General features: G+C 65.1%; 201 protein-coding genes, 6 tRNA genes, 1 other RNA gene and 1 pseudogene (1 of these 209 cut by a window edge). 77 read left to right on the forward strand and 132 right to left on the reverse strand.

Annotation, left to right across the window (positions count from 1 at the left end; translation table 11 throughout):
* The 4 genes from DQ229_RS17020 to DQ229_RS09580 form a co-directional block, all read left to right on the forward strand.
* The coding region (locus tag DQ229_RS17020) for a 2-oxo acid dehydrogenase subunit E2 (RefSeq protein WP_155326537.1) at positions 1-94 on the forward strand (94 nt) is incomplete at its 5' end.
* Positions 95-420: 326 nt separating this feature from the next.
* Entirely contained in the window at positions 421-1455 is a 1035-nt protein-coding gene (locus DQ229_RS09570) for a TAXI family TRAP transporter solute-binding subunit (protein WP_114966060.1), read from the forward strand.
* Between the two features lie 135 nt (positions 1456-1590).
* The gene (locus DQ229_RS09575) at positions 1591-3555 is read left to right on the forward strand and encodes a TRAP transporter permease (RefSeq protein WP_202909548.1); all 1965 of its coding nucleotides are present in this window, start codon (positions 1591-1593) and stop codon (positions 3553-3555) included.
* Positions 3556-3690: 135 nt separating this feature from the next.
* Complete coding sequence (locus DQ229_RS09580; RefSeq protein WP_114966062.1) at positions 3691-5898, forward strand: methyl-accepting chemotaxis protein; 2208 nt, start codon at positions 3691-3693, stop codon at positions 5896-5898.
* Positions 5899-6083: 185 nt separating this feature from the next.
* Here DQ229_RS09580 and DQ229_RS09585 read toward each other — a convergent pair whose 3' ends face one another.
* Positions 6084-7139: a 4-oxalomesaconate tautomerase gene (locus DQ229_RS09585; RefSeq protein ID WP_114966063.1), complete on the reverse strand. Its 1056-nt coding sequence runs from the start codon at positions 7137-7139 to the stop codon at positions 6084-6086.
* Positions 7140-7316: 177 nt separating this feature from the next.
* Between DQ229_RS09585 and DQ229_RS09590 the strand changes: the two genes are divergently transcribed.
* The 3 genes from DQ229_RS09590 to tcuB are packed head-to-tail and all read left to right on the forward strand — an operon-like array spanning position 7317 to position 10479.
* Positions 7317-7997 carry a GntR family transcriptional regulator gene (locus DQ229_RS09590; protein WP_114966064.1) on the forward strand — a complete coding sequence of 227 codons (681 nt, stop codon included), beginning with the start codon at positions 7317-7319 and terminating at the stop codon, positions 7995-7997.
* A 24-nt stretch (positions 7998-8021) separates the two neighbouring features.
* Entirely contained in the window at positions 8022-9428 is a 1407-nt protein-coding gene (tcuA, locus tag DQ229_RS09595; RefSeq protein ID WP_114966065.1) for an FAD-dependent tricarballylate dehydrogenase TcuA, read from the forward strand.
* Complete coding sequence (gene tcuB / locus DQ229_RS09600) at positions 9418-10479, forward strand: tricarballylate utilization 4Fe-4S protein TcuB (protein ID WP_114966066.1); 1062 nt, start codon at positions 9418-9420, stop codon at positions 10477-10479. Before tcuA ends, tcuB begins: the two co-directional genes overlap by 11 nt.
* Positions 10480-10610: 131 nt before the next feature.
* Here tcuB and DQ229_RS09605 read toward each other — a convergent pair whose 3' ends face one another.
* The 5 genes from DQ229_RS09605 to DQ229_RS09625 form a co-directional block, all read right to left on the reverse strand.
* Positions 10611-11330 (reverse strand): SDR family NAD(P)-dependent oxidoreductase, encoded by a 720-nt coding sequence (locus DQ229_RS09605; RefSeq protein WP_114966304.1) that lies wholly within the window; start codon positions 11328-11330, stop codon positions 10611-10613.
* A 41-nt stretch (positions 11331-11371) separates the two neighbouring features.
* Positions 11372-12832: an aldehyde dehydrogenase family protein gene (locus tag DQ229_RS09610; RefSeq protein WP_114966067.1), complete on the reverse strand. Its 1461-nt coding sequence runs from the start codon at positions 12830-12832 to the stop codon at positions 11372-11374.
* Positions 12833-12856: 24 nt separating this feature from the next.
* Positions 12857-15391 (reverse strand): branched-chain amino acid ABC transporter ATP-binding protein/permease, encoded by a 2535-nt coding sequence (locus tag DQ229_RS09615; protein ID WP_114966068.1) that lies wholly within the window; start codon positions 15389-15391, stop codon positions 12857-12859.
* The gene (locus tag DQ229_RS09620; RefSeq protein ID WP_114966069.1) at positions 15388-16266 is read right to left on the reverse strand and encodes a branched-chain amino acid ABC transporter permease; all 879 of its coding nucleotides are present in this window, start codon (positions 16264-16266) and stop codon (positions 15388-15390) included. Before DQ229_RS09620 ends, DQ229_RS09615 begins: the two co-directional genes overlap by 4 nt.
* Positions 16267-16387: 121 nt before the next feature.
* Positions 16388-17665 (reverse strand): ABC transporter substrate-binding protein, encoded by a 1278-nt coding sequence (locus DQ229_RS09625; RefSeq protein ID WP_114966070.1) that lies wholly within the window; start codon positions 17663-17665, stop codon positions 16388-16390.
* A 213-nt stretch (positions 17666-17878) separates the two neighbouring features.
* Between DQ229_RS09625 and DQ229_RS09630 the strand changes: the two genes are divergently transcribed.
* The 3 genes from DQ229_RS09630 (at position 17879) to DQ229_RS09640 (ending at position 20686) form a co-directional block, all read left to right on the forward strand.
* Positions 17879-18886 carry a LysR substrate-binding domain-containing protein gene (locus tag DQ229_RS09630; RefSeq protein ID WP_114966305.1) on the forward strand — a complete coding sequence of 336 codons (1008 nt, stop codon included), beginning with the start codon at positions 17879-17881 and terminating at the stop codon, positions 18884-18886.
* A gap of 87 nt (positions 18887-18973) precedes the next feature.
* Positions 18974-19047: transfer RNA gene (locus tag DQ229_RS09635), tRNA-Cys, on the forward strand.
* Between the two features lie 256 nt (positions 19048-19303).
* Positions 19304-20686 (forward strand): site-specific integrase, encoded by a 1383-nt coding sequence (locus DQ229_RS09640; RefSeq protein WP_238381021.1) that lies wholly within the window; start codon positions 19304-19306, stop codon positions 20684-20686.
* A gap of 717 nt (positions 20687-21403) precedes the next feature.
* Here DQ229_RS09640 and DQ229_RS09645 read toward each other — a convergent pair.
* Positions 21404-22081 (reverse strand): recombinase family protein, encoded by a 678-nt coding sequence (locus DQ229_RS09645; RefSeq protein ID WP_338014165.1) that lies wholly within the window; start codon positions 22079-22081, stop codon positions 21404-21406.
* Between the two features lie 528 nt (positions 22082-22609).
* Here DQ229_RS09645 and DQ229_RS17025 point away from each other — a divergent pair.
* The 3 genes and pseudogenes from DQ229_RS17025 to DQ229_RS09665 all read left to right on the forward strand — a co-directional run.
* Positions 22610-22687, forward strand: a pseudogene (locus DQ229_RS17025) (hypothetical protein); the annotation flags it as partial.
* Positions 22688-23405: 718 nt separating this feature from the next.
* Entirely contained in the window at positions 23406-24605 is a 1200-nt protein-coding gene (locus tag DQ229_RS09660; protein WP_162300816.1) for a Shedu anti-phage system protein SduA domain-containing protein, read from the forward strand.
* A gap of 659 nt (positions 24606-25264) precedes the next feature.
* A complete protein-coding gene (locus DQ229_RS09665; protein ID WP_114966074.1) occupies positions 25265-26557 on the forward strand; it encodes an O-acetylhomoserine aminocarboxypropyltransferase/cysteine synthase family protein in 1293 nt (430 codons plus the stop codon).
* 197 nt (positions 26558-26754) lie between these two features.
* Here DQ229_RS09665 and DQ229_RS09670 read toward each other — a convergent pair whose 3' ends face one another.
* A complete protein-coding gene (locus DQ229_RS09670; RefSeq protein WP_114966307.1) occupies positions 26755-27459 on the reverse strand; it encodes an SIMPL domain-containing protein in 705 nt (234 codons plus the stop codon).
* Between the two features lie 163 nt (positions 27460-27622).
* Here DQ229_RS09670 and DQ229_RS09675 point away from each other — a divergent pair, with 163 nt between their 5' ends.
* Positions 27623-31207 carry a hypothetical protein gene (locus DQ229_RS09675; protein ID WP_114966075.1) on the forward strand — a complete coding sequence of 1195 codons (3585 nt, stop codon included), beginning with the start codon at positions 27623-27625 and terminating at the stop codon, positions 31205-31207.
* 81 nt (positions 31208-31288) lie between these two features.
* Here the strand turns inward: DQ229_RS09675 and DQ229_RS09680 are convergent, their stop codons facing one another.
* The 5 genes from DQ229_RS09680 to DQ229_RS09700 form a co-directional block, all read right to left on the reverse strand.
* Positions 31289-31798: a CarD family transcriptional regulator gene (locus tag DQ229_RS09680; RefSeq protein WP_114966076.1), complete on the reverse strand. Its 510-nt coding sequence runs from the start codon at positions 31796-31798 to the stop codon at positions 31289-31291.
* 257 nt (positions 31799-32055) lie between these two features.
* Positions 32056-32304 (reverse strand): DUF2484 family protein, encoded by a 249-nt coding sequence (locus DQ229_RS09685; RefSeq protein ID WP_114966077.1) that lies wholly within the window; start codon positions 32302-32304, stop codon positions 32056-32058.
* Positions 32301-33770: a UDP-N-acetylmuramate--L-alanine ligase gene (gene murC, locus DQ229_RS09690; RefSeq protein WP_114966078.1), complete on the reverse strand. Its 1470-nt coding sequence runs from the start codon at positions 33768-33770 to the stop codon at positions 32301-32303. Before murC ends, DQ229_RS09685 begins: the two co-directional genes overlap by 4 nt.
* Positions 33767-34870, reverse strand: a complete 1104-nt coding sequence (locus DQ229_RS09695; protein WP_114966079.1) for a UDP-N-acetylglucosamine--N-acetylmuramyl-(pentapeptide) pyrophosphoryl-undecaprenol N-acetylglucosamine transferase — start codon at positions 34868-34870, stop codon at positions 33767-33769. Before DQ229_RS09695 ends, murC begins: the two co-directional genes overlap by 4 nt.
* Positions 34870-36036: a peptidoglycan glycosyltransferase FtsW gene (locus DQ229_RS09700; RefSeq protein ID WP_114966080.1), complete on the reverse strand. Its 1167-nt coding sequence runs from the start codon at positions 36034-36036 to the stop codon at positions 34870-34872. Before DQ229_RS09700 ends, DQ229_RS09695 begins: the two co-directional genes overlap by 1 nt.
* A gap of 162 nt (positions 36037-36198) precedes the next feature.
* Between DQ229_RS09700 and DQ229_RS09705 the strand changes: the two genes are divergently transcribed.
* Together DQ229_RS09705 and DQ229_RS09710 are read left to right on the forward strand one after the other, a co-directional pair.
* Positions 36199-37023: an endonuclease/exonuclease/phosphatase family protein gene (locus tag DQ229_RS09705; RefSeq protein ID WP_238381022.1), complete on the forward strand. Its 825-nt coding sequence runs from the start codon at positions 36199-36201 to the stop codon at positions 37021-37023.
* 39 nt (positions 37024-37062) lie between these two features.
* A complete protein-coding gene (locus tag DQ229_RS09710) occupies positions 37063-38607 on the forward strand; it encodes a phospholipase D-like domain-containing protein (protein ID WP_114966081.1) in 1545 nt (514 codons plus the stop codon).
* A 63-nt stretch (positions 38608-38670) separates the two neighbouring features.
* Here DQ229_RS09710 and DQ229_RS09715 read toward each other — a convergent pair whose 3' ends face one another.
* Complete coding sequence (locus tag DQ229_RS09715) at positions 38671-38877, reverse strand: cold-shock protein (protein ID WP_114966309.1); 207 nt, start codon at positions 38875-38877, stop codon at positions 38671-38673.
* A gap of 416 nt (positions 38878-39293) precedes the next feature.
* Between DQ229_RS09715 and DQ229_RS09720 the strand changes: the two genes are divergently transcribed.
* Positions 39294-39692: a DUF4168 domain-containing protein gene (locus DQ229_RS09720; protein WP_162300817.1), complete on the forward strand. Its 399-nt coding sequence runs from the start codon at positions 39294-39296 to the stop codon at positions 39690-39692.
* Positions 39693-39723: 31 nt separating this feature from the next.
* Here DQ229_RS09720 and DQ229_RS09725 read toward each other — a convergent pair whose 3' ends face one another.
* Positions 39724-40650 carry a class I SAM-dependent methyltransferase gene (locus DQ229_RS09725; protein ID WP_162300818.1) on the reverse strand — a complete coding sequence of 309 codons (927 nt, stop codon included), beginning with the start codon at positions 40648-40650 and terminating at the stop codon, positions 39724-39726.
* 295 nt (positions 40651-40945) lie between these two features.
* Between DQ229_RS09725 and DQ229_RS09730 the strand changes: the two genes are divergently transcribed.
* Entirely contained in the window at positions 40946-42427 is a 1482-nt protein-coding gene (locus tag DQ229_RS09730; RefSeq protein ID WP_114966084.1) for an NAD-dependent succinate-semialdehyde dehydrogenase, read from the forward strand.
* 283 nt (positions 42428-42710) lie between these two features.
* Here the strand turns inward: DQ229_RS09730 and DQ229_RS09735 are convergent, their stop codons facing one another.
* Both DQ229_RS09735 and DQ229_RS09740 read right to left on the reverse strand, forming a co-directional pair.
* The gene (locus tag DQ229_RS09735; RefSeq protein ID WP_114966085.1) at positions 42711-43070 is read right to left on the reverse strand and encodes a hypothetical protein; all 360 of its coding nucleotides are present in this window, start codon (positions 43068-43070) and stop codon (positions 42711-42713) included.
* 154 nt (positions 43071-43224) lie between these two features.
* Positions 43225-43431, reverse strand: a complete 207-nt coding sequence (locus DQ229_RS09740) for a cold-shock protein (RefSeq protein ID WP_114966086.1) — start codon at positions 43429-43431, stop codon at positions 43225-43227.
* A 273-nt stretch (positions 43432-43704) separates the two neighbouring features.
* On the opposite strand from DQ229_RS09740, the gene ribB reads away from it, so the two are divergent.
* From ribB to DQ229_RS09760, 4 genes are all read left to right on the forward strand, one after another.
* Positions 43705-44823: a 3,4-dihydroxy-2-butanone-4-phosphate synthase gene (gene ribB, locus DQ229_RS09745; RefSeq protein WP_114966087.1), complete on the forward strand. Its 1119-nt coding sequence runs from the start codon at positions 43705-43707 to the stop codon at positions 44821-44823.
* A gap of 7 nt (positions 44824-44830) precedes the next feature.
* On the forward strand, positions 44831-45379 hold the full coding sequence (locus DQ229_RS09750; protein WP_114966088.1) for a 6,7-dimethyl-8-ribityllumazine synthase: 549 nt from the start codon (positions 44831-44833) through the stop codon (positions 45377-45379).
* Entirely contained in the window at positions 45376-45843 is a 468-nt protein-coding gene (gene nusB, locus DQ229_RS09755) for a transcription antitermination factor NusB (protein ID WP_114966089.1), read from the forward strand. The genes DQ229_RS09750 and nusB overlap by 4 nt, the downstream gene beginning before the upstream one ends.
* Positions 45844-45989: 146 nt before the next feature.
* Entirely contained in the window at positions 45990-46337 is a 348-nt protein-coding gene (locus DQ229_RS09760; protein WP_338014166.1) for a hypothetical protein, read from the forward strand.
* 24 nt (positions 46338-46361) lie between these two features.
* Here DQ229_RS09760 and ssrS read toward each other — a convergent pair.
* Positions 46362-46518: non-coding RNA, 6S RNA (gene ssrS / locus DQ229_RS09765), on the reverse strand.
* 76 nt (positions 46519-46594) lie between these two features.
* Between ssrS and DQ229_RS09770 the strand changes: the two genes are divergently transcribed.
* Positions 46595-47050: an MmcB family DNA repair protein gene (locus tag DQ229_RS09770; RefSeq protein ID WP_114966090.1), complete on the forward strand. Its 456-nt coding sequence runs from the start codon at positions 46595-46597 to the stop codon at positions 47048-47050.
* Here DQ229_RS09770 and DQ229_RS09775 read toward each other — a convergent pair.
* A complete protein-coding gene (locus DQ229_RS09775; protein ID WP_114966091.1) occupies positions 47031-47267 on the reverse strand; it encodes a DUF6324 family protein in 237 nt (78 codons plus the stop codon). The genes DQ229_RS09770 and DQ229_RS09775 overlap by 20 nt on opposite strands.
* Positions 47268-47385: 118 nt before the next feature.
* Here DQ229_RS09775 and DQ229_RS09780 point away from each other — a divergent pair.
* Both DQ229_RS09780 and DQ229_RS16495 read left to right on the forward strand, forming a co-directional pair.
* Positions 47386-47462, forward strand: a tRNA-His gene (locus DQ229_RS09780).
* A gap of 201 nt (positions 47463-47663) precedes the next feature.
* Positions 47664-48197 carry a hypothetical protein gene (locus DQ229_RS16495; RefSeq protein ID WP_238381023.1) on the forward strand — a complete coding sequence of 178 codons (534 nt, stop codon included), beginning with the start codon at positions 47664-47666 and terminating at the stop codon, positions 48195-48197.
* 388 nt (positions 48198-48585) lie between these two features.
* On the opposite strand, the gene DQ229_RS16500 is transcribed toward DQ229_RS16495, so the two are convergent.
* The 4 genes from DQ229_RS16500 to DQ229_RS09800 all read right to left on the reverse strand — a co-directional run bounded on the left by DQ229_RS16500 (position 48586) and on the right by DQ229_RS09800 (position 51708).
* The gene (locus DQ229_RS16500; protein WP_162300820.1) at positions 48586-48807 is read right to left on the reverse strand and encodes a hypothetical protein; all 222 of its coding nucleotides are present in this window, start codon (positions 48805-48807) and stop codon (positions 48586-48588) included.
* A 10-nt stretch (positions 48808-48817) separates the two neighbouring features.
* Positions 48818-49081 (reverse strand): hypothetical protein, encoded by a 264-nt coding sequence (locus DQ229_RS09790; protein WP_114966092.1) that lies wholly within the window; start codon positions 49079-49081, stop codon positions 48818-48820.
* 150 nt (positions 49082-49231) lie between these two features.
* Complete coding sequence (locus DQ229_RS09795) at positions 49232-51139, reverse strand: prohead protease/major capsid protein fusion protein (protein WP_162300821.1); 1908 nt, start codon at positions 51137-51139, stop codon at positions 49232-49234.
* 38 nt (positions 51140-51177) lie between these two features.
* Positions 51178-51708 (reverse strand): hypothetical protein, encoded by a 531-nt coding sequence (locus DQ229_RS09800; RefSeq protein ID WP_155326489.1) that lies wholly within the window; start codon positions 51706-51708, stop codon positions 51178-51180.
* Positions 51709-52422: 714 nt separating this feature from the next.
* Here DQ229_RS09800 and DQ229_RS09805 point away from each other — a divergent pair.
* Positions 52423-53346, forward strand: a complete 924-nt coding sequence (locus DQ229_RS09805; RefSeq protein WP_155326490.1) for a hypothetical protein — start codon at positions 52423-52425, stop codon at positions 53344-53346.
* 610 nt (positions 53347-53956) lie between these two features.
* On the opposite strand, the gene DQ229_RS09815 is transcribed toward DQ229_RS09805, so the two are convergent.
* The 3 genes from DQ229_RS09815 to DQ229_RS09830 all read right to left on the reverse strand — a co-directional run bounded on the left by DQ229_RS09815 (position 53957) and on the right by DQ229_RS09830 (position 57287).
* Positions 53957-55309, reverse strand: coding sequence for a PIN-like domain-containing protein (locus DQ229_RS09815; RefSeq protein ID WP_114966097.1), 1353 nt, complete (start codon positions 55307-55309; stop codon positions 53957-53959).
* A 537-nt stretch (positions 55310-55846) separates the two neighbouring features.
* Positions 55847-56326, reverse strand: a complete 480-nt coding sequence (locus DQ229_RS16505) for a hypothetical protein (RefSeq protein ID WP_114966098.1) — start codon at positions 56324-56326, stop codon at positions 55847-55849.
* Positions 56316-57287: a helix-turn-helix domain-containing protein gene (locus DQ229_RS09830; RefSeq protein WP_114966099.1), complete on the reverse strand. Its 972-nt coding sequence runs from the start codon at positions 57285-57287 to the stop codon at positions 56316-56318. Before DQ229_RS09830 ends, DQ229_RS16505 begins: the two co-directional genes overlap by 11 nt.
* Before the next feature lie 544 nt (positions 57288-57831).
* On the opposite strand from DQ229_RS09830, the gene DQ229_RS09835 reads away from it, so the two are divergent.
* A complete protein-coding gene (locus DQ229_RS09835) occupies positions 57832-58812 on the forward strand; it encodes an amidohydrolase family protein (RefSeq protein WP_162300822.1) in 981 nt (326 codons plus the stop codon).
* Between the two features lie 267 nt (positions 58813-59079).
* Here DQ229_RS09835 and DQ229_RS09840 read toward each other — a convergent pair whose 3' ends face one another.
* The 5 genes from DQ229_RS09840 to DQ229_RS09860 all read right to left on the reverse strand — a co-directional run bounded on the left by DQ229_RS09840 (position 59080) and on the right by DQ229_RS09860 (position 64954).
* Positions 59080-60972, reverse strand: coding sequence for a bifunctional sugar phosphate isomerase/epimerase/4-hydroxyphenylpyruvate dioxygenase family protein (locus tag DQ229_RS09840; protein ID WP_114966101.1), 1893 nt, complete (start codon positions 60970-60972; stop codon positions 59080-59082).
* A 1-nt stretch (position 60973) separates the two neighbouring features.
* Positions 60974-62260, reverse strand: a complete 1287-nt coding sequence (locus DQ229_RS09845) for a TRAP transporter large permease (protein WP_114966102.1) — start codon at positions 62258-62260, stop codon at positions 60974-60976.
* A 3-nt stretch (positions 62261-62263) separates the two neighbouring features.
* Positions 62264-62800 carry a TRAP transporter small permease gene (locus tag DQ229_RS09850; RefSeq protein ID WP_114966103.1) on the reverse strand — a complete coding sequence of 179 codons (537 nt, stop codon included), beginning with the start codon at positions 62798-62800 and terminating at the stop codon, positions 62264-62266.
* A 169-nt stretch (positions 62801-62969) separates the two neighbouring features.
* Positions 62970-63986, reverse strand: coding sequence for a DctP family TRAP transporter solute-binding subunit (locus tag DQ229_RS09855; RefSeq protein ID WP_114966104.1), 1017 nt, complete (start codon positions 63984-63986; stop codon positions 62970-62972).
* Positions 63987-64060: 74 nt separating this feature from the next.
* Positions 64061-64954 (reverse strand): shikimate dehydrogenase, encoded by an 894-nt coding sequence (locus DQ229_RS09860; protein WP_238381024.1) that lies wholly within the window; start codon positions 64952-64954, stop codon positions 64061-64063.
* Positions 64955-65086: 132 nt separating this feature from the next.
* Between DQ229_RS09860 and DQ229_RS09865 the strand changes: the two genes are divergently transcribed.
* A complete protein-coding gene (locus DQ229_RS09865) occupies positions 65087-65773 on the forward strand; it encodes a TetR/AcrR family transcriptional regulator (protein WP_202909549.1) in 687 nt (228 codons plus the stop codon).
* 336 nt (positions 65774-66109) lie between these two features.
* Here DQ229_RS09865 and DQ229_RS09870 read toward each other — a convergent pair whose 3' ends face one another.
* The 4 genes from DQ229_RS09870 to DQ229_RS09885 form a co-directional block, all read right to left on the reverse strand.
* On the reverse strand, positions 66110-66928 hold the full coding sequence (locus DQ229_RS09870; RefSeq protein WP_114966106.1) for an enoyl-CoA hydratase/isomerase family protein: 819 nt from the start codon (positions 66926-66928) through the stop codon (positions 66110-66112).
* A gap of 28 nt (positions 66929-66956) precedes the next feature.
* Complete coding sequence (locus tag DQ229_RS09875) at positions 66957-68324, reverse strand: MmgE/PrpD family protein (protein WP_114966107.1); 1368 nt, start codon at positions 68322-68324, stop codon at positions 66957-66959.
* 4 nt (positions 68325-68328) lie between these two features.
* Positions 68329-69120 (reverse strand): SDR family NAD(P)-dependent oxidoreductase, encoded by a 792-nt coding sequence (locus DQ229_RS09880; protein ID WP_114966108.1) that lies wholly within the window; start codon positions 69118-69120, stop codon positions 68329-68331.
* Positions 69121-69222: 102 nt separating this feature from the next.
* On the reverse strand, positions 69223-70152 hold the full coding sequence (locus DQ229_RS09885) for a LysR substrate-binding domain-containing protein (RefSeq protein ID WP_202909550.1): 930 nt from the start codon (positions 70150-70152) through the stop codon (positions 69223-69225).
* 265 nt (positions 70153-70417) lie between these two features.
* On the opposite strand from DQ229_RS09885, the gene DQ229_RS09890 reads away from it, so the two are divergent.
* Complete coding sequence (locus tag DQ229_RS09890; RefSeq protein WP_114966109.1) at positions 70418-71413, forward strand: D-2-hydroxyacid dehydrogenase family protein; 996 nt, start codon at positions 70418-70420, stop codon at positions 71411-71413.
* Positions 71414-71465: 52 nt separating this feature from the next.
* Here DQ229_RS09890 and DQ229_RS09895 read toward each other — a convergent pair whose 3' ends face one another.
* From DQ229_RS09895 to DQ229_RS09905, 3 genes are all read right to left on the reverse strand, one after another.
* The gene (locus DQ229_RS09895; protein ID WP_162300823.1) at positions 71466-72419 is read right to left on the reverse strand and encodes a Bug family tripartite tricarboxylate transporter substrate binding protein; all 954 of its coding nucleotides are present in this window, start codon (positions 72417-72419) and stop codon (positions 71466-71468) included.
* Between the two features lie 107 nt (positions 72420-72526).
* The gene (locus DQ229_RS09900) at positions 72527-74047 is read right to left on the reverse strand and encodes a tripartite tricarboxylate transporter permease (RefSeq protein WP_114966313.1); all 1521 of its coding nucleotides are present in this window, start codon (positions 74045-74047) and stop codon (positions 72527-72529) included.
* On the reverse strand, positions 74047-74493 hold the full coding sequence (locus DQ229_RS09905; protein ID WP_162300824.1) for a tripartite tricarboxylate transporter TctB family protein: 447 nt from the start codon (positions 74491-74493) through the stop codon (positions 74047-74049). The genes DQ229_RS09900 and DQ229_RS09905 overlap by 1 nt, the downstream gene beginning before the upstream one ends.
* 192 nt (positions 74494-74685) lie before the next feature.
* On the opposite strand from DQ229_RS09905, the gene DQ229_RS09910 reads away from it, so the two are divergent.
* Complete coding sequence (locus tag DQ229_RS09910; RefSeq protein ID WP_114966112.1) at positions 74686-75099, forward strand: PaaI family thioesterase; 414 nt, start codon at positions 74686-74688, stop codon at positions 75097-75099.
* Between the two features lie 8 nt (positions 75100-75107).
* Here DQ229_RS09910 and DQ229_RS09915 read toward each other — a convergent pair whose 3' ends face one another.
* From DQ229_RS09915 to acsA, 5 genes are all read right to left on the reverse strand, one after another.
* Positions 75108-77189, reverse strand: coding sequence for an acetate--CoA ligase family protein (locus tag DQ229_RS09915; protein ID WP_114966113.1), 2082 nt, complete (start codon positions 77187-77189; stop codon positions 75108-75110).
* Positions 77186-79234 (reverse strand): 3-hydroxyacyl-CoA dehydrogenase NAD-binding domain-containing protein, encoded by a 2049-nt coding sequence (locus DQ229_RS09920; RefSeq protein ID WP_114966114.1) that lies wholly within the window; start codon positions 79232-79234, stop codon positions 77186-77188. The genes DQ229_RS09915 and DQ229_RS09920 overlap by 4 nt, the downstream gene beginning before the upstream one ends.
* A complete protein-coding gene (locus DQ229_RS09925) occupies positions 79234-81297 on the reverse strand; it encodes an acetate--CoA ligase family protein (RefSeq protein WP_114966115.1) in 2064 nt (687 codons plus the stop codon). Before DQ229_RS09925 ends, DQ229_RS09920 begins: the two co-directional genes overlap by 1 nt.
* Positions 81297-82448 carry an acyl-CoA dehydrogenase family protein gene (locus DQ229_RS09930; protein WP_114966116.1) on the reverse strand — a complete coding sequence of 384 codons (1152 nt, stop codon included), beginning with the start codon at positions 82446-82448 and terminating at the stop codon, positions 81297-81299. Before DQ229_RS09930 ends, DQ229_RS09925 begins: the two co-directional genes overlap by 1 nt.
* Before the next feature lie 309 nt (positions 82449-82757).
* On the reverse strand, positions 82758-84497 hold the full coding sequence (acsA, locus tag DQ229_RS09935) for an acetate--CoA ligase (RefSeq protein WP_114966117.1): 1740 nt from the start codon (positions 84495-84497) through the stop codon (positions 82758-82760).
* A gap of 401 nt (positions 84498-84898) precedes the next feature.
* Between acsA and DQ229_RS09945 the strand changes: the two genes are divergently transcribed.
* Positions 84899-85171 carry a type II toxin-antitoxin system MqsA family antitoxin gene (locus tag DQ229_RS09945; RefSeq protein ID WP_114966118.1) on the forward strand — a complete coding sequence of 91 codons (273 nt, stop codon included), beginning with the start codon at positions 84899-84901 and terminating at the stop codon, positions 85169-85171.
* Between the two features lie 106 nt (positions 85172-85277).
* On the opposite strand, the gene DQ229_RS09950 is transcribed toward DQ229_RS09945, so the two are convergent.
* The 4 genes from DQ229_RS09950 to DQ229_RS09965 form a co-directional block, all read right to left on the reverse strand.
* Positions 85278-86057: an ADP-ribosylglycohydrolase family protein gene (locus DQ229_RS09950; protein WP_202909551.1), complete on the reverse strand. Its 780-nt coding sequence runs from the start codon at positions 86055-86057 to the stop codon at positions 85278-85280.
* Between the two features lie 191 nt (positions 86058-86248).
* Positions 86249-87658: a UDP-N-acetylmuramoyl-L-alanine--D-glutamate ligase gene (gene murD, locus DQ229_RS09955; RefSeq protein ID WP_114966119.1), complete on the reverse strand. Its 1410-nt coding sequence runs from the start codon at positions 87656-87658 to the stop codon at positions 86249-86251.
* An 80-nt stretch (positions 87659-87738) separates the two neighbouring features.
* Entirely contained in the window at positions 87739-88341 is a 603-nt protein-coding gene (locus tag DQ229_RS09960; RefSeq protein WP_114966120.1) for a YfbR-like 5'-deoxynucleotidase, read from the reverse strand.
* Entirely contained in the window at positions 88338-89297 is a 960-nt protein-coding gene (locus DQ229_RS09965; RefSeq protein ID WP_162300825.1) for a glycosyltransferase family 8 protein, read from the reverse strand. The genes DQ229_RS09960 and DQ229_RS09965 overlap by 4 nt, the downstream gene beginning before the upstream one ends.
* A 106-nt stretch (positions 89298-89403) precedes the next feature.
* Here DQ229_RS09965 and ahcY point away from each other — a divergent pair, with 106 nt between their 5' ends.
* Together ahcY and DQ229_RS09975 are read left to right on the forward strand one after the other, a co-directional pair.
* Complete coding sequence (gene ahcY / locus DQ229_RS09970) at positions 89404-90798, forward strand: adenosylhomocysteinase (RefSeq protein ID WP_114966122.1); 1395 nt, start codon at positions 89404-89406, stop codon at positions 90796-90798.
* 82 nt (positions 90799-90880) lie between these two features.
* Positions 90881-91567, forward strand: coding sequence for a hypothetical protein (locus DQ229_RS09975; protein ID WP_114966123.1), 687 nt, complete (start codon positions 90881-90883; stop codon positions 91565-91567).
* A gap of 95 nt (positions 91568-91662) precedes the next feature.
* On the opposite strand, the gene DQ229_RS09980 is transcribed toward DQ229_RS09975, so the two are convergent.
* The 10 genes from DQ229_RS09980 to DQ229_RS10020 form a co-directional block, all read right to left on the reverse strand.
* Positions 91663-93420 carry a SulP family inorganic anion transporter gene (locus DQ229_RS09980; protein ID WP_114966124.1) on the reverse strand — a complete coding sequence of 586 codons (1758 nt, stop codon included), beginning with the start codon at positions 93418-93420 and terminating at the stop codon, positions 91663-91665.
* A gap of 75 nt (positions 93421-93495) precedes the next feature.
* The gene (locus DQ229_RS09985) at positions 93496-93756 is read right to left on the reverse strand and encodes a helix-turn-helix domain-containing protein (RefSeq protein WP_114966315.1); all 261 of its coding nucleotides are present in this window, start codon (positions 93754-93756) and stop codon (positions 93496-93498) included.
* Positions 93757-93990: 234 nt separating this feature from the next.
* Positions 93991-94527, reverse strand: a complete 537-nt coding sequence (locus tag DQ229_RS09990) for a tripartite tricarboxylate transporter TctB family protein (RefSeq protein WP_114966125.1) — start codon at positions 94525-94527, stop codon at positions 93991-93993.
* Complete coding sequence (locus DQ229_RS09995) at positions 94524-96011, reverse strand: tripartite tricarboxylate transporter permease (RefSeq protein WP_114966126.1); 1488 nt, start codon at positions 96009-96011, stop codon at positions 94524-94526. The genes DQ229_RS09990 and DQ229_RS09995 overlap by 4 nt, the downstream gene beginning before the upstream one ends.
* 143 nt (positions 96012-96154) lie before the next feature.
* Entirely contained in the window at positions 96155-96412 is a 258-nt protein-coding gene (locus tag DQ229_RS10000) for a type 2 periplasmic-binding domain-containing protein (RefSeq protein WP_155326491.1), read from the reverse strand.
* Between the two features lie 434 nt (positions 96413-96846).
* Positions 96847-97722 carry a dimethyl sulfoxide reductase anchor subunit family protein gene (locus tag DQ229_RS10005; protein ID WP_114966128.1) on the reverse strand — a complete coding sequence of 292 codons (876 nt, stop codon included), beginning with the start codon at positions 97720-97722 and terminating at the stop codon, positions 96847-96849.
* Positions 97722-98501 (reverse strand): 4Fe-4S dicluster domain-containing protein, encoded by a 780-nt coding sequence (locus DQ229_RS10010; protein ID WP_114966129.1) that lies wholly within the window; start codon positions 98499-98501, stop codon positions 97722-97724. Before DQ229_RS10010 ends, DQ229_RS10005 begins: the two co-directional genes overlap by 1 nt.
* Positions 98498-101302, reverse strand: a complete 2805-nt coding sequence (locus tag DQ229_RS10015; RefSeq protein WP_114966130.1) for a molybdopterin oxidoreductase family protein — start codon at positions 101300-101302, stop codon at positions 98498-98500. The genes DQ229_RS10010 and DQ229_RS10015 overlap by 4 nt, the downstream gene beginning before the upstream one ends.
* A 127-nt stretch (positions 101303-101429) precedes the next feature.
* Positions 101430-101567 carry a hypothetical protein gene (locus tag DQ229_RS16805; RefSeq protein ID WP_238381025.1) on the reverse strand — a complete coding sequence of 46 codons (138 nt, stop codon included), beginning with the start codon at positions 101565-101567 and terminating at the stop codon, positions 101430-101432.
* Between the two features lie 269 nt (positions 101568-101836).
* Positions 101837-101913, reverse strand: a tRNA-Pro gene (locus DQ229_RS10020).
* Positions 101914-102057: 144 nt separating this feature from the next.
* Here DQ229_RS10020 and DQ229_RS10025 point away from each other — a divergent pair.
* Complete coding sequence (locus DQ229_RS10025; RefSeq protein WP_155326492.1) at positions 102058-103785, forward strand: Na/Pi cotransporter family protein; 1728 nt, start codon at positions 102058-102060, stop codon at positions 103783-103785.
* A 107-nt stretch (positions 103786-103892) separates the two neighbouring features.
* Here DQ229_RS10025 and leuB read toward each other — a convergent pair whose 3' ends face one another.
* Both leuB and DQ229_RS10035 read right to left on the reverse strand, forming a co-directional pair.
* A complete protein-coding gene (gene leuB, locus DQ229_RS10030) occupies positions 103893-104999 on the reverse strand; it encodes a 3-isopropylmalate dehydrogenase (RefSeq protein ID WP_114966132.1) in 1107 nt (368 codons plus the stop codon).
* 137 nt (positions 105000-105136) lie between these two features.
* A tRNA-Lys gene (locus DQ229_RS10035) sits at positions 105137-105211 on the reverse strand.
* 95 nt (positions 105212-105306) lie between these two features.
* On the opposite strand from DQ229_RS10035, the gene dapF reads away from it, so the two are divergent.
* From dapF to DQ229_RS10065, 6 genes are all read left to right on the forward strand, one after another.
* Positions 105307-106179: a diaminopimelate epimerase gene (gene dapF, locus DQ229_RS10040; RefSeq protein ID WP_114966133.1), complete on the forward strand. Its 873-nt coding sequence runs from the start codon at positions 105307-105309 to the stop codon at positions 106177-106179.
* Positions 106176-107438 carry a tRNA (N(6)-L-threonylcarbamoyladenosine(37)-C(2))-methylthiotransferase MtaB gene (mtaB, locus tag DQ229_RS10045; protein WP_114966134.1) on the forward strand — a complete coding sequence of 421 codons (1263 nt, stop codon included), beginning with the start codon at positions 106176-106178 and terminating at the stop codon, positions 107436-107438. Before dapF ends, mtaB begins: the two co-directional genes overlap by 4 nt.
* A 49-nt stretch (positions 107439-107487) precedes the next feature.
* Positions 107488-109314, forward strand: a complete 1827-nt coding sequence (locus DQ229_RS10050) for an adenine deaminase (protein ID WP_114966135.1) — start codon at positions 107488-107490, stop codon at positions 109312-109314.
* Positions 109311-110795 (forward strand): AMP nucleosidase, encoded by a 1485-nt coding sequence (locus tag DQ229_RS10055; RefSeq protein WP_114966136.1) that lies wholly within the window; start codon positions 109311-109313, stop codon positions 110793-110795. The genes DQ229_RS10050 and DQ229_RS10055 overlap by 4 nt, the downstream gene beginning before the upstream one ends.
* 135 nt (positions 110796-110930) lie before the next feature.
* Entirely contained in the window at positions 110931-111221 is a 291-nt protein-coding gene (locus DQ229_RS10060) for an HU family DNA-binding protein (protein ID WP_114966137.1), read from the forward strand.
* 133 nt (positions 111222-111354) lie between these two features.
* Positions 111355-112269 carry a DMT family transporter gene (locus DQ229_RS10065; RefSeq protein WP_114966138.1) on the forward strand — a complete coding sequence of 305 codons (915 nt, stop codon included), beginning with the start codon at positions 111355-111357 and terminating at the stop codon, positions 112267-112269.
* Here DQ229_RS10065 and DQ229_RS10070 read toward each other — a convergent pair.
* The gene (locus DQ229_RS10070; protein ID WP_114966139.1) at positions 112258-113523 is read right to left on the reverse strand and encodes an FAD-dependent monooxygenase; all 1266 of its coding nucleotides are present in this window, start codon (positions 113521-113523) and stop codon (positions 112258-112260) included. The two genes, DQ229_RS10065 and DQ229_RS10070, sit on opposite strands and share 12 nt — an antisense overlap.
* Before the next feature lie 219 nt (positions 113524-113742).
* Here DQ229_RS10070 and DQ229_RS10075 point away from each other — a divergent pair, with 219 nt between their 5' ends.
* Positions 113743-114927 (forward strand): aminotransferase class I/II-fold pyridoxal phosphate-dependent enzyme, encoded by a 1185-nt coding sequence (locus DQ229_RS10075; RefSeq protein ID WP_114966316.1) that lies wholly within the window; start codon positions 113743-113745, stop codon positions 114925-114927.
* A gap of 13 nt (positions 114928-114940) precedes the next feature.
* On the forward strand, positions 114941-117865 hold the full coding sequence (locus DQ229_RS10080) for a DNA translocase FtsK (protein ID WP_114966140.1): 2925 nt from the start codon (positions 114941-114943) through the stop codon (positions 117863-117865).
* Between the two features lie 56 nt (positions 117866-117921).
* Here DQ229_RS10080 and DQ229_RS10085 read toward each other — a convergent pair whose 3' ends face one another.
* The gene (locus DQ229_RS10085) at positions 117922-118884 is read right to left on the reverse strand and encodes a sodium-dependent bicarbonate transport family permease (protein WP_114966317.1); all 963 of its coding nucleotides are present in this window, start codon (positions 118882-118884) and stop codon (positions 117922-117924) included.
* 97 nt (positions 118885-118981) lie between these two features.
* On the opposite strand from DQ229_RS10085, the gene DQ229_RS10090 reads away from it, so the two are divergent.
* Both DQ229_RS10090 and galU read left to right on the forward strand, forming a co-directional pair.
* Positions 118982-119902, forward strand: coding sequence for a hydrogen peroxide-inducible genes activator (locus DQ229_RS10090; RefSeq protein WP_114966318.1), 921 nt, complete (start codon positions 118982-118984; stop codon positions 119900-119902).
* Positions 119903-120312: 410 nt separating this feature from the next.
* Positions 120313-121188, forward strand: a complete 876-nt coding sequence (gene galU, locus DQ229_RS10095; RefSeq protein WP_202909552.1) for a UTP--glucose-1-phosphate uridylyltransferase GalU — start codon at positions 120313-120315, stop codon at positions 121186-121188.
* A 36-nt stretch (positions 121189-121224) separates the two neighbouring features.
* Here the strand turns inward: galU and DQ229_RS10100 are convergent, their stop codons facing one another.
* Genes DQ229_RS10100 through DQ229_RS10110 form a run of 3 tightly spaced genes read right to left on the reverse strand, consistent with a single transcriptional unit; the run spans position 121225 to position 124051 of the window.
* Positions 121225-122193, reverse strand: a complete 969-nt coding sequence (locus tag DQ229_RS10100) for a response regulator (protein WP_114966141.1) — start codon at positions 122191-122193, stop codon at positions 121225-121227.
* Complete coding sequence (locus DQ229_RS10105) at positions 122190-123569, reverse strand: sensor histidine kinase (protein ID WP_114966142.1); 1380 nt, start codon at positions 123567-123569, stop codon at positions 122190-122192. Before DQ229_RS10105 ends, DQ229_RS10100 begins: the two co-directional genes overlap by 4 nt.
* Positions 123566-124051, reverse strand: a complete 486-nt coding sequence (locus DQ229_RS10110) for a putative pterin-binding protein (protein ID WP_114966143.1) — start codon at positions 124049-124051, stop codon at positions 123566-123568. Before DQ229_RS10110 ends, DQ229_RS10105 begins: the two co-directional genes overlap by 4 nt.
* A gap of 20 nt (positions 124052-124071) precedes the next feature.
* On the opposite strand from DQ229_RS10110, the gene DQ229_RS16510 reads away from it, so the two are divergent.
* Positions 124072-124344, forward strand: coding sequence for a hypothetical protein (locus DQ229_RS16510; RefSeq protein ID WP_162300826.1), 273 nt, complete (start codon positions 124072-124074; stop codon positions 124342-124344).
* 34 nt (positions 124345-124378) lie between these two features.
* On the opposite strand, the gene DQ229_RS10115 is transcribed toward DQ229_RS16510, so the two are convergent.
* On the reverse strand, positions 124379-124732 hold the full coding sequence (locus DQ229_RS10115) for a hypothetical protein (RefSeq protein WP_114966144.1): 354 nt from the start codon (positions 124730-124732) through the stop codon (positions 124379-124381).
* Entirely contained in the window at positions 124719-125051 is a 333-nt protein-coding gene (locus tag DQ229_RS10120) for a rod-binding protein (RefSeq protein WP_238381026.1), read from the reverse strand. The genes DQ229_RS10115 and DQ229_RS10120 overlap by 14 nt, the downstream gene beginning before the upstream one ends.
* Before the next feature lie 1322 nt (positions 125052-126373).
* On the opposite strand from DQ229_RS10120, the gene fliK reads away from it, so the two are divergent.
* Together fliK and DQ229_RS10130 are read left to right on the forward strand one after the other, a co-directional pair.
* Positions 126374-126778, forward strand: coding sequence for a flagellar hook-length control protein FliK (gene fliK / locus DQ229_RS16515; RefSeq protein WP_162300827.1), 405 nt, complete (start codon positions 126374-126376; stop codon positions 126776-126778).
* 13 nt (positions 126779-126791) lie between these two features.
* Positions 126792-127439 carry a flagellar hook capping FlgD N-terminal domain-containing protein gene (locus DQ229_RS10130; RefSeq protein WP_162300828.1) on the forward strand — a complete coding sequence of 216 codons (648 nt, stop codon included), beginning with the start codon at positions 126792-126794 and terminating at the stop codon, positions 127437-127439.
* Between the two features lie 24 nt (positions 127440-127463).
* On the opposite strand, the gene aspS is transcribed toward DQ229_RS10130, so the two are convergent.
* Complete coding sequence (gene aspS, locus DQ229_RS10135; RefSeq protein ID WP_114966147.1) at positions 127464-129242, reverse strand: aspartate--tRNA ligase; 1779 nt, start codon at positions 129240-129242, stop codon at positions 127464-127466.
* A gap of 199 nt (positions 129243-129441) precedes the next feature.
* Between aspS and DQ229_RS10140 the strand changes: the two genes are divergently transcribed.
* The 3 genes from DQ229_RS10140 (at position 129442) to DQ229_RS10150 (ending at position 135368) form a co-directional block, all read left to right on the forward strand.
* A complete protein-coding gene (locus tag DQ229_RS10140; RefSeq protein ID WP_114966148.1) occupies positions 129442-130674 on the forward strand; it encodes an SAM-dependent methyltransferase in 1233 nt (410 codons plus the stop codon).
* 116 nt (positions 130675-130790) lie between these two features.
* Positions 130791-134060, forward strand: coding sequence for a carbamoyl-phosphate synthase large subunit (gene carB / locus DQ229_RS10145; protein WP_114966149.1), 3270 nt, complete (start codon positions 130791-130793; stop codon positions 134058-134060).
* A gap of 42 nt (positions 134061-134102) precedes the next feature.
* On the forward strand, positions 134103-135368 hold the full coding sequence (locus tag DQ229_RS10150) for a DNA polymerase IV (RefSeq protein ID WP_114966150.1): 1266 nt from the start codon (positions 134103-134105) through the stop codon (positions 135366-135368).
* A gap of 7 nt (positions 135369-135375) precedes the next feature.
* On the opposite strand, the gene DQ229_RS10155 is transcribed toward DQ229_RS10150, so the two are convergent.
* On the reverse strand, positions 135376-136239 hold the full coding sequence (locus DQ229_RS10155) for an N-formylglutamate amidohydrolase (protein WP_114966151.1): 864 nt from the start codon (positions 136237-136239) through the stop codon (positions 135376-135378).
* A 151-nt stretch (positions 136240-136390) separates the two neighbouring features.
* On the opposite strand from DQ229_RS10155, the gene DQ229_RS10160 reads away from it, so the two are divergent.
* Both DQ229_RS10160 and ykgO read left to right on the forward strand, forming a co-directional pair.
* A tRNA-Val gene (locus tag DQ229_RS10160) sits at positions 136391-136465 on the forward strand.
* A gap of 72 nt (positions 136466-136537) precedes the next feature.
* On the forward strand, positions 136538-136663 hold the full coding sequence (ykgO, locus tag DQ229_RS10165) for a type B 50S ribosomal protein L36 (RefSeq protein WP_114966321.1): 126 nt from the start codon (positions 136538-136540) through the stop codon (positions 136661-136663).
* A 104-nt stretch (positions 136664-136767) separates the two neighbouring features.
* Here ykgO and DQ229_RS10170 read toward each other — a convergent pair whose 3' ends face one another.
* The 6 genes from DQ229_RS10170 to DQ229_RS10195 all read right to left on the reverse strand — a co-directional run bounded on the left by DQ229_RS10170 (position 136768) and on the right by DQ229_RS10195 (position 141843).
* A complete protein-coding gene (locus tag DQ229_RS10170) occupies positions 136768-137085 on the reverse strand; it encodes a DUF3775 domain-containing protein (RefSeq protein ID WP_114966152.1) in 318 nt (105 codons plus the stop codon).
* A 99-nt stretch (positions 137086-137184) separates the two neighbouring features.
* On the reverse strand, positions 137185-137925 hold the full coding sequence (locus DQ229_RS10175; protein WP_114966153.1) for an SDR family NAD(P)-dependent oxidoreductase: 741 nt from the start codon (positions 137923-137925) through the stop codon (positions 137185-137187).
* Positions 137922-138431, reverse strand: a complete 510-nt coding sequence (locus DQ229_RS10180) for a DUF3833 domain-containing protein (RefSeq protein ID WP_114966322.1) — start codon at positions 138429-138431, stop codon at positions 137922-137924. The genes DQ229_RS10175 and DQ229_RS10180 overlap by 4 nt, the downstream gene beginning before the upstream one ends.
* Positions 138432-138485: 54 nt before the next feature.
* A complete protein-coding gene (locus DQ229_RS10185) occupies positions 138486-139772 on the reverse strand; it encodes an MFS transporter (RefSeq protein WP_114966323.1) in 1287 nt (428 codons plus the stop codon).
* Positions 139772-140536, reverse strand: coding sequence for a DUF1365 domain-containing protein (locus tag DQ229_RS10190; protein ID WP_114966154.1), 765 nt, complete (start codon positions 140534-140536; stop codon positions 139772-139774). The genes DQ229_RS10185 and DQ229_RS10190 overlap by 1 nt, the downstream gene beginning before the upstream one ends.
* A complete protein-coding gene (locus tag DQ229_RS10195; RefSeq protein WP_114966155.1) occupies positions 140533-141843 on the reverse strand; it encodes an NAD(P)/FAD-dependent oxidoreductase in 1311 nt (436 codons plus the stop codon). The genes DQ229_RS10190 and DQ229_RS10195 overlap by 4 nt, the downstream gene beginning before the upstream one ends.
* A 209-nt stretch (positions 141844-142052) precedes the next feature.
* Here DQ229_RS10195 and DQ229_RS10200 point away from each other — a divergent pair, with 209 nt between their 5' ends.
* Together DQ229_RS10200 and DQ229_RS10205 are read left to right on the forward strand one after the other, a co-directional pair.
* Positions 142053-142610 carry a sigma-70 family RNA polymerase sigma factor gene (locus tag DQ229_RS10200; RefSeq protein ID WP_202909553.1) on the forward strand — a complete coding sequence of 186 codons (558 nt, stop codon included), beginning with the start codon at positions 142053-142055 and terminating at the stop codon, positions 142608-142610.
* Positions 142611-142612: 2 nt separating this feature from the next.
* Positions 142613-143278, forward strand: a complete 666-nt coding sequence (locus DQ229_RS10205; protein WP_114966157.1) for a ChrR family anti-sigma-E factor — start codon at positions 142613-142615, stop codon at positions 143276-143278.
* A 13-nt stretch (positions 143279-143291) separates the two neighbouring features.
* Here DQ229_RS10205 and DQ229_RS10210 read toward each other — a convergent pair whose 3' ends face one another.
* The 9 genes from DQ229_RS10210 to DQ229_RS10250 all read right to left on the reverse strand — a co-directional run bounded on the left by DQ229_RS10210 (position 143292) and on the right by DQ229_RS10250 (position 155427).
* The gene (locus tag DQ229_RS10210; RefSeq protein WP_238381028.1) at positions 143292-144665 is read right to left on the reverse strand and encodes a DNA recombination protein RmuC; all 1374 of its coding nucleotides are present in this window, start codon (positions 144663-144665) and stop codon (positions 143292-143294) included.
* Between the two features lie 34 nt (positions 144666-144699).
* The gene (gene mutL, locus DQ229_RS10215) at positions 144700-146592 is read right to left on the reverse strand and encodes a DNA mismatch repair endonuclease MutL (protein ID WP_114966159.1); all 1893 of its coding nucleotides are present in this window, start codon (positions 146590-146592) and stop codon (positions 144700-144702) included.
* A 52-nt stretch (positions 146593-146644) separates the two neighbouring features.
* The gene (locus DQ229_RS10220; RefSeq protein ID WP_238381029.1) at positions 146645-147979 is read right to left on the reverse strand and encodes a M16 family metallopeptidase; all 1335 of its coding nucleotides are present in this window, start codon (positions 147977-147979) and stop codon (positions 146645-146647) included.
* Positions 147976-149397 carry a M16 family metallopeptidase gene (locus DQ229_RS10225; protein ID WP_114966324.1) on the reverse strand — a complete coding sequence of 474 codons (1422 nt, stop codon included), beginning with the start codon at positions 149395-149397 and terminating at the stop codon, positions 147976-147978. Before DQ229_RS10225 ends, DQ229_RS10220 begins: the two co-directional genes overlap by 4 nt.
* 104 nt (positions 149398-149501) lie before the next feature.
* Positions 149502-150044: a DUF3035 domain-containing protein gene (locus DQ229_RS10230; RefSeq protein WP_114966161.1), complete on the reverse strand. Its 543-nt coding sequence runs from the start codon at positions 150042-150044 to the stop codon at positions 149502-149504.
* 53 nt (positions 150045-150097) lie between these two features.
* Positions 150098-150568, reverse strand: coding sequence for a signal peptidase II (gene lspA, locus DQ229_RS10235; RefSeq protein ID WP_114966162.1), 471 nt, complete (start codon positions 150566-150568; stop codon positions 150098-150100).
* Positions 150569-150576: 8 nt separating this feature from the next.
* Entirely contained in the window at positions 150577-152166 is a 1590-nt protein-coding gene (gene purH, locus DQ229_RS10240) for a bifunctional phosphoribosylaminoimidazolecarboxamide formyltransferase/IMP cyclohydrolase (RefSeq protein WP_114966163.1), read from the reverse strand.
* Positions 152166-153854, reverse strand: coding sequence for a heparinase II/III family protein (locus DQ229_RS10245; RefSeq protein ID WP_238381030.1), 1689 nt, complete (start codon positions 153852-153854; stop codon positions 152166-152168). Before DQ229_RS10245 ends, purH begins: the two co-directional genes overlap by 1 nt.
* Positions 153855-154041: 187 nt before the next feature.
* The gene (locus tag DQ229_RS10250) at positions 154042-155427 is read right to left on the reverse strand and encodes an RsmB/NOP family class I SAM-dependent RNA methyltransferase (protein ID WP_238381031.1); all 1386 of its coding nucleotides are present in this window, start codon (positions 155425-155427) and stop codon (positions 154042-154044) included.
* 70 nt (positions 155428-155497) lie between these two features.
* Between DQ229_RS10250 and DQ229_RS10255 the strand changes: the two genes are divergently transcribed.
* Positions 155498-155719, forward strand: a complete 222-nt coding sequence (locus DQ229_RS10255) for a DUF1674 domain-containing protein (RefSeq protein ID WP_202909554.1) — start codon at positions 155498-155500, stop codon at positions 155717-155719.
* 14 nt (positions 155720-155733) lie between these two features.
* Here the strand turns inward: DQ229_RS10255 and DQ229_RS10260 are convergent, their stop codons facing one another.
* The gene (locus DQ229_RS10260; protein ID WP_238381032.1) at positions 155734-156108 is read right to left on the reverse strand and encodes a dihydrodipicolinate reductase; all 375 of its coding nucleotides are present in this window, start codon (positions 156106-156108) and stop codon (positions 155734-155736) included.
* Positions 156109-156302: 194 nt separating this feature from the next.
* Positions 156303-157112 carry a 4-hydroxy-tetrahydrodipicolinate reductase gene (gene dapB / locus DQ229_RS10265; protein ID WP_114966327.1) on the reverse strand — a complete coding sequence of 270 codons (810 nt, stop codon included), beginning with the start codon at positions 157110-157112 and terminating at the stop codon, positions 156303-156305.
* Between the two features lie 101 nt (positions 157113-157213).
* Between dapB and rbfA the strand changes: the two genes are divergently transcribed.
* The 4 genes from rbfA (at position 157214) to DQ229_RS10285 (ending at position 160010) form a co-directional block, all read left to right on the forward strand.
* The gene (gene rbfA, locus DQ229_RS10270; RefSeq protein ID WP_114966166.1) at positions 157214-157633 is read left to right on the forward strand and encodes a 30S ribosome-binding factor RbfA; all 420 of its coding nucleotides are present in this window, start codon (positions 157214-157216) and stop codon (positions 157631-157633) included.
* Between the two features lie 5 nt (positions 157634-157638).
* On the forward strand, positions 157639-158409 hold the full coding sequence (locus tag DQ229_RS10275) for a phosphodiester glycosidase family protein (protein WP_114966167.1): 771 nt from the start codon (positions 157639-157641) through the stop codon (positions 158407-158409).
* A gap of 63 nt (positions 158410-158472) precedes the next feature.
* Positions 158473-159378 carry a tRNA pseudouridine(55) synthase TruB gene (gene truB, locus DQ229_RS10280; protein ID WP_114966168.1) on the forward strand — a complete coding sequence of 302 codons (906 nt, stop codon included), beginning with the start codon at positions 158473-158475 and terminating at the stop codon, positions 159376-159378.
* Between the two features lie 47 nt (positions 159379-159425).
* Complete coding sequence (locus DQ229_RS10285; protein ID WP_114966169.1) at positions 159426-160010, forward strand: DUF1643 domain-containing protein; 585 nt, start codon at positions 159426-159428, stop codon at positions 160008-160010.
* Positions 160011-160119: 109 nt separating this feature from the next.
* Here DQ229_RS10285 and DQ229_RS10290 read toward each other — a convergent pair whose 3' ends face one another.
* Positions 160120-161208: a calcium-binding protein gene (locus tag DQ229_RS10290; RefSeq protein ID WP_114966170.1), complete on the reverse strand. Its 1089-nt coding sequence runs from the start codon at positions 161206-161208 to the stop codon at positions 160120-160122.
* Between the two features lie 289 nt (positions 161209-161497).
* On the opposite strand from DQ229_RS10290, the gene rpsO reads away from it, so the two are divergent.
* The 3 genes from rpsO (at position 161498) to pnp (ending at position 165555) form a co-directional block, all read left to right on the forward strand.
* The gene (rpsO, locus tag DQ229_RS10295) at positions 161498-161767 is read left to right on the forward strand and encodes a 30S ribosomal protein S15 (RefSeq protein WP_114966171.1); all 270 of its coding nucleotides are present in this window, start codon (positions 161498-161500) and stop codon (positions 161765-161767) included.
* A 387-nt stretch (positions 161768-162154) separates the two neighbouring features.
* Complete coding sequence (locus DQ229_RS10300) at positions 162155-163030, forward strand: lysophospholipid acyltransferase family protein (protein WP_114966172.1); 876 nt, start codon at positions 162155-162157, stop codon at positions 163028-163030.
* 404 nt (positions 163031-163434) lie between these two features.
* A complete protein-coding gene (gene pnp, locus DQ229_RS10305; RefSeq protein ID WP_114966173.1) occupies positions 163435-165555 on the forward strand; it encodes a polyribonucleotide nucleotidyltransferase in 2121 nt (706 codons plus the stop codon).
* A gap of 122 nt (positions 165556-165677) precedes the next feature.
* On the opposite strand, the gene DQ229_RS10310 is transcribed toward pnp, so the two are convergent.
* On the reverse strand, positions 165678-172382 hold the full coding sequence (locus tag DQ229_RS10310) for a CHAT domain-containing protein (protein WP_162300829.1): 6705 nt from the start codon (positions 172380-172382) through the stop codon (positions 165678-165680).
* A gap of 375 nt (positions 172383-172757) precedes the next feature.
* Between DQ229_RS10310 and DQ229_RS10315 the strand changes: the two genes are divergently transcribed.
* A complete protein-coding gene (locus tag DQ229_RS10315; protein ID WP_114966175.1) occupies positions 172758-174200 on the forward strand; it encodes an aldehyde dehydrogenase family protein in 1443 nt (480 codons plus the stop codon).
* A gap of 40 nt (positions 174201-174240) precedes the next feature.
* Here the strand turns inward: DQ229_RS10315 and rsmD are convergent, their stop codons facing one another.
* The 5 genes from rsmD to dapD all read right to left on the reverse strand — a co-directional run bounded on the left by rsmD (position 174241) and on the right by dapD (position 177841).
* Complete coding sequence (gene rsmD, locus DQ229_RS10320) at positions 174241-174807, reverse strand: 16S rRNA (guanine(966)-N(2))-methyltransferase RsmD (RefSeq protein WP_114966176.1); 567 nt, start codon at positions 174805-174807, stop codon at positions 174241-174243.
* Positions 174808-174810: 3 nt separating this feature from the next.
* On the reverse strand, positions 174811-175986 hold the full coding sequence (gene dapE / locus DQ229_RS10325) for a succinyl-diaminopimelate desuccinylase (protein WP_114966328.1): 1176 nt from the start codon (positions 175984-175986) through the stop codon (positions 174811-174813).
* A gap of 201 nt (positions 175987-176187) precedes the next feature.
* Positions 176188-176523 (reverse strand): hypothetical protein, encoded by a 336-nt coding sequence (locus tag DQ229_RS10330; RefSeq protein WP_114966177.1) that lies wholly within the window; start codon positions 176521-176523, stop codon positions 176188-176190.
* 30 nt (positions 176524-176553) lie between these two features.
* A complete protein-coding gene (locus DQ229_RS10335; protein ID WP_114966178.1) occupies positions 176554-176961 on the reverse strand; it encodes a GNAT family N-acetyltransferase in 408 nt (135 codons plus the stop codon).
* Positions 176962-177001: 40 nt separating this feature from the next.
* Positions 177002-177841, reverse strand: coding sequence for a 2,3,4,5-tetrahydropyridine-2,6-dicarboxylate N-succinyltransferase (dapD, locus tag DQ229_RS10340; RefSeq protein ID WP_114966179.1), 840 nt, complete (start codon positions 177839-177841; stop codon positions 177002-177004).
* 91 nt (positions 177842-177932) lie between these two features.
* Here dapD and DQ229_RS10345 point away from each other — a divergent pair, with 91 nt between their 5' ends.
* From DQ229_RS10345 to DQ229_RS10365, 5 genes are all read left to right on the forward strand, one after another.
* A complete protein-coding gene (locus tag DQ229_RS10345; RefSeq protein ID WP_114966180.1) occupies positions 177933-178769 on the forward strand; it encodes an LOG family protein in 837 nt (278 codons plus the stop codon).
* A 110-nt stretch (positions 178770-178879) separates the two neighbouring features.
* Complete coding sequence (locus tag DQ229_RS10350; protein WP_114966181.1) at positions 178880-179083, forward strand: twin transmembrane helix small protein; 204 nt, start codon at positions 178880-178882, stop codon at positions 179081-179083.
* A 1-nt stretch (position 179084) separates the two neighbouring features.
* Positions 179085-179657 carry a cob(I)yrinic acid a,c-diamide adenosyltransferase gene (locus tag DQ229_RS10355; RefSeq protein ID WP_114966182.1) on the forward strand — a complete coding sequence of 191 codons (573 nt, stop codon included), beginning with the start codon at positions 179085-179087 and terminating at the stop codon, positions 179655-179657.
* Between the two features lie 191 nt (positions 179658-179848).
* Positions 179849-180610, forward strand: a complete 762-nt coding sequence (locus tag DQ229_RS10360) for an electron transfer flavoprotein subunit beta/FixA family protein (protein WP_114966183.1) — start codon at positions 179849-179851, stop codon at positions 180608-180610.
* Positions 180610-181539 (forward strand): electron transfer flavoprotein subunit alpha/FixB family protein, encoded by a 930-nt coding sequence (locus DQ229_RS10365; protein ID WP_114966184.1) that lies wholly within the window; start codon positions 180610-180612, stop codon positions 181537-181539. The genes DQ229_RS10360 and DQ229_RS10365 overlap by 1 nt, the downstream gene beginning before the upstream one ends.
* A gap of 183 nt (positions 181540-181722) precedes the next feature.
* On the opposite strand, the gene galE is transcribed toward DQ229_RS10365, so the two are convergent.
* Together galE and DQ229_RS10375 are read right to left on the reverse strand one after the other, a co-directional pair.
* Positions 181723-182730 carry a UDP-glucose 4-epimerase GalE gene (galE, locus tag DQ229_RS10370; RefSeq protein ID WP_114966185.1) on the reverse strand — a complete coding sequence of 336 codons (1008 nt, stop codon included), beginning with the start codon at positions 182728-182730 and terminating at the stop codon, positions 181723-181725.
* Between the two features lie 70 nt (positions 182731-182800).
* On the reverse strand, positions 182801-183610 hold the full coding sequence (locus DQ229_RS10375) for a division plane positioning ATPase MipZ (RefSeq protein WP_114966186.1): 810 nt from the start codon (positions 183608-183610) through the stop codon (positions 182801-182803).
* Positions 183611-183896: 286 nt separating this feature from the next.
* Here DQ229_RS10375 and DQ229_RS10380 point away from each other — a divergent pair, with 286 nt between their 5' ends.
* Entirely contained in the window at positions 183897-185498 is a 1602-nt protein-coding gene (locus tag DQ229_RS10380) for a hypothetical protein (protein WP_162300830.1), read from the forward strand.
* An 85-nt stretch (positions 185499-185583) separates the two neighbouring features.
* Here the strand turns inward: DQ229_RS10380 and rpmE are convergent, their stop codons facing one another.
* The 15 genes from rpmE to DQ229_RS10455 form a co-directional block, all read right to left on the reverse strand.
* Complete coding sequence (gene rpmE, locus DQ229_RS10385; RefSeq protein ID WP_114966188.1) at positions 185584-185805, reverse strand: 50S ribosomal protein L31; 222 nt, start codon at positions 185803-185805, stop codon at positions 185584-185586.
* A 12-nt stretch (positions 185806-185817) separates the two neighbouring features.
* Complete coding sequence (gene rplS / locus DQ229_RS10390) at positions 185818-186201, reverse strand: 50S ribosomal protein L19 (RefSeq protein WP_114966189.1); 384 nt, start codon at positions 186199-186201, stop codon at positions 185818-185820.
* A 50-nt stretch (positions 186202-186251) separates the two neighbouring features.
* Positions 186252-187082 (reverse strand): tRNA (guanosine(37)-N1)-methyltransferase TrmD, encoded by an 831-nt coding sequence (gene trmD / locus DQ229_RS10395; protein ID WP_114966190.1) that lies wholly within the window; start codon positions 187080-187082, stop codon positions 186252-186254.
* Positions 187075-187974 carry a hypothetical protein gene (locus tag DQ229_RS10400; RefSeq protein ID WP_155326493.1) on the reverse strand — a complete coding sequence of 300 codons (900 nt, stop codon included), beginning with the start codon at positions 187972-187974 and terminating at the stop codon, positions 187075-187077. Before DQ229_RS10400 ends, trmD begins: the two co-directional genes overlap by 8 nt.
* A complete protein-coding gene (gene rimM / locus DQ229_RS10405; RefSeq protein WP_114966329.1) occupies positions 187971-188483 on the reverse strand; it encodes a ribosome maturation factor RimM in 513 nt (170 codons plus the stop codon). The genes DQ229_RS10400 and rimM overlap by 4 nt, the downstream gene beginning before the upstream one ends.
* 92 nt (positions 188484-188575) lie before the next feature.
* A complete protein-coding gene (rpsP, locus tag DQ229_RS10410; protein WP_114966192.1) occupies positions 188576-188977 on the reverse strand; it encodes a 30S ribosomal protein S16 in 402 nt (133 codons plus the stop codon).
* A 49-nt stretch (positions 188978-189026) separates the two neighbouring features.
* Positions 189027-189323, reverse strand: coding sequence for a chorismate mutase (locus tag DQ229_RS10415; protein ID WP_114966193.1), 297 nt, complete (start codon positions 189321-189323; stop codon positions 189027-189029).
* A gap of 58 nt (positions 189324-189381) precedes the next feature.
* Positions 189382-190881 (reverse strand): signal recognition particle protein, encoded by a 1500-nt coding sequence (gene ffh, locus DQ229_RS10420; protein WP_114966330.1) that lies wholly within the window; start codon positions 190879-190881, stop codon positions 189382-189384.
* Positions 190882-191131: 250 nt separating this feature from the next.
* Positions 191132-191479: an H-type lectin domain-containing protein gene (locus DQ229_RS10425; RefSeq protein WP_114966331.1), complete on the reverse strand. Its 348-nt coding sequence runs from the start codon at positions 191477-191479 to the stop codon at positions 191132-191134.
* Positions 191480-191634: 155 nt separating this feature from the next.
* Entirely contained in the window at positions 191635-192033 is a 399-nt protein-coding gene (locus tag DQ229_RS10430) for a F0F1 ATP synthase subunit epsilon (RefSeq protein ID WP_114966194.1), read from the reverse strand.
* Between the two features lie 9 nt (positions 192034-192042).
* Complete coding sequence (gene atpD / locus DQ229_RS10435; RefSeq protein ID WP_114966195.1) at positions 192043-193473, reverse strand: F0F1 ATP synthase subunit beta; 1431 nt, start codon at positions 193471-193473, stop codon at positions 192043-192045.
* 18 nt (positions 193474-193491) lie between these two features.
* Positions 193492-194361 (reverse strand): F0F1 ATP synthase subunit gamma, encoded by an 870-nt coding sequence (locus DQ229_RS10440; RefSeq protein WP_114966196.1) that lies wholly within the window; start codon positions 194359-194361, stop codon positions 193492-193494.
* Positions 194362-194384: 23 nt separating this feature from the next.
* Positions 194385-195923: a F0F1 ATP synthase subunit alpha gene (atpA, locus tag DQ229_RS10445; protein ID WP_114966197.1), complete on the reverse strand. Its 1539-nt coding sequence runs from the start codon at positions 195921-195923 to the stop codon at positions 194385-194387.
* Positions 195923-196483, reverse strand: a complete 561-nt coding sequence (locus DQ229_RS10450) for a F0F1 ATP synthase subunit delta (RefSeq protein WP_114966332.1) — start codon at positions 196481-196483, stop codon at positions 195923-195925. The genes atpA and DQ229_RS10450 overlap by 1 nt, the downstream gene beginning before the upstream one ends.
* A 284-nt stretch (positions 196484-196767) precedes the next feature.
* The gene (locus tag DQ229_RS10455) at positions 196768-197514 is read right to left on the reverse strand and encodes a class I SAM-dependent methyltransferase (RefSeq protein WP_114966198.1); all 747 of its coding nucleotides are present in this window, start codon (positions 197512-197514) and stop codon (positions 196768-196770) included.
* Positions 197515-197575: 61 nt separating this feature from the next.
* On the opposite strand from DQ229_RS10455, the gene gloB reads away from it, so the two are divergent.
* The gene (gloB, locus tag DQ229_RS10460; protein ID WP_114966199.1) at positions 197576-198346 is read left to right on the forward strand and encodes a hydroxyacylglutathione hydrolase; all 771 of its coding nucleotides are present in this window, start codon (positions 197576-197578) and stop codon (positions 198344-198346) included.
* A gap of 163 nt (positions 198347-198509) precedes the next feature.
* Positions 198510-200834 (forward strand): ATP-dependent Clp protease ATP-binding subunit ClpA, encoded by a 2325-nt coding sequence (clpA, locus tag DQ229_RS10465; protein ID WP_114966200.1) that lies wholly within the window; start codon positions 198510-198512, stop codon positions 200832-200834.
* Positions 200835-201024: 190 nt separating this feature from the next.
* Here the strand turns inward: clpA and DQ229_RS10470 are convergent, their stop codons facing one another.
* The 3 genes from DQ229_RS10470 to DQ229_RS10480 all read right to left on the reverse strand — a co-directional run bounded on the left by DQ229_RS10470 (position 201025) and on the right by DQ229_RS10480 (position 204908).
* Complete coding sequence (locus DQ229_RS10470) at positions 201025-203067, reverse strand: peptidoglycan -binding protein (protein ID WP_114966201.1); 2043 nt, start codon at positions 203065-203067, stop codon at positions 201025-201027.
* Positions 203068-203070: 3 nt separating this feature from the next.
* Positions 203071-204273 (reverse strand): biopolymer transporter ExbB, encoded by a 1203-nt coding sequence (locus DQ229_RS10475; protein WP_114966202.1) that lies wholly within the window; start codon positions 204271-204273, stop codon positions 203071-203073.
* A 95-nt stretch (positions 204274-204368) separates the two neighbouring features.
* On the reverse strand, positions 204369-204908 hold the full coding sequence (locus tag DQ229_RS10480; protein WP_114966203.1) for a gamma-glutamylcyclotransferase: 540 nt from the start codon (positions 204906-204908) through the stop codon (positions 204369-204371).
* 63 nt (positions 204909-204971) lie between these two features.
* Here DQ229_RS10480 and DQ229_RS10485 point away from each other — a divergent pair, with 63 nt between their 5' ends.
* Positions 204972-205970 (forward strand): DUF2125 domain-containing protein, encoded by a 999-nt coding sequence (locus DQ229_RS10485; RefSeq protein WP_114966204.1) that lies wholly within the window; start codon positions 204972-204974, stop codon positions 205968-205970.
* Between the two features lie 148 nt (positions 205971-206118).
* Here DQ229_RS10485 and DQ229_RS10490 read toward each other — a convergent pair whose 3' ends face one another.
* From DQ229_RS10490 to rpsD, 3 genes are all read right to left on the reverse strand, one after another.
* A complete protein-coding gene (locus DQ229_RS10490; protein ID WP_114966205.1) occupies positions 206119-207051 on the reverse strand; it encodes a prephenate/arogenate dehydrogenase family protein in 933 nt (310 codons plus the stop codon).
* Complete coding sequence (gene hisC / locus DQ229_RS10495; RefSeq protein ID WP_114966206.1) at positions 207051-208136, reverse strand: histidinol-phosphate transaminase; 1086 nt, start codon at positions 208134-208136, stop codon at positions 207051-207053. The genes DQ229_RS10490 and hisC overlap by 1 nt, the downstream gene beginning before the upstream one ends.
* A 216-nt stretch (positions 208137-208352) precedes the next feature.
* Positions 208353-208973: a 30S ribosomal protein S4 gene (gene rpsD / locus DQ229_RS10500; RefSeq protein ID WP_114966207.1), complete on the reverse strand. Its 621-nt coding sequence runs from the start codon at positions 208971-208973 to the stop codon at positions 208353-208355.
* Between the two features lie 411 nt (positions 208974-209384).
* Here rpsD and DQ229_RS10505 point away from each other — a divergent pair, with 411 nt between their 5' ends.
* Both DQ229_RS10505 and DQ229_RS10510 read left to right on the forward strand, forming a co-directional pair.
* On the forward strand, positions 209385-210092 hold the full coding sequence (locus DQ229_RS10505) for a fumarylacetoacetate hydrolase family protein (RefSeq protein ID WP_114966208.1): 708 nt from the start codon (positions 209385-209387) through the stop codon (positions 210090-210092).
* 130 nt (positions 210093-210222) lie between these two features.
* Complete coding sequence (locus DQ229_RS10510) at positions 210223-210498, forward strand: tripartite tricarboxylate transporter substrate-binding protein (RefSeq protein ID WP_114966209.1); 276 nt, start codon at positions 210223-210225, stop codon at positions 210496-210498.
* 148 nt (positions 210499-210646) lie between these two features.
* Here the strand turns inward: DQ229_RS10510 and DQ229_RS10515 are convergent, their stop codons facing one another.
* Positions 210647-211444 (reverse strand): alpha/beta fold hydrolase, encoded by a 798-nt coding sequence (locus DQ229_RS10515; protein ID WP_114966210.1) that lies wholly within the window; start codon positions 211442-211444, stop codon positions 210647-210649.
* Positions 211445-211974: 530 nt separating this feature from the next.
* On the opposite strand from DQ229_RS10515, the gene DQ229_RS10520 reads away from it, so the two are divergent.
* Both DQ229_RS10520 and DQ229_RS10525 read left to right on the forward strand, forming a co-directional pair.
* Positions 211975-212634, forward strand: coding sequence for a dienelactone hydrolase family protein (locus DQ229_RS10520; protein WP_114966211.1), 660 nt, complete (start codon positions 211975-211977; stop codon positions 212632-212634).
* Positions 212635-212754: 120 nt separating this feature from the next.
* A complete protein-coding gene (locus DQ229_RS10525) occupies positions 212755-213234 on the forward strand; it encodes a MarR family winged helix-turn-helix transcriptional regulator (RefSeq protein WP_202909555.1) in 480 nt (159 codons plus the stop codon).
* Positions 213235-213393: 159 nt separating this feature from the next.
* Here the strand turns inward: DQ229_RS10525 and DQ229_RS10530 are convergent, their stop codons facing one another.
* The 3 genes from DQ229_RS10530 to DQ229_RS10540 form a co-directional block, all read right to left on the reverse strand.
* Positions 213394-215067, reverse strand: coding sequence for an FAD-dependent oxidoreductase (locus tag DQ229_RS10530; RefSeq protein ID WP_238381033.1), 1674 nt, complete (start codon positions 215065-215067; stop codon positions 213394-213396).
* Positions 215068-215349: 282 nt separating this feature from the next.
* Positions 215350-216660, reverse strand: coding sequence for a TRAP transporter large permease (locus DQ229_RS10535; protein ID WP_114966213.1), 1311 nt, complete (start codon positions 216658-216660; stop codon positions 215350-215352).
* Entirely contained in the window at positions 216660-217277 is a 618-nt protein-coding gene (locus tag DQ229_RS10540) for a TRAP transporter small permease (RefSeq protein ID WP_238381034.1), read from the reverse strand. The genes DQ229_RS10535 and DQ229_RS10540 overlap by 1 nt, the downstream gene beginning before the upstream one ends.
* Positions 217278-217530: 253 nt before the next feature.
* On the opposite strand from DQ229_RS10540, the gene DQ229_RS10545 reads away from it, so the two are divergent.
* On the forward strand, positions 217531-218625 hold the full coding sequence (locus tag DQ229_RS10545; protein ID WP_162300832.1) for a C4-dicarboxylate TRAP transporter substrate-binding protein: 1095 nt from the start codon (positions 217531-217533) through the stop codon (positions 218623-218625).
* A gap of 139 nt (positions 218626-218764) precedes the next feature.
* Here DQ229_RS10545 and DQ229_RS10550 read toward each other — a convergent pair whose 3' ends face one another.
* From DQ229_RS10550 to DQ229_RS10605, 13 genes are all read right to left on the reverse strand, one after another.
* Positions 218765-219766: a Gfo/Idh/MocA family protein gene (locus tag DQ229_RS10550; RefSeq protein ID WP_162300833.1), complete on the reverse strand. Its 1002-nt coding sequence runs from the start codon at positions 219764-219766 to the stop codon at positions 218765-218767.
* 295 nt (positions 219767-220061) lie between these two features.
* The gene (gene hisD, locus DQ229_RS10555; RefSeq protein ID WP_114966217.1) at positions 220062-221363 is read right to left on the reverse strand and encodes a histidinol dehydrogenase; all 1302 of its coding nucleotides are present in this window, start codon (positions 221361-221363) and stop codon (positions 220062-220064) included.
* A complete protein-coding gene (locus tag DQ229_RS10560; RefSeq protein ID WP_114966218.1) occupies positions 221363-221848 on the reverse strand; it encodes a DUF2948 family protein in 486 nt (161 codons plus the stop codon). The genes hisD and DQ229_RS10560 overlap by 1 nt, the downstream gene beginning before the upstream one ends.
* Positions 221845-223113 carry a UDP-N-acetylglucosamine 1-carboxyvinyltransferase gene (gene murA, locus DQ229_RS10565; protein ID WP_114966219.1) on the reverse strand — a complete coding sequence of 423 codons (1269 nt, stop codon included), beginning with the start codon at positions 223111-223113 and terminating at the stop codon, positions 221845-221847. Before murA ends, DQ229_RS10560 begins: the two co-directional genes overlap by 4 nt.
* 9 nt (positions 223114-223122) lie before the next feature.
* The gene (locus DQ229_RS16625; RefSeq protein WP_202909556.1) at positions 223123-223275 is read right to left on the reverse strand and encodes a hypothetical protein; all 153 of its coding nucleotides are present in this window, start codon (positions 223273-223275) and stop codon (positions 223123-223125) included.
* A gap of 934 nt (positions 223276-224209) precedes the next feature.
* A tRNA-Glu gene (locus tag DQ229_RS10570) sits at positions 224210-224284 on the reverse strand.
* Between the two features lie 91 nt (positions 224285-224375).
* Positions 224376-226142: a single-stranded-DNA-specific exonuclease RecJ gene (gene recJ, locus DQ229_RS10575; RefSeq protein WP_238381035.1), complete on the reverse strand. Its 1767-nt coding sequence runs from the start codon at positions 226140-226142 to the stop codon at positions 224376-224378.
* Positions 226139-227104 carry a class II fructose-bisphosphatase gene (gene glpX / locus DQ229_RS10580; RefSeq protein ID WP_114966220.1) on the reverse strand — a complete coding sequence of 322 codons (966 nt, stop codon included), beginning with the start codon at positions 227102-227104 and terminating at the stop codon, positions 226139-226141. Before glpX ends, recJ begins: the two co-directional genes overlap by 4 nt.
* A gap of 239 nt (positions 227105-227343) precedes the next feature.
* The gene (locus DQ229_RS10585) at positions 227344-228630 is read right to left on the reverse strand and encodes a homoserine dehydrogenase (RefSeq protein ID WP_114966221.1); all 1287 of its coding nucleotides are present in this window, start codon (positions 228628-228630) and stop codon (positions 227344-227346) included.
* 191 nt (positions 228631-228821) lie between these two features.
* Positions 228822-229133 carry a hypothetical protein gene (locus DQ229_RS10590; RefSeq protein ID WP_114966222.1) on the reverse strand — a complete coding sequence of 104 codons (312 nt, stop codon included), beginning with the start codon at positions 229131-229133 and terminating at the stop codon, positions 228822-228824.
* A gap of 125 nt (positions 229134-229258) precedes the next feature.
* A complete protein-coding gene (locus DQ229_RS10595; protein ID WP_114966223.1) occupies positions 229259-229828 on the reverse strand; it encodes a TadE/TadG family type IV pilus assembly protein in 570 nt (189 codons plus the stop codon).
* A gap of 3 nt (positions 229829-229831) precedes the next feature.
* Complete coding sequence (locus DQ229_RS10600; RefSeq protein WP_114966224.1) at positions 229832-230389, reverse strand: TadE/TadG family type IV pilus assembly protein; 558 nt, start codon at positions 230387-230389, stop codon at positions 229832-229834.
* On the reverse strand, positions 230386-230686 hold the end of the coding sequence (locus DQ229_RS10605; RefSeq protein WP_114966225.1) for a TadE/TadG family type IV pilus assembly protein. The gene runs 1292 nt beyond the window's last position; the window shows 301 of its 1593 coding nt (coding positions 1293-1593); its start codon lies off the right edge, out of view — the gene reads right to left on this strand; it ends in the stop codon at positions 230386-230388. Before DQ229_RS10605 ends, DQ229_RS10600 begins: the two co-directional genes overlap by 4 nt.

The following is a 230686-nucleotide window of genomic DNA, read 5'->3' on the forward strand; positions in this document are numbered from 1 at the left end:
CTATGATCACCGCGCCATAAACGGCGCAGACGCCGCCAAATTCCTCGCAAAAATAACCCAATATATCAAAAATCCACTGAAATTGATGATGTGAGAAGGCGGTAAAAGCTTTGGGAAACACGAACTGGGGCGCAAGATCGCGCCATGGCTGTCTGATGACGCCAGGTTCAGCCTGCACGAAGCCGGAAACTTCATCCGGTGCGACATAAAATCCGAAAAACCATGTTGATTTGTGCGCTTCAATGTGTAGGCCTTAGAGAACGCAATCGTTTGCGTGAAAGAGGGGGGAATCCGAAGACAGGCACTCCGAGGGACTGGCCGGCGATACGGGGGGAGGCCCGCGGTCGCAACGCCGAACAGAGCCCGTCAGGAGGAGCGCCCGAACGGGTTTTGCCCCTGTGCAACGAAGGGAGATGGACTATGAGATTTTCAACGGTTTCCAAGCTGGCGCTGACCGTCGCGGGCTGCTCGGTGGCGATGCTGGCTCCGGCGCCGGCCGACGCGCAGGATCGCCAGTCGATCCGCTGGGCCACGTCGAACACGGGTTCGTATGGCTACATGATCGGCAACGTGATGGGCAACATCCTGGAAGAAGCCATGGACGGCCAGGTGGTTGTGACGATCAACCCCTACCCCAACACGACGGCGGCCATGAAGGCCGCAATGGATGGTGAGGCCGAAGTCGGCTACACCGCCGATGTCGGCATGCGCGGCCTCTATGACGGCGGCACCGGGTTCGAGGGCTATCAGCCCGGCATGGGGCTGCTGGTGCACACCTGGTATGCCTATCCGATGGAAAGCTTCATGGCGGTTTCCACCGACATTGCCGACCAGTTCGAATGCTGGAGCTCCTTCTCGGGCGAGCCGGTGTTCTACACCACGGCGGGCTTCATGAACTGGCACAACTTCCGCCGGATTCACGACGCGCTCGGCTATGAATTCAACCATGTCGAGATCGACCCCTCGACCCAGGCTGACGCGCTTGCCGGCGGTTCGATCCGCGGCGCCACCGCCTACACCACCGCGGGCCGCTCGCTGGCCAGCTACTGGCGCGAGACCGAGCTGCGCGCCGACGTGACGGTGATCAACCCCTGTGAAGACGAGATCGCGACGCTGACCGAAGCCGGCCTCGCGCCGCTCGAGATCGACCCGACCATCGCCTTCAGCCAGGATGTGGGCGTCGATGTGGTTTACGGTGTGCCGATCTACTTCGCCTACAACGTGCGCCCCGACATGGATGAAGAGCTGGTCTACACCATGATCAGCGCCTTCTATGACGCGCGCGAGAGACTGGTCGACGCCGACCCGGGCTTCACCCCGCTGGCCAATGACTTCATCGGCACCCAGGTGGGCGGCATCGGCGCCAACCCGGATATCCCGGTGCATCCGGGCCTGGCGCGGTTCCTGAAGGAGCATGACGCCTGGAACGACGCCTGGACGATCGCCGAGAACTGATCAACCCGGCAAGGGGGCGCACGCGGCACAAGGCCGCGTGCGCCTTTTTCACTTGAAACATGGCGGCACGCCAAAGGCATGTCAGCCACGGTGCCCGGCGCAAGGCCGCCCCCAAAACAACACAGGATTCCGCACATGATGGGCCGTGTCTCCAGCCTGTTCACCCTGCGCAACGCGACCTTCCTGCTCGCGTTGTTCATGTTTGGTTGGCTTCTTAACTATTTCAACACAGGAGCCGGCGGAGCACGCAATCTGGCGGCGCTCATGGTGCCGGTCGCCATCGCGCTGCATATTCTCTATTTCTATCAGGAGAACTGGCTGTATCCGCGCCTGCCCGCGCTCTTCAATCACGCGGCGTTGCTCGTGTATCTGGGGATCTGCGCCTACACGTTCTATTACTTCTACTTCAACTTCCAGGCGGTGGCGATCTTCCGCATGGGCTCCTACACCCAGCACGATTTCATCGTCGGGCTGCTGATGGTGCTGCTGGTGATGGAGCTGTCGCGCCTCATGCACCCGGTGCTGTTCTGGGTGAATGTGGTGATGATCGTCTACACGATCTGGGGCTATCTCAGCCCTGTCGATTTCTTCTGGCATCCGGGCACGACCTTCTACCGGCTGATCACATCCAGCTCGGTCGAGTTCGCAACCGGGGTGTTCGGCCTCTATGCCCAGCTTGCACTGACGCTGATCGCGGCCTTCCTGATGCTGGCGGCGGTCGCGGCCGGGTTCGACGCGCAGAACGCGCTGGTCAACGTGATGCGCCGGCTTGCGGGCCGCTCGCGCCATACCATCCCGCAAACGGCGGTGCTGTCGTCGGTATCGGTGGGCATGGTCAGCGGCTCGGGCGCGGCCAACACGGCGGTGACAGGGTCTTTCACCATCCCGCTGATGAAACGCTACGGCATTCCGCCGGTCTTCGCCGGCGCGGTCGAGACCTCGGCCTCGATGGGCGGGCTGATCATGCCGCCGCTGATGGGGGTTGCCGGCTTTCTCATGGCCGAGTTCCTCAGCGTACCTTACTGGGATGTCGTGGTGCGCGGCTTTGCCGTGGCCTTCGTTTATTTCTGCTCGCTGACGCTGGCAGTCTATCTGCTCAGCGTGCGGCTGCTGCCCAATGACCCGATTGCCACCCCCAGTGTGCCGGGGTATCAACAGGTCAAGACAGCGGTCTTTTTCGGCGGCATCGCGTTTCTGGTGCTGCTTATGGGCTACTGGGGCTTTGGCGCGATGCGCGCGGCCCTCTGGACATCGGGCTTCATGTTCATCGGGCTGCTGGCGGCGTTCCTCTTCTTCAAGCATGTGCTCGATGACGACCAGGTGCGCGACGAGACGCTGTTCGGCAACCTGCGCAAGATCGTCGAGACCCATGCCGAGATGACCTCCTACATCGTGCTGCTGATGGCCACGCTGGGCATCATGATCGGGTTGTTCACGGTGACGGGCTTCATCCTGCGCATGGGCGCGATGCTGGTGCAGTTGGGCGACTGGCACATCATGGCAACCATCCTGCTGGCCTTCGCCTTCGGCTGGCTGGCGGGCACCGGGCTGCCGCCCACTGCCACCTATATCATCGTGGCGATCATCATCGTTCCGCCGCTGCGCGAACTGGGCGTTGATCCGTGGGTTGCGCATTTCTTCGCCTTCCTGCTGGCGATCTGGGGCGAGCTTTCGCCGCCCACCTCGCTGACGGCGGCGGTGGCCTCGCGAATCGCCGGGGCATCGTTCATGCGAACCATGATGGTGGCGCTCAAGATCTGCTTCCCGATCACCATCATGTCGTTCGCGATCTTCACGCGGCCCGAGATGGTGACGACACCGGGATGGGGGCAGATCTATCATACGCTCCTTGTCGCGGTGGGCACGACATCCGTCACCTTCGCCACTTTCGGGACCTACACCCGAAGTTGGATGTCGAACATGGCGGCCAAGCTGTCGCTGGCGCTGGCGGCGGCTGTGGTTCTCTTCCACCCGAACGAGACGCTGGCGGTGATCGTTGCCCTTGCTGCTCTGGCAGCCACGCTGTACGGGGTCTCGCGGCATCGTCAGTATGGCCAGACACACCCCCCCTCGCCCAGCGCCCAGGCTGCTGAGCTCTGAGAGGCTCAAGAACTGCCATGAGCGGGCCCGTTCCCGCTCATGGCCCCACCCCCCGGAAGGCCGGGAGGCGTTAAGCTCCCTTTAGCCTGTGGTGCCTAGGCTGCGCAAATCCCTGACGCAGCGCGAGGCACGACCATGCTCGAAAACACCCGTATCAGCACCCGCATTCGCGGCGGCTTTGGCATCATCATCGCATTGCTTATCGGCCTTGCGGTCTTCGCCTATACCTCGACTTCCGGGATGGGGCGGATCTTCGGCAACTTCCATGATGCCGTGGACGTCGATCTGCAGACCGTAAAGGTGCGCGAATCGATGATGCTCGCACAACAGGCCGTGGCCACGTTCGAGGCTGAGCCAAGCACCGAAAACGCCGAGGCACTGACCGAACGCGTGGCCGACCTGCGGCAGCTCGGCGCCGACTTCGCGGCCGGCGCCGAAACCGATACCCGCCCCTATGCCGAGGCTGTCGCCGCCGCGACCGAGGCCTTCGCCCAAAGCGCACTGTCTTTCCTCGACGCCTCGCTGGTGCGCGAAGATGGTGTGCGGCAGGTGCTCGATCTCGGCATCACCCACCGCCGCGGCATCGGTGCCCTGCACAAGGCACTGGATGAACGCGGCGCGGTCACCCTCGCCTATCAGGTTCTCGGCGCAAGCGAGGCGTTCCTCGTCGCGCGCGTCCGGATCGACAGGTTCCTCGGCGGTATGCCCCTCTCGGAGTTCGAAACCGCAACCGCACCCATGGAGACGACGCTCGAAATCCTCGGGGCGATCCCGCGCACCCTCCTCAACGGCGACGAACCCGAGATGGTTTCCCACGCCCGGCGTGGTGTGACGGCCTTCCGGCAGGCAGCCAATGTGGCTCGCGGTGCCGAACTTGCTCGCCGCGATGCCTTGCAGGACATGCGCGCGGCCGCGCCCTTGCTCACCTCCGCCGTCGATGAGGCCCGCGCCTGGGCCGATGCCGAAATGTATGCCTTGGGGTCCGAGGCGGACGCACGCCTCTCAAGCACGCTGTTCACCATTATCTCGGTCAGCCTGGGTATCCTGCTTATCGGCGCTGTTGCAGCCTGGACCATCGGAAACTGGATCTCGCGCGCGATCAGCCGCATGGCGGGAACCATGCAGCAAGTGGCCGAAGGCAAACTCGATATCGAGATCACCGGCGCCGACGCTCAGACCGAGCTGGGCGACATGGCCCGTTCGCTCGATGTGTTCCGGAGCAACGGACTCGAAGCGCGCAAGGCCGAAGACATCAAGCGCCTGGCCCGCGCCGAGCAGGGCCGCGTCGTCAGCGAACTGACCTCCGGACTGGAACGGCTGGCGAAAGGCGACCTGTCCGCCGAAATCGAAAGCCCGGCCGACAACCCCTTCCCGGCCGAGTATGACTCCCTGCGCCAAAGCTTCAACCAGGTGCTGCAACAACTCAGCGAGATGGTCACGCAATCGCGCAACAGCGCCGATTCGGTGCGCAACAGCGCGCATGAAATCAGCCAGGTTGCGCAGGATCTCTCGTCGCGCGCCGAAACACAGGCCGCCACGGTCGAGCAATCCGCCGCTGCACTTACGGAACTGACGGAAAGCGTGCAATCCACCGCGCACAAGGCCTCCGAGGCGGAGCAGGCCACACGCGCCAATCACCGCGAGGCCGAAAATGGCGGCACCGTGGTGCGCGACGCGGTGGAAGCCATGCGCCAGATCGAGAAATCCTCGGAACAGATCACCCGCATCATCGGCGTGATCAACGACATCAGCTTCCAGACGAACCTGCTGGCGCTGAACGCCGGGGTCGAAGCCGCCCGCGCCGGCGAAGCTGGCCGCGGCTTTGCCGTGGTAGCATCGGAAGTCCGCGCGCTGGCGCAGCGGGCCTCCGAATCCGCGGTCGAGATCAAGACGCTGATTTCCGAAAGCTCGGACCAGGTACGCCAGGGCAGCGAGCTCGTTCACAAGACGGGGGCGAGCCTCGAAGGTATCCTGACCCGCGTTTCGCAGGTCTCAGAGCTGGTGGCCGATATCGCCAATGCCGCCGACGAGCAGGCGCGTGGCCTGGCGGAAATCAACGTGGGTGTGACCCAGATCGACACGGTAACGCAACAGAATGCCGCCGTCTCCGAGGAATCCACCGCCGCGGCGCAAAACCTCCTGCAGGAGGCCGAGGCCCTGGCCGAAGCGCTTTCGGGCTTCCGAGTGCGCCATGGCCCTGCGTCCGAAAACGAGGCGGGCGCGCGGGTCACACAGCTTCCCGCACCCGCCCGGCGCAGCCCCGAGGCCGCGCCACAGGAAAGCGCCCCCACACCGCCGGCCCGCGCTCTCGCCGCGGCAGGCGGCGGCTGGCAGGATTTCTGAACCCTCCCACAACGGCCGCATCCTGTCCGGCAGGACGGGATGCGGCGCAAGGATCGTGAACGCCCTGCCCGGCACGGGTGGGGCGTTCTCCGCATGAAACCCCCAAAGCCTGCCGGGCGCGGGCATGGGTGCGGGCGCGGATCATCGGGGCCCGGCCGGAGGAAACACCACCGGTGTGCGCCTGCTCAGGGAAAGACCAGCCCATCGAAAAGCTTGCGCGCGGTGCGCAGAACGCCGGCCGACTGCACCTCGCCCGCCGCATCGAGCCGCGCGAGCACGGTGAATTCTCCGGTTGGGTGCTCGACTGACATCTGTTTTTCCGCGCCCTCCGGCACATTTGCCAGCGCCGCCGCCGGCCCTTCTGGCAGCAGGCAGGCGGTCGCCACGCTGACCGCGCCGAGCACGCCGATCGCCTTGTGGCAACGGTGCGGAATGAAGGTGCGCGTCGCGATGCAGCCGTCCTGCCGCGGCGCGCTCACCATCGTCATCTTGGGCACGGATTTCTCGGCCACGTCGCCCAGGTTCATCATCGGCCCGGCCTTTAGACGGATCGCCTCGAGCCTTGCGCGCAGTTCCGCGTCGGCCTCCAGCTCGGCGGGTGGTTCATCGCCGCGGATGCCCATGTCGGCCGCCGCCAGCACCACGCAGGGCATGCCGTTGTCGATCAGCGTCACCTTCACCCCGTCGATCACGTCCACCGCGTTGCCCGTGGGCAGCAGCGCACCGCAGGTCGAGCCAGCCGTATCCTGGAACACGATCCCCACCGGCGCCGAACTGCCCGGCACCCCGTCGATGCGGGCCATGCCCTCGTAATTCACCTTGCCGCCGGGGGTTTCCACCGTGGCGATGGCCACTTGCGCCGTATTCTCCATGAAGATGCGCACCTCGGTGCGCCCGTCCTGCGCCTTGACCAGCCCGCGCTCGATCGCGAAGGGGCCGACACCGGCAAGGATATTGCCGCAATTCTGCCCGTCCGACACGATCGCCTGGTCGACGAAAACCTGCAGGAACAGGTAATCCACATCCACGCCCGGCCGCTGCGAGGGCGCCACCACCGCCACTTTCGAGGTCAGCGGGTCCGCACCGCCCATGCCGTCGATCTGCCGCGGATCAGGCGAGCCCATCACCCGCAGCAGCACCGCATCGCGCGCCGCCAGGTCCAAGGGCAGGTCGCCCGCGATGAAATAGCCGCCCTTGGATGTGCCCCCGCGCATCCACATGGCCCTGATCCCTTGCGACATTGCTTCCCCCTGGCCTGCGGCGCACGGCTCGTTGCGCGAGTCTTGGCACGAGCCTGGCACCGGGGTCCAGAAATTCCCCTGCACATCCCCCTTCGAAACCTGCAGCCGGGTGGTTGACGCAAATTGCGTCCCTGCGTATACCACAGGATGCAATCCTCGCGGACCAGATGCCAGCCGATGCAGCAGCAAGCGCCAGACCACGAAGGCAACCCCCAGGGCACGACCGCCTATCATCGTCTGCTTGACGAGATCAGGCTGGGTGCGCTGCCGCCGGGCACCCGCCTGCGCGAGCACGAGCTTGCGCAACGCTTCGGCGTCAGCCGCACCCCCATCCGCGAGGCTATCCGCCAACTCGAGGCCGACGGGCTGGTCACCCATGTGCCGCGCGTCGGCGCGGCGGTGCGCAGCCTCGACCATGCCGAGGTGATGGAGCTTTACGAGATGCGCGCCGTACTCGAAGGCACCGCCGCCCGGCTGGCCGCGCGCGCCGCCGCCGATCTGGAACTGGCCGAGCTGGAATCGCTCAACGACGCCATGCGCGCAGCCGGCGATGACGCGGCTCGGCAATACCGGCTGAACCAGCAGTTTCACCGCGCGTTGATGGATGCTGCGCGCAACCGCTTTCTTTCGGCCTCGATGGCGGCACTGGGGCGCACCATGCTGATCCTCGGCCCCTCGACCCTGGGCGCGCGGGCGCGCGCAGACGAGGCCGTGGCCGAACACGCCGAGATCCTCGAGGCACTCAAGCGGCGCGACGCCGATGCCGCCGAACAGCACATGCGCGCCCATATCGAGGCCGCGCATCGCGAGCGGCTGCGCCAGTTGCGCGACCGCACCACACCTGAATTCGAAATCTAACGGGCTGCAAGAACGGATAGGACCATGTCACAAACCAATGCCGCCGCCCTCCAGGGGCCATGGGATATCATCGTCGTCGGCGGGGGGAATGCCGCGCTCTGCGCTGCGATCACCGCCACCGAGCAAGGCAAGCGCGTGCTCATCCTCGAAAGCGCGCCCAAGCACATGCGCGGGGGCAATTCGCGGCACACGCGCAATTTCCGCTGCATGCATCACGGCCCGCTTTCGGTGCTGATCGACAGCTATGAGGAGGATGAGTATTTCGACGATCTCATGCGCGTGACCGACGGCAAGACCGACGAAAACCTCGCCCGCATGACGATCCGCGAATCCGAGGCCTGCCTGCCCTGGATGGAGGCCCATGGCGTGCGCTTCCAGCCGTCTCTGTCGGGCACGCTGTCGCTGTCACGCACCAATGCGTTTTTCCTGGGCGGGGGCAAGGCGCTGGTGAACGCCTATTACGCCACCGCCGAGGATCTGGGCATCGGCATCTTCTATGACGCCGAAGTCACCCATGTGAACATTGAGGGCAGCCGCTTCACCCATGTCGATGTCACCATTGACGGCCAGTCGCACCGTGTCGAGGGGCGCGCGGTGGTGCTGGCTTCGGGCGGGTTCCAGGCCGATCTGGAATGGCTGACCCGCGCCTGGGGCCCATCGGCGGCCAACTTCCTGATCCGCGGAACACCGTATAACCGCGGCGTGGTGCTCAAGGATATGCTGGATCAGGACGCGCAAACGGTGGGCGACCCGACCCAATGCCACGCGGTGGCCATCGACGGACGCGCACCCAAGTTCGACGGCGGTATCGCCACGCGGCTTGACTGCGTGCCTTTCTCGGTGGTCGTCAACCGCGATGGCGACCGCTTCTATGACGAGGGCGAGGATGTCTGGCCCAAACGCTATGCCATCTGGGGCCGTCTGGTGGCGGCACAGCCCGATCAGGTTGGCTATTCGATCATCGATTCAAAAAGCATTAACCTGTTCATGCCTTCGGTCTTTCCGCCTGTCGTTGCCGACACGCTGGAGGAACTGGCCGAGAAGCTGGGCATCGACGGCGCCAAGCTCAAGGCCACCGTCGAAGCGTTCAACGCCGCCTGCCGGCCCGGTGACTTTCACCCCACCGAGCTTGATGGCCTGGCCACCGAAGGCATCGAGCCGCAGAAAACCAACTGGGCGCGGCCGATCGACACTCCGCCCTACTATGGCTACAGCCTGCGCCCCGGCGTGACCTTCACTTATCTCGGGCTGAAAGTCTCGGAAACCGCGCAAGTCAGCGGGCCGGACGGGCCGCTTGAAAACGTCTGGGCCGCGGGCGAGATCATGGCCGGCTCGATCCTGGGCCAGGGCTATCTCGCCGGGTTCGGCATGACCATCGGAACAGTATTCGGACGCATCGCAGGACGGGAGGCAGCCGCCCATGTCAACTGAAATCATCCAGGAGGCCCGCCGCCAGGTGGAGATCTGCAACGCCTGCCGCTATTGCGAAGGCTACTGTCAGGTATTCCCGGCGATCACGCGCGAACGCGCCTTCGCCGACGGCGACATCACGCAACTGGCAAATCTGTGCCACAACTGCCGCGGCTGCTATTACGCCTGCCAGTATGCCCCGCCGCACGAGTTCGGCATCAACCTGCCTGCGGCCCTTGCCGAGGTGCGCGCCGACAGTTGGGAGCGCCTGTCCTGGCCCGGCGGGCTGGCACGCACCTTCCAGCAAAGTGGCGTGGCGCTGGCCGCGGCGCTGACCGTGGGGTTTGCAGTGATCTTCGCCACCATGCAGGCGCTGCGCCCCGAAGATGGCGAAGGGTTCTATGCCTACATGTCGCACACGCTGATGGTGGCTATCTTCGCGCCCGCATTCCTGCTGCCGCTGGCAGCCATCGCGATCAGCCTGCGCGATTACTGGCGCGAGATCGGCGGGGAATTTCCGCGCTGGTCGCATCTGGTCGATGCGGTGAAGGCGGCGGGCCGTATGCGCAACCTCGATGGCGGCCAGGGCCAGGGCTGCAACTTCGAGCAGGAGGACCGTTTCTCGAACAAGCGGCGCGCCTATCACCAGATGGTGCTTTACGGCTTCCTTCTGGCCTTCGCCTCGACATCAACCGGCACCATCCTGCATTATGGTTTCGGGATGGAGGCGCCTTACGGGCTGTTCAGCCTGCCCAAACTGTTCGGCGTACCGGGCGGGATCCTGATGTGCATCGGCACGGTCGGGCTGGCACACCTGAAGGTGCGTGCCGACAAGAGCCTTGGCGCCGCGCGCGTCTGGGGCGGCGAGATGGGCTTCATCGCGCTGTTGTTCTTCGTCTCGCTCAGCGGTCTGGTGCTCTACGCCGCAACCGGCACAGCATGGGTGCCCACGTTGCTGGCGCTGCACCTTGGCTCGGTGCTCGCGTTCTTCCTGCTCATGCCCTACTCGAAGATGGTGCACGGCTTCTACCGCTTCGCGGCCCTTGTGCGGGACGCGCAACTGAAAGCTTGACGCGGGGTGCGCGCACCCGGCATCGGGCCACGGCAGTGCCCCCAAATGCAGAACGGCCCCGGAATTTCCGGGGCCGTCTTGCATTCAGGAACGCCATTCGGACTGGCCCTCACAGCCCTGAGGGTATGCGATCAGACCATGCCGCCGTTGGGCTGAACGATCTGCCCGGCCACCCAGGAGGCCTTGTCAGAGGCTATGAAGCTGACCACTTCGGCCACTTCCTCGGGCTGGCCCACGCGGTTGAACGGGCTCAGCCCGGCCGAGCGTTTCAGCGCGGCCTCATCCTTGCCGGCGCGGAACAGGTCAGTATCCACCGGCCCCGGCGCCACAGCGTTGACGCGAATGCCGCGCCCGGCCAGTTCCTTCTGCATGGAGCGCACAAGGCATTCCACCGCGCCCTTGGTGGCGGTGTAGGGCCCGCCGCCGGGCACACCCACCCGCACCATCGACGTGGTGATCGCGACGATGTTGCCGCCGTCGGCCACGTTGCGCGCCGCCGCCTGCAGGATGTTGAAGGCGCCGACGATGTTCACCTCGACCACCTTGCGAAAGCTCTCCGGGTCGAAATCGGCGATCGGGCCGGGCGGGATATTGATGCCCGCATTGGCCACCACGCAATCGGGATTGCCGAAATCCTTTTCCACCCGGGCAAAGACATCGGCCACCGAGGCGGCATCGCGAATGTCACAGGCATAGGCCTTGATGCGGGCGCCCCCCACATCGGGCAGGGCCTCGGGCGCGCGGCTGACATAGGTGAATGCCACGTCATACCCATCGCGCGCCAGCGCCTTGACCGTGGCCGCGCCGATCCCGCGCGTTCCACCGAATACGATTGCTGTCTTTCTGCTCATGCTCTGCTCTCCCTTGTCTGTCTCATTCTGGCCGCCACCCTTCACGCGCGAAAGGTGATGATGCGTTCTTCCGTCATCTCGCGCACCGCGTAATGCGGCCCTTCGCGGCCGAAACCGCTGTCCTTCGAGCCGCCGTAGGGCATCATGTCAACCCGCGAGCTTGAGGTTTCGTTCACGTGCACGCCGCCCACCTCGAGCTGCCGCGCGGCGGCAAAGGCCGCATCGAGCCGGTTGGTGAAAATACCCGTGGCCAATCCGAAAGGTGTCGAATTCACGCGTGCAATCGCCTCTTCCAGCGCATCGAACGGCTCAAGGCACAGCACCGGGCCGAAGATTTCGCAGTTTGTCACCCGCATCTCCGGCACCACATCGGCCAGCAGCGTGGGCGGCACGACGGCGCCCTTGCGTGCACCGCCCACCAGCCGGCGCGCGCCGGCGGCCACGGCCTCGTCGATCCAGGCCTCGACACGCTCGGCCTCGCGCTCGGAAATCAGCGGGCCAACGACCGTGGCCGCATCATGCGGGTCGCCAAAGGGCAGGTCGCGCGTCATTGCGGCAAGGCGTTCGGTCACTTCGGGCAGGATGGCGCGATGCACCAGCAGCCGCTGGACCGAGGTGCAGACCTGCCCGGCCTTGCGATAGGCGGCCGACGCGATCTTGGGCAGCGCCGCATCCAGGTCGGCATCTTCACACAGCAGCGTGAAGGCGATCGAGCCCAGCTCCATCTGCGTGCGCCGCAACCCCGCCGCGGCCTGGATCAGCTGCCCCACCCCGGTCGAGCCGGTGAAGGCGAAATAGCGCACACGTGCGTCATCGATCACCCCGCGCAGCATCTCGCCGCCGCCATGAAGCACCGAAAGCAGCCCCGCGGGCACGCCGGCCTCGTGCAGGGCATCGGCCAGAAGGCAGGCGGTCAGCGGTGTATTGGAGGACGGCTTGAGTATGGTTGCGTTGCCCGCGGCGAACGCGGGCGCGATCTTGTGCGTCACCGTGTTCAGCGGCGAATTGAACGGCGTGATCGCCAGCACCACACCCAGCGGCACCCGCATCGTGAACCCCAGCCGCCCGGCCTGCCCCGGCGCCCCTTCGAGCGGCACCATCTCGCCGGTCAGGCGGCGCGCTTCCTCGGCCGACAGGCGCAGGGTTTCGATGCAGCGGCGCACTTCGCCCATGGCATCCTGCGCGGGAAAGCCCGCCTCCACCTGCATCGCCCGCACGAAGGCCGCACTGCGGGCGGCGACCAGCTCGGCCGCGCGTTGCAGGATCGCGCCGCGTTCATGGGCATTCGGCGGACCGGCACGAAACGCCGCTTCGGCCGCCTCGATCATGGCGGCGGCCTGCGCGGGACTGGCGCCGCGCAGGGTTGTGTGCGGTGCAAGGCTGAACCTGTCGCGCACCACGATCTCGTCGCCTTCACCGGCGGTCCAGCGCCCCCCGAGCAATAGCGCCCGCGCCTCGAACGATGCCAGGAAGCTTTCCGCCTCGGGAGCCGGATCTCTCATGTTATCAAACCTTTCTACCCTGTTTCACAGCCACAGGATCTTCTTGCGATAATCCAGATCGGTCAGCAATGCCTCGGCGGGCCCTTCGTGAAAGACCGCGCCATTCTCAAGCGCGAAAACCCGGTCGGCGAGTGCAAGCACGAGGTCGAGGTTGTGCTCGACAATGATCATGGGCACCTCCTGACGCAACCGGTCGAACACGGTGAAAAGCTCTTCCACCACCGCCGGCGCCAACCCTTCGAACGGCTCGTCCAGCAATAGCAGGCGCACATTGCCTGAAAGCGCGCGCGCAACCGCCAGCATCTGCTGTTCGCCCCCCGACAGGAAATCGGCATGTGAACGATACCGCTGTTTCAGCTTGGGGAACATCTCAAGGATCTTTTCCTCGCTCCAGACAACACCGTTGCGGCCATCGGTCGCACGCGCGAGCCGCCCGAGGCTGAGGTTCTCGGCCACGGTCATGCCGTGGAAAAGCCCCCTGCCCTGCGGCACATAGCCCACGCCCATTCGCGCGACATCGGGCGCGGGTTGCCCAGCCAGTTCGCGATCCTCGAACCGGATCGCCCCGGAGCGCGCCGGCACCAGCCCGGCAATGGTTTTCAGGAAGGTCGATTTGCCTGCGCCGTTCCGGCCCAGCAGCGCGACGATCTCGCCCTCGCGCACATCGATGCGGGCGTCGTTCAGGATGTGGCTTTTCCCATAGAAGGTGTTCAGCCCCTCGGCGCGCAGCACCTCCTTGCCGGTTTTCGCACCGGTAGCGGCGCGTCCGACGACAGCGGGCGTGCCTGTGCCGGTATAGATCTGCTGCACCTGGGTGTTGGAGCGGATATCCTCGGGCCCGGCGGTGACAAGCACCTTGCCATCGTTCATCACGGTGACTTCCTGCGAAAAGCCCAGCACGCGGTCGATGTCATGCTCGACGATCAGCACGGGGATGTTGCTGGCGATCGTCGTGATCAGCCGCGAGATACGGTCCCGTTCCGCGGCGGCCAACCCGGCCAGCGGCTCATCGAGCAACAGGACCCTTGGCCGCGAGGCCAGCGCGATGCCCAGATCGACCAGCCGCTGCCCGCCATAGGAAAGGTCGCCGCCCTTGATGTCCTCCATCCCTTCAAGCCCAAGAAACTTCATCAGCGCGTCAGTGTCGGCGTTGATGTCCTGGTAGCTGTCGGTATCGTTCCAGAAATCGAACCGCCCGCGATGCCGCGCCTGAGCCGAAAGCCGCAGGTTCTCGTAGATGCTCAGCCCCTCGAACAGATTGGTGATCTGGAACGAGCGCGCGAGCCCCTGCTGACAGACACGATCAGGCGCGAGACCCTGAATCTCGACCCCGTGCAGGCGCACCTTGCCACCATCGGGCCGGTAGAAGCCCGAGACCAGGTTGAACAGTGTCGTCTTGCCCGCACCGTTCGGGCCGATCAGCGCGTGTATCTGGCCCGGCTTGACCGAAAGGCTGGCGTCGGTGACGGCCTTGATGCCGCCGAACCGCTTGGAGACGCCGCTTACCTCCAGAATGTCGCCCTTGGCGGGCGGGGGCCGCAGGAATTCGGGCAGGCCCAGCCCTTCGTAGATCTTGCGCCGGCTCATCGCGGCGCTTTCCGCGATCTCGGGCACCCAGTTGCGCCGCAGCCGCTGCCAGACCCCGACAAGCCCGCCGGGCGAATACATCACGAAAGCCACGAAGATCAGCCCGAAATAGAACATCCAGTCGCTTGTCCACATCGAGAATAGTTCGCGGAACATCAGGTAGAAAACCACGCCGATAGCCGGCCCCAGCAGGTTGCGCATCCCGCCGATCACCACCATAGCCAAGAGTTCGCCCGACATCTCGATCGAAGTGGATTCAGCCGAGACCATGTAGTGGTGAAACCCCGATAGCGCCCCGGCCAGCGCCGTCACCATCGCCGACAGCACGAAAACCGCCAGCTTGTAGCGCTGCACCGAATAGCCCTGGAACTCGGCCCGGGTCTGATTTTCGCGGATCGCCACCAGAACATGCCCGAAGGGCGAGCGGGTGACGCGAAACAGGAAATAGAGCACCCCGAAACCCACCAGCGCGACAAAGCTGTAATAGGCCATGGAGCCGCTCAGGCTGATCGGGCCGATGGCTCCGCGTTCCAGCCCGCCCAGGCCATCTTCGCCGCCCGTGACCGCTGTCCAGCGAAACGCGATGGAAAAGGTCAGCGCCGAAAGCGCAAGCGTCATGAGCGCGAAATAGACCCCACGCCGACGCAACATCAAAAGCCCCAGCGCCGTGGCCAGAACCCCCACGAAGGCCATGCCGAACAGAAGCGGCAGAACGATCTGCCCGGAAAACCAGTTGAGCTGGGCAAGCCCCGCGGCATAGGCGCCGATGCCGAACCAGGCGCCATGCCCGAACGAGACGAGCCCCGTGTAGCCCATCATCATGTTCAGCCCCATCGCGGCGATGGTCAGCGTGACGATCATGGTGGCGGTGCTGACCGTCAGGCCCAGGAGCGGCAGGATATAAGGCAGCGCAACGAGCGCCACCGCACCCACGATCAGCGGGCGGTAATGCGAAAGTGCGGATTGGTTCATTTTTCGAACTTCTCGATCGACTCGCCAAGCAGGCCGCGCGGGCGCAGCAGCAGGACGAGGAACATCAGGACATACATCGAGGCCTCGCTGGCCGCGGGCACGAAATGCACGGTGACGCCGCGCACCACGCCCACCAGAAGCGCGGCGCAGACGACACCCCAGAAGCTGCCCAGCCCCCCGATGATGACGACAACGAAAGCAATGGTCAGGATCTCGAGCCCCATTGCCGGGTGCACCGTGGTGATCGGCGCGAACAAGGCGCCACCCAGCGCGGCAAGCCCCACGCCCAGCATCACCACTGCCGTCATGTAGGGTTGCAGCCGGATGCCCAGCGCCGCCACCATGTCAGGCTGCTGGATACCCGCGCGCACCACCCGGCCGAAGGATGTCTTTTTCAGCAAGAGCCAGAGCCCAAGCAGGATGGTTGCCACCACCGCAAGCATCAGCAGCCGGTAGCGCGAAAACAGGAAGTCGCCCACGATCACCGGCCCGCGGATCTCGGAGGGCAGCGACCAGGCAAGCGGCGCCGAGCCCCAGATCATCCGCAGCGCCTGTTCGGCGATCAACGCAAGGCCGAAGGTGACAAGCAGGCTCAGGATCGGGTCTTCGCGGTAAAACCGGCGCAGGATGAAGCGCTCGAACAGGATGCCGAGCATCGCCACCAGCACCGGCGAGACCACCAGCGAAGGCCAGAACCCTACCCTTCTGCCGATCTCGACCGACACATAGGCGCCCAGCGCGTAGAACGCCCCGTGCGCAAGATTGACGATGCCGCCGACGCTGAAGATCAGCGAAAGCCCCAGCGCGATCAGAAGGTAATACCCCCCCAGCACCAGCCCGTTGACGATCTGCTCGATCAGGAAAATGGTCTGCATGGCTTTTCCATGTCTGCAAGAGACGCGGCAGCTTCCGGCCCGGCCCGATACGGCCGGGCCGGAAGGCCCTGTCTGGCTTTGTGAATACGCGGAGCGGGATCACCCCCGCGCCACGCGCGAATCACGCGCGGAACGTGCAGCTGTTGCGGTCGGCCGACGGATAGATCGACTCGAGCGGCTGGCCCGCCACCGGCACCGACGCCCCAAGCTCAAGCATCTCATAAGGGCTGTCATAGGTGCCGTCGGGCTTGACCGTGAACGCATAGGCATTCTGGATCAACTGGTGGTCCCAGTCGCGGAAATAGGCCGGCTGATCCTTGAGAATGTCAAACTCCGCCCCCGACTCCAGATAGGCGATCAGGTCCTCCGTGCCGACCGACTGTGTCTCGTCCATCGCCTGCGCCATGATCTTGAGCGCGATGTAGGAGATCCAGGCGTGGTTCTCCGGCATCCGATTGTATTTCGCCTGGAACGCCTGAACAAAGGCCTGCGTGCCGGGGTTGTCGATCGTGTGCAGCCAGACCGTGGGCCAGGTGCCGCCGAGGTTGCCCTCGCCCGCGGCCCAGGCATCGGCGGTATTGAGGTTGAACCCCACCAGCGGATAGGGCAGCCCGAACTCGGCATATTGCTTGACGAAGTTCGTCACCTGGTTGCCTGCCAGATTCAGGCAGACGATATCGGGCTGCGACTGCCGCACCTTCAGAATCAGCGCGCTAAAATCGGTGATGTCGGTCGGCACCAACTCGTCGCTGAGGTGGATGGCGTTGTTCGCGTCGAAGAAGTTGCGCGCCGCCGCCAGCAGGTCATGGCCGAAGATGTAATCGGCGGTCAGCGTGATGAATCGCTTGCCCTCGACCATGCCCTCGTTCTGCAGTGCCGCGCCGACGGCATTGACCATCACCGTGTTGGGAATGTCGGTGCAGAACATGTAGCGCGAGCAGCGTTCCCCTCGCAGCACGTCCGAACGCGGCCCCACCGCCATGAAGAGCCGCTGGTTGCGCTCGGCCACTTCCGAGATGGCCAGCGCGGTGGCCGAGCTGATCTCGCCCATCAGGAATTCGGCATTGTCGCGCTCCAGCATCCGCTGGGCCTTGGTCGCGCCGTTTTCGGGGTTGATCGAATCCTCCGACATCACGTCGAGCGTCCGGCCATTCACGCCGCCTGCTGCGTTTATCTCATCGGCGGCCATCTGGATCCCCTGCACGGCATACTCGCCCAGCGTGCCCAGAAAGCCGGTCATCGGTGTCAGATGCCCGATGCGGATCGGCCCGGATTGCGCCCGGAGAATCGCGGGCATCCCCAGTGTCGATGCCGCAGCAAGCCCGACGCCAAGTTTGAGCGCAGTGCGCCGCCGCATCACCCCGCGCCCCGGCGCGGTTTGGTTTTCTTGAAGTTTCATGTTCACTCCTCCCAAAATGACCGCAATGTGCCCGCGCGTGGTGCGAATGAAATCAAGACCGCGTCCGGGCGAAATCTGCCAGCCATGTCGCAAGCCTATTCCCCGGCCAGGCGGCGCGAAAATACGAAATTCTTTAGGGGGGTATACGCTGGACTTATGGCCCATATCGTGGCATTCGAAACCACATCGCCCACAGAACCAGGCCGAAGCACCATGGATATCAGGCAGCTGAGATATTTCGTGCAGATCGTCGAAAGCGGCAGCCTGTCGAAGGCCTCCAAGATGCTGCACATCGCCCAGCCCGCACTGACCCAGCAGCTGCGCAAGCTTGAAGACCTGATCGGCAAACCTCTACTCACCCGCTCGTCAAAAGGAGTCACGCCCACTGATAACGGGCTGGCGCTCTATCATCATGCGCGGTTCATGATCCGGCAGTTCGACCAGGCGCTCTCCATCGCGCGCAGCGAGGCCGGCGCGCTGCACGGGATGATCTCGGTCGGGCTGCCCGCAACCACGGTTTCGGCCATCGGGCTGCCGCTGGTGCGCCGTATCCGCGAACGCTATCCCCATATCCTGCTGAATGTCGTCGAGGGCATGAGCGGGCATATCGCCGATCTGATGCGGCTCGGACAGCTTGACCTTGCCGTGCTGTTCAACGCCGATCTGTCCCAGGACCATTCGGTCGAGCCGCTGCTGACGGAGGAGTTGTTCCTGATCGTCGCGGATGAATCGCCCCTGGTCCCGCGCGCGCAAACGACAATCACCATTGCCGAGGTTGCGAAAATCCCCCTGATCCTGCCGACCGTGTCGCACGGGCTGCGCCAGCGCATCGCCGTCGAGTTCGAAAACCGCGACCTGAACATGAACGTCGTAGCCGAGATCGATTCGCTCGCGCTGCTGATGAACTGCGTGCATGAAGATATCGGCGCCACCATCAAGCCGATGGGCGCGATCATGCACGAAGGGCCGCGCGGGCGGAAATGGCGGCACCTTCCCATCGCCGATGCCCGGCTGCGCCGGCGCAATTACCTCTATATGCCACCGCATGACGAGCAACCCACGGCCGCCGCGGTGGTCGCCGCCGAACTGAAGGAAACCGCCCGCCAGTTGATCGACAATCCGGTATGGCCCGGCTTTGAACGTCTCGGCGGCACCGCAGGCGAAGCCCCGCGCAAGACCGCCGATTTCGCCGATGGCATCTCGGCCGCCCGCATCATCTGAGTCTGCGCACGAAAAAGCGGTCCCCGCTGCCGCGCGGCCTTGAACGTCAGCCGCAGATACCGTATCGCATGTGGGCTGCGACCGGATGGCGAGTTGGCGGAGTGGTTACGCAGCGGACTGCAAATCCGTGTACACCGGTTCGATTCCGGTACTCGCCTCCATTTCATTCTAAATCAGTGACTTAGCTTCATAGCTCTCAGGTGTGACACAAAGTGGGACACACCACCTATGATGCTGTCATCCTACCTAAGCCCCTCCAGGCACGGAATTTACTACTTTCGCTGGCCCCTTCCCCGCACGGAAAACCGGAAGCGAGCCACTATCCGGATATCCCTCAGAACCCGTTGCCCGGATCGTGCTGGAGATTTGGCCCGTTATCTTGCATCATGCGGACGGTTAATACGGGATAACAGCACCTTGGCAGGACTACGACAGGCTGAGATACGAGAGAAGGTCCAGACCTACTTCAAAGAACAACTGAGCCAGTACGATGACTGGCTAGACCGGCGCGTCCTGTCACGTAACGCCCTAGATCACGTTCGGGAAGAGATACAGGACCATGAGAGTTTTTTAGGACTGGACAGCGCGCATACTCAGTGGCTTCCTGTGGCCCGCTTCAAGCGGAAGATGGCCGTTTCCGATGCTGAGTGGGATTCCAGCCTACCCCGGATCGCGATTGAGCTTCGCAAGGGCCGACGCGATATGCTCAGAGCCGTTCTGGAGGCCGCTGAGAGCCGTGAGCGATATTCCTACGCCCAGACTCCCGCCGCACATCCTGCGCCCTCTCCGGTCGCCTCAGCGCCTCTGGGGCGGGCTATCGAAGATTTCATGGACGAGCATTCTCGCCAATGGCCTCAGAAGACCTCGAAACAGTTCCGAGCCTATCTCAACATCTTGATCGAGTACTTCGGTGAAGATCGGCTGCTGGGAACTATCACCAAGCAGGATGCCAGCGAGGTCAAGAAGGTGTTGCAAGCCTTGCCTTCCAGCCGGAAGACGAAACCCGCTCTCAAAGACTTGCCTATCACTGAGGTCATCAAGGTCCGTGGGCACAGCACGATCACACCCAAGACCATCAACAGCCACATAGATGCCTTTCGCCGATTCTTTGATTGGGCAGAGCGACACGCACATGCTCCGCACAGGTTGTTTGAGGGTATGAAAGTACCTAAAGCAAAGGACGGAGTGACCGAGCGCAAGCCCTACACGAAAGAACAGACAAGCTTGATATTCTCGGTGTTGACGAGGAACCCATCCGGCCTTGTGCGCAGTGATAGCCACAGGTGGGGAACGCTTCTGGGCATGTTTACCGGAGCGCGGTTGAACGAGATTTGCCAGCTAGAAATTGCCGACATCAAACAGGACGGAGACATCTGGTTCTTAGACATAACCGATGAGGGTGACGATACCAAACGACTGAAGGCTAAGGCAAGCAAGCGTAAGGTACCTATTCATTCCGGATTGATCCAACTGGGCTTCCTTGATTTTGTTAAAAGCCGTGAGAAACAGCAACGCCTTTTCCATGACTATAGCTACAACCGCAACGGTGGCTATGGCCGCAATCTAGGCCGTTGGTACAATGAAAGCTTTCTGCCAAAGCTGGGCATCAAGGAACCAGCGTTGGTTTTCCACAGCCTACGGCACACAATGATAACCCGACTTGCGCAGGCAGGTGTTCCTGAACCAATCATCCAGTCTATCGTGGGCCATGCCCGAGCAGGAGTGACGCAGGAAGTATATATGCGAGAAGGATACACCCTTCATCAGTTGCATCAGGCGATAGAGAAGTTTCAGCTGTGAGACAGGAACAGTCTTGTTCGAACATGTTAGCTGAACCGGAGTAATGTGTCGCGTACTGTATACTGGGTATCTGTCGAAGCAGACATGAACTTAATATATTAAATATTATACATATCACTGTATAATAATATTTATACCCGGTGAGCACTCAACTGAGTACATACCCGCTGCACTAAGGTAGTTACCAGATACATATTTATATTTATATTTGTATATTTAATATCTATCTAGACACCTAACTTCGGATCATCATACAAAGTATATATGAATGCTATCACATACTGTTGTGTATCACTTCAGATATAACATCTTTTGTATTATTATTATCAATAACCTATCATCTGTTACTGATACATCTGACAGATATCAGTAGCGGTGTTTCTTTCCATAAACGGGGGCAAAAAACAAGGCGTCCATTAACTTATTGACATTAATGTATATTTAGAGGTCATAGCATCAACTGACACACTCGGCGGAAGATCGAGCAAGCATACCTGAAACGACACCCCGGATGACCTGGCGCAAGAATTTACTGATTGTATAGGCTGAGAGCCTCCCTATCTGGCAGCGCCAAGCATCCTAACCAGCCATTCCGGTTTGCTCGTCAAACACACAAGCAGCCTACCCCCACCCGTCCACTGCGTCCAATTCCGGGCCTTAACCTGAGCAGTTTGACCGGCACCCCGGCATAGAGCCGCTGAGCCGCCCACTGAGAGCCTATCCAGCCTCCAGCCTGTCGAGCACGCGTTTGACCTGCGAAGCCTGCCAGCGCCCACCTCTGGCGCTCTGAACGCCTGCCCGATTTAGATGGTCTGCAATTTCTCGCAAGGGCTTCCCAGCCTCTCGCAAAGGCAGCACGATTCCCGCGACCTTGTTCGCCCTCGCAATCGCATTCTCCTTGATCGCAGCATTGCGGCGCATAGTCTTATCTCGAAGTCCACCAAGCTGTTTGCCACGCGCTTTCGCCTCTGCAAGTGCCGCCTTGGTCCGCGCCGAAATGAACTGCCGCTCTTGCTCTGCCAGCGCCGCGTAGATGTGCAGTTGAAAGTTATCCGCATGAGGCATCTGAGCAACGCGAAAAGTCACGCGCTTGTCCTCCATTAGAGAAGCAATGGCCGAGACCTTCCGAGACAACCTATCGAGCTTACTGACCAGCAGCGTAGCCCCTGCCTGACGGCACATGTCGAGCGCAGCGATAAGGTTGGGCCTCTCCGTGCTCGCCCCGCTCAGAACATCTGTGAACGTTGCCAAGACACGATAGGGCTCAGTGTTAAAGCTCTCCAGGAACAAAGCAATATCGCGATCCTGCGCTTCCAGACCTAACCCACTACGCCCCTGCTCTTTGGTGCTGACTCGCCTATAGATAACATACGCTTGCATCAAAACGACCTTCACTTGCCCACCCCGTGTCTGAGCAGCATCCAACCGTATGTTGCAAATGTCAACGTTGGTTGTGCTCGTTACAACCGATAGATGTGCTACTACCTGGTGGGCTATGGGGACTTCTGAGCACTGGTCAGATTATGATACCGCCTTGGAAATCTGTGCCGAAAAATGGCGCTAGTGTTCGCCACCTGACGAAAGATATGATAACTAACCCTCGAGTGGGAAGCGTCTCCGACGCAGCGGACGCCAGTGCTATGATAAGATAGGATTTTATAGGTGCCACTTGAGCTTTGATCGCGTGCTGAGGGTAGTCCTGGGTGTCATTGGCTTGGCAGGGTCTCGTTCTTTACGGGGGGCATATTACAACACCCGCAGGATTTCCCGAGCAATTAAGACCCCTTCAAAAACTCATCGCCAACACCGACCAAGAAACGACTTGGCAACTGAAGCGGGAACTCATGATGACCTCCGCTTAATGGCTGCTTGGTTGACTGAGAACGTCGTCGATCAGCTCAACCCTAAACAACGCAGCTTTGTAGAAAATATGGACGCCGGGTTGAAGAGTGGCAGAAGGCCTTCCCCGAAACAAGAAAAATGGCTACGATCAATTTATAGCAAGTACAGTACAACAAAAATATAGGGTAACGATGCGAATTTTTGTCTATCAGGTCTTCATTGCCATACTTACGCTTACTGGTCTCCCGTCGATTTTGAGCGCTCAAGTACCGGTCGTTCCGCATGGGCAATCATTCTCTTGCACCCCTACTCATGTCTGGGATGGCGATGGTCCGGTATGGTGCGAAGAGGGGCCGCGTGTCAGGCTCGCCGGTATTGCAGCTCGTGAACTGGATGGAAGCTGCTCTCCGGGACATCCTTGCCCAGCATCAAGCGGCATTGCCGCACGCGATGCGCTGGTGGCGTTTTTGGGAACACCCACTGGAGTAGGCCGACATGGACATATTCTTATAACTGGACCTGTCCTGAGATGCCGGTCAGACGGTTCGGCTGGAGGCAATCGTACTGCCGCGTGGTGTGTCTCCCCAGTACATGGCGACATTAGTTGTGCGATGGTTCGCGGAGGTTGGGCGCTACGCTGGGACCGATATTGGGGACAGCATAGGTGCTAGTATTCGCTACTAGACACATGATTCCCGATTGAATCGAGGTTTGGGACATGCACCCAGCATCACCAACGAAACGGCCATATGACGGCTTGGAGCCCTTTGCGGACCTTCAGGCTTGATTGATCAAAACGTGAGGCGCTGCTACTCTTGCTGGAGACAACCCGACGAAACCTAAGGCGAATAGTATTCGTCGCCATGGAACAGAGCATTTGGACAACGAAATTTGGCAAGCCGTAACTGAACTGTTCTTCTTATTGGAGCAGCCGGACCTTCCTGAAGAAGAGTATCAGCTGTTCTTTGAAAGAAATCCGTGTGTTTTTGATGTCCTTGGCTTCGACTGCTTTGCTCCGTTTGATATCAAGTCAGGAAACAAGCTTCCGTTCGATGAAGAGCGTGGTTTCACACCGATGCCAGATTTCATATGTGGTAAGCGCGATGTTGAGGAAGCTGTCGTGTTTGAAATAAAGAGGCCAGATGAAACACGGGCAGTTACAGCCAGGGCAGATGGAAATCGAGCGAAACTGCGGGCCAATATTGAAGGCTATGTGAGTCAGACATGTGAATATGTTAAATCTATACGTGGCAACTCAGATGCACGAAAGGCGGTATGCCAGATTCTGGAAATGAACAGGATTAGATCGACCTCTGGATTACTATTGTGCGGGATGTCTGATGATAACGATGCACCAGTAGTGGCTGAGCTAATCTCAGAAAGGGAGCCAAGAATACAGTATATGTATTACGACAAGCTTTACGATAAAATGTGTGACGCATATGCGCGAAATCGTAAACAGTATGCGAAAGTAGAAAGAGTGTATGAAGGCTTAGAGGGCGTGCATTTGACTGTGATGGCCAGCATTTCGCCAGAGCAGTTGCATGGACGCGCCTATTTGATTGATATCGGGGAAGCCAGAAGAAATAGAGTCTCACTCTATGTCACGGACACTGCTTATATTCATCTCTTAGACGCTGACGGCCATCCTCTTGAAGTCAAGATTGACGTTGAATTTGGCGTTCCTCAGATTTTCCAAATTGAGTTCTCAAATGATCCAATAGTCGGCTTTCTCTCAATTTTACACAACAATAAGGAGATAATAAATATGCAGCGTCAAGATGGATATCAGAATTCCCTAAGCATGGAGAATATGGTAATTGGATCTGACCGCGATGGCCAGCTTGGCGCTTGTTGTATTATTGGCACGACTCTGCTCAGGTACAGAGTACTGGGAATTAAAGAGAAGCTAGATTTTCTTGGCTGGCTCATTAATGAGTCCGAAACAGGGTATGGCTTAGAGCATAATGGCACACAGTACATGCGCAGAAATGTGGATGGTAATTTCATTCAGGAGTCAGGGGAGGCAAGGCCGATATTACGAGAAACTTTGCATTACAGTAGAACAAAAAAGTGAGTGCTTTGTGTCGACCTAAATAGACCCGTTTCTTTCTTCGCTGCGCGCCCAGCACAGAGTCTCACGACGGCTACGAATGAAAATAGAAATGTTGAAGCGAACGTCCGCAAGGTCCCGCATAGCCGCGTTGAAGCCAACAAGGTTCCATCGCGCTGTCAAGCTTTGGTGTCAGTGCAAATTCTCACCCATCGAAAACCGGGAATCGCGCTTGGGAGCGACACGTCGCACTGAGCACACAAGTTGGCACTCTGGAGTTATAAAAGCGACGAGAGGGCGAGATTTGTTCTCTCTGTGCTCTCAACCCAACGCGCTCGAAAGCCAAATGCGATAGCCTGCTATTGACAAGTATTCTGACCTGAAACAAGAGTGTGCCTCACAATGAGACACGCTGCGAAACCTCAAGCCTGACGGCTCAGCTAACTCAAAGACTTAGAAAATTGGTAGCGGGTCCGGTACTCGCCTCCATTTTCAATCTCGACAACCTGTTCGGGACGCACCGGCGATAGGCGCCAGTTTGGCACGCCAGGACCAACTGGACAATGCCACCGGCACGCCCGCGAGGCCCCCGCCACCGGCCTGCCGCGCCCTTTCTCGGCCAGTTGCCGGCGCCGGGGCTTTCAAATACCGTGGGGCGGATCATTTTTCAGGGGAGGCCCATCATGACCGACGAACAGAATCTCGGCTTCGACACCAAGCTGATCCATGCCGGGGCCAGCCCCGACCCCGCCACCGGTGCGCGGCAGGTGCCGATCTATCAGACCACGTCCTATGTGTTCCGCGATGCCGACCATGCGGCGGCGCTCTTCAACCTTCAGGAGGTGGGCTACATCTATTCGCGGCTGACCAACCCCACGGTGGCAGCCCTGCAGGCCCGCATGGCCGCGCTTGAGGGCGGGGCGGGCGCAGTCTGCTGCTCGTCGGGTCATGCGGCGCAGATTCTCGCGCTGTTTCCGCTGATGCGGCCGGGCTGCAACGTGGTGTCGGCAAACCGGCTCTATGGTGGCACGGTGACGCAGTTCTCGCAGACCTTCAAACGGTTCGGCTGGGAGGCGCGCTTTGTCGACACCGACGATCTTGACGCGGTCGAGGCGGCGATTGACGAAAACACACGCGCAATCTTCTGCGAAAGCATCGCCAACCCGGGCGGCTATGTCACCGACATCCCGGCGCTGGCGGCGATCGCTGATCGTGCGGGCATTCCGCTGATCGTCGACAACACCACCGCCACCCCCTATCTGTGCCGCCCGATCGAACAGGGCGCCACGCTGGTGGTGCATTCGATGACCAAATACCTCACCGGCAACGGCACCGTGACCGGCGGGGTGCTGATCGATTCGGGCACGTTCGACTGGTCGGCCAGCGACAAGTTCCCCTCGCTCAGCGCGCCCGAGCCGGCCTATCACGGGCTGAAATTCCACGAGACCTTCGGCGCCATGGCCTTCACCTTCCACGGCATCGCCATCGGGCTGCGTGACCTGGGCATGACGCTCAACCCGCAGGCCGCGCATTACACGCTGATGGGAATCGAGACGCTGAGCCTGCGGATGCAGCGCCATTGCGAGAATGCCGTCAAGGTCGCCAGTTGGCTTGAGCAGGATCCGCGCGTAGCCTACGTCACCTATGCCGGGCTGCCCTCTTCGCCTTATTACGAGCGGGCCAAGCGCATCTGCCCCAAGGGCGCGTCGTCACTGTTCACCTTCTCGCTCAAGGCCGGGTATGAGGCCTGCATCAAGCTGATCGACAATGTGGAAATCTTCAGCCATGTGGCCAATCTGGGCGACACGCGCTCGCTGATCATCCACTCGGCCTCGACCACGCACCGGCAGTTGACCGAGGCGCAGCAGATCGCCGCCGGCGCCGCGCCCGACGTGGTGCGCCTGTCGATCGGCATCGAGGACGCCGATGACCTGATCGCCGATCTCGACCAGGCGCTGACCAAGGCGGGGGCGTAACAGCCGGCCGGAACGCGGCCAGACATAATGCCAGGCGCACCGGGGTATTGGGTGCTGCGTTTGATCGGTTTCATTCCGCCCGGGCCACTTGTGGCCCGGGCATGCGCCCGCCCGCCCCCCAGGCGGCCGCATGCCCTCTGGTCGGGGCTGACGAGTACAATTTAACGCAACACGTAATACCCCGGCGCGCCCTCCGTTCACTCACCGATGCCGAACACCATGTTCACCCGCGCGGTGATTTCCATCTCGCCGGGGGCGACGGGCACACCTGAATCCATCGCCATCTCGGCGCGCAGCATCGGCGCGGGCGGCTGGCTGCCGCTTCCGGGCTCTTCAATTCGCAGGACCGGGCCCAGCATCACCCCGGCCGCCCCGGCCAGTTCGCGCGCGCGGCCCATGGCATCCCCCACCGCCGCCGCGCGGGCCTGGGCACGCAGCGACTCGGGCGCCGCCACGCCAAAACCGAGCCCGCCGAAACTGTTGGCACCGCTGCCGACCGTGGCCTCCAGCACATCGCCCAGTAGCGCAAGGTCACGCACGCGCACGGTGACGGAATTCACCGCCATGTAGCCGGTGATGCGCGGCCCCTGATCGCGGCTGGGGCGGTGATCCCATTGCGGGTTCAGTGTCAGGCCCGAAGTCTGCACGTCGCGCGGCTCGATTCCCGCGGCGGCCAGTTCGTCCAGCATCGCGCGCGCCGCCTCGGACGCGGCGGCCAGTGCGTCGGCGGCGCTTTCGGCCTCGCGGCTCACACCGATCTGGACAGTCGCCATGTCGGGCACCGCCATAACGCGCCCCTCGCCCGACACCGAAATCTGGCGCGGAGAGTCGGCCAGCGCAGGCAGCGCAAGGGCCAGCGCGGCCACAAGGCCCAGCGCGGCGATCAAATGTTTCTGCTTCATCATCCTGCTCCTGAAGTGAATGGCCACCGCCCCGGCGCGGCCTCACGATCTCGGGAAGGCGCGCAACCGGGGCAGCGCTTCCCCTCGGCAGATTCCTGCTGTAGTCTCGCCGCGCTGGCAAGGGGACTCCCGGCGCTGAAAGTGATTGTGATAGACCCGTGAAATGAAACCAGGTTTTGCCCTATCGCTCGCCCGGACGGGTGTCAGCCTTCTGCAACGCAGCCCGCGCGGCTGGCTGCTGGTTGGCGAGGCCGCGCTGGACGATCCGGCCTTTGACAGCGTGCTTTCCGGTCTGCGCGCCCGTGCCCTGAGCCTTGCGCCCGAAGGGGTCACGGCCAAGCTGATCATCCCCGAGAGTGAACTGCTTTACACCACGGTCGAAACCTCCAGCCCTGACCCGGAAGCCCGCCGCGCGGCTGTTCGCGCCGCGCTCGAAGGCGCCACGCCGTATCCCGTGGATGATCTGGTGTTCGACTGTTCGGGCAGCGGCGGCGCGCTTAATGTCGCCGTGGTGGCCCGCGAAACCCTGGATGAGGCCGAGGCCTTCGCCAGGCAACAGGGCTTCAACCCGGTCTCTTTCGTGGCAAAGCCGACCGACGGCAGCTTTATCGGCGAGCCCTTCTTCGGTGAAACAAGCTGCGCGGCAGAGGTGCTCGGCCGTGGCGAGAAGGTCGAGCGCGACCTGATCCCGGTTTCGGTGGTAGGCACGGCAGAGCCACCCGAGAGCGAAACGCGCGCGCTTTTCTCGGGTACAAGCCCGATCGGGCAGGCACCCGCAGCGCCTGATGCGCCCGCGCCCGCTGCCCCCGCAGCAGAAGACCCGGAGGCAGCCCCCCACACACCAGAAGGCCCGGCAGCCGAAACGACGGCTGAAGAATCCGCCACCCCCGGGACGAGGGAAGACCCCGCGCCAAAGACAGCGCCAAAGGCGAAGCGGAAGCCCCCGGCAAGCAGTGATCGGCCCAAAAAGCGTGGTGATGCCGGCGATGGCGCCCTACCCCCGCCCCCGGCGCCGCCCGCCGCCGTGGGCGTATCCGGCGAAGAGCCGCCCGACCAGGACGCCGCGCAAGAACAGCCCCGCGCCAGCGAAGCCGCCCCAGAACAGCGCGCGGACCCTGGCCAGGGTGATGAACCCGCCGCCGAAGGCCCGGCCACGGGCGCGCGCGCAACTGACGCCCCCGAGCCCCCCGCCCAAGACCCTGCGAAAACAGCAGAAACCGCGCCCGCAAGCTTTGCCTCGCGCCGCAAGCCGGGCCACGCCCCGCCCGCCGACGGCAAGACACCAGAGCCGATTTCAGGCCGTGCGCGGCTGAGCTTTGGCGCAGCGCGCGCGCCCGATGGCCCACCTGCAGCGCCGGCACCCACGACGACAACCCAGCGCAGCGCGGCACCGGTCGGGACATCTCCCGGCACAGGCACCGACACAGCCCTTGCTGCAAGGCTGGGCGCGGGGCTAAAGAACATGGCCGCGCGCGCAGGCAGCGGTGTCGCCAGGGCTGCGCGCCATGCACGCGCCCCGCTCGATGCCGGGAAAGCTGCGCTCGGGCGGGCCGGGGCGGGGCTCAAGGCCCGCCGCCCAACCCCTGCCGCGCAGCCCGGATCGTCCGACCCGTTCTCGGGCCGCAAGGGCAAGGGGCCGACCACAAGTGCCGCTGCCAGCAGCGCCGCAGCGCCAAAGCCCGCACCCTCTGACAGCGCCGCTGGCACCATCACCAGCGCCCCGGCCACCAAGCCGCACGCGCTGAACGGCCCCGAAACCCTGCGCACACAGACCCGGCAGCCGCTTGCCATCGACAAAGGCGTGACCGAGGCCGAGGCAATGACCGTGTTCGGCGCGCGGCGGCGCGAACCGTCGCACCCGCTGGCAGGGCGGGGGCCCCTGCTTATGGGTGCGGTGGCCGTGCTGCTGGTTTCGGGTGTGGCGATCTGGGCCGCCTATTTCACCTTTGCGCCCGGCTCCGCCCCGCAAGAAACCGCCAGCGCCCCGGCAGATGCGCCGGTTGCCGCGCCGCAACCCGTGGCTCCGGATACCTTCGCCCCGGCCCCGCTGCCCGAGGCGGTGCCGGAAGCCGATACCGCGCTTGCCCCCGAGGCCGCGCCCGCCCCCGCGCCGCCGCTCGACCCCGAGGCCGAGGGCTTTGCCCCCTTCAACGTGGACGAGGCGATCGCCGACGCGCTGGAAAGCCTCGGCCCGGCGGAAGACCTGGCAGCGCCTCCTCCTCCCCCGCCCGCAACAGAGGAATCGCAGCAAGACGCCACCGCGCCGCTGGAACTGATGGCGCCGCCCGCATTGCCCGAAGCCGCGCCATCGCCCGAAACCGCAGCGGAAGACAGCGCGACAACCAGCCCCGACGCCCCGCAAGCGGCACAGCCCGCCCCTGTCGCCCCCTCGGCAACGCCGATGAGCGACGCTGAACTCGCCGCCGCCTACGAAGACACCGGCATCTGGCCCTTCGCCCCCGACGTGGGCGCGCAGCCGGGCACCGGCACGCTGGGCGACATCGATCCGCCGCAAGCCGATGCGCCCCTGTCCACGCCAGCGCCCGAGTTGCCCACCCCCGGTGCCGGAGGCCTGCTGGCCGATGCCGCGCCCCTTGCCCCGGCGCCACCGCAGGCTTTCGCCGAACAGGCCGATGCCCTGTCAGGAGGTGCCGCAGCCGTGGAACTGACACCCGATGTCAGTTTTGTTACTGGCGCGCCCCCCATCGAGCCGCCGGCGCGCCGCACGGTCGCGCCGCGGCTGCTGCTGATCCAGGGCAATGCGCCCCTGCCCGATGACCCCACGCCGCAGCCGCGCCCCGAAGGCCTGGTGCCGCAGCAAGGCAGCACCCCCGAGGCCGCACCCGCACCCGAGTCGGGTGCCGGAACCACGGGCGAAGCCACTCCAGACGATCAGGCCGGGCTGATGCCCCCGCCTGCCGCGACTCAGGCCGCCCAAGCCACCACGCCTGTGTCGGCAGCGGACCCTGCCGAAAGCCCGGACGCCACGCCGCGAGCGGCCATCGCGATCCTGCCCGAGGTCGCGGTGGAGATTGTCGATGCGAGCCTTGCACCGCTTGCCCCGGCACCGGCACAGCGCCCGGCAGCCCCTGCAGGGGCGCAGGGGCCGGGCCCGGACGACAGTGCGGCGGAGGAACCTGTGGAAACCGCAAGCGAGGCAGCGGCAGCCGAGGTGCCGGAGGCCGCCGCGCCCGGCGCAATCAGCCTTGCCGCGCTGCGCCCGCCCAGCCCGCGGCCCGATGCGCTTGCCGCCGAGGCCGCCGCGCGCCTGGCCGAAGAAGCCGCCCGCGCCGAAGCCATCGCCAATGCCAGCCCGCTGGCGGTTGCGCAATCGCCGATGCCAGCCACGCGGCCGCGGAATTTCAGCGCGATCGTCGCGCGCAGCCAGGCGGCCAGCAGCCCGCCCGCCCCGGCACAGGCGGCAGCCCCGTCCGAGCCTGCCGCAACACCTGCGCCGGCTCCGGCGACCGTCCCGGCCCCATCGGCGCAACCGTCAATTCCCACGCGGGCCTCGGTGGCGCAGCAGGCCACGACGGACAGTGCGATCAACCTGCGCCAGATCAACCTGATCGGTGTCTTCGGCACACCGAACCAGCGCCGCGCCCTTGTACGGATGCCAAATGGCCAGATCGTCGCCGTCAGGGTGGGCGACCAGCTTGACGGCGGGCAGGTCGCCGCCATCGGCGATGGCGAGCTGCGCTATGTCAAGAACGGGCGCAATAACGTGCTGCGCGTGGGGGAAAGCTGACCCCGGCAGGCCCGGTGCACATGAAAACGGGGCCGTGCCATGCCGGCAGCGGCCCCGCAAAGGTCAAACGTCAGATCGGCTTCAGGCTGCGCGCGACAACAGCACTTCATCGACCTGCTTTTGCGCGCCGACCTCGTCGGTGCCGCTGACAGCGGCAACCTCGCGGGTCAGCCGCTCGAGCGCGGCCTCGTAGAGCTGGCGCTCGGAATAGCTTTGTTCGCGCTGATCGTCGGTGCGGTGCAGGTCGCGCACCACCTCGGCGATCGACAGCAGGTCGCCCGAGTTGATCTTCTGTTCGTATTCCTGCGCCCGGCGCGACCACATCGCGCGCTTGACGCGGGCCTTGCCCTTGAGCGTGTCCAGCGCCTTGTTGACGATGTCGGGCGTCGAGAGCGAGCGCATCCCCACCTCGGTGGCCTTGTTCGTCGGCACGCGCAGGGTCATCTTGTCCTTCTCGAACGAGATCACGAACAGTTCAAGTTCGAGACCGGCGATCTCCTGCTCTTCGATCGAGATGATCTTGCCGACCCCATGCGCGGGGTATACGACAAAATCGTTCGGGCGGAATTCCGGCTTTTTCGTCTTGGTCATTCAGTTGTTTCCTCAAAAGGCACCCATACGGCCATCCACCCGCGAAACCGGCCCCCACAGGGAAAGATGACCCCGTGCTGCCGGTCGTCTGTCGCTAAAAAAACACCACACAGGCGGGCAGCTCTGTGGATGCTGGTCAGGTTTCAGGCCGTTTACGGACCCTTCATACCACAGAATCGATCAAATTCAAAGCATGGCAGATGGCCGGGCGGTGTAAGGGTGCCGAAACGAGGGCCGGCGCAGGTAAATCCTGCGTGTCACCCCTCGCGCGATAGCCGCCCGCGCAGCCAGCGGCCCATGTAGAACACGGGCCAGCGCAAGACCGAAACACCTGCGGCCAGCGCAAGCATTCCCGCCAGCGGGCCGGATTGCCAGGTGATCAGCCCGACAAGGGGAATACCCGTGGCGATCAGCAGATAGGCCCCCGCCCAGTGCCGCCGGCGCGGCAGCATGGCGATCGAGGCCGCCGCAACAACCCAGAGGCAGCCAAGGACAAGACCGGTCATCGCCCCGGCCCGGCTGTTGGGTGCGCGGCCTCCGACCCTGGACTGTCGCCGGTGGCCGCTGCCGCCGCCAGTCTGTCCGGCAGGTTCTGCGCCCAGGCCGAAATGGTGCCTGCCCCCAGGCAGACCACCATATCGCCCGGCCGCGCCTCGGCCCGCACCAGACGTTCCAGATCGTCCTCGGTGCTCAGCGCGTGGGCATTGCGGTGGCCGTGGCGGATCAGCCCGGCCACGAGATCGTCCCGCGAGGCCCCGGGGATCGGATCTTCGCCGGCGGCGTACACCTCGCCGATGGCCACGACATCGGCCTCGTTGAAACACGAGCAGAAATCATCGAACAACGAGGCGAGGCGTGAATAACGGTGCGGCTGATGCACAGCGATGATCCGCCCGCCACCCGGCCCGATAGACTGTCGTGCGGCCTTGAGCACGGCGGCAATCTCGACCGGATGGTGGCCGTAATCGTCGATCACGGTGATGCCGTTCACCTCGCCCACACGGGTGAAGCGGCGGTTGACCCCGCCGAAGGCGGCCAGCGCCGTGCGGATCTCGTCCCGCCGCATCCCCAGATGCCGCGCCACCGCCACCGCCGCCAGCGCGTTCGAGACGTTGTGATCACCCGGCATCGGCAGGGTGCAGCCCTCGATCCGCGTGCCCTCAAGCTGCAGCGCAACGTCGAAATGCGCCGCGCCCGCCTCGTAACGCAGGTTCACCGCGCGCACATCGGCCTGGGCGTTGAAGCCAAAAGTCACCACACGGCGGTCGGTCAGCCGCCCGACCAGTGCCTGCACCTCGGCGTGATCGGTGCAGCACACCGCCAGCCCGTAGAACGGAATGTTCGAAACGAAATCGAAAAAGCCCTGGCGCAGCGCATCGAAGCTGCCCCAGTGCTCCATGTGTTCGGGGTCGATATTGGTGACGATGGCGATGGTGGCGGGCAACCGGTTGAAGCTGCCGTCGCTCTCGTCGGCCTCCACCACCATCCATTCGCCTGCCCCCGCGCGCGCGTTCGAGCCATAGGCATGAATTACACCGCCATTGATCACCGTGGGGTCGAAGCCGCCGGCATCCATCAGCGTGGCCACCATGGTAGTGGTCGTCGTCTTGCCATGGGTGCCGGCCACGGCGACGTTGGATTTCAGGCGCATCAGTTCGGCCAGCATCTCGGCCCGGCGCACCACCGGCAGGCCGCGGCGGCGGGCCTCTTCGAGTTCGGGGTTGCCGGGACGGATCGCGGTGGAGACGACGACGACCTGCGCGCCCTCCAGGTTCTCGGCGCGCTGCCCGGTAAAAACCCTTGCGCCCAGTTCGGACAATCGCTTGGTGATCGCGCTTTCCTTGAGGTCCGAGCCCTGCACATCATAGCCCAGCGTGAGCAGAACCTCGGCAATACCCGACATGCCGATACCCCCGATCCCGACAAAATGGATCGGCCCCACATCCACCGGCAGCTTTGTCGCCGCGTTCATCGCCCTGCCCCTTTTGCCACCTGGTATTCGACAAGATCGGCCAGCCGCACGGCCGCATCGGGCACCGCACAGGCCAGCGCGCGCGCCGCCATCTGCGTTGCCGCCTCCGGATCGCCCAGCACCAGAGAAAGGTGCTCGGCCAGCCCCTGGGGGTCAAATCGCGATTCTGGCATCATGACCGCCGCGCCGGCCTCGACCAGCGCGCGGGCATTGGCCGTCTGGTGATCGGCCGCGGCGGCGGCGAAAGGCACCAGGATGGCCGGGCGCCCGATCACCGTGATATCCGCCAGCGAAGAGGCCCCGGCCCGGCTGATCACCAGTTGCGCCTCGGAAAGCCGCGCGGGGATATCCTCGAAGAAGGGGCGCACCTCGGCGGTGACGCCCGCATCGGCATAGGCCCGTTCGACGCGCGCCACGTCCTCGGGCCGCGCCTGCTGGGCCACGCGCAGCCGAGCGCGCAGCGGCTCGGGCAATGCCGCCACCGCCGCAGGCACCACATCCGACAGGATCCGCGCCCCCTGGCTGCCGCCAATAGCCAGCAGGCTCATCGGATAGTCGCCCGGCGGGATATAGCCCGCGCCCTGCCGCGCCAGCACCGCCGCGCGCACCGGGTTGCCGGTGTGCACGCCCTCGACGCCCTTGGGCAGGTCGGTAGGCCAGGTGCCGCAGGCCACTGCATCGACACGGGGCGCGAAGATCCGGTTCACCCGGCCCAGCACCCCGTTTTGTTCATGCAGCACGCGCGGCAGCCGCAGCAAGCTGGCCGCCGCCAGCGCCGGAATGCTGGGATAGCCGCCAAAACCCACCACCACCGAAGGCCGGTCGCGCCGCATCTGCCACAAGGCGCGCGTCACACCGCTGACAAGGCGCAAGGGCACCGCCAGCTTGGCCAGCACGCCACCCCGCGCGAAGGTTGCCGCGCTGACCTGCCGCAACGCGACCTCACGCGGGAAGCCGCCCGCATAGCGCGCCCCGCGCGCATCCGTCGAAAGCATCACGCGCCAGCCACGCGCCAGCAGTTCCTCGGCCAGCGCCTGCGCGGGAAACATATGGCCGCCGGTTCCTCCGGCAGCGATCATGGCAAGCGGCCCTTCGGCCATCAGCGCCCCCGTCCAAGCAGAATTTCACCAATCTCGCCTTGTGGGCGGGTCCGGGTAAAGGCCAGCAGCATCCCCATCGCCGCCCCCGCCGCAATCAGCGACGACCCGCCATAGGAGACGAACGGCAACGTCATCCCCTTGGCCGGCAGCAGCCGCACCGCCACGCCCATGTTGATGAGCGCCTGCACTGCAAAGATGCTGACCATCCCGGTGCCCGCAAGCCGGATGAAGGTATCGCGCTCGCGCATCAGCCGAAAGAGGGCACGCAGGGTGATCGTGGCGTAAAGCGCGATCACGAAAAGGACAAGGACAAGCCCGTACTCCTCGGCTGCGACTGCGATGATGAAATCGGTATGGGCATCGGGAAGCAGGCGCTTGACCTCGCCTTCGCCGACGCCGACGCCCCAGAAGCCGCCCTCCTGAATGGCGTTGGCGGCATAATAGAGCTGGGTGCGCGGGTCCACGTCGGGGGCAAGAAAGCCGTCGATGCGGCGGGCGAAATGCTCGGACCCGTTATAGGCCAGCACCCCCGCGCCCACCACCAGCCCCGCCGCCAGCAGCAACAGCACGATCGGCGCGCCGGCCACGAAATACATCACCCCCCAGCCGAAGACGATCAGCGCCGCCTGGCCGAAATCGGGCTGCATCGCCAGAAGGCCGGCCACCACCCCGGTAAAGGCCAGCGAGATCGTCACCCCCGGCGGGCCTTGCAGATCGCGACTGGCGGCCATCAGCCAGGCGACTACCACCACGAAAGCGGGTTTGAGAAACTCGGACGGCTGCACGCTGGCAAACCCCAGCGAATACCAGCGCACTGCCCCCTTTCCGAAATCGGTGCCCAGGAACGGCAGCGCCGCCAGCGCGACCAGCGCGATCAGAAAGCCCAGCACACCAAGCCGGCGCAGCGTGTCGGGCGACAGCATCGAGGTGAACAGCATCACCACCACCGCCATGCCACCGAAGAAGGCCTGCCGCTCGACGTAATAGAAGGCAGGAAGCCCGTTACGCTCGGCCAGTGGCGGCGACGCCGCAAGCCCCAGCAAAAGCCCGGCCCCCAGCAAGAGCAGGACGCTCGACAGGGTCCATTTGTCAACCGTGCGCCACCATCGTGGCAGAATCGGCTCCCCTGCCGCGATGGGCATGGTGCCGTGTGCCATTTCCGTCATGTGAGACTGCCTCGACTGCCTCTTTTACGCCCGGTTTTCCGGATCTGATCGCAACTGTAACGGGTTTTCGGCAATCGCGCCAGCCCTTGCTACAGGTGCAGCATCCTGGCGCATCCCCTCATTTTCGCTTGCATGGCCGGAAAAATTCCCCATCTCTGAGGCATGTCCGAAAAGCGACCAACATATGGCGTCGATGCCAGTTCCGATGCCCCCGACGACCTGATGCCCCCCGACGCGCTGCTCGTTGCCTCCTACAACGTGCACAAATGTGTGGGCCTGGACATGCGGCGCGATCCGGCGCGCACCGCCCGTGTCATCGGAGAAATCGGGGCCGATGTGATTGCGCTGCAGGAGGCCGACAGGCGATTCGGCTCGCGCGCAGGGTATCTGGACCTTGAGGCGCTGAGCGAGGTTTCGGGCCTGACCAGCGTCCCGCTGGAGCGCAAGGGCCCCGCGCATGGCTGGCACGGCAACGTGCTGCTGACCCGCAATGTCGAGATCGAGGATGTGCGCCCGCTGCGCCTGCCCGGACTGGAGCCGCGCGGCGCGCTGGTGGTTGACATGAAACGCGAGGGCGTGCCGCTTCGGGTCATTGCCGCGCATCTGGGGCTTTTGCGCAGCTCGCGGCTGCAACAGGCCCAGGCGCTGGTCGCTGCGCTGGGCACTGAGGACGAGGAACGCACCACCCTGCTGATGGGCGACCTGAACGAATGGCGGCTGCGCCGGCGCTCTTCGCTCGAGCCCTTGGCCCAGCGCAAGGCGCCGGGGGTCTCGGTGCCCAGCTTTCCCGCGCGGTTTCCGCTGTTCGCACTTGATCGGATCATGACCAGCCCCTGCGCCGAGGTGCTCAAGATCGAGCGCCACGACAGCCCGCTTGCGCGGATTGCGTCGGATCACCTGCCAATCAAGGCATGGCTGCGCCTGCCGCGTAACCCGCGCGAGGCCGAGGACACCCTACGAAGGGCCGCCGCGTCGGAGCGTCGTTGATGCACCGCGCCGCTACCCTTCTCAGCCAGGCCGCCTGATATGGCATTTTTCCTTTGGTTTCTGGCCTTTGTGGCGGTTTTCGCGGTCGGGTCGGTTCTCGCGATCTATTCCTATGGCCGCTTCGCCCGCAAGGCGCGCGGCGCGGCATCGTATTGCCTGCCCAAAGCCGAAGACCAAACCCCGCTCGACCGGATTGTAGCCCCGCTTGAGGCCGCCCATCCCGGCCAGACCGGGCTGGCGCTGGGCTTCGACAACCGCGAGTCCTTTCTTCTGCGCCTGCAATCGGCGCGGCTGGCCCGGCGCAGCCTCGATCTGGTCTATTACATCTGGCGCGACGACATGACAGGGCGGCTGCTGGCGCGCGAGCTGATGGCTGCGGCGGATCGCGGGGTGCGGGTGCGGCTGCTGCTCGATGACGTGAACGCCCAGGGGCTGGACCCGAAGTTTCGCGCGCTGAACGGGCATCCGGGCATCGAGGTGCGGCTGTTCAATCCGATTCGCAACCGCGGCAATGCACTGCGCCGGGGGCTGGAAATCCTGCTGAGTTGGGTGCGGTTCAACCGCCGGATGCACGCCAAGTTCTGGATTGCCGACGGGCGGCTGGCGATCACGGGCGGGCGCAATATCGGCAACGACTATTTCGACGCGCCCACTGATTTCGGGCGCCGCCCCAACCGCGATGCCGATATCCTGATGCTCGGGCCGTTGGTGGACGAAGCGGGCACCCTGTTCGACAGCTACTGGAACAGCAGCGAGGCGCTGCCGATCGCGGCCTTCTGGCGCGATTACGAGGCCGGGCTTGAGCGTTTTCGCCGTCGCCTCGCCGTCAACGCCCAGCGCCCCGCGACACGCCGGTATCTGGAAAGCCTCAAGCGGCTGGACGACACGCTTGTGGACGGCTGCCTGCCCGGGAACCTGCAGTGGGACAAGGGCGCGCGGCTGGTGGCCGATCCGCCCGAAAAGGCCCTGGGCCTGGGGCAGCAGCACTGGAGTCCCGGCCAGCTTGTCCCGGTCATGCAGAGCGCACAAGAGCGGCTCAGGGTGATGACCCCGTATTTTGTACCAGGCCGCGCAGGCATGGCGCAGCTTGTCGGGCTTGCCCGCAAGGGTGTCCGGATCGAAGTGCTGACCAACGCGCTTTCCGCGACCAACCATGTGGTCGTTCACGGGGCCTATCGGAGTTATCGGCACGGGTTGCTTTCTGCCGGGGTCCGCCTGCGCGAATTCGCCGCCCACGACAGTGGTGAAATGCTGCACAGCAAGGGGTTTTCGGTAGATGGGCGCCAGGCCTTCGTCGGGTCGTTCAATTTCGACCTGCGCTCGGCCTTCCTGAATATCGAGGCCGGGGTGTTGTTCGAGGCACCGGCCCTGGTGGCGGAATTCGATGCCGAGTTCGACCGCTGCGCGGCCCCCGATCAGGCCTATTCCCTGGCGCTGGGCCACAAGGCGCGCGTGACCTGGACGCTTTGCCGCGGGAACGAGGGCAGGCAGACGATCCTGCTGGCCCATGAACCAGAGGCCCCGGCGCTGCGGCGCGGGGCCTCCTGGCTGATCGGCATGTTGCCGATCCATTCATATCTCTGAAGCGGGCAGCGGCCGTGGGGGCCCTTGTCGGGCCGACACGCCGCCGCGCCGGGTCAGACTGGCTCAGGCCAGGGCGATGTTGGCCGCCGATTCACGACCGTCGCGGCCGGTTTCCAGATCGAAGGTCACTTTCTGACCATCGTCCAGACCGCGCAGGCCTGCGCGCTCAACGGCGCTGATATGCACGAACACGTCGCGCGAACCGCCATCGGGCTGGATAAAGCCGAAACCTTTGGTGGAATTGAACCATTTCACGGTGCCATTAGCCATCGTGATGTCTCCTGTCATGTATGCTACCCGCGGAAGTGCGGCAGCTTGGCTCAGTCAGTCCATAATCGAGTGACTGTGGCCGTAGACGGAGAACAGTGGTCGATAGTGAGTAACGTCGCATCCCTCAGATAAGCCATTCCCCGCCCCGTTACAAGGGAAATCCAAAGCGCTGCCCAGAAAATCGCAAGCAAGCCCCGAATTCACGCGCCCCGCATACCGGCAATAATTTGCCTGTTTTTTCAATGAGGTTAGCGGCGATCCGCCGGGCGCTTCCAAAGCCAGCTCGCAGTCCTTGCCAAGCGGTTGAACATAGGACGTGGGCTGTTAGGTGCAGAAAGACCCGGCTCAAGGTCTGCTTTCGGTGCTGTTGCAACCGTGTCCGAGCGCCGGGCTGGCAAATGCACAAAGGAGCAGTCATGCAGTTCAGAAAACCCCTCACCGCGATTGCAATCATCCTGGGCTTCGGCGCGGGCGCGGCCCTGCCGGCAATGGCCCAGACCGGCGATATGCCCGCGGCCCCTGCCCCCACCGCCCCTGCCACCGACTTCTCGGAAGAGCAGCTGATGGCCTTCGCCGAAGTTGCGGTCGAAGTGTCGGAAATCCACGAACACTACGCGGTGCAGCTTGACGCCGCCGATTCCGACGCCGAACGCGAAGGGCTGATCGAGGAAGGCAACGCCGCAATGCTGGCCGCGGTCGAAGAGGCGCCGCAGATCACTGTAGAGGAATACCTCGAAGTCGGCGAGGCCGCCGCGGTAGACCCGGAGCTTGGCCAGCGGATCTCGATGATCATCCAGGAGATGACAGCGCAGTGACATCACGCGCACCCGGCGCCGCCACACGAATTCAGGTGCTGGCGCCGGGTTTCCCGACCACAAGGCGCAGATAATTCAGGCTGCCGCCTTCCGGGGCTATCAGATAGGGCATCAAGAGGCCCGCCACCGCATTGCGCAACAGGTATTGCGGAAGGAACGCGCGCGCCAAAGCCGGTGTCAGCCCCTCCATGAAGAATTTCGTGGCCAGCCGCTGCAGGCGCTGCGTGGTTGGCCTGACCTGCGGTGTCAGGTCTCCGGTGGCCAGCCGTTTCAACCCCGCGCCTGCCAGGGCGGTATCCCACGCCGGCAACGGGCGAAAGCCGTCGGCCACGACCATGGCAACCTCGGTCAGCCGGGTTGCGGTGGCGATATCGTCCGGCAGCGCCTCAAGCGGGGCAGTGCGGTATCCATCGTAGACGATCAGCCGCCCGCCAGGACGCAGGACACCCGCAACCGAGTGCGCCAGCGCGTCAAGATCACGCGCGTGGCACAGGCACTCCACCGCGAAGACCAGATCAAATTGCGCGCCCGCCTCGGGGGCGAGCGCCTCGAAACTGCCTTGCCGGAACGTGATGTTGCCCATCCCGCGCGCGGCCTGCCGGGCCTCGGTCACATGCCGTTTCAGCAGGTCCAGCCCGACGAATTCGACATCGGGCATCGCGCGCGCCAGATGAAGGCTGTTGAACCCGACACCGCAACCCAGTTCCAGCACGCGGCCCGCGCCGGTCGCCGCAATTTCCGCCGCCACGCTGTCGGCCTGCCCGAGATACCCCGCCCGATCAAACTGCCCATCGGGATTCAGGGCCATGTGCATACACCCGTCGCGCGAATGCACCTGCCGGAAACCGAACGCCGCCTGACGGTAGTATTCCGTCACCAGATCGCGCCCTTCATCCCCTAGCACACGCGCAATGCCAAACCGGGTATCGACAAGCCCCAGCGCCCGCGCCAGCGGCATGGGCTGGGCAGAGACTGCGCGCAGGGGCGACGCCGCGCTTGCAGGATGACGGACAACTGACAAATCCATTTCTCCGCTTGAAACTCTTACCTGCGAAAAACACGTTAGAGAGGCAGCACCCCACACCATATCGTGCCAAGGTTGTTATGCCACCTAAAAATGCCGAAGACGGATTTTCCACCAGCCTCTGCAGCACAGGAAAGCCGACTGCGCGCGCGCCTGATAAAAGATGCACCTTCGGCGCGGAAACGGGCACTTTCGGCGCAATTGAAACCCAATCTGACGGGAGGGCGAAATGCAGGCGAGGCAACGAAAAGCCACAGCACCGGGCGACAGTGTCAAGCTCGCCGACGAGGCGCTTTTCCGGCAACAGGCCTATGTCAATGCCGAATGGGTCGGCCAGCCGCAGCTTGATGTCACCGACCCCGCCACGGGCGCGGTGATCGGGGCGGTTCCCGCGCAAAGCGCCGCCGAAGCGCGCGCAGCGGTCGATGCGGCCCATGCCGCGTTTCGGCCTTGGGCCGGGCTTCTGCCACAGGAACGCGGGGCGCTGTTGCGCCGCTGGTTCCGCCTGATCGAAGACGCGCGCGAGGATCTGGCGCGGCTGATGGTACGCGAACAGGGCAAGCCAATTTCCGAGGCACGCGGCGAAATCGACTATGGCGCCTCTTTCGTCGAGTTCTACGCCGAAGAGGCCCGGCGCCCGAATATCGAGGGGATTACCTCGCACCTGCCCGATGCCGAGGTCGAGCTGTGGCGCGAACCCGTGGGCGTGGCCGCGCTGATCACGCCGTGGAACTTCCCTTGCGCGATGATTACCCGCAAGGCCGCCGCGGCCCTAGCGATCGGCTGCCCGGTGGTGGTGCATCCTTCTAGCGAGACACCGTTTTCAGCGCTGGCGCTGGCGGAACTGGCTGCGCGCGCCGGGCTTCCTGCGGGCGTGTTCAACGTGGTCACCGGCGCACCGCAGGAGATCGTCGGCGAATGGTGCGCGGACCCTCGGGTGCGGGCGCTGTCCTTCACCGGCTCCACGGAAATCGGGCGGCTGCTTTACAAACAGTCGGCGGCCAACATCAAGCGGCTGGTGATGGAGTTGGGCGGGCACGCGCCCTTCATCGTCTTTGCCGACGCCAATCTGGATCAGGCTGTGGAAGAGGCGGTTAAGGCCAAGTTCGCCACCTCGGGGCAGGATTGTCTGGGCGCCAACCGCTTTTACGTCGAGGCCACGGTTTACGACGAGTTTGTCGCCCGCTTCACCGCCGCCAGCCAGGCATTGTCGATCGGGCCGGGCATGGAGGACCCTGACATCGGCCCGCTGATCAATGCCCGTGCCGTCGCCAAGCAGGAAGAGCATGTCAAGGACGCGCTGGAACGCGGCGCGCGGCAGATGTGCGGCGGCCCGCGCCCCGATCTCGGACCGCTCTACTTCGCGCCGACCGTGCTGGCCGATGTGCCCGACGAGGCGCTGATCATGCACGAGGAAACCTTCGGCCCGGTCGCGCCCATCGCGCGCTTCACCGACGAGGCGGACGTGATCGCACGCGCCAACGCCACCGAATACGGGCTGACCGCCTATCTGCACAGCCAGAACCCGCGGCGCATCTACCGCATGAGCCGCGCGCTGGAGTTCGGGATGGTCGCTGTGAACCGCACCAAGATCACCGGCGCGCCGATCCCCTTTGGCGGGATGAAGCAGTCGGGCCTGGGCCGCGAAGGCGCCCGGCAGGGGATGGAGGCCTTTTCCGAGGTCAAATACGTCTGCCGCGACTGGCGCTGAACGCGAGCCCCCCCGGCGGCGGCCCTGCAGCGCCGCCGGGGGGCATTTTCATCAGATCGGGTGCAGGATCATTGTGGCCACCGTATAGATAAGGACAGCCACGAAGAATGCCGTGATGCCCCACAGTTGAAGTTTTTCGCGCATGGAAGTTGCCCTTGAAGCACCCTCCGGAAAAAGCTGACGCGCCTTTTCGGTTCGGAGATGCGTAAACCCGGGAACTGCCGCGTCTTGCCTGTTTCAGCGAAAGACCGAAACACGGCAGGCGAGACAGTGAAAACGTCGTTCAGGTTGTCACGCCGGGCGGGCCGCGCGCGCCGGGCAGCAGGGGTTTTGTGCCGGTGGCCCCTCTGCGCCCGCCATGGCCCGGCGGCAGAGCGCCGCGCACCAAGATGGCGCCGGCCACATCCGCCAGCGCAGTTTCACCGGTTTCCGCATTGTCCTGGGCTTCGGCGGGCAAGGCCATGGCGGGCGGCAGCACCGCCGCCGGCAGCGTTTCGGGAAGCACCGACTTGCCGTGCGGCGTTTCGGCTTCCGCCTGCCGGGCCTGGGCCGATGGCTCGCCCGACACGGCCGGCAGGGTCAACGCCAGCAACAGGGCCGCCGTGAGAGCGCCGCATATTCGGGTGAGCAGGGTCAAGCGCATGTGTCCATGAAAGCGGTGCGATGCCCCTTATCTGGCCCTTCGCCCGCCACGGCACAAGTGCACTGGCGCAGATACGGCCAGATCAGTCGCCTGCGCATCCATCACCTGCTGGCGCGCGGGCCGAACCGCACGCCAGCGTCATGTTGCTGACCGCTCAGAGCAGCTTCAGATCACCCGCCGAAGAGCGCCCGTCGCGCCCGGCCTGAAGCTCGTAGCTGACCTTCTGGTTGTCGGCCAGGCCGGTAAGGCCCGCACGCTCGACCGCCGAGATATGGACGAAAACATCCTTGCCGCCATCATCAGGTGCGATGAAGCCGAACCCTTTCGAGGCGTTGAACCATTTTACGGTGCCGGTAGGCATTCCGTGTCTCCTGTTTCAGTTTTCCCGCAGCGGTATTGCTGCGGGTCGTGCAGCCAGGTCTTCCTTATCCGGCTGCCTGGAGTACAGGAGGCGGTCTTGCGAAAGTCTGTTGTCACAGGGGCGAGTTTGCCTGATCCACGCAAAAAATCAATATCCGCGTTCGCAGCACCACTGCCCTGCCCTTTCATTCATGCACAGGCGCTGTGCCCTCCGCCCCTTTCCCCCGCGGCCGCGATGCTCTATCTGAGGCGCGAACGCTAAAGGTGAATCCCCATGAGCTACGAAAATCCGGGTCCGGTCGAGGAAAACTGGCGCGATGCCATCTCGCCGATCGAGGAAATCATCGAAGATGCCCGCAATGGCCGCATGTTCATCCTCGTCGATCATGAAGACCGGGAAAACGAGGGCGATCTGGTCATTCCCGCCCAGATGGCCACGCCCGAGGCGGTGAATTTCATGGCCACCCACGGGCGCGGGCTGATCTGCCTGTCGCTGCCGGGGGCGCGCATCGACGCGCTGGGCCTGCAGCTGATGTCGACCAAGAATTCCTCGCGCCACGAAACGGCCTTCACCATCTCGATCGAGGCGCGCGAGGGGGTGACAACCGGCATCTCGGCGCATGACCGCGCGCGCACCATCGCCGTGGCGATCGACCCGACCCGCGGCGCGGCCGATATCGCCACGCCCGGCCATGTCTTTCCGCTGCGCGCGCGCGAAGGCGGCGTGCTGGTGCGCGCGGGCCATACCGAAGCCGCCGTCGATGTGGCGCGGCTGGCGGGGTTGAACCCCTCGGGCGTGATCTGCGAGATCATGAACGAGGACGGCTCCATGGCCCGCCTGCCCGATCTTGTCGGGTTCGCCCAGAAGCATGGCCTCAAGATCGGCACGATCTCGGACCTGATCGCCTATCGCCGGCGCCATGACAATCTGGTCAACGAAAAACTGGTCAAGCCCGTCAATTCGGCCTATGGCGGCGACTGGCTGATGCGTGTCTTCGCCGACGAGACCCAGGGCGCCGAACATATCGTGCTGACCAAGGGCGACATCACCACCTCTGATCCGGTGCTGGTGCGGATGCACGCGCTCAACCCGCTGGAGGATGTGCTGGGCATCGACCCCACCCATGCGGGCGAGCTGCAATCGGCCATGCGCGTGATTGCCGCCGAGGGGCGCGGCGTGGTGGTGCTGCTGCGCGATACGGCAATGCAGCTTGCGATGGAGGGCGCGCATTCGCCGCATACGCTGCGGCAATACGGGCTGGGCGCGCAGATCCTTGCCGCGCTGGGGCTGGGCCGGATCGAGCTGGTCACCAACTCGGGCGTGCCGAAGGTGGTCGGGCTTGAGGCATACGGCCTTTCGATCAAGGGCACACGCCCCATCCCCAAGGAGTGACAGTCTGATGGCCGGTTCCGAAACCCATCACATCCTCGACCTGCCCGCATTCGACCAGCCGGTGAAGCTGCTGGTCGTCGTCGCCCCCTATTACCGCGACATCGCCGATGCGCTGATCAAGGGGGCCGAGGCCACGCTGCGCAAGGCCGGCGCCACCTGGGAGATGGTCGAAGTGCCCGGCGCGCTCGAGGTTCCCACCGCCATTGCCCTGGCCCATGAGCGCGCCAATTTCGACGGATATGTCGCTCTGGGCTGCGTGATCCGCGGCGAGACGACCCATTACGAGACAGTGTGTAACGATTCCTCGCGCGCGCTGACGCTGCTGGGGCTGCATGGCGCCTGCATCGGCAATGGCATCCTGACGGTGGAAAACCGCGATCAGGCCGTCGTGCGCGCCGACCCTAAGGGCCAGAACAAGGGCGGGGGCGCCGCATCGGCGGCGCTGCACCTGATCGCGCTGGGGCGCAAATGGAGCGCGCCACGCGGCAACGTGGGGTTCCGCAGCAACGAAAGCTTCCGCATCGCCGGTGACAGCGAAGGATCACAAAGCGCATGACCAGCAAGGAAGATCGCCAGCGCGCGCGCTCGGCCGCGCGGCTTTACGCCGTGCAGGCGCTGTTCCAGATGGAGGCCGCAGGCCAAACCGTCGAAGCCGTGCGCCGCGAGTTCGAGGATTACCGCATCGCCGCCCCGCAAGAGGACGAAGGCGAAAGCCCCGACGCGCATATAGGGCTGTTTCGCAGGCTGCTTGACGATGCCGTCAACTGGCAGGCCAGCATCGACCAGCTGACCGACCGCGCGCTTGTCGCCAAATGGCCCATCGCCCGGATCGACCCGACCCTGCGCGCATTGTTTCGCGCCGCCGGCGCCGAGATGACGCAATCCGACACGCCGCCGCGCGTGGTCATCAACGAATATGTCGACGTCGCCCGCGCCTTTTTTCCCGAAGGCCGCGAGGCAAAATTCGTCAATGCCGTGCTCGACCACATGGCGCGCGAGGCCCGGCCCGAAGCGTTCTGAGGGGACTTTTGAAAATTCGCGCGGCGCCCCCCGCACCGGCGGCTTTTTGCCGCCCGCGTCAGCCCGCCGCAGGCCAGCATCTTGCCGACCGGCGCTCGGACGTTACCTTTCAGAGGGAACGTAACGCCAGGTCCGCGAGGTCGCCCATGCCCGAACTGCCCCAGCTTGTCCGCCTTTACATCCGGCAGGTCGCCATCGGCTTCGCCATTGCTGCGGGCTTTGTCGCGATGCTGCTTGTGTTCAATGTCGCGAATCTGCAGCACCTGATCTTCAACACGCAGGGCGGCTGGCTTGCCCTGTTCCTGCTGTTCTTCTTCAACGGGCTGGTCTTTGCCGGGGTGCAGTTCGGCATCGCAGTGATGAGCATGGCCGAAAAGCCGCGCCCCGGCGGCGGCCACAAGCAGCCCTTGCCCATGGCCGATGCCTTCAGCCCGCAGCCCGTGCGCATTCCGCGGCCGAGCGAGGCCGCACCTGGGCGCCGCCCCGAAGGCTGATCGCATTGGTCGAAAGGAATGGGCGGCGGGCCCGCAGCATCCGTGGAGGCGTGAATTTCCCGAGAGCCTGAACATTCAGGTGGGCGCCAGGTAACGAGGCCAGGACCCCGACAGAGCCAGCCCCCTCGGAAAAACTTATCGGCCACTGGAAAAGGGCCTCTCACGAAACGAGCAGAACCCGCCATCCACAGAGATAGGCCCAGCCGGGCGCCACTGCAAGGGTTGCCTTGTGTTCATGACTTGTTCATATTTTCCCCATGCCGCAGGATAACCTACAACTCGCCCCCGGTCAGCGCATCGCGCGCGGCGTCTGCCGGCATCTGGCGGGCCACGGTTTTGCTTGCGTGGAAGAGTTGGCGCCCGCAACCGGGCTGCGCGTCGATGTCATGGCGCTGGGGCCAAAAGGCGACATCTGGATCGTCGAGTGCAAGTCCGGTCCGGCCGATTTTCGCGCTGACAGGAAATGGATGCACTACCTGCCCTGGTGTGATCGCTTCTTCTGGGCCGTGGATGCCGATTTCCCGACCGAGCTTCTGCCAGCCGACAGCGGCCTGATGCTGGCCGACGCCTTCGATGCGGAGATCCTGCGCCACGGCGCCGAGGCGCGGCTGGCCCCGGCGCGGCGCAAGGTGCTGGTACAAGCCTTCGCACGACACGCCGCGCGCCGGCTTCAGGCGCTGCGTGACCCTGGCGTCAGGGCTTTTTCGCCTTAGCCGAACGCGGCTTCCTGGCAGGCTCGGGTTTGGACGTGACGGCCCGCGCGCGTTCGGCCGCGCCGATCAGTTCCTGGGCAATTTCCTCGGCCTCGTCAGGGTCGAAATCCAGCGGCAGATCGATACCGTCGCCGGTGACGAAGATTCGCACCATTCCCAGCGTGGTCGGCCCGATCTGAAGCCCCGCTGCCACGTCGCTTTCGCTGTCGATGCCCATATCGCTCTCCGCCTGTGGCCCATGCCTGTCACGACAGCCGCAGTTACGCCCCTTCGCCGCCGTTTTCAAGCGCGCGCCCCTTGCATTCAGCCGGACCCGGCGATAAATCACCGCCAGTGCCGCCTTAGCTCAGTTGGTTAGAGCACCAGATTGTGGATCTGGGGGTCGCCCGTTCGAGCCGGGCAGGCGGTACCATCCAACATCTTGAGTTCCTTTCGGTTTTGTTATCGCGGCGCGATCCGCAACTGGTGTGGTTTGCAGGCGGTTTGCAAAAGCCGCGCTGGGCGAGGCCTCGAAAGCCCGCATCGCCGCCACAGCTGCGGCCTTGGTGCGCTTGCGGTATCGTTCGAGAATCGAGTGCGCGCTTTTCAAAGTGTGGCCCGTAATCGCGCATATGTGGCCTATCTCGCAGCCTTCGGCCTCGAACAGGAGCGTAACTGTCGTCCCGCGCAGATCACGCAGCTGCAGCCGCTCGGCTGGATCGGCACGCCAGAGACCGGCCACCTTCATGTGCGCCGCCCAGGCTTTCGAGAGCGCCTTGTCATTGCCATCGGTGAACCACGGGCGGCCGTCGGCCCTGGTCAGTATGTAGGGGCCGGATCGCGGCATAGCTTCGAGCATTTGGCGCAGCGCTCTGGTACAGGGAATTTCGACAGGCTCACCCGTCTTGCGTTGGGTCAGTCGGATCACCTCGCCGTCGTAGTCTGCCCAGCGCATGCGGATCACGTCACCGTAGCGCTGGCCCGTATGCATGAACAAAATCATGGCCCGCTGCAGTTCGACCGGAGCCCCGTCCATGAACCGCGTCACGTCCGCCTCGGTCCAGATCACATCCGAGCGATCGCCATGGTGCTGTCGTTCGAAACCTTCCGAAAGCGGGTTGACCCGGATACGGCCACGCCTCTTGGCGCGCTTCAGGATCATGGATAGCAGTTGCATGGCATTGTCTGCCTCGCGCGGCGTGTCGAGCCCCTGCTCTTCGTGCCAGTCGAGGAACACGCCGGCAGCCTTTGGCGAGTCGAGCGCCCGCAATGGCATGTCTCCGAAGGCCGACTCGAGCTTACCGCAAAGGCGGCTATACTCTCGCTGTGTGCTGGGCGCCTTCTTGGCGAAATGCGCGCTGCGCAGATACTCAGCAAGTTCATTTGCCAGCGTTGCGGCCCGCTTAGGGCGCAAGGCCTCCGCCTCTGCATAGGCACGCAGAAACTCGGGGCTGCCCGGCTCACCCGGCAATGCCGTTTTGGTTCCACGGTGATAGCGATAAACGCGGATCTCGCCACTCGCGAGCCTCTTCTTGGTCGTGTTGATGCCACCAACCTTAATCCGCACCACGCCGTCCTCTTTGCCATCGGTCCAGTGCCGCGTCAGCTTCCGATTCGACCGCACCAGCGAATTGCACCTTAATGATCTTTCCCGGCTCGATCGTGAAGCCAGAGATGGGTAGACCAGTACGACGAGCCGTTTCGAGGACGCGCTCGATTTCCTGCCGGGTCGCCAGACCGACATTCTTCGCTCGCTTTCTCTTCGCGCCCTCGGTCATTTGTTACCTCTTACGCGCGCCCCGCCACTGGCGCAGCGGCCAGGCGGCAATCGTCATGGCTCGGCAAGTGCTCGACCTTGTCGGCCGACTCCCTGGCGCATTGCGTGGCCACGTCTCCGCCATGCGAGGTGGCGATCAGCGCCAAAGCCGAGGAATGCAGCCCGGCGAGCACTAGGTCGGGGTGGAGGCCACGAACCATGATAAGCTGCGCGGCCAGGTCATCGAGTGCGGCGGAAACCAGCTTCGCGGCTTGATCCTGCTGCTTGTCATCCATCGTCTCTACTCCGTTACACCCCCGGCCACCGGCGCGGCGGCCGGGGTCTGTGATGCCTCACGCCGAGGAGGCTGACGCGGCACCTGCGGGTGTTTTTCGCCACCGCCCGCCGGGCGGCCGGCCCACGAAGGCCGGCATGCCATTCATGCATCAGGCTCCTGGGTTCATGACCCAGCCGCGCCAGTCGACGAAACCGGCGGCGAAATCGATCCGCCCTTTGACCTCCATGCCGTCGACCTCGAAGCCCATCCGCGTCTCGATCTGGGGCCCGCGCTGGCCGCGCAGGTAGCCATGGATCAGCGCTTCCGGGCGCCCCGGCTCGGCGGCCAGATACCAGCGCGTCTCGCTCGCAAGGCGCGGCTCGACGATCACCTCGAGCCGGCGCGCAAAGGGGTTCACGTTCTGGACCTCGGCCGCGTAGAGCTGCGAGGTGGCCTGCAGCGCCTCGGTTTCCTTCTCCGGGCTGACAATGATGTAGCGCGGCACCACCGCGATCACCTCGCCGCCCATGCCGCGCTGGCGGCGCAGGATCACCATCGCCTCGGAGAGCGCGTCGATATCGATCACGGAAGCCTGGCCGATGTTGACCCGATCCTCGTGGAAGACCGGCAGGGTATCGGAAAGCGTCGGGCCGGTCCCGGCGTTGTCCTCGAACAGGCCCACCAGCAGGCCGGCCTCGGTTTCCGCCGCGCCGGTGCCGAGAATGCTCGTGATCTTGTCGAAGGCCCCCTCGGCATCGTTGACCAGCGCCTGGCGCGTCAGCGCGAAGATGCGCCCATAGGTCGCCAGCCGCGTCTTCTCGCCGCTGTCTTCGAGCGTGCCATACTTGAACTCGCCGCTCTCGAGCGTCTTCTCGAAGGTCATGCTGCCCTGCAACCGGGCGCTGGTCACCTCGCGGAAGTCGTCGAAGGTGCGCTCGCGGCTCACCCGCTTGAAACCCGAGGCCGCGGCCTCGTAGTGATCGAGCACCCGTAGGTTCGCGACATTGGCAAGGATAGCCGGGAAGTCGCTGGTGGAATGGTAGCCCACCCCCGAACGCATCTGCAGAGCGATCTGCAGCGCCTTGGCCGGCCCGCCCTGCACCCTGATATCGTGGATGCGGCAGAACTCGGCCGCCATCTCGGGCACCGTCATGCCGGCGAAGTCGCGCGCGTCCTGCGAGCACTCGTGCCGCGCGGGATCGAGCCGGTGCAGCATGGCTCCGCTCATGGCGCGGGCCAGCAGGCCGTCCCGGTTGTTGCCGGTGATGGAAGGCTCATGCGAGCGGCCCTGCATCGGATCGCGGTCGGCCAGCTTGTCGAGGATTTCGTGGCGGGCCTCGGACTCGCTCAGGCCGCGCCCGATAAGGTCTTCGGCCAGGTCGTCTCCGAAGTTGTGGTGCGCCACCAAGGCGCGGATCGTGGACGCCGCGCTGGGCACGGTGTTGGCGCCGGCATCCGGCGTGGTCGTTGCATGTTTCATCGGTTTCTTTCCCTGCTCGAGAATTTCCGGCGCCTCGCCGGCATGGTCGCCGCGGATCCCTGCGGCCGGGTCGGCGCCAATTGCGACGGCCGAAATTTCCAGCGGCTCCCAATCGACAGCCCGGTAGAGCGCTCGCTCGCCCCCGTCGTTCCGGTCAGCCTTGGCGACACGCTCAAACTTGTGCACGCGGTAGCCTACGCTCACGCGCCGGATGATCCCGGCCTTGATGTCGCGCCAGAGCGACTCGACCTCGTCCCGATCCGACAGCCGGATCGTGGCGTAGCCCTTGCCGGACTCGATGCGAACGCTGCCTTCGACAACTACCCCCAGCACCGCGCCGAGGTCATGGGCGCGATGCGTTTCCAGAAACGGGGCGCCGCTGTTGAGCGCCTCGAGGCGCAGCGCCTTGTCATCGACGACCAGTTCCTCGTCGTATTCCTCGTCGCGCATCCACGAATAGCGCCGCACCATGGCGCCGGTGGTCCAGACCACCTCGAAGGTGCGCTGGGCATCATTGACCGTGGCCGGCGCTACGGCCGCCGCCCGGGTAGCGATCGCGCCCGTAAGCTGCGGTCGACCTACGAGCTGCTCGTTCATTGTCTGCCTCCAATGATCGTCCATTGTTTCGCTGATCGTCATGACTGCGCCTCCCCGCGATCGAGGCCCAGCTCATCCGCGCGGGCGAGCACCGTCAGAGCCGCCGCGGTGACGTTTACCAGCGCCAGCACTTTCACCGGATGCGCATTGCGCAGGGCCTCCGAGGTCGGGTCGGCCAACTGCGCAGCGATGAAATCCTGCAGTTCCGCCACCGGTCCTGCGAACCACCCCATCCATCGCTCGACTTCACCGTGGCGATCCGTGCCGGCAAATTCGATGGCCCCTATCCATGCCGCGACCTCGAGACCCACCACGTCGTTCGGGTGCGTGCCGTATCGCGTGCTGAGATAGCCCCACGCGTTGGAAACCATTCCGGCCGCATCATCGGGCCCGATTCCCCCGCTGGGTCCGTTTATCGCCGCGTCCTGTATGCGCAGCCGCCACGCGTGGCTGATGTCGAGCTCTGCGCGAAACCCCGGATTCGGGTAAGGCAGCTGCGCCCGATCACGGAGCTGGTGCAGCCGTTTCGTCGTGATCCCGGCGCAAAGCGCCACCGCTGCTGGTTTCATGGCCGCCTCCATTTGCTGGATAGCATCTCGCAAGCATCCCACCCGGTCAATACCCCAACTGAGGACAAGCCGTGGCAGTGCTCCAAAGCTCCGGTATGCTCAGGTTTTCAATTGCTTGCATTACTAGGAAGCCTTGCGCAAATATCATTGGCCGCCCATGGAGCGTGACCTTTCTTGTCGGCCCCGAGGCACCGCCAGGCCGGCGCGCAGAACCATAATGGTCAAGGATCGGAGCGAGCGCAGCGCGCGGCACGCAGGGAAAAATGCTGTGGAAATGGCTTGCACCCCCCTGCCCTCCCCGCTTGGGTCCTTCCTGGCGCGCGACGTATGCGGGGGGCAGAGGCGCTATAAGCCGCTAGCGGCAAACGAAAATTCTGGGTTCGCACTTTGGGTTCGCAGGTTCGCACCTACCACGCACCACCAGAAAACGAGGATGGACTGTGGGGCGCTTGAGACCGCAGCCCTTCCCCTGGGGCGGCTTCTTCTGGGCGAGCATCTTGTTGCAGAAAAGGACATTGAGATGACCTGCGGCGAAGTCGACGTCGTGGCGCGAGCCATCCAGGCCGTGCCCAAACGACTTTGACGAGGCACACACGAGGCGCATCAATTTTCTTCCCGACGGCCTTTCGGTCGCCAAGCTCCTTGCAATGGAACAGCGGTGAGTCAACACTGATGCTCAGAACCACAGAACTACGACACGGATGTCACCTAAGCATGCTCCAAAGACTCTTCACGGCGCTCACGACGACACTGTTTCTCGCCCCGCTAGCCACACCGGCGCTGGGAAACATCCCACAGCCTGTGATCGAGCAATGCAATGCGACTGCGACAGCGTCGAGCCTGCCAGATTGCCTGAAGGATGGTGCCATCGCATATGAAATGCTTGAACTTGTGCGCTCTGAAGATTTCTACGGATCCGCCGCGGCGCCCGTCATCTCGGAATGCGAAGACCGCAACGAGACCTTCTCGACAACGTGGTCGTGCTTTCAGCGCGCCGCTGACAATGCGGCTGAAACCCGAGGCCTCATCGGTGTCGACAACATCGCCGATCGCTGCATCGCAGGCATCTCGGACGAAGCACTCGCACCCCGGATCCGCGAGATCTACCGGGAGCGACGGAGACAACTCTATCCCAACGGAGGGTTCTACTCCGGCAATATGTTCTACCCCTTCCAGGGCTGCCCGGAACCCGTGGAGCCCGAGGGTTCTGCTTCGGCCGACACCGTACCTGAACCAGACGAGACGGCCAGTATCGGCCCAGATGGCTGTGCCGCCCTTAATGAAATCGAGGCGATCATCGCATCGCGATCGGCCGGGAAGCTTCGAGAGCTCAGCGCGGAACTGCGGGACATTGGTGATCCCGACGCGCGCGAGCTTGGCGCGGCAACTGGGCTTTCAGAGGGTGCGGCGGACTACGTCCTGAGCGGCGATGATGATCGCGGCTGGACAATCGCCGCAACATTGGGTGTGTTTCTTCGGGCTCACCATCCCGAGCTTCTCATGGAGTTCTTCCAACAACACGAAACCACATCACCACATCCTGGCGCTGACATGGGCGATGCGATGGCCCAGGCCTTCGTGACAATGATCATCGACGCCGCTGACGATCGGTTTAGGAGTGAATGCGGCGCGAGCTAGGGCGGACTCCGGACCTTCTCTGCGAGTGCGAGCTAACAAAGCCCGCGCACAGAAAGCCGACATTCAGAAGAGGCCGAACTCAAACAGTGGACTGCCGTGCCGCAAGACGGCGACGTGACCACCGCGGACGGTTCAGGCCACAGTGCGCTTGGAGTTGGTCAAGTAGGTCTCTTCAGAAAAGACCCCTTTATAGAGGCTTTCCTCCAGGAAGCTGAGGACCGTTTTTAGGTCGCGCTTGACGGAGGGTAGAACAACGCGACCACCGTCTTCGTCAAGCGTAAGCCCTACGGTATTTGCACGGGCGATCTCTGCGGCATCATAGTCTACCAAGATTCCCGATTTATGGATTCCCCGCATCAATTTTCAGCAGCGTTCATCCATCTGGTTGTCGAAACCGTCTCGGCTCAATTGATATTACTGCGCATTGAGCAACTACCAGCTGCTCAATGCGGGAAATCCCTAGTATCCGCCAGGCGTTAGCTGACATTAATGAGGTCGAAAAAGACTTCTTGACAGGATTTAGGGAATTCAAGCGCCCCTAGATTTAAAAACTGATTTCAATCGCCCATTACGCACTCTCATGAACCCAGCGCGAACAGTCAGATCGCCACTACTCTTCAGGCTCATGACGCGAAATCAATTTAGAGATTTCGGCGAGTCGATATTCTAACATTTCTACGCGCCGACTTGCCGCTACTAGGTCTTGAAACAATTCTTCCCTGTTGTGAGTCGAGGATTGCTCAAACTCTCGCTGAGCGTACTCTCTCGCTTCCAACGCCGCCGACATCTCCATTCTAAGCTCACGAATCTTTTCTGATCGAAAGGCAGGTCGGCGGCGACCAAAGTCATTAGTCCTTTCTGCAGAAATGCCGTCTCCGTACCGACCAAGCCTCTCAATGTCTTCGGACGATATCATATGGCTCCGTTCATCGTCGGCTATACGTGCGCCATGACTTAAAGCGTTTCTTCTGTATGTCAGGTAACTTTCGCGCTCACGATCATACAGAAAACGTTCACGTTCACTCAGGTCCTCCAACGCATTTCGCCTGCGCCTACGGACGGCGTAGCTCGCATGAGCATCCTCGTGTTTGGCGGTCTCAGCTGCTCGAACTTCGTCGATAGCTCCCTCCGATATTTTCCCACCAATGTAGTTGCTTGCAACTGCCACGAAACTGTCAGGAGTATAAAACTTCACATGCTTGCCGGTGAACCTGTTAAACTCAGCAATCAATTCTGGCCTAGGCGAAATGGTTTTTCCACTCTTCTCCAACCACCAATCTTCTTTTCGGTCGTCCGTCACGAACACGACATGCTTATCCTCTGCTTTCGCCATTTCCAAAGTCTGACGCCACAGGACGAAGTCTCCGTAAAGCCGCTGCTTATCGTCTGAGGTCTGTGGGTCTTTCACTTTACCAGCGTCCATATAGCCGGGCGGAACTTTGCGATTGTATCGATCTTGACCTTCCTCAAAGAGAGCCTTCATCGTGTCTTCATCGAACTCACCTCCCGACCGCTCATCAAAAATCTTGGCTAGTCGGACCAGCACGTCGTCTTGCGTCATACGCTGTTCGATTGTCTGACCACTTGCATCGAGTTCCTGCTCAATTTTCGTAATCGTTTCTTCCAGCTTGCTTGCGCTTTCCGCTGAGATGAAAGGGTGCCCTCGATCAGTCGAGAACTGACGCTTGATGGATGTCAGGGCACGCTTCATGTCGTCGTAAGTTTTCTTCTGGTCCGCAATAACGGAGATGCGATTTCGAAAGAACTCGACTCCAGCCTGATGAGGTAGCCAAACCCGCTTTTTGATCCTTTCGAATTGAGAGAACAGCGCATCTCGCGTGGTGTCCGAGTACCTGTACATATTCAGAAGTGTGTTAGCGTCGAAGACGAACACACCACTGGCCCAAATCTCTTTGACCTGATCATCGTTCAGCTTGAAATGGCCCAAAAACTTCGATTTCACACTTCACCTCATTTTCGATGGCTATCTATCAAGCCGCCACGATCTAATCACCAGAAGCGGCTTCTTGGCAACCGTCACTGAGGTCATGTATCGACCCAGTGAAAACCTGCTCATGCTACAAGGGAGGCCGATGCTCTGCCCCAGGGTGGCCTCCGCGGTTTCGTCGGGGACCCGGATGGCCACATCTAGGAGATCGCATGGAACCCCGCCTTGCCGGTCAACGAGCACGGTCACGTCGTCTTCGGAGTGTGATGCCGCGCGGGCTGGTCGGAATGACTTGAACAGTTTCGGCCAGCTCCTGAAAGCGTGAAGGGGAAGTCCCCCCGTGGTGCCGGAGGTCAGATTCGTCCCGCGCTGCTGGTGTTTGCGTGCCTGATGAAGCTGCCCGGGGTCGTGAACTACCGGTTCGGGGAAGCTGCATCGTAGCGATAGCCGATCCGGCGAACGGCTGCTATGGGCCGCGAGTGTCACCCCCGCCACGCTTGCCGCATCCAGCGCCATCTGGTCCGTCTCAGTCATGACAGCACCATCCGCCCCTTACGCCGGCCCAAACACCTCACGCATGATCCGCTGAGCAGCGGCGCGGCGCTGCGCAGTGGTCTGAGGGTCCGGGCGCTGTGCCTCACTGAATCGGCGCACCGCCCCGGCATCGGTGCGCAGCTGCAGCGCAAGTAGCTTGCGCGGCGCGGCGAGTTCCTGGCACGCGTCCTCGAGTTCGGCGAGCGCTGGGAAAAACCGCCAGCGCCGATGCAGGATCGCCTCGTGTACGCAATCCGCCGGCCATTCCGCAAGACGCTGGACATAGATCTTGATCGCAGCGCCTGCCTCGGCCGGGTCGCTTTCTCGGTGCGCGGTGATCAGCCGCAGCGCGGCCAGCCACTGCGCGATCTGCCGTTGGGGCGCCGGCTGAAGAGATTGCTCGACCAGTGCCCGGGCGCCCTCGATATCGGCACCCTCGGCAATCTCGATCCTCTGCTCGGCGCGGCCGCCCATTGCCGCGTTGCGCTCACGGACCATGGTTACCCCCATCCGGCCAATCTCGTGCAGCAGCCACCCAAGGGTCGCCGACGGCCTTTCGATTTCCGTGCCGGTGCGCGGCGTGACGGTTGCGGTGGAATGGCACGACGCGGTCGCCGTGGCTTTGATTCCGAGTTGCATGGTCATGGTGTTGTCCCTCGTCGATTTCCAGTTTCGGCGCCCGCTTCGCTGCAGCAAGCCGCTGCATCGGGTCGCGAAAATACCGAAGCGTTCGCGGCGGGCCGTCGCGTCTGGCTGCCATCACCTCGAGGATCACCTCGAGGATCTCCACACGGCTGAGGCCGAGGTCGCGCTCCCAGCGCTGGGCCTCGTGCATGTCGGCCTGGTCGATCAGCACGCGGCCGGTGGCGGTTACGCCCGGCGGCTCCACGCCCAGCGCCTCGAGCAGTTCCTCACGCCACGTCTGCCTGGCGCAGTCCTGTTTCTCAGGATCGGCGGTCGGCTGTGGCTCGCTCGGCGAACCGTCGCGTTCGACCGACGGCGGCTCGTCGATCTTCCGCTCTCGAAAATCAGCATTGAGCGCGCGCGCTCCACCACCATCACCAAAGGGTTCTAAGGGTTCGGGGGAACCGCCGTTCCGGTTTTCTTGCACCCCCGTTCCGGTTTTCTGACTTTCGTCGGCGCTTAACCGGTCCCCCGTTCCGGTTTTCTCGTTCCGGTCCTCGGGCTCTTTCCGGGTGAGCAGGATGACCCTGTAGCGGCTCCGGTTGCCGCGTCCACGTGCCACCTCGACCTCGAGCCAACCGTCCGTCTCGAGGCGCCGCACGATCTTCCTGGCGCCCCGTTGCGTGAACCCGCATCTCTCGGCGATATCGGCCATGGAAGGGTCGCAGCATCCCGTTCGCGCGTCAGCCCGATCAGCGATCGCCAGCAGCACCATCCGCTCCGCAGTCTTGCGCGGGCCATGTTTGAAGACGTGGTTGATGTGGTGATTACTCATCCCACCATCCCCCACGCGAGGCTGGCGACGGTAGACGCGATCGACCTCGGAAGCCCAAAGCGGCGCATCAGCGTTGCGGCGCGCAGATCGTCGTGATACTTTCCTCTGTGACGATTTGCGCTTTCGTCAGGATACCCTACAGCCCCGGTCGCGCCCGCCAGCGCGGCCGGGGTTTCTCGTTCCGGTGGCGCGCGGCGGTGGCCAGCGGCGGTTTGCACCCGCCTGATAACCCGTTGATCGAAAAGGCCCGCTTTGAGCGCCGGTTTGAAAAAAAGCCCTTTGGAATCAATCCTCGGGGTCAGATTGTGGATCTGGGGGTCCCCCGTTCGAGCCGGGGAGGCGGTACCATTCAATTCCCCTCGATATTTCCGACCGCGTCTTCGGCAACTATACGCCTGTGCCGTGAGGTTCTGCAGTTCACGCAACCTGCCTTCCGCGATAGGCTGCACCTGCCGGTATGGAACGCGCGGCGGCCAGGTCCCTTTCGTTTTGCAGGGGCGGGATCATCGCGCAGCTTGCGAAGCGCGAGGGGGAGGATAATCCATTGCAACGCGTCATCGACGTTCACGCTCATGTGGTGAACCGGCAGGTCTATTCGGAAACATCGCCCCACAGCATTTTCACGCGCCTGCCCTCCGATGTCTCCGACGAGTTGCGGCAGGCGGCAGCGGCCCGCGGCGAACGCGTGATTGCCGAGATGGCCGACTACACCGACCGGATCGCGGCCATGGACCGGATGGGCGTGGACATGCAGATCCTCAGCCCGAGCCTCGTTCATCAGAACACCGATTTCGCGGACCCGAAGGCAGCCCTCGCGCTCTGCCGCAGGACAAACGACTCACTCGCCGCCGGGGTCGAAACGGCCCCCGACAGGTTCCGGGGTCTTGGAATGGTTCCGCTCCACGCGCCAGACATTGCTGCCGAAGAACTGACCCGCTGCGTCAACGATCTCGGCCTCTCAGGTGTCACGATCTCGACCCGCGCGGGCGCGCGCGAGATCGGAGAAAATGCGCTCCGCCCCTTCTGGGCCGCGGCCGAGGCAACAGGTGCCGTCGTCTACATCCACCCCGCGGGCAACCACGACCCGCGCTTCGCCCGCTACATGCTGTGGAACAGCCTGGGCCAGTGCATGGAAGAAACCTTCGCAATCGCGTCCCTGTTCTACGAAGGCATTCTCGACGCCTTCCCGGACTTGAAGATATGTATCTCGCACGGGGGCGGCTACATGCCTTTCAATACCGGGCGCATTGACCGCAACTATATCGAGAAGCCCGCAACGCGGGTGAACATGTCCAAGGCGCCCGGTGATTACCTGCGGATGCTGCACTATGACACCTGCCTCTACGACCCGGTGACGCTGGAGCACCTGATCGACAAGGTAGGCGCCGACCGGGTGCTCCTCGGCTCGGATTATCCGGTCGGCGAGCCGGACCCGGTCGGCTTTGTCGGCCAGACCTCGATCGGGGAAGCCGACCGCGCCGCCATTCTCGGCGGCAACGCGGCGCGCCTGTTCGGCATCCGGTGATCCGCGTTCCGGTGCGATCGGCGCAGCGACTGCCTGCGGCGTCACTGGCGCAGGCGCCGCAGCAAACCTCGCCCGCCGCCCTCAGACAGACGCGACATGCCCCCCGGGCGCGCCGCCCCGATCTCGTCACGCCGGATTCGCGGCCACACGCCAGACGCCCTGGAAATCCGGGGGCTCCACTTTCAGCACGCGCGCGCAGTTCGGGGGAATAGCTGTTCGTGGTCTTGCTCATTTGGAGCCCCCGGCAAACCCGGCTTGGTTCAGTGCTCAGCGCCGGGGCATTCCGGCCGGGCCGCGGGCGCGCTGTTGCGCCGCGACGCGAAACGCCGCATTGGCGGCCCCATAGCCGCGATACCCGCCGCGGCGCTCCACGATCTCGAAGAAGAACCCTTCGCCAAGGACGGGGCTGTAGATCTGGAAATACTCTCCGCCCGCGTCGCGGTCGTAAAGAATGTTGTGCGCGCGCAGCCGGTCGGTCAACGCCTGCGGAAGGTCAAGCCGGGCCTCCAGGTCATCGTAGTAGTTCGGCGAAATACCCAGCGGGGCGAAGCCGTTCTCCGCGAGTGCGGCCGCCGCGGCAAAGATATCTTCGCAGGCCAGGGCCACATGCTGGACCGACGGGCCGTAGCTTTCCGCCAGAAAGCGCCCTGCCAAAGTGCGGCTGTTGTCGGCACCGTTGAGCGTGATGCGCAGCGCGCCATCGGGTGCCTCGACCGCCTGCGAACGCACCAGGCCCGACGGATCGATCACATCGACAAGCGGGGCCTTCTGCATCTCGAAAAGCGACAGGTGAAACAGCACCCAGCTTTGCATCTCTTCGAAATTCATCGTCTGCGCCACATGATCGACATGGGTGACACCGGCCGGGCGTGCCGCGTCCGGATCGGGGGCGTCGGCGAAGTCGATCTCCCACAAGCGGTCGAGCCCGGTGCCGGCATCTATGAAATGCCACAAGCCCCCACCCGAGCCACGGATCGCGGGGATGCGCAACTCGCCGGGGCCGATGGGCTGCTCGATCACCTCGGCGCCCAGGCATTGCGCCCGCGCAACTGTCGCGGCGGCATCGGCCACCCGCAGCCCGACATCGCACACGGTGGTGCCGCGCAGCAGATAGAGCGAGTGGGCAAAGCCCTCTTCGGAGGTGTTGATCAGGATATGCGCCCGCCCCTGCCGCCAATGCGCAACCTGCTTGGACAGGTGCTGTCCCACCCGCGCGAAACCCAGCGTATGCAGCACCCGCCCGAGCGCCGCCGCCTCGGCCGGATCGGTCGCGAATTCGATGAACTCCACCCCCTCGGCCCGGATGCGCGCGGGCATTTCAGGCGGGGTGATGCGGATGTCGGGCTCCTGCCGCGCCACATCGTCCATCAGCCAGCGCAGGCTGCGCTGCCCGTCAAGCGCGATGCTGCGCGGGGCGGCGCCGCGAAACTGGTCGTTGAATATCTCGAGGCTCAGATAGTCGTGATAGCCGGTGGCGGCGACCGCCCGCATAAAGGCGGTAACATCGAGATCCCCCTGCCCCGGCATGTTGCGGAAATGGCGCGACCAGTAGAGCAGGTCCATCTCGATGCGCGGCGCATCGGCCAGTTGCACGAAAAATATCCTGTCGCCGGGAATGGCGCGGATGCTGTCGCAGTCGATCCCGCGGGCGAGCGTGTGAAAGCTGTCGAGGATCAGGCCGACATTCGCATGATCGGCGCGGCGCACGATTTCCCAGGCGTCGCGGTGGTCATTGACATGGCGCCCCCAGGCAAGCGCCTCATACCCCAGCCGCAAGCCACGCCCGGCAGCGATTTCGCCCAGCGCATGCAGGTCGGCCGCGGCGCGGTCGATCCCGCCCAGCGCCTCGGGGTGGGTGTTGGAGCAGATCAGCATGAGATTGGTGCCCAGTTCGGCCATGAGATCGAACTTGCGCTCTGCGCGGTCGAACGCCCGCTGCCGCAACCCGCCGGGCAGCCCCTCAAGGTCGCGGAACGGCTGATAGAGCGCGATCTCCAGGCCATGGTCGCGCACCATGCGGCCAACCTCGCGCGGGGGGGCATCGAAGGTCAGGAAGTCATTCTCGAATATCTCGATCCCCTGAAATCCCGCCGCGGCGATGGCGGCCAGTTTCTCGGGCAGGTCCCCGGAAAGGCAGACGGTTGCGATGGCGGTCTTCATCTCAGAACCCCAATAGCCGCGGCAGGGCGATCACCGTCTCGGGCACGAAGGTGATGAGCACCAGCACCGCCAGTTCGACCAGGAAGAAGGGCATGATCTGGCGCACCAGCCGCGCCATACCGACATTGGCCACCCCCTCGGCCACGAACAGGCACAGACCCAGCGGCGGGGTGATCAGCCCGATCATCAGGTTGAAGATCACGATGATGCCGAAATGCACCGGATCGACGCCAAGGCTCACCGCGATCGGATGCACGATCGGCACCAGCACGAGCATCGCCGCGATACCCTCCAGAAACAGCCCGACGAAAAGAAAGAGCACGATGATCAGCAGCAGGAAGACGAACTTGCTGTCGACATTGCCGATCACCCAGTCGGTCAGCATGTTCGGGACGCGGTTGTAGGTCAGCAGCCAGTTGGCCGCCGATACCGCGGCGATGATGATCAGGATGATGGCGCTGTCGCGCATCGAATTGGCAAAGATCGCAGGCAGGTCGCGCAGGCCCACCTCGCGATACAGCACAACCCCCACGAACAGCGCGTAGACGACCGCGAAGCTTGCCGCTTCGGTCGGGGTGACGACGCCCAGGATGATCGCCCCGACAACGAAGACAGGCATCAGCAGCGGGATGATCCCGCCCAGCAGCGCCTTGCCCTGGCTGGGAATTTCGGCCAGCGCGGCACGGTCCGACGGGCCGCCCGTCTTTACGCGCCCCACCACGACCATCACATAGGCCGACAGGAAGATCGCCAGCAGAAGCCCCGGCACCACGCCCGCCAGAAACAGCGCCGGCACCGACACCCCGCCCACCGTGAGCGCATAGATGATCACCGGGATCGAAGGCGGAATGATCGGCCCGATGACCGAGGACGCGGCCGTAAGCGCGGCCGCGAAATCGCGCCGATAGCCCGCGCGCTCCATCTCGGGGATGAAGACGCGGCCGATGGCCGAGGTATCGGCCACGGCCGAGCCCGACAGCCCGGCAAACACCACGCTGGCCCAGATGTTCACCAGCGCAAGCCCCGCGCGCAGCCGCCCGACGATGACGATGGAAAAGGCGATGATGCGGCGGGTAATGCCCGAGGCGTTCATCAGCTCGCCCGCCAGCACGAAGAGCGGGATCGCCAGCAACGGAAAAGAGTTGATCCCGCCGAACATCTCGGTGGCGACGATGCGCGGATGATAGGGCAGCGCGCCGGTCGCCATGAAATAGATCAGCGCGGCGACGATGGCGAAGGCCACCGGCACACCGACCAGGAGCGAAATGAAAAGAATGGCATAGACCATGGCTCAGCCCCTGCTCGTGCGCAGATCGGAAATGCGCCGCGCCAGCCTCACCGCCGCCGCGAGCGACAGAATGCCGCCACCGAGAACGAAGGAGAACTGCCAGGGCGCCATGCGGCCGAAAATCTCGATCCACTCGATGCCGGTGTCGCGGGCCAGCCTTCGCGCGGCAGTGACGATGCCCGAGGCCTCGCGCGCGCCGCGGCTGTCGATGAACAGAAGCGCCGAGCGCGCCAGCATCACGCCGATCACGACCATCGCCAGATCGACCGCCGCGAACAACCATTCACGCAGCCGCGCCGGCAAATTGTCGGTGAGGATGGTGAAGCGGATGTGGCGATCCTGCAGATAGGCCATCGCGACGCCGAACATCACCCCGTAGATCGCCAGATAGATCGGCAGTTCCTCGCCCCAGGCCCAGGAGCGGCCAAGGCCGTAGCGGCGCGAGGAATTGAGGAAGATGATCAGGAAGACGCCCGCCATGCACAGCCCCGCCGCCCAGGCGAACAGCCGGCACAATCCGTCATTGAGGGTCTTGAGCATCGCGTTCTCCTCGGGGCCGGACCTTTGCGACGGGCGAGGCGGGGCCGGATCAGGACCGCGCCCCGGCTATCCGGCAGCGTGCTGGCAAGGCTTCATGCCTGGGCAATCGGGAAATTCTGTCAATGCGCGCGGGGCCGTGCAAGCCCCGCGCACCTGATCGTTGCCGGCCTCAGTTCGAGGCGGCCGTCACGGCGTCGTTCAGCCGGTCGATCCAATCGGCCTGATCGCCCAGCTCCTCGCGCAGCCAGGATACCACGGCGGGCTGGGCCGCATCGCGGAACATGCCGATTTCCTCTTCGGTGGGTGCGTAAACCTGCAACCCGGCCTCGGCCACCAGGCGCACGCCCTCGGCAGAGGTAAACTGCTGAATCGCGCGTCCCATCAGCCCGGCGACCTTGGCCGCACGCGACACCACCGCTTGATCGGCAGGCGACAACGACTGGAAGAACTCTTCGTTGATCAGCAGGAAGTCGGTTGCGTAAACGTGGCCGTCGAGCGTCATGTATTCCTGCAACTCGTGCAGGTTATTGCCATAGATCACGCCCACAGGGTTCTCCTGCCCGTCGACGACCCCGGTGGCCAGCGCGTTGGGCACTTCGGTCCAGGGCACCGGCGTGGGCTCGGCGCCCAGCGCTTCGACCATCTCGACATAGAGCGGGATCGGCTGGACGCGGATGCGCAGCCCTTCCATGTCGGCGGGGGTGCGGACTTCACGCACCGAGTTGGTGAAATGGCGCACGCCGGTTTCCCCATAGGCGAGCGTGCGCAGGCCGGACTCTTCAAGGCAATGCGCGGCCAGATCGCGGCCGAACGGGCCGTCGAGAACCTCCCAGGCGACGGTCGGATAGGAGAAGGTGAAGGGAATATCCAGCACCTGTGCCGCCGCACAGACGCGGCTCATGGCGCCCGAGACCATCACCACCTGGGTGAGCCCTTCCTGCGCCTGCTCGACGAGTTCGTTCTCGTTGCCCAGCGAGCCGGCGGGGTAGAGGTCGACCATCAGATCGCTTTCCCCCTCGACGATGTTCTTGAAGATCAGCGCCGCGGCCCCTTTCTTGGAGCTTTGCCAATCTTCAGGATCGACATGAGCAAAGCGGATGGTTTGCGACTGGGCCATGCCCGCCCCAAGCACGAGAGCCAGAGCCGTCAGGCCGCCGACAATTGATCCGGATTTCGTATAACGCATTTGGACCTCCCCATTTCTTGCGTCGTGATGCCGGGTGAACCGGCGTGCTGGTTGTCTGCCCGGCTGTGGCCGGGTCAGGGTGAAAAGGAATTGAACGTGGCCATCATGCGCGATGCATCGGCGCGACGGCCGGTGAACAGCTCGAAGGCACGCACCGCCTGGAACACCGCCATCCCCGATCCGGGCAGCACCCGGCAGCCCAGCTTGCGGGCGGCGGCCAGAAGCGCCGTCTCCAGCGGGAAATAGACGATATCGGCAACCCAGGTTTCAGGGCGCAACAGCGCGACCGAGCACGGAATGCCGGGGCATTTGGCCATCCCCACCGGCGTGGCGTTGACCAGGCCATCGACACCGTCGCGCAGCGCCGTGTCGGCCTCGGCGCTTGCGGCGCGGCCCGGATGCACTGCGTCGAGCCGCGACACCAGCGCCTGCGCGCGCGCGCGGTCGGTATCTGCGACAAGAAGCTGCCGCACGCCGCACTCAAGCAGTGCATGTGCAACCGCCACCCCGGCCCCGCCCGCGCCGATCAGCAGCACGCGGTCGCGCGGGGCGTCGGCCATGCCGCGCCGAAAGCTTTCGGCAAAGCCCCACATGTCGGTGTTGTGGCCGCTGCGCTTGCCATCGCGAAACACCACGGTGTTGACGGCCCCGAGCTTTTGCGCGGCATCCGACATCGTATCGAGATGCTGGATCACCGCGATCTTGTGAGGATAGGTGATGTTGAGCCCGACGAAACCCTGGCTTTCGGTGATGTCCAGCAGGTCGGCCAGGGACTGGCCGTGATGGCCGGCATCGGTATCGAACAGATGATAATTCATGACGAAGCCCTGGGCACGGGCCTCGGCCTCGTGCATCCGCGGCGTCCGAGATAGCTGAATGCCGCCGCCGACAAGGCCGGCCGATACCGCCGTGTGAAGGTATCGTGGCACACCCGCCACCTGTCCGGCCTCCGAAGCTTGCTCCAGCACTGCTCCCCCCTTCAAGGCGACTCGCCCTGCCTAGCTTCCCGAAGCATTTAACTGGCTGGTTAAATTGTCAACGAAAAATTGTACTGTTCGGTTAAATTGATTTCCGGCAGACTGTGTGAGATGGAGACGCGCATGGCCGAACAACAAAGAAACAAATGGAAGCAGGATCCCGAGGCCGTGCGCGCCGATATCCTGCGCGTTGCCACCGACGAATTCGCCCGGGCCGGGCTTGCCGGCGCACGCATGGACGAGATCGCCGCGCGCACCCGCACCTCCAAGCGCATGATCTACTATTACTTCGGCGACAAGGAAGGGCTCTACCGCGCCGTCCTGGAACAGGCCTATCGCGGAATGCGGCTGGGCGAACAGGAACTCGCGCTCGACTCCCTGCCGCCGGAAAAGGCCCTGCGCGCGCTGGTGATCTATTCGTTCGACCACCATTGGGAGAACGGCGATTTCATCCGGCTGGTGATGACCGAGAACATGCACGAAGGCGCCTACATGGAGATGTCGGACGAGATTCGCGCGCTCAATGCCTCGGCCATCGACCGGGTGCGGCAACTCTATGACCGCGGGCGCGCCGGCGGAGTGTTTCGCGACGGCATCGACCCGCTCAAGCTGCACTGGCTGATAAGCGGGCTGAGCTTCTTCTACCGGTCCAACAGTGCGACCTTCGGTCTGCTCTTCGGGCAGGAACTGTTTGATGAGGCGGGGCGCGAAGCCGTGCGCCAGGAAGTCGTCGAAGCGGTGATGCGCTACGTTCTGGCCCGCTCGCCCGGCGCAGAGCGCGGGGCAGGAGAGGCGCCTTCGTCACACTGATGAAGCTCTCAAGGCGCCCCGAAGCGGTGCTTGCCTGACATCAGCGCCAATGGTGCAGGTCAGGCGCGGCCCCCGGCAAGAAATCCCCCGGGGCCTTCGAACAGAAGACTGCGCGACATGAGCATCCGACCAGTGCAGGCCCGGCTCAAAGCCCGCTCCATGCAGGCTTATAGCGCGCCCGCGCTTGATCTGTTGCACCCCGTCCGCCCTGTCACGACGGAGGCTTGCCTGCGGCACGACGGCGGGCGCATCCGCGCCCACCTGTCTGCTGGAAATATGCTTTATTGGTGACAGGCGACGCCCCCGGGCGCCCACGGGGGCGGTAGCAGCCTGCTTTCATGTCTTGCGGTCAGCCTTGTCGAGAAAAGCCTCGACCGATGCTCGATGCTCTTTGGTCGTGTAGCAGATCGCCTGGGCCTGGCGGCCCAGCGCGAAGACCTCGTCGCCGGAGCTTTCGAACGTCTTGTCCAGGATCGCCTTTGTCAGGGCCACGGCCGCCGGTGCGCCCTGTGTCAACTCCTCCGCCCAGGCGCATGAGGTGTCGATCAGGTCTCCGGGGGACGTGACACGATCGACCAGACCGATCGAAAGGGCCTCGTCGGCCAACACGACACGCCCTGAAAGAATAAGTTCCTTGGCCCGCGCCAGTCCGACCCGGCGCGGCAGGAAATACATCCCGCCACCGTCGGACACGAGCCCGCGCTTGAGAAAGCTCATCGACATCTTGGCGCCATCCGCCGCCACGATGAAATCGCAGGCCATCGCCATGTCGAGGCCAAGCCCGAAGGCCGCCCCATTGACAGCCGCGATCACCGGCTTGGTGCAGCCGTGGATCACCGCGATGCCCCGGTGCGTCTGTTTCTGACGCTTCCAGCCATTGAAAGCGACATCGCCCTGCGGTGCGTTCAACCGCTCGCGCATTCCGGCGATATCTCCGCCCGAACAAAACCCCTTGCCGGCGCCCGTCAGGATCACTGCGCGCACTTCCGGGGTCCGATCAGCCCATTCGAATGCCGCGACCAACTCCTGCCGCATCTGATCGTTGATGGCGTTGCGGACCTCGGGGCGGTTGAGGCGGATGATGGCGGAAACGCCGCGAGTTTCGATTTCAATAAACTCCGCCGACGGAGCGGATACTGCGCTATTATCTTTCATCCTCTTCCTGATCCTTGTCTTGTCCTGCTCATGCCGCAGGGCGTCGGTGGTTCTTGAGGGTGACGCCGCCAGGCAGGGCATCGGAATTCATGATGACGTCTCGCAGACGCGCGGCTTCTTCATGGCCAAGGACACCGACGGTCAATTCCTCATACTTCTCGACAAGCTCGGCGTCGGTGAAGGGATCGTCGGGATCGCCCTTGCGCGTGGGCTGGAAATGCTCGATCACTTCGCCGGAGTTCAGCTTGATTATCAGGCGCGCCTGGCGCCGCGCGGGATAGGCGGCGGTAATCTCGCTATCTTCGACGACCGTCACCTTGTGCATGAAGTCGCGCAGATCGGCCCGGGCCAGGGCCTCGGGCGAGAAGGCCGCCAGACGAACCGCCCCCGTATGAACCAGGGCTGCAGCGCAATACTGCACGCTGAAGCGGGCATCGCGGGCGTCGTTCACCTCCATCCGGTCGCAAATGGCAACTGTGGGGCCATAGCCCTGTATCTCGATCCGGGCGACGTCACCTGGGCCAAAGCTGTGCTTGGCCTGCATCGCGCGGATGCCGTCGAGCGCCGGAAAAATGTGGCCGCAGCAGCCGTGGTTCTTGAACGTGATCCGCGAGATCGGGGTCCACTCGCCAAGCCCGGCAAGCCCTGCCTGCCAGTTGCCGGTTCCGTCGCTCGTAGCGGCGGCATAGCCGTGGGCCGCGTGAAGGCTGTCGGGTGAGCCGGTCACGCCCGCAGCGGCGGCAAGCCCTGCCAGAACGCCGGCCTCTGCCGCATGACCGCAATGCAAGGGCTTGGTCTGCCCCCGCCCTTGCAGGTTCTCCTGATGGCCTCCGGCAAAGCTGCTTGCAATGGCGATGGCGTGGCCAATCTGATCCGCATCGCAGCCCTTGAGCATCGCAGCGGAAACAGCGGCCCCCATGGTGCCCACGGTCGCAGTGATGTGCCAGTTGCGGTAGTGGCTGGGCTGCAGCGCCATGGCGATCCGGCACCCGACCTCATAGCCGCCGATCACCGCGCGATAAAACGCCTCCGCGCTTGCGCCTTCGGCCTGCGCCACGGCAAGCGCGGCAGAAATCGTTGGGCTGGCCGGATGGTAGCCGCCATCGCGGAAGATGTCGTCGAACTCGACAGTGTGGCTTGCCGTGCCATTGAGCAGCGCCGCATGGCGCGCGGTGCCGCGGGCACCGTCCACATAGGCGATCGCCTCACCCTCCCCGCGCCCTGTCGCAAGCGCGCGGGACAGCGTCACTCCAGGCCCTTCGAGGCAACCGGGCAAAAGCGCGGCGAACCAGTCGAGAACCGCGCGGCGGGCATCATGCGCAACATCATCCGCAAGAGCGCGGCTGTGCCAGCCTTCGGCCGCGCGCGCCAGATCCATCAACGGGTTGCCATTCATTTCGTTACCCCCGTTTCAGCAGCAGGCCGCCATCGACCGGCAAGAGGACGCCAGTGATGTATTTCGCCTCGTCCGACGCCAGGAACACAGCGGCATTGGCGATGTCCCAGGCCTCGCCCATCCGGCCCATGGGGACCAGCGCATCACGTTCCGCGCGGATATCCTCGCGCGAGCGGCCGCTCTCCTGGGCGCGGCGCTCGATCGCCATGGGCGTGTTGATCAGGCCGGGCAGAATCGCGTTTGCGCGCACACCATAGGGCGCGTTCTCGGCAGCAACGTGCTGCGTGAACGAATTGACCGCGCCTTTCGACGTCTTGTAGGTCACGGTCGGCCGCAACGCGAAGGACGCGGTCGAAGAGATGTTGGTGATGGCTCCGGCGCGGCGCTCGCGCATCGAGGGCAGCGCCGCCTTGCAGAGCATGAACATGCTCTTGAGGTTGATCCCCATGATCCGGTCCCAGACATCGGCGTCCAGATCGGGCGTGGCCTTATCCCCTTTGGAAAGGCCGACATTGTTGTGCAGGACGTCGATACGGCCGAACTTCTCGAGAGTCGTTCGGACGATGTCCTGACAGGCAGCCTCGTCGGTCACGTCCGCCGGAATGACGATGGAGTCGCCGCCACCGATCATCTCTCGCGTTTCCTCTGCCCAGTCGCGATTGATATCGACCAGAACACAGGTCGCGCCTTCCTCGGCGAACCGGATGGCCGTAGCCCGCCCGTTACCGGGGGTCGTGCCGGGCTGCTGCCCTGCCCCTGTGATGATTGCCACTTTATTGCTCAGTCGTGCGCTCATGATACCGAATTACCTCTCCAAAGCTGACATCAGTCTAGCAGCACTCGGGCAGGGCAAGACCTGATTAGAGGTAAGGCTCGGCAAATCGCGAGTCTGACAAGATCAGGGCCGGTCGGGCGCACCTGATTTGAAGAACTCGCGCGGTTGACCCACCTGATCGAGCAACCAGTCGATGAACCGTTTCGTCTTGACGCTGACCGAAACCGTCTTGGGCCAGATCACATAGAACGCCGCCCCCGTCGGAATCCCCATGTCGAGCGGTCGGACAAGCCGGCCCTCCGCGATCATGTGATCCAGCAGCCCAAGCTGCCCGATAGCCAGTCCGAAGCCCTGCTGCGCCGCCGAGAACGTCAACAGCGAGGTCTCGAACTCCGTGCCCGTGTTGAAATCCAGATCCACGCCAACCGCCCGCGCCCAGAACTCCCATGCGCGCCGGCGATACCGCGAATGCAGCAACTCGCCCTTCGTGACATCCTCGGGTTTGCACAGCCCGCCAATGGAATCGAGATACGGCTGGTTGCACACCACGTCGACCTCTTCGTCCCACAGCTTGCGGCTGCGCGCATCGCGCCAGTCACCGTTGCCCAGCTGCAGGGCGACATCCAGATGCGTCCCGCGGAAATCCAGCGGCTCGACCCTTGTATCGAAACGCACGCGGATATCGGGATGCCGGCGCGTAAACCCCATGAGTTTCGGCATCAGCCAGTGATGCGCCATGGTCGGGTGCACACGCAGATTGACCGTGCCTTCGGTTTCATGGCTGATCATGCGCTGGGTCGCGCGCTCCAGATCGTCGAACAGACGCGCGATCTCCAGCCCGAAAGTGCGCCCCACCTCGGTCAACTTCGCAGACCGCACGCCGCGTTCAAACAGGCTCACATCCAGATAATTCTCAAGCGTCGATATCTGCCGGCTGATGGCAACCTGGCTGACACCAAGTTCTTTTGCGGCGGCCGTGAATGTCTTGTGGCGCGACGCAACCGCGAAAGAGCGAAGCGGGTTCAGCGGCAGATTGATGCGGCGACGCTGCATAAGCTCTGGTTATCCTTGAGCGACAAATAGGCACTTAACGCACTGTCTGTTTAGGCTAATCTGCAACAAAGACAACCGTCAAGTTGGCTGTGAACCTCGCAGCGCGACCTAAATACGCTTGTGGGCACGACGGTTCCTGCGCCAGACTCCTGGTGCAGAAGGTCGCTCTGAGCAAGACGTATCAACGGGTATGTTTCTTCATGCCCAAATCCCATGAACCTCAAGCCCGATCCTCCGCCGCAAACATCTAGAGAGGCCGACCATCATGACCCAACACCGACCGCTGCCGACGGGCCGCCGCGCGCGCATTGCCGTGCTGGACGACTACATGGGCGTGGCGCATCGCCTTGCCGACTGGTCCGTGCTTGAGAAGCGCGCGGACGTGACCTTTATTCGCCACGCCATAGAACCGGCGCGTCTGGTCGAAGAGTTGGCCCCCTATGACGCCATCTGCCTGATGCGGGAGCGGACAGACCTTCCCGCCGAAATCCTGAAGGGACTGCCCAACCTCAAGGCAATCGCGGCCACCGGCCGGCGCACCCGCACATTGGACAGCGCAGCCGCTGCCGAACTCGGCATTCCCATCATGACGACCGAAGGCAGTGGCAACGGCATCTATGCGACGGTCGAACTGGCCTGGGGGCTGATCATCGGCCTGATGCGCCATATTCCCGACGAAGCGGCCGCAATGCGCGACGGCGCGTGGCAGACCCGGCTGGGCCGCGCGCTTTATGGCCGCACGCTGGGCCTGGTGGGGCTGGGCAAGCTGGGCAGCCGCATGGCGCTGGTCGCCAGGGCGTTCGGAATGAACGTGATCGCATGGAGTCCGAACCTGACCGAAGCACGGGCAGCCGAGGGTGGCGCGGACTATGCCGACAAGGACAGCTTGTTTCGCACCGCCGATATCGTTTCACTGCATCTCGTGCTTGGCGAGACGACAAAGGGGATTGTCACGGCTAAAGACCTTGGCCGGATGAAATCCGACGCATTGCTGATCAACACATCTCGCGGGCCGCTGGTGGACCATGATGCCCTGATCGAAGCGTTGTCGAATGGACGGATCGGCGGTGCCGGCATTGATGTCTACGACAGCGAGCCGCTTGCCGCCGATGCCGCGATCCGCGCAATGCCGAACGCGCTATTGACGCCGCATCTTGGGTATTCCGTGAGGGAGACCTTCGAAAGCTTCTACAGCCAGACCGTCGAGAACCTCGATGGCTGGCTGGATGGAAAGCCGCGGCGCTTGCTCTTGCCCAACTGAAAAGGCCGGCCCCCTGCAGGGCCGGCCCGATGTCTGCTTGCGTGGCGCTGGGTTATTGCCCGATGCCGCGCTCGTCAGCCAGGTTCTGCCAGATCTGCATGTCACGCAGATAGATCTCACGGAACTCGGCCGGGGTCAGGTTGCCGGCAACAGCGTAGTTCTGCTCCAGTTGCTCCTGCATCCGCTCAGAGGCCATGGCCTGGGCAAGATCCGCGTTGATCCTGTTGGCCAGTTCCTCATCCATGCCGCCCGGCCCGAACACCGCCACCCAGCCCTCGATATCGACCCCGGTAACGCCCGCTTCGCCGCTCGACGGAACATCAGGCAGCAGCTCGAAGCGTTCAGGAGCCAGCACGGCCAAGGCCTTGATACGGCCGTCATTGACATAGGGCATCACGCTGGCCGTGGTCGAGATGTAGGTATCGGCATGGCCACCCATCATGTTGGTATAGGCCTCACCGCCACCCCCGAAGTGCACGATGTCGGCATTGAGACCCGACGCCGAGATGACCAGTTCCGACATGAAGTGGCCCGAGCTGCCGGGGCCGGCGGTGCTCATGAAGATCGTGCGTTCCTGAGACTCCTCAAGCAAGCCCGCAAGATCGTCCGCGTTGACATTGGAGCCGCCGGTCAGGACATACGGGCTGGTAATCAGAAGCGAGATTGGCGTGACATCGTCTACTGGGTCGAATTGCAGGTCGGCCTGGATCGCCGGCGCGGTCGTGATCGCGGCGGTATTGATCAGCAGCGTATGACCATCCGGCGCGGCCTGCGTCATTTCCGTCGTGCCGATCATCGAGCCCGCGCCAGGCCTGTTCTGGATCACAACGGGCTGGCCCCAGATCTCTTCCAGCTCGATGGCGAGGGGGCGCGCGGTCATGTCCGTCGAGCCACCGGTTCCATAAGGAACAATCAGTGTAACCGGCCCGGTTGGAAAATCGGCCTGTGCATGGGCAACCCCTGCCCCCAGGGCCGCGACGGCCGCGGCTGTGATAAGTGCTTTCATTATCGTGTCCTCCTCATTGGTTCCGACGCGGATATACGCCTGTTTGCGGCCTTCGGGCGGCCGCTGCCCGTTTCGCGTGACGAACCGGGCGCCCATCTCGTCTGCCGTCACCCTTGCGCCGACAGTGTGGTCTTTGTTCTGCGGCGGTAACGCAGGTATGTGCTTGCCAATGTCCAGAACAGTAGCAGCGCGGTAAGCGCCAGAACGGTGCCGGCAATCGGACGCGTCATGACGACAGTGAAATCCCCTTGCGCCAACACCATTGCCCGGCGGAACTGGGATTCCACCAACGGCCCCAGCACAAAGCCCAGCAGCAGCGGCGCCGCCGGCAGGTCAGCAAGGCGCATGACGTAGCCGAGCACACCGAACCCCAGCACCATGACGACATCTGCCGGATTGGAGCGCACGCTGTAGGCGCCGATGCACACGAAGACCAGAATCGCGGGATACAGATAGTGGTACGGCACCATCAAGAGCCGCACCCACAACCCGATGAGAGGCAGGTTCAACACCAGCAAAAGTAGGTTGCCGATCCAGAAACTCATCACCAGCCCCCAGAACAACGAGGGCTGCTGTGAAATCAGCGTCGGCCCCGGCTGGATACCATGCACCATCAGGGCGCCCAGCATCAGCGCCATGGTCGCGCTGCCCGGTATGCCCAGCGTGAGGGTCGGAATGAACGCGGTCTGGTCTGCGGCATTGTTGGCGCTTTCGGGGGCCACCACCCCCTCGATGGCGCCATTGCCAAAGCGTTCAGGCGTCGCCGAAATGCGTTTCTCGAACGCATAAGCCATGAAAGACGCAATGGATGGCCCCGTGCCCGGCAGCGCACCGAAGAAAGACCCGATCGCCGATCCACGCAACCCCGGCCGCCAGGAACGCGCCCAGTCGTCCCGACTGGGGATCATGTTGCGCAGCCGTGCGCTGGATTTGTCTATCTTTCCATCGCGCTTGGCGCCAACGGAACTCAGGATCTCGCCGATCCCGAAAAGCCCCATGGCCATGGCGCTGATGCCGAAGCCTTCCATCAGGCTCATGGACCCGAAGGTGAAGCGCGCAGCACCACTCTGGCTGTCGATTCCCACGGTCGCGATCAACATGCCCAACACGACCATGGCAAGCCCCTTGGAGGGGGTGGAATTCGTGATGGTCGAGGCCGCCACGAGGCCCAGAACCATCAACGCGAAATACTCGGCGGGGCCGAAAGTCAGCGCATACTCGGCGATCAGGGGCGAGAACAGGCTGAGCATGATGATGCCGATCGACCCGCCGGTGAAGGACGCGATCGTCGTCATGAAAAGCGCGATCCCGGCACGGCCCTTCTGCGCCATCGGGTATCCGTCAAGGCAGGTCACCGCAGCCGAGGTCGCGCCCGGCATGTTCAGAAGGATCGAGGCGGTAGAGCCACCATAAGTCGTGCCATAGTAGATCCCGGCCAGCATGATCAGCGCGGCGGTCGGATCGAGATAGAAAGTGATCGGGAACAGCATCGAGATCGCGGCGAGCGGCCCGATGCCCGGTATGACCCCGACGAACGTTCCCAGAAAGACGCCCGCGAAACAGTAAAACAGGTTCGTCGGCGTGATTGCCGTTTCCAGGCCAAGGGCGAAATTGGCAAGCAGATCCATCAGAACGGCCACCGATAGGAAGGAAGTGTCAGGCCCAGCCCCAGAATGAAAATGGACCATGTCAGCAGCGCGGTGGATGCGCTCAGGATCAGTGCGCGGACAAGGGTGACCTTTGATTCGGCGAATGTTGCGATCAGGGTGGTCGCAAAGACCGACGGCACCAGCCCGAACTCTCTGATCATGAGCGCGAAACTCAGGATGCTGGCAGAGAGGACGATAAGTGCGCGAAAGCGAAGCTCAACCCTCTCGCCCCTCTGAAACAGTGCTGGAACCGCGATGATGATCCCGAAGACGAGGAGGATAGCCCCGAGCGTGACGGGCATCATCCCCGGTCCCATCCGGGTGACCGTGCCCATCGGGTATTTGGACAAGGCATAAAGAACTGCAGCCCCCCCAAAAATGGCAAGGCTCAGACCAGCAAAAGCATCACGGTAGTTTCGCTCCAACTCTTCTTCTCCCTCGCCCCTGGTACGATCGCCTTCCTTGCAGTCCGGCACCATGCGCTTATTAGCCGAGTGTGTAGATGTCGACCAGTTCCCACAACTCGCAAAAATTCGGGAGAGCATAACAAACAGTTAGGCTAGGGCTGCGACAAAAGCGGCTTGCCTCGCTGCGATTCCGGTCGCAGAACTTTCGGCATGGAACAGGAACTTGAGAAAGCAGGGTGGCGCCTGGAGGCAGATGACGGGTTTGTCGGACATGTCGGGGGCTTGTGGCGTCGCGAGGTTTCCGGGCAGACGCAAATCGCCTTCGTTGCGCGCGCACTCCATGCCAACCGCAACCGGGTGGTGCATGGCGGTATGCTGATGACATTCATGGATCGCGCCTTGGGGCAGACGGCCCGGCTGGCGACAGGGGCCGTGCGCGGTGCGACTGTCAGCCTGACCCATCAGTTCCTTGCGCCGGTACGGATCGGCGATCTGGTTGAAGTGACACCGCAAATCACCAAGGCGACGTCCCGCATGGTCTTTATGACGGGAACGGCTTTTGTCGGTGATGTCCCGGTCGTCTCCGCCCAGGGCGTATGGCGGGTATCGCACTCACCGCGTTGACGGCGCGGTCAGCCCTTCAGGACGACCAGCCCGTCGGCCGCAGCAACACCCTGCCCTTTTGGCAACACGAAAAGGGGGTTGATTTCCGCCTCTTGCAAGCGCTCGCCCAGCGCGTCGCCCATGCGGGCCAGCGCCTCGATGGCGACCACGAGCGCGTCAATATCATGGGCCGGGGCGCCACGGAAACCTTCGAGCAGGCGCGCAACCCGCAGGTCGTCCACCATCGCGCGCGCGTCGCCTTCCCTCAGCGGCAGAAGGCGCAGCGTACTGTCGCCGGAAAGCTCTGCCTGCACTCCGCCGGCCCCCAGCAGGATCAGCGGCCCCAGTTGCGGATCACGGCGCAGGCCCAGGATCATCTCGATGCCACCCCGAACCATCGCCTGAACAAGATAACCTTCCGGTTCGGGAAGGCCCTGCGCGGCCAGAGTCTCGGCCATCTCTGCCATGGCCGGCGCCACGGCCTCGGGCACAAGACCGACGCGGACGCCGCCCACATCGGATTTGTGCGCGATCTGGCGCGACAGGACCTTGAGGACGACAGGCCCGCCCAGCCGGGCCGCGGCTGCTGCCGCTTCGTCTGGCGTCTGCACCACATGGCTTTCCGCCCCGGCGAGACCGAAAGCATCAAAAAGCGCGCGCGCCTCGGCCTCGTTCAGCGTCCCTGTCGGCAGATCGGTCGGCACTGCCGCGGTGCCATCCACGGCCATCGGCGCCCCGACCGGAGGCATAGGCAGCGCGGCCTTCAGGACGGTGGCGCAGGTTTCGGGCGCCGTGAATGCCGGCACGCCGTCGCGATTCAGCAAATCGACGATATGCGGTGCGTGCGGGCTGACATAGGCGATCAGCGGCTTGTCACTCGCGGCAGCCCCGGCGCGGATTGCGCCGACAGCCACATCGGGCCTCGCAAGCGCCGAAGAGCCCACAACAACCACGACGCCGTCGATCCCGTCCGAGCTAAGCAGGGTTTTCGTTGCAGCCGTCATGATCGCTGGCTCGACCCCGGCCAGTGTCACGTCGACCGGGTTGCCCGTCATGGGCGTATCATTGCCCAACAGCCCCGCCAGTGTCCTGCCGGTTGCCGCATCGAGTTCGGGCACATCCAGCCCGAGGATTCCGCAATTGTCAGCGACAAGGCTGCCTGCCCCACCTGTCGATGTCAGGATCGCGACGCGCCGCCCGCGCATCCGGCGCCGGCTGGCCAGCATTGCCGGAAGGTCGAGCAGGTCGCTGAAGGTCTCGGCCCGGATCGCACCAACCTGGCGAAAGAGCGCGTCATAGGTGCGATCCTCTCCTGCCATCGCGCCGGTATGCGACACTGCGGCGCGGGCGCCCGATTCCGACCGCCCGACCTTGTAGACCACAAGCGGCTTTCCCGCTGCGCGCGCGAGATCGGCTGCGGCGCGAAATTTCTCGACTGACCGGATACCCTCGACATAGGCCGCGATGACGGTGGTCGCCTCGTCATGGGCATAGGCCGCGATCAGATCGGCGATGTCGAGATCGGCCTCGTTCCCGGTCGAGGCCAGTTTGCAAAAGCCGATCCCGCGCGCAGCCCCGCGCGACAGAAGCGCGCCCAGGATGCCGCCGCTCTGCGAGGCGACAGAGATGCCTCCCCTGGGAATATCGTCGCCTTCCAGCGCCCCGCTCGCCGACAGCACGATGCCCCGCGACAGGTCCATCGCCCCGATCGTGTTCGGGCCGAGCAGCCGCATCTCGCCGGCGGCCTCGCGCAGCGCATCCTGCCGGCGGCGCCCTTCATCGCCGGCTTCGCTGTAGCCGCTGGCCAGAACGATGGCCAGCTTGCAGCCTTTGGCGGCAAGGTCGCGAACCGCCGCCTCGGCCCGTTCGACGCCCAGAAGCACGATCGCCACGTCAGGGGCACCCGGCAGGTCGGCGATGCCGGCATAGCAGGGCAGACCCGCGATTTCCTCCGCGCGCGGATTGATCGGCCAGATATCGCCGTCGAACCCATGCTTGAGCAGGTATGCGACCGGCCGCCCGCCGGTCTTGTTGGGGTCGGCCGATGCGCCGACGACCGCCACGCTTTTGGGTGACCAGAGCGCGCCCAGCGCTGTCTCAGGATTGGTCATTCGTGATCTCCCGTGTCCACGCCGAGCACGCGCAGATCGCCCTTTCTCCGTGTCGGGCCGGCCTCTTCGGCAAAGCGCGCGCAATCTGCGGCAAGCGCATGGGCGTCCTGCTGTTGCGCCCAATGAATCGGCCCGCCAACCCAGCGCGGAAAGCCGTAGCCATTCACCATCGCCACATCGACATCGCCGGGCCGCAGCGCGACCCCTTCCTCGACGACACATGCCGCCTCGTTCACGATGGCGGCCAGGGCGCGGCGCTGAATGTCCTCTGCAGACAGGCTCTGCCGCGCGATGCCTTTCTCGCTTGAGGCGGCCGTGATCAGCGCCTCGACCTCAGGATCACGTTGCGGTTTGCTATCCTCGCCGTAGCGATAATACCCCGCGCCGGTCTTGCGCCCGAACCGCCCCGCCTCGCACAGCCGATCGGGGATATGAACATAGCGGTCGGCCGGATCGCGCTCGGCGGCTCTCTGCCGCCGCATGTGCCAGGCGATGTCGAGCCCTGAAAGATCGGCAACCGCGAACGGCCCCATAGCGAAACCGAAGGATTCCAGCGCCGCATCCACCTCGTGCGGCAATGCGCCGTCTTCCAGCATGAATTCGCAGGCCGCGCGATAGGCGGCATAGATCCGGTTCCCTATGAACCCGAAGGCGTTCGCGGCCTCGACCGGCTGTTTGCCCAGCATCCGCGCGACGGAAAGGCCGGTGGCCATCGCCACATCGCTGCTTGCCGCGCCGCGCACGATTTCGAGCAGCTTCATGATATGGGCGGGGCTGAAGAAGTGCAGGCCGATCACCCGCTCGGGCCGCGTCGTTTTCGCGGCCATCCGGTCGATATCCAGGTAGGAGGTGTTCGTTGCGAGAATGGCGTCGGGCCGCAGGATGGTGTCGAGCTTGCCGAAAAGCTCTTCCTTCACCTGCTGATCCTCGAACACTGCCTCGATCACCAGATCGCAGGGAGCGAGCGCGGCAAGGTCCGAGTCCACCGTCAGCCGTTTTTTCGCGGCCTGCGCCGCCGCAGCACTCATCCGGCCCCGCTTCACACCGCCGTCGATGGCCTGTTCGATCCGCTCCACACCTTTGGCCAGAGCGTCGGCATTGCTGTCGATCAGAACGACCGACTTGCCGGATTGAAGGATCGCCGTGGCAATCCCGGCCCCCATCGTGCCGCTGCCGATGACACCGAACAGATCGACCGGCATCGGAGCGGCATCGCGTCCGGGCTTGCCGCGCGCAGCTTCACGTTCGGCAAAGAAGATGTGCCGAAGCGCCTTTGCCTCAGGCGCGGTGCGCAGCTTCTGGAAAGTCTCGCGCTCGGCATCGAGACCTTCGCGCGCGGGCACCTTTCCGGCCTGGCGAACATGATGGATCGCCGCCAGAACATGCGGGCGCGCGCGTCGAGATGCTCGTTCGGCAGCCGCTTCGGCGTCATCGCCTTCGGGCACGTCCAGGTCGATCACGCGCCGTTTCGTGCCGGCCATTGCACGGGCCTTCTCGACCGCGGCGCGGCGCAGGTCGCCGTCTTCGACCGCATCGATCATGCCCAGGGCCAGCGCCTTGTCGGCACTCACCCTTGTAGCGCCTGCGATCAGCCGGATCGCCTCTGCCCGGCCGACTAGACGTGGCAGTTTTTGCGTGCCGCCGGCACCGGGAATGATCCCGAGTGCCGTTTCGGGCAGTCCGACCATCGTGCCGGGGGCGGCAATCCGCGCGTCGCAACCAAGTGCGAGCTCATACCCGCCGCCGAGCGCCGCGCCATGCAACGCCGCGACAAAGGGTTTTGATGCCCCCTCGATCGCCGCGATCACCTGCGGCATTTGCGGTGGCCCGAGCGGAAGATCGAACTCGCGGATGTCGGAGCCGGAAATGAAGCTGCGCCCCGCCCCGATCAGCACAGCGCCTTTCAGGTCGCCATCGGCCTCCACCTTGTCGATAGCCGCGAGGAGCCCCTTGCGGATGTCATGCGACCCCGCGTTGACCGGCGGGTTGTCGATGGTCAGAACGGCAATCTCGCCGTCGCGCTCGAAATGAACTTTCCCTGCCATCACGCCCTCACCCGTATCAATGCGTCCACCGCCGCAACGCCTTCGCCTTTTGGCAGCACGATGAGCGGGTTGATCTCGCCCTCGATGATATCGGTCGAGGCGGCGAGGTCCGACACCGCCACCACGGCCCGCGCCAGGGCGTCGAGGTCGCCTTGCGGCCTTCCCCGCGCCCCACCAAGTATCTGGGTGACCTTCAACGATGCGATCATCTCTTTTGCGCCATCCAGATCGACCGGGGCCAATCGCATGACCGTGTCGCGGTAGATCTCGGTGAAGATGCCACCGGCGGCCAGCACCACGACCGGCCCCACCTGCGGATCCCGGCGCATTCCGATCAGAACCTCGCCGACGCCCCCGCGCATCTGCTGGACAAGCACGCGCCTGACCGCGTGACCCGGCAAGTTGGTCGCTATGTTGTCCTGGATCGCCGCCATCGCCCTGGCCAGAGCCTCCGGGCCGCTGATGCCGACGATGACGCCGCCTGCATCGCTCTTGTGGGGGATCGCGGCATCGAGCACCTTGACGACAACGGGATAGTCGAACGGCAGGTCAGGCACCGGGCTGGACGTATCGAGTGCCACCCATTCGGCCACAGGCAAGGCGGGAAGGCGCGTGTAGGCCTCTGCCTCATCCAGTGTGCGCCCCTCACATTCGCCAATGTCCTCGACAACCTGCGGCAGGGCCGGGACCTGCCGCTGTAGCGCGGCCGCCACCGCGTCGGCGCATGTCTCGGGGTCTTCGAAAACCGGAACGCCGGCGCCGGCAAGCCGCCGCGTCGCGTCCGGGGCATCGGGCACCAGGAAAACCGCGAAAGGGCTGCCGGGCGCATCGATCAGATCAAGCGCGGGCTGCACTGCAAGCTCCGGATTGAACCGGGCCGACGACCCGACACAGACCAGAACCAGATCGAACTCGGGCGCCTGCCGAAAAACCTCGATCGCTCCGCGCATCACGTCATAGCGGGTGCCGGCGAGGGTCAGGTCAAGAATCCGGTTATGTCCTGCCTCGATGCCCTTGGCGGCCAGCCGTTCGCAAGTCTCGGCGCTTGGCCGCACGATATCGACCCCTAATCCCGCAAGCTGGTCAACGGCCATCGCCGCGCCGCCGCCAGTGGTGGTTATCACGCCGACACGCCCGCGGCGCCGTTGAGGCGCGGCAGGCACGCGCGCCAGCAACGGCGCGACCTCGAGCAGACCCTCGAACGACGAAACGCGGGCAATCCCGCAGGCCTTGAGGAAGACATCCGCAACCTCGTCCGCACCAGCCAGCGATCCGGTATGCGATTGCGCCAGTTCGGCCGCCTCGTCGGAACGGCCCAGCTTGAACGCCGCGACAGGCTTGCCACGCTTTGCGGCCTTGCTGGCGAATTCTCGCAGCTTGTCGGCGTGCCGCATGTGCTCAAGAAAAAGCAAGAACCCGGTCACGGCAGGGTCGTCCAATGCGGCCAGGCAGACATCGCCGATCGAAAGATCGGCCTCGCCGCCGACCGAGACCAGACCGGCAAAGCCCAGCCCCTTGCGCTTGCCGCGCGACAACAGGGCACCGATCAGGCTGCCGCTATGGGACGCCACGAACAGGCCGCCTTTCGGCAGGTCCGGCTCCGCGAAGGCGGCATTCGCCGTCAGAGTCATGCCGTGGTGCAGGTTGGCAAGGCCAATGGACGATGGCCCCAGCACACGCAACCTGCCCCGCCCGGTCAGGGCCTGCAGCCTGGCCATGTTGGCTTCCCCTGCCCCGCCGGCCTCGGCAAAGCCGGTGGCAAGCACGGTCGCAACCGGCACGCCAAGCGCTTCGCATTCCTCCAGAGCATCCAGCGCGCGGCCTGCGCCGGTCAGGATGAAGGCGTGCTCGGGCACCTCCGGAAGCGCGGATAGCGCGGGATACGACCGCTCGCCCTGAACCGTCTCGCGGGTCGGGTTGACCGGAAAGACCGTGCCACCATACCCTGCGGCCCGCAGGAACCTGAGCGGGCGGCCCGAGGTCTTTTCGGCATCGTCCGACACGCCAACCAGCGCGATGCTGTCAGGCCGCAGCAGCGATTTCTGCCATACCATCCCGCCCATCACGACGGCCGCTGGCTGAAGCGACGGTCAAACACATGTTCGGCGATCCGGTTCTTCAACATCTCGATCGACCCGCCGGCGATCTGCCAGCCGCGTGTGCGCTTGACGCAGTATTCCACAAGGCTTTCGGTCGAATACCCATAAGCCCCCATCGCCTGCATGGCCGCATTCGCCACGTCGAACCCGGCCTCATTGCAAGCCAGCTTCGCAACAGCGGTGTTGAATGCGGAAGGAAGGCCGTTCTCGTCGCCATCCCGCGCCGCGCGGTAGAGCAGCATCTGCGCGCTCTCGAGCTTCACGATCATTTCCGAGAATTTCCATTGCAGGCCCTGGAATTCGCACAAGGGGCGGCCGAATTGCGTCCGCTCGGTCGCGTGGCGGCGCGCCACCTCATAGGCATGACGGCCCAGCGCCAGCGCGCGCGAGGCATTGCCGATGCGTTCGACATTGAAGCCCGAGATCTGCTTCTTGAACCCACCCGGACCAAGCAGCAGGTTTTCAGCCGGGATCCGGCAGTCTTCGAAGTAAAGCGGGCACCATTCCTCTCCGCTCATGAAGGGAGAGGGTTGCCCGATGGTGAAGCCCGGTGTCCCACGCTCGACCAGAACAGATCCGATACCCTTCGTGCCCGGCCCGAAGCGGACGTAGATCAGGAACAGGTCGGCATGGGGGCTATGCGTGGAAAAAACCTTGGAGCCGTTGAGCACATAGCCGTCGCCATCCTCACGCGCGCTTGTCTTGAGCTCCGTGACCGCAGAGCCCGCATCCGGCTCGCTCATGCCCAGCGAGATCAGTTTCTTGCCCGCCAGCAGATCGGGCAGCCAGCGTTCCTTCTGGGCGGGCGATGCGAATTCGGCGAAAGTGCGGATCGGGCCGAAGTTTCCGGCCTGCACGACATCGGCGCTTTTCGGGCAGACCATGGCAAGCTCCTGGATCGTGATGACGGCATCCATCAAGGTGCCACCGACGCCGCCGTCGTCTTCACGAATGGTTATCCCAAGCATGCCCATCGCGGCCAGCTTCTCGGCCACGTCCCATGGGTATTCCAGAGAGTGGGCCCGCGCCAGCGCGCCCTCGGCCAGCTCACCTTCGGCAAAACGGCGCACGGCATGGGCCAGTTCGGCCTGATCTGGGGTAAGTCCGGATATCACGGGCTTGGCTCCTTCTTGGCTTTCGCACGGGCTCGCATTGCCCGCAGCGTCCTTATCAAGCCAATACGGGGGTGCAGGAAAGTGACCAGACGTGTTAATTGCATAACCGCAGATCAGCCTTTCTCTGGGTGAACGCCAAATCGTTCAAGGGCAGTGGCGATGCCCTGCCCGACACCCATGCAAATTCCGGCCAGCGCGTGGCGCCTGCCGGTCAAGACCCGGCGACGCTCTCATCGAAATGGTGCAGCGTGCCGCGAATGGCCGCGTCACCGCTGCCGAGGCCTTGGAGTATCGAAAACCACCGTTCGCTCATGTTTCGTCGCCCTCCAGGGTCGAGATGTCGCCCTCGGGCAGGCCAAGCTCGCGCGCTTTCAGCAACCGGCGCATGATCTTGCCCGAACGCGTTTTGGGCAGGCTGTTGCGAAACACGATCTCGCGCGGGGCAACGGCGGGGCCGAGCCGCTTGCGGGCATGGCCGCGGATGGCGCGCTCGGTCTCCTCGTCGGCCTCGAAGCCCGCATTGAGCGTGACATAGGCCTTGACCACCTCACCGGCGGTCTCGTCGGGGATGCCGATGACCGCGGCCTCGGCCACGGCCTCGTGCTCGATCAGCGCGCTTTCCACCTCGAACGGGCCGATCAGATGGCCCGACGACTTGATCAGGTCGTCGGCGCGGCCAATGAACCAGAAATACCCGTCCTCGTCGCACATCGCCAGATCGCCGGTCAGATACCAGCCATCGGCGAAGCACTTGGCGTAACGCTCTTTCTCGTGCAGGTAGCCGCGCATCATCGACGGCCAGCCCTCGCGCAGCGCCAGTTCGCCGATCTCGCCCGCCTCCAGTTCGCGCAAGGTGTCGTTATCGCGCTCGACCACGCCGGCCTCGATCCCCGGCAGCGGCTTGCCCATGGAGCCGGGCCTGATATCCATCGAGGGCGTGTTGGCGATCATGATGCCGCCGGTCTCGGATTGCCACCAGTTGTCGTGGAACGGCTTGCCGAACACCTCGTGCCCCCAGACCACGCATTCGGCGTTGAGCGGCTCGCCGACGCTGGCGGCAAAGCGCAGGGCCGAGAAATCATGCCCCTTCGCCGCCGCCTTGCCGGCGCGCATCATCATGCGGATTGCCGTCGGCGCGGTGTACCAGACCTGCACGCCCTCGCGCTCAAGGATGGAATACCAGCGCTCCAGATCGAACTCGGCCTCGTCCACGATCATCGTGACCCGGTTGGCCAGCGGCGAAATGATGCCGTAGCTCATCCCCGTGACCCAGCCGGGATCGGCGGTGCACCAGTAGGTATCGCCCGGCCGCAGATCGAGCGCCATCCGCCCGGTTTCCACATGCGCCACCACCGCGCCATGCACATGCACCACCCCCTTGGGCTTGCCGGTGGTACCCGAGGTGAAATGCAAAAGCGCCATGTCCTCGGTATCGGTTGCGACAGTCTCGAACGTGTCCGACGCCTCGGCCATTGCCGGGCCGAGCGCCACGCAGCCCTCGGGCGCCTCATCGCCCACGATCAGCACCAGCTTCAGCGATGGCAGATCATCGCGCCAATCGGCCACCTTGCGCCGGTAAAGCGCCGCGGTGGTCACCAGTACGCTGGCTTCGCCGATCTCCATGCGCGCGCGCACCGGCTCGGGGCCGAAGGCGGCAAACAGCGGGCTGACCACCAGCCCGGCCTTGAGCGCGCCCAGCGTGGCGGTGTAAAGCGCGGGCACGCGGCCCATCAGCGTGAACAGCCGGTCGCCGCGCTCCAGCCCGTGTTCGGCCAGCACGTTGGCGAAGCGGTTGGCCTCGGCGGCCAGATCGCCATAGCTGATCTCGCGTCGCGCCCCATCCTCGCGGCCCAGCCAGCGGATCGCCACCTGGTCGGCATGTTCGGGCAGGTGCCGCTCCACCGCTTCATGGGCAATGTTCAGCCCGCCGCCGGGCAGTCCGGCCAGCCGCCTGCGCGCGTCCTCCCAGGAAAACGCCGCGCGGGCCTCGGAATTGTCCGCCGCGGCGTCACGCGCGGCTTTGGTCTTGCGGATAGGTTCGAACTCCATCTGCCTGTGCTCCTTGCCTCCGCGGCACCGGCCAAAAGCCCCCGGAACCCCGATTCCATGCGATCGGAGGCAAGGCTAGCATATCCCGGCACGCTGGAAATTGAGCGCCGTCAACGACGGCACATCTGCGCTGGCCCCAGATCGCGTGCAAGTTCGCCGCGGATCAAAGCTGCATCCGGGTTTCGGTCCCGATCGAGCGCAAGGATCTGGCGCAGGGGTCGGCGCTGTCGTTCCGGGCGCGCGGGTGGGCGAGCTTGGCGCCTTTGGCTACGACCCGCTGGCGATCACCTCGTTCCGACCCGAGCGCGAGGTGCGCGCCAGGATGCAGCGCGATCCGGTAAACATCTGCTGCAAGGCCGGCCCACCCCCTGCGGACCGGTCGCAATGCCGACCTGAAGGTGATGGACATGAAGCACGAACAATGCGCCAACCAGGCGCCTGCCGCGAACCGCCCGCATGGCGATGGCAGCGACCGCCCTGATAATGCGGCGGCCTGCCCGGCTTGTGGAGAGGCCGACCGCGTCGCAAGCCCGATCACGACCGTTTTCCACGCGCAGGGCTCGCTGGCCGTGATCCGGGATATTCCGGCCATGGTCTGCCCGAGCTGTCACGAGGAATACCCCGACGATCAGACCGCTATGCGGCTTGACCTGACCCAACGATGTAAGCCTTGAGCGCTACGAATACCCCTCGCACCCGGCTGAGCCGGTGAAGAATCGCATGCGGGAATCGGCGCGCCTCGTGCTGGAGGATGCCCGTGCCGCAAGCGGCATGAACGGTTCAGTGGTCTCCCGGGCGGCGCGCGTCGAAACGGTCGAGCACGGCGGCCAGATCCGGCGTCAGCCGGGCGCGCGCCTGTTCCGCGATCTCGCACGGCACGCCGAATTTGGCCTCGGCCACGGAGCCGGCGATACAGGCAAGCGTATAGGTGTCGCCGCCAAGACAGATGACTGTGCGCACCGCGTTCTCCCAGTTGTCGGCCTCGAACGCGGCGACCAGCGCCGGGGGCATCGTTCCGGCAGCCGAAACGTCGAAGCCGCCGCGCTTGAGCGCGGCCTCGGGGCGCAGATCATAGCCGAAATCCCGCTCCAGGCGGTCACGCACGCCTTCGCGCTGCGTTCCTTGCCTGAGCAAAAGGATCGCAAGCGCCACGGCCTGCGCGGCGGCGACGGCGTGCGGGTGGTCGTGGCTGACCGACGCCTGCGCGGCGGCCAGATCCAGCGCCTCGGCCTCGGTTTCGGCCCACCAGCCGACGGCCGAGCCCCGCATCGGTGCCCCGTTGCCCCAACTTCCATAGGCTGGCGCATCGTCGGAGAACGCCCAGCGCAAGAACATGCCCCCGTAACCCGCATCCGGATACCGGCGGACCAAATCGCGCAGCGTGGCCGCGAAGTTGCGCCCGCCCAGCATCGCCTCGGCGATGGCGAGCGTGCAGACCGTATCATCGGTAAAGCGGCACTGCCTGTGGAACAGTTCGAAATCCCGTGGCGGGCGCACGTGGCCCTCGAACCGCGATCCGATGATGTCCCCGGCGATGGCGCCCAGCATGACGATCTCCATACGGCCTGTTCGATCTGTGCCATCGCCTGCCCGGCAAGTGGTGGCACGCCCGACCGGCACAGGCTTCTCAACCCATCTGGACCTGTTCACTCCATCAAATCAGGCAGCGATGGTCAACGCGGCCCTGCCCGGTGATGAGGTCGGTTTGCCGCCTTTCACTGCCGTGCTGCCAGACGCAAGCCCCGTTGCGGTCAGCTCCGGTTGCCCAGCACTTCTGCCACGCGGGCCATGAAATCCTCGCCGCGGGCCTCGAAATCGCGGTATTGGTCGAAGCTGGCCGCCGCAGGGGCCAGCAGCACGGTCTCGCCCGGTGCGGCCTCGGCGCTGGCGCGGGCCACGGCGCGCTCCATGGTTTCGCAGATCTCGTGCGGGCAGTCGCCGATCTGCAGCGCAAAGTCGCGTGCCGAATGCCCGATCAGATAGGCCTTGACCACATTGCCCAGTTGCGGGACGAGCGCGGCAATGCCGCCATCCTTGCCCAGCCCCCCCGCGATCCAGCGGATACGGTCGAACGCCGCCAGGGCGCGCGCGGCGCTGTCTGCATTGGTGGCCTTGGAATCGTTGACGTAGCGGACACCGCCGGCCTCGGCCACCAGTTGCGAGCGGTGCGGCAGACCCGGAAAACTGGCCAGCGCGGCCTCGATCGCGCGCGGTGCCATCCCGAGCGTGCGCGCCACCGCCCAGGCGGCGCAGGCATTCTGGTGGTTATGTGCCCCCGGCAGCCCCGGCAGCGCACGCAGATCGCTTGCGGCCACCTGCCGCCCCTTGCGCCATTCGGCCAGAAACCCCTTGCGGGCAAAGACCATCCAGCCCGGCCCGGTCAGCTTGCGCCCTGACGAGGTGCGGATCACGCGGGCATCCTCGGCCGCCTCGGCCATCTGCCCGGCGAGAAACCGGCCCTCGGGCTCGTCCACGCCGATGATCGCACGGTCGGGTCCGCCCTCGGCAAAGAGGCGCCGCTTGGCCGCGAAATAGCCGCCAAGGCCGCCGTGGCGGTCCAGGTGGTCGGGGGTAAGGTTGGTGAATACCGCTATATCGGGGGTGAGCGCGCGCGCCAGTTCCGTCTGGTAGGAGGACAGCTCCAGCACGATCACCTCGCCATCCACGGGCGGGTCGAGATCGAGCACCCCGCGCCCGATATTGCCCGCCATCTGCACCGGGCGGCCATCAGCGGCCAGGATGTGAGCGATCAGCGCCGTGGTGGTGGATTTGCCGTTCGATCCGGTCACCGCGACCACGCGCGGTGGTTGGTCGAAGCGCACCCATTCGCCCAGCCCCAGCGAGCGGAAGAAAAGGCCGATGTCGTTATCCACCGGCACCCCGGCATCGAGCGCAGCGGCAACATGGCGGTTGGGCGCAGGGTAAAGATGCGGGATACCGGGGCTGACGATCAAGGCGGCAACATGCTCGAACGCGCCGGGGCGGGAAAGGTCGTGCAGGGTCAGCCCTTCGGCCTCGGCGCGGGCGCGGGCCTCGGGGCTGTCGTCCCAGACCAGCGCCTCGGCCCCGCCGTTAGCCAGTGCGCGCGCGGTGGCCATGCCCGAGCGCCCCAGCCCCAGAACGGCAAGCCTGCGCCCCTCGTATCCCCGGACCGGAATCATCGCTGCCCCTTCCTGCTTGTCCTGCCCTCTTGTCCGATGCAGGCGCGGCTTGTGCAAGCATTCGCTTGTGCCGGGCGCACTCAGGCGCGGTCGATCGCGGCAAGCAGTTCGGCGTGGCGGCGGGTGAAGGCCGCGCGCACATCGACCGGCGGGCGTGGCGCGATATGCAGGCCCTTCAGATGCGCGCCCGCAGGCTTGCCGAAAAAGCGATCGGCCTCGGCCCGGGAAAAGCCGGCGATCTGGGTTGCCTCGGCCCAGGCCGAAAGCCGGTCGGCCCGCTTGATCGCCGCCTTGATGCGCGCAGGCAGCACCGCAGGCAGGCCGAACCGGATATGGATGGCCGCCGCGAGCCGCGCCTCGAGCGCGCCGTAGCTTTCGCCCACCGCCGATTTTACAGGGCTGATCATGTCGCCGATCACGTATTCCGGCGCGTCATGCAGCAGCGCTGCCAGTTGCCAGCGCGGATGCTGCCCCGGCGCGATGGCCCGGAAAAGCGCCTCGACCAGCAACGAATGCTCGGCCACCGAATAGGGCCACTCGCCGGTGGTCTGACCGTTCCAGCGCGCGACAAAGGCCAGCCCGTGGGCGATGTCCTCGATCTCGATATCCATCGGCGTGGGATCGAGCAGATCGAGCCTGCGGCCCGAAAGCATCCTCTGCCAGGCGCGGGGTTGTCGGCTCATGTCTTCACGTCGAGGTCGTGGGCGAAGCGATCGAGGTAGCGTAGAAGCTTTCGGCGCGTGGCGACGTGGCGCAGCAGGATGATCAGCAGCGACAGCGGCTCGCGCAGGCGGTTGCGGGTGGGCTCCTCGACCTGGATATGGGGAAAGTAGGCCTTGAGGAATCGGGCGTAGGCCTTGCGGTAGCGGGGGGGAAGGCCGCCTTTTGCATCCCCGTTCCAAGGCTTTGCCCAGGATATGAAATGGATGATGTTGGGCCCCTCTATCTGTTCAAAGAAGGGGCGTTTCATGGAAAGCTGCCAATTCCATTTGGGCGGCAATTCAGCCCATTTTTTGTGCAGGGCTATGTTGAGCAGGGATTGGTCGACCAACAAGAGTTTCCCATTCAGCCTGCGCCCGGTTTCTAGGCATTGATCAAGGATATTCTGGAGCTGATAGGCGGCGCTGTCGATCACCAGCACCCCGGAGTTAAAATAACTTGCCTGAGACAACCCGGCGGTATCGAACTCGGCCGCTGGGCGACCGGGCGTGAACCATTGCCAGATATCGCGCACCGCCGCAACGCAGTGCGCGCCCATATCGATCTCCATGAGGGCCGATAGATCGCCGCCTTCGACGAAAACATCCGAGTCCAGATAGAGTATCCTGCGATAGGCGTCGCCAATCGCCATTGGCAACCCGAGCCTGATATACGAAGCCTCCGTGAAATGACCGTTCAGGCTCTGGCCCTCGAACATGTCGTCAAGGTCCACGCGACAAACACGCAGCCCCAAACCTTGCAACGACTGCGGCAGGTCGACCATATCGGCCGACACGATACAGATATCGTAGTCCCGTTCGCCCGGCAGCAGCGCGATCTGGCGTGCGGCAAACAGGGCGAAGGGCAGGTAATTATCGTCACAGCAGAACACGACCGCCTTGTCAAAGCGTGCCGGTTGCGTCTGTTCAATGATCTTCAAGGCTTGTCCTTCAAGGCTGTCTTGGCGAGCGCGGCGCAGTTGCCGTGGAACGGGTCAAGTGCTAAGTCGCCGTCAACAGACCTTATTGTCAAGGAGCGCAAGGCGCATGTCGAAGGACTACATCGTCAAGGATATCTCTCTGGCCGACTATGGCCGCAAGGAACTCGCCATTGCCGAGACCGAAATGCCCGGCCTGATGGCCCTGCGCGAGGAGTTCGGCAACGCCAAGCCGCTCAAGGGCGCGCGCATCGCCGGCAGCCTGCACATGACCATCCAGACGGCCGTTCTGATCGAGACGCTGGTCGCGCTGGGGGCCGATGTGCGCTGGGCCTCGTGCAACATCTTCTCGACGCAGGATCATGCCGCGGCGGCGATCGCCGAATCCGGCGTGCCCGTCTTTGCCGTCAAGGGAGAGACGCTTGAGGAATACTGGGATTACGCCGACCGGATCTTTGACTTCGGCAACCAGCCCGCCAACATGATCCTCGATGATGGCGGCGACGCCACGCTTTACATCCTGATGGGTGCGCGCGTCGAGGAAGGCGAGGAAGACCTGATCGCCAACCCCGGCAGCGATGAGGAGGTCGCGCTGTTTGCCCAGATCCGCAAGCGGATCAAGCAAAGCCCCGGCTGGTTCATACGCCAGCGCCACGCCATCCAGGGCGTGACCGAGGAAACCACCACCGGGGTGCACCGCCTCTATCAGATGATGGAAAAGGGCCACCTGCCCTTCCCGGCGATCAACGTCAACGACAGCGTCACCAAGTCGAAGTTCGACAACAAGTATGGCTGCAAGGAAAGCCTGGTCGACGGCATCCGCCGCGCCACCGACACGATGATGGCCGGCAAGGTCGCGATGGTGTGCGGCTATGGCGATGTGGGCAAGGGTTCGGCCGCGTCGCTGCGCGGCGCCGGCGCCCGCGTCAAGGTCAGCGAAGTCGACCCGATTTGCGCGCTGCAGGCCGCGATGGACGGGTTCGAGGTTGTCACGCTGGAAGATGTGGTCAAGACCGCCGACATCTTCATCACCACCACCGGCAACAAGGACGTGATCCGCATCGAGCACATGCGCGAGATGAAGGACATGGCCATCGTCGGCAATATCGGCCATTTCGACAACGAGATTCAGGTCGCCGCGCTGAAGAACCACAAATGGACCAACATCAAGGACCAGGTGGACATGATCGAGATGCCTTCGGGCGCGCGGATCATCCTGCTGTCGGAGGGGCGGCTTCTGAACCTGGGCAATGCCACCGGGCACCCCAGCTTCGTGATGTCGGCCAGCTTTACCAACCAGGTGCTGGCGCAGATCGAGTTGTTCACGCGCGGCGATCAGTATGAAAACAAGGTCTATGTGCTGCCCAAGCATCTGGACGAAAAGGTCGCGCGGTTGCACCTCGACAAGGTCGGCGCGCGACTGAGCAAACTGAGCGACGAGCAGGCCGAGTATATCGGCGTGACACCCGAAGGGCCCTTCAAACCCGAGCACTACCGCTACTGACAGCGCCGGAGCACCGCCACGCAAGGCCGAGGCGGTGCTTGCCGCCCGCTGCTGCGGGGGGCCATGACCGAAGGTGACAGAGATGCCTGCACTCACCCTGCGCCCGGCCCACGCAATCGTTCTGGCCGCGATCATGCTGCTTGCCGCGTTGCTTTGGCCCGGGCCGGGTGGGGACATTGCCTTCTGGGCGTTTCAGGTGGTGCTGGTCGCGGTGCTTCTGGCAGCCGGGGAGTTTCGCAAGAGCTATGCCATTCCGCGCGCCGACGGTGGATGGACCATGCGCGAGCGGCTGCATCTGGGGCTGGTGCAGGGCGCCTTCTTCATGGCGCTGATGCTGGTCGTCGGGGCCGAAGGTGCGCGCGAAACCCCCGCCTCATGGCTGATCTCGGCACTGATGGGCGGCGCGTTCTTTGCTCTGATCGCCGCCGTGACGGGCGTTTTCGGCCCGACTGGCGACACTGATCGTATCGCCGAGTATGACCGCAGCTCCAACCGCATGGACAACCCCGGTGACCGGCTGCGCCTTTATGCCATGCCGGTGGTGATGCTGGGCATCGCGCCCATCTTGGTCCTGCCCGGCGGGCTGCTGGCGCCCGCGCTGGGGCTGCCGGTCTATCTGCTGCTGGCGGTGGCCGTGGCCGAGCCCGCGCCGCTTTACCCCCGCAGGCCCGAAGCCGAAGAACAGGCATTGTGGAACCACCAGTGGCATCTGGTGCTACGCATGGCCGCCGTGATCCTGCTGGCCGTGGTGATCTGGCAGCGGCTCTGACCTGACAAATGCGCCGGCCCCGGATTTCGCCTATCCGGCCTGGCTCCTGCCGGTTGCTGCGCGACCCCTCGGGGCGCTGATACCAACCGCCACGATCAGGACACGGGCAGTGGCTCAGCCTTTCGGGCCGCCTTCCGCGCTCCGGGGGCGGCGCCACGGGATCTGGCCAGCGCATCCTCGACATTCGCGGCGTAGTGGACACGCGGGCGCCGCAATCCATGGGTCAGAAGGGCGCGCCGAATGTCGCGGCGCGCACCGGTAAGCCAGAGCGTGACGCCGCGTTTGCCAGCCTTGTAGGCCAGCCCCTCGATCATGTTGGCCCCCGTCGAATCGAGAAAGGGCACGGCCGAGAAATCCACGATCAGCACCTTGTGGCTGTCCTGGATTCGGTCAAGCACCGAGCCGATCGAAGCCGTCGCCCCAAAGAAAAGCGCGCCGTTGATGCGGAAGATCACGGCCTCCGGGTCAGAGGCCTGATGACGGTCATAGGTTTCGCGCGGGCGCGCAGCATCGGCCTCGTCGCGGCTTACAAAGGCGGTTTGCGTGGCGACTTCGGTGATCCGGCTCATGCGGTGGATGAACAGCACCGAACCGAGCGCAAAGCCGACAATGATCGCCTCGGTCAGGTCACGAAAGATGGTCAGAAAGAAGGTGGTGCCAAGAACGGTGGCCTCGCCCCAGCCCGAGCGCAGCAAGACCGCGATGGCCTGTTTCTCGATCATGTTCCAGGCCACGATGGCCAGAACACCCGCCAGCGCAGCCAGCGGGATGAACGCGGCAAGCGGCGCCGCAGCAAGTATGAATACCAGCAGAAACAGCGCATGGAGCATACCCGCAATGGGGCCGTGGGCCCCCGCGCGCACATTGGTCGCGGTGCGGGCGATGGTACCGGTGACACAAAAGCCCCCGACAAGGGCCGAGCCGCAATTGGCCACCCCCTGGGCGACAAGCTCGCAATTCGAACGATGCCGACGCCCGGTCATTCCGTCGGCCACGACTGCCGACAGCAACGACTCGATGGCGCCCAGCAGCGTGAAGGAAAGCGCGGCGGGCAGCACCGCAATCACCTTGGCCATCGACAGATCAGGCAACCGCGGCGCAGGCAGTGACGAAGGGATGCCGCCGAATTTGCTGCCGATCGTCTCGACCGGCAGCGCCAGAAGGGCTGCGGACATTGATGCCGCCACAACAGCGATCAGCATTCCCGGCCAGTGCGGGCGCCAGCGGCGCAGCCATAAAATGAGCGCGATCGTGGCTAGCGAAAGCGCAAGGGTGGCCGGTGTGACGCTTTCCCGTGCGGCCCAGAGCGCAGGTATCTTTTCCAGAAGTTCCCCCGGCTCATGCGGCAGTGACAGGCCGAAAAGCTCTCTGATCTGGCTGGCGAAGATGATGACGGCGATCCCGGCGGTAAAGCCTACCGTGACCGGGAAGGGAATGAACTTGATGAAGGTGCCAAGCCGCAGAAAACCGACCGCGGCCAGCATCAGCCCCGAAAGGAAGGTCGCAAGGATCAGCCCCTCCATCCCGTGCAGCGCGACGGTGCCGGCCACCAGAACGATGAACGCGCCCGCCGGCCCGCCGATCTGGAAACGTGACCCGCCCAGCAGCGATACCAGGAACCCGCCCACGATAGCGGTGTAAAGCCCTTGCGCCGGTGACGCGCCCGAGGCGATCGCGATCGCCATGGAAAGCGGCAACGCCACGATCGCCACGGTCAACCCCGCCAGCGCATCCGTGCGCAGATGGCGCAACCCGTAGCCTTCGCGCAGTACCGTGAACAGTTTCGGCGTGAACAGTTCTGCGAAGCCCGGCGTATCGTCGTGCTGGCCGTGTCGGATGGTCTTTTTGGTCATTTCTTGCTGCACCCTTGATGGTGCGCGGCAGGATCGTCGGCAAGGTGTCGGCGGTCGCCGTCGCGGCGTGATGGATCAGGATTGGTCGATAGCGCCTTTCAGCCGGACACCGCGCCCGCCGCCCGTGCTTGTCGCGCCTTCCCCAATCAGTTCGATACCGGCCCGGTCGAGCGCGGCAACGACCTTTATCAGGCTGTCCACAACACCGCGGACATTACCCTCGCTTGCCTCCATGCGCTGGATCGTCGGAACCGACAATCCCGACAATTCCGCAAGCTGTTTTTGATCAATACCAAGAAGGGCGCGGGCGGCGCGCATCTGTGCAGATGTGATCATGAGCATATCCTGAAAGGCAATGCTCACAAATAAGCTCTGCACATAGATATGTCAAACATGACCCTTCGCGGGCACCGTTCGGCAGCGACCGCCACCCGCCGCTGCCGGCTGAAGACAATGCTTTCGCTCTTTTTTCCATTGCGCCGCATCAGGCCGGCTGCGCGCGCGCCGGCACTCACCGGTTCGGGGGGGCGAGGGGGCGGATTGCGCTGCGCGTGTGTCTTCGGCGCACAGTCAGATCCGCGCGCCGAGCACCAGGTCGAACAGCACGAACATGGCCAACCCGACGGTCACGGCGACGGCCAGCGATGCAAGAAAGGTCTGCCGCGCGACGATATAGATGAAGCTGAACAGGAACACCGGCACCGCGATCCGGAAGCTGGTGTAGTGCAGAAGCGCAACAAACAGGATCATCCCCCCGATTGAGAGAGCCGGCATCCAGAAGGTGCCCGGCTGGCCGATCGCGGCAGATTCCCGGTCCGCATCCGCAGGGCTGTCGCGGTTTGCATCCATCACCGCGCGCACATCCTCGGATATGTCCTGCGTGCGCTTGTTGGCAATCAGGCTTTCCTGTTCGAGGAAGGGCAGGAACCGGCGCGCGGCGGGGAACAACTCGCCGACCAACTGGATGAGTGCCATCACCAGCATCACCGAGGCCAGCAACTGCGGCAGCAGCCGCGCGCGCGGCCCATAGCCTTGCGCAACGTAAAGCAAAACCGCCATGAAGATCACAAGGACAATAGTGACGGCGGCCGAGGCGGAAAATCTCATGGCGTGCTCCTTGCGCGGCGGATCAGTTTCAGCAGCCCCGGCAGGCAGAGGATCAGCACCGTGATCGCAAACAGCCCCAGCGAGATCGGCCTGTTGAAAAAGCCCACCGGCCCCCAGAGGTCATTCGTCTGGTGAAAACTGTTTTGCAGCAACGGCCCCAGCACCAGCGCGATCAGCAGCGCGATGCGCGAATAATTGAACCGCATCATCAAGTAGCCGATCACGCCAAGGGCCAGCGCGATGATCACATCCTCGATATAGCCGTTGGTGGCATAGGCGCCTACCAGTCCCAGCACCATGATGATCGGCGCGATGAGCACAGTGCGCAGGCTGGTCAGGTAGGTGAGCGGCTTGGCAATGGCGATGCCGACGATCCCCACCACGATATTGGACAGCACCAGCGCATAAATCAGCAGCAGCGCGACATTGCCGTGATCCAGCATCAGCCGCGGCCCCGGGTTGATGCCGTGCAACGTGAGCGCGCCCAGCAGCACCGCCATCTCGAGGCTGCCGGGGATGCCGAAGATCAGCGTCGGCACCAACGCGCCGCCGTCCTTGGCGTTGTTGGCGGCTTCGGGGGCGATCACGCCGCGAATGTCGCCCTTGCCGAAGCCGCTCTTGTCGCGGGCAGTGGCCACCGCATTGCCATAGGCCACGAAATTGGCGACCGCGCCGCCCACGCCGGGGATGATGCCGATCACCGTGCCGATCAGCGCGCTGCGCAGAAACAGGCCGAAGTTCTGGAATACCGCACCAATGCCCGAGAAGATGCCCGACAAGGTGGTATTGGGCCGCTCGCGCGAGATCGCGCCGCGCGTGGACATCAACGAGATCGCCTCGGCAATCGCGAAAAGGCCGATGATGACCGGCACCAGCTTGATGCCGTCCCACAGGTAATCCCAGCCGAAGGTATAGCGGATCGTCCCCGATTGCTGGTCGATCCCGATGAAGGACAGCGAAAAGCCGAACCCCGCGGCCAGAATGGCCTTCCACGGGTTGCCCTGGGCCAGTATGGCGATCATGGCCAGCCCCATGATCGACAGCATGAAATACTCGGGGAATGAGAACGCCAGCACCAGCTGCCGGCCCAGCGGCAGGCTCAGCGTCAGGATCGCTGCCCCGACGATGGCCCCGAGCACCGAGGCCGCCGCAGCCGCCCCGATCGCATAGCCCGCCTGCCCCTTTCGGGTCAGCGCATAACCGTCGAACACGGTCGCCGCGCTTTGCGCAGTTCCGGGCGCATTGATCAGGATCGCCGTGACCGAGCCGCCAAAGGCCGTGGCCCCCGCCGCCCCCATGAGCATCACGATGGCCTGCCCTGAATCCATCGCGAAAGTGACCGGCAGAAGCAGCGCCAGCACCTGCGGCCCGCTCAGCCCCGGCAGGATTCCGAACAGGAAACCCAAAAGTGCTCCGCCGATCAGAAACCAGATCGTTGGAAAGCTCAGGATCTGCACCAGTGCCGGAATGGCGTGCTCAAGCATTCTTGGCTCCTTGACTGCAAGCCTTGAGGGTGCGCTGCCCGTCCTGCGCAGCCGTCGCGCAGGACGGGACAAGGCCGCCTGGATCAGCGGGGGGGAATGCGATTGCCCCGGGCGCGTTGCACCGCCCCCGGAGCACGCACGCCTCAGTTCAGGCTTTTCAGCAGCTCTTCATAGACGAGCATCGATTCATGGGCGCCCTCGCGCAATTCCTCGAGATCTCCCCAGTTCATCGGGGATGACGGGATATTCGCATCCGCCAGTTGCTGCTGGTAATCCGGGTCGGCCACTGCCTGATCGAAGGCATCGCGCAGCGCGGTCATGATCGGTTCTGGCGTTCCCGGCGGGGCGACGAGGACACGATTGGCCATCGACAGGTTGAGCACCTGGGGTGCCCTCGCCAAGGTATTTTTCCATGTGGGGCGCAATCATCCGCGCGGCAGTATCGAAGCCACCACCCGCTGAATAGGGCAGCACCAACCGGATTTCCTGCGTCGGGTAATCCTGCGCCACCACAGCGCCAGCCGACAGCGCCACGCCAAGCGTGGCACCGGCGATTGCCTTGATGGTCTTGTTTTTCGTGTTTTGTTTTCTTCCTGAAAGCATCAAGCGATTGGGGTTCGTCCCCTCAATACGCGCCACCCGGATCCGGATTCTGGATGTGGCAACCCATGCAAGGGGTAGCCTGCGGCCTCGGAAAGCCGAAGAAAATTATCCGTACAGACAATTCAATCTGGTTACTTCCGCAGGGGGCCGGCGGCGCAGGCAATCATCTGCACTTTGGCCGCCGTGTTCATAAGCTGACGCGAAGCCGCGCAATACTGCGCGCGGGCACGGGCTATTTTCCCTTGCCGTAGTAGAGTCCGACGCTGTGCTCTGCCTCTGCAAAGAACAGCCATCTTGATGTGATCGCGCCGGCGAGGTGTGCGATCACGGCCACCGCCGCCAGCCAGTGGCTGAAGGACAGCGCCAGCAAGATCACCGGCAGCACGATCATGAGAAGAATGGTCAGCACGCGCAGTCTGCGCGCGTGCTTGCGCCCGATCTCGTGGACCATTTCGCGCATCAGATAGTTGGTGCCGGTATGAGGCGGCTCGAAGAGGCGCACCTGCCCGATATGGCCCAGCCCCGTGGCGCTGGCGCGGGTGGAGGCAGGATTGGCGGCGCGGCGATCGCCAAGGTGCCAGTGCAGCAGTTGCACCGCGCCCGCCAGCAGCAAAAGCGGCAGTGCAAACCGGGTCTGTCCGGCCAGCAGCGCCCCGCCCGCCAGCGACAGCGTGACAAACAGCACCGGCGTGGCCGGGGTGTTCCAGCGCGGCACAGTGCGCAGTTGCGTGTAGATCATCGCAGTGGTCAGCACCGTAGCCAGCGCCAGCACCGCCCCCAGCGCGCCCAGCCACGGCAGGCGCGTGGCGAAGAAGATCACGCCAATGGCGTGGCCTGCCACCACCAGGAGCGCGATCACCGCCGCCCAGGCCTCGCGCGAGAGCCAGCTTGTGCGCCATTGCGAGAAGGCCTTGGGCGCGTTCCTGGGGTTGGCCAGGTGGAAGGCCGAGGCCATCAACCCCCCCACCGCCAGCGCATAGGCGATGAAATAGAAGGCAAACGCGCTCCAGCCGGTGACAGTGGGATAGCCCAGCCCCAGCCAGACCATCAGGCCGAAGCCCAGCCCCGAGAGGCTGCTGAACAGGATCACGGAAGTCGCCGGATGCATCAGCCGCGCCCTCCGGGCAGCTGCCCCAGCGCGCGGTCGAGCCAGCCGAGAAACCCGCCGGGGCCTTCGGTGACGGGCGCCAGGTAGGGGGCCAGCACGTCGATGTCGCCTTCGTCCGCCCCGATGGCACCCTGATCGCGCGGGCGCGGCGGCAGGTATTTGTTCACCGGCTTTGTGCCCTGTTCGGGCATCAGGTCGAACCCGCCGCGCGCAGCCACCAGTTGGCTGACATCGCTGTCGGGATCACCCAGGTCGCCGAAATGCCGCGCGCCGGCGGGGCAGGTGCGCACGCAGGCGGGCACTCGGTCGATTTCGGGCAGATGCTCGTTATAGATGCGATCGACGCAGAGCGTGCATTTCTTCATCACGCCTGCGGCCGCGTCCATCTCGCGCGCGCCGTAGGGGCAGGCCCAGGCGCACAGGCCGCAGCCCATGCAATCATCCTCGTTGACCAGCACGATGCCGTCTTCTTCACGCTTGAAGCTTGCCCCGGTGGGGCAGACAGTGACGCAGGGCGCATCCTCGCAATGCAGGCAGGATTTGGGGAAATGCACGATCTGCGCCGGTGCGTTCGCGGGCTGCACCTCGTAGCTGTGGATGCGGTTGAGGAAGGTGCCCTCGGGCGCCGCGCCGTAAGGGTCGGTATCGGAAAGCGGCGCGCCATGCACTTGCGTGTTCCAGCCCTTGCAGGCAATCACGCAGGCATGGCAGCCCACGCAGGTATCAAGGTCGATCACCAGCCCCAGCTTGCGTTTGGTAGTGTCAGGCAGCGCGGTCATTTGCCAACCCTCCAGCGCAGCAGTCTCACGCCCTTGGGCACCGGCGAGCCAACGGGCGGATAGAGCGGTTTGGCGCTGTGGCGCGGGGCGACGCGCTCGATTTTTACCCGCAGGTCGAACCAGGCGGCCTGGCCGGTGACGGGGTCGGAATTGGCCCAGCGATGCCCATCGCCGCGCGCAGGTAGCAGGGCCCCGATCAGGTGATTGAGCAGGAAGCCCTTTGTCGCCTCGGGCGCATCAGGATCAAGCGCCCAGGCGCCGCGGCGCTTGCCGATGGCGTTCCAGGTCCAGATCGTGTGTTCGTTCAGCGCGGCCATATGCGCCACCGGCACCTCGATCGTGCCATGGGGAGAGGTCACGCGCGCCCAGTCCCCATCGGCAAAGCCGTGCGCCTGCCAGACACGCGTGGGCAGATAGAGCGGGTTCACCCCGTGGATCTGGCGCAGCCAGGCATTCTGGCTGCCCCAGCTGTGATACATGGCCATGGGACGTTGGGTGAGCGCGTGCAGCGGGTAGTCCTGCGCCGTGTCCGCACCAAACGGCGGGCTCCAATGCGGCAGCGGGTCCATCGCAGCGCGCAGGCCTTCGCGCAGATGCTCGGGCGGCTGGTGGGGGCCGTGGCCCTCGGCGGCCAGTTGAAAGCGGCGCATCGGCTCGCTGTAGAGCTGGAACAGATACGGCTGCGGCGCGTCATAAAACCCCATCTCGACTGCCCAGTTCTGATAGACGCGGTTCCACGGCTTGAAAAACGCCGCCTCGTCGGGGACATGCGTCACCCAGAACCCGCCATTGGCGATGTAGCGGTCAAGCTGGCGCGGGTTGGGTGCACCGCGCCCGCCCTGCGTGCCCTCCGCGCCGCGAAAGCCTGCCAGCGGCCCCACGCCGGTGCGGCGCTGGTGGTTCACGATATAGTCGGCGTAATCGGCATAAGCGGCAGTGCCGTCATCCTTGACGAAGCCCGGCAGCCCCAGGCGCGCACCAAGATCGATCAGCACCGACTGAAAGGCACGCACATCGCGGTCGGGCGCGACCACCGGCCAGCGGATCGCATCGGCCGCCGCCTCGGCCTCGGATATCGGGCGGTCGAGCAGGCTGATGCAGTCGTGGCGCTCCAGATATGTCGTGTCGGGCAGAATCAGATCGGCATAGGCGACCATCTCGGAGGCATAGGCATCGGAATAAATGATGCGGGGGATCACATATTCGCCGTCGGCGGCGCGCTCGGTCAGGGCCGCCATCGCGGCGGTGCTGTTCATCGACGAGTTCCACGACATGTTCGCCATGTACAGAAACAGCGTGTCAATGCGGTAAGGGTCGCCGGCATGGGCGTTGGGGATGACCATGTGCATCAGCCCGTGCGCCGACATCGGATGTTCCCAGGAAAACGCCTTGTCGATGCGCTGGGGCGTGCCATCGTCGTTGATGCACAGGTCTTCCGGCCCCAGCGGAAAGCCCAGATGCGGCCCGGCCAGCGGCGTGCCGGGGCGGCAGGTGGCGTTGGGACGCGGATGTGCCTCGACCGGTTTGGGATAGGGTGGTTTGAAGCGAAAGCCGCCGGGCGCCTCGACCGTGCCCAGCAGGATCTGCAGCAGGTGCAGCGCGCGGGCGGTCTGGAAGCCGTTGGCATGGGCCGAGATACCGCGCATGGCGTGAAAGCTGACCGGCCGGCCCACCATGCGGTCGTGCCGGATGCCGCGAAAATCGGTCCAGGGCTGGTCGATGACAACGGGCGCGTCAAAGGCCGCGCGGGCGATCTCGGCAGCCAGGGCACGGATGCGCGGCGCGGGGATGCCGCAGCGGTCGGCCACCGCCTCGGGGGCATGGGCGGGGCCGAGGTAGCGCTCGGCCAGCAATTGAAACACGCTGCGGTGGGTTGCGCCGTCGCGGTCCAGGCTGCCGGCCAGATCGGGCAGCACGCCCGGCGCGTCAAAGGGCACCGCCTCACCCGTGGCGCTGTCGATCACCAGCGGCTTGCCGCCTGCGTCGCGCAGGAACAGCCCCGCCTCGGGGCCGTCACCGGCATTGACCAGCACCGGCGCGTTGGTGAAGCGCGCCAGATACTCCAGATCGACACGCCCGGCCTTGAGCAACTCATGCACCAGCGCCAGGATCAACAGCCCGTCGGTGCCCGGCGTGATGCCCAGCCAGTCGTCGGCAATCGCGTTATAACCGGTGCGGATCGGGTTGACCGACACCACCCGCGCCCCGCGCGCCTTGAGCCGCCCCAGCCCCATCTTGATCGGGTTGGAATCGTGATCCTCGGCCACGCCGAAGAGCAGGAAAAGGCGCGTGCGCTCCCAATCGGGCTGGCCGAACTCCCAGAATGCGCCGCCCATCGTGTAGATGCCCGCCGCCGCCATGTTGACGCTGCAAAACCCGCCATGCGCGGCATAATTGGGCGTGCCGAAGGCCTGCGCCCAGAAGCTCGTGAAGCTCTGGCTCTGGTCGCGCCCGGTGAAGAAGGCAAGCTTCTCGGGCGCGCTCTCGCGCAACGGCTTGAGCCAGGAGGCTGCCGTCTCAAGCGCCTCCTCCCAGGTGATCTCCTCGAACTGCCCCGAGCCGCGCGGCCCCACACGCTTGAGCGGCGCACGCAGTCGCGAGGGCGCGTTGACCTGCATGATCCCCGCGCTGCCCTTGGCACAGAGCACGCCGCGGTTGACCGGATGATCCCGGTTGCCCTCGATATAGGCAACCTGCCCGTCCTTCATGTGCACATCGATCCCGCAGCGGCACGCGCACATGTAGCAGGTCGTCTTGCGGACCTCGTCCGATACGCGGGGGGAGGGAGTGTGCGTATTCATGACTCAAGCAGCTCGGCGACGCCTTGATATATGAGCATTTCCAGATACCCGCCCCGTGGCGGGCGCCGCATGAAGTCGTTGATTGGCATGATCGGGTCTTGTCCTGTGCCGGGTCCTCGTTCCGTGTTCAGTATATCGGCCAGAGCCCAGCCACGACCGACATGTCTGAACCGCCATCGTTGATGGACCGCAAGAATTTGTAAAGGGTTCGCGCCCGCACGCCCAGCGGCAGGTCGGCGCCACCGGGGGAAATATTCCAGGTCATGTCGGGATGCGTGCAGGCTGGCGCAACTTCCAGGCGCTCGGCGCCACCGCGACCGGCCGCGTCAAGTAGTTTCAACGGGCACAGGGAAATCACGCCACAGACACAAGCACCGCAGCAAGGCCCGGGAGAGCGATCCTGCGCCTGCATGTGGGCCGCATGTTGCGGCACAAGGTGGGTGATTGGCGGGCAAATTGCCTGCAAACTGTAACGCCTCACAGCCGCCGCCTGGACCGGCAGCACCCGAATTTCGGCCAAACCCTTGAAATATCTGGTCGGAGTGAGAGGATTCGAACCTCCGGCCCCTGCCTCCCGAAGGCAGTGCTCTACCAGGCTGAGCTACACTCCGACCGATGTGGCGGCAATTAGCGATTCCCGGGGAGTATTGCAAGAGCATCATTCGTGGCTGGTGCAGGGCACGGCGTTTGAAATAGCATGCACCTTCGCCACGGCACCCTCGCGACGCGCCGAAAGAAAGGACAAGCGCAACCCCATGACTGGCAATTTTCTTGTCCTGCTGGGCGGCATCGGGCTGTTCCTGTTCGGCATGCACACGATGACCGAGGGTTTGCGCACCCTTGCCAGCACCCAGGCGCGGCAGGTACTGGGCCGCTTCACCCATCGCCCGCTCTCGGGGGCGGTCACCGGCGCGCTGGCCACTGCGGCGGTGCAATCTTCGAGCGCCACCATGGTAACCACCGTGGGCTTCGTTGGTGCGGGGCTGCTGAGCTTCAGCCAGGCGCTGGGGATCCTTTACGGGGCCAGTATCGGCACCACCATCACCGGCTGGATGGTGCTGTTGCTGGGCTTCAAGCTGCAACTGACCACTGCGGCGCTGCCCCTGCTGTTTCTCTCGGCGCTGGTGCGGGTGCTGGCGCGGGGGCGGGTGGCACGCATCGCGGCGACCCTTGCGGGGCTGAGCCTCGTCTTCCTGGGCATCGACATGATGCAGGACGGCATGGCCGCCTATGAGGACCGGCTGACCCCTGACAGCTTTCCCCCGCCAACCCTGACGGGACGGCTGCAGCTGCTGGGGATCGGCGTGATCGTCACGCTGGTGACGCAATCCTCAAGTGCGGGGGTCGTCGGCACGCTGGTGCTGCTGGGCACCGGCGCGGTCTCGTTCGAGCAGGCCGCGGCAATGGTGATCGGCATGCATATCGGCACCAGCTTCACCGCCATGCTGGCGGCTGTAGGCGGCTCGCTCGCGGTGCGCCAGACCGCGCTGGCGAATGTGATCTATCATGTCGCCACCGGGCTTGTGGCGCTTGCGCTGATCGATCTCGGCGCGGCTGTTCTTTTGCACAGGGTTGCGGGCGGCGATGCGCAGATCGTGCTGGTGGCGTTTCATACCGGGTTCAACCTCGCCGGGGCGGCAGTGATGCTGCCGCTGACCCGGCAGTTCGCCGGCCTTGTCGAATGGATGGTCCCCGCCCCGGTCGTGCCGCGCCCCTCAGACCGGCTCGATCCGCGGCTGCTGTCCGATCCCGGCGCCGCGATGGACGCCGCAGCCGCCGTCGCGCGCGAGAGCGCCGAGCGGCTTTTCATCACCCTGGCCGAAGCACTGGGCCCGGGCAGCGATCCGGCCCCGCTGGCGCATACTCGCGAGATCACCGCCGAGACGCTGGATGCCTTGCAAGACTATCTGTCCCGCATCACCATCGAGGACGGTCAGGAGGGCCGGTTGATCCGGTTTGACGCGCTGCTGCACCTGCTCGACCACCTGCGTCGGCTGCTTTACCGGGCCGGTCAGGGCGCGCGGCTGCGCACAGCCGCGAGGGACCCGAAGCTTCACCGGCAGGTCAAGCTGATGCGCGGACTGCTGATCCGTTTTGCCGAAGCCCAGCCCGCTGCCGCAGCTGCAGCCGCCGCAGCCAGCGCAGACACCCCCACCGAGCAGCCGGAAGGACCCACTCCCGAAAGGCGGCCCCTGGCGCAGCGGCTTGCCCGGCTCGAGGGGCGGCTTGGCCTGCTCGAAGCGCGGATGCGCCATGTGATGCTACGCCGCCCGCCGCATGTGGTGGGCATGACCGCGGCCGAATTGTTCCTGTTGACCGATGCCTTGCGCTGGATGCGCCGGACCGCCCGACACGCTGAGCGGATCGTGCATTACCAGTCGCTTGCGGTCGACGCGGTCACGCATGAGGATCTTGGCGATGAGGCCACGCTCCCGCCCTCCGAAAACGAAACGACCCCGGATTTGGCATCCAGGGTCGAGTGATATTGTCAGGCCTCCGTACGGGTCCGGGGGGGTGCGGCGTCAGTTCACCATGCCATGCGCCGCAACACATGCGGCACCGTCACTGCGCCGCATCAATCGCGGCGACGTCACTGCGCCGAGGCAAGCGCCGCGACGATGGCATCGCCCATCTCGGCGGTGCCGATGGGTGTGCCGCCTTTGGGGCCAAGCAGGTCGCCAGTGCGCAGCCCGTCGGCAAGCACCTTCTCGATGGCGTCTTCAAGCCGCTTTGCGTCCTCACCCCGGTCATAGGAGTAGCGCAGCGCCATGGCGAAGCTCAGGATGCAGGCGATGGGGTTCGCCTTGCCCTGCCCCGCGATATCGGGCGCCGAGCCATGCACCGGCTCGTACATCGCGCTGGGGCGGCCATTGGCCCGAGGCGCGCCCAGGCTGGCCGAGGGCAGCATCCCGAGGCTGCCGGTCAGCATCGCCGCCACATCCGACAAGAGGTCGCCAAACAGGTTGTCGGTCACGATCACGTCGAACTGCTTGGGCCAGCGCACAAGCTGCATCGCGCCCGCATCGGCATACATGTGGCTCAGCTCCACGTCGGGATATTCGGTATCGCCGATCTTCTGCACCACCTCGCGCCACAGAACCCCCGATTCCATGACATTGGCCTTTTCCATCGAGCAGAGCTTCTTGTTACGCTTGCGGGCCAGTTCGAACGAAGCCCGCGCCACGCGCTCGATCTCGCTCTCGGTGTAACGCTGGGTGTTGATGCCCACGCGCTCGTTGTTTTCGGTAATGATGCCGCGCGGCTCACCGAAATAGACCCCCGACGTCAGTTCGCGCACGATCATGATGTCGAGCCCCGCCACCACTTCGGGCTTGAGCGAGGAAAACTGCGTCAGCGCCTCGAAACATTGCGCCGGGCGCAGGTTGGCGAAGAGGTCAAGCTCCTTGCGCAGGCGCAGCAGCGCACGCTCGGGCTTCACGCTGAAATCGAGGTCGTCGTATTTCGGCCCGCCCACGGCGCCCAGCAGCACGGCATCCACCTCATGCGCCTTGGCCATGGTTTCCTCGGTGATCGGCGTGCCGTGCACGTCATAGGCCGCGCCCCCCACGATATCCTCGCTGACATCGAGTTCGAGCCCGCGGTTCGCCTTGAACCAGTCGATCACCTTGCGCACTTCGGCCATGACCTCGGGGCCGATGCCATCGCCGGGCAGGATCAGCAGGGAAGGGGTGCTCATGTCGTCTCCTCGCTCTCGCAAAATTGTTGACACCCGGTAGCGCGGGGGCGCGGGGCGGTCAAGCAAGGACAGCGGCCCAAGCCGGAGTTGGCCGCTGCACGGCACATCAGCAGGCGGGCGGCATCATGATCCGGGGATGGTGAGCCCGGGAGGATTCGAACCTCCGACCAATTGATTAAAAGTCAACTGCTCTACCACTGAGCTACGGGCCCGCTCGCGGCCTAACTAGAAAGATCGGCAAAGGGGGTCAAGGCCAATTCGCGCATGATCTGCGTCACCACTGGCAAAACCTTTCACGCCGCAATATATGCGCGCCATGACCGATACGACACCGCATACCTCTCTTGGGGCTCCGACGCCTGGCAGCCTGCCCTTCGCCAAGATGCACGGGCTGGGCAATGATTTCGTGGTGATCGACCTGCGCGAAGGGCTCGAACGGCCGGGCGCGGCGTTGATCCGGGCACTGGGCGACCGGCATCGCGGGGTGGGATTCGATCAACTTGCCCTGATCGAACATGCGGATGACGCCGATCTCGTGCTGACCTTTCACAATGCCGATGGCTCGCTTTCGGCAGCTTGCGGCAACGCGACCCGCTGCATCGCAGCGCAGGAAATGGCGCGCACCGGCAAGATGCGGCTCAGCATCCGCACCGGGCGCGGGTATCTCTTGGCCGAGGATGCCGGCGGCGGGCTGACGCGGGTGAACATGGGCGCGCCGCTGCTGGACTGGCGCGACATCCCCCTGTCCGAGGCGATGGACACGCTCGAGCTCCCGATCGAGGGCGTGCCGGTTGCCACCGGCATGGGCAACCCGCATTGCACCTTTTTCGTCGAGGATGCCGAGGCCGTGCCGCTGGAACAGTTCGGCGCGCGCTATGAGCATCACCCGCTGTTTCCCGAGCGCACCAATGTCGAGGTCGTGCAGGTGCTGTCGCGCGATGCGATTCGCCTGCGCATCTGGGAACGCGGCACCGGTGTCACGCAGGCCTCCGGGTCGTGCTCCTGCGCGGCGGCGGTGGCCGCGGCGCGGCGCGGGCTGACCGGGCGCAAGGTTGCCGTGCATGTCGATGGCGGCACGCTGGAAATCGACTGGCGCGAGGATGGCGTGTGGAAGACCGGCCCGACCGAGCATGTCTTTGACGGCTGGGTCAGCCCCGCCTTTCTGGCCGCCCACCGATGACCACCCCGCCCCCCATTCTGGCGACGCTGGGCTGCCGGCTGAACGCCTATGAATCCGAGGCGATGAAAGGGCTGGCCGCGCAGGCGGGTGTCGAGAACGCGGTGATCGTCAACACCTGCGCCGTAACCGCCGAAGCCGTGCGCAAGGCCCGGCAGGAAATCCGCCGCCTGCGCCGCGAACACCCCGACTCCACGCTGATCGTCACCGGCTGCGCCGCGCAGATCGAGCCCGAAACCTTCGCCGCCATGCCCGAGGTCAGCCATGTGATCGGCAATTCGGAAAAGATGCGCCTGGAGACCTGGGCGGGGCTGGCCCCCGACCTGATCGGCACGACCGAGCGCGTGCAGGTCGATGACATCATGTCGGTGCGCGAAACCGCAGGCCACCTGATCGACGGCTTCGGCACCCGGTCGCGCGCTTATGTGCAGGTGCAGAACGGCTGCGATCATCGCTGCACCTTCTGCATCATTCCTTACGGGCGGGGCAATTCGCGCTCGGTCCCTGCCGGCGTGGTGGTCGACCAGATCAAGCGGCTGGTGGGCAGTGGCTATAACGAGGTGGTGCTGACCGGCGTCGATCTGACAAGCTGGGGGGCCGATCTGCCCGGCGGCCCGCGGCTGGGCGATCTGGTGCGGCGCATCCTGCGGCTGGTGCCCGATCTGCCGCGGCTGCGCATCAGTTCCATCGACTCGATCGAAGCCGATGAGGCGCTGATGGAGGCCATCGCGACCGAGCGACGCCTGATGCCGCATCTGCACCTGAGCCTTCAGGCGGGCGACGACCTGACGCTCAAGCGGATGAAGCGCCGCCACCTGCGCGACGATGCCATCCGCTTTTGCCACGAGGCCCGGCAACTGCGCCCCGACATGGTGTTCGGGGCCGACATCATCGCGGGCTTTCCCACCGAATCCGAGGCGATGTTCGAGAATTCGCTCAAATTGATCGAAGACTGCGACCTGACCTTCCTGCATGTCTTTCCCTACAGCGCGCGCAGGGGCACCCCGGCGGCGCGCATGCCACAGGTGCCCGGCAGCGTGATCCGCGACCGCGCCGCCCGGCTGCGCGCAGCCGGCGAGGCCGCGCTGGCCACGCATCTGGCCGCCCAGGCCGGCGCACGGCACCGAATCCTGATGGAAGCCCCGCGCATGGGGCGGACCGAACAGTTCACGCCTGTGGCCTTTGCCACGCCGCAGCCCGAGGGCACCATCGTCGAGGCCTGCATCACCGGGCATGACGGCGCGTCACTCAAGGTGGCCTGAGCCCCGCTTGGGTCTTGCACATCGCGCGCGGGCGGTGCCAACTGTGGGCATGACACAGCCACACCCCCTGCCCCGCCCCTTGCCCTCCTGGCCCGAGGCCGCACCACGCCTGATCGCGGTGGCCGCAGGCCGCGCGCCCGCCGATCTGGTGATCTCGAATGCCGCTGTCGTCTCGGTGCACACGCGCGAGGTTCTGCAAGGCTGGTCCGTCGCCGTGGCGATGGGGCGCTTTGCCTATGTCGGCCCCGATGCCAGCCATTGCATCGGCGAGGACACGCAGGTGATCGACGCCGAAGGGCGTTATCTGATCCCGGGGCTGTGCGACGGGCACATGCATATCGAATCCGGGATGCTGACCCCGGCCGAATTCGCCCGCGCGGTGATCCCGCACGGCACCACCACCATGTTTACCGACCCGCACGAAATCGCCAATGTCTTCGGCCTGCGCGGCGTGCGGCTGATGCATGACGAGGCGCTGTTGCAGCCGATCAACATCTTCACGCAGATGCCGTCCTGCGCGCCCTCGGCACCGGGGCTTGAAACCACGGGCCATGAGATCACCCCCGACGACGTGGCCGAGGCGCTGACCTGGCCGGGCATCGTCGGGCTGGGCGAGATGATGAACTTTCCCGGCGTGATCGCCGGTGACGAAAAGATGCTGGCCGAGATCGCCGCGACCCAGAACGCAGGCCGCACCGTGGGCGGCCATTATGCCAGTCCCGATCTTGGCCCCGCCTTTCACGCTTATGCCGCGGGCGGGCCCGCCGACGACCACGAAGGCACCCGCGAGCAAGACGCCATCGCCCGGATGCGCCAGGGGATGCGCGCCATGATCCGGCTGGGCAGCGCCTGGTATGACGTGGAGAGCCAGATCACCGCGATCACCGAAAAGGGCCTCGACCCGCGCGGCATGATCCTGTGCACCGATGATTGCCATTCGGGCACGTTGGTCGAAGACGGCCACATGAACCGCGCGGTGCGCCACGCCATCGATTGCGGCGCCGACCCGCTGGTGGCGCTGCAGATGGCGACGATCAACACCGCAACCCATTTCGGGCTTGAGCGTGAGGTCGGGTCGATCACGCCGGGGCGCGCGGGCGACATGATCCTGACCAGTGACCTGCGGCGCCTGCCGATCGAGCGGGTCTTTGCCCGCGGCGTCAGCGCGGCCGAGGACGGGCGCATCACCGTCGAGTGCCCGCATGGTGACTGGCCCGAGGAGGTGCGCCGCTCGGTGCGCCTGAAACGCACGCTGCGTGCCGATGATTTTACCGCCCCTGCCCCCGAGGGCGCGCGCGAGGTCACCGCCCGCGTGATCGGTGTGGTCGAGAACCAGGCCCCCACCCGGGCGCTGACCGCAACGCTGGCCGTGAACGATGGCGCCATCCAGCCCGACCCGGCGCAGGATATTGCCCATATCGCGCTGGTCGAACGCCACCGCGCCACTGGCGGCGTGGTCAACGGGTTCGTCTCGGGCTTTGGGTATCAGGGCCGGATGGCGGTGGCCTCGACCGTGGCGCATGACAGCCATCACATGATCGTCGTGGGCACCTGCCGAGAAAACATGGCACTGGCCGCCAACCGGCTCGGTGCCATCGGCGGCGGCGTCAGCGTCTGGCGCGACGGTCGCCCGCTGGCCGAGGTGCGCCTGCCCATCGCCGGGCTGATGTCGGACCGCCCCGCGACCGAGGTGGCCAAGGCCGCCGCAGGCATGGTTGCGGCCATGGCCGAATGTGGCTGCACGCTCAACAACGCCTTCATGCAGCACAGCCTGCTGGCGCTTGTGGTCATCCCGGAACTGCGCATTTCGGACAAGGGGCTGGTCGATGTAACCCGTTTTGCGCTGACCGATCTGGTAACGGACCACACAGCATGAGCCGCGATGACATCACCCCGGCCGTCTTCAGCCCCGAACATCCGGCGCCCGAGGCCTTTGCCGATGCCGCGGCGGCCGTGGAACGGCTGTGCGAACTTCACGCCACGGCCACGCACTTTCTGACCGGGCATTTCACCCGCATCCTTGCGGGTGCGGCACCCGAAGGCCGCTTTCGCGCCTTCTACCCCGAGATCCGCCTTACAGTTACAAGCTATGCGAAGACCGACAGCCGCCTGAGCTTCGGCCATGTAGCCGAGCCGGGTACCTATGCCACCACCGTCACCAGGCCAGACCTGTTTCGCAACTATCTGGTACAGCAGATCGATCTGATCCTGCGCAGCCACGGCGTACCCGTCACCATCGGCCTGTCAGGCACGCCGATCCCGATTCATTTCGCGGTGGCGGGTGAGCCCGATTTGCAAGTCCCGCAGGAAGGGGCGCTGGAATTTCCCCTGCGCGACATCTTCGATGTCCCCGACCTGTCATCGACCAACGACGATATCGTCAACGGCATGGCGCCGCGAGCGCCTGATGGCGCGGCGCCGCTTGCCCCGTTCAGCGCGCAGCGGGTGGACTATTCGCTGGCCCGGCTTGCACATTACACGGCAACCGACCCGGTGCATTTCCAGAACCATGTGCTGTTTACCAACTACCAGTTCTATGTTGACGAGTTCGAAGCCTTCGCCCGCAAGGCGCTGGCCGATCCGGCCTCGGGATATACCGCGCTGGTCGGGCCAGGCAACGCCGTCATCACCGATCCCGATGCCCCGCTGCCGGCGCTGACGCGCATACCGCAGATGCCCAGTTATCACCTCAAGCGCGAGGGCGGTTCGGGCATCACGCTGGTCAATATCGGAGTTGGCCCGTCGAACGCGAAAACCGCCACCGACCATATCGCTGTGCTGCGGCCCCATGCCTGGCTGATGGTCGGCCATTGCGCGGGGCTGCGCAACAGCCAGCGGCTGGGCGATTTCGTGCTGGCCCATGCCTACCTGCGCGAGGACAACGTGCTCAATGATGATCTGCCGATCTGGGTGCCCATTCCGGCGCTGGCCGAGATCCAGATCGCGCTGCAAGAGGCCGTGGCCGAGATCACCCGGCTTGAAGGGTTCGAGCTCAAGCGCATCATGCGCACCGGCACCGTGGCCACCATCGACAACCGCAACTGGGAGTTGCGCGACCAGTCCGGCCCGGTGCGGCGGCTGTCGCTGTCGCGCGCCATTGCGCTGGACATGGAAAGCGCGACCATCGCGGCCAACGGCTTCCGCTTTCGCGTGCCTTATGGAACGCTGCTATGTGTCTCCGACAAACCGCTGCATGGCGAATTGAAACTGCCTGGCATGGCGACCGACTTCTACCGCACCCAGGTTTCGCGCCATTTGCTGATCGGTGTGCGCGCGATGGAGCGGTTGCGCGAAATGCCGCTTGAACGCATTCACAGCCGGAAACTGCGCAGCTTTGAGGAAACCGCGTTCCTCTGATGCCATAGAGCCTGTAAAAACACCCTTTCCCCAGCCCGTGACGCCAGAAAATCGTTGTAACGGCTGTCATGATAGGGCTAGATGCGCGCGAACATTGCCCGACCAAACGGGCGGTATCTGCAGGAGAGAGAAAGAATGACAGCCAAACCGATGACCAAGACTCAGCTCGTCGCGACCCTCGCCGAGGAAATGGGTTCGGACAAGAAAAGCGCCTCGGCTGCGCTCGATGCCATTTCCGCGGTGATCACCCGCGAGGTATCCAACGGCGGGGCGGTAACACTGCCCGGCATCGGCAAGGTCTTCACGCGCGAGCGTCCCGCCCGCACCGTGCTGAACCCGGCAACCGGCGAACAGATCCACAAGGATGCCGACAAGGTCGTCAAGGTGACCATCGCCAAGGCACTGAAAGACAGCGTCAACGGCTGATCAGCTTGAACTGCGCCGCTTTGGCGCAGCTTGCCTTTTCGGGGTCGCCTGCGGGCGGCCCTTTTCTTTTGCCGGCTCTTTTCTTTTGGCGATCCTTCGCATAAGCCGGCGGCAGATCGCAGGAAAGGCCGCTATGGATATCCGCGCAATCTTCATGGGGATGGCCTTTTCCCTGATGTGGTCATCGGCCTTTGCCTCGGCCAGGATCATCGTGCTCGATGCACCGCCGCTGACGGCGCTGGCACTGCGCTTTCTGCTTTCGGGGTTGATCGGCGTGGCGCTGGCGCGGGCGCTGGGGCAAAGCTGGCACCTCAGCCCGGCGCAGTGGCGGGCCACGGTGCTTTTCGGGATCAGCCAGAACGCGCTTTATCTTGGCCTGAACTTTGTCGCCATGCAGACGGTCGAGGCCTCTCTGGCTGTCATCATCGCCTCGACCATGCCACTTCTGGTTGCAGCGGCGGGCTGGGGGCTTCTGGGGCACCGGCTGCGGCCGATTGGCCTGGCGGGGCTGGTCACAGGGTTCCTCGGTGTCATGCTCATCATGGGCGGCAGGCTTGGTGCCGGGGTCGATCTGTTTGGCGTGGCGCTGTGTGTGCTCGGGGTGATCGCGCTGGCCGCCGCAACATTGTCGCTGCGCAGCGCATCCTCGGGCGGGAATGTGCTGATGGTTGTCGGGTTGCAGATGCTGGTTGGCGCGGCACTCCTGGCCGGGCCGGCGCTGGCCTTTGAAAGCTATGAGGTCCGCTGGAGCGCGGGGCTGGTGGGCGCTTTCCTGTATCAGGTTCTGGTGCCCGGCCTGATGGCCACCTGGGTCTGGTTCAAACTGGTCGAGCGGATTGGCGCCGTGCGCGCCGCAACCTTCCATTTTCTCAACCCGTTCTTCGGGGTGGCTATTGCCGCCGCACTTCTGGGCGAACATCTTGGCCCGCTGGATGTCGTGGGGGTGGTCATCGTCGCGGCGGGGATTCTGGCCGTGCAGCTTGCGCGCCAGACCGTGCCGCCCCCGAACCCGGCGGCCCCGATGCCGCCCGCACCGTCAGGCCGGTAGACCCCGCAGCAGCCGGGGCAGTTCCCCTTCGAGTCCGGCAGCCTCGCGCAGGATACGCCGGCGCAGCGCGGGCGTTCGGCTGACCAGCCCCATCCCCAAGTCGCGCAGCCCGCGCAGCAGGGCGTTGTCGTTCGAGAACACCCGGTTGAGCGTATCGGTTGCCAGCGCCATCGTGGTGGTGTCGAACCGGCGCCAGCGCTGATACTCTGCCAGCGCGAGGGCCGCGCCCACGTCCTCGCCCCGGCGCGCGGCATCCAGCACCACCTCGGCCAGCGCGGCCACGTCGCGCAGCCCCAGGTTCAGCCCCTGCCCCGCGATCGGATGCAACCCATGCGCCGCGTCACCCACCAGTGCCAGACGCTGCGCGATGAAGCTTTGCGCCAGTGACAGCCCCAACGGATAGGTGAAGCGCGCGCCTTCCAGCCTGATCTCGCCCAGGAAATCCCCGAACCGCGGGCGCAGCACCTCCAGATAGGCAGCATCGTCCAACGCCTGGATCATCTGCGCGGTCTCGTCACGCTCGCTCCAGACGATCGAGCTGCGATTGCCCGGCAGCGGCAGGATCGCCAGCGGCCCCGGCGGCATGAAGAACTGATGCGCGATGCCGTGGTGGGGCAGATCATGCGCGATGGCGCAAACCAGTGCAGTCTGGCCATAGCTCCAGCCGGTGCGCCGGATGCCGGCGCGCCGGGCGGTGCCGCTTTGGCGCCCGTCGCAACCCACCAGTAACCCGCCGGTCAAGCTTTGGCCATCGTCCAATGTCACCCGCACAGCATCTGGCCCGGCCTCCTGTGCCACCACGCGGCGCCCCGGCAGATGGGTGATGCCCGGCGCGGCCTGCATCGCATCCAGCAGGGCGCGGCGCAGATAACGATCCTCAAGCATGTGGCCCATCGGGCCTTCTTCCAGTTCGGCATGGTCAAGGTGCAGGAAAAATGGTGCCGGTCCCTCACCCGCGCGCCCGTCGCTGGCCTTGACCTCGAGAATGGGCTGCGCGTGCGCCTCTAGCTCCGGCCAGAGCCCGATGGCCGTCAGCAGCCGCACCGACGCCATCGCCAGCGCATAGGCGCGGCCGTCGAAACCGGCATCACGGCGCGGCGCCTCGTCCAGCGCGTCGATCACGCAAACACGCAGCAACCCGCCCTGGGCCAGCGCAAGCGCCAGCGCCGGGCCGTTCAGCCCGCCGCCGACGATAAGGATATCCGCATCGCGTTCCATGCCCTCCAATATGCCCTGCGCACGCGGATTGTCCATGCGCTGTGCGACGACCTGACGCCGCAGTGCGCTGCCCGGCCAATGGCATGGTCCGCGTGCCGTCGCGGTCATACCGCCGCGGCAAAAGATATGGGCCGAAAAGACACAATTCCGGCGTGCAAGACCCCGAAAGCCAAGCCTTTTTCTGGACCAACTGCACCCTTGCCGCTATCCTGCGGCGAAACGGGGCGTCAATGACCCCGGCGAATGAGGCAGATCATGGACTTTCCCGAGCGGTTTTCAAAGCTGCCGGAATATGCGTTTCCGCGCCTGCGCGCGCTGCTCGACGCTCATGCGCCGGGCGGCGACGTCATTGCCATGACCATTGGCGAGCCACGCCACCCTATGCCCGAATTTCTGGGCGAGGTTCTGGCGCGCCACCAGCATGAATTTGCCAAATACCCACCCAACGAAGGCACCCCGGGATTGCTGGCCGCCATCGCGGGCTGGTTGGAGCGGCGCCACGGCGCACGGCTCGATCCGGAGACGCAGATCATGGCGCTGAACGGATCGCGTGAGGGAATAGTGAATGCCACTCTGGCGCTTTGCCCCGAGCAAAAGCGCGGCAAGCGCCCCCTCGTGCTGATGCCCAACCCGTTCTATCAGGCCTATGCCATCGGGGCGCTCGCTGCGGGAGCCGAGCCCGTCTATGTCCCCGCAACCGAGACGACCGGCCATTTGCCCGACTACCGCGCGCTACCTTCCGAGGTGCTGGACCGCGCGGCGATCGTGTGGGTCTGCTCGCCGGCCAATCCGCAAGGCAGTATCGCGGGCGAAGCCTATTGGCAGGATCTTTTCGCATTGGCCGAGCGCCACGATTTCCGCATCTTCTCGGACGAGTGCTATTCCGAGATCTGGCGCGAGGCACCGCCGCCGGGCGGGCTGGAAATGGCCGCGCGGCATGGCGGGATCGACCCCGAGCGCCTCGTCGTGTTCAACTCGCTTTCGAAGCGGTCGAACCTGCCGGGGCTGAGATCGGGGTTTGTCGCGGGCGGCCCGCAGGCGCTGCTGCGCATCAAGCGGCTGCGCGCCTATGGCGGCGCGCCGCTGCCGCTACCCATCCAGCACGTTTCCGAAGCGGCCTGGAACGACGAGGCACACGTCACGGCAAACCGCGCGCTTTACGCCGAGAAATACCGGCTTGCTGACAGCCTGCTGGGCGACCTGCCCGGCTATCGCAGCCTTGAGGCCGGGTTCTTCCTGTGGCTGCCGGTCGATGACGGCGAGGCGGCGGCGCTGAAACTCTGGCGCGAGACCGGCGTGCGTGTGCTGCCCGGGGCCTATCTGGCCCGCGATACCGCGCAGGGAAACCCCGGCACGGGCTTTATCCGCGTGGCCATGGTGGCCGCGCCCGACGAATTGCAGTCAGGTCTGACGCAGATCAGACACTGCCTATACGACTGAGGCGAGGGACATAATGGCAAGCTATAACGCACGGCATCGCGACCCGTTTCTTGACAGCTCCACCCGCGTGGCGCTGGAACGCCGCGCCAAGGAGCTGATCGGCCTTGGCCTGATCGGGCTTGCGGTGGCGGTCGCAATGATGCTGGGCTCATACATGCCGGACGATCCCAACTGGCTGGCCGCCACGGATGAGCCGGCGCAGAACCTGCTGGGCCGCTTCGGCGCGTCAGTGGCGGCGGCGCTGTTCATCATCGCGGGCCATGGCGCCTGGGCAATCGTGTTCGTGCTGGGAGCCTGGGGGCTACGCTTTGTGCTGCACCGCGGTGGCGAGCGCGCCTTCAGCCGTGCAATCTTCGCGCCCATCGCGGTGGCGCTGGCCTCGATCTATGCCGCCACGCTGGTGCCCAGTGCGGGCTGGGAGCACTCCTTCGGCCTTGGCGGGCTGTTCGGCGACACGATCCTTGGCGCCATCCTTTCTGCCGCGCCGGTGCAGGCAACCTTCGGCCTGCGGGTGATCTCGCTTCTGCTGGCGGTCGGGATGGTCGCCATGGGCCTGTTCGTCACAGGGTTCGTGCGCCCGGAACTGCGCGCAATACTGCGGTATTTCGTGCTCGGGCTGCTGTTGGCCTATGCGACAACGCTGCGGCTGATGGTGCAGCTTTTCCGTGGCGGCCGTGTGGCGGCAGCGTCGCTGCGCGACCGCAAGGCAATGCAGCACCCCGGCAATGCCCCCGCTGCGCGGCATGAGGCGGCGGGCGTCGGGCCTGGCGAGGCCACAGGGCCTGCGCCCGTTCGCCGCGTCGCCCCTTCCGTTGTCCGCGCCGCCGGGTCCGGCGGGGCCGAGGGCCTGCGGGCACAGCGCCCGGCAGCATATGATGTGCCAGCGCAAGAGCCCGCTGAGGCCCCGACGCAACAGAAATCGGGCCTGCTGGCGCGCCTGCCCGAGCTTGTCCGTCGCCGCGGCGAACCGACGCCACCGCCCGAACTGATCGAACACGAGCTTCCGGAACACGCCCGCGGCGCTGAGGCCCCGGATGATGACCGGATCAAGGCCCGCATCGCCGATGTGATCCGGGCGCGTTCGCGGCAGGTACCGGTGCTGAAGATCACGCGCCAGGAGCCTCCGGTCGTGCGGGGCGCAGGACCAGAAGCGCGCGCGGCCTCGCTGCCCGGCAGGGCAATGCCGGCAACCCCACCGCAAGAGGCCCCCCCGCGCAACCTTTACGCAAGCGATACCGCCCTGCACGGCCACACCGCCGAGCATGATCCCTTCCTCGATGACGGGCATGACGCAGATTTCGCCGCCGCAAGGCCTGCGCTGAGCACCCGCAAGGTTGTCCAGCATCCGCCGCGCAAGCCGGCCCCGCCTTCGCGGCGCGCGCAGGAAGAGGCGCAGCCCGCGCTGCGTTTTGAAGACCCCCCAGCGCCAGAGTATGAGCTGCCGCCGCTTTCGCTGCTGTCCAACCCCGGCTCCATCGTGCGCCAGCAACTTTCCGACGAGGCGCTGGAAGAAAACGCCCGGATGCTGGAGAACGTGCTGGATGATTACGGCGTGAAGGGCGAGATCGTCAGCGTCCGCCCCGGCCCTGTCGTCACGCTATACGAACTCGAACCCGCGCCGGGGCTGAAGGCCAGCCGCGTGATCGGCCTGTCTGACGATATCGCGCGCTCGATGTCGGCGCTTTCGGCGCGCGTCTCGACGGTGCCGGGGCGCTCGGTGATCGGGATCGAACTGCCCAATGCCCACCGCGAAAAGGTCTTGCTGCGCGAGATTCTGGGCGCGCGCGATTTCGGCGATACCGGCCTGCGCCTGCCGCTGGCCCTGGGCAAGGGGATCGATGGCGAACCCATTGTGGCAAACCTGGCCAAGATGCCGCACCTGCTGATCGCGGGCACCACCGGCTCGGGCAAGTCGGTCGCGATCAACACCATGATCCTGAGCCTGCTTTACAAGCTCAACCCCGAGGAATGCCGCCTGATCATGATCGACCCGAAGATGCTGGAACTTTCCGTCTATGACGGCATCCCGCATCTGCTGTCCCCCGTTGTGACCGACCCGAAGAAGGCCGTGGTGGCGCTGAAATGGGTCGTCGGCGAGATGGAGGAACGCTATCGCAAGATGTCCAAGATGGGCGTGCGCAACATCGAGGGCTTCAACGGCCGCGTGCGCGAGGCGCTGGCGAAGGGCGAGATGTTCCAGCGCACCGTGCAGACGGGCTTTGACGACGAAACCGGCGAGCCCGTGTTCGAAACCGATGAATTCGCACCCGAAACGCTGCCCTATATCGTCGTCGTCGTCGACGAGATGGCCGACCTGATGATGGTCGCCGGCAAGGAGATCGAGGCGTGCATCCAGCGCCTTGCGCAGATGGCGCGGGCCTCGGGCATTCACCTGATCATGGCCACGCAGCGCCCGAGCGTCGATGTGATTACCGGCACGATCAAGGCGAACTTCCCCACGCGCATCAGCTTTCAGGTGACATCGAAGATCGACAGCCGCACCATCCTCGGCGAGATGGGCGCCGAGCAGCTTCTGGGCATGGGCGACATGCTCTACATGGCTGGCGGCGGGCGGATCACCCGCATCCACGGCCCCTTCGTGAGCGACGAAGAGGTCGAGGAAGTCGTCAATCACCTGAAAAGCTTCGGCCCACCCGAATATGTCGGCGGCGTGGTCTCCGGCCCCGATGACGGCCGCGAGGCCGATATCGATGCGGTGCTGGGGCTGGGCGGCAACACCGATGGCGAGGATGCGCTCTACGATCAGGCGCTGGCGATTGTCGCACGTGACCGCAAGTGTTCGACCTCCTACATCCAGCGCAAGTTGGGCATCGGCTACAACAAGGCCGCGCGACTTGTCGAGCAGATGGAGGATGAGGGCGCCGTCAGTTCGGCCAACCATGTGGGCAAACGCGAGGTGCTGCTGCCCGAACCCTGAGGCAGGGCCGTTGCGCGCCCGGCACCGCCGGCGCAGGCTTGCGGCGCGCCGGCGCCCTACATCGCCAACCAGTAATAGAGCGGCAGCCCGAGCGTGATGTTGAATGGAAACGTCACGCCCAGCGCCAGCGTCAGGTAGACCCCCGATTCCGCATTCGGCAGCGCAAGCTGCATCGCCGCGGGCACCGCGATATAGGAGGCCGAGGCCGCCAGCACCAGAAACAGGAACAGCCCGCCCCCCGTCAGCCCGATTAATGACCCCAGGCCCAGCGCCACACCGGCCCCCGCAAGCGGCATCACCACCCCGAAGGCGAAAACACCGGGCGACAGCATGTGCCGGTTGACCAGCAGGCTGCGCCCGGCCGAGATCCCCATATCCAGCAGGAACAGGCACAACACCCCGGTGAACAAGTTGACGATGAACGGCTCGACCATCGCCATGCCCTGGCCGCTGGTGGTCAGTCCGATGGCGAAAGCTCCCAGCAGAAGCAGAACCGACCCGTTGGCCAGCAACTCGCGCCAGAAGCCCGCCGGGCGCGCCACATCGCTGCTGCCCCAGCGCGCCAGCCACAGCGCCGAAAGGATCGCGGGCACCTCCATCGCGGCGGCCACGGCGATCATGTAGCCCTCATAGGCGATGCCGGCGAGTTCCAGAATGCTGGTCGCGGTCACGAAAGTCACGATCGAGATCGACCCGTAATGCCCGGCGATCGCTGCCGCGTTCACCGTGTCGAGCCGTGTCATCCCCCGCAGAAGGGCGAAAGCCACGAAAGGCAACAGGAACGACAGCACCACCCCGGCCCCGAGCGTGACAAAGAGATCCTGGCGCACCCCGTGTTCGGCGACGCTGGCACCGCCCTTGAAGCCGATCGACAGCAGAAGATAGAGCGACATGAACTTCGCCGCCCCTGCCGGTATCGACAGGTCGCTGCGGATGAACGCCGCCGTCAGCCCCAGAACGAAGAACAGGATCGTTGGCACCAGAAGGTTATCGGCGAGTGTGTTCAGGATCGTTTGCATCATGGCTCCCATTGATTGGTTCGGCGCCACATGCCGTGTCTCGCCCCATATTCCCAATACTTGTTTTCTTGTGCTTCCATAGTTATAGACTATGGATATGCGGCCGACCCTGCGACAGCTTGAATATATCGTCACCGTGGCCCGGCTGGGCCGGTTCGGGCTTGCGGCCGAGGCGCTCAATGTCAGCCAGCCGAGCCTTTCGGCCCAGATCGCCGAGGCCGAGGCCGAACTTCGTGTGCGCCTCTTTCAGCGCAGCCGCGCAGGGGTCACGCCCACCGCAATGGGCAGCGAAGTGATCCGCCGCGCGCAACGCATCCTGCGCGAGGTCGAAGACCTGCGGGCGATCACCCGTGGCGACACCCCCTTCGGCGGGCGCCTCAGGCTGGGTGTTCTGCCCTCGATCGGCCCCTACCTGCTGCCGCGCATGGTAAGCCGCATCCACGAGGCGCACCCCGATCTTCGGCTGGTCGTGCGCGAGGAAAGCACCCAGAACCTTGAACAGGGGCTGAAATCCGGTCGGCTCGACATGATCATCTCAACCCCCGAGGATCACCCCAACACCCGCCAGGACCATCTGTTTACCGAAACACTCTGGGTTGCGGTTGCCCGCGACGACCCCCTTGCATCCGAAAGCGGGCCGGTCGGCGCGGCGCAACTGAAAGATCGGGTATTCCTGACGCTGGACCGCGGGCACAGGCTGTCGCGGATCGTCTATGCGCTTTCCTCGCAATGCGGCGGAACGGTTTCGGATGAATACGAAGGCACCAGCCTCGACTCGATCCGGCTGATGGCGGCCTCGGGCGCCGGCATCGCGATCCTGCCCGAACTCTATGCCCGCCAGCAGGCCGCGGTGGGCGCCGAAGTCGCCATTCGTCCGCTGCAAGTCTCGCATTCGACTCGCGACATCGCGCTGATTCAGCTGTTTCAGGATATTGCCGCGGCAGGCACCTCGCTGATTGCACGGGCGCTGCGGGACGAGGCCGCATCACGCGGCCTCATCACCGGGGCAAGCCCGTAAACTGCAGGGGCATGACCGCATGACGGCCCACACAAACGGAAACGAGGCACACAAGCGGCCGCCGACAAGAATTGAATGACGTCGGCACAGCCGCTTGTCACAACGATCTCTGCAGAACGGTTCTCTTCACCACCCTGGTTTTCCACCCTGCCGGAAACCCGAGGCTGCTTGCCGCCACAAGACCGCAGCCACCGCCCGGCGACAACCTTGAAGCCTGCCAGCGACGCCTTTCCATTGGAGGTTGTCAGACTGCACCACGGCCAATACAACTTGGCCAAGGTTCCGCGCGAACTGCCGACGGGGTGCCAGTTACGCCGCTTCAGGCAGACGGATACCGCAAGAATGCGGGCCGCCAAGCCATCGGTCTGCGCGCTGAAAATTTCATCAAGGGACAGAGGACGCCCCAGATCATGAAAATTCGCAAAGCCGTATTTCCCGTTGCCGGGCTGGGCACGCGCTTTTTGCCGGCCACCAAGGCGATGCCCAAGGAATTGCTGCCGATCATTGACAAGCCCATCATTCAATATGCCGTGGAAGAGGCCATCGCGGCCGGTATCACCGAACTGGTCTTCGTCACCGGCCGCACCAAGCGCGCGATCGAAGATCACTTCGACGCCAACCCCGAACTTGAGCGCGCGCTGCGTGACAAGGGCAAGAACGATGTCGCCGAAATGGTGCGCAAGATCGTGCCGGAGGGGATAACATGTATCTTCCTGCGCCAGCCCGAAGCCCTGGGCCTGGGGCACGCCGTATTATGCGCCGAGTCTGTCGTGGGGCGCGAACCCTTCGCCGTGCTCCTGGCCGATGACGTGATGCGTGGCGATCTGCCTACCGCGGCACTGGTGGCCGAATACGCGAAAGCCCCCGGAACCATCCTGAGTGTCATGGAAGTGGCCCCCCAGGACGCACAGAATTACGGCATCGTGCGTCCGGGCCCCAATGGCGAGGTGGCCGGGCTGGTGGAGAAACCCAAACCCGGCCGCGAGCCTTCGTGCCTGGCCTCGATCGGGCGCTATGTGCTGGAGCCGGAAATCTTCGACATCCTGCGCGCGCAGCCGCCCGGCCATGGAGGGGAAATCCAGCTTGCCGATGCGATCAACAGCCGCGCGACGGCGGGAAATGTGCGCGCTGTAACCCTGACAGGCCAGCGCTATGATTGCGGCTCGAAGCTGGGGTATCTGGAGGCCATCGTCGATTTCGCCCTGCAGCATGATGAGTTCGGCGACCCGTTCGCCAAACTCATCGCACGGAAGGCACCCTGTTCTGGGGCCGAGGGCAAAGCCTGAGCATCGGCCAGCCCGCCGCGACGACGCATATCGGCATCAGCTGCGTGCCTGAACCGGCAACGACAGCATCAGCGCCACGAGGTCGGCCTGGCGGTGCGTGCCAGTTTTGCCGAAGATGTTGCGCATGTGGAAGGCCGTGGTCGTGGGCGACACATCAAGCTCGGACGAAACCTCGTCGGGGCGCAACCCCACCGCCAGATGCCGTGCGACACGCGCCTCGGTGGGCGTAAGGCCGAACATCTCCTTGAGCGCGGTCGCGGCCAGTGGCCTGCGGCGGGACGGGTCGGTAAGATAGACCAGCACCGCAGGCGCCTCTTCGGCGTATCCCGGAGCGGCCGGGCAGGAGAACAGCAAGGCAAGGCAGGTTTTCTGCCCCTCACAGTTCAGCATGACCGACTGCACCTCTTCGCGCCCTTCCTGCGCCGCCAACAGCAGGCCGCGAACCGGCTCGGCCAGGGTCGCTTCGGCCTTCGTGCCTTGCGGCAACAGCTCCTCGGCGGTCGAGTTTGCATGAATCAGGGACCCCGCGGAATCATAGGCCAGCACCCCGACCGAAAGATGGTCGAGCATATGCCGCCCGATACGCGCCACCGGCGCAGTTTGCTGCCGCGCGCGCGTGCTTTGACGCAGACGCGCCTCGATCGTCGAAAGCAGCAGGTCGTAGTCGATCGGCTTTATCAGGTAATCGTCGGCCCCCGCGCGTTTGCCCCGCACCACCGCCTCGGGCATGGACAGGGCCGAAAGAAACACCAGCGGCACATGCGCCAGATGCGGAAACTCGCGCCGGAAGCGGGCCAGAACGCCGTAACCATCAAGCCCCGGCATCATGATGTCACAAAGAATCAGATCCGGACGCAAGGTCGCCATGGCGGCGACAGCTTCGCTGCCGTCGGCCGCCTCGCAAACGCGATATCCGGCCTCGCGCAATTCTTCGGCAATGTCGCGCCGAAGGCTGGGTTCGTCTTCGCAGCACAGGATGAGCGGAGCGCGTGTTTCCTCGTTCATTCATTTTCCTCCCGTAACGCAGCGCGCGGCAGCCAGAGCGTGAAGACCGATCCTTTGCCAACCCAGGTCTCCATGGTGACATCTCCGCCCTGCAAGCGCGCAAGATCATGTGCAAGCGCCAGGCCCAGTCCTGTTCCGGTGCCGGTCTCGCTCCCCTGACCACGGTAATACCGTTCAAACACGCGTGGCTGATCTTCGGGGGCTATGCCGGCACCGCGATCCGTCACGGCAAGAGCGACCCGGTTGCCCTGCGCAAAGATGCGAAGCTCGACCGGGCTGTCTGCGGCGCTGTATTTCAGCGCGTTCGACAACAGGTTGCCCAGAACATGCCCGACCAGAAGCGCATCACAGTCGGCGGCAAGCCCCGCTTCGCCCTCGGAAAGCGCGATCCGGCGGTCGGGGTGGCGCGCGCGCATCTCGTCAATGGCCTGCTGCGCCAGCGACCGCACGGGCTGGGCAACGGTATCGGCAACAAGCTGCCCGTTATCAAGCCGTCCGGCCAGCAATGCGGCATCGACCAGCCGGGTCAGCCGCCCCACGGCGTCGCGCACCACCGCCTGCCGCTCGGCGATGTCGGCGGCGGTCACGGCCTTGCCCTTGCGGGCGAGCCGGTGCATGGCGCTGTCGATCAGGGTAAGCGGTGTGCGCATCTGGTGCGACACCATCGCCGCGAAATCCCGATACCAGGCCGAAGTGCCCCGCTCCTTCTCAAGCAGGGCGTGCAGGCGTTCGGCGCGCAGGGCCACCAGTTCGGCACGGTGCAGTTCGCGCTGATTGCGCAACAGGACCCACGACATGGCCAGCGCCCCGAGCAACGCGAATGCCACCGCAACGATTACCATGCGTTGCACCGCGCGATAATCGTCCAGGCGTTCCGATGCAGCGATCCACTCGGTGGTCATCACCTCGTTGGCGATGCGGTTGAGCAGGGGCTGCATGTCGACCCCCGCGCGGTAAAGGGCGGCGTGCTGTTCCGGCCCGTGGCCATGCATCTGGGGGTCGAGCGCCCGCATCCGGCTGGACATTTCGGCAATCTCGTCGGCATAGCCCAGCTTCTGCATATAGCGCTGCTGCGGCCCCTGCTGCAGCAGGTTCAGCCGTGCAAGCGTCATGTCGTAGCGGTGATCGACCGCCGCTTCGGTCTGGTCCGACGCGGCGGCCGCGGCCGTAAGCGACAGCGATTCCATCTGTGTCTGCGTCACGACCCAGAGCATGTTCTCGGTCGCCGCGATGCGCATGTCACGCTCGAGCGCCGAGGTCTGTGCAAGCGCGAATGCCAGCGGCCCGAGGCAGACCAGCAGAAGTGGCAGAAATGGCCCGTAAAGCGACAAGCGTGCCGGCCGGTCGGGCACGATGGGCATATCCGCGCTACTCATCGGACGTCCAGCGCCTGCAATTGCCAGACCCAGCGCATGTCATAACGGATGTCATCCAGTTCGAGATGCGCATCGCGCGGATAAACGATCCATATCGGCCCCTTGTCGCGGGGGCTTAGCCGGGCGCCGTCCATCGACAGCGCACCGAGCACATCGAAACGTTCGAAATCTGCTATCGGAATTGCAATCTGGTATCCGTTGAGGGCCAGCGCCTCCACACTGTCCCCCGTGGCCCCGACCGCCGCCATCAGATCACGCATCAGAAAGCCCTCGAACTCTCGCACCCCGTCGGTAACACTGGTCGAAGTCTGCAAACTGTGTTGTTCGAAAGCTTCGAGTTCGGCACGGGTGAACCGAGCCGACTCTCCCTCGATCCTGCCGGTAATGGAAAGGATCACGCCCTCGGCCAGCGCGGGGCGCTCAGGGCAGAAAAGTGCAACCGCGAACCCGGTCATGGCCCCGGCGATCCTGCTGCGATTCATGGTGAACTCCCCGGTTTTGAATGTCACGCCTGACTTGTAACAAGAAAAACCAGAAACTTCTCAAATGTTCCAGCGTTTGCATCAGCCCGGTGCATTTACGGAACGCGTCGCGGCGCGGGACCGCACATGCCGCAGACGCGGTGTTTTTCAAGCAGGGAGAAAACAGCATATTCAGAAGCGCCGCGCTGCGCTCGGCAGAGCAGGGCGGAATCGATGCCTCCGATCCAGTGGGCCCCGCGGACCAGGGACACGCCCCGAACCGCCGGTTCACGGCGATCGGAATCATCAGGTGACATGCTACACGCTTGCCACTGCCCCCGCCCGGTTTCAGGCGCGGCGCACCGTTTGCCCGCTTTCACTGCCAAGGGGCCGGCGCGCGCCGCGGCCGTCATAGGTTTGCAAGCTTTGCCCCCCAGCCCTTGCGTCGGCCAGCACCGCCAGCGCCGCGCGTATGCCTCCCATGACCGCAGATGTCAGGGCCGTGTTTCGCTCGGCCAGCGCGCGCAACCGGCTGACTTCGGGCGCGGGGAGCGGGAAGGCCGCCAGTGTATCGGCGAGCCTTTCCTTGCGGGCCGCAATTCGGGACAGATCGGCGAACCGCCCGTCGCGCAGCGCCGCCGCTTCGTCGAGCAGAAGCTGCCTGATCGCATCAACTGGGCTTGGCGGCTCACTCCGGGGCATGGTCGCGTTCCCCCAGGGCGCGAAACAGGGCCTCACTCAGGCCGATCCCCCCGCGCTGAACCAGTGCTTCGGCATGGGTCGCGACAAGGAAGGAGGAGAAATGCTCCTCTCCCGCGCCGCCGCCAAAAGATTCGCGGGCAGCCCCGAACCCCGCACTTTGCAGCATCACCGAAAGGAAGCTGGCCTCAAGCGCCGCAGCGGCGGCACGGCGCGCGGGGGCATCCCCCCCGCCGTGATGATCGCCCGATTCCGGCAGCGCCGGGTGCGCCCTGGCAGTGCGCGCCATCGGCGCGTTGAAGGAAAGTATCTGCTCAGCCATCCGCATACCTCCAATTGAACGCATTTTTCCGAAGTCTGCGCCGGCAAGGTAAAGAAGCAGTAAGGAAACGGCGCCAAGGATGGGGCAGAACCGGCAGAACGCGTGGTGAAATGCCCGACCTTGTTCCAACGACCCCTTCAGGCGCCCCTCCCACGATGCGCGGCAACCGTGGGGAGCCGCCCGCCGATGGGGAACACGCCCCGTTCGTGCGGATCCTGGACGCACCGGACGACGATGCGGGCGCGCCCCGCGCCCCGGCCATCGGCGGCACGACCGATGCAATGCGGCCCGCCGACAGTGCGCCCTCGCTGCCAGCCTGGGCAGGCGCGGCACGGGGCACAGTGGAAGCAGGTGCTGCACTGCCCGCCCGCCAGAACCCTGCCCCGCGGCCTGGCAGCGCCATCATGGAAACCGATTCGGCAAACTCCCCGGTTGCACGCAATACGCGGCCCATCGGACAGGCGGGGCTAACTGCGCTGGCTGAGGGCGCCGGCCTTCCGCCCCCTTCCGCGCGCGATACCGCCGCCACGGCAGACCCCCTGTCACGACGCGACGGGGCAACATCCCGTCCGGGCAAGATGGCGGAGCAACCGCTCTCCCCTCGCAGCGGCGACGGCCCTCGCTCAACGCGGGAGACGGGCGCGGCGGCCGAGGCTGCGCAATCAGGGTCTGCCGGGCGGGTAGCCCCCCCCATTGGAGGCAACGGGCACATGCCACTGCCCCGGCAGGCGGCGCGGCCAGACGCGGCGCCCCGCGGGCCCAAGGCCGCAGCCCCGCAGGCCGCCGCGCTGCAGGCAAGCCCGGATAGCGCGGCAGCGGCCTCTCTCACCCGATCCGATCCTGCAGCACCCACGCGTGCAGACCGGGCGAAACACGCGCGGGGGCCGGCACCGCACACCCCCATCGCCGGCAAGGCACCTGCGTCCCACTTGCCTGCGGGCAACGCGGAAGGCAGCACGCATACCGGAAAATCTGCAAACGGCCAGACCGGCATGGCCGCCTTTGCCCAACCGCCACCCTCTGCCGCCCGGACATCGTCGCCCATGGCGCCAGGGGGCGCAAATGCCGGCAGCAACCACACCGGCAAAATGCCACCGGACGAAACGATCACAGCCAATGCACGAGGCGGGCAGTGGCGCCTTGCGCCCGAAGCAGGCGCGCCACAGGCCCGGTTGTCGCCGATCGCGCTGCCCCCCATGTCAGAGGATGCGCCAACTCCTACCGGGCAGCAGCCGCGTCTTCTCCCATCCGAGGCCCTGGCCGCCGCGTTTGCCGACACCCCGCGCAGTGTCGAACCGGTTTCGCCCCCCCCAACTTCCCCCGTGCCGCAGCCTTCGCCTGATCCGGGCCGAGCCGCGGCGCTACAGATCGCCGCGGCCGCCGGAAACCTGCATGGCGGCGGCCTGGAAATCACCCTCTCGCCCGAAGAGCTCGGGCGTGTGCGCCTGACCATGAGCGGCACCGAAGGCGCATTGAGCATCACCATTCTGGCAGAGCGTGGCGAAACGCTCGACCTGCTGCGCCGAAATATCGAGCTTCTGGCCCAGGAGTTGCGCGACATGGGGTTCAGCAGCCTCAGTTTCAACTTTGGGCAGGGGCATCATGGCGCAGCCGATGACACCGCCCCGCCCGACCACGAACAGGGCGGCCAGCCTGCCGACCCCGTCCGGCCAGCCGAAACTCGGCACACCCTCGCGCACGAGGCCGGGCTGGACCTCAGGCTATGAAAGGAGAGTTTTCATGGACATCACCGCACTCGCCCCTGCTGCGCAGCAAGGCGGCCTGTCACGCAACACCGCCGCGCTGAACTCCGATTTCGACACATTCCTGAAGATGCTGACGACCCAGATGCAGCACCAGGATCCGTTCAACCCGATGGAGGCGACGGATTTTGCCGTGCAGCTGGCCACCTTTTCATCGGTCGAGCAGCAGGCGCGCACCAACACACTGCTCGAGGGGCTGGCAGCACAGGCCGGAGTGGCCGACCTGGCCGGGGTGATCGGCCTTTCGGTGCGCGCACCGGTTGCCGGGCTGTATGCCGGTGATCCGCTGGATGTGGTGTTCGCGCCAGCCCGCGCCGCTGACCATAACGAACTGGTCGTGCGCAACGCGATGGGGCGGGTGGTCGACACGGTCGCCCTGCCTGCCGATGCAACGCAATACAGTTGGCCGGGGCTGGGCGAAGACGGGATGCCATTGCCCTTTGGCGCCTACAGCTTCGAACTGGTCAGCTATGCGGGCGATGACATCCTGTCGAGCAGCCCGGCCGAGACCTACGCGCAGGTGGTCGAGGCACGGCGCGACCCGTCAGGCACGGTGCTGGTGCTTGCCGGCGGCGCCGAGATCGCCACCGAAGATGTGCGTGCGCTGCGCCGCCCGTCCCCGTAAGCGCAGCACCCGCGCGTCTTCCGTTCAGCCCTCGCGCGGCAAAACGCGCAGGCCAAGCTCGCGCAGCTGCTCGTTTGTGGGCTCGCTGGGGGCGCCCAGCAGCAGATCCTCGGCGCGCTGAGTCATCGGGAACATGATGACCTCGCGGATGTTCACCTCATCGGCCAGCAGCATCACAATCCGGTCGATGCCCGCCGCGCAACCGCCGTGGGGCGGCGCACCATAGCGGAAAGCCTTCACCATGCCACCGAAGCGCTTTTCGACTTCGTCATGCGGATAGCCGGCGATCTCGAAGGCCTTGAACATGATCTCGGGGCGGTGGTTGCGGATAGCGCCGGAAAGGATCTCGTATCCGTTGCAGGTCAGATCGTACTGATAGCCCAGCACCTTGAGCGGATCGCCCTCCAGCGCCTCCATCCCGCCCTGCGGCATCGAGAAGGGGTTGTGCGAAAAGTCGATGGCGCCGGTCTCGGCGTCTTTCTCATACATCGGGAAATCGACGATCCAGGCAAAGGCGAAGCGGTCTTCATCGGTCAGCTTCAACTCGCGCCCGATCTCGGTACGGGCCTTGGCAGCGACGGCCTCGAAGCTTTCGGGCTTGCCGCCAAGGAAGAAGGCCGCATCACCCGCCTTGAGGCCAAGCTGCTGGCGGATCGCCTCGGTCCGCTCGGGACCGATATTCTTGGCAATTGGGCCGGCGCCGACGGTTTCGCCGCCTTCCTCCCGCCAGAAGATATACCCCATCCCCGGCAGACCCTCTTTCTGGGCAAAGGCGTTCATCCGGTCGCAGAAGGCGCGGCTGCCGCCCGTGGGCGCGGGAATGGCGCGGATTTCGGTGCCTTCATTCTCAAGCAGCTTGGCAAAGATGCCAAAGCCAGAGCCGCGGAAATGCTCGCTCACCACCTGCATCTCGATCGGGTTGCGCAGGTCGGGCTTGTCGGTGCCGTATTTCAGCAAGGCCTCGGCAAAGGGGATGCGCGGCCAGTCGGCATCGACGCGGCGGCCGCCGCCGAATTCCTCGAACACACCCTGGATTACCGGCTGGATGGCGGCAAAGACATCCTCCTGCTCGACAAAGCTCATCTCCACGTCAAGCTGATAGAAATCGGTGGGCGAGCGGTCGGCGCGGGGGTCTTCGTCGCGAAAACAGGGCGCTATCTGGAAATACTTGTCAAACCCCGACACCATGATCAGCTGCTTGAACTGCTGCGGCGCCTGCGGCAGCGCATAGAACTTGCCCGGATGCAGCCGCGAGGGCACCAGGAAATCGCGCGCGCCCTCGGGGCTGGAGGCGGTGATGATCGGCGTCTGGAATTCGTTAAACTCGGCCGCCCACATCCGCTGGCGGAAGCTGCGCACCACGTTCGAGCGCAGCACCATGTTATTATGCAACCCCTCGCGCCGCAGATCGAGGAAACGATAGGTCAGGCGGGTATCCTCGGGATAGTCCGGCTCGCCGAACACGGGCAGCGGCAGCTCTTCGGCCGGGCCGAGGACAGTGATGTCACGGACATAGACCTCGATCTCGCCGGTGGGCAGCTTGGCATTGACCAGGTCGGCATCGCGGGCCTTCACCTCACCGTCGATGCGGATCACCCATTCGGCACGCACCTTTTCGACCTGGGCAAAGACCGGGCTGTCCGGGTCGGCCAGCACCTGGGTGATGCCGTAATGATCGCGCAGGTCGATAAAGAGGATCCCGCCATGATCGCGCACCCGATGGACCCAGCCCGACAGGCGCACGGCCTGACCAACATGGGATTTGTCGAGTTCCGCGCAGGTATGGCTGCGATAGACGTGCATGGCGCTTTCCCCTGAGACGGCAGTTTGCGGTTCGCGCCGATACACCTTCTGGAGCGCGGGAAGTCAAGCCCGCGCGCGGCGGCAGCCGCAATCCGGATGGGTTTGCGCAGAAAGCGATTTCGGGTAATCTCACGTTTACGCGAGTTCTTGCCACCGGGGCGGACGGCCCCGGTGGTGCCTTGTCGCAGGGGGATAGCCCATGTGGGACAAGCTTCTGGATTACATGCTGGGCAGATTCGTGCGTACGGGCACGCTAATCCTGCACATGCCCGATGGGACCGTGCTGCATCACGGCGACGGGTCGCCGCCCGAGGTCGCTGTGCGCCTGCACGACGAAGGCCTGCCACGCAGGCTGGTCAGCAATGTCGAGCTGGTCGTGGGCGAGGCCTATATGGACGGCACCCTGACCATCGACGACGACGATCTTCACGCGCTGATCGAACTGGCCCTGCGCAACATGGTTTCAGGCCATGGCGCACCCTGGCAGCGGACGCTGGTCGCCGCACGCAACTGGCTGCGCATCGCCGCGCAATTCAACCCCATCCACCGCGCGCGGCGCAACGTGGCGCATCATTACGATCTGTCGGGCGACCTTTACGATCTGTTTCTCGATGCCGACCGGCAGTATTCCTGCGCCTATTTCCGCAACCCCGACGACACGCTCGAGGCCGCCCAGGCGCATAAGAAGGCCCATATCGCCACCAAGCTGATGCTGGAGCCGGACATGCGCGTGCTCGATATCGGCTGCGGCTGGGGGGGCATGGCGCTGACGCTGGCGCGCGACCATGGCGTCAAGGTGCTGGGCATCACGCTTTCGCAGGAGCAGCTTTCGCGGGCCCGCGAAAGGGCGCACGAGGCCGGGCTGGAAGACAGGGTGGAGTTTCGCCTGACCGATTACCGCAGCCTCCTGGGGCAATTCGACCGCATCGTTTCGGTGGGTATGTTCGAACATGTGGGCGTGCCGCATTACCGCACCTACTTCCGCAAGCTGCGCACATTGCTCAGCGATGACGGCGTTGCCCTGATTCATACCATCGGGCGCAACATGCCGCCGGGCAGCGCCAACCCCTGGCTGAACAAATACATCTTTCCCGGCGGCTACACCCCGGCGATGTCAGAAGTGCTGAAAGCCATCGAAAAGGAAAACCTCTGGGCCACCGATATCGAAATCTGGCGGCTGCACTATGCCCGGACGCTGCATCACTGGCAGCAACGTTTCGAGGCCAATATCGACGAAGTGCGCGCGCTTTACGATGAACGATTCTGCCGGATGTGGCGCTTCTATCTGGTCGGTTGCGAACAGGCCTTCCGTTTTGGGCGCCAGTGCGTCTATCAGTTCCAGCTTGCAAAGCAGATCGACGCGGTGCCGCTGACACGCGATTACATTTACGCCGCGCCCACCAGCCAGATGTCGCAAGCCGCCGCCGAGTAGGCCCCGCATTCCCGCGCCACCATCCGCCCTGTGCCCGCCCTGGTCTGGCAAGGACAGGGCTTGCGCCTGCGCTGGCCTTGGATATAACCCCGCCAATTTGCGCGAAGGGGACTGCCATGCCGAAGCGAACCGATATCTCCTCTATCCTGATCATCGGCGCCGGGCCCATCATCATCGGGCAGGCATGCGAGTTCGACTATTCCGGCGCCCAGGCCTGCAAGGCGCTGCGCGAGGAAGGGTATCGGGTGATCCTGGTCAACTCGAACCCGGCCACGATCATGACCGATCCGGGGCTGGCCGACGCCACCTATATCGAACCCATCACTCCCGAAACCGTCGCCCGCATCATCGAGAAAGAGCGCCCCGACGCGCTGCTGCCCACCATGGGCGGGCAGACCGGGCTGAACACCGCGCTGGCGCTGGCCGACATGGGCGTGTTGGAAAAGTACAAGGTAGAGCTGATCGGCGCCAATCGCGAAGCCATCGAAATGGCCGAAGACCGAAAGCTGTTTCGCGAAGCGATGGACCGCATTGGCCTGGAAAACCCACGCGCCACCATCGTTTCCGCGCCAAAGCGTGCAGATGGGAAATTTGATATCGCCACCGGGGTGGCCCGCGCGATGGACGCCATCGAAGTGGTCGGCCTGCCCGCCATCATCCGTCCGGCCTACACCCTGGGCGGAACCGGCGGCGGCGTGGCCTATAACCGCGACGATTACGAACGCATCTGCCGCGCGGGCCTCGATGCCTCGCCGGTGGCGCAGATCCTGGTCGACGAATCCCTTCTGGGCTGGAAGGAATTCGAAATGGAGGTCGTGCGCGACCGTGCCGACAACGCGATCATCATCTGCTCGATCGAGAACGTCGATCCGATGGGGGTGCATACGGGCGATTCGATCACCGTGGCGCCAGCCCTCACGCTGACCGACAAGGAATACCAGATGATGCGCTCGGCCTCGATCGCCGTGCTGCGCGAGATCGGGGTAGAGACCGGTGGCTCGAACGTGCAATGGGCGGTCGATCCGGATACCGGGCGCATGGTGGTGATCGAGATGAACCCGCGGGTTTCGCGCTCGTCGGCGCTGGCCTCCAAGGCCACGGGCTTTCCCATCGCCAAGATCGCCGCAAAACTGGCCGTGGGCTATACGCTCGACGAGCTGGACAACGACATCACCAAGGTCACGCCGGCCAGCTTCGAGCCGACCATCGACTATGTCGTCACCAAGATCCCGCGTTTCGCGTTTGAGAAATTCCCCGGCTCCAAGCCCGAGTTGACCACCGCCATGAAATCGGTGGGCGAGGCCATGTCGATTGGCCGCACCATCCATGAATCGCTGCAAAAGGCGCTCGCCTCGATGGAAACGGGGCTTGATGGCTTCGACGAGATCGCGATCGAGGGCGCGCCCGAGAAATCGGCGGTGATCAAGGCCCTGTCGGCGCGCACTCCCGACCGGATGCGGCTGATCGCCCAGGCCATGCGACACGGCCTCACGGATGACGAGATTCAGGCCGCCACGGCCTATGATCCCTGGTTCATCGCCCGTATCCGCGAAATCGTCGAGACTGAGGAAACCGTGCGCAAGAACGGCCTGCCGCTGGATGAACAGGGGCTGCGCGCGCTCAAGATGATGGGTTTCACCGACGCGCGGCTTGCCACGCTGACCGGCCGCGACGAGGCGCAGATCCGCCGGGCGCGGCGCAATCTGGGGGTTCACCCGGTATTCAAACGCATCGACACCTGTGCCGCCGAGTTCGAGGCGCAGACCCCTTACATGTATTCCACCTATGAGCACCCGGTGCTTGGCGATGCCGAATGCGAGGCCCGCCCCAGCAACCGCAAGAAGGTGGTGATCCTCGGCGGTGGCCCCAACCGGATCGGCCAGGGGATCGAGTTCGATTATTGCTGCTGTCACGCCTGTTTCTCGCTGACCGAGGCGGGCTACGAGACGATCATGGTCAACTGCAACCCCGAGACGGTCTCAACTGACTACGACACGTCCGACAGGCTGTATTTCGAGCCGCTGACGCTGGAGCATGTGCTGGAAATCCTGGCGGTGGAGCAATCGAACGGCACGCTACATGGTGTTATCGTGCAATTCGGCGGGCAGACGCCGCTGAAACTCGCCCGCGCGCTTGAGGCCGAGGGCATCCCGATCCTGGGCACCACCCCCGACGCTATCGACCTGGCCGAGGATCGCGAGCGTTTTCAGGCCCTGCTCGGCAGGCTGGGGCTCAAGCAGCCGGTCAACGGCATCGCCCATTCCCAGGCCGAAGCCTTCCGTATCGCCGCCGATGTGGGCTACCCGCTGGTGATCCGCCCGTCCTATGTGCTGGGCGGCCGCGCGATGGAGATCGTGCGCGACGATGCCCATCTTGAGCGCTACATCAACGAGGCGGTGGTGGTCTCCGGCACCTCGCCCGTGCTGCTTGACAGCTACCTCTCGGGCGCCATCGAGGTCGATGTCGATGCGCTGTGCGACGGCACGGATGTGCATGTGGCCGGGGTGATGCAGCATATCGAGGAGGCCGGCGTGCACTCGGGCGACAGCGCCTGTTCGCTGCCGCCCTATTCGCTGGACGCCGCCACCGTGGCCGAGCTGAAGGTCCAGACCCGCGCGATGGCGCTGGGGCTCAATGTGGTGGGGCTGATGAACGTGCAGTTCGCCATCAAGGACGGCGAAATCTACGTGCTGGAGGTCAATCCGCGCGCCTCGCGCACCGTGCCTTTCGTGGCCAAGGCGGTGAATTCGCCCATCGCCTCGATCGCCGCGCGGCTGATGGCGGGCGAAAAGCTTTCGCAGTTCGAGCTGCGCCCGGCCGAGACGCCCTATTTCTCGGTCAAGGAGGCCGTGCTGCCCTTTGCCCGCTTCCCCGGTGTCGATACCCTGCTTGGCCCCGAGATGCGCTCCACCGGCGAGGTGATGGGCCGCGACACTTCCTTCCCGCGCGCCTTCCTCAAGGCGCAGCTTGGCGCGGGCGTGAACCTGCCGCATGAGGGCCGGGTGTTCATCTCGATCCGCGATACCGACAAGACCGCGCAGATGGTCGAAACCGCACAAATCCTGTGCGAGCTTGGCCTGACCATCGTCGCCACACGCGGCACGGCGGCCTTCCTGCAAAAGGCCGGTGTGGAGTGCGAGACAGTCAACAAGGTCTACGAGGGGCGGCCCAACATCGTCGATCAGCTCAAGAATGGTGATATCGCGCTGGTGATGAACACCACCGAGGGCGCGCAGGCGGTCGAGGACAGCCGCGACATCCGCTCGGTCGCGCTTTATGAAAAGATCCCCTATTTCACCACCGCCGCTGCCAGCCACGCCGCAGCACAGGCCATGCAAGCCCGGCGCGAGGGGGAATTTTCCGTGATCGCCCTGCAAGAGGTCTGATCCGCCTGCCACGCGGGGCACGCCTTGTGGTATCATGCGAGGATGCACGCCGTTCCGACTGCCCTGTGCCGCGACTGCCTTGAGGTGACACGCCCTGCGCGACGTTGCTCGGCCTGCGGCTCGCCGCGCGTGCTGGCGCATCCCGAGCTGTTTTCGCTGCGCATCGCCCACATGGATTGCGATGCCTTCTATGCCAGTGTCGAAAAGCGCGACGCGCCCGAGTTGCGCGACCGCCCCGTCATCGTGGGCGGCGGGCGGCGCGGGGTGGTTTCGACCGCCTGCTATATCGCGCGCATCGATGGCGTGCGCTCGGCGATGCCGATGTTTCAGGCGCTCAGGCTCTGCCCCGAGGCCGTGGTAATAAAGCCCCGGCCAGCCGCCTATGCGACCGCCTCGGCCGAGATCCGCGCGATGATGGAGGCCCTCACCCCCGCGATCGAGCCGCTTTCGCTGGACGAGGCGTTTCTAGACCTTTCAGGAACCGAAAGACTGCACGGCGCGCCCCCGGCGCTGCTTATGGCGCGGCTGGCCCGCCGGATAGAGCAGGAGTTGGGACTGACCATCTCCATCGGACTGGCGCATAACAAGTTTCTGGCCAAGATCGCCTCTGACATGAACAAGCCGCGCGGGTTCTCGGTCATCGGTCAGGCCGAGACACAGGCGTTCTTGCTTGACAAACCGGTGAGCATCATCTGGGGCGTCGGGGCGGCCACCCAGGCCAGCCTGCAAGAGGCGGGCATTCACCGAATCTCCGACCTGCGACGCTGGGACAGCGCCGCGCTTCAGGCGCGTTTCGGGCAGGCGGGCGCACGGCTGTGGCAACTGGCGCAGGGCGAAGACAGGCGGCGCGTCGCCCGCGATGCACCGGTAAAGTCAATCTCGAACGAAACCACCTTCCATGAGGATACCGCCGATCCCGACCTCCTCGATGGCCATATCTGGCGACTTTCCGAAAAAGTGGCCGACCGCGCCAAGGCCACGGGCCGCGCAGGGCGGGTGGTGACGCTCAAGCTCAAACATGCCAGCCACCGGCTGATCACCCGCCGCAGCAGCCTGCGCGAGCCCACGCAACTGGCCGAAACGCTCTATCGCAGCGCGCGCGGGCTGCTCAGCCAAAGCGGGCAAAGCGGGCCTTTCCGGCTGATCGGCGTCGGGTTGAGCGACCTCGGTGCCGCCGAAGGCGCCGACCTGACGGTTGACCTGCTAGACCCGAACGCCGCCCGCCGCGCCAGGGCCGAGCGCGCGACCGACGCGATCCGCGCGCGTTTCGGCCCGGATGCGATCATCAAGGGCCGGGCGCTGCGGTAGCACGCCCCTATTCGGCGGCCAGCGTTTGCTCGCCAGCCTGTTCCTGCCCGGCAATCGCCGCGATCACGCCGTTCATTAGCTGCTGGAACTGCGTGAAATCGGCGCGCGGGTGCACGTTGCGTTCATCCATGTAAAGCGCGCGGTCAATCTCGATCTGGACGACATGCACCCCCCGCAACGGGCGGCCGTAATGCTCGGCCACGAAGACACCGGCGAAGGGCGCGTTGCGGGCCACGCGCAGCCCTGCGGCGCCAAGCGCGGCCTCGACCCGCGCGACCACCTCCCCTGAGGCTGAAGCCCCGTGCCGGTCGCCCAGCACCACGTCGGGGCACTTGCCCGCCCCGCGCGCCGCCCCCTGAATCGCGTCATGGGGCATCGAGTGCCAGTCAATCACGACCGCTTCGCCGAAACGGGCAAGGTGATCGTCGATCAGCCCGCGAAGACAGGCATGATAGGGATCCCAGACCTGACGCAAACGCCTCTCGGCCTCGGACAGGGGCAGCTTGCCGCGATAGATCGCACGCCCGTTCGAGACCACGCGCGGAATCACCCCCAGCCCCGAGGCCACGCGCAGATTGGGAAGCGGGATGCGAACCCCCTCGATCAGGGCCGGGTCCAGTTCGTCACGGCCGCGATTGAGATCGACATATGCCCGCGGCACCCGCGCCGCCAGCAACGGCACCCCGTATTTCGGCGCCGTGCCAACCAGCTGGTCGACAAAGGCATCTTCGGAGGAACGCATCGCCAGCGGGCCAAGCACCGCGCGCTCCAGAAACTCGGGGGCATAATCGCTGCCGCTATGAGGCGACGCAAAGATCAGGCTTGAACTGCGGCATTCGGGAAGGTGCAGATGATACGGGGGCTGATGCATTCGGGTTTCCTTGTCTACCCTGTTTATAGTGTGTTTCCTTCATCTTCCAAAAGCCCTTGAAGCCTGCGGCGACTCCTTTTATAGACCCCTGCAGCCGACACGGCTTTGCCGGGTTCACGCCTCTTCGTGATCCGCGCATACCCGTCGTCAGGGGCGCGTAGCTCAGCGGTAGAGCACTACGTTGACATCGTAGGGGTCACTGGTTCGATCCCAGTCGTGCCCACCATTCACCGCCGCCGGACGCTCCGGGGGCATCGGATTTCAGGGGCGCACGCGCGCCGCAGAGATGGAGAAGGCCATGAAGGTCCGCAACTCGCTCCGCTCGCTCAAGCAGCGCCATCGCGACTGCCAGATCGTGCGCCGCAAGGGCCGCGTCTATGTGATCAACAAGACGCAGCGCAAGTTCAAAGCCCGCCAGGGCTGAAGCCGTAACAAGACAAATGGCAGCGGGTCGCCGGATACATTCCGGCGGCCCGTTTCGTGCTGCGCATCAGGGCAGGTCGTCGCGACAGCACAGCGCGCCCGGTATCAGAGAAAATCCTCTTCCGCACCGGTGACATCGACACCCATCGCCTCGAGCCCTGCTTCCAGGTTTTCTGCCAGGTGAGGCATTCCCATCAGGTAATCGACGGTGGGTGTCGTGGCCTCGGACTGCGCGGTTGCCAGGGCATCGGCGAAATCCTCAGGCTCGAATGCACCGCGCCCAATCCAGGCCAGCGCGACAAGGCTGGTCTTTTCTTCCTCGTTCAGCGCATCGATGAATGCGCGCACCTCAGCAGCGCCCCAATCCCCTTCACGCGCCTGAAAGATGATATGGACGACCTTGTTGGGGCTGATCTCAAGCATGGCGGCCTCCCGTAACCTACCGCATCAGTGTCACCCCGACACAGATTCCTTGCAAGCCTTTCCGCAGGAATCCGCCACCCGGTCACATATATGCAGGTCTCAGCCGCGCGGGGAAAAGATGCGGTAATACAACCAGTCGGGCAGAAACTGGGACAGCCGGAAAAAGAGCGCGAAAAGCAGCGGGAAGCTGCGCTTGAAGGCATCGGTGTTCATGTGTTCGAAAATCCGCATCGCGGCGTCTTCCGGCTCCATCAGGAAGGGCATCGCGAAATCGTTCTTCGCGGTCAGCCTTGTCCGGACGAAGCCGGGATTGGCCAGTTGCACCATGATGCCACTACCGCGCAGGTCCGCATGCATGGATTCCGCCAGGTGCATCAGCCCCGCCTTGGAAGAACTGTAACCGATCGAGCCGGGCAGCCCCCGGAACCCGGAAAGCGACCCGACCAGCACGATATGCCCCGCGCCGCGCTCCAACAGGCCCGGCATCGCCGCACCTATCACCCGCACCGCGCCGGTAAAGTTGACATCCGCCATGACCTCGGCCTGCTCTGCGTTCCAGTCCTGCGCCGAAAATGGCCAGTAGGTGCCCGCAAGATAGATCAGCCCGTCGATTTCCCCCACGCGCTCCACCGCAGCCTGAACCGATTTGGCGTCGCGCACATCGACCGGCAGGCAGCTTGTCTTGCCGGGCAGATCCTGAGCCAGGCTTTGCAGGCGTTCCTCGTTGCGGGCGCTCAGAATCAGTTCGATCCCGGCACGGCTCATCACATCGGCAAGGGCGCGGCCCAGCCCCTCGCTTGCCCCAACCAGCCAGTAGCGTTTGCCTTGCCAGTCTCTCACGATTCCTTCTTCCTCACCGTCGCCACAAGTTCCGCAACCCTTATCCCGTATTTGCGAAACTGGCTACGATTGACCACGGTTTCGTTCGCGGCAAGATACATCCAGTCAGTCGTGTCGAGTACATGCCCCCCCGCGCTTTCGGGCAGCCGGATTCGGTATTGCAACCGCATCGCACTGCCCTGTTGCTGGCCGGTGCCGGTACCCACGATATCGTCGGCCTCGGCACTGAGGTTGCCGTCATTGCCCAGGGTCAGGCGCCACTCGCGCTGTTGTGTCGCACCGCTGTCATAGCGAAAATCCTCGGTCAGAACGCCGCGGTTGCCTTCCCAGCGCCCCTCCATGTCGGCCACGAATCGCGACACGACACGGCCGGTCGGGCCATAGATCACGCCTTCGCATAGCAGCGGGCCGGAAAGATGCTTGCGCAGGTCGAACTGCGGGCCGGTGCCGGCATAATCAGCCGGCTTCTGCGCAGCGAAACCAACAAGGCGAGATGCCAGCATCATCGCCGCCAGCGCCAGCAAAGCGCCAGTCAGGATCAGCAGGAGATTATCCACGTCCTATTCCTCGTTCATGCGAAGGGTTGCGAAAAGCGCGATTGCCACAAGCTTGAGCACACAAGGCACCAGCGCGTAGAGAAAACCGAGCGTCGCCAGCGCAGGCTCGGGGTTGTCGGCGCCGGCGCGAAAGCCCGAAGCCTCTAGCAGCGGCAAAAGCGTGATCGCCGCCAGCGCCAGTGTCGCCTTTGTCACGAAAGCCCAGAGCCCGAAGCCCAGCGCCTCGGCCTGGCCCAGTGCCGCCATGCGTCGGGCAAAGAGTGCGGGCAACAGCGTCAGGTCCGCCCCCACCGCCGCGCCTGATACCAGGCAGATCACCGCGAAAGCCAGCAGGTCGCCCGCGCCCAGCGTCGCGGCAAAGCCGAAGGAAACCACCGCCAGGACCATAGCGCCGAGAAGCACGGGCCGGATGCCCCAACGCTGCCCCGCCCGCGCCCAGATAGGCGCCGACCCTGCCGCCGCCAGAAAGAAGAGCAACAGGAACGCCCCCTCCCAACCGGGGGCTTGCAGGCGGCTTTCGACAAAGAACAGAAACAATGTCGAGGTCACGGCAACCGGCGCGGCATTGACCAGCGCCACCAGCAAGAGCCGGCGCGCCACGTCATCGGCCAGCACCGTGCCAAAGCCCTGCCAGCCAGTTGTTCCCGGCGCGGCCGGTGCGCCCCCCCATTCGCGCCGCATCGCCCAGACGGCGACAGCGGCGATCATGGCAAACAGCGCCGCAAAGATCGCAAAGGGGTCGTCGCTGAGCAGAGCCAGCACCGAAGGCGCCACCGCTGCCAGACACACGCCCAGAAGCGCGCCGGTCTCGCGCCAGCTTGCCAGCCGCAGGTGCCCGCCCGTGCCCAGCACGCCCGCTTTGACCACACCTTGGGCATAAAAGCTGATGGTCAGAAAGCTGAAGGCGCTGAACAGCACCAGCAGCGAGCCTGCGAACCACCACAGCGGCGCCACCGGCGGCGTGACCGCAAACAGCGCCAGCATCGACAGCGCCATCAGTGCCGTCGCCCCGGCCACCGCCGCCGCGCGATGCCGTCGGGTCGCCTGCGCCAGCCAGCCCAGCAGCGGATCTTGCACGAAATCCACAAGCCGCAGCACAAACAGCGCCGTACCAAGTGCCGCGAGGCTGACACCGTGATTATCGACATAGAACTTCGGCGCGTGAATATAGATCGGCAGCCCCGCTACCGCGAGCAGCCCGGCAAAGAGCGCATATCCCGGAAGGCCAGCTACCCGAGTCGCAGGCCGGGTGCGCGCGGCGGTGCTGGGGGCCAAGGGCGCCGCGGCCATCATCGCGACACGTCCTGCGCGGGCGGCGCGGGGCGATGGTGAAACCGCGCGCCCTTCCACCACAGCTTGAACGCCTGCCAGTGGATCAGCCCCAGCACGCGGCGCGACCCGAAGGGGCGGCGCAACATCGCGCCGATCAGGCCGAGGCTGGTGGCCGGGCGGCGCGGGCCACTCAGCGTGGCCAGCAGCCGCCTTTCGCCGGCGCGGTAGTCGATGCGGATCACCACCTGCCCCGGCCGGATGTCGAAGCGGAAGTCATAGCTGCCCTCGACCCCCTGGAAGGGCGAGACGTGAAACACCTTGGCCGCATGCAGCACCTCGTCGCCCCCGATCGGGCGCAGGTCGTCATGGTGGCACAAGTAGGAGTGGCGGTCGCCATAGGTGTTCGTCACCTCGGCGATGACCACGCGCAGCGTGCCCTGCCGGTCGTGGCATAACCAGAAACTGACCGGGTTGAACACATGCCCCAGCACCCTGGGTTGCGCCAGCAGCAGGATCTGCCCGTCTGCGGCGCCAAGACCCTGCGCGGCCAGAACCTCGCGCACCCAGGCCGCGCCCCGCCCCTGCCCCGGCGGGCCGCCGTGGTCGCAATCATGCAGCGCCACCAGCCCCGCGCGGTTGCGCCGGAACAGCCAGGGCGCGCGCAGCGGCGCCTCGGGGTCAAGCAGCAGGTAGTCGACGCCATAGCTGAAGGCGTTTTCCACTGCCGCGCCCCTGCGCCCGTGAAAGGTGCGCCCGGCGATATGTTCCAACCGGTTGCTCACGCGGCCACCCTTTGCAGTGCGCGGCGGGCCTCCAACCCTTCGGCAACGGCCACCGCGCTGGCAAAGCCGTCTTCGTGAAAGCCGTTGCGCATCCAGGCGCCGCAGAACCAGGTGTTCGCTGTGCCGTTCATCTCGACGATGGCCTCCTGCGCCTGCAAGGCAGCCAGATCATAGACCGGATGGCGGAAGGTGGTGGTGTCATAGATCAGCTCTTCGCGGATCGCGCGGGTGGTGTTGAGCGTGACGAAATGCGGATCATCCTGCGGGATCGGCTGGAGCGAATTCATCCAGTAGGTCAGGTCGATCCCGGAAGAACGCTTTTCCGCCTCTTCGGAATAGATCCAGCTTGACCAGACCTTGTGCCGGCGCGGCATCAGCGAAGGATCGGCATGGAGCACGGCCTCGTTGGGCTGGTAGCGCACCGCGCCCAGCGCGGCGGCCTCCAGCGGCGAGGCATCGGCAAGCATGGCCAGCGTGTCATCGGCATGGGTGGCGAAGACCACCTCGTCGAAGCCCTCCCAGTCGCCGCCCACGGGGCGCAGCATGATCGGCGCGCGCCCCGTTCCACCCGCGCGGCGCACCCCGGCAATCGGGCTGCCGGTGCGGATATCCACCCCCTGGCGGCGCAGCGCGGCCTCGAGTCTGCGCACATATTCAATGGAACCACCCTTCACCGTGTACCACTGGTGCTGGCCCGAGTATCCCATCAGCGCGTGATTGCGGAAAAACCGCACCAGTGCCCCGGCGGGGAAATCCAACACATCCTGCGTCGGCGTCGACCAGATCGCCCCTGACAGCGGCAGCAGGTAACGGTCGCGAAACCACTCGCCCGTCCGAAGCACCGCCAGCAGCTCGCGAATGGTCATGCTCGGGTCGCGCTCGGCCATGGCGGCGCGGGCGTTGAAACGGAAGATGTCGCGCAGCATTCCCAGGTATTTCGGGTTGGCCAGGTTGCGCCGCTGGGCGAACACAGTGTCCAGGCTGGTCAGGCTGTATTCGAACCGCCCACCGCCAAAGGACGCGCCGAAGCTCATGTTGCTGGGCACGGTGGGCACGCCGAGATTGTCGAATAGCCGGGTGAGATGCGGATAGGTCGCGTGATTGAAGACGATGAAACCGGTATCAACGGGCTGATCGCCCCGTTTGCCAGCCATCACCGTGCGGGCATGGCCGCCCAGGCGCCGCTCGGCCTCGAACAGCACGACATCGCTGTTGCCCGCCAGAAGATAAGCGGCGGAAAGGCCGGAAATTCCCGCGCCGATGACCGCGATGCGTGGCCGCGCGGCGCTGGCTGTCTCGAATGGCATTCAGCCGTCTCCCGTAATGAACTTGTGTCAAAAGGTTCTACGCCGTTGTACCCCCGATGGATCATCTGAAAACTGATCCACCCCGGGCGCATTACCGTAACAATGTCATGACCAGCGCCTGCCAGATCGCAAACAAACCGGATGCATCGCCCGTCCCGCCCCTGTATGCAAGGGTGTATGGAAACGTGCGATCCGGTGAAGACTTCGCGATGAGGCAGGTAAACGGCACCAAGGAAATGGAATGGGTCGCCCAGATTCGGCGCGTGTGCGACGACCGGGACGAAGCGGCCTTTGCGGAACTGTTCGCGCATTTCGCGCCCCGGGTGAAGGCGTTCCTGATGAAATCGGGCGCCAGCAGCAGCCTGGCCGAGGAATGTGCGCAGGATGTGATGGCGACAGTCTGGCACAAGGCGCAACTGTTTGATCCCGCAAGGGCGAGCGTTGCGACATGGATCTTCACCATCGCCCGCAACCGGCGGATCGACGCGTTGCGCAAGCAGCGCCGCCCCGAACCCGAAGATCTGGGCTGGGGTCCCGAACCCGAACCGGATCAAAGCGAGGTTCTGGGCCTGCAACAGGAAAGCGAAAAGCTCACAAAGGCCCTGCGCCAATTGCCCGAAAAGCAGCGGGAACTGGTGGAAAAGGCCTATTACGGCGAGCTTTCCCACACGGAAATCGCCGAACAGACGGGTTTGCCCCTTGGCACGATCAAATCGCGCATCAGATTGGCACTTGAAAGGCTACGCCACGCAATGGCGCAGGGTTGACGATGACAATACGACACCACCTCTCGGACCAGCTATTGATGGCCTATTCGGCCGGGCAACTGCCCGAAGCGTTCAACCTTGTCGTGGCGACGCATATCTCGCTGTGCGACGAATGCCGGGCGCGGCTGGCCAGTTTCGACGCAGTCGGCGGCGCTGTTCTGGAAGAATGCGAAGCCGCCCCCATGTCGGAAGACAGCCTGATGGCAACCCTTGCGCGCCTGCGTGATGCCCCGCCCGAGCCTCGCCGCGAGCGTAATTCAGCGGGCACGGCACAGGCGCAGGTCCGCAAGGTGTTTCCCACCCCCCTGCAGGACTATGTCGGCGGCGGTCTCGACGCGGTCAAATGGCGCCCGCTCGGCGGCGGCGTCCGGCAGGCGATCCTGCCGACCTCGCGCGAGGCGCGTGTGCGGCTGCTGCATATTCCGGCGGGACTCGCCGTGCCCGATCACGGGCACCGCGGCATTGAGCTGACGCAGGTGCTGCAAGGCGCCTTTCGTGACGAGCATGACCGTTTCGGCCCAGGCGATATCGAGATCGCCACCGAGGCCGATGTGCACACCCCGGTGGCAGAACCCGGCGTGGATTGCATCTGCCTTGCCGCAACCGATGCACCGCTGCGCTTCAGCGCGCTACTGCCGCGGCTGGCGCAGCCCTTCTTCCGGATCTGAACGGCGCGCGGGCCTACTCGGCCTCGTTCTTGCCATCGGTGAATTCCGAGGCCGTAAGCTTGCGCGGCTCGGCCTCGACGGTTTCGGCGGGCTTGATCTGAGCATGTGAGCCCACGACCCCCATCGCCTCGAACCGCCGCGCCGAGGGCAGTACGCGCCCTTCCAGCGAGCCGACGGCGCGGTTGTAATGCTCGACCGAGCTGCCAAGACTGCGGCCCATCTTGTCGAGATGTTCGGCAAAAGTGCCCAGCCGGTCATACAGCTCCTTGGCAAGGCTCTGCACCTCTGCGGCGTTCTCGGCCATCTTCTCCTGCTGCCAGCCATAGGCAATGGCCTTGATCAGCGCCATCAGCGTGGTGGGCGTGGCGATCAGCACTTTGCGCTCAAACGCAAATTCGATCAGGTCCGGCGCGGCCTCGACCGCGGCGGATACGAAGGTTTCGCCGGGGATGAACATGACAACGAAATCGGGGGTCGTCGCGATCGAGTCGAAATAGGCCTTGCCGGAAAGCGATTTCACATGCTCGCGCACATGGCTTGCATGGCGGAGAATATGCTGTTGCTGCAATTCTGGCGTGTCAGCCTCCAGCGCGTCCAGATACGCCTCAAGCGGGGTCTTGGCATCGACCACGATGCTCTTGCCGCCCGGAATGCTGACGATCGCGTCGGGGCGGCGCCGGCCTGCATCGGTATCGAGCGTGCTTTCGGTGACGTAATCCACATGCTCGGTCATGCCGGCCATCTCGAAAACCTGGCGCAGCTGCATCTCGCCCCAGCGGCCGCGGGTCTTGGGCGCGCGCAGCGCCTGCACCAGGCGGCGGGTCTCCTGTCCCAGCGATTGCTGACCCTGCGCCAATTGTTCGACCTGGGTGCGGATGGCGCCGTAGGCCTCGTTGCGGGCCTTTTCGATCTCGTTGATGCGGGCGTCGAACTTGCCCAGCTTTTCATCCAGCGGCTTGACCAGATCGTGAATGGCCGCCTGCCGCTTGGCGAGGTCCTCCTCGGCGCTGGCCTTGTGCGTCTTGAAGCGTTCGCTGACCAGTTCGAGAAACCGCTCGGAGTTGGAATTCAGCACGCCGGATGCGAGCGCGTGAAACCTGTCCTCGAGGTCTTTCTTGACGCCGCGCAACTCTTCCAGCCGGGCCTCGTGGCTTTGCCGCAGCACATCGAGTTCGCGCTCGAGCGAGGCCTTTTCGGACTGCGCCTGTGACAGGCTTTGCTGCAATTCCGCGTTCAGTGCCTGCACCTCGGGCAGGCGACGCGCGTCGCCGCGCAGGGCCGCCGCTTCCTCGCGCAGCGCCGCATTGCGCCGCCCCAGCCACAGCATCCCCGCCAGAAGCCCCAGTAACAGCCCGGCCCCAAGGCCCAGCAGGGTGTCGATCTGCATGATCATCCTGTCAATCCTGCCTGTCGCCTGCGTCTCAGCGCCGGCCGAAAAGCCGCTCGATATCGGCCAGGTCCAGCGCCACCCAGGTGGGGCGGCCATGGTTGCACTGGCCCGAATGCGGCGTGGCCTCCATCTCGCGCAGTAGCGCGTTCATCTCGTCGGCGCGCATCCGGCGGCCCGACCTGACCGACCCGTGGCACGCCATCCGGCTGAGCACGGCATCTATGCGCGCGCGCAAGGTGCCGGTTTCGCCCATGTCAGCCAGCTCGTCCAGAATGTCGCGCAGCAAGGCCTCGGCATCAACCACACCCAGCAGCGCCGGGGTTTCGCGCACGGCCACGGCGCCGGGGCCGAAGGGTTCGATCACCAGGCCCAGCTCGGCCAGGTCATCGGCTTTTTCCAGCAGTTGCCCGGCTTCCTCGGTCGATAGCTCGACAATCTCGGGGATCAGCAGCGCCTGGGCACGCACGCCGTTCTCGGCGGCCTGTCGCTTCAGCCGTTCATAGACCAGCCGTTCATGGGCGGCATGCTGATCGACAATCACCAGCCCCGTTTCAGTCTGCGCGACGATATAGTTTTCATGGAGTTGCGCGCGGGCGGCCCCCAGCGGATAAGCCTGCGCCGCGATGTCGGCGCTGTCATTCGGGGCCGCATCCGGCAGGTCGAACCGGGATGATGCGCCTTCGGCCAGCCCAAGCCCTGCCTGACCTGCACCGGCGGGCGCATAGTCACCCTGTCCGGGCGCCTGGGCGATGCGGGCCGCCTGCAAGGCCCCCGCCGAGGGGCGCTGCGGCATCTGATAGGCCCGCGGCGGCGCGTTGCCGGCCTCGGGGCGCATCGCCCCCAGCATCGCGCCCGACACGGTTGAAGATGCCCGGTGCCCGGCCCCGGCCAGGGCATGGCGCAGCGCCGAAACCACCAGCCCGCGCGCCAGACCCGGCTCGCGAAAGCGCACCTCGGCCTTGGCGGGGTGAACATTGACATCGACGCGCTGCGGGTCGCAATCGAGAAACAGCGCCGCCACCGGGTGGCGATCCCGGCTGAGGAAATCGGCATAGGCCGCGCGCAGCGCCCCGATCAGCAGCTTGTCGCGCACCGGGCGGCCATTGACGAACAGATACTGCGACACCGCCGCGCCCCGCGAATAGGTGGGCAACGCCGCATAGCCGGTCAGGCGCAGCCCGTCGCGCTCGGCCTCGATGGGCAAGGCGTTCTCGGTGAATTCCGCGCCGATGATCGCCGCAAGCCGCCCGCGCAGCGCATCGAACATGTCGCCGGTTTCGGCGTCGGCGCGAAAGACCACGCGCCCCTCGCCCCCGCCCGAGACATCGCACAGCGTGAACCCGGCATGCGGCGCCGCCATCGCCAGCCGGCGCAGCACCTCGCCGATGGCCTGTGCCTCGGCCCGGTCGGTGCGCAGGAACTTCAGCCGCGCGGGCGTGGCGTAGAACAGATCGCGCAACTCTATCACCGTGCCGCGCGACAACGCTGCGGGGCGCACCGCCGCCATCCGCCCGCCCGTCACCGACAGGCTTGCCGCGTCGCTGCCCGCCGCACGCGAGGTTATCGTCAACCGCCCCACGGCCCCCAGCGAGGCCAGCGCCTCGCCGCGAAAGCCGAAACTGGCAATGTTGAGCAGATCGCTGCCGTCGATCTTGGACGTCGCGTGCCGCGCCACAGCAAGCGGCAGGTCATCGGGTGTCATGCCATGGCCGTCATCGGTGACGCGAATCAGCGTCTTGCCCCCGTCGGCATAAGCCACGTCGATGCGCGTGGCCCCCGCATCGAGCGCGTTCTCGACCAGTTCCTTGACTGCCGAGGCCGGGCGCTCCACCACTTCGCCCGCGGCGATACGGTTGATTGCCGCCTCGTCCAGCGGACGAATGGCAGCGCGCACGGCGCTTATATTGGGGTCGGGGGCATTCATACCCCAATCCCTAGCATGGCAAGCCAGATTCGGCCAAGGCGGTTGTTGAGGTTCAGCCGTCTTCCGCTTCAAGCCCCTCGGGCTGGCCGACCACCACGAAATGCAGCCCCTCGGGATCGAGCAGCCGCGCGGCGATGGCGCGCACATCGTCCAGCGTGACAGCCTCGACCTTGTCATTGCGGGTCAGGATGTAATCGGCGGGCAGGCCCTGCATCTGCATTCCCACCAGAATGCGTGCGATGCTGGAATTGCCGTCGAAACGCAACGGATACTCGCCCGTGAGATAGGTCTTGATCGCCGAAAGTTCGGCCTCGCTGATACCTTCCTCGGCCATGCGCCGCCATTCCTCGCGCACGATCCCGATGGCCTCGGCCACGCGGTCATTGGCTGTGGAAAACCGCCCCTGGAGCGTATCGCCGAACTGTTGCGAGGCCAGGAAACTGCCAACCCCATAAGTCAGCCCGCGACGTTCGCGCAATTCGCGCATCAGGCGGGTGCCGAAACGGCCACCGCCCAGCACCTCGTTCATCAGGTAAGCGGCGAAGAAATCAGGATCATCGCGCGCGATCCCCGCATGACCAAAGGCGATCACCGATTGCGGGCCGTCAAAGGGCACCACCGTCACCCCACCTTCAAGCCCGACCTCGGCATAAGGGGGCAGATCGGCCGTTGCCTCGGGCAGCCCCGCAAGCAGGGCATCGATGGCCGCGCCCAGGGCCTCGGCAGATATGTCGCCCACGGCAGCCACAAGAACCCGGTCGCGCGCCACAGTACGCTGGTGCGCGACAAGCAGATCATCGCGCGACAACGCGGCAACGCTTTCCTCGGTGCCATCCGAAGGGCGGGCATAGGGGTGATCGCCGTAAGCCAGCCGCGCAAAAACCTCGCCCGCCAGCGCATTGGGGTTTCGCTGATCGGAGCGGATACCCGAGATGATGCGCGCCCGCGCGCGCTCCAGCGTCGCCTCGTCGAAACGGGGCGCGCGCAGGGCCGCGCCCAGCAATGAAAGCGCCTCGTCCTGGCGATCGGTCAGGAAACGGGCCGAGACCGACACCGCATCGCGCGAAGCCGAAAAGCCGAAACGCGCGGCAAGCGCCTCGGTTGCCTCGGCATAGGCCTGTTCATCCAGATCATCCGCGCCCTGCCCCATCAGCCCGGCCATCAGGCTTGTCACGCCCTCCTGCCCGTCCGGGTCCAGGCTGGTGCCACCGAGGAAGCGCAACTCAAGCGCGACGAAAGGCAGCGAGTCCTCCTCGACCAGCCAAGCCTCCACCCCGCCGGGCGAGGTGATTTCCTGCACCTCGACCTGCGCCCTGAGCGGCAACGCCAGCACAAGGGCCGCGCCTAGGCCAAGGGTCAGCGACAACATGCGACTTACGGCAATCATTGCGACACCTCGCTCATCGGGGCCTCGACGCCGGGGGCCGAAGACGGTGCTGCCACGCCGGTATCGCCATCCGGCCCCATCAGCCAGCCGGTTACCGAACGGTTGCGGTCGAGCACGCGCTGGGCCGCCGTCATCACATCATCCGGCGTGACCGACGTCAGCGCCTCGGTCCAGCCTTGCTCATCCGCTACAGTCAGCCCACTGGACAATGCCGCACCATAGCTGCGCGCACGGCTTTGCACATTGTCGCGGCCATAGATTTCCGCGGCGCGGATCTGGGTCTGCACCCGCTCGAACTGCTCGGGCGCGATGCCGTCTTCCAGGAATTCAGCCAGCGCAGTATCCAGCGCATCTTCGGCCTCCTGCAGCGAAACACCCTCGGCCGGCACCACTGCCAGGCCAAAGGTCGTGCCGTCCACCGCGACCGGGCTGTAAAAGGCCGAGGCAGAGATCGCCAGGGCAGGCTTTTCAAAAGTGAGCTTGCGCCCCAGCACCGAAGTCGCGCGATTGCCCCCCAGCACCTCGGCCAGCACCAGCAACGCGGCGGCATCCTCCTGCGCGCCGCTGCGGCGCGGTTCGGTCAGATACTGGCGCAGCAGATAAGGCTGGGCGACGCGCGGGTCAGTCATGCTGAGGCGGCGCTCGGCCAGATGCGGCGGTTCTTGCGGGCGCACGCGGTCGGGGCGCTCGGGGTTTGCCGGGATCGGGCCGTAATGGGCCTCGGCCAAGGCGCGCACCTCGTCGGGGTCAATCGCGCCGGCCACCACCAGCACCGCGTTGTCGGGGCTGTAATGACGGGCGTAGAATTCCATTGCATCCTCGTCGGTCAGCCCTTCGATCTCGTGTCGCCAACCGATGATCGGGATGCCATAGGGGTGGTTCTGGAACATCGCCGCGGCAAGCTGCTCCTGAAACAGCCGGCCCGGCCGCGCCTCGACCACCTGGCCGCGCTCTTCCAGCACTACGGCGCGCTCGGGGCGCCAGTCGTCTTCGGTGAAGGCGAGGTTGGCCATTCGGTCGGCCTCAAGCTCCATCATCCGGCCCAGATGCTCGACCGCGACACGCTGGAAATACCCCGTGTAATCCCACGAGGTGAAGGCATTGTCGCGCCCGCCCAGCGCCTCGACGATGGCCGAGAACTCGCCCGCGTCGCGGCTATCGGTGCCCTTGAACATCAGGTGTTCGAGGAAATGCGCGATTCCCGATTTGCCCGGCGGCTCATCCGCTGCGCCCACACGATACCAGAGCATATGCGTAACGGCAGGCGCACGGTGATCTTCGATCACAACCACTTCGAGCCCGTTGTCCAGCGCGAAGCCCGTCACCGGCTCGGCCCGCAGCGGCAGTGCCAGCATCACCAGCGCCGCGATCAGGGCCAGCGGCCACGTCCTGCGCAAGGCGTCCGTCGAGAATGTCATGCTGCCTTCCCCATCGCGTTGATCTTGTGCGTTCTGTCCTGCGGCCAAGGTACGCCCCAGGCTGCGCGGTTCAAGATACGCCACGCCGATGTGAGGAAAGGGGATCAGTCCGCCTCAAGCCGCGGGTCGGGCGGGGCGGCGGGCGTGCGTGCCCCGGCAGCGCGCCAGCGCTCCAGCTCGGCGTAACGGTCGAGCGCCATGACGCGATAGGCGCGGTAATAGACATTCACGTTGAACAGCCGCTCAAGCAGCAGGCCGCGATTCTGGCGGCGGAACTCCAGATCCTCGGCGGCAAGCTGGTCGCGAATCCCCGATTGCACGCCAAACCGTGTGGCGTGGTTTATCAGGCTGCCGTCGGACACGGGCGCAGCGCTGGCCGCCAACAGGGCAGGATTGCCACCCAGCGCGGCCACGGCCTCGGCACGAGGTTGCGGATCGGTCCGGTTGCTGCCGCCCGGCGTCGGCTCGGGCAGCGCGGCCAGATCGTCGGGCATCTGGAGCGGGCGCGAGGGAAGGATTGCAAACTCGTCCGGACCATCGGAACTGGCCGCCAGGTTCATCAGCGGGCCGTCATCGCCCGAGGAACACCCTGCAAGCGTCACCAGCCCGGCCAGCGCAACCGCGATAATGCCATGCCTTGCCCGCATCCGGACCTCCTTCGCACTTCCTGACCCGTCTTTAGCGCATCCGGCAGGGCGCGTCACGGGGTCTTGTTGCGGCCGGCAAACAGCACCAGCCCGACGGCGCCCGCAAAGATCGCCACGTCAGCGACATTGAAGGCATAGGGATTGCTGATTCCGCAACAGGACATGTTGATGAAATCGGCCACCGCGCCATAGGCAAGCCGGTCGATCACATTGCCCAGCGCGCCGCCCACCAGTAGCCCGGTGGAAAGCTGCACCCGCGTCAGATGCGCCTCGCGCCGGGTCCAGAGCCAGACCCAGAGCGCGATTGCCAGCGCAACCGCGATCAGCACCCAGCGCATGATTTCGGCATCGTTGGAGAACAACCCGAAGTTCACACCCCTGTTCCAGGCCATGCGCAAGTTGAAAAACGGCGGCCAGACATCGATCGCCAGCCGCCGGTCAAGCGCGAGCACATGCACGACATAGAACTTCGACGCCTGATCCAGCGCCAGAACCATCCCCGCCGTGAGTGTCGCAATCCGCATCACCCGACTCAGTGCCTGAAATGCCGCTGGCCGGTGAAGACCATGGCAAGCCCGGCCTCGTCGGCGGCCTTGATGACCTCGTCGTCGCGCATCGAGCCGCCCGGCTGGATCACGGCGCGGGCGCCGGCCTCGGCCGCGGCCAGAAGGCCGTCGGGAAAGGGGAAGAACGCATCTGATGCCACCACCGAGCCCTGCGTGAGCGGCGCATCCAGCCCCAGTGCCTCAGCCATGTCCTGCGCCTTGCGGGCCGCGATGCGGGTGGAATCGACACGGCTCATCTGCCCCGCACCTACGCCCACGGTGGCCTGGTCCTTCACATAAACGATGGCGTTCGACTTGACGTGCTTGGCCACTTTCCAGGCAAACAGCAGGTCGGCCAGTTCGGCATCCCTGGGCGCGCGTCTGGTGACGACTCGCAAATCATCGGCTGCGATCATGCCATTGTCGCGATCCTGCACCAGAAACCCGCCCGCAACCTGCCGGAACGCCAGCCCCGGCAGCGCCGGATTGGCCAACCCCGGCGTCGTCAGCAGGCGCAGGTTCTTCTTGCTGGCGAAATGCTCGATAGCGTCGTCATCGGCCCCGGGCGCGATCACGACCTCGGTGAAAATGCCCGTGATGGCCTGGGCCGTCGCGAGATCAAGCTTCATGTTGAGCGCGATGATCCCGCCAAAGGCAGAAGTCCTGTCGCAGTCATAGGCGCGCCCGTAAGCCTCGGCCAGCGTCGCACCACGGGCCACGCCACAGGGGTTGGCGTGCTTGATGATCGCGCAGGCCGGCCCGTCCGTGGGCAGGAATTCCGACACCAGCTCGAACGCGGCGTCGGTGTCGTTGATGTTGTTGTAGCTCAACTCCTTGCCCTGATGCTGGCGCGCAGTGGCAACGCCGGGGCGGTCGCTGCCATCGCGGTAGAATGCCGCGCCCTGATGCGGGTTCTCGCCATAGCGCAGGCTTTGCACCAGCGTGCCGGCAAAGGCACGGCGGCGCGGATTAGGCATCTCAAGCGCCCCGGCCATCCAGTTCGACACCGCCGCGTCATAGGCGGCGGTGCGCCCATAGGCGGTTTGCGCAAGGCGCTGGCGGAAGGCATGGCTGGTCGCACCGTCATTCGCGGCGATCTCCTCCAGCAGCGCGGAATAATCCTCGGGGTCGGTCACGACCGCGACAAAACCGTGGTTCTTCGCCGCTGCGCGAATCATCGCAGGCCCGCCGATGTCGATATTCTCGACGCAGTCGTCATAGCCCGCGCCCGAGGCCACCGTAGCCTCGAACGGGTAAAGGTTGACCACCAGCAGGTCGATCGCCGGGATGCCATGCTCTTGCATTGCCGCCACATGGCTGCCCTCGTCGCGCAGCGCCAACAGCCCGCCATGGACCATCGGGTGCAGGGTCTTGACCCGGCCATCCATCATCTCGGGAAATCCCGTGATTTCAGATACATCGCGCACGTCGAGCCCTGCCTGGCGCAACGCGCGCGCTGTGCCGCCGGTCGAGACCAGCTCGACCCCGCGCGCAGCCAAAGCGCGGCCAAGGTCAACCAGCCCGGTCTTGTCGGAAACGGAAATCAGCGCACGGCGCAGGGGGGCAAGATCTTGCATTATTCTCCTTCGGGCGAGACGGCCCTGTCCTCGTCATCATCGGTTGCGAAATCGCGGATGCCGACGGGACTATCCTGCGCTTTCGACAAGGTCCAGATGAACTGGCTGGCAGGCTGGCGCTGCAACAGGCTCAGAACGATCTGCTGCGCAGGCCGCGGCCGCAGCCGCCCCCTTTCCAGATAGACAGAAGGGGCCAGCGCAAGCGGCACCCCCTCGGCCCGGAAAATCCAGACCTCACCGCTGCGCAACAGAATCGACACCGCCTTGCCGCCCATGTCGAGCGTGGCATCGATATCCGGATGCAGATGAAAGCGCAGCGCCACCGGCACACCTTCAAGCCCTGTGTGATCCAGCGCGCGGTCGAACTGGCGGCGCTGAGCCGGTGTCATCGTGGCCAGCGAGTCCTCGCCCATCAGGGCGCGCCCGTCCTGGCTGAGATCGAGCCGGCGGACATGCACCAGCCCATGCGTGCGGGCATAGCCATCATGGCTTAGCAACAGCCCCGCGCCCTGGGGCACCTCGTCACGCCCGACCGTCACCTCTGCGGGCCGCTCGGCCAGGATCTCTTCGTCCCCCCCGGCGATGCGGCGCCCGCGCCCCAGCCGCGACGAGGAATACCCCTCGATCGAAAGCGTCGAATGCGAGGCCGTCGCCCGCCCCGCCCGGCGCCATTCGGGGCCAAACGGCCCACCGGCGCCGCAATTCACGATCAGCGGGCGGCGCCCCGAAGTCAGCTCGAACGCCAGGGTCGAGGCATGGGCATTGCGCGAGGCCGGCCCGGAAGGCGGCTGCGCGGCATCCACGATGACTGTCGTGCGCCCGGCGGCAAGGCGCGCATAGCCCATCGCCGCCACCCCACGCGCCCCGGCCCGCATGCCAGAGGCCGCAAGCGCCTGATCCAGCTGCCCCTCGGCCCCGCGGCCGCCACCGTGAAACCGCGCAAGCCCGCCATCGGCATGGCGCAGACTGCGCAGGGTGGGGGCAATTCGCTCGATCGCCGCGACATGGGGCATGTCGGGTCTGTGTCCGGCTTCGCGCAACGCCGTATCGGCCCATGTGAGCAGGGTGAAAACCTCAAGCAGCTCCTCGGGATTGCGGCTTTCCAAACCGCCTTCGGCGTCGATACAGGCGTCGCATTCACGCGAAAGCCCGGCAACCGCGGGCCCGACATGTTCTTCCATGCCGCGCAGCGAAAGCCCGGCATACAGCAACCCCGTAAGCGCCTCGAAACGCGGCAGGCCGGAGGAAGCCGCAAGCCAGCGCCGCGCCAGAAAATGCGTCTGCTGCGCAAGTACGGCAAAGAAGGCCTCGGCCTCGGCCTGCTCCTGCCCGGCCAGAAGGAAAAGCCCGTGATGCACCCAACGGATCAGCCGCCTCCCGGCGATCTCCGGCGTCCAGCCCGGCCCCCTGCCACTGCCATAGCGTGCGATCCAGTCCCCCAGCCAGGCCTGCGCGCGCATCCGGGCCGGCCCGTCGCCAACCGCCGCCAGATCGTCAAGCCAGTCGAAGGCCTGGAGCGCGGCCTCGAATTCGGGGCTGGGGCTTTCGACATCCCATACCGAAACCCCCGGCGCCTCGACATGATATCCGGCAAACAGGAAGTTCCCTGCCAACAGCTGCTTGCCGCCGGCAAAACGGCCCATACCGCGCGGCTCGGGGCGCGCGACAAAGCCCGTCGCGGCGCGCATGCGGCCACTGCGACGCGCCTGAACGCGGTTCATCAGGCGGACACGCCGCGCAGACCAGCCATGAAGAAGCGACACGCCTGCCTTCCCCGTCCAGACCCGGGCCAGATTGTCATGCCCCGGGATTTTGTTGCTGCTCGGGGCGCACCATAGCCCACCGGGGCCGGAAGTGTCACCGGCGAAAACCCCCTCAGGCGGCCGCCCACCGCAGCCGGATCATGTAGAATCCGTCCATGCCGCCGCGCTCGGGCCAGTAATCGGGGCGCAGGCGCAGACCGCCCTCGGGCGTGATCCAGCCCGGATCGAAACCCGCTGCCTGCTCTGTCGGGGCGGGCGGCCGCGCCTCCATCCCGGTGTGCCGCGCCAACGCCGCGCGGGCCTGCTCCTCGCCCTCGGCAGGCAGGAGCGAACAGACACAATAGACCAGCACGCCACCGGGCGCGAGCCAGCCCAGCGCCCGGTCCAGCAGCGCCGCCTGCAGTGGCAGCAGCGTCTCCAACACGCTCGCATCGCGGATATGCGGCAGATCGGGATGGCGGCGGATCGTGCCCGTGGCCGAACAGGGCGCATCCAGCACGATCACATCAAAAGGCGCATCGGGCTGCCAGTGCAGCGCATCGGCCACCACACAATCGGCGGACAGCCCGGTGCGCGCAAGGTTCGCGCGCAGCCGCTCCATCCGCGGGCCCGAGATATCGAGCGCCGTCACCGCACAGCCCGCCGCCGCAAGCTGCAGCGCCTTGCCCCCCGGCGCCGCGCAAAGGTCAAGCACCCGCGCGCCGGCGCTCATCCCCGTCAGCGCAAGCCGCGCCGGCAGCGCGGCGGCTGCGTCCTGCACCCACCATTGCCCGGCATCATACTCGGGCAGGGCCGAGATCGCGCCCGAAGGCCTGGCAATGCGAATGCTGCCGGTTGGCAGAACCTCGCCGCCAAGCTGCTCGGCCAGGGCCTCGACCTGCGCCGCGTCGCGTGGCGTGAGGTCAAGCGGCACCGGCCCCAGATGCGCAGCTTCCATGGCCGCCACCGCACGTTTGCCCCAGGCGCTGCGCAGCGGCTTGCGCAACCATCCGGGCAGCCGCGGCGGCGGCAGGGCATCCCATTCGGCCTGTGGCGTGGACAGGGCGCGGCGCAACACGGCATTGACCATGCCCGCCAAAGCGCTGCCGCGCGGGCCAAGCCGCGCCAGATCGACGGCCTCCTTGACCACGGCATGGGCCGGGGCACCTTCCACGTAATGCTCCACCACCGCCAGCCGCAGGATCGCCCTGATACGGGCGGGCGGGGGTTTGCGCAGATGCGGATCCAGCAACGCATCGGCGCGGGCAAGGTGACGCAAGGTGCCTGTCGCGAGCCGCTGCGCCCGGGCGCGCGCAGGCGGGTCCAGCCGCTCCAGCGGCCCTTCGGACGCAACCAGCAGATCGGAAAGCGGCTTGCGGGCTTCCAGCACCCCGCCCAGCAGGTCAACCGCTGCCGCACGCGGGCCACCACCCGGCCCGGCCCCGCCGCCGGCACCGCGCCGCGCACCGTCACCACGGCCCCGCTGATCGCCCTTGTCGTTCATGGCTGCCTCGCTCAACGCCCCGGCCACCTTGCCGCCGGGGGCTTACGGCGTATATCACGGCCAAAGGATGCACAAGGAACCGCCGATGCAAGACACCCCAGACAGCCCGGATCGGCCCCGAGAGGCGCCGCAAACATCAGACTTCAGCACCCTGCCCCCCGCTGCGCGACGCGCGCTGGCCGAAGCCGAGGAACGCCGCCGCAAGGCCGATGCGCAGAAGATGCCGCGCGAACTGGGCGGCCGCGACGGGCCCGAACCCGTGCGCTTTGGCGATTGGGAGCGCAAGGGCATCGCCGTCGATTTCTGAGCCGCGCAGCGGGGTCAGCGCAGCCGCAGATCGGCGAACTCCCCCTGCCCCTGGTCGGAGATGAAGCGCAGCGTATCGCCACGCAGCAATACCGCCTGGCAATTGTATCCGACCGGATTGCGCCCGTAGGCCATGTCGCGGCAGAAATATCCCCCTTCCCAATCCCAGGCGCCGGTGACCGTATAGCCAAAGGCGCGGCCACGGATCTCGCCATCCGGCGTCACCTCCAGCCGGATACCGAAACGCCGCAACTCCCGTCCCTCGACCAGTCGCAGGAAGGTTTCTCGCTCGCTCACCTGCCTGAATTCGGAGGCCGCCGGGGCCGGCACGGCCAGGATCAGCAGAAAGGACAATGCGACAAGCAGGGTGGAAACCGAACGCGCGGGCATCGACAGGCTCCTTCGCAATGGAGGTGATATTGCCTGTCTACGTCCACCCCCGCCGATCGGATCACCCCGGCCGCCGCCAGCCGCGCCGCGCGCGCCCCTTCACCTTGGTGAAAATATCCTCGCCGAAGGCATCCGCGCGCCGCCAAAGGCGCCGACGCGAGCAGCCGGGCGGTCAGCCGGCAAGAGGCCCCCGGTCACAACCCCAGCACGTCAAGCATCGTGTATTCGCCGGGCGCGCGCCCCTGCCCCCAAAGCGCGGCCTTGAGCGCCCCGCGGGCGAATATCGCCCGGTCGGTCGCGACATGCCGCAGCACGATCCGCTCGCCCGCGCCGGCGAAGATCACATCATGCTCGCCCACCACGTCGCCGCCCCGAATCGCGGCAAAGCCGATATGGCCGCGCGCCCGCGCCCCGGTAATTCCGTCGCGGCCACGGTCCGCCACCGCACCTAGTTCCACGCCGCGCCCCTCGGCCGCGGCCTCGCCCAGCATCAGCGCCGTACCCGAGGGCGCATCGACCTTGTGGCGGTGATGCGCCTCGACCACCTCGATATCGAAATCCTCGTCCAGCGCCGCGGCGACCTGTCTCGTGAGCTGCACCAGAAGGTTGACGCCCAGGCTCATGTTGCCCGCGCGGATCACCGGAACGCGCCGCGCCGCCTCGGCGATCGCATCAAGCTGCACCTTGTCGAAACCCGTCGTGCCGATCACATGCACCACCCCGGCCTGCGCCGCCGCCTGCGCCAGCGCCACGCTGGCGGGGGGGGCCGTGAAATCGATCACCGCGTGCGCACCGTCGAGCGCCGCTGCCACATCGTCGCCCACGCGCACGCCCAGCGGCGCGGCGCCCATCGCCTCGCCCGCATCGCGGCCGATCCAGCCATGCCCCGGCCGTTCGATACAGGCAGCCAGCCGCGCGCGACCGCTTTCGCCGACCGTGCGGATCAGCATCTGCCCCATGCGCCCGGAGGCCCCCGCAATCACGATGCCCGGCTGCTCTGTCATGGCCTTTCCTTTCATCAACTTTGCGGCATTCCTTATCTGCTGGCCCGGCGCTTGGCAAAGCCCCCGTTGCGGCGGCGGGCGGTTTGGCCTACATCGCATCTATGGCAAGGGAACGTTTCTCTCGGGGCTCCGGCCCGTCGCAACGTCAGCTCCGGGTGGCGGAGTTGATCCGCCGCAGGCTTTCCGAGGTTCTGGCCCGCGGCGAGGTGCATGACCCCGAACTCAACGCGCTGTCGATCACCGTGGGCGAAGTGCGCACCTCGCCCGATCTCAAGATCGCCACTGCCTTCGTGATGCCGCTGGGCGGGCAGGCGCTTGAGACTGCGCTAGGCGCACTTACGCGCAACCGGGCCGAGTTGCGGCGCGCCGTGGCGCGCGGGCTCGAATTGAAATATGCGCCCGAGCTGCGCTTCCTCGCCGATGAAACCTTCGACCAGATGGACAAGACCCGCCGCCTGTTTCAGGATGAAACCGTGCGCCGCGATGTCGAAGGCGGCGACCCTCCGCAAGGCGGAGCCTGAGCACGATGCGGCCGGGCGCGCTGGCACCGATCCTGGCGCTGGGCTGGCTTGCCGCCGCCGCGAATCCGGCCCCGGCAAGCGAAAACGCTTCCCTGCCCTGTGTAGCCCACAGCCATGAGGGGCGCGCCTATACGGTATGCGCCGCGCACGCCGGACAGGATGACATCAGGCTCTGGCACACCGCACCCGATGGCATGGTCTATGGCAGTTTTGACCGGATCGAGGCCACGCTGGCCGAATCGGATGAAAGCCTGGCCTTTGCCATGAACGCCGGCATGTATCACCCCGACCGCGCGCCCGTGGGCCTTTATGTGGAAGACGGGGTTGAAGCCATGCGGCTGATCACGGCCCGCGGGCCGGGCAATTTCGGAATGTTGCCCAATGGCGTGTTCTGCGTGGCCCCTTCGGGCTTCGCGGTGATCGAATCCCGCAGCTTCGCCGAAACCGCCCCCGCCTGCGATCATGCCACCCAGTCGGGCCCCATGCTGGTGATCGACGGAGAGCTGCACCCGCGCTTCATCGCCGACTCCACCTCGCGGCTGATGCGCAACGGTGTCGGCGTCAGCGCCGATGGCCGGACCGCCTATTTCGCCATCACCGAACAGGGTGTCAATTTTCACGAGTTCGCCCAGTTCTTTCGCGAGGCGCTGGACACCCCCAATGCGCTCTACTTCGATGGCAATGTCTCGCGCCTGCACGCGCCCGCGCTGGGGCGATCGGACGGCGGGCGGCAAATGGGGCCGGTCGTGGGCCTGGTGCAGCCCGCCGCCCGTTGACCCGCACAGCACGCGGCTGTAGGGGGCGTGCCCTGGGCATCAAGACAAGCATGAGGATGGCGCATGGGACGCAGGCGCAAGGGGCGTGACATTTCCGGCTGGCTGGTAGTCGACAAGCCCGCGGGTGTGACCTCGACCACGGTGGTGGGCAAGGTGCGCTGGGCGCTGGATGCGCGCAAGGCGGGCCATGCCGGCACGCTCGATCCGGCGGCAACCGGTGTGCTGGCCATCGCGCTGGGCGAGGCCACAAAGACCGTGCCTTATGTGACAGACGCGCTGAAATGCTATCGTTTCACCGTGCGATTGGGCCAGGCCACCAATACCGACGATGCCGAGGGCGAAGTGATCGCCGAATCCGACCTGCGCCCGAGTGACGCGCAGATCGCTGCGGCGTTGGCAGGCTTTCGCGGCGAGATCATGCAAGTACCGCCCCAGTATTCGGCGGTGAAGGTCGATGGCGAACGCGCTTATGCCCGCGCCCGCGATGGCGAAGAGATGGAGCTTGCCGCGCGCGCGCTCTGGGTGGAAAGCCTTGAAATGATCGCCCGCCCGGACCCTGATCATGTCGAGCTTGAGATGGTTTGCGGCAAGGGCGGCTATGTGCGCGCGATCGCGCGCGACCTGGGGCGCGCGCTGGGCTGCGAAGGGCATGTCGTCTCGCTGCGGCGCACGTGGTCGGGCCCGTTCGACGCCGAAGACGGCGTCACACTGGAACAGATCGAGGCCGAGGCACGCAGCCCCGCGCTGGAGGCGCGCCTGCTGCCGCTGGAGGCCGGGCTGGCCGATCTGCCCGAACTGCCCGCCACCCCCGAGGGCGCCGCCCGGCTGCGCAACGGCAACCCCGGCATGGTGATCGCCAGCGACGTGGAATATGGCGAGGAGGCCTGGGCCAGCCTTGATGGCCGTGCCGTCGCCGTGGGCCAGTACCGGGCCGGCGAACTGCACCCCAGCCGCGTATTCGTGAACTGAGCGCGGCGGGGATTGCCAATCGCGCCAGGGCTTTCTATCCCGACAGCATGACAGACCACACCGCCAGCATCCGCCCCGACGCCAGCCGCCTGCACGACCCTGGCGGCAAGGTGCGGCTAGAGCTGCCTGACGGCGTGCGGGGCGAAGCGCAGTTTTCGCCATGCGGGCGTTACCGGCAGGCGCTGATCCGCGACTGGACCGCAACAGACACCGCACCGCGCACGATCTTCTTCATCGGGCAGAACCCGTCCGTCGCCGATGCCGAGGTCAGCGACCCGACCTGCCACAAGGAACTGGGCATGGCGCGGCGCTGGGGCTACACGCGCTATCTGAAGGCGAACATGCTGGACTGGCGCGCCACATCGCCGCGCGACGTGCCGAAGGACCCGGCCATTGCCTGCAGCCCCGCCAATATTACCGCCATTCTGGAAATGGCCGCCGAGGCGGAAACCCTGGTTCTGGCCTATGGCCGATTGCATCCACGCTATCAGCCGATCATCACCGAGATTATCGCTCGGCTGCGGGGCGCGGGGCATGGGCTGCATTGCCTCGGGTTGAACAAGGACGGCTCGGCCAAGCATCCTCTCTACCTGCGCAACGACACCCCCCTGCGCCCCTTTCCGACAGGCTGACACCGCGCGGCGTGGCCCGCCTGGAAACGCAATCCATTTCTTCTTGGCCCAAATATCCACGATACTGCGGCCGCCGCAGGCAAGGCCTCGGGCCCGGTGCGCCGGCAGATCAGCCTGCGTGCATCAGGATCGGCGGCAATTCGTCGATCAGGTCGATATCCTGCGCCGTCAGCCCAGCGCCGCCCTGCACCTTGGCCAGCGGCACACCGTCCAGCCGTACGATCACCGCGCCCGGATCATCCGGCACGCTGTCCAGCGTGATCTGCGGGTCGGGATGCACCGCCGGGTCATAGGCCAGCACCAGCCGGTCCTGCGCCTGATCGAAATCCTGGATCAGGGCCGTGCCTTCCTCGTCAAGCCAGCTGCCCAGCATGAAACTGTCGGCGCCGCTGCCACCATGGGCAATATCCCCCTGCCCGAGTATCAACAGATCGTCGCCCGCGCCACCGTTGAGGAAATTGGCACCGCCCACATCGCGCCCCGCGTCATCGAGCACCGCGCCGACCAACGTATCGTCGCCGGCCCCGCCGAACAGGGTCTGCCCGCCCGTGCCGGCCCGCAACAGGTCGTCGCCATACCCGCCCATCAGCGAATCCGCCCCGTCGCCGCCGATCAGCACATCATCGCCCGCGCCGCCGCGCAGCAAGTTGTCGCCGCCGCCCGCGACCAGCGTGTCACTACCCGGCCCGCCATCGAGCGTGTCATTGCCCGACCCGCCACGCAGCACATCGTCGCCGGCGCCGCCCAGCAGGTGATTGCTGCCGTCGCCCGCGTGCAAAACATCGTCGCCCACGCCGCCCGACAACGTGTCATCCCCCGCCCCGCCCCAGAGCGTATCATCGCCGTCGCCACCGGCCAGAAACGCGCCATCCGTTCCGGCGTGGAGCTCCAGGTCGGGGATGCTGACCGGCAGATCGCTGCTTTCAGGGGCATCGGGGAAAAGGCCGAGAGCGGGCTCTTCGAGGCTGTCATCCTCCCAAAGGTCAAGCAGCAGGAAATCCCATTCCGACAGCCCTTCCTCGCCGGTATCCGGCCCCAAGTCCAGGGCTCCTGCGCCCTGCGGCGTCATGGGCGCCCCGTCGCCGAACGGGTCGTCATCGTCCTCTGCCGATGCGTCGGACGTCACCGCCCCGCGCACGAACGAATCGGCGAAAACACCCGCCGCGATCAAGCCCAACACCCCTGTCAAAGCCAGCATCGGCCCGCACCCCGTTCAGATATAGAGAAACGCGTGCCAGGCCCGCCCGTATATGGCGGCCAGTTCTGTCACCCGAGGCAAGCCTAGCACAGGCCGGGGCGCCGCCCGCCGGGATTCGCGCCAGTTGGTTAACGCGCCCTCTGCATGCAAGCCGCGCCCCCTTTTCATCGGCGCGGTTTTCCCCTATAGGCAGCCATCCTCACGCGCAGCCGCGCGCTGCGGACACCTCCACGGGCCCTGCTGGACGACATCCCGGCTTGTGCCTTAACCCTTTGAACAGGAGACCCCGATGTCGATCACTGCCGAAGAGAAAGCCCAGACCATCAAGGATTTCGCCACCAAGGACGGCGACACCGGCTCGCCCGAGGTGCAGGTCGCGATCCTGACCAAGCGCATCACCACGCTGACCGAGCACTTCAAGACGCACAAGAAAGACAATCATTCGCGCCGCGGGCTGCTGATGATGGTCGCCCAGCGCCGCAAGCTGCTGGACTATGTGCGCGCCAAGGACGAAGAGCGCTACAAGTCGCTCATCAGCCGCCTCGGCATCCGCCGCTGAGGCCTGCCGCGACAAGGATAAGGAACGCCCGCCCCTTCGGCGGGCGTTTTGTATTGAGGGGCACTATTGATGGCCAGATGCCGCCGCTTGCCGGCATCGCGATGTGCCAATGTGATGTGTATCGAAACCATCGCGTTAGAATTGGGTATCCACGCCATCATCATAGCCGAGCAGATGCAAAGGTATTCTTCAAGGGCGACGGCTCGCTGAACAAATTCATTGGCGCATACGACGCGCCGCTGCGCCGCTCGGCATGTGGATAAGTTCGCCACAGCCTTGAACCCACGGAAAAGCAAGGTTGATCGGACGGTCTGCGCTCAGCGCATTTCTGCGGCCCGGTCCCGGTTTGGCCTTGGTGAATCCAGGAAAAACGACCATATGCATCATATGCTTCCCCGGCGACTCATCTCTTACTGGCAGCATGTCAGGTACCTGCCGCTGCTGTCGGCGCTGACCTATTCGCGATGGCGGACATTCGAGACGCGTTCGCGCGCCCTGGGGTCGGCCATTGGCTGGGTCATGCGCTGGTTCCCCCCGGCCAGACGGAAATTCGAACGCGAACTGCTGCGCGTCTATCCCGACATGCCGCGTGGCAGAAGGGCGATACTGAGCCGCGAGATGGGCCGCAACATGGGTCGGACGCTGTTCGAGATCTACCACTGTGCCGAGTTCCAGACCCAAGGAAAAAAATTCAACGCCTCCGGCCCCGGCCTTGCAGCGCTGGAAGCAGCCCGCGCGGCCGGAAAGGGCGCCATCATCGTCTCTGGTCATTTCGGGCAATGGGAGGCGGTGCGCGCCGTGTTGAAGGCGCGCGACCTGGAAACCGGCGCCGTCTACCGGCCGCAGACCAACCTCCATTATCAACGCCGGCTGCTGGCCGGTATCGAAGCGGGCGGCAAGCCAATCCTTGAAACCGGAACGATCGGAACGAAGGCGCTTGTGCGCCATCTGCGCAGCGGCGGTTTCATCGCGATCCTCCTTGACGAAAAATATGCCGAAGGCGTGCGTATTCCCTTCCTCGGGATGCCGGCACTGACATCTCTGGCCGCCGCACAGCTCGCGTTGAAATATGACCTGCCGATGGTCCCGGCCTACGGCACGCGCACGGGAGATGGCAGCACCTTCAACGTGGAGTTCGAGGAGGCCGTTCCCCACACTGACAGCCTCACCATGACGCAGGCCTTCAATGACAGCCTGTCGAAACGCATCCGTGCCAATCCCGATCAGTGGTACTGGCTTCTGGGTCGCTGGAAAGGGGCGTGACGGCGTCCCGGACGGGTCCGCTTCGAAATGGCCACGCATATTCTGCCGCTTGCGCCAAGCTCGCCCTCGGCCCGCCCGACGACCAGAGATCTGGTGACGGGGTGATCGTGCCTTTCCTTGTTCCGCACCGTTCATTGCCGGGGCAGAAATCCAGCGGCAAGCACGGCTGATCGCGTCGGGGACGTCGCCTTCAGTTGCCGACTGTCGGTCAAGGACCGAAAGGCCACCACCCCCCACGCCCCCACTTCCCAAACCCTCGTTTTTCCTGTATGGCCCCGACCATCTGAGACGTGACGCTCTGACCCCGGCGTGATGCGAAGGATTGGGGTCGGCGGCAATGGGGCCGCCACAGGAACGGGAGACCCGGGATGGGCCCGGGAGCGCTCCCTTACAGGATACGTTGAATGTTCAAAACTACCACGAAATCCATGCAATGGGGCGAGGAAACCCTCACCCTGGAAACGGGCAAGGTTGCCCGTCAGGCTGACGGCTCGGTCATCGCCACGATGGGCGAGACCTCGGTCATGGCCAATGTCACTTTCGCCCGGCAGGCGAAGCCCGGTCAGGACTTTTTCCCGCTGACCGTGCATTACCAGGAACGCTATTACGCCGCGGGCAAGGTGCCCGGCGGCTTCTTCAAGCGCGAGGCGCGCCCGTCTGAGAAGGAAACGCTGACCTCCCGCCTGATCGACCGCCCGATCCGCCCGCTGTTTGTGGACGGCTTCAAGAACGAGGTTCTGGTCATCTGCACGGTGCTCAGCCACGATCTGGTGAACGAGCCCGACATGGTGGCGATGATCGCCGCCTCGGCCGCGCTGACCATTTCGGGCGTGCCCTTCATGGGGCCGATCGCCGCCTGCCGCGTGGGCTATGCCGATGGGGAATACATCCTCAACCCCGAAGTCGACGACATGCAGAAGCTGCGCGAGAATTCCGAGCAGCGGCTCGACCTGGTCGTCGCCGGCACCAAGGACGCGGTGATGATGGTCGAATCCGAAGCCTACGAGCTTTCGGAAGAGGAAATGCTGGGCGCGATCAAGTTCGGCCACGAAGCCATGCAGCCGGTGATCGACCTGATCATCGACCTGGCCGAAGATGCCGCGAAAGAGCCGTTCGATTTTCAGCCGCCCGATTACAGCGCGCTTTATGAGCGGGTGAAATCGCTGGGCGAAGCGCAGATGCGCGCCGCATTCGCGATCCGCGACAAGCAGGAGCGCACCACGGCCATTTCCGCCGCGCGCGACGCCGTGAAGGCACAACTGACCGAGGAAGAGCTGGAAGACAGCAATCTCGGCGCGGCCTTCAAGAAGCTCGAATCCGCCATCCTGCGTGGCGACATCATCTCGGGCGGCGCCCGTATCGATGGCCGTGACAACCAGACCATCCGGCCGATCGTGGCCGAGGTGGGGATGCTGCCGCGCACGCATGGCTCGGCGCTGTTCACCCGTGGCGAGACCCAGGCGCTGGTCGTCTCCACGCTGGGCACCGGCGAGGACGAGCAGTTCATCGACGCGCTGACCGGCAACTCCAAGTCGAACTTCCTGCTGCACTACAACTTCCCCCCCTACTCGGTGGGCGAGGTCGGGCGCTTTGGCCCTCCGGGACGGCGCGAGATCGGCCATGGCAAGCTCGCCTGGCGGGCGCTGCAGGCAGTGCTGCCGATGGCGACCGATTTCCCCTACACCATCCGCGTCGTGTCGGAGATCACCGAGTCCAACGGGTCGTCGTCGATGGCCACGGTCTGCGGGGCGTCGCTGTCGATGATGGATGCAGGCGTGCCGCTCAAGGCGCCGGTTGCCGGTGTGGCGATGGGCCTGATCCTCGAAGAAGACGGCCGCTGGGCCGTGCTGAGCGATATTCTCGGCGACGAGGATCACCTGGGCGACATGGATTTCAAGGTCGCCGGGACCGAAGCTGGCATCACCTCGCTGCAGATGGACATCAAGGTCGCGGGCATCACCCCCGCGATCATGGAGCAGGCGCTGGACCAGGCCAAGGCCGGGCGGATGCACATTCTCGGCGAGATGAACAAGGCGCTTTCGGCACCGCAGGGATTCTCGGAATATGCCCCGCGCATCGAGACCATGACCGTGCCCTCCGACAAGATCCGTGAAGTGATCGGCACCGGCGGCAAGGTGATCCGCGAGATTGTCGAGGTGTCGGGCGCCAAGGTCGACATCAACGACGATGGCGTGATCAAGATCGCCTCGAACAATGCCGAGGCCATCAAGAAGGCCCATGACATGATCTATGCGATCGTGGCCGAGCCCGAAGTGGGGCAGATCTATACCGGCAAGGTCGTTAAGATCGTCGATTTCGGCGCCTTCGTGAACTTCTTCGGCAAGCGCGACGGGCTGGTGCATGTCAGCCAGATCGCCAACAAGCGGCTCAACCACCCCTCCGATCTGCTCCAGGAAGGGCAGGAGGTGAAGGTCAAGCTGCTGGGCTTTGATGATCGTGGCAAGGTTCGCCTGGCGATGAAGATGGTCGACCAGGAAACCGGCGAGGAAATCGCCGCCGAGTAATACCCGAAAGGCGACGCCTTTCCGCATGAACCAAGCAAACCCCCGGACGCTGTCGTCCGGGGGTTTCGCATTGCCGGCACGGGCCTGCACGGCGGGCCGAACGCCCCGTGTCGCCACTGGGGTCAGGGTTTGCCGAACACGCTGAATCCCGACCAGTAGCCGGGCAGCGACATCGCATCGCTTCGGGCGATCATCGCCCGCTGCGCCCGGGCCAGCGCAAACGCCGATCCACCCTCTTCCTGACGAGCCGCGTAGAAGCCCAGCGCCAGTTCCCGCGTGGCGGTATCCTCCACCTCCCAATGCGTGGCGATGATGCTTGGCGCGCCGGCATGGTTGAAGGCCTGCGCGATCGTGCGGTGTTCGATGCCGCTGACGCCCAGCCCCGTCTCGCAGGCCGAAAGGAACACCAGTTCCGCGTTCGCAAGCGGCAGGGTCATGATTTGCGGCAGGGTCAGGCGGTGCCCGTCGGCCAGCAGCAGATAGCTGTTGCGCGGATCGCGATGATCGAGCTTGCCGTGCATCGCCAGATGCAGAAACCGCGCATCGCGCGCCCCGTCGATCAGCGCGTCGATCGTGGCGGTTTCACCGATCTTCAGATCGACGGGATCGTCAGCCAGCAGTCGGGCGATTTCCTCTGCCTCGCTGCGGGCGCCGGGCAAGCTGCCGTCGGGGTCGCCAAAGACGAGATGCCCGAAGGCGAAACCGGGCACATGCCGCAGGTGCGACTGGAGCGAATAAAGCGAGCTGGCCTTGCCGAAGGTGAAATCCTGCACGGCGTAGCGGGGGCGCGGGCCCGACAGATCGCGCACCAGCGCCCCGGCAGGAACATAGCTGAGCACCCCGGTCGGCGCCACGAGAACCAGATCAAAGGGTGCAAGCGCGTGTTCGACCGGCCGCAGAAGCTGATCGTAAAGCCACGCCAGATCGCGGTTGAGCCGTTCAGCGGCCGCATCGTCGAGCCCTGGCACACCAAGCGCAACCCCCGAACGCATCTGCCCGCCGGCGCCCCCCTCGTCGGGCGCGGGTTGGTCATTGCCGCCCGAAAGACCGCCGGACTGCGCACCAGAGAGCAAAGTCGCCAGATCGCTCAGGTCGCCGCCGTCAGGCAAGGCGTCGCCCCCCCTGCCCGCCGCGCCGCCAATCCGCCCCGCGGCCTGTTCAGCAAGCGCGGTCGCAGCACGGCGTGTGACCGCCTCAAGCTCCTGGCGCGTCACGTCGACCTGACGGATCTCCTGCCCCTCGCGCGAGATCAGGTTGAGATAGAGCGCCCGCTCGCCCGGCAGGAACTGAAGCACCGCAACACCATCAGGAAGCTCGCGGCCCAGCGCCTGCAAGTCCAGCGGGTTGATCTGAAGCATCGCGAAAAGCGCGGGCTCGCTTCGCTCCAGATCGGCAAGAAAGGCGATGTCGCGCTGCCGGAGTTGCGCGATGCGGCGCTCGATCTGGCCGGCGCCGCTGCCGCCGCGATCCCCGCCCAGGGCCAGTTCCTCCTCCAGCCTTGCAAGCTGACGGCGGATTTCGCGAAACGCCTCCAGCCGCTGCCCTGCGTCGCTGTCGGGCGGAAGCGCCTCAAGCAGGATATCGCTCACTTCGGCCATCTTGCGGCTTTCAAGGGCCGAAAAGGCAAAATTTCCCTGCGCCTCGCCGATCAGGAATGCCTCCGGCCCGGCGCCGCGCGGGTCGTAAACGGTCACGCCGAAATCGGTCGCCATGTAGATCCGGCCCAGCGGGTCGGTCTCGATGCCGCGCATTGCGCGCCCACCATAGGCGGCGTGCTGCTGCGCGGGCAGCATCCAGTTCAGGCGCTCGGGGTAAAACCAGACCCCATCGCGATACCCGACGACACCGCCCGCGGTTCCGAAAAGATAAAGGCCATCCCCCAGGTGCACGCCCTCGGTCCCCAGGTGCAGCGCCAGTTCCCGGCTGCGAAGCGCGAGGTAGCTGGCATCCTCGGCAAGACGCAGGTCCTGAAACCTTGCCTGCGAATGAATGGCAAAACCGCTGTTTGTCCCGACGATGGCACGGCCGTCTTCCAACGGCGTGTAGCCGGTAAGAAACCAGCCGCCGATGACATCATCGCCCACCGGATGGAAACCCTCGCCATCATATTCGAACAACCCGCCTGACAGGATGATGCCGTTCCAGATGCGATGGGCCTCGTTCGAGGCCACCAGCAGGATGCGCCCATCGGTCGTTTCCACAAGCCGCGAGAGCATGTCGGAGCGGACATCGAAATAGGGCTGACGCAGGAAAACGCTGAATTCCTTCGCCTGGCTTTCGCCTTCGCGCAGCCTGAAAAGGCTGGGGCCGGTCAGCACCCATATGGTGTTTTCGCGATCGACGAGAATCTGCCGCACCTCGGTCGAAGTGCCGGTGATGCTCTGCCCAGGGCGCGCGTCAAACAGTTCCAACGTGTCAAACTGGCCGTCATCGCGCGGGGTCATGCGCAGGATGCGCGCGCCGTCATTCACAAGCAGCGTGCCATCGGGGCCGCTGGTCATGGCCGTCGTCTCGGTGAAGGTGACAGGCTGGGGCGGCGCGAAAGGGTCCTGGTGGTCAATCGCGCGTATGCCGCCCCATGAGCTGGCCACAAGTGTCGCGCCAAGGTCGGGCCGCGTCAGCATGGCGGTGACGTCGGCTTCCAGCACCAGCCGCGCATCGGCTTCCTCCAGCACCGAAACACCCCGTTGGGTGGCCAGCAACAGCCGGTGCCCCGACACGTCAAGCGCCGAGACGGGCTCGATCCGGTCCTGGCCGGGCAGTTCGAAATGCTCGAAACGCTCGTCACGATAGAGCGAGACCCCCTGATCGGTGCGCACACCGAGCGCTGTTTCCCCCTCGAAGACCGGCACTTCCGAGAAACCGTATATCCGCCCGCCCTGGGCGATGGTTTCCTGCTCGGGCAGCACCCTGAAACGCAGCGGCCCCTCGGGCATTACGGCCCCCTCAAGAACCTGCGCGCCCCGAATGGCCAGTATCCGCCCCTGCCACACAATGATGTCTGTCAATTGCTCGTCACTCAGCAAGCGGATGCCGTCGGGGCCGATCAACTCAACACGGTCCTGCCGGCCGATGACCAGCTCATCCTCGTTGATCGCACGCAACCAGAGGACGGCCTCGCGGCTTTCCAGAGCCGGCACGGCATCCGGCTGCATCGACACCCGCGCAAGCCCGCCCGCGCCGCCGACCCACAGTGTTTCACCTGTCGCAGCCATGGCGCTTACGGCGCCCTCGGGCATACCGGTGCTCCCCTGCGCGCGGATTTCAGGCGGATCGGTATAATCGCCCCCCAGCCGCATCAGGCCACCGGCAGTGCCCAGCCAGAGCGCACCGCCATCATCCTCGAACATCGCATGAATGGTCGAATAGGCCTCGGCCCGGTCATAATCCAGATTGGGCGAAAACCTGCCCGCCGAGCGGTCGAATCCGTGCCACTCCCAGAACCCGCGGCGCATGACCGAGAGGCCGCGCTGCGTGCCCACCAGCAGATCGCCGTTTGCACGCACCAGAACCGCATTGGTCGCCGCAAGCCCCTCGAGCGCGGGCGGAACAACGGCCCCCTGCCGGTGATGCCGCCACAAGCCGGGATTCGACAGGAAAGAGTTGCGCAGCCACCCGCCCGTCGAAAGCCTGCGCAGCGGGGCCTCGGCAAAGGCTGCGGCAAGCGCGCGGGCCTCGTCCGTGCCCTGTTCCAACGCCCAGTCGCGCATCTCGAGCCAGTTTCGCCATTCATCCTGCGGCAGCCCCTCATCAAAGACATCGCGCGCCATGGCGTGCCACAGCCCGACCGCCTCAAGCCCCTGGGCAGACGTTGCTCCCGGACGGCCGTCGATCGCGTCAAAGATCAGCGGCCGGACAGTATCGAATAGTTCCGCCGCATGGCCGGGCTGCGCAGCACGCTTTGCATAAAGGTCACGAGCAAGCGCAAGCGCTGCCTCAGGCTCGACGCCGAGGTCGCTCCAATACCCGTCACGCAACGCATCAAGTTCTTCGTCTTCAAAGGGCAGTTCGCTGAAGTTTGCCTGCTGCTCGGCAAGCTGGATCATCGAAAGCAATTGCTGAAAGGCCTGCGTCACCTGCAGGGCGATCCGCGTGTCGCTGCCCCCTTCGCCCTCTGCCTTGCCCTCCACGCGCAGAATTTCGCCATGCGCATCATACTCCACGCTGATCGCACCAATGCCCTCAATGCGGATGTGAACCGGGAGCCCCTGTTCGTTATACGTGAAATACAGTGCCTCATGGCCGTCAGCCTGAAGCTCCACGATATTGCGGCCGGCCATCGGATCAAGCGGCCCGTCGTCATAGCCAAGGCGCACCGATTGGCCCGTTCCGGTGCGAATCTCTGTCAGATGCAGCCCGTCCCGATAGGTGAACTCGACCCAGGCGGCCCCGACGCGCAGATAGGTCAGAGCGCCCGTAACCGGGTGGTAGCGGCGTTCTTCCATGATCCCGTCGGGACGGCGAAGCACGACAGTTGCCGCCTCGAAATCGATCCGGCTGAGAACATTATGCGCGCCACCATGCGCGCTTGCGCGCGCGCTCTCCAGCCAGCGCACATACCTGTCACTTGGCGAGACCGAACCGGCACGGGAATAGCGAAGCTCGTAAGCCTCGCGATACAGGCCAAGGCTGCTCAGGGCCGAGCCGCGAATGCTGTCATTGCCTGTGCCGGGGTTTGCACGGTCATTCCGCTCGAGCAGATCCAGCGCCACCACTGGCGATCCCCCCCAGCGCGCGTGGCGCTCGGCCACTTCGCGCAGGCGGCTGCCGTCACGGGGCGCACGGTCGAGGTATTCATGGGCCGCCACGAAGGCATAACCGCCGATCCTCAGATTCTCGCGCACGTCGGCATCGAAAAACCGCTTCCAGGCCTCTTCGTCATTCAAGGTGTGGGCTTTCAACACCGCCTCGGTCGACTCCGACGAGGGGCCTATCCGCCCCAGCGTCAGGCGGCGTTGCAGCCAGTAGTTCCTCGCGCCCAGACCGTGGTGACGCGCCATCTCGATATCGTCCAGCACCTGCTCCGCATGTGGCTGCGCCTCCACGCGTCGGTGCCGGATCGCGCCATCGCGGGTAATCGCACGGGCATCGTAGAGGCGGCTCAGTTCGCCCGAAAGCGCCTGTCCGGCCTCAAGCGCCGTGATGCCCTCGTTAAGTATTGCGACCGCTTCAGCCCAGTTTTCGAGTTCGTCACCCTGAACTTCGCGGGCCTCTTCCACCCAGCCGAACGCGGAGCGCGGCGCCGCTTCGCGTGCGCGTTGCCAGATAGCCCCGGCATCAGGCGAAAGGCGGGCAAGCTCACGCCACATATGGAGCGAATGGGGAAACTGCCGAAGCGCCGCCTCAAGCACCTCTCTTGCTTCGTCCTCGCGCCCGGTGTCGCGGGCATAATCAGCCAGGCGGGCCAGGGTCCAGCCGGTGAACCGCCCCTGCGCGGTCATACCCGCCAGCAATTCAAACGCCTCCGGGCTGCGACCGGCGGCATTCAGATCGAAAGCGAAATTGCCCTCGACCCAGACCGCGTCCGGGGCATCCCGCCGGACCAGAGGCAAGAGTTGTGGCGTATCGCCCGCCCGGCCCAGCGATAAAAGCGCAGAGCGCCAGGTGTTGATCTGCTCTACCGTCAGCCGTTGCCCCGATTGCAGCCACGCCTGCGCCAACCCCGCACCTTCGGCATGGCGCCCGGCCTGGTTCAGAGCTGTGGCAAGCTCTTGATGGGCCAGGCGGAAGGCCGGATCGGCGGTTGCCACGGGCATCAGCAGTTCCACGACCTCGTCGGGGCGAGCCTCGTCACGAACGACAAGGGCCAACGCCAGGGCCAGGTCCGGGTCATCGGGGAAAGCCTCGAGCACCTCCAGCGCCACCGCGCGGGCTTTGCCAAGCTCCCCGGCGATGCGCAGCCCGGTGATCATGCTCAGCGCGGCCTGCCTGTCGCGGGCCTCCGGCGCGAAACTGCGCGCGGCACGCTGTTCGATTTCGCCGGGCAAGTCATCGAAACGACGCGTCAATGCCAACCCGCGCGCGACAAGCGCGGTGTTGAACCGTATGAAAGGGTAGGCCTGCTCGGCCCGCAGCATGTAATCGAGCGCCGTTTCGAAATCCTGCGTGTCGATATATTGGTAATACATCCGCCGCAGCGCGTTGGTGTCATTTGGCGTGTGTTCCAGCCAGGCATGCACCGCCTGGCGGATATCGGCCGCCTCGGCGCGCGGGGTCGCGGCGCGCCAGTCGCGAAACGTCTGCGCCGCGCCGCCGCCAACGGTCGCGCCATCCAGCCCGGAGGCCGGTATGGACCAGGCCAGGCCGAAATCACCCGGGTAAAGCGTCGCGGCGCGTGCCTGTATCTGCTGCAGTTCTGCGCCCTGCGCGGACCCGGCAAGTTCGAACATGGACCAGTAGTCCGACACCCCCAGATCGAGCGCCGCCTGCGCAAGTTCGGTCACATCGTCGTCTTGGCGATACTGCTCACTCTGAAAGATGCGCAGGGCGATCTCCTTGCGCCGGGCACGCTCGGGCGGCAATGCGCCGGGCAGCTCGGGCAGTTGGGTTGCGCTGACCTCACCCTGCGCCTGTTTCAACGAGAACCAGACATGGATGCTCATCGGGTGGGTCTCGTTCCCCAGCAGATCGGCCTCGACCTCTTGGACAAGGGTTTGCAGATCATCCGGCCCCTGCAGGAACGCCGCTGACCACCTCCTGATCCGCGGGTCTGCGAAAAGGTCGGTGGCGCCCTCCAGCTGTGCGGACGCAAGCCTCTGCGGCAGGTAGAGCCCGGCGCCCTCGGCCCGTGCCACCGAGGCAAGCGCGGTCGCGGCGACAACAAGCACACTCAGAAATGCAATGATCCGGCAATTCATCGTTTGAAGGGGATGCATCTCCGGCCTTCTCCCTGGCAAAAATATCTCGGGTCTGCTCTCGCCCGGCCAATCGGGAACGATCCTAAGCCGATTCAATCGGCTGGCGGAAAGAAAAAATGTATCAACACCGCATGATCAGCCGTGAAGCCGATCGTGATGCGCGGATTTGAAAAGCACCAGCCGCGCCCGATATCATAACCTGTATTCCACAGGCAGGCAGGCAGTTGCTCGCAGGCGCGGCGGCCCAGCACCTCTGGGCGTGCCAAACGCCTGCCGACGCTGCGAGGCACCCTTGCCACTGCTGCGCGGGGGTGCCAAGTTGCTGCCAAACCACAGGAGGCCCGAATGCACGACAGGCGTGAATTCTACATTGATGGCGCATGGGTAGCCCCGCGCGAGGGGCGCGATTTCGAGGTGATCGACCCTTCAACCGAAGAAGTCTGCGGCATGATCTCGCTTGGCGGGCAGGCCGATACCGATGCCGCTGTCGCCGCCGCGCGCGCGGCTTTCGACGACTGGATGCTGAGCGACCCACGCGAACGGTTGGAACTGGTGAAGCGCATCGGCGAGGTCTATGAGGCCCGCAAGGATGACATGGCGCGCACCATCAGCCTTGAAATGGGCGCGCCCATCAACCTGTCGCGCCGTAGCCAGGCGCAATCGGGGCTAAACCACATCCGCGCCTTCATCGAGGCCTTCGAGAAGGTCGAATTCATCGCGCCGCTTGGCCCGCACGCCCCCGAGGACCGGATCATCAAGGAGGGCGTCGGCGTCTGCGCGCTGATCACACCGTGGAACTGGCCGATGAACCAGATCACGCTCAAGACGATCCCGGCCTTGCTGGCGGGCTGCACGATGATCCTCAAACCCTCCGAGATCGCGCCGCTTTCGGCGCACCTCTATGCCGAAATCCTGCACGAGGCCGGCGTGCCCACAGGGGTGTTCAACCTGGTCCATGGTGACGGCCCCGGCGTGGGCACGCAGCTTTCGGGGCACAGGGATGTCGATATGGTCAGCTTCACCGGCTCGACCCGCGCAGGCATCGCAATTTCCAAGAACGCGGCCGATACGCTCAAGCGTGTGCATCTTGAGCTGGGCGGCAAGGGCGCGAACCTGATCTTCGCCGATGCCGACGACGATGCCGTCGCGCGTGGTGCCCGGCACTGTTTCAACAACAGCGGCCAGAGCTGCAACGCGCCCACCCGGATGCTGGTGCAGCGCGATGTCTATGACGCAGCGGTGGAGACCGCGCGCGAGGTGGCCGAGGCCACGCGCGTGGCGGCCGCAAGCACCGAGGGGCCGCATATCGGCCCCGTCGTCAGCGCGGCGCAGTTCGAAAAGATCCAGGGCCTGATCCAGGCCGGCATCGACGAGGGCGCGCGGCTGGTTGCCGGTGGGCTGGGCCGGCCCGAGGGGCTCAACCGCGGCCATTTCGTGCGCCCGACGGTATTCGCCGATGTGAATAATCAGATGACCATCGCGCGCGAGGAAATCTTCGGCCCCGTCCTGTCGATCATCCCCTTCGAGAGCGAGGAAGAGGCCATCCGCATCGCCAATGATACGCCCTATGGCCTGACCAATTACGTCCAGAGCCAGGACGATGCACGCCGGCACCGCGTGGCGCGGCGGCTGCGCTCGGGTATGGTCGAGATGAACGGCAAGCCACGTGGCCGTGGCGCGCCCTTTGGCGGAATGAAGCAATCGGGCAACGGGCGCGAAGGCGGCGTCTGGGGGATCGAGGATTTCCTCGAGGTCAAGGCCGTCTCGGGCTGGGGCGCCGAGGATTGAGCCACGCATGACGAACGCCCGGCCCCTGCGGCCGGGCCATTCATTGCGGGCGATATTCCAGGATGGTCAGCCAAGTCTCGCCATAGCGGCGCGCATCGCGCAAGGCAAAGCCCTGGGGCGGCTCCATCGTGGCGGCCTCTTCCCAGACGATCACCGCCCCCGGCGCAAGCCAGCCGCCCGCCACCGCCGACGCCAGCGCCTGCTCCCCCAGCCCCTTGCCATAGGGCGGGTCGAGAAACACCAGCGTGAACGGCGCGCCGTGGTGCTCGCCCAGCCGCGTGGCATCGCGCCGCCACACCTTGGTGCCCCCCATCGCGCGCATCCTCTCGATGTTCTGACGCAACAGCGCGCGCGCCTTGGTGCCATCATCGATGAAGGTCACATGCACCGCCCCGCGCGAAAGCGCCTCAAGCCCCAGCGCACCAGTGCCGGCGAAGAGATCAAGCACCCGCGCGCCCGGCACCGGATCGCCTTGGGGTGCGTGTTGCAGCAGGTTGAACAGGCTCTCGCGCACCCGGTCCGAGGTGGGGCGCAGATGCGCCGCTGCATCGCCGGCCCCGAGGTCGGCCAGTGCCATACCCTTGTGGCGCCCGCCAATGATTCGCATGGCTCAGCCCTGCCCGCCGGCGAACCAGTCGCCCAGAATGCGCCGGTAGATCGCCGTGAGTTGCCGGATGTGCTCCAGTTCCGCGCGCTCATTGGCCTGGTGCATGGTCTGGCCGACAAGGCCGAACTCCACCACCGGGCAGTGATCCTTGATGAAACGCGCATCCGACGTGCCGCCAGACGTGGAAAGCTCCGGGCGCAGGCACGTTTCAGCCTCGACGGCGCGGACGACAAGATCGGGGAAAGGGCCCGGCGGGGTGAGGAAACTTTCGCCCGAAATCTCGCAGGCCAGGTCGATCGCAACGCCGGTTTCAGTGGCGACCCGCGCAGCCTCGTCGCGCAGCCAGTCGGACAGGCTGGCCCCGCTATGGGTGTCGTTGAAGCGGATGTTGAGCGTGGCGCGGGCCTCGGCGGGGACCAGATTGGTGGCGGGGTTGCCCACGTCGATGGTGGTGATCTCAAGGTTGGACGGGTCGAAATGCGCGGTGCCGCGGTCAAGCTCATGCCCGGCCAGCCCGCCCAGCAGGCGCACCAGCGCCCCTGCCGCGTTGCGCGCCCGGTGCGGGTAGGCCACATGCCCCTGCACCCCTGTCGCGGTGATCCGCGCGGTGAGCGAGCCGCGCCGCCCGATCTTGATCATCTCGCCCATGCGGGCGGGGCAGGTCGGTTCGCCGACAAGGCACACGCTCATCGCCTCGCCCTGCGTGCGCATCCAGTCCAGCAGGGCCAGGGTGCCGTCGCGGGCATCGCCCTCCTCATCGCCGGTGATGGCGATCACGATCGCACCGTCAGGCGGGGCGGTCTGCACCATATCGATGGCCGCCGCGACAAAGGCCGCCACCCCGGATTTCATGTCGGCCGCACCGCGCCCCCAGATATGGCCGTCGCGGATTTCGGCGCCGAACGGATCGACGCTCCAGCCCGCAAGGTCGCCCGGCGGCACCACATCAGTATGCCCGTTGAAGCCGAATGTGCGCGGATGCCCGCGCACGCCCCAGCGGGCAAAGAGGTTCTGCACACCGCCGCGCGCGACGCGGGTGCAGGTGAACCCCGCAGCCTTGAGCGGACCTTCGATCACCGCCAGTGCGCCGGCATCCTCGGGCGTGACCGAGGGGCAGCGGATCAGATCAGCGGTCAGTGCGACCGGGTCGGGGGCGGTTCGCTTATTGGTGGCAGGCATGCCGGAGAGCTCCATCTGGGCGTCAGGGCGCCGTCTATAGCGTGTCGCGCTTGATCGCCCTCGTTCGAGTCCGAACATAGGGCATGCGGCTGCCCGAGGTGGGCGCATGCCCGGACCGCAAGCGGCCCGGGCGGGGTGAAACCGATCAGGCACAACATGCCATAGGTAGCCTGCGCGCGGCCCCGGCGCAATCGCGCGGCGTTAGTCGTCAAACGGGGTCATCTGCGCGACGATCACGGCGTTCTCGTCGGCGGCGCGCTGCATCAGGGCGCGCTCGTCGTCGCTGATGTCATGCCCGGCGGCGCGGCGCTCGGCCTCGGTGCCGTAGCTGGTCACGTCAAGTGGTGCCAGGTCGGCCTGCTTGAGCACCGCGACGGTTTCGCGCACGGCTTCGCCCTCGTCGACGCCCGAGGCAAAGCACATCAGCGCCGCGCCGGTGGCACCTTCGGGCAGCCCGTCGCCCGGCGACCGGCCAACCTGCACGACAAGGGTGAACACCTGCTGCGGGCGCCTTGGCTTTTTCGGGGTGTCGGTCATGGGGGCTCCGAGTTGATGCGGTGGCGCGCGTCAACGCGCCCTTGGGTAAAGGAAGGCCCGATCGCAGGCGGGCATTCCGATACGTTCATAAAATGACACCGCATCGGGCGAGGCCACCAGCAGGCACATGCTTTCCTCGCCGGCGTGGTCGCGCGTCAACTCGATCAGGCGCCGGCCGATCCCCTGCCCCGCATATGCCGCATCCACAGCCAGATCCGACAGGTAACAGGCATAGGACCAATCGGTGAGCGACCGCGCGACACCAACAAGCTGGCCGGTTTCAGAATCGCGCGCCGTGATCAGAAGGTTGGCGTGATCGAGCATCCGCTGCAAGCGACCAATGTCATCCACCGGCCGCCGCACCGCCAGCCCCGAGCGCCGCAGGATATCTGCAAAGGCCTGCACGTCGATTTCTTCGCGCTGATAGCGCACGCCCATGGCACAGCCCTCCCGGTCGCAGGTGCAAGGCCTCCGCGGATCAATCCCGCAACAACTCGTTGATGCCGACCTTGGCGCGGGTCTTGGCGTCGACCTTCTTGACGATCACGGCGCAGTAGAGGTTCACGCCGCCGGTCGAGGGCATGGTGCCCGAAACCACCACAGCCCCCGCGGGCACCTCGCCATAGCTGACCTTGCCGGTCTCGCGATCGACGATCTTGGTGGACTGGCCGATATAGACGCCCATGCCCAGCACCGCACCCTCGCGCACGATCACGCCTTCGACGACCTCCGAGCGCGCGCCGATAAAGCAGTTGTCCTCGATAATGGTGGGGCCGGCCTGCATGGGCTCCAGCACGCCGCCGATGCCGACGCCGCCCGACAGGTGCACGCCCTTGCCGATCTGCGCGCAGCTGCCCACGGTGGCCCAGGTATCGACCATCGTGCCCTCGTCCACATAGGCGCCCAGGTTCACGAAGCTGGGCATGAGCACAACACCCGGCGCGATATAGGCCGAGTGGCGCACCACGCAGTTGGGCACGGCGCGAAAGCCCGCTTCCTTCCACTCGGTCGGACCCCAGCCCTTGAACTTGCTGTCGACCTTGTCCCACCAGCCGCCACCTTGCGGGCCGCCCGACTGCGGCTCCATGTCCTTCAGGCGGAAGCCCAGCAGCACCGCCTTCTTGGCCCATTGGTTCACATGCCAGTCACCGTTCGCGCGCCGTTCAGCCACGCGCAGCTTGCCCGAATCCAGCGCATTGAGCGTGGCTTCGATGGCATCGCGTGTCTCGCCCCGCGTCTCGGGGGTGATCTGGTCGCGGGCATCCCAGGCCGCTTCGATGGCGGTTTCGAGTTGCGCGTTGGCGGCAGTGCTGGACATGGTTCTTCCCCTTGCTCGTCTCTGGTCATGCGGCGCCCGAGGCTATAAACGCAAGGGAAAAGACGCGCAATGCAGGCAAGGACAGCACCTGATGGACAAGGAACGCCGCAAACACCCTTTTCGCGACTCCCGCGAGGATGTGGAAGCCGCACGGCACATACCGGATACGGCGCAGACTCGCTCGCCTGCATACAAGCTGGCATTTACTGATGACGAGTTTCTGCGCCGCTCAGAATTGCGTCCGGTGCGGTTGCAACTGGAGCTTCTCAAGCCCGAACTCGGGCTCGATGCCATGGGGATCGTCTCGACGGTGGTGATGTTCGGCGGGGCGCGCATTCCTGCGCCCGCCAACCGTGACAGCGCGCGCACCGAAACGCTGGCGGACCTGTCACACTATTACGAGGAAGCCCGGCGTTTTGCCCGGCAGATCACCGAAAAGAACCTGCCCAATGGCGGGCGTGAAAACGTGATCGTCACCGGCGGCGGCCCCGGCGTGATGGAGGCGGGGAACCTGGGCGCCGAAGAGGCTGGCGGAGTCTCGATCGGGCTGAACATCGTTCTGCCGCACGAACAGGCGCCCAACCTGCATGTCACGCCCGAGCTGTGCTTCAACTTTCACTATTTCGGCATCCGCAAGATGCATTTCCTCATGCGCGCGGCGGCCATCGCGATTTTTCCGGGTGGGTTCGGCACGCTCGACGAGTTGTTCGAATCGCTCACCCTGATCCAGAGCGGTCGGATGAAGCCGGTACCTTTCTTGCTGTTCGGCGAAGAATTCTGGCGCCGCATCATCAACTGGGAGGCTCTGGCCGACGCAGGCACCATCGCCGCCGAGGACCTGGACCTCTTCCGCTTTGTCGAAACCGCCGAAGAAGCCGTGGAATTGATCGACAACTGGCCGGAACTCGCCCCTCGCCAGCAAGCCTGAAAAACGGCGGCATGCGGGGCGCCTGGCCCGCCCTAGGCACGCTGACGCGTTTTCGGTTCGCTTTTCGGCGATGACGGATTAACTGTTCTGGCAGTGGAAAGGACAAGACCATGCTGAACGATCCATTGTTCATCGTCGCGGCCATTGCCTCGCTCGGGGTGCTGGTGATCCTCATGATCGGTATCGCGGGCTTTGCCAAGGGCGGTGAGTTCAACCGCAAGCACGCCAATCGCCTGATGCGCTACCGCATCTACGCGCAGGCCGGGGCGGTGCTGCTGATACTGCTGTTCGTTTTCCTGCGGGGGGGGGGCTGACATGGTGGTGCTCAACCGCATCTACACGCGCACCGGCGACGCGGGCGAAACCGCCCTGGGTGACGGCACACGGGTAGGCAAAGCCTCGGCCCGGGTAGAATCCTATGGCACCGTGGATGAACTGAACTCGACGCTGGGCCTTGCACGGCTGCATGCCGAGGGCGAAACCGACGCCCAGCTTGCCCGCATCCAGAACGATCTGTTCGATCTGGGCGCCGATCTGTGCCGCCCCGACATGGCGGCTGATGCCGAAAGCCCCTACCCGGTGCTACGGATGCAGCCGCAACAGGTCGAGCGACTGGAACGCGAGATCGACGCCATGACCAGCCAGCTTGAGCCGCTGCGCAGCTTTGTCCTGCCCGGCGGCGGCCCGCTGGCCGCGCATCTGCACCTGTGTCGCACGGTCGCACGGCGCGCCGAGCGCCTGGTCGTGGAACTGGCCGGGCACGAGGAAATCAATTCCGACGCGCTGCGCTATCTCAACCGGCTGTCCGACTGGTTTTTCTGTGCGGCGCGCATGGCGAATGACACGGGTCGCGGCGATGTCCTGTGGGTGCCGGGCGCAAACCGCTGAAACAACCGCGGCGCGGCGGGTGACGCGCACGCCTCCTGGCGCGTCGATTTTTCACTGTTTTCCGCAGCGCAGAGAGGCTAAACCTGCGCCGAGTCCACGCGCAGCCTTTCGGGGCGGCGCGCGTGCCCTGCGGGGAAATCGTGGTGCCGCCTGCACCCGTCAGCGTGGCGGTCAAAGAGGAGTAATTGCCGATGAAGGTCTTGGTGCCTGTCAAGCGGGTTATTGACTACAACGTGAAGGTCCGGGTGAAGGCGGACGGGAGCGGGGTTGATCTGGCCAATGTGAAGATGTCGATGAACCCGTTCGACGAGATTGCCGTGGAAGAGGCGATCCGCCTGCGCGAGGCTGGCACGGCGAGCGAGGTTGTCGTGGTCTCGATCGGCGTCAAGCAGGCGCAGGAGACGCTGCGCACCGGCCTCGCGATGGGGGCCGACCGCGCGATCCTGATCGTGGCCGCCGAGGACGTGCACCAGGACATCGAGCCGCTCGCCGTGGCCAAGCTTTTGACGGCCGTCATCGCCGAGGAGGAGCCGGGCCTGGTGATCTGCGGCAAGCAGGCGATCGACAATGACATGAACGCCACCGGGCAGATGCTGGCGGCACTGCTGGGCTGGCCGCAGGCGACCTTCGCCTCCAAGCTCGAGTTGGGAGACGGCCGCGCCACCGTGACGCGCGAGGTCGATGGCGGCTTGCAGACCATCGCGGTGAAGCTGCCCGCGATCGTCACTGCCGACCTGCGCCTTAACGAGCCGCGCTATGCCTCGCTGCCCAATATCATGAAGGCCAAGAAAAAGCCGCTCGTGGAAAAGACACCCGCCGATTACGGCGTTGATGTCACCCCGCGGCTTGAGATCGTGAAGACCGCCGAGCCCGAAGGCCGCAAGGCCGGGGTGATGGTGGCCTCGGTCGACGAGCTGGTTGCGAAACTGAAAGACGAAGCGGGGGTGCTGTGATGGCTGTTCTTCTTCTGGGTGAGGTCACCGACGGCAAGCTCAATCTCGACGCCACCTCCAAGGCGGTCGCAGGCGCGCAGACGCTGGGCGAGGTGACGGTGCTCTGCGCTGGCGCCAGCGCGGCCGATGCGGCGGGCGAGGCCGCGAAGATCGAAGGCGTGGCAAAAGTGCTCTGCGCCGAGGATGCAAGCCTTGGCCACCGGCTGGCCGAAGCCACCGCCGCGCTGATCGTCAGCCTTGCGGGCGATTACAGCCATGTGGTGGCGCCGGCGACCACGGACGCCAAGAACATCCTGCCGCGGGTCGCGGCACTGCTCGACGTGATGGTGATTTCCGATGTCTCGGGGGTGGTGGATGCCGACACGTTCGAGCGCCCGGTCTATGCCGGCAATGCCATCCAGACGGTAAAATCGGCCGATCCGGTCAAGGTGCTGACCCTGCGCACCGCCAGTTTCGAGGCCGCCGCCACAGGCAACGACGCGGCCCCCGTCGAGACCGTGGCAGTGCCCGAGGCGCCGGGGCTGAGCGAATGGGTCGAGGATCATGTCGCGGCCTCGGACCGGCCCGAGCTGACCTCGGCCAAGCGTGTGGTCTCGGGCGGGCGCGGCGTTGGCTCGGACGAGAATTTCGCGCTGATCGAGAAGCTGGCCGACAAGCTGGGCGCCGCCGTGGGCGCCAGCCGCGCGGCTGTGGATTCGGGCTATGCGCCCAATGACTGGCAGGTCGGGCAGACCGGCAAGGTGGTCGCGCCCGAACTTTACATCGCGGTGGGCATTTCCGGCGCGATCCAGCATCTGGCGGGGATGAAGGACAGCAAGATCATCGTCGCCATCAACAAGGACGAGGAAGCACCGATCTTCCAGATCGCCGACTACGGCCTCGCCGCCGACCTGTTCACCGCCGTGCCGGAACTGACCGAAAAGCTGTAGGTGCGGGCCAGAAAGCAGATTACAGCGCCCCGCCGGTACTGGCGGGGCGTTTTTCTTCGGTCGGTTGTCTCCAGGGTCTGACACCTGCACCTCCGGCCGATGGCAGATGCCTCCGGCGGGGATACTTTTGCCAAGAAGAAGGGGCCGCGTGCGAGAGGCCCACCGTGGCGAGGGAGACAAGGCTCAGGTCCGGGCGGCGCTGATCCAGGCCCAGCTCGAGGCGCACATCTCGTCGAGCGTGCGGCAGGCGCGAAAGCCCAGAAAATCGGCAGCGCGCGAGGGATCCGCGTAGCAGGCCGCCACATCGCCGGGGCGGCGCGGGGCGATCACATGCGGCAGGTCGCGGCCGCAGGCCCGGCTGTAGGCGCGCAGCACCTCGAGCACCGAATACCCTTGCCCCGTGCCCAGGTTGACCAGGTGCCCGGCGCCTTGCTCCAGCAGCGCGCCGAGTGAAAGCACATGCCCGCGGGCAAGGTCTTCGACATGGATGTAATCGCGCAGGCCGGTGCCGTCGGGGGTGTCATAGTCATCGCCAAAGACCTGCAGCGCGGGCAGCTCGCCCGTCGCCACGCGCGCCAGATAGGGCATCAGGTTGTTGGGGGTGTCGCGCGGGTCTTCCCCGAGCAGGGCCGAGTGATGGGCGCCGGCGGGGTTGAAATACCGCAGGATGCCGAAGCACCAGCGCGGATCACTGGCGGCAAGCTGCTGCAGGATCTGTTCGCAGGTGAGCTTGGTGAAGCCATAGGGGTTGGTGTGCCCCACGGGGGCGGTCTCGGGGATCGGCAGGGTTTGCGGCGCGCCGTAGACGGTGGCCGAGGACGAAAACACCAGCCGGTGCAAGCCGGCCTCGCCCATCACCCGCAGCAATGTCATCAGCCCGCCGATATTGGTCTCGGTGTAATCGAGCGGGCGCGCCACCGACTCCCCCACGGATTTGAGAGCCGCGAAATGGATTACCGCATCGATCCTTTCGGCCGCGAAGACGCGGTGCAGCGCGGTTGCATCGCGAATATCGGCGCGGTGGCACGACACCGGCGCCCCCGTGAGCCGCGCCAGTCGCTCCGGCACATCATCGCGGGCATTGACGAAACTGTCGAGGATCACCGGCCGATAGCCGGCCTCGGCCAGCGCGACATAGGTATGCGATCCGATATATCCGGCGCCACCGGTCAGAAGAACTGTCTGCGGCATGGCCTCGCGCCCCCTTTTCGCCGTGCCACGCCCGTTCTTCCGCCTGCGGGGAGGGCGCGCGCGCCTGATCTCAGAAATTCACGTCGACCCCGGGCAAGCTGAGCGCTGCCATCACCTCGCGCAATTCCTGCCGTGCGGCGATATTCGACATGTTGAGTTGTTCGATCCCGATTTCCTTGAGATCGAGCAAGGTGAGCCCGCGCGGGAACAGCTCGCGGAAAATCACCCGCTCGCTGAACCCCGGCACGACGCGAAAGCCGATGCGGCGCGAGAGGTCTTCGAGCGCGGCACCGACCTTGCGCTTGTTGTGCATCTGCTGCGGGCCAAGCCGGTTGCGCAGAACAATCCAGTCGATCGGTTTCAACCCGGCGCGCGAACGCAGCTGCCGCGCATTCCAGACCATTTCCGAATAGATCGACGGCCCTTTCACCTTGTTGGTGGCGGCGTCGATCCGGGCAAGCAGATCGAAATCGACAAAACTGTCATTGAGTGGCGTCACCAGCGTATCGGCCAGTGAGTGGGCGATCTGGCTTAGCCGGGTATGCGAACCGGGGCAGTCGATCAGGATGAAATCGGCCTCGGCCTCAAGCCCGGCCATCGCCATGGAAAGGCGGTGGTCAAGAATGTTCTCACCCGGCGGCAGGCTTTCGCGGTCGACCTCGGGCAGGTCGCGGTAGGCCGGGCTTGGCAGATCGACACCCTCCGCTTCGGCAAAGGCGCGGCGGTTCTCGACATAGCGCGCGAAACTCTTCTGGCGCAGGTCAAGATCGAGCGCCCCCACCTTGTGCCCCATCCGCGCCAGCGCCGTCGCGATATGCATCGATGTGGTCGATTTGCCCGACCCCCCCTTTTCGTTGCCGACGACGATGATATGGGCCATTGGCCGGTCTTCCTGAATGATGCTGTTGTTGCTGATAAAGCCTTACGAATCTTGGCGGGTCTTCACAAGCCTGCGCAACCGGTGCGTTCGATCCGGCGCAGACCTGTTGCAGTTGCGATTCTATTGGAGGGCCTGATCGGGCAAGGCAGGCGCCGCCCGTTGACCATCGCATCGCAATCTGCCGTTTTGCTGGGGCGGCACCAGCAAGGCGTCGCCAATCGGAGGCGGGTGTATGCGCAGGTTTGTCGAACGTTCGGCATTGATCCAAATTGTGTTTCTGTCAGCCATGTTCTACGCCGCGATCCCTGTGATCGTCTCGTTGGGCTCTCCGGCGCTCAAGAACACACTGCCCACGCTGTTGCCGCTGCTGTCAGGCCTGCTCTCGTTGCCGGTGTTCCTGTCGGCGCCGCTGCGCAGGGCGGTAATGCAGATCATGCGCTCGACCCGGTTGTTGGTGTTCTTCCTTGGAAATGGGATCACTTTGGTGGCCAGTTTGCTGTTTCTCGCCCTGGCGATCGAACTGAGCAACGCGCCAACTGCGATCCTGATCGTGGAAAGCTGGCCGCTGTTTACCGCGCTGATCCTGGCGCCCTTGCTGGCCGGGCAGGTGCGCAAACTGAACGCGGGAGAGGCGTTTTGGGGCGCGGTCGCTGTGTTGGGCGTGGGGCTCGCCCTCAAACCCGAAGGCGCGATGACCGATCTGGTACGCGACAACTGGCTGGGGGTCGTGATGGCCTTGATCTCGGCTATGATGATGGGCGCGGCAGTCGGATTCAAGGCCTGGTGCACCCGGTATCTCAAGCACGAACATGGCATAAACCCGCTGGGCGGCTATTTCGTGATGCAGCTGTACTATCTGCCGGTAACGCTATTGGCGCTGCCGCTGCTTTTGATGAACCTGCCCGATGAGAGGCCGGTTTCCTTAGCGGCAATAGTGACCGGATGGGATGCCGGGCTGATTGCGCTGGTCGTGGCAGTAAACATCGCGTCGGGGGTGCTGTTTTCCTATGCGACGCTGCGGATGCGCAATGCCTCGGACACCTATCTGTGGTTCTTTGCCCCGGCGATCGCCTTTGGGCTTTATGCATTGTTCGGGCCGACCAACCTGCGGGCCGAAGAACTGCTGGGCCTCAGTTTCGTGGTCAGCGCCAATCTGATCAGCGCCATCCGCAAGGATACCAGCCTGTCATTCCGGGCGCTGATCGTGGCCTTGCTGGCCATCGGCACATGGTGTTTTCTGGCACCCGTCAATTCGGGCTTTGCGTATTACTTCGAGGCACTCGGAGTGCTCAGCATCTTTTTCGTGATCCTGCTGTCCTTTGCGCTGGATTGGCTGCAGCGCCAGCGCGAAACCCTGCAACAGCACATGATCGAGCTGCGCGCAATGATCGCCGCCCTGCCCCAGCCGCTGCGCACCCAGGGCGAGGATTATCTGACGCGTATGGATCACGCCGAACACCCCAGCCTGTACCGCCGGGCCTATCACCTGATGGCGCGCATGCTGGCACAGCACGGCGCCGAGGACACCGCCGCCAAGCTGGGCAGCGCCGTCGCCATCCGCAGGCATGACCTGCGCATCGGCTATTTCGTGGCCCTGGGGGCGATCCTCATGGCCTCGCTGGTGATTGGGCTGGGCGCGCGCAGCGACGGCTGGGTGCATGATTTCTTTGCAACGATCTATCTGTCGGCGATGGTCTTTGTCTTTTGCTTCCTGATCGAGAGCATGGCCGCGCGCAACGCCCCTGTCTATCGCCGCAAGCCCACACTGGCCGGCGTGCCCGAAATCGACCTGCCGCCGGGGCGCCGGCTGGATGTATCAAGCTTCTGGACGCTGGTTCTGTCGCTGTTTCTCGTGACAGTGTTCGCGATCTTGTTCATCTTTTACTGAGGCGGTCGCAGGCGTGGGCAGCCCAACGAAAAAGGGCGCAGCCCGCTGGCTGCGCCCTTTCGCAAAAACTTGTGCCTGGCGGCGATCAGAAGCCCAGGCCGGCGTACTTGTTCTTGAACTTCGACACGCGGCCGCCGGTGTCCATCAGGCGGGCGCCGCCGCCCGTCCAGGCGGGGTGAACAGTGGGGTCGATATCGAGCGTCAGGGTATCGCCCTCGGCGCCCCAGGTTGACCGCATCTGGATCACGGTGCCATCCGTCATCTTGACGTTGATGGTGTGATATTCGGGGTGGATTTCGGCTTTCATCGGACCCGCTCCTTACGCGCTGGCTTCGCCCAGCGGGCGATAGTTGGTTTTCTCGGCGATCCGGGCCGACTTGCCCCGGCGCGAACGCAGATAATACAGCTTGGCGCGGCGCACCTGGCCACGGCGCACGACCTCGATCGAGTCGATATTGGTCGAGTAAAGCGGGAAGACACGCTCCACCCCTTCACCAAACGATATCTTGCGCACGGTGAAGCTGGCACCGATGCCCTTGCCGCCCTTGCGCGAAATGCAGACGCCTTCAAAGGCCTGCACGCGCGAACGGGTGCCCTCGGTCACCTTGTAGCCCACACGGATGGTATCGCCCGCCTTGAAATCGGGGATGTTCTTGCCAAGCTCGGCGATCTGCTCGGCTTCGATCTGCGCGATCAGGTTCATCGCGATGTTCCTTTGCTATGGCGCGGTTCTTTCCGCGACGTGATGCCCCCTCAGAGCTCTTGGTCTCCATCCGGGTCCCTACCGCGCGTTTCGCAGTAAGCCCGCCAGAGGTCAGGGCGGCGTTCTCTTGTCAGCCTTTCGGCCTCGGCCCGGCGCCAGGCGGCGATCTTCGCGTGATGGCCCGAAAGGAGAATTTCGGGGATCTCGCGGCCCTTCCAGACGGCGGGTTTCGTATATTGCGGGTGTTCCAGAAGCCCCGCGGAGAATGACTCCTCGCCCAGCGACTCCTGATTCCCGAGCACGCGCGGTATAAGCCGGACAGTCGCGTCAATCAAGACCTGCGCGGCCACCTCGCCGCCGGTGAGGACAAAGTCACCCAGGCTGATCTCCTCGATGGCGTAATGATCGAGCACACGCTGGTCCACCCCTTCGAACCGGCCGCACAACAGCGTGACCCCTTCGGCCTGCGACAGCCGCTCGGCCGTGGCCTGGTCGAAGCGCCGCCCGCGCGGGCTGAGGTAGATCACCGGCCAGCGGGCGCGGTCACCAGGGGTGCCGATCGCGGCGATGTCGAGCGCGCGGCCCAGCACATCGGCGCGCATCACCATACCCGCGCCGCCGCCTGCGGGCGTGTCATCGACATTGCGATGCCGGCCTTCGCCGAAGGGGCGCAGATCGATGGTTTCCAGCGCCCAGAGCCCTTCGTCGCGCGCGCGGCCCAGCAGCGACAGCCCCAGCGTACCGGGGAAGGCCTCGGGGAACAGGGTGACGATCCTGGCCGTCCAGGCGCCTTTCAGGCGCGGCGGCTCGGCCAGCAGGTCGCGCGGCTTCAGCGTGGGCGAGACGGCAAGCCGCCCGTGCGAGCGCGGCTTATCAGCCATCGCCGCCGGCGCCTTCGTCCGGATCGCGCCGCAGATATTCGGCCAGGCGGCGCAGCCCCTGGGCGACCTCGGCCTTGCCGTCTGCCTCGAATTTCCCGGCGTACTCATCCAGTTCATCGGGCTCGGGCAGGTCGGGCGCGGCGTGGGGGACCTTGGCCAGCAGTTCATAAGCGGCCTTGATTGCACCTTCGACAATGCCAGGCACACCGCTGTCGAGCGCACGCAACATCCCCTCCCGTGCGAGTTCCCGGCCGAGGGTCTCGTCGGCCGGGCCGGGCGAGAGGGCGAAGGTCACATGCGCCTGCACATAGGGAAGATGCGCGTCATCGGTATCCGCGAGCTGCTTGAGCACCGCCGCAGGGCGCCCCAACTTGTTGAGCCGACGCAGGAGCGGGTTGAGATGCCGCGCCTCGGCACCTTCGGCGGGAAGCGTGCCGATCGCTTCGACCACGCCTTCCAGTTCTTCGGCATCAAGGCGCGCGGCCTCCTGGGCGGCGCGGGCGGCCTTGTCATTGGCTTCCTGCAATTCCTGCGTGATGCGCTGCAGCTCGGCGGTTTCCTCGGGCGTGGGGTTGAGGTAGCGCGCAAAGCCCATCGCCACCACAGCCATCACCAGCGGCACCTCGGGCCCGAAATTCGAGCCGAACAGAACACCCAGGCCATGCCCGATCAGCAGGCAAAGCCCCGAAATCAGCGCATGAACGCCGATCACGGCAAACCAGCTGACCTTTTGCGTGGTGTCGTGCATGAGCAGGTGCCACAGAAAGAACAGCAGCATCGCCACCAGCCACAAGGTGGTGCTGAAACCGCTGCCCATCCCCAGCGCGATGATGGCGAAGTAAAACACCCCCGCCAGCCCCATGACAGCCCGCACACGTCGCGCAATGCTCATTCAAACAACCCCTCAGGCGGGTCGGCGACGATTCGGCCCGCTTTCAAATCGACAGTTGGCACGATCTCGCGGGTGAAAGGCACCAGAACCGGCCCCTTCAGCCCTATGCCATGCACCTCCAGCAGGTCCCCGGCGCCGTGGTTGAGCACGGCGCGCACATGCCCCAGCAGCGCACCGCCCGTGTCATGCACGGCCAGGCCGATAAGGTCGGCATGATAGAATTCATCATCCGGCAGCGCGGGCAGGCGCGCACGATCGGCATAAAGCCGGATGCCTCGCAGGGCATCGGCGGCTTCCTTGTCGGAGACGCCTGAAAGCCGCGCGGCAAAACCGCCCTTGACCGCACGCAGCAGCGCCACATCGAAGCTGCGCGCGCCGTCCTCGCTATAGAGCGGGCCATAATCGGCAATCGCCTCTGGCGCGGCACAGAAGCTTTTCAGCCGCACCTCACCGCGCACGCCGAAGGCGCCTGCGATGGCGCCGACACAGATGCGATCACTCGGGTTCACCACGTGCTACGCTCTCTCCGAAAGGCGGCGATGCGGCAGGCACGACAGGCCTGCGCACATCACGCTAGCCGGATATCCGGCCGCGAGCCCGCTCACTCCTCGGCGGTGGCCGCTTCTTCGGCGGGCGCAGCGGCCTCTTCAGCCGGCGCTTCGGCTGCGGCAGCCTTTTCCGCGCGGGCAGCAACGCGTTCCTGCGCCTTCTTGCCCGGCGTGCCCTTCTTGAGATTCGCACGCTCTTTCTTCGGCAGGACACCGGCGGCTTCGAGCATCCGCGAAACGCGATCGGTCGGCTGCGCGCCCTGGCTCAGCCAGTACTGCACACGCTCAACATTCATCCTGATGCGGTCTTCGCTGTCTTTGCTCAGGAGCGGGTTGTAGGTACCCAGCTTCTCCAGATAGCGCCCGTCGCGCGGCATCCGCGAGTCAGAGGCGACGATGGAGTAATGCGGGCGTTTTTTCGAGCCGCCACGGGCGAGCCGGATTTTCGTTGCCATGTCTTCAGTCTCCTTGGGGTTGGTCAGGCTGCGGCACGGGGGCACACAGTCAGCTTTTGAGTTTTTCGTGGTGACGGATGACCTCGGAAATCACGAAGTTCAGAAACTTCTTCGCAAATTCCGGGTCGAGATCGGCCTCTTTGGAAAGCCATTCCAGACGCTCGATCTGGCGGGTTTCCCGCGCCTGATCCGAGGGGGGAAGATCGTGCTCGGCCTTGAGCCGGCCCACCGCCTGGGTGTGCTTGAACCGTTCGGCCAAGGTATAGACCAGGATCGCATCAAGCCGATCGATGCTGTCGCGGTGGTCCTTGAGCAGTTCCTGTGCGCGGGAAACGACATCGGTCATCGGCGGCTCCTGCAAGAAACAAGGGGAAAAACCCTGCGAAAACGGATCATGGCGGCGCTCACTTCTTCTTGCCCAGGCCGCTCAGGCCGCCGGGCAGGCGCATTCCGCCCGGGCCGCCGCCTCCGGGGGGCATCCCGCCCATGCCGCCCAGCTTGCCCAGCTGGGCCTGCAACGCGGCCGGGTCCATGCCGGCGGCATCCTGCGGCATCCCGCCGCCCTTGCCGAGCATGCCCGCCATCGCCTGCTTGAGCATCCCCTTCTTGCCCATCTTCTTCATCATGTCGGCCATCTGCCTGTGCATCTTGAGCAGGCGGTTCAACTCGCTCACTTCAAGCCCCGCGCCGGCTGCGATGCGCTTCTTGCGGCTGGCTTGCAACAGCGCAGGGTTGGCGCGCTCGGCCTTGGTCATCGACTGGATCAGCGCGATCTGGCGGCGCAGCATGGTGTCATCGAAACCTGCGGCCTCGGCCTGCTTCTGCATCTTTCCCATGCCGGGCATCATGCCCATCACGCCCTGCATACCGCCCATCTTGAGCATCTGCTCCAGCTGCATCCGCAGGTCGTTCATGTTGAACTGACCTTTCTGGAAGCGCTTCATCATGCGCTGGGCCTGCTCGGCCTCGATGGTTTCCTGTGCCTTTTCGACCAGCGCGACAATGTCGCCCATGCCAAGGATCCGGCCGGCAATACGGTCAGGCTCGAAGGTTTCCAGCGCCTCCAGCTTTTCGCCGACGCCAACAAAGCGGATCGGCTTGCCGGTCACGGCGCGCATCGACAGCGCCGCACCGCCGCGCCCGTCGCCATCCATCCGGGTGAGCACGACGCCGGTGATGCCCAGCTTGCCATCGAATTCGGACGCGACATTGACAGCGTCCTGCCCGGTCAGCCCGTCAACGACCAGCAGCGTCTCGCGCGGGTTGGCGACATCGCGCACAGCCTGGACCTCGTCCATCAGCACTTCGTCGATATGCAGGCGGCCGGCCGTGTCGAGCATGTAGACGTCATAGCCGCCAAGGCTGGCCTGCGTCTTGGCACGCCTGGCGATCTGCACGGCCGTTTCGCCCTTGACGATAGGCAGGGTATCGACACCGACCTGCGCCCCCAGGATCGCAAGCTGTTCCATCGCCGCCGGGCGGTTGGTGTCGAGCGAGGCCATGAGCACCCGCTTGCCCTCGCGATCCTTCAGCCGTTTGGCCAGCTTGGCGGTCGTCGTGGTCTTGCCCGAGCCCTGCAACCCCACCATCAGGATCGGCGCCGGCGGGTTGTCGATCTTGAGTGCACCGGGGTCGTCATCGCCGCGCAGGGTGGCGACAAGCTCGTCATGGACGATCTTGACGACCTGCTGCCCCGGCGTGACCGATTTCGTCACTGCCTGGCCGGTGGCCTTGTCCTGCACGCGCTTGATGAAATCGCGCGCCACCGGCAGCGACACGTCAGCCTCCAGCAGCGCGACGCGCACCTCGCGCAGGGCAGTGGCCACATCGGCCTCCGACAGGGCACCCTGCCTCGTGAGCCGTTCGAAAACGCCGGAGAGGCGCTCGGACAGATTTTCGAACATGCGCGGCCCTCCTTGACGGCCCGTGATCCCCTGCCCGGCCCGAACGGGCGCAGGCGCCAAATGCATATCGCACCCGTGGGCGAAACCTCGCTGACGGGTGGCGATGCCCGCATATACGGGCACCGGAAGGCTGCCGCTCTTCCGGATAGCGGGCTGATCTAGTGTGGATACAGGGCAAGAGTCAAGACATTGCTGCACCCCGTCGCCCCGAGATCATCGGCAATCCGGACAAATGCAGGCGCGGGCGGCCTCAGACTTCCCAGTTGTCAGGATGCGGCACCGGGCCGATGGCCATCCAGTCTGCACGCAACCGGGCGATCCGCGTATCGGCCCATGTCCGGAACACCAGTTCGAAGCCGTCTTTCGCGACATTCTCGACCGTCAGGTCAGCCCGGAGATTGGTTTGCGAGTCGGTATCCCACAGGCCGATATGGGCACTGACCGACGGCAGCGCGAAAAAGGGGCGGGAGAACGCCACGCGCCGCCGCACCTCGCGCTCGCCCGAACCGGCCCACATCGGGCCATTATCGCGGAAATCGGTGAACAGCATGACCGCACCCTGCTCGACCCCAAGCGCCTGAGCGTCGAAAACCCGCATTGCAAGACCCTCTTCAGCCAGCATCAGGATGCGGCGGGGACGCCGTTAACGCAACCCCGGCGCGGGATGGCCGGGCCGGCACCCGGGCATGAAAAAGCCCCGCCATCGTTGGCGGGGCTATTATCATGATCGTGCGGTCCGGCCGCTGCCGCTGGTCAGGCGCTGACCACGCTGCGCAGGGCCTCCATGTCGGCCACGCGCTTGCTTGCTTCGGCCTTGGCCTCGGCGGGGGCATTCTCGACCGCGGTGCGCATCTCGGCGACCATATCGTCAAGCGTCGCGGTGGTGAACTCGGCCACCGGGAACGCATGTTCGGCCAGAACCGAAGCCGCCTCGGCGGTGATCTCGGCAAACCCGCCGGTCACCACAAAGGCGCCTTCGCCTTCGGGGCCCGACACCTTGAGCACACCGGGCCGCAGCGTCGTGATGAACGGCGCATGGCCGGGCATGGCGGTCAGGTCGCCCTCAGCGCCGGGGATCTGGACCTCGCGCGCCGCATGGGACGCGAGCTTGCGCTCGGGCGAGACCAGATCGAATTGCATCGTGTCGGCCATGACGCCTCCTTATGCCGCAGCGGCGGCCATCTTCTCGGCCTTGGCGACCGCTTCCTCGATGTCGCCGACCATGTAGAAGGCGCCCTCGGGAAGGTGATCGTATTCGCCATTCACCACCGCCTTGAACGAGGCGATCGTCTTTTCAAGCGGCACCTGCACACCGGGCGAGCCGGTGAAGACCTGCGCCACGTCGAAAGGCTGCGACAGGAAGCGCTGGATTTTCCGGGCGCGCGCCACGGTCAGCTTGTCCTCTTCCGACAGCTCGTCCATGCCGAGAATGGCGATGATGTCCTGCAGCGACTTGTAGCGCTGAAGGATCCCCTGCACCGCGCGGGCCACGTCGTAATGTTCCTGCCCGACGATCTGCGGGTCGAGGATCCGCGAGGTCGAGTCGAGCGGGTCCACCGCCGGATAGATGCCCAGCTCCGAAATCGCGCGGTTGAGCACGGTGGTCGCATCGAGGTGCGCGAACGAGGTTGCTGGCGCGGGGTCGGTCAGGTCGTCGGCGGGCACATAGATGGCCTGCACCGAGGTGATCGAGCCGCTCTTGGTCGAGGTGATGCGCTCCTGCAGCGCGCCCATGTCGGTGGCCAGCGTCGGCTGGTAGCCCACCGCCGAAGGAATACGGCCCAGAAGCGCCGACACCTCGGACCCCGCCTGCGTGAAGCGGAAGATGTTGTCAACGAAGAACAGGACATCGGTGCCCGACTGGTCGCGGAACTGCTCGGCCACGGTGAGGCCGGTCAGCGCAACACGGGCACGCGCGCCCGGCGGCTCGTTCATCTGGCCGTAGACCAGCGCCACCTTGGAGTTCTCGAGATTCTCGATGTCGATGACGCCCGATTCGATGAACTCGTGGTAAAGGTCGTTGCCTTCACGGGTACGCTCGCCCACACCGGCGAACACCGAGTAGCCCGAGTGCACCTTGGCGATGTTGTTGATCAGCTCCTGGATCAGAACCGTCTTGCCCACGCCGGCGCCGCCAAAGAGGCCGATCTTGCCGCCCTTGGAATAGGGTGCAAGCAGGTCGATGACCTTGATGCCCGTCACCAGGATGTCGGACTCGGTCGACTGCGATTCAAAGCTTGGCGCAGACTGGTGAATGGCGCGGCGCTCCTTGGTCTTGACCTCGCCCTTCTCGTCGATCGGCTCCCCCACGACGTTCATGATGCGGCCCAGAGTCGCGTCGCCCACCGGCACGGTGATCGGGCTGCCGCTGTCGGTGACCTTCTGGCCACGCACAAGACCCTCGGTCGCGTCCATGGCGATGGCCCGAACCGTGTGTTCGCCCAGATGCTGGGCGACTTCCAGAACCAGCTTCTTGCCGTGGTTGTCGGTTTCCAGCGCGTTCAGGATGGCCGGCAGTTCGCCGTCGAACTGCACGTCGACCACGGCGCCGATCACCTGGGTGACGCGTCCTGCGGATTTGGTGTCTGCCATGTCGTTTTCTCCGGTTCCTCAGAGTGCCTCGGCACCCGAAATGATCTCGATCAGTTCCTTGGTGATCGCAGCCTGACGCGAACGGTTGTAGACGACGGTCAGCTTGTCGATCATCTCGCCCGCGTTGCGGGTTGCGTTGTCCATCGCGCTCATCCGTGCGCCCTGTTCGGACGCCGCGTTCTCCAGCAGGGCTGCAAAGATCTGCGTCGCGACGCCGCGCGGCAACAGGTCCTCCAGGATACCCTCCTCAGAGGGCTCGTATTCATAAAGCGGCGAGGCCTCTTCGCTTTCCTCGATCTGCGCGGGAATGACCTGCCGGGCGGTCGGCACCTGCGCGATCACCGACTGGAAGCGGCTGTAGAAGATCGTCGCAATATCGAACTCACCGCCCTCGAATCGCCCGAGCAGATCGTCGGCGATGCTTTTGGCATCGTTATAGCCCACGCGCTTGACCTCGCTCAGATCGACATGGCCGATCAGATGATCGCCCAGATCGCGGCGCAGCTGTTCGCGCCCCTTCCTGCCGACGGTGAGGATCTTAACGGTGCGCCCGGCGGCAAGCAGCTCATTGGCACGCACCCGCGCCAACTTGACGATCGACGAATTGAAGCCGCCGCACAGGCCGCGCTCGGAGGTCATCACGACCAGCAGGTGCACCTTGTCGTCACCGGTGCCCGCCAGCAGGCGCGGGGCACTATCCGAGCCACGAACCGACTGCGCCAGGCTGTTAATCACCGCCTCCATGCGCTCGGCATAAGGGCGGGCATCTTGCGCGGCTTCCTGGGCACGGCGAAGCTTGGCCGCCGCGACCATCTGCATGGCCTTGGTGATCTTCTGCGTCGACTTGACGCTTGCGATCCGGTTCTTGAGATCCTTGAGACTGGGCATTCCCCGCTCCTTCTACCCCGCCCTCAGGCGAAGTCTTTCGCGAACTCGTCCAGCGCTGCGCGGATCTTCTCTTCGAGATCGCCCGACACCTTGCGGTCGTTCTCGGTGATGTCCTTCAGAAGGTCCGGGTGGTTCGAACGCAGATGCTTGAGCATCGCCGCCTCGAATCGCACCACATCACCCACCGCAACCTTGTCCAGATACCCCTGGGTGCCGGCGAAGATCACGCAGACGATCTCGGCATTGGTCAGCGGTGAATACTGGCCCTGCTTCATCAACTCGGTCAGGCGCGCGCCGCGGTTCAGAAGCCGCTGGGTCGCAGCATCGAGATCCGAGCCGAACTGCGCGAAGGCCGCCATCTCGCGATACTGCGCCAATTCCAGCTTGACCGGGCCGGCGACCGATTTCATCGCCTTGGTCTGCGCCGACGAGCCCACGCGGCTGACCGAAAGGCCGGTATTCACGGCCGGGCGGATGCCCTGGTAGAACAGTTCGGTTTCAAGGAATATCTGCCCATCGGTGATCGAAATCACGTTGGTCGGGATATAGGCCGAAACGTCACCGGCCTGGGTTTCGATGATCGGCAGCGCGGTCAGCGAGCCGGCGCCGTTGTCCTCGTTCATCTTGGCCGAACGTTCCAGCAGGCGCGAGTGCAGGTAGAACACGTCGCCCGGGTAGGCTTCGCGCCCCGGCGGACGGCGCAGAAGCAGCGACATCTGGCGGTAGGCCACGGCCTGCTTCGACAGGTCATCATAGATGATCAGCGCATGGCGGCCGTTATCACGATAGTATTCCGCCATCGAGGTGGCAGTGTAGGGCGCCAGATACTGCAGCGGTGCGGGGTCCGAGGCGGTCGCGGCCACCACGGTGGTGTATTCGATGGCGCCGGTTTCCTCGAGCTTCTTGACCAGCTGCGCCACGGTCGAGCGCTTCTGCCCGATGGCGACGTAGATGCAATAGAGCTTTTTCGACTCGTCGTCGCCGGCGGCGTCGTTATAGCTTTTCTGGTTGAGGATCGTGTCGAGCGCCACGGCGGTCTTGCCGGTCTGACGGTCGCCGATGATCAGCTCGCGCTGGCCGCGACCGATCGGGATCATGGCGTCGACCGATTTCAGGCCCGTCGCCATTGGCTCGTGCACCGATTTGCGCGGGATGATGCCCGGCGCCTTCACGTCGGCGACGCGGCGCTCGGCGGCTTTGATCTCTCCCTTGCCGTCGATCGGGTTGCCCAGGCCATCCACAACCCGGCCCAACAAGGCGTCACCCACCGGCACGTCCACGATCGAGTTGGTGCGCTTGACGGTGTCGCCTTCCTTGATGGTGCGGTCGTCGCCGAAGATCACGATGCCGACATTGTCGACCTCGAGGTTCAGCGCCATGCCGCGAATCCCGCCGGGGAATTCGACCATCTCGCCGGCCTGCACGTTGTCGAGCCCGTGCACGCGGGCGATACCATCGCCCACCGACAGAACGAGGCCGACTTCCGCGACCTCCACCTCCTGGCCAAAGCTCTTGATCTGGTCCTTGAGGATCGAGGAGATCTCAGCTGCTTGGATACCCATTATCCGACCTCTTTCATTGCATTCTGAAGCGCCGCGAGGCGCGAGCGGATCGACGTGTCGATCATGCGGGAGCCCACCTTGACGACGAGGCCGCCGATGAGGCTTTCATCAACAGCGGTGTTGAGTTTGATTTCCTTGCCGGTCTGCGCCTTGAGCACCTTGGCCAGCTTGTCGGCCTGGGTCTTGGTCAGCGCCTTGGCGGTGGTGACATCGGCGGTAATTTCGCCCTTTTCCTCGGCGATGCGGTCGCGCAGGGCCCGCACCAGTTGGGGCAGCACGAACAGCCTGCGGCGGCCAGCCATCAGGCCCAGCGCATTGGTCATGGTCGTGGAAAGCCCAGCTGCCTTTGCGATGGCAGCGATCGCACGCCCCTGCTCCGCGCGCGACAGGATCGGCGAAGTAATCATCGCCCTGAAATCTGCGCTGTCGGCAAGAAGCGCACCAAGGGCGTCCAGATCGGATTCAAGTGACTTGAGCGCCTTTTCCTCGCGCGCAAGGTCGAAAATGGCCGTTGCGTAGCGCGCGGCAATACCGGCCGAGATCGAAGCTGGTTCGGACACGTCCACCCTTTCGATATCCAGAACGCCCTCTTCCGCATCTGCGAAACCCGCATGTCGCGGCACGGCCTGGAAAGGGCCAAGGGCAGTCAAAATTCGGCGTGGGTGTAGCAGAGCCTTCCCCACCCCGCAACACTCATGCTCAAGCAAAGGTGAAAGCTTTTGCTGAAATTCGCACACCGCTCGCGGCAGTTTGTCGCAGCCAATGCTGCGCTGCGGCTTGAAGCCCCGTAAAAGCGGGGGGACAGGGTGACGATTCACGCCGGCGGCGGCGACTCACCCGCCCGTCATGCCGGCCGGGGGTCGCCGCCGGGCAAACCTTCGAGCACACGCAGGGGCCGCCGCGCCCGGCTGCGCACCCCATGCCGCAGCGACGGCGGATTGCGCTTCGAGGCCTCGACCAGCAGCACCCCGCCAGCGCCGTAGATTGCAAGCCGCCGGCCGATACCCTCCCACCAATCGGCGCTGCGCAGCCAGAACCGCCGCCCCGAAGGCGGCATGAAAAGCGCGGCAAGGTGACGTTCGGGCACGAAATCATGCCGCGCCAGCAGCCCTTCGATCTGCCCCAGTGAATAGGGGCGCCCATAGCCGAAGGGCGTTCCATCGCGCCGCGCCCACAGGCCCCGGCGGTTGGGCAGGATGAAAAGCGCGCGCCCGGTATCCGACACCACCCTCGCGGCCTCTTCCAGCAGCGCGTCATGGTTTTCCGAGGTTTCCAGCCCGTGCAGGATCACCAGCCGGTCAATCGTCCCATTGGCTAGTGGCCAGTGGGTTTCCTCGCACAGGACCGAAACATTGGGCATCCCCGCCGGCCAGGGCATCACCCCCTGCTGGCCGGGCATCAGCGCGATCACCCGCCGGGCACCGGCCAGATACGGCCTGAGCAACGGCACCGCGAAGCCGAAGCCGGCCACGGTCTCGCCCTTTGCATGCGGCCATATCTGCAACATCTGCGCCCGAAGCGCCCGCTGCGCTGCACGCCCCAGGCCGGTGCGGTAATAGAATTCCCGCAGGTCGAGAACGTCGAGGTGCATTGCATAGCCTCTTCGTCTGGACAACACTGCCGCAAGCATACCGCAGAAGAAGGGAAACGCCATGCCTCTGGAGATCGTCACCGTTCCTTGCCGCAAGGATAATTACGCCTTCATTGTGCATGACCCGGATACCGGTGAAACCGCTGTCGTGGATGTGCCCGAAGCCGCGCCGATCGAGGCCGAGCTGGACGCCCGCGACTGGCGGCTCGACGATATCCTGCTGACCCACCATCATGACGACCACATTGCGGGGGTGGAGGAACTGCGCGAGCTTTACCCCGGCGTGCGCGTCACCGGGGCCGCGGCCGATGCCCATCGCCTGCCCCCGCTGGATCGTGCCGTAAGCGAAGGCGACAGCGTGACCATCGGTGCCGAGGCGGGCGAGGTGCTTGACGTATCCGGCCACACGGTCGGGCACCTGGCCTTTCACTTCCCTGCCTCGCAGCTGGCCTTCACCGGCGACAGCCTGATGGCATTCGGTTGCGGGCGCGTGTTCGAGGGCACCTTTGCGATGATGTGGGAAAGCCTGCAGAAGCTGGCCGCACTGCCCGACGACACGATCCTCTGCTCGGGGCACGAATACACGGAAGCCAACGCCGCCTTTGCGATCACCATCGAACCTGACAACCCCGCGCTGGTCGCGCGCAAGGCGCAGATCGAGGCCGAGCGCGCCAAGGGCCAGTTCACCGTGCCATCCACATTGTCGGTAGAAAAGGCCACCAACCCGTTCCTGCGCGCGAACACTCCCGAGGTGAAGCGCGCGCTGGACATGGAGGCGTCCGACAGCACCGAAGTCTTCGCCGAAATCCGCAAGCGCAAGGATGCGTTCTGAGCCTGCTGAACAGGAAAATCATGCCACGCCGGGGTGCGCGTTATCAAATTCACGGAAAAAAGACTTGAAGCATGGCGAATAACACCGAACTTTAAGACTACAGGCACACGGTCGTCAGCGGGGTGCCAGCCCCGCTCCGGCCACAGGAACAGGAGCACGCACCGTGCCATCGTTTTCGAACTCTCTGGAGCAGGCGATCCACGGCGCGCTGGCGCTGGCCAACGCGCGGCGGCATGAACTGGCGACTCTGGAACACCTCTTGCTCTCCCTGATCGACGAGCCGGATTCGGCCAAGGTCATGCGTGCCTGCGGGGTCGACCTGGAAGCCTTGCGCAAGACGTTGCTCGATTTCATCGAGGACGATCTTTCAAACCTCGTCACCGATATCGAAGGGAACGAGGCCGTGCCGACAGCCGCCTTTCAGCGGGTGATCCAGCGTGCGGCCATTCATGTCCAGAGTTCGGGTCGCTCGGAAGTGACAGGGGCCAATGTGCTGGTGGCCATCTTCGCCGAACGCGAATCGAACGCCGCCTACTTCCTGCAAGAGCAGGACATGACCCGTTATGACGCGGTGAATTTCATCGCCCATGGCGTGGCCAAGGATCCCGGCTTTGGCGAGACCCGCCCCATCACCGGCGCCAGCGACAGCGACGAAGAGCAGGCCGCGGGCGAAACCGCCGCCGAGGCCAGCGATACCGCGCTTGCGAAATACTGCGTGGACCTGAACGCCAAGGCTCAGAAAGGCGATGTCGACCCGCTGATCGGCCGCGCGGCCGAGGTCGAGCGTTGCATCCAGGTGCTTTGCCGCCGACGCAAGAACAACCCGCTGCTGGTGGGCGACCCTGGCGTGGGCAAGACCGCCATCGCCGAGGGGCTGGCTTACAAGATCGTGCGCGGGGAAACCCCCGACGTGCTGTCGGGGGCCACCATCTACAGCCTCGACATGGGCGCGCTCCTGGCCGGCACCCGCTATCGCGGCGATTTCGAGGAACGGCTGAAGGCCGTGGTCAAGGAACTCGAAGATCACCCAGACGCGATCCTCTTCATCGACGAAATTCACACCGTGATCGGCGCCGGCGCCACATCGGGCGGGGCGATGGATGCCTCGAACCTGCTGAAACCGGCGCTCCAGGGCGGCAAGCTGCGCTGCATGGGCTCGACCACCTACAAGGAATATCGCCAGCATTTCGAGAAGGATCGCGCGCTGTCGCGGCGCTTCCAGAAGATCGACGTCAACGAACCCTCGGTCGAGGACACGATCAAGATCCTGCAAGGCCTCAAGCCCTATTTCGAGAAGCATCACGATATCCGCTACACCCAGGACGCGGTGAAATCCGCGGTCGAGCTTTCGGCTCGCTACATCAATGACCGCAAGCTGCCCGACAAGGCCATCGACGTGATCGACGAGGCCGGCGCGGCGCAACACCTGGTTGCCGAATCGAAGCGCCGCAAGACCATCGGCCCGAAAGAGATCGAGGCCGTGGTCGCCAAGATCGCGCGCATCCCGCCCAAGAACGTCAGCAAGGACGATGCCGAGGTGCTGCGCAACCTCGAATCGGACCTCAAGCGCGCCGTCTTCGGGCAGGAGCAGGCGATCGAGGCTCTGTCATCGGCGATCAAGCTGGCCCGCGCCGGGCTGCGCGAGCCTGAAAAGCCGATCGGCAACTACCTGTTCGCAGGCCCCACCGGCGTCGGCAAGACCGAGGTGGCCAAGCAGCTTGCCGATACGCTGGGCGTGGAGCTGCTGCGCTTCGACATGTCGGAATACATGGAGAAGCACGCGGTCAGCCGCCTGATCGGGGCGCCGCCGGGTTATGTCGGCTTCGACCAGGGCGGCCTGCTGACCGACGGGGTCGATCAGCACCCGCATTGCGTGCTGCTTCTGGACGAGATCGAAAAGGCGCATCCGGATGTATTCAACATCCTGTTGCAGGTCATGGACCATGGCAGCCTGACCGACCACAACGGCCGCAAGGTCAACTTCCGCAACGTGGTTCTCATCATGACCTCGAACGCGGGCGCCTCCGAGCAGGCGAAATCGGCCGTGGGCTTTGCCCGCGACCGGCGAGAGGGCGAGGACACCGCCGCCATCGAGCGCACCTTCACGCCCGAGTTCCGCAACCGGCTGGATGCTGTCATCAGCTTTGCGCCGCTGTCGAAAGAGGTGATCCTGCGCGTTGTCGAGAAATTCGTGCTGCAGCTCGAAGCGCAGCTCATGGATCGCAATGTCACCATAGAGCTGACGCCCGCAGCTGCCGAATGGCTGGCCGAAACCGGTTATGACGACAGAATGGGCGCACGCCCGCTTGGCCGCGTGATCCAGGAGCATATCAAGAAACCGCTCGCCGAAGAGCTTCTGTTCGGGCGGCTGGCCAAGGGTGGGGTCGTTCATGTCGGGCTGAAGGATGGCAAGATCACGCTCGACATATCCGAACCCCAGGCACCCCGGCTTTCGGGCAACAAGCCACCGCTGCTGACGGCGGACTAAGCCGGAAAAGAAACACTGGAAACTCAGATTTAGGGGGCGCAGATTTGCGCCCCCTTTTTCATCCCCGGCACAGGCGGAACCCGCCCGGGGTGGAAACGACGCGCGGGCCATGACCCTCGTGCCGCCTTCGGCGAGGATATTTTCACCAGGAGATTTGCAAGGCGGTGCTCGGCTGCCTGGCGGCCTGCTTTCAGCGCTCGGTCAGCTTCAATTCGATCCGCCGATTCTGCGCCCGGCCATCGGCGGTGGCATTGCTCGCGACAGGTCGGTATTCGCCAAAGCCCGTCGCCGCCAGTCGACCAGGCGGGAAATCGAGCACGTCGATCATATAGCGCACAACCGAAAGCGCCCGGCCCTGACTGAGTTCCCAGTTGTCGGCAAACGGCCCGACCCCGGAAAGCGGCATGTCATCGGTATGACCGTCGACGCGGATGATCCAATCGATCTGTTCGGGGATCTCGTCGGCGACGCCGCGCAATGTCTCCACCACCCCGGCGATCTGGTCTTGCCCTTCCGCGGCCAGATCGGCCGAACCGGGCTCGAACAGAACCTCGGAGGAGAACACGAAGCGGTCGCCGACGATACGCACCCCTTCGCGCCCAGCCAGAACCTCGCGCAGCAGGCCAAAGAACTCCGACCGGTAACGCTCCAGCTGTTGCGCCTCTGCCTCGAGACGCCGCCGCTCGGCCTCTTCAAGCTCTGCGCGCCGGCGGGCCTCGGCCGCAGCGCGGGCCAGCGCCGCATTGAGCTGGCTGCCCATCGCCTCGATCTGGACTTGCGCCTCGCGGTCACGCTCGGTCGCGTCATCGAGCAGGGCCTGCAGCGCGGCAACGTCACGCTGAAGCGCCGCAACCTGCTGGTTGAGCAGCGCCACGCGCTCTTCACTGCCCACGGCGCGGCTGCGGGCCTCAGCCAGTTCGCGCTCGGCCTGGACCAGAAGGGCGGCGCGCTGCTCAGATTGCGAAAGGCTCGTTTCGGCCGCCTGCTCGGCGACACGCTGGGCCGCCAGCGCCGCGATCAACCGTTGGCGCAGGTCTTCCTGGCTGCCATCGAACTCCGCGAGCCGTTCCTCAAGCTGCGCGCGCGACTCCTCGGCACGGGCAAGCGCAGCCTCGGTGTCCTCCTGCGCAAGCAGGGCCTCGGCCAGACGTGCATCAAGGTCATCGCGCGCCTGACGGGTAGCCGCCAGCAAGGTCAGCGTTTCCTCGGCCTCGCGTCGTTGCGCCTCAAGGTTGAGGGCCATCGCGGTAAGTTCGGCCTCGGCATTCTCGAGCCGCGCACGCAGGGCCTCGGCCGCGGCCTGTGCGGCCAGCGCGGCGGCTTCTTCGTCGCTCAGGCTGGCCTCGACATCGGCCAGGCGCGCGCGCAGGCGCTCCGCCGCCGCCAGTTCGGCCAGACGCGCGGCCTCGGCATCGTCAATCTGCGCTTCCAGTTCCTCGGCGCGGGCCGCCAGCGCCTCGCGCAGCGCCAGTTCCGACAGCCGGGCAACGCGTTCGGCGTCCAGCTCCTCCTCGCGCTCGGACAAGGTGGCCGCCAGGGTCGCGTAATCAGCTTCCGACGCCTCGAGCCGGGCCAGTGCATCGGCGAGGCTGGCCTCACGGGTTTCAAGCCGGGCCTGCATCTCGGCCAGCGCGGCCTCGACCGCCTCGCGCTGGGCCGCCGCCAGGCGCGCGGCCTCGGTCTGTTCGTCGATTTCATCGCGGGCGCGGGCCAGCGCCAGTTGCAGCGCCTCCTGTTCGGAGATCAGCCGGGTCTGCGCGGCTTCCAGTTCGGCGATATCGGCGGCCATGGCCACACCTTCGGCGCGGGCCGTGTCGCGCTCGGCAATCAAGGTGGCGACCTGCTCCTCGAAACTGGCGATGCGCGCCTGCGCGGCACCCAGTTCCGCCTCGCGTTCGGCGATGCGCGCGTTCAGCCCCGCGATCAGCGCCGCCTGCGCCGCACGCTCGGCCTGGCTGGTGGCCAGGCTGTCGCTCAGGCTGGACACTTCGGCCTCCAGGGTCTCGACGTTGGTGCGGGCAAGACCCAGCGCATCGGTCAGGCTGGCCACCTCCAGCGTCAGCGCATCAAGCTCGGTGTCCTGGGTGGTGATGGTTTCGCGCAGCACGAATTGCACGATCATGAAGATCGACAGCACGAAAAACAGCACCAGCAGCAGCACCGTCATCGCATCGACAAACCCCGGCCAAATCGACGCGGTAAAGCGCTGCCCGCTGCGTCGGGATAGCGCCATGGCTCAGCCTCCCCGGCCCGTGACCGTTCCGGTGCCGCGTGCCAGTTGGCGCACGGCGTTGGTCAGATGGGCGATGTCGCCGCGCAAGTCGGTGATGGTTTCTTCGCGACCTGCAGCCATTTCTTCGAAAATGCGCAGAAGCTGCACATCGATCGAACGCAGGCGCATCCGCGTTTCGGCATCCAGGCCGGCATCGTCTCCAGCGGCGGGGCGGGCCTCGAGCGCCGCGATCAGGCGTTCCTGCCCCTCGGCCAGACGGGCCAATGCCTCGGCCGACTGGTCTGCCGGGGCCGCCCCCATCCGCTCGACCAGCAATGTGACGGCATGAGTCAGTCCGGCAAGCTGCTCTTCCATCCGTTGCCGGTTATGTTCAGAGGCGGAGACGACCTCCTGCAGGGCATCGATCTGTTCGGCTGTCTGCTCCAGCACCCCCACGACAAGGTTGGTGTCGGCGGGGCTGTCGCCATCGCCGGCGACATGCCCCAGCCGGGTGATCGAGGACAGCCATTCCTCAAGCTGACGGTAAAAGCGGTTCTGCCCGTGCCCCGCGAACAGCTCCAGCAGCCCCACGACGAGCGACCCCGTCAGCCCCAACAGCGACGATGAAAAGGCCGTGCCCATCCCGGCGAGCTGCGCCTCCAACCCGGTCATCAGCTGATCGAACACCGCGAGCGAGCCCTCCTCCTCGGTCGGTGCGAGCGAGCGGATGGTCTCGACCACCGCCGGCACCGTCATCGCAAGCCCGAAAAAGGTGCCCAGAAGCCCGAGAAAGATCAGCAGGTTGATGATATAGCGGGTGATGTCCCGCTCTTCCTCGATGCGGGTGCCCACCGAATCGAGGATCGAGCGCGCCGAACTGGCACTGATATGGCTGCGCGCCCCACGCCCGCGCAAAAGCGCCGCCAGAGGCGCCAGCAGGCGCGGCGCGATGGTGATCTCATGGCCCGGGCGCTCGGCCGCGAAGCCCTCGAGCCAATTTACCGAGGACGATAGCTGAAAGACCTGCCAGAAACAGGCAAACACCCCGATCACGAAGACGAAGGCGATAAACCCGTTCAGCCAGACATTGGCCAGAAAAACCCCGGAAACCCGCGGAAAGGCCAGATAGGCTCCCGCCCCGCAGAGCGCCAGCACCACGAGCATCATCGTGATCTGTCGCACCGGGTGGGAAAATTGCGGTTCCGGGTCTCTTCTGGGTCGTTTCATGGACCCGTCCTACCTGTTTGCTGCTCGGGCGGAAAGATACGCGCGCACCGCAGTCATGCCAACCGGCAATCGGATGACGCATTTTCAGCTTGTCGTTACGGGTTCAGGCTGCGCACGCGGCGGGCCAGCCAGGCGATTTCATCATCTTCGATATCCAATTCGGCTAGTTGCGCCGCAGTGTTCAGCAGATAATCCCGGTTCGGCCCCCGCCTCCCTTCGGCGCGGGCGATGATCCTTGCCTGCTCTTCCAGGCTCAAACCGCCGCAATACTGCTCGTGCGCGGGGTCGATGACATATGTCACCGCCTCGACACGCGTGCCGCCTTCCAGCAACACCGGCTGAAGGGTCTCGACATAGGCATAGGAAATCAGTTCGCGTTCGCGCAGATAGGCAAGCACGTCCTCGCGTGTCTCGGCGGGCACACCATAGGCCACTCCGCGGCACACGGCCCGCTCGGCCCGGTCGAGCGCCAGCACGAGCCCCGGCGCCTGCGCCGTGCCGCGATAATGCACCGAGCGCATGCAAAAGCATCGGTGATATCCCTCGAGCCGCGCAAGCCTGCGCTCAACGAAATCGAATCCCGGATCCCAGATGAGCGATCCGTACCCGAAAACCCAGAGGTTGCTCCTGTCCATGTGACTGGCCCTTGTCCTTCGGCGCCTGTAAACAGGATCGCGAAGCAAGACGAAAGGCCTTTCATGCGTATTGTTCTGGCGGGAGTGGCCCTCCTGGCGATTGTCTGGGGTGGATACTGGTTTGTCGGGGCGCGGGCCGTCGAAAGCAACACCAAAGCCTGGTTCGCAGCCCGGAACGGCGGTGCGATTACTGCAAGCCACGCAGGTATCGATGTGGGCGGTTTCCCCAACCGGTTCGACCTGAAGGTCTCGGCGCCACTGGTCTATGACAGCACGAGCCGCAGCGGCTGGCAGGCGCCGGAGTTCAAGGTTTACGCGCTCAGCTATCGGCCCAACCACCTGATTGCCGTCTGGCCCGATACCCAACGCCTGCAACTGAACGGCGAAATGCTCGACATCAGCAGCGACGACCTGCGCGCAAGCCTCGTACTGCGCGGCGGCACCGCGCTTGACATCGATCGCATCACTCTGGTGGGCAACGCGATGGAGCTACGCTCGGATCGTGGCTGGCAGGCGGCAGCACAGACACTGCGGCTGGCAAGCCGCAAGGTTGGCGATGAGTCCGCCCTGCACGAGATCGCGCTCGAACTGCTCGATCTCTCGCCCGATCCGGCCTGGCGCGCGGGGGTCGATCCGCGTGGCCTTCAGCCCGCCCGCATCGACGGGCTGCGGCTGGATATGCGGGTGGCCTTCGATGCACCGCTGAACCGGCACGGCGCCGCCGGAGGCACCCCGCCACGCCCCACTGCGGTTGACCTGCGTGATCTGCGTCTTGTCTGGGGCGAACTGATGCTGCGTGGCGAAGGGCGCCTGGAATTCGACGGGCACGGCATACCCGAGGGCAAGATCACCCTGGAAGCGGAGAACTGGCGCGCGATGCTCGACCTCGCGGTCGCCGCGGAATTCGTGCATCCCGAAGCCGCTGAAACCTGGAGCCGCGGCTTGCAGGTGCTCGAGGATCACGGCGGCCGCGAAGGCGTGCTGGAAGTGCCGCTGCACTTTTCCAACGGTCAGATGCGGCTGGGCGCGCTCCCGCTGGGACCGGCACCGCGACTGCCCTGAACCAGCTGCGCGGCTCCGTTAGCTCCCCGACAGCGCGCGCCTTCTTCTTGGAAAAAAATATCCCCGCCGGAGGCACTGGCGCGGGGCCAAGGGCCGAAGGCCCGCCGCGCCAGCCCTCCTTCAGGCCCGTGGGCGGCCCCGCCGCGCATCAACCACCGCTTTTCGGCTTGGCCATCATGCGCCCGAAATCCGGCGCGTCGGTATCCTGCCCGGCATCGATGATACCGCGCCGGATGGCTCGCGTGCGGGTGAAATAGGCATGCAGATGGTCGCCATCGCCGGTGCGGATGGCCCGTTGCAAGGCAAACAGTTCCTCGGTGAACCGGCCCAGGATCTCGAGCGTCGCCTCGCGGTTGGTCAGAAACACGTCGCGCCACATGGTCGGGTCCGAGGCGGCAATGCGGGTGAAATCGCGAAAGCCCGCGGCCGAGTACTTGATGACCTCCTGATCGGTGACGCGGCGCATGTCATCGGCCACGCCCACCATCGTATAGGCAATCAGATGCGGCGCATGGCTGGTCACGGCAAGCACCAGGTCGTGATGCGCGGCATCCATCTCGTCGACATGGGCGCCCATGTCTTCCCACAGCGCACGCAGCCGGGCCAGCGCCTCCGCGTCGGTGCCCGGCGGTGGCACCAGCAGGCACCAGCGGTTGACGAACAGTTCGGCAAAGCCTGAGCGGGGCCCGGAATGTTCGGTGCCGGCAAGGGGGTGACCGGGGATGAAATGCGCATGTTCGGGCAGATGCGGCGCGACCGCGTCGATCACCGCCTGCTTGACCGAGCCGACATCCGTCACCGTCGCGCCCTCGGCCAGATGCGGCGCAATCTCCTGGGCCAGCGCCCCCATCACGCCCACCGGCACAGCCAGCACCACCAGATCGGCGCCCTTGACGGCTTCGGCGGCCGTGTCGAAAACCTGGTCACACAGCCCCAACTCGCGCGCGATCTCGCGCGTCTCGCGGCTGCGGGCGGTGCCGGTGATCTCGCCCGCCAGCCCGGCACGACGCATCGCCAGCGCCATGGACGAGGCGATCAGCCCAAGCCCGATCAACGCGACCCGCTGGTAACGCTGTGCCATCAGCCCTGTCTCCGGAACTGCGTGATGGCATGGGCTACCCGGCGGCACGAGGGCTCGTCGCCCACGGTGATGCGCAGGCAATCGGGCAGCTTGTAGCCATCGACCCGGCGCACGATCATCCCCTCGCCCCGCAGATGGGCATCGCAGGCGGCGGCCTCGTCAGAACTGGCAAAGCGCGCCAGCACGAAATTTGCCTGGCTGTCGTCGCATTCCACGCCGGCCTCGCGCAGCGCCTCGACCAGCCAGGCACGCAGCCGGGCATTCTCGCTGCGGCAGCGTTCGACATGATCCTGATCACCGACCGCGGCCAGCGCGGTCTCGATCTGCGCGGTCGACAGGTTAAACGGCCCGCGCAGGCGGTTGAGCACCGCGATCACCTCGGCCGGACCATAGCCCCAGCCGATGCGCAGCCCGCCCAGCCCGTAGATCTTGGAGAAGGTGCGCGTCATCACGACATTCTCGCGGCTGTCGGCCAGCCCGGCGCCGCCATCATAGCCCTCGGCGTATTCGACATAGGCGCCATCGAGAACCAGAAGTGCCTGCGGCGGCAGATTATCTGCGAGCCGCTCGAGTTCGGACAGCGGCACCATCGTCCCGGTCGGATTGGCCGGGTTGGCGATGAACACCAGCCGCGTGCGTTGGGTGCAGGCCGCCAGCAGCGCATCGACATCGACAGTGCGCCGGGTCTCGGGGGCCTCGACCGGGGTTGCCCCCGCCGCCAGCGCCGAGATGCGATACATCAGGAAACCGTGTTCGGGATAAAGCACCTCGTCGCCAGGGCCGGCATAAGCCTGGCAAAGAAAGGTAATGATCTCGTCCGAGCCGGCGCCGCAGATGATCCGTCCCGCATCCAGGCCGTAGGCCTCGGCAATCGCCGCGCGCAAAGCCGCATGATCCGAGGACGGATACCGATGCAGGCTGTGGGCGCAGCGCCGGAAAGCTTCCATGGCTTTTTCGCTGGCGCCGAAGGGATTCTCGTTGGACGAGAGTTTCACGACATCGCGCACACCGTCGAGACGGGACTCGCCCCCCTGGTAAGGCGCGATTTCCAGAATCCCTGGTTGGGGGTGAATGCGACTGCTCATCGTGGCTACTCCGGCGGAACAGCGCCCTTCTAGCCGGGGCCAGCGGGCTTGACCAGCGGCTTGCCGCCGAAAGCCGGGCGCGTTGCGCCATTCTGTGCGCAGGCGTTGCAGCCCTGCAATTGCAGGCCCGAACCAAGGCAACGCACCCGCCGTCCGCCCGCAACGCAAAAGGCCGCCCCGAAGGGCGGCCCGAGCCTTGCGATCCGCAGTGGCGGATCAGTTCTTGGCGTAGAATTCGACGACCAGGTTCGGCTCCATCATCACCGGATAGGGCACATCTCCAAGGCTGGGCGTGCGCACAAAGGTCGCGGCCATCTTCGAGTGGTCCGCCTCGATGTAGTCGGGCACGTCGCGCTCGGCCAGGCCCACGGCCTCAAGCACGATGGCAAGCTGCTTCGACTTGTCACGAACGGTGACGACATCGCCTTCCTTCACCCGATAGGAGGGGATGTTGACGCGCTTGCCGTTCACCTCGACATGGCCATGGTTGACGAACTGGCGGGCGGCAAAGACAGTGGGCACGAACTTGGCGCGGTAGACGACCGCGTCGAGGCGGCGCTCCAGCAGGCCAATCAGGTTCTCGCCGGTGTCGCCCTTGACACGCTCGGCCTCGGCATAGATGCGGCGGAACTGCTTTTCGGTCAGGTCGCCATAGTAGCCCTTGAGCTTCTGCTTGGCTTTCAACTGGGTGCCGAAATCGGAAAGCTTTTGCTTGCGGCGCTGGCCGTGCTGGCCGGGGCCGTATTCGCGGCGGTTCACGGGGCTTTTCGGGCGGCCCCAGATATTTTCGCCCATGCGGCGGTCGATCTTGTACTTGGCAGCCGTGCGTTTGGTCACGTCTGGTCTCCTTCAGCATACATGAAGGGCGTTGTCCTTTCCCGCGGGCCGATCTGCCCTTGGGCGACAGGCATCCCCTTGCGGGGGCCATCAACACCAATTTCGCCCCGAAAGGCCGCAGGCCCGTCGGAACAGGGCGCGCTTATACAAGGCAGGCCGGGGGAGTCAATAGCCGAAGCGCCGCGCGGCAGGGTCTCGGCAGTCGCCAGTGGCCAGTGCCGGATGCCTTCGGCGAGGATATTGTTACCAAGGTGAAGAGGCAGAGCGCCGAAATGCCCCGGCGCGTCCGCTATTGTCTGGCAGACGGGCGCGGGCCGTGACATTCATGGCGCGGAAAATCGCTGTCAGCGCCCCCGATGCGGGCGGGGCCATACCCGCAAGGCATCCGAAGCCAGGAAGGAGACGCAAGACATGTCCAACCAGCCGAACACCGGCCCCTTCGTGATCGAACCACCCGCACAGGCCAGCCTGCCGGTGCAGGGCAGTGCCATGCGCTTCCCGGTGCATCGCATCTATTGCGTCGGACGCAATTATGCCGCCCATGCCGTGGAGATGGGGTATGACCCGGACAAGGAGCCGCCCTTCTTCTTCCAGAAGAACCCCGACAACCTGCTAACCGGGACCGAGGACTTTCCCTACCCTCCCGCAACCCGCGACCTGCATCACGAGGTCGAACTGGTGGTGGCCCTTTCGAAAGGGGGGCGCGATATCGCAGCCGAAGCAGCGCTCGACTGTGTTTACGGTTACGCGGTTGCACTCGACATGACGCGGCGCGACCTGCAGGGGGAAGCCAAGAAGCTGGGCCGCCCCTGGGAGGTCGGCAAGGCGTTCGAGCATTCCGCGCCCAGCGGCCCGCTGGTCCCCGCAAGCGAGATCGGCCACCCCGCGCGGGGCGCGATCTGGCTAGACGTGAACGGAGAGCGCCGCCAAGCGGGCGATCTGGAACAGATGATCTGGAAGACCCAGGAAATGATCGCGATCCTGTCGGGACTGTTCGAATTGCGCGCGGGCGACCTGATCATGACCGGCACGCCTGCCGGCGTCGGCCCGGTGGAGCGCGGCGATGTCCTGCGGGGCGGTGTCGAGGGCGTGGGCGAGATCACCTTCCGGGTTGTTTGAGCGGCCTTCGAACCAGGCTGGCCATCCCGCCTTTTTCGCGCAGTACTCGTGTTGACTCCGAAACGGTGTTTCAGGAAATGCAACGCACTGGCAAAAGCCCGTCGCGGCGCCGGGGGACTCGCAGTTGATCATGACGGCAATCCCGGGCAAGGGTTATGACAGCCTCGATACGCTGGTGACACTCACGCAGGAAGCCCCAGGCGCGATGAATTTCGGCGCGCTGGGCGCCACCACCGCCGAGGCCGGTTATCCCGATACCCGCTATGTGTTCTGGGCCGGGATGTTCGCGCCTGCCGGCACACCGCAGGAGATCATCGACTCGCTGAACAGCGCCGTGCTCGAAGCACTGGCCGACGATGCCAATGCCGAACGGCTGGCCAACATCCACGTGCAGCCATGCCGATGACAGCCGAGGAGTTCAGCGCCTTCATCGCCGACGAGATCGAAGCCAACGCCGATCTGGTGGAACGCGCGAATATCGTTCTGCATTAAGGCGATACGGTCGGGCGGCGCATTTCTGCGTCGCTCGACAAGCCTTGCGATGCAGACGCAGCCTAGCCCTGCGCCGCCAGCCAGTGCAGCAGAATCCGGTTGAAGGCCTCGGGCTGCTCAAGATTGGGAAAGTGCATCGCCCCCTCAACCACCTCAAAGCGCGCAGCGGGAACCAGCGATGCAATACGCCGCCCTTCCGAGGGCGGGACCGCCGGATCATCGGCCCCGCACAAGGAAAGCACCGGCAGGCGCACCTCCGGCAGCCACGGAACGAAATCGAAATCGCTGATCGCCTGGGCACAGCCGATGTAACCTTCGGGGTGTGTCCCCGCGACCGTATCGCGAATGCGCCGCCAGGTTTCGGGGCGCGCGGCGCGGAACTCCGCGGTCAGCCAGCGCGCCGCCGTGGCGTCTGCGATCCCTTCGCAGGATGCCTCACGCCGCACTTTCTCGATCCGCGGCCCCCAGATTTCGGCAGCATTCCCCAGCGCGGCGGGCAACGCATCGCATGTCACCAGCGAACGCAGGCATTCCGGGTGCCGGATGGCCAGCCCCTGCCCGCACATACCGCCGAGCGACAGCCCCACGTAATGCACCGGGCCCGCACCGAAATGCAGCACGAATTCGGCGATTTCATCGGCCAGCTCCGCCATGCTGTAGGGCGCAGGCAGCACATCACTGCCGCCATGCCCCCGCAGGTCGAGCCGGATCACCTGATACCCGGCCTCAAGCAGCGGGCGCATCTGATCGCTCCACATGCCGCCATCGGCGCCGAGCGCATGCACCAACAGCACTGGCGCCGCGCCGTCCGCGCCCTGCACATCATAGTAAAGCTGAAGCTTCGAAAGCCGTGCCAGCATCTCATCCCCTCACACCCGACAATATCCCCCTGCTTGCCCGCGGCACAAGGCGGGGTCAAGCACGGGCCGCCGAGGGCGCCCAGGCCGCTGCCCCAGGCCACGCCCATCTCTTCACTGTGAAGAAAATATCCGCGCCGCAGGCCCCCGCTGGTCAGAGGCGCGCGGGGGCCCAAGGTCAGCCTGCCGGTCGCCGTAACCCGTCTCGGCTGCAAGGCCAGCCCCAAGGCACCCGTTGCTTGACGAAGTCCAGAGGCACCGAAGCAACCGCCACGCGGTTGGCCGGTCGAATTTCAGTTGCAGTGTCGTGATGGTTCTCCGTTCGCTTAATTCTCTCCTCCGCGGGCGGAAATGCTCGCAACGTTCCGCGCAAAGTCCCGAACAGTGTCCGGAAAAATCTTGCATCTCTCTGAAATACAATAACAAGTATTCAGGTATCGGTTTGGCCAAAGTTTTCGAACCTGCCCTGACACGGATGTGCCGGCCGCAGCCCGGACGCTGGCGAGGCGCTGGCACCAACGGAGGAGACAGCCATGAACACCCCCCTGACGGCCGCTGATGGCCATACGCTCGATTGCTGGATGCAGCCCGCCGAAGGCACCGCCCGTGGCGGGCTGGTCATCCTGCAGGAAATCTTCGGCGTGACCGACCAGCTCAAGGGCGTTGCAAACCGTTATGTGGCCCAGGGGCTTAATGTCGCGATCCCGGCCCTGTTCGACCGGCAGCGCCGCGACGCGGTCATTCCCTTCGCCGATGGCTCGGAAGGGCGCGAGATGATGATGGCCTCGAAGCTGGATGAAACCATGATGGACGTGGACGCTGCCGTGAAGGCGCTGGCGGCGCCTGGCGGCAAGGTGGCCGTCATGGGTTTCTGCTGGGGTGGCGGGCTGGCGATCCGCGCCGCGCAGGAACTCGATATAGCCTGCGGCGTCGCCTTCTACGGCACGCGGCTCGATCAGTATCTGGACAAGTCCACGAACGTACCGGTACTGGGCCATTTCGGCACGCAGGACGATCATGTGCCCGCAGAGATGCTCGCCGCCGCGAAAGAGGCCTGGCCGACGCTGGAGGTGCACATGTACGAAACCGGCCATGCCTTCGCCAATGACGCGCGCCCTGGCTTCTATTCGGCCGAAAACGCGGAACTGGCACATGAGCGCACAACCGCGTTCCTGGCAATGCACCTGGGCTGAACCGGGCGGGGTGGCATGTCAGGGGGAATTCAGTTGCGTAATTCCGCTGATCCTGGGTTCATCCCCCGGCATGGGCTCCAAACGCTTGACCAGCGGATAACCGCCGGGCAGTAGTGCAGCATGGTCAAGGTCGAGAAGCGCACAGAGCAGATGACGTCAGACAGCTGGCGACAGGACAATGTCGGACGGTTCATGAACCAGGCCGCCAAGCTTTTTGAACAGCGGGTTATCGAATTGATGCACGCGAAGGGGTTTCGCGAGATCGGCACGGCCCATGTCAACCTGACCCGACATCTGGACAAGGCCGGAAACCGCCTCACGGAACTTGCCGCGCGCGCAGACATGACCAAGCAATCGATGCGTGAACTCGTGGCACATACCGAACTGGCCGGTCTTGTGGAGCGCCGGCCGGATCCGTCGGATGGACGGGCGAAGATCATCGCCTTCACGCCGGTGGGCCTGCGCTGGCTCGACGCTTTCGGCGAAAGCGTGCGGACGGCCGAGCGCGAGATGAGTGCAGTCATCGGCCCGACCGCACTGGCGCAGCTCAAGCAGGCCCTCAAGCTCTATGCGGCCGAATGCGCCGACCGCAAGGAGTAACGCGCCAGGCGAAACCTCGATCACACCAGGGCGGATGAGCTGGCCGAAATACCTGACGGGCACAGGCCCGCTCAGGTGAAGGTGTCATTCACGACATTGGCACCGAAAATCTGGTGGCAGGGCAGAAGCAGACGGCGGCCACCGCCACGAGCAGCGAGATCATGACTGCGCCGCGGCATCGTGAAACCCGAGCGCGCGTTTCAGCACCTGCCGCGCGTCGGCTGCCTCCGCGCCGCGCCAGGCGACCACCTGGTCGGGTCGGATCAGCGCGAGCCCGGCCTCGTAGAGGTCGCGCGCCTCGGCGCCGGCAATCGGCACCACGCGCAGGCGCAGGCCCATCTCGCGCGCGGCCTCGGCAAAGGGCGTGGCGTCCGGGGCATCGGGGCCGAGTTGCAGCAGCGTCCAGTCAAAGCCAAAACGATCGTAAAGCGACACACCCGGTTCCAGCCACAGATGCGGCGCGCGCCCGCCGGGCCGGGCCGTGGGCACATAGCTGTCGGCGGCATCCGGGGGCGGGTCGCCCGCCTCGGGCGCGATGATCGGCGATCCCTCGTAGCGTACCCCGAAGGTGATGCCGGGGATGTTGAATTCGGCCCGGCCATGGGCTTCCAGATAGGCGCCGGCTTCGCGGCGGGCCGTTTCGCCTTCGGCGCTGTCGTCCTCGATCTCGGGCGGGGCGACATAGCCGCCAAGGGAATCGGCGAAGCCGCGTGCATAGCCGGTGTTGCGGATGGCGGCGGGGCGGCGTTCCACCTCGTAGCTGTCCAGCAATGCGGGGCCCGCAGTGCCGCGAATGAACTCGGCCAGCTTCCAGCCCAGATTGACCGCGTCATCCACTGCCGTGTTGTAGCCCAGCCCGCCCGCGGGGGTGAACAGATGCACCGCATCGCCCCCCAGAAATACGCGGCCGCGCTGGAACCCGGTGGACACCAGCGCGTAGCCGGCCGTCCAGCTGCCCTTGGCCAGCAGCCGCGCCTTGACGGGTCGACCGACCGCCGCCCGAAAAAGCGCGATCGCGCCTTCATCGGTAATGGCGGCCTCGTCCTCGCCGGGGCGCAACTGGGTGTGAAAGGCGAACTCTCCCTTGCCATCGACCGCCGCCATGAAGGCCCGTCGGTCACGGTTGAAGGTGACGTTCATCCAGGCGGGCGGGTGCGGCACCTCGCGGTAGAAATCGGGCGCATCCAGATAGACCGCATACATCCGCCCGCCGAAGAAATCGCGCACCGCGCCCTGATCGCCCTCGTAGCGGAAGCCGAATGTCTCCCGCACCATCGAGCGCGCACCATCCCCAGCCGCCAGATACCGCGCGGTGACGGTTTTCTGCCCGGTGCCGTCGGTGGCCTCGACATGCACGGTGACATGATCGCCCCGATCCTCGAACGCCGTCATGCGCATACCGAACGAGATCGACACACCGGGCAGCGCCTCGGCCTGTTCGCGCAAGACCTGCTCCACGAATTTCTGCGACACGCGATGGGGCAGTTCGGCGGCGCTCCACGAGCCCGACAGATTGAGAACCTTCTCGCGCGCCTCCTTCGCGCTGGGAAGCCGGAAGCGCCCCAGTTCGTGCCCGGCATAGCGGGTGAAATAGGCGATGTCGGTGGGGAAATCCTCGGGCAGGCCAAGGCTGCGGATCTGATCGGCAAAGCCCAGCCGGCGGAAATGCTCCATCGTGCGGGCCTGGGTGGCGTTGGCCTGCGGATTGGTCGCGGTCGAAGCTTTCTGATCGAACAGCGCCACGCTCACGCCCCGGCGTCCCAGCTCATTGGCCAGCATCAGCCCGAACGGCCCGCCGCCCACGACCGCAACATCCACATCGAATTCGCTCACCTGCGCCTCCCGGTCAGTTTCAGAAAAATCGGTAAGGTGACCATACCTTTTTGTCAAGGATGTGCCGCGCTCATGGCACCCGGACCACACAGGCATTTTTTGGTGTCTGCCGCGTCACTTGAACAGAAATTCCGGAACCCGATCTGCCCATCACCGTCATCGGGCAGGAGGGATTCAGTAGACGTGGCCGCCCCCTATTGAATCCTCTTGAAACCACCTTGGCATGTGGATTCCCTCGAGGGCGGTCGTATCTCCAGTATCGTTCGGCACACTCCTGTTGGATCAGAATGCGATGCCGGGCAACCAGATCGCCAGGGCAGGGAAAAGGATCACCAGCGACGCGGTGACAAGGATCATGATCCAGTAGGGAATAGACCCCTTGAAAATATGCCCCAGCCGCAGGTCGCGGTCCGGAACGGCGCCTTTCACCGTGTAGACCAGCAAGCCGAAAGGCGGTGTGAGCAACCCTGCCTCGATCACCAGGATTCCGAAGATCGCGAAGGCGAACGGATCGATCCCGAAAGACATGGCCAGCGGCACAAAGATCGGCACCGTGAGCAGGATGATCGAAATCGAGTCGATGATCATGCCCATCAACAGCCAGATCAGCACCATCAGCAGAACAACGACGATCACCCCGCCGCCCAGGCCAAGAAACAAGCTCTGGATGTAGTTCACCGCGCCCCCCATGGCGAGCAACCGCGAATACATCGTCGCCGCGATCAACAGGAACATGATCGGGGCAGTTGTGCGGCCGGCACTGTATATGGCCTGCATCACATCACGCCCGCGCATTCCCTTGACCAGCCCCAGAACCAGCGCGCCGACGGCGCCGAAACCTGCGGCCTCAGTAGGATTGAACAGCCCGCCCCAGATACCGCCGATGACAAGGGCCACAAGCGCCAGAATGCCGGTCGCGCCGATGATCTCGCGCCAGTCGGTGGGCTCATCATCGCTGCGCAAGGGCGCGGGCGGTGCGATCGACGGGTTGAGATACGCGGTGATGACACAATAGCCCATGAACAGCAGCGCCAGGATCAGCCCCGGTATGACACCGGCCAGGAACAGCGCGCCTACCGACATTTCGGTCAGGATGGCCCAGACGATCAGCAACACCGAAGGCGGGATCAGCATCCCGAGGCAGGCACTGCCCGCGACCGCGCCGGCGGCATATTCCTTGCGATAGCCCAGCTTGAGCATTTCGGGATAGGCGATCCGCGAGAACGCCGCGGCCGAGGCGATCGAAACACCCGTCACCGCTGCAAAAATCGTGTTCCCCGCGACCGTGGCCACTGCCAGCCGCCCCGGCAACCGCCGCAAGGCACGGTTGCAGACACGATAGAGATCTCCCGCCGCCCCCGACTTGGAGACGAAATCGCCCATCAGCACAAACAACGGAATGACGATGAAGACCTGGCTGCGGATGGCTTCGTAGGCGCTGGTGCTCAGAAGCGAGAGCGCGATATCGAAGCTGCCCAGCATTATCCAGATGCCGAGCACGCTGGTCAGGGCCAGCGCCACAGCGATATGGATGCCCAGCAGCACCAGAACCACCAGGAGCCCAATCATGTAGAGGACGATTTCCGCCGCCATCAGTTCACATCCTTCTTGTCGGAGGAAATCACCGCCGCGGCGGTTGAATCGAAGCTCAATATGCCGGGATAGGCCAGTTCCCACTCCAGCTGCTCGGTCCAGTCGAGCCAGATCATGGAAAGATACGCGAAGGCCGCGAAAATCGAGGTTCCGATCAGCAGGAACCGCACCGGCCATGTCGGCACCCGCAGCGCCCCCTCGCCTTCATATTCGCCGATCCTGAAGGCGAACCACGCCGCATCCCAGGCAGCATAGGCGATCATCCCGAACAGAGCGGCACCAAGGATATACGACGCCGTCCGCAGAATCTTGCGGCCGACCGAACCCAGCTGATCGGCGAAGATTTCTGTGCGCAGCATGGAGCCTGAAAATATCGCCAGTGGCAGCTGCAGAAAGGTGATCGCCACGACGGAGCTTCGAATCACCTCGGTCGTGCCGCGGATGGGGTAATTGAAAAACCCCCGGCCGATCACATCGGCCACGATACCGAAACCCAGCAACAACACCCAAAACGCCGAGATCACATGGATCCCACGCGCCAGTGTAACAAACGAGCGTATCAGCATGCGTTCCTCCCCGTATGCGGTCGCATTCTCCTCCCGCGGCACGCGAAACACCCTCTGAGGTAAAAAAGCCGCAGTTTTGCGCAACAATATTAATCATCCGATAATTAACAAGTGGCAATCCGTCCTGCGACCAGGTGCATCGCCACAAGGCGTGGCGGCAGCTTCATGGAAAACTAGGGAATTGACGCACCCAACCGAGTCGATAATAATGAGCGAGTGATAAACAAGCCCCTGCAGCAGGGTGTGCGCTCGCAAGACCACCCTGCCATGAATGGGGAATCCACAGCTGGGAGGAGAATGTGAAATGAAGTGTGATGGAACCAGATCATCCCCGTCGCGGGCGTTTTTTGTTGGCGGCTGCGTCGCTGCGCTGATCACGGCCCCGAGTTTGGCGGCGGCAGACAATTTCACCTTCAGAATCGGCTCGGGCCACCCGTCCGGGCCTTCGGTCTACGTTAATCTCGTCGAGAACTTCTTCGTGCCCGAAGTCACGCGCCGGGTCGCGGAAGAGACCGAACATACCGTGACCTTCATCGAGGGTTATGGCGGCACCATCGCCGGTGTCGCCGACACGCTGGAAGCTGTCGAATCGGGGCTACTGGACTTCGGCGCCTATTGTTTCTGCTTCGAGCCGTCGAAACTGTTCCTGCACAACTTCCCCTATTACGCCCCGTTCGGCCCGCAAAGCTCGGCCGAGGCAATGGAGATTACCCGCACGGTCTATGACGCCCACCCCTGGCTGACCGAAGTGTTCGAGACCGATTACAACCAGATCCTGCTGGGGCTGTCAGGCTGGGACAACTACCACCTCGGCACGGTTGACCCGTGGGATGCGGTGAGCGACCTGCAAGGGGTCCGGATCGGTGGTGCCGGGCCGAACCTGCCCTGGCTCGAATATGCCGGTGCCGTTCCGGTGCAGTCCACTCTGCCCGACGGATACATGAATATGCAGACCGGCATCTATTCCGGCTGGCTGATGTTCCCCTCGGCCTATCTGGGCTTTCGCTACTACGAGCCTTCGCCCAACTACACGCTGATCGGCTTCGGCCCGATGATGGTCAACGGGCTTACGGTCAATCGCAACACCTTGGCAAGGTTGCCCGAAGACGTTCAGCAGATCATCCTCGAGGTCGGGCGCGAGTATGAAGCCCGCTCGGGCCATGCTCTCGACGAAGCCCAGGAACGCGGCCTGATCGGGCTGGAAGAGGCCGGGGCGGTCATCCGCGAACTGCCGCAGGAGACGATCGACGAATGGGCGGCCTCGCTGGCGGATTACCCGCGCATTCAGGCGCAGGAAGCCGATAGCCGCGGCCTTCCGGGCACCGAGGTCATTGCGGCCTTCCTGGAGGCGGTGGAGGCAAGCGGTTATGAATGGCCGCACCCCTACGTGCTCGACTGACAATACGGCCTGGAGCGGTGAGCGGAGTTTCAGGATAACTCCGCCTGCCCTCCGGGCCGCACTCTACGCTTCACGCAGCCCGCGACGTTGCGGATACCGAACAGCCGGCAAGCCGCAAGCGCCTTCTCCCTCCAGATATTCACAGATCGGCAAGCCGCACCGTTTCGCCGCTGTCGGCTGAGCGACAGATCGCCTCGTAGACAGCGATATTCCCGATCAGTTCCGTATCGGACCAGGGGCGCGGCCCTCGGCCCTCGACCGCCGCCGCGAAAGCCTCGAGATTCTCGACAACCGCATCGTTCCAGTCGAAGGGTTCGTGATTCACCACGCCTTCTTTTGGTGAATGGAACCAGTCGGTGATGCCGCCGGGCGTATCAGGGTGGGTGCCGTTTCGCACCTCGACCCAACCCTCCGAGCCAAAGACCTGAAAGCGCATGAAATGGGGGGTCTTCAGGATTGCGCTGAAATGCGCGGTCATGCCCGCTTCGAAGCTGAGCTGCGCCACGACCATATCGCCAGTGCTCCAGCCAAGCAGCCGGTCGCGCACCTGGGCCTGAACGCTTTCCACCGGCCCCAGCATCCACCACAGAAGATCGGTCAGATGGATGCCCATGCCCGTCATCGCACCGCCGGGAGACAGCTCTTTAGAGGTGCGCCAGCTTCCTGCCGGCACCCCGGCCAGCTTGTCATGGCTGAAGGCGGCTTCGGCATGCATGATCGTTCCCAGTTCACCCCGTTCGATCATGTTGCGCAACCGTTGCATCGCGGGGACAAAGCGCTGTTCATGACCGATACCAAGGACAAGCCCGGCATCGCGGCAGGCGGCGACAGACCGCCGGGCGCTGGCAGCTGTCATGCCCAGCGGTTTCTCGCAGAACACGTGCTTTCCGGCAGCCGCGGCCTGAAGCACTTGCTCTTCGTGCAGCATATGCGGCGTGGTCAGCACCACTGCCCGAACCTCGGGATTGGCGAGCGCCTCTTCGAAACTCGCCACCGGCGCGGCGCCCAGCGCGCGGATATCTTTATGCAGGTTTTCCTGCGGCTCGGCCACAGCCAGCACCCGCAGCGCCGCATTCCCCTGCTGTCGTGTCACGATATGCTTTCCCCACCAGCCGAAGCCGATCACGGCGATATTCAACAAGGCCTTCTTCCTTCCCTGGTTGGTCAGATCGTTACCGCGGCCGCGCCACCCGGCACCTCCGCCACGCACGACCATAGCCCGCCACCTGAGTCCGCAAAAACCATTTTCCCTTATGGCCGCAATCGGAAAACCGGATACTGCCCCGATCAACTGTTCAGTGCGAATGGGAAGAAACGGGCGGCTCCCCTCGAACCTGCATACGGTGAGACAGGCAGCCCAATCTGCGGCGAAGCTGTGGCCTGGGGAATTTGGCTCAACCGAGGCTTCAAGAACGACAGGGCGGAGCGCGGCCCTGTCACTCGTTCAGCCGCTCCAGACGGGCGCGCACACTCAGCCCGTGGGCCTCAAGGCTTTCGGCGATGGCCAGCCGCTCGGCGGCGGGGCCGATGGCGCGCAGGGCATCAGGCGTCATCCGGGCGATGGTGGTCCGTTTGAGGAAATCCATCACCGACAACCCGCTGGAAAACCTCGCCGAGCGCGCGGTCGGCAGCACATGGTTGGGCCCGCCGATATAGTCGCCGATGGCCTCGGGCGTCCAGGCACCCAGAAACACCGCACCGGCATGGGTAATCTTGCCCAAAAGCGCCTCGGGGTCTTCGACACACAGTTCCAGATGCTCGGGCGCGATCCGGTCGGAAAGGGCGGCTGCCTCGTCTAGGTCGCGCACCACGATCACCGCGCCATGGTCGCGCCAGCTGGCCCCGGCGATGGCGCGGCGCTCCAGCGTCTCAAGCCGCGCTGCAACCGCATCGGCCACCGCCTGCCCGAAGACCGCATCGTCGGTGATCAGGATCGACTGCGCGCTTTCGTCATGTTCGGCCTGACTGAGCAGATCAAGCGCGATCCAGTCCGGATCATTGTGCCGGTCGGCGATCACCAGAATCTCGGAAGGGCCCGCGATCATGTCGATGCCCACATGGCCAAACACCCGCCGCTTGGCCGCCGCCACATAGGCATTGCCGGGGCCGGTGATCTTGTCGGCGGCGGGGATGGTCTCCGTGCCGTAAGCCATCGCCGCAATCGCCTGCGCACCGCCGATGCGATAGATCCGGTCCACCCCGGCCAGCCGCGCGGCATAGAGCACCAGCGGGTTGGCCACCCCGTCGGGCGTGGGCGCGCAGATCATCAGGTTGGGCACGCCAGCCACCTGGGCGGGCACCGCATTCATCAGCACCGAAGACGGATAACTGGCCAGCCCCCCGGGCACATACAGCCCCGCCGAGGAAAGCGGTGTCCAGCGCCAGCCCAGCGAGGCGCCCTCCGGATCGGTCCAGCGGGTATCTTTCGGCATCTGGCGACGGTGATAGGCGCGGATGCGATCGGCCGCGAGATCGAGCGCGGCGCGATCTTCGGGCGAAACGCGGGCGCAGTGATCGTCGATTTCCTCAGGGGTGAAGGCCAGTTTCTCGGGCGTCAGGCGCAGGCGATCGAAACGCTCGGTCAGTTCGATCACGCTGTCATCGCCGCGCGCGCGCACATCCGCGATGATGGCGGCGACGGCCTCGTCAACGTCAACGGCTTCTTCGCGCTTGGCGGACAGCAGTGCGCGAAACGCAGCTTCGAAACCTGCCTCGCGGCTGCTCAGAAACTGCGGCATCAGTTTTCGCCTTCGGGGTGGTCGGGCGCCTTGCCCGACGGGGCCAGATAAGGCCGCGTGACATCGCGCAGCGTGACCTCCAGGCACTCGACATCCAGCCGCACCGCGCCATCACCGGCAAGAACCAGTGTGATCTGCCCGGTGCCATCCTCGCCCGGCGCGAACTCCAGCGATAGCACCGACAGCACCGTATCGCGATCGGCAAGGTCAACGCCGTCGCTGGCGACCGCCTGCACATCCTCGACCGCCAGTACCGACTGCACCCGCTCATAGGGGCGGCCCCGGGCCTCGGCTGCGGCGTGGTCCTCCCAGCGGAAACGGTTGAGCAGCACCGCAAAACGGCGCGCGCGACGCTGCCAGGCCATTTCGGTGATCGGGAACACGGCGTCCTGCACCAGCGACGAGATCACCCGCAGATCATCGACATCCAGCGCCCTGAGCGCCAGCGGGCGTTCGCGCCCGTCTTCATAGCTTGCATCGCTCATCCGGCATTCACCCGTTCGATTGTGGCCCCGCAGGCACGGAGCTTTTCCTCGACCCGTTCGTAACCCCGGTCAAGATGGTATACCCGGCTGACCACGGTTTCGCCCTCGGCCGCAAGCCCTGCAAGGATCAGCGAGACACTGGCGCGCAGATCGGTCGCCATCACCGGGGCACCGCGCAGACGCTCCACCCCGGTGACACGGGCGGTGCCGCCATGCACATCGATCCGCGCGCCCATGCGCATCAACTCGGGCGCGTGCATGAAACGGTTCTCGAAAATCCGCTCCTCGAGCACCGAGCAGCCCTCGGCCGTGCACATCAGCGCCATCATCTGCGCCTGGAGATCGGTGGGAAAGCCGGGAAACGGCGCCGTCGTCACATCGACGGCGCGCACCCGGCCATTCTTGCGGCTCACGCGGATGCCCTTATCGGTTTGCTCCACATCGATGCCGGCCTCTTGCAGCTTCTCGGCAAAGGCCGAGACCAGGTCGAGCCGCCCGCCAAGGCACTCCACCTCGCCGCCGGCGATGGCGGGCGCCAGCATGTAGGTGCCCAGTTCGATCCGATCGGCCACCACGGGGTGGGTTGCACCGCTGAGCCTGTCGACACCCTCGATCACGATTTCCGCGCTGCCCTCGCCCTCGATCTGCGCGCCCATACGGCGCAGGCAGTGGGCCAGGTCAACGATCTCGGGCTCGCGGGCGGCGTTGCGGATCACGGTGGTGCCACGCGCCAGGGTCGCGGCCATCAGCGCGTTTTCGGTCGCGCCGACCGAGACGATGGGGAACTCGATCACCGCGCCGCGCAGCCCTTTGGACGCGCGCGCATGCAAATAGCCGTCACGCAGCTCAAGCTCGGCCCCCAGCCTCTCCATCGCCATCTGATGCAGATCGACCGGGCGCGCGCCAATGGCACAGCCGCCGGGCAGGCTTACCTCGGCATGGCCCTCGCGCGCCAGAAGCGGCCCCAGCACCAGGACTGACGCCCGCATCTTGCGCACGATCTCGTAATCGGCGCGCGTGCTCGATATGGCGTGGGACGAAAGCGCCAGCACCCGCCCGTCCTGCAGCGCCGAAACCTCGGCCCCGAGCGATTCCAGCAGCGCCGACATGGTGCGAATGTCGGAAAGCCGGGGCGCATTGGTCAGGGTCAGCGGCTCTTCGCTCAGCAGCGTGGCGGGCATCAACGTCAGGCAGGCGTTCTTGGCACCCGCGATGGGGATGGCGCCGCGCAATTCTGCCCCGCCCTGTATCCTGATCGAATCCATCCGCCTGCCTCACTTGTCCGATTTCTGCCCGCCGCGCGCGCGGGCCTGCGCCTTGCGACGGGCGATATTGGCTTTCAGCGCTGCCTTCAACCGCGCTTCGCGGCTGTTTTCTGCCTTGGTAGCAGGTTTTTGCGCCGGGCGCTCGGGGGGGGTGCGTTCCATGCCTCTTTCTGTATCCCAGGCACGAAGTTCCGTCCAGATTGTGCTTGCACGCCTCCGAAATTGCGTCTATCCCGCGCCCCGTGAACGCGCTGCCAAGCAGCGGTGGAGGCTCCTGATAAGGAAGTGTCGGCCACCGAAGCGGAAAGTGGTGCGAAAACAAGGGTTCAGAAGGTTCCTGACGGTGCTCGAGGGGCGCCCGGGAAAGCAGAGATGAAGGAGTTTGCTGCCGTAGCTCAGTGGTAGAGCACTCCCTTGGTAAGTCATTGCCTCCTCGGCCGGAAACGGCCGAGTGCAAACCGCCCAAAGTCGGGGAAAGCTAACGGCCCTTGTGGCCCAGGCCAATCCCGAGCCAAGCCCGGCACATCCGGGAAGGTGTAGAGGCCAGACGGGCGGCACCTACGGGCCTTGGGGCCTATGGTGAAGGGATGGTCCAGCTCGCAAACCCGAAGGGGCCGCGAAAGCGGTAGCGGGATGAAGGGAGAGGTCGACAGTTCAATCCTGTCCGGCAGCACCATGTTCGCGAAGGGCCGCTTCCAGCCGGAGCGGCCCTTTTTGCATCCGGCGCGTGCTTCGGCCCCTGTTGCGGGTTGAAGCCGACCGCGTTCACACGCCTTCGCTCGGCCGATGCCCGAACTGTGCCCCGGTCCTGTGTGAACACCGCAGACACACCGAAATACAGTAAGCGCCGGGGGGCGCCGCTGGATGTTGTCGAGGGTCACTTCACCCTGCCACACACCAGCGCGCCGAACCCCAAGGCCCTTTGAGTGATCCGCTCAATACCTGCCGGGTGAATGGCCAAAATAAAGGAACCACGCCGCGCGTGGGGCAATGCAGAGGCCAATGCGACAAGCCGCGCCGAAAGCCCGCCTGATGGCGGATCAGCAAGACTGCTCGGCATTTCCTCCGGCAGAAACGATGGCTTATGGGGAAGAAGTGGCAGCCCGTAGGGGAATCGAACCCCTCTTTCCAGGTTGAAAACCTGGCGTCCTAACCGATAGACGAACGGGCCATCCGGTGCGTGAGGCGCTGTCTAAGCAAAGGCGCAGCGCTCTGCAAGCGGATTTTTGCGCGAAATGGCAAGTGCCGTGGGAAAGTGGCCGTTACGCCGGGGCCGCATCTTCGAGCCGCATCTGAACACGCCTGCGCCCGCCCCAATCATTGATTTCCAGCCGCCCCGCCAAGTGGAAGCGCCGCCCCGCGTGACCCTCCAGAAGCGGGCCGAGCGGGCCATCGAAAGCGCCGAAACAGACAATATCGAGTTTCCCGCCCGCATCCTTTCCCAGCCCGAGGCGCAGATGCCCCGTGCCCATGCGCCGCACAAAGCCCAGCGAGACATCGGGCAGCGCGAATCGTGGCGCCGGCGCACCCGCACCGAAGGGGCCTGCGGCCTCGATCTGTTCGACAAGCTCTATGGTGGCCGCTGTCGGCATGATCACCGAATCGAGCCAGAGGTCACCCGGGCCGCCCGCGCCCGCGCCCTGCCGCGCCAGCAGCTCCGCGAGCCGCTCCATCGCAGGCTCCAGCCGGTCGCGCGCCACGGTCAGACCGGCGGCCATGCGGTGCCCGCCCCCCTTTATGAGCAGCCCTTCGGCAGCGATGCGCTGCACCGCGGCCCCCAGATCGACCCCGGCAATCGAGCGGGCCGACCCCTTGCCCTCGTCGCCATCAAGCCCGATCACCACGGCGGGGCGGCCCAGCGCTTCCTTCATGCGCGCGGCGACGATGCCGAGGACGCCGGGATGCCAGCCCTCGCCCGCGGCCCAGACCAGCGGACCATCAGCGCCGCGTGCCTCGGCCTGGGCAATCGCGGCCGCCTGCACCCCGGCCTCGATCTCGCGGCGTTCGGCGTTCAGCTCTTCCAGCCGCGCGGCCAGCGATTCGGCCTCGGCACGGTCGGTGCAAGCCAGGAGCCGCGCACCCAGATCGGCCCGCCCCACACGCCCACCAGCATTTATCCGCGGCCCCAACAGGAACCCGAGGTGATGGGCATTGGGCGCGCTGTTCATCCGTGCCACATCAGCCAACGCCACCAGCCCGGGGCGCTGGCGCCGCGCCATCACCGCCAGCCCCTGGCGCACCAGCGCGCGGTTCACGCCCACCAGCGGCGCCACATCGGCCACGGTGGCCAGCGCCACCAGGTCAAGCATCGCCATGAGGTCCGGCCCCTGCACCCCCTGCCCGCGCAGGCGCCGGTTCGCCTCGACCAGCAGCAGGAACACCACGCCTGCCGCGCAAAGATGCCCCAGATCGCCGCTTTCGTCCTGGCGGTTGGGGTTCACCACGGCCAGCGCGGGCGGCAGGGTCTCGGCGCCCAGGTGATGGTCGAGCACGATCACATCCGCGCCGCGCGCGGCCGCAATGGGCTCATGACTGAGCGTGCCGCAATCGACGCAGACGATCAGATCGTGATCGCGCGCAAGCGCCTCCATCGCGGGGACATTGGGGCCATAGCCTTCGTCAATGCGATCGGGGATGTAGAGCGTGGCATCCCGGCCCAGCCCGCGCAGCCAAACCAGCAACAGTGCCGCCGAAGCGCCGCCATCAACATCGTAATCGGCAAAGATGGCGATGCGCTCGCGCCGTTCCACTGCGGCCAGAAACCGCTCGGCCGCTGCCTCCATGTCGCGCAGGCCAAGCGGGTCGGGCAGCAGATCGCGCAGGCGGGGTTGAAGAAAGCCGGGCACTTCGCCCGCGCTGACACCGCGTCGCACCAGCACCCGCGCCAGGGCCTCGTGCAGACCCTGCGCCTGGGCCATTGCCGCGGCGTGGCGCTGTGCCTCCTCATCGGGGCCGACCCAGCGACGGCCCAGCGCCGAAGCCTCGACCCCCAGAAAGGCGCGGCCCGGCTGCCCGGCGCCGGCGCTCACTTTGCCGGGGTCTTGTAGGTCATCCGGCGGACCGACCCTGTGCGCGACCGCATCAGCAGCGTGTCGGTGGTGAACCAGCCCGGCTCGCGCTTGACGCCGGCCAGGATCGAGCCATCGGTGACGCCGGTCGCGGCAAAGATCACATCGGCGGTGACCATGTCGTCGCGCGCATAGATGCGGTCGAGATCCTCGATCCCGGCACGGCGGGCGCGCGCGATCTCGTCATCGTTACGAAACTTGAGCCGGCCCCACATCTGCCCGCCCATGCAGCGCAGCGCCGCCGCGGCCAGCACGCCCTCGGGGGCGCCGCCGAGACCCATGTACATGTCGATACCGGTGCGCTCGACCTCGGCGCAATGGATCACCCCGGCCACATCGCCATCGGTGATCAGCCTGATCGCCGCGCCGGTTTCGCGCACTTCGGCGATCAGATCCTCGTGCCGGGGGCGTTCGAGGATACAGCAGGTAATGTCGGTCACGTCGCAGCCCTGGGCCGCGGCCAGGGCGCGAACCCGCTCGCCCGGCGACATCTCGAGGCTGACCACATCCTTGGGATAGCCCGGCCCGATCGCCAGCTTGTCCATGTAGACATCGGGCGCGTGCAGCATGGTCCCGCGCGGGGCCATGGCGATCACCGTCAGCGCGTTGGGCATGTCCTTGGCGGTCAGGGTCGTGCCCTCGAGCGGGTCGAGGGCGATGTCCACCGCCGGCCCCCTGCCGGTGCCGACCTCTTCGCCGATGAAGAGCATGGGCGCCTCGTCACGCTCGCCCTCGCCGATGACAACGCAACCGGCAATGTCGAGCATGTTGAGCTGGCTGCGCATCGCCTCGACCGCCTCGGTATCGGCGGCCTTCTCGTCACCGCGTCCGACCATCCGTGCCGAGGCCAGCGCTGCGGCCTCCGAAACGCGGGCCAATCCCAGCGAAAGCATGCGGTCCTGGAAAATCTCGGAATCGGCCATCTCGGTAAACCCTTTCGGTAAAGCGCGCTTGCCCTCACATAGCCGCGACGTGACCCGGGACACAAGCGCAACCATCCCCGGGCGGGCAGTGCGGGCTGCCGGATGCGCTTGCACCCTTTGGCGCGCATGATTTTCCGGCGGTGCGCCTTTGGCTACTGGCGGCGGCCTCCGGCGGGGATATTTTTCTCACAGTGAAGAGACTTGGCGCACCGCCCCGCCGCCATGCCCGGGCCGGCGGTTCAGACCGCCTCGATGGCCAGCGCGACCGGATCGCCCACCACCACGCCGGTGACGGTGCAATTGCCGATCGCGTGGTCGATGGCGTCCTGGGTGGTCTTGTGTGTCACGATAAGCACCGGGGCGAAGGCCTCGTCATGGCGATACTGGCGCATCCGGTCGATCGAGACCCCGGCATCACCCAGCGCCGCGGCCACCTTGGCCAACGCACCCGGTTTGTCCATCAGCGTCATGCGCAGATACCAGGGCGTGGGCGCGGCGGCGCGACCAGTGGCGGGCGTCACGAGGCTGCGTGCAGGCTGGCCGAAAGTGGGCAGGCGCAGGCCCCGCGCGATGTCGATCACATCCGACATCACCGCCGAGGCGGTCGGCCCCTCGCCCGCGCCGGCGCCGCGCAGCACGATCTGCCCCACCGCGTCGCCCTCGAGCACCACCATGTTGGTTGCGCCGGGCAATTGCCCCAGCGGGCTGTCGACGGGCACCAGACAGGGCGCCATGCGCTGTTCCAGCCCCCGGCCGGTGACTTGCGCCACCCCAAGCAGCTTGATGCGATAGCCCATGTCGGCGGCGTGGCGGATATCGTCGATGGTGACACGCTCGATGCCGCGGATATCCACCGTCTCGAAGCTGACCCGGGTGCCGAAAGCAATCGAGGACAAGAGCGCCAGCTTGTGCGCCGCGTCGATCCCGCCCACATCGAGCGTGGGATCGGCTTCGAGGTAGCCCAGTTCATCGGCCTCGGCAAAAACCGTCTCGTAGGGCAGGCCAGCATTCTCCATCCGGGTGAGGATATAGTTGCAGGTGCCGTTCATCACGCCCATCACGCGGGTAATGGCATTGCCCGCAAGCCCCTCGGTCAGGGCCTTTATCACCGGGATGCCGCCAGCGACCGCCGCCTCGAAGCGCAGCACTGCGCCGGCGGCTTCGGCGCCTTCGGCAAGGTTCTGACCATGCAGGGCCAGCAGCGCCTTGTTGGCGGTCACGACATCCTTTCCGCTGGCGATGGCGGCCTCGATGGAAGCCTTGGCCGGCCCGTCGCTGCCGCCCATCAGTTCGACGAAAACATCCACATCGTCGCGCCGTGCCAGGGCGACCGGGTCGTCCTCCCATGCGTAGCCGGACAGATCCGCGCCGCGGTCCTTGTTGCGGTCGCGCGCGCAGACGGCCGTGATCGTTACCGGGCGGCCGGTGCGCGCGGTGATCAGCCCGGCATGGGCCTGGATGATATGCACCACACCGATGCCCACGGTTCCGAGACCGGCAATGCCAAGGCGCAGGGGATCGGGCATGAACGGTCTCCATCTGACTGCCGAACCGAAGGGTGGTTGCGCAACGCTGGCGGCGCGCCGCGCGCCGGTCTGTTAGCGCGATGCGCCGCGCGTTGCAACGTGCGCCGGGCAGGAACCGTGCCGCGGCCCCGGCCACGCCGTGCAAACGGGCGTGTGGCAAGGGGCATGGGGCGAATTATGCAAGCTGCCGTTCAGCCGGGAGCGCGGGCGAGCAGGGCTTCGAGGCGCTGGCGGTCCTGGGGGGCGAGCACCGGCCCGCGCAGCGCCGCCGCCCTTGCCTCGAGCAGGGCAAGCCGCGCCGAGGTATCGACCGCGGCGGCCTGCGCGCGGGTGCCTGCTGCTGCCTCGGCATCGGCCTCGGTCAGCAGGCCCGACAGCGGCAAGAGGACCGGATACTGCGCATCGCGTGTCTCGGGCGCGGGCGCACAGGCCGAAAGTGCCCACCCCACCAGCAGCAGGGCTGCGCCCTGGCGGGCGGGGCGGCATGAAAAGCGGCGCGGCATTTGTCAGAGAGGCTCCGGAATGGCTGGTCTGCGCTGAAAGGCTGGGGCGATGATAGCCGGGGCCGCCCGCCCAGCGCAAGGCGCGGGCGCACCAGCGCGGGTGTCAGCGCGGGTATCAGGCAGCCTCAGCTCGTCTGGCCGTCGGCCCCCTCGAACAGGATCTGCGGCACGAAGCGCGGGCGCATCTGGATGAAATTCACCATCTGCCGGGCCGGAACGCCCACGTTCAGCAAGGGCCGGTAATCGAGCACGCTTTCGACAATGAGCGCGGTTTCACCCGCCGACAGGTCGGTGATACGCCCCGACAGGCGTTGATCCAGATCGGCAGTGGTGAAGGCGGGCAGCTCGCCCGTGCCGTAAGACCAGCGCAGGCGATATCGTTCGTTCGTGATATCCCAGTCGATGCTGGCCACCCGCATTGCCGTGGGGCTGCGTGCCTGTGACAGCATGGCGTAAAGGTCGCCCAACCCCTCGAGGTACTCCGCATCGACCGGATCGGTGGCGCGGGCCAGAAGGTCGGCCACCACATAGGCAGCCTTGATATTGGTGTTCTGTGCCCGGAAGGCATCGTAGAACACGAACCCTGCGATATAAGCCCAGAGCACAATGGGCAGGATCAGCAGCGCCTCGACCGAGATCGAGCCGCGTCTGTCACCTGCGAAACCGGCAATCAGCTTGCGGATGGAAAAGGACATGGCTTACCTCGGCTCATTGACGAAGGCCGACACCGCCGCGACGCGAAAGCCCCCCGACGGGTCACGCGGCAGGGTCAGTGCCAGGCCGTTCACCGGAAGGATCGGATCGGCAATGAGGCAGGCGCGCAGCAGCATCAGGTCATTGGTGGTGCCGGGGGTAAAATCGGTCGCGGGGGTGATGTCTTCCTCGCGGTTGATGCAGGCAACGCCCAGGTCCAGGCCGCTCCAGGTGGCGGTATCGATTGGGCGCAGCTCGATCAGGAGCGTCTCTTCGCAGCCGCGAATAATGGCTGCACGTTCGCAGATGCGCGTGCGCAGGTCGGCGACCGTGGGTTGCGCCCAGATTCCAAGGCGCAGGTCCCGCACGCTCATGTCGACTGCGCGTTCGAGCATGACCTGTCGCGCCATGACGATTCCGGCCTCGATCGCGGTCAGAAAAATCGCGATGAACAATGGAAAGATGATGACGAATTCGGTGGTGGCGGTGCCGCGCTCGGCCCGCCAGGCGCGGCGAAGCCAACGCGCGACCCGCCCCCGGCCCGGAACCGCAACCCCGGTCATTGTGTCAGCCTCAACTGGCTGATCTGCACCGCGATCGAACGGAAGGCAGTGCGGATCTCAAGCCCTTCGACATCGAAGAAATGCGACATTGACGAGGCGCATTCCCGAAGCTGCGTGCGCCCGTTGGACGGCGCCTCGAAAGCGACAGTGAACACGATCATGCCGGCACCGCGAGCAGCAGCGCAGATCTCTTGTAAACGCTGGTCCTTGATGCCTGTATTCGTTGTCTCGACCCAGGCACCCGCGCTGATGCGAGGCCATCGGGTGCGGTCGTAGATCTCGGATATTATCCATGAG

Origin of the sequence: Alkalilacustris brevis (assembly GCF_003350345.1) — a bacterium.
Taxonomy (GTDB): Bacteria; Pseudomonadota; Alphaproteobacteria; order Rhodobacterales; family Rhodobacteraceae; genus Alkalilacustris; species Alkalilacustris brevis.

Coding starts and splice junctions, on each gene's coding strand:
- ykgO (WP_114966321.1), top strand. CDS start 136,538: ATGAAGGTCCGCAACTCGCTCCGCTCGCTCAAGCAGCGCCATCGCGAC.
- DQ229_RS09680 (WP_114966076.1), bottom strand. CDS start 31,798: ATGACCAAGACGAAAAAGCCGGAATTCCGCCCGAACGATTTTGTCGTA.
- DQ229_RS10290 (WP_114966170.1), bottom strand. CDS start 161,208: ATGCTGGCTTTGACAGGGGTGTTGGGCTTGATCGCGGCGGGTGTTTTC.
- DQ229_RS10425 (WP_114966331.1), bottom strand. CDS start 191,479: ATGCGGGTTTTCGACGCTCAGGCGCTTGGGGTCGAGCAGGGTGCGGTC.
- acsA (WP_114966117.1), bottom strand. CDS start 84,497: ATGGAGTTCGAACCTATCCGCAAGACCAAAGCCGCGCGTGACGCCGCG.
- rsmD (WP_114966176.1), bottom strand. CDS start 174,807: ATGCGAATCATTGGCGGGCGCCACAAGGGTATGGCACTGGCCGACCTC.
- DQ229_RS09685 (WP_114966077.1), bottom strand. CDS start 32,304: ATGACCGGTCTTGTCCTTGGCTGCCTCTGGGTTGTTGCGGCGGCCTCG.
- DQ229_RS09585 (WP_114966063.1), bottom strand. CDS start 7,139: ATGTCGCAAGGGATCAGGGCCATGTGGATGCGCGGGGGCACATCCAAG.
- DQ229_RS09705 (WP_238381022.1), top strand. CDS start 36,199: ATGTCCGAAAAGCGACCAACATATGGCGTCGATGCCAGTTCCGATGCC.
- DQ229_RS09610 (WP_114966067.1), bottom strand. CDS start 12,832: ATGAGAGATCCGGCTCCCGAGGCGGAAAGCTTCCTGGCATCGTTCGAG.
- DQ229_RS09975 (WP_114966123.1), top strand. CDS start 90,881: ATGCCTGCACTCACCCTGCGCCCGGCCCACGCAATCGTTCTGGCCGCG.
- DQ229_RS10110 (WP_114966143.1), bottom strand. CDS start 124,051: ATGAATCGCAGCAGGATCGCCGGGGCCATGACCGGGTTCGCGGTTGCA.
- DQ229_RS10015 (WP_114966130.1), bottom strand. CDS start 101,302: ATGAATACGCACACTCCCTCCCCCCGCGTATCGGACGAGGTCCGCAAG.
- DQ229_RS09605 (WP_114966304.1), bottom strand. CDS start 11,330: ATGAGCAGAAAGACAGCAATCGTATTCGGTGGAACGCGCGGGATCGGC.
- DQ229_RS10260 (WP_238381032.1), bottom strand. CDS start 156,108: ATGCCCGCGCGTTCGGTTTCCACCCTGCTTGTCGCATTGTCCTTTCTG.
- DQ229_RS10470 (WP_114966201.1), bottom strand. CDS start 203,067: ATGGCGCTATCCCGACGCAGCGGGCAGCGCTTTACCGCGTCGATTTGG.
- DQ229_RS09980 (WP_114966124.1), bottom strand. CDS start 93,420: ATGACCAAAAAGACCATCCGACACGGCCAGCACGACGATACGCCGGGC.
- DQ229_RS10005 (WP_114966128.1), bottom strand. CDS start 97,722: ATGCATCCGGCGACTTCCGTGATCCTGTTCAGCAGCCTCTCGGGGCTG.
- hisC (WP_114966206.1), bottom strand. CDS start 208,136: ATGAGCAGTCGCATTCACCCCCAACCAGGGATTCTGGAAATCGCGCCT.
- DQ229_RS10225 (WP_114966324.1), bottom strand. CDS start 149,397: ATGACATTCTCGACGGACGCCTTGCGCAGGACGTGGCCGCTGGCCCTG.
- DQ229_RS10070 (WP_114966139.1), bottom strand. CDS start 113,523: ATGGACAATCCGCGTGCGCAGGGCATATTGGAGGGCATGGAACGCGAT.
- DQ229_RS16500 (WP_162300820.1), bottom strand. CDS start 48,807: ATGACCGAGGGCGCGAAGAGAAAGCGAGCGAAGAATGTCGGTCTGGCG.
- DQ229_RS10100 (WP_114966141.1), bottom strand. CDS start 122,193: ATGAACGAGGAAACACGCGCTCCGCTCATCCTGTGCTGCGAAGACGAA.
- DQ229_RS09625 (WP_114966070.1), bottom strand. CDS start 17,665: ATGAAACTTCAAGAAAACCAAACCGCGCCGGGGCGCGGGGTGATGCGG.
- DQ229_RS10060 (WP_114966137.1), top strand. CDS start 110,931: ATGACAGCCAAACCGATGACCAAGACTCAGCTCGTCGCGACCCTCGCC.
- DQ229_RS10375 (WP_114966186.1), bottom strand. CDS start 183,610: ATGGCCCATATCATCGTCGTCGGCAACGAAAAGGGGGGGTCGGGCAAA.
- ahcY (WP_114966122.1), top strand. CDS start 89,404: ATGTCGAAGGACTACATCGTCAAGGATATCTCTCTGGCCGACTATGGC.
- DQ229_RS09725 (WP_162300818.1), bottom strand. CDS start 40,650: ATGCCGCTGGCGCGGGCGCTGGGGCTTGTCGATACCCGGTTTGGCATT.
- DQ229_RS10300 (WP_114966172.1), top strand. CDS start 162,155: ATGCTTCCCCGGCGACTCATCTCTTACTGGCAGCATGTCAGGTACCTG.
- lspA (WP_114966162.1), bottom strand. CDS start 150,568: ATGCGGATTGCGACACTCACGGCGGGGATGGTTCTGGCGCTGGATCAG.
- DQ229_RS09950 (WP_202909551.1), bottom strand. CDS start 86,057: ATGGAGATCGTCATGCTGGGCGCCATCGCCGGGGACATCATCGGATCG.
- ribB (WP_114966087.1), top strand. CDS start 43,705: ATGAGCTACGAAAATCCGGGTCCGGTCGAGGAAAACTGGCGCGATGCC.
- DQ229_RS10055 (WP_114966136.1), top strand. CDS start 109,311: ATGAGCCGCGATGACATCACCCCGGCCGTCTTCAGCCCCGAACATCCG.
- DQ229_RS10415 (WP_114966193.1), bottom strand. CDS start 189,323: ATGACCGATGTCGTTTCCCGCGCACAGGAACTGCTCAAGGACCACCGC.
- rpsO (WP_114966171.1), top strand. CDS start 161,498: ATGTCGATCACTGCCGAAGAGAAAGCCCAGACCATCAAGGATTTCGCC.
- DQ229_RS10315 (WP_114966175.1), top strand. CDS start 172,758: ATGCACGACAGGCGTGAATTCTACATTGATGGCGCATGGGTAGCCCCG.
- DQ229_RS09800 (WP_155326489.1), bottom strand. CDS start 51,708: ATGAAACCAGCAGCGGTGGCGCTTTGCGCCGGGATCACGACGAAACGG.
- carB (WP_114966149.1), top strand. CDS start 130,791: ATGCCGAAGCGAACCGATATCTCCTCTATCCTGATCATCGGCGCCGGG.
- murD (WP_114966119.1), bottom strand. CDS start 87,658: ATGATTCCGGTCCGGGGATACGAGGGGCGCAGGCTTGCCGTTCTGGGG.
- DQ229_RS10595 (WP_114966223.1), bottom strand. CDS start 229,828: ATGTCCTTTTCCATCCGCAAGCTGATTGCCGGTTTCGCAGGTGACAGA.
- DQ229_RS09855 (WP_114966104.1), bottom strand. CDS start 63,986: ATGCGTTATACGAAATCCGGATCAATTGTCGGCGGCCTGACGGCTCTG.
- DQ229_RS09850 (WP_114966103.1), bottom strand. CDS start 62,800: ATGCTCAAGACCCTCAATGACGGATTGTGCCGGCTGTTCGCCTGGGCG.
- dapD (WP_114966179.1), bottom strand. CDS start 177,841: ATGTCCAGCACTGCCGCCAACGCGCAACTCGAAACCGCCATCGAAGCG.
- DQ229_RS10085 (WP_114966317.1), bottom strand. CDS start 118,884: ATGCAAACGATCCTGAACACACTCGCCGATAACCTTCTGGTGCCAACG.
- DQ229_RS09890 (WP_114966109.1), top strand. CDS start 70,418: ATGACCCAACACCGACCGCTGCCGACGGGCCGCCGCGCGCGCATTGCC.
- DQ229_RS09915 (WP_114966113.1), bottom strand. CDS start 77,189: ATGACCAATCCTGAGACAGCGCTGGGCGCGCTCTGGTCACCCAAAAGC.
- DQ229_RS10350 (WP_114966181.1), top strand. CDS start 178,880: ATGCTGAACGATCCATTGTTCATCGTCGCGGCCATTGCCTCGCTCGGG.
- DQ229_RS10335 (WP_114966178.1), bottom strand. CDS start 176,961: ATGGGCGTGCGCTATCAGCGCGAAGAAATCGACGTGCAGGCCTTTGCA.
- nusB (WP_114966089.1), top strand. CDS start 45,376: ATGACCAGCAAGGAAGATCGCCAGCGCGCGCGCTCGGCCGCGCGGCTT.
- DQ229_RS16805 (WP_238381025.1), bottom strand. CDS start 101,567: ATGACCTGGAATATTTCCCCCGGTGGCGCCGACCTGCCGCTGGGCGTG.
- DQ229_RS10150 (WP_114966150.1), top strand. CDS start 134,103: ATGCACGCCGTTCCGACTGCCCTGTGCCGCGACTGCCTTGAGGTGACA.
- DQ229_RS09805 (WP_155326490.1), top strand. CDS start 52,423: ATGCTCCAAAGACTCTTCACGGCGCTCACGACGACACTGTTTCTCGCC.
- DQ229_RS10105 (WP_114966142.1), bottom strand. CDS start 123,569: ATGAGTAGCGCGGATATGCCCATCGTGCCCGACCGGCCGGCACGCTTG.
- galU (WP_202909552.1), top strand. CDS start 120,313: ATGAAAATTCGCAAAGCCGTATTTCCCGTTGCCGGGCTGGGCACGCGC.
- DQ229_RS09790 (WP_114966092.1), bottom strand. CDS start 49,081: ATGGATGACAAGCAGCAGGATCAAGCCGCGAAGCTGGTTTCCGCCGCA.
- DQ229_RS10560 (WP_114966218.1), bottom strand. CDS start 221,848: ATGAGCGATGCAAGCTATGAAGACGGGCGCGAACGCCCGCTGGCGCTC.
- aspS (WP_114966147.1), bottom strand. CDS start 129,242: ATGCACGTCTATCGCAGCCATACCTGCGCGGAACTCGACAAATCCCAT.
- DQ229_RS09665 (WP_114966074.1), top strand. CDS start 25,265: ATGACCGACGAACAGAATCTCGGCTTCGACACCAAGCTGATCCATGCC.
- DQ229_RS10365 (WP_114966184.1), top strand. CDS start 180,610: ATGGCTGTTCTTCTTCTGGGTGAGGTCACCGACGGCAAGCTCAATCTC.
- DQ229_RS10185 (WP_114966323.1), bottom strand. CDS start 139,772: ATGGCCGCGGCGCCCTTGGCCCCCAGCACCGCCGCGCGCACCCGGCCT.
- DQ229_RS09900 (WP_114966313.1), bottom strand. CDS start 74,047: ATGGATCTGCTTGCCAATTTCGCCCTTGGCCTGGAAACGGCAATCACG.
- DQ229_RS09695 (WP_114966079.1), bottom strand. CDS start 34,870: ATGGCCGAAGGGCCGCTTGCCATGATCGCTGCCGGAGGAACCGGCGGC.
- DQ229_RS10600 (WP_114966224.1), bottom strand. CDS start 230,389: ATGACCGGGGTTGCGGTTCCGGGCCGGGGGCGGGTCGCGCGTTGGCTT.
- DQ229_RS09675 (WP_114966075.1), top strand. CDS start 27,623: ATGAAACCAGGTTTTGCCCTATCGCTCGCCCGGACGGGTGTCAGCCTT.
- DQ229_RS10205 (WP_114966157.1), top strand. CDS start 142,613: ATGACAATACGACACCACCTCTCGGACCAGCTATTGATGGCCTATTCG.
- DQ229_RS09710 (WP_114966081.1), top strand. CDS start 37,063: ATGGCATTTTTCCTTTGGTTTCTGGCCTTTGTGGCGGTTTTCGCGGTC.
- DQ229_RS10155 (WP_114966151.1), bottom strand. CDS start 136,239: ATGCATCAGCCCCCGTATCATCTGCACCTTCCCGAATGCCGCAGTTCA.
- DQ229_RS10380 (WP_162300830.1), top strand. CDS start 183,897: ATGTTCTACGCCGCGATCCCTGTGATCGTCTCGTTGGGCTCTCCGGCG.
- DQ229_RS09750 (WP_114966088.1), top strand. CDS start 44,831: ATGGCCGGTTCCGAAACCCATCACATCCTCGACCTGCCCGCATTCGAC.
- DQ229_RS09830 (WP_114966099.1), bottom strand. CDS start 57,287: ATGAGTAATCACCACATCAACCACGTCTTCAAACATGGCCCGCGCAAG.
- DQ229_RS16505 (WP_114966098.1), bottom strand. CDS start 56,326: ATGGTCCGTGAGCGCAACGCGGCAATGGGCGGCCGCGCCGAGCAGAGG.
- atpA (WP_114966197.1), bottom strand. CDS start 195,923: ATGGGTATCCAAGCAGCTGAGATCTCCTCGATCCTCAAGGACCAGATC.
- DQ229_RS10120 (WP_238381026.1), bottom strand. CDS start 125,051: ATGGCTGAGCAGATACTTTCCTTCAACGCGCCGATGGCGCGCACTGCC.
- murC (WP_114966078.1), bottom strand. CDS start 33,770: ATGAACGCGGCGACAAAGCTGCCGGTGGATGTGGGGCCGATCCATTTT.
- DQ229_RS09735 (WP_114966085.1), bottom strand. CDS start 43,070: ATGCGCTTGACCCTGCTCACCCGAATATGCGGCGCTCTCACGGCGGCC.
- DQ229_RS09615 (WP_114966068.1), bottom strand. CDS start 15,391: ATGAACCAATCCGCACTTTCGCATTACCGCCCGCTGATCGTGGGTGCG.
- DQ229_RS09715 (WP_114966309.1), bottom strand. CDS start 38,877: ATGGCTAATGGCACCGTGAAATGGTTCAATTCCACCAAAGGTTTCGGC.
- DQ229_RS16510 (WP_162300826.1), top strand. CDS start 124,072: ATGTCACGCCTGACTTGTAACAAGAAAAACCAGAAACTTCTCAAATGT.
- DQ229_RS10195 (WP_114966155.1), bottom strand. CDS start 141,843: ATGCCATTCGAGACAGCCAGCGCCGCGCGGCCACGCATCGCGGTCATC.
- DQ229_RS09910 (WP_114966112.1), top strand. CDS start 74,686: ATGGAACAGGAACTTGAGAAAGCAGGGTGGCGCCTGGAGGCAGATGAC.
- galE (WP_114966185.1), bottom strand. CDS start 182,730: ATGCCGCAGACAGTTCTTCTGACCGGTGGCGCCGGATATATCGGATCG.
- DQ229_RS10360 (WP_114966183.1), top strand. CDS start 179,849: ATGAAGGTCTTGGTGCCTGTCAAGCGGGTTATTGACTACAACGTGAAG.
- DQ229_RS10220 (WP_238381029.1), bottom strand. CDS start 147,979: ATGATTGCCGTAAGTCGCATGTTGTCGCTGACCCTTGGCCTAGGCGCG.
- DQ229_RS09775 (WP_114966091.1), bottom strand. CDS start 47,267: ATGGGCATCGACAGCGAAAGCGACGTGGCAGCGGGGCTTCAGATCGGG.
- DQ229_RS09845 (WP_114966102.1), bottom strand. CDS start 62,260: ATGGTCTATGCCATTCTTTTCATTTCGCTCCTGGTCGGTGTGCCGGTG.
- leuB (WP_114966132.1), bottom strand. CDS start 104,999: ATGAGCACCCCTTCCCTGCTGATCCTGCCCGGCGATGGCATCGGCCCC.
- DQ229_RS10090 (WP_114966318.1), top strand. CDS start 118,982: ATGCGGCCGACCCTGCGACAGCTTGAATATATCGTCACCGTGGCCCGG.
- DQ229_RS09620 (WP_114966069.1), bottom strand. CDS start 16,266: ATGCAGACCATTTTCCTGATCGAGCAGATCGTCAACGGGCTGGTGCTG.
- DQ229_RS10510 (WP_114966209.1), top strand. CDS start 210,223: ATGACGGCAATCCCGGGCAAGGGTTATGACAGCCTCGATACGCTGGTG.
- DQ229_RS10170 (WP_114966152.1), bottom strand. CDS start 137,085: ATGCTTGAGATCAGCCCCAACAAGGTCGTCCATATCATCTTTCAGGCG.
- DQ229_RS10590 (WP_114966222.1), bottom strand. CDS start 229,133: ATGCCGCGCCGCTTTTCATGCCGCCCCGCCCGCCAGGGCGCAGCCCTG.
- DQ229_RS10285 (WP_114966169.1), top strand. CDS start 159,426: ATGACAGACCACACCGCCAGCATCCGCCCCGACGCCAGCCGCCTGCAC.
- DQ229_RS09700 (WP_114966080.1), bottom strand. CDS start 36,036: ATGACGGAAATGGCACACGGCACCATGCCCATCGCGGCAGGGGAGCCG.
- DQ229_RS10440 (WP_114966196.1), bottom strand. CDS start 194,361: ATGCCCAGTCTCAAGGATCTCAAGAACCGGATCGCAAGCGTCAAGTCG.
- DQ229_RS10475 (WP_114966202.1), bottom strand. CDS start 204,273: ATGAAACGACCCAGAAGAGACCCGGAACCGCAATTTTCCCACCCGGTG.
- tcuB (WP_114966066.1), top strand. CDS start 9,418: ATGTCAACTGAAATCATCCAGGAGGCCCGCCGCCAGGTGGAGATCTGC.
- DQ229_RS09795 (WP_162300821.1), bottom strand. CDS start 51,139: ATGAACGAGCAGCTCGTAGGTCGACCGCAGCTTACGGGCGCGATCGCT.
- DQ229_RS09720 (WP_162300817.1), top strand. CDS start 39,294: ATGCAGTTCAGAAAACCCCTCACCGCGATTGCAATCATCCTGGGCTTC.
- DQ229_RS09740 (WP_114966086.1), bottom strand. CDS start 43,431: ATGCCTACCGGCACCGTAAAATGGTTCAACGCCTCGAAAGGGTTCGGC.
- trmD (WP_114966190.1), bottom strand. CDS start 187,082: ATGGCTGATAAGCCGCGCTCGCACGGGCGGCTTGCCGTCTCGCCCACG.
- DQ229_RS10200 (WP_202909553.1), top strand. CDS start 142,053: ATGAGGCAGGTAAACGGCACCAAGGAAATGGAATGGGTCGCCCAGATT.
- DQ229_RS10485 (WP_114966204.1), top strand. CDS start 204,972: ATGCGTATTGTTCTGGCGGGAGTGGCCCTCCTGGCGATTGTCTGGGGT.
- DQ229_RS09990 (WP_114966125.1), bottom strand. CDS start 94,527: ATGAGATTTTCCGCCTCGGCCGCCGTCACTATTGTCCTTGTGATCTTC.
- DQ229_RS10480 (WP_114966203.1), bottom strand. CDS start 204,908: ATGGACAGGAGCAACCTCTGGGTTTTCGGGTACGGATCGCTCATCTGG.
- DQ229_RS09995 (WP_114966126.1), bottom strand. CDS start 96,011: ATGCTTGAGCACGCCATTCCGGCACTGGTGCAGATCCTGAGCTTTCCA.
- DQ229_RS10535 (WP_114966213.1), bottom strand. CDS start 216,660: ATGGCGGCGGAAATCGTCCTCTACATGATTGGGCTCCTGGTGGTTCTG.
- hisD (WP_114966217.1), bottom strand. CDS start 221,363: ATGCCGCAGTTTCTGAGCAGCCGCGAGGCAGGTTTCGAAGCTGCGTTT.
- pnp (WP_114966173.1), top strand. CDS start 163,435: ATGTTCAAAACTACCACGAAATCCATGCAATGGGGCGAGGAAACCCTC.
- DQ229_RS09760 (WP_338014166.1), top strand. CDS start 45,990: ATGCCCGAACTGCCCCAGCTTGTCCGCCTTTACATCCGGCAGGTCGCC.
- DQ229_RS10505 (WP_114966208.1), top strand. CDS start 209,385: ATGTCCAACCAGCCGAACACCGGCCCCTTCGTGATCGAACCACCCGCA.
- murA (WP_114966219.1), bottom strand. CDS start 223,113: ATGGATTCGATCAGGATACAGGGCGGGGCAGAATTGCGCGGCGCCATC.
- DQ229_RS10180 (WP_114966322.1), bottom strand. CDS start 138,431: ATGATGCTGGCATCTCGCCTTGTTGGTTTCGCTGCGCAGAAGCCGGCT.
- DQ229_RS10230 (WP_114966161.1), bottom strand. CDS start 150,044: ATGCGGGCAAGGCATGGCATTATCGCGGTTGCGCTGGCCGGGCTGGTG.
- DQ229_RS09925 (WP_114966115.1), bottom strand. CDS start 81,297: ATGGGCGGGATGGTATGGCAGAAATCGCTGCTGCGGCCTGACAGCATC.
- mutL (WP_114966159.1), bottom strand. CDS start 146,592: ATGAATGCCCCCGACCCCAATATAAGCGCCGTGCGCGCTGCCATTCGT.
- glpX (WP_114966220.1), bottom strand. CDS start 227,104: ATGGCCGATTCCGAGATTTTCCAGGACCGCATGCTTTCGCTGGGATTG.
- DQ229_RS10520 (WP_114966211.1), top strand. CDS start 211,975: ATGAACACCCCCCTGACGGCCGCTGATGGCCATACGCTCGATTGCTGG.
- DQ229_RS10010 (WP_114966129.1), bottom strand. CDS start 98,501: ATGACCGCGCTGCCTGACACTACCAAACGCAAGCTGGGGCTGGTGATC.
- DQ229_RS10255 (WP_202909554.1), top strand. CDS start 155,498: ATGCAAGACACCCCAGACAGCCCGGATCGGCCCCGAGAGGCGCCGCAA.
- tcuA (WP_114966065.1), top strand. CDS start 8,022: ATGTCACAAACCAATGCCGCCGCCCTCCAGGGGCCATGGGATATCATC.
- DQ229_RS09870 (WP_114966106.1), bottom strand. CDS start 66,928: ATGAAAGATAATAGCGCAGTATCCGCTCCGTCGGCGGAGTTTATTGAA.
- DQ229_RS10075 (WP_114966316.1), top strand. CDS start 113,743: ATGGACTTTCCCGAGCGGTTTTCAAAGCTGCCGGAATATGCGTTTCCG.
- DQ229_RS10355 (WP_114966182.1), top strand. CDS start 179,085: ATGGTGGTGCTCAACCGCATCTACACGCGCACCGGCGACGCGGGCGAA.
- DQ229_RS09920 (WP_114966114.1), bottom strand. CDS start 79,234: ATGGCAGGGAAAGTTCATTTCGAGCGCGACGGCGAGATTGCCGTTCTG.
- DQ229_RS09985 (WP_114966315.1), bottom strand. CDS start 93,756: ATGATCACATCTGCACAGATGCGCGCCGCCCGCGCCCTTCTTGGTATT.
- DQ229_RS10345 (WP_114966180.1), top strand. CDS start 177,933: ATGGACAAGGAACGCCGCAAACACCCTTTTCGCGACTCCCGCGAGGAT.
- DQ229_RS10400 (WP_155326493.1), bottom strand. CDS start 187,974: ATGAGCATTGCGCGACGTGTGCGGGCTGTCATGGGGCTGGCGGGGGTG.
- rbfA (WP_114966166.1), top strand. CDS start 157,214: ATGGCAAGGGAACGTTTCTCTCGGGGCTCCGGCCCGTCGCAACGTCAG.
- atpD (WP_114966195.1), bottom strand. CDS start 193,473: ATGGCAGACACCAAATCCGCAGGACGCGTCACCCAGGTGATCGGCGCC.
- DQ229_RS10065 (WP_114966138.1), top strand. CDS start 111,355: ATGGATATCCGCGCAATCTTCATGGGGATGGCCTTTTCCCTGATGTGG.
- rplS (WP_114966189.1), bottom strand. CDS start 186,201: ATGAACCTGATCGCGCAGATCGAAGCCGAGCAGATCGCCGAGCTTGGC.
- DQ229_RS09880 (WP_114966108.1), bottom strand. CDS start 69,120: ATGAGCGCACGACTGAGCAATAAAGTGGCAATCATCACAGGGGCAGGG.
- DQ229_RS09770 (WP_114966090.1), top strand. CDS start 46,595: ATGCCGCAGGATAACCTACAACTCGCCCCCGGTCAGCGCATCGCGCGC.
- DQ229_RS10210 (WP_238381028.1), bottom strand. CDS start 144,665: ATGCAGATCGACACCCTGCTGGGCCTTGGGGCCGGGCTGTTACTGGGG.
- DQ229_RS09670 (WP_114966307.1), bottom strand. CDS start 27,459: ATGAAGCAGAAACATTTGATCGCCGCGCTGGGCCTTGTGGCCGCGCTG.
- DQ229_RS10430 (WP_114966194.1), bottom strand. CDS start 192,033: ATGGCCGACACGATGCAATTCGATCTGGTCTCGCCCGAGCGCAAGCTC.
- mtaB (WP_114966134.1), top strand. CDS start 106,176: ATGACCACCCCGCCCCCCATTCTGGCGACGCTGGGCTGCCGGCTGAAC.
- DQ229_RS09575 (WP_202909548.1), top strand. CDS start 1,591: ATGATGGGCCGTGTCTCCAGCCTGTTCACCCTGCGCAACGCGACCTTC.
- DQ229_RS10140 (WP_114966148.1), top strand. CDS start 129,442: ATGTGGGACAAGCTTCTGGATTACATGCTGGGCAGATTCGTGCGTACG.
- DQ229_RS09590 (WP_114966064.1), top strand. CDS start 7,317: ATGCAGCAGCAAGCGCCAGACCACGAAGGCAACCCCCAGGGCACGACC.
- DQ229_RS10025 (WP_155326492.1), top strand. CDS start 102,058: ATGACTGGCAATTTTCTTGTCCTGCTGGGCGGCATCGGGCTGTTCCTG.
- DQ229_RS10115 (WP_114966144.1), bottom strand. CDS start 124,732: ATGCCCCGGAGTGAGCCGCCAAGCCCAGTTGATGCGATCAGGCAGCTT.
- DQ229_RS10455 (WP_114966198.1), bottom strand. CDS start 197,514: ATGCACCTCGACGTTCTCGACCTGCGGGAATTCTATTACCGCACCGGC.
- DQ229_RS09730 (WP_114966084.1), top strand. CDS start 40,946: ATGCAGGCGAGGCAACGAAAAGCCACAGCACCGGGCGACAGTGTCAAG.
- DQ229_RS10130 (WP_162300828.1), top strand. CDS start 126,792: ATGGACATCACCGCACTCGCCCCTGCTGCGCAGCAAGGCGGCCTGTCA.
- dapB (WP_114966327.1), bottom strand. CDS start 157,112: ATGACAGAGCAGCCGGGCATCGTGATTGCGGGGGCCTCCGGGCGCATG.
- DQ229_RS10515 (WP_114966210.1), bottom strand. CDS start 211,444: ATGCTGGCACGGCTTTCGAAGCTTCAGCTTTACTATGATGTGCAGGGC.
- DQ229_RS09865 (WP_202909549.1), top strand. CDS start 65,087: ATGGCCGAACAACAAAGAAACAAATGGAAGCAGGATCCCGAGGCCGTG.
- DQ229_RS09885 (WP_202909550.1), bottom strand. CDS start 70,152: ATGCAGCGTCGCCGCATCAATCTGCCGCTGAACCCGCTTCGCTCTTTC.
- DQ229_RS10585 (WP_114966221.1), bottom strand. CDS start 228,630: ATGCCCGATCCCCTGCGCCTTGGCATTGCCGGTCTCGGAACCGTGGGC.
- DQ229_RS10245 (WP_238381030.1), bottom strand. CDS start 153,854: ATGCGCGCCGCGACGGGCTTTGTCGCGCGCCCCGAGCCGCGCGGTATG.
- DQ229_RS10525 (WP_202909555.1), top strand. CDS start 212,755: ATGGTCAAGGTCGAGAAGCGCACAGAGCAGATGACGTCAGACAGCTGG.
- DQ229_RS09895 (WP_162300823.1), bottom strand. CDS start 72,419: ATGAAAGCACTTATCACAGCCGCGGCCGTCGCGGCCCTGGGGGCAGGG.
- rpsP (WP_114966192.1), bottom strand. CDS start 188,977: ATGGCAACGAAAATCCGGCTCGCCCGTGGCGGCTCGAAAAAACGCCCG.
- dapE (WP_114966328.1), bottom strand. CDS start 175,986: ATGCCTGCCACCAATAAGCGAACCGCCCCCGACCCGGTCGCACTGACC.
- purH (WP_114966163.1), bottom strand. CDS start 152,166: ATGCAAGATCTTGCCCCCCTGCGCCGTGCGCTGATTTCCGTTTCCGAC.
- DQ229_RS10490 (WP_114966205.1), bottom strand. CDS start 207,051: ATGGCACAGCGTTACCAGCGGGTCGCGTTGATCGGGCTTGGGCTGATC.
- DQ229_RS09580 (WP_114966062.1), top strand. CDS start 3,691: ATGCTCGAAAACACCCGTATCAGCACCCGCATTCGCGGCGGCTTTGGC.
- DQ229_RS09630 (WP_114966305.1), top strand. CDS start 17,879: ATGGATATCAGGCAGCTGAGATATTTCGTGCAGATCGTCGAAAGCGGC.
- DQ229_RS09840 (WP_114966101.1), bottom strand. CDS start 60,972: ATGAAGACCGCCATCGCAACCGTCTGCCTTTCCGGGGACCTGCCCGAG.
- DQ229_RS10545 (WP_162300832.1), top strand. CDS start 217,531: ATGAAGTGTGATGGAACCAGATCATCCCCGTCGCGGGCGTTTTTTGTT.
- truB (WP_114966168.1), top strand. CDS start 158,473: ATGGGACGCAGGCGCAAGGGGCGTGACATTTCCGGCTGGCTGGTAGTC.
- DQ229_RS16625 (WP_202909556.1), bottom strand. CDS start 223,275: ATGGAACGCACCCCCCCCGAGCGCCCGGCGCAAAAACCTGCTACCAAG.
- ffh (WP_114966330.1), bottom strand. CDS start 190,881: ATGTTCGAAAATCTGTCCGAGCGCCTCTCCGGCGTTTTCGAACGGCTC.
- DQ229_RS10080 (WP_114966140.1), top strand. CDS start 114,941: ATGGCAAGCTATAACGCACGGCATCGCGACCCGTTTCTTGACAGCTCC.
- gloB (WP_114966199.1), top strand. CDS start 197,576: ATGCCTCTGGAGATCGTCACCGTTCCTTGCCGCAAGGATAATTACGCC.
- DQ229_RS10330 (WP_114966177.1), bottom strand. CDS start 176,523: ATGACCGACACCCCGAAAAAGCCAAGGCGCCCGCAGCAGGTGTTCACC.
- dapF (WP_114966133.1), top strand. CDS start 105,307: ATGCGCGCCATGACCGATACGACACCGCATACCTCTCTTGGGGCTCCG.
- DQ229_RS09945 (WP_114966118.1), top strand. CDS start 84,899: ATGGACATGAAGCACGAACAATGCGCCAACCAGGCGCCTGCCGCGAAC.
- DQ229_RS10275 (WP_114966167.1), top strand. CDS start 157,639: ATGCGGCCGGGCGCGCTGGCACCGATCCTGGCGCTGGGCTGGCTTGCC.
- DQ229_RS09875 (WP_114966107.1), bottom strand. CDS start 68,324: ATGAATGGCAACCCGTTGATGGATCTGGCGCGCGCGGCCGAAGGCTGG.
- DQ229_RS09960 (WP_114966120.1), bottom strand. CDS start 88,341: ATGAGCCGACAACCCCGCGCCTGGCAGAGGATGCTTTCGGGCCGCAGG.
- DQ229_RS09570 (WP_114966060.1), top strand. CDS start 421: ATGAGATTTTCAACGGTTTCCAAGCTGGCGCTGACCGTCGCGGGCTGC.
- rpmE (WP_114966188.1), bottom strand. CDS start 185,805: ATGAAAGCCGAAATCCACCCCGAATATCACACCATCAACGTCAAGATG.
- DQ229_RS10050 (WP_114966135.1), top strand. CDS start 107,488: ATGACACAGCCACACCCCCTGCCCCGCCCCTTGCCCTCCTGGCCCGAG.